Genomic DNA, 221,947 nt, shown 5'->3' with positions numbered 1-221,947 from the left:
CCGATGACACGTCCTGCCATAATTCCAGCGGGTTCTTGGCCACGCCGCATGTCTGCTGGAATCGCAGCAGGGTACTGCGGAGAATTGACTGTCGAAGCCTTTCTCAAACGAGTCGGTAAGGAGTATCCTCATCCACGTGTGAAAGAAGGGAGGCGTCAGCTGTGGTTGAGAGACGATCTGGACCGAGCTATCGCGCCGGACATGGTGCCGGGCGACCTCGCCGAGGATTTGTGACGTTGGAGCGGCCGCTTCCACGCTTTGTAGAGGTGCGTCGGCTTGCCCGCGGTTCGGTCGCATTCTATTTCCGGATTCCAACTTATTACCGCAAGCTCGGCTGCGAGATGACGAATGAACCCCTTGGGACGAGCTACGAAGTCGCATGCGGCGAAGAGGGAAAAGGCGGACGCGCTGCCACACTCAATGCCCTCTTCGATGAATGGAACAACCACCGCAGAGGCCAGCCCGGAGAGCAGGGAAAGATCGCGCGCTATGGCACGATCGATTGGCTGTTCCGCCAATATAAGACGGAGAAGGCGTATACCGAGAAGGTCTCACCTCGGTCCCGCCCCGATTACGAACGGATCATGCAATTGATCTGCGACACCGTCGATAAGAACGGACGGCGGATTGGCGAACGCCAGATCATGGAGGTTACGCCACGAGCCGCCGATAAGATCTACGACAAAATCATCAACGGGCCGAACCGCGTCAGGCTGAGGCAGGGAGAAAAGGTAGTCGGGCTCTGCCGTAAGGTATGGCGGATCATGCGTCGGCTGCACCCAGAGTTGTTTGATAAGAAGCACCCGAACCCCTGGGACGATTTCACCCTCAAGAGCCGCACCAAGACCAAGAAGCACGCGGTCACTCGAGAAGAGGTCTATAAATTTGCATGGGGCTGCATCAAAGAAGGGCGGGCTGAACCCGCGGCCGTCGCGGTGATCTGCTTTGAATGGCTACAACGACCCGAGAACGTGGTGGCCGGGTTTTTGACTTGGCCCGACTACCGCAGCAAAAACTGGCCACACGCTGTGCGAATCGAGCACCACAAGAACAAGGCGCTGGTCTGGCATCCGCTCGAAGAGACTCTCGACGGAGAGACCATCAAGTTTTACGCCGAAGCGGAGGACGTTTTGAGCCATCTGCCCAAGCTCGGCGTCCCGATGATCATGCGTCGGATCCAAAAGGGTGAGCGCAAGGGCGACGCCAAAGTGTGGTCCTACCCTGGCATGGAAAAAGTGGTGCAGCAGATGCGCAAGAAGATCGACGGCGTGTCAAAGCTGTTCACGCTTGATGCCTGTCGACACGGCGGCATGACCGAACTCGAGGAAGCCGAACTGACGGACGGCCAGGGTCGTGCGCTATCGGGCCACAAGACCGCACAGGCCTATCGCGGCTATGCCAAGGAAACGATGATGCGAGCGTTGGCTGCGACCCGTAAGCGGCATGCACATCTCCTGGCGCAGAAGGAGCTCGATCAGCAGAATGCTGATGGAGCAACATCACTTCGAGACGAAACGCAGACCTCCGCAATTTCCAAGACTAGCGTCCGATCTTAAGGATAGACTACGCTTCGTTGCACGCTGCAAAAGGCGGCGGGTTCTGCAATTGTTGATCCCGCACGCGACGTCAGCGGCTGCGGTGGGAAGCTTGCAGCGCGCAGATAGCGTTCATCCACTCAATTCGTAATTTGATAAGTTGAGCGACGTTCAGCGCGCCACGACTTTCATGCGCTCTCGACCAAAAACGAAACCAGCACAGAATTTCCAAATGCGAGGCAAACGGAATTTCCAAATGCGCGGGATATTCCGCCCTGAAGGCCGTTTTCGTAATAAAATCAGCGTGTTGGCTCTGGCTGGGGCGGGAGGGATCGAACCTCCGAATGGCGGAATCAAAATCCGCTGCCTTACCGCTTGGCTACGCCCCAACAGACGACGAACGGAACGGGTCGAACCGGCACCCGCAGATTCCCGTCGGTCGCTGCCGGTCTATAGGGAGCGGCGGGGCATTTCAACCGCCTGGAGGGGCAAAAAGGGCCAGGCGGCTGGCGGCCAACACTCTATTCTGGGCCCGAATGGCCTCCCCGTTCCGGCCAGACGATCCTGCGTCCCGGCAGTTGAGACCGCCCCCGTTTCATGGGAATACGGCGCCAACAATTGTTCTCGGGGAGTGAGCCATGACCTACCGCGCGCCGATTTCTGACATGCTGCTGTCGCTCAACCATGGCGCGGGCCTCAAGGCCGCCTTGGAGGCCGGCCATTACGGCGATTTCGACGCCGACATTGCCGCGGCCGTGCTGGAGGAAGCCGGCAAGTTCGCAGCCGACGTGCTGGCGCCGCTCAACAAGGTCGGCGACGAGCACGGCATCAAGCTCGAAGGCGGCAAGGTCACGACCGCGCCGGGCTGGCCTGACGCCTACAAGCGCTGGACCGAGGGCGGCTGGAACGCGGTGTCCGGCCCCGAAGATTTCGGCGGCCAGGGCCTGCCGCTCGCGATCAACGCCGCCTGCTCCGAGATCTGGAGCGCTGCCAACGTCGCCTTCGGCCTCTGCCCGCTGCTGACGGCGTCGGCGATCGAGGCGCTGGAGGCCCATGGCAGCGACGAGCTGAAGACAATCTATCTCGAAAAGCTCGTCTCCGGCGAATGGACCGGCACGATGCAGCTGACCGAGCCGCAGGCCGGCTCCGACGTCGGCGCGCTGCGCACCCGCGCCGAAAAGCAGGCGGACGGCACCTATCGCATCAAGGGGACGAAGATCTTCATCACCTATGGCGAGCACGACATGACCGACAACATCGTGCATTTCGTGCTGGCGCGTCTGCCCGATGCGCCCGCCGGCACCAAGGGGATTTCTCTCTTTCTTGTTCCCAAGTTCATGGTCAACGCCGACGGCTCGCTGGGGCAGCGCAACGACATCTATGCCAGCGGCGTGGAGCACAAGCTCGGCATGCATGCCTCGCCGACCTGCACCATGACCATGGGCGACCATGGCGGCGCGATCGGCTTTCTGATCGGCGAAGAGAACCAGGGCATGCGCTGCATGTTCACGATGATGAACCAGGCCCGCCTCGGCGTCGGCCTGGAGGGCGTCGGCGTCGCCGACCGCGCCTACCAGCAGGCCCTATCGTACGCGCAGGAGCGCCGCCAAGGCCGCGCGGTCGGCAAGACAGGCGACGGCTCGGATGCGATCTTCGTGCATCCCGACGTCAAGCGCATGCTGATGCGGATGCGGGCGCAGACCGCGGCCGCGCGCACCATCTGCTATGCGACCGCCGTCGCGATCGACGTCTCGATCCGCGCCAAGGATCCGAAGGTGCGCACTGAAGCAGCCGCGCGCGCGGCGCTGCTGACGCCGATGGCCAAGGCCTATTCCACCGATATCGGCAACGAGGTCGCCTATCTCGGCGTGCAGGTGCATGGCGGCATGGGCTTCATCGAGGAGACCGGCGCGGCCCAGCATTACCGCGATGCCCGCATCACCGCGATCTACGAGGGCACCAACGGCATCCAGGCGATCGATCTCGTCACGCGCAAGTTAGCTGCCAATGGCGGCGCTTCGGTGTGGGCGCTGCTCGACGAGCTCTCGGCAACCGTCAAGAAGGTGGAGGCCTCCAACGATCCCGCCTTCGGCACCACGGCCGCCAAGCTGCGCGAGGCGCTCGACGCGCTGGCGCGCACCAGCAAATGGCTGTTGGAGCGCGTTGCCTCCGCGCCGAACGACGCGCTTGCGGGCGCGACGCCGTATCTGCAGCAATTCGGCGCGACGCTCGGCGGCTGCCTGCTCGCCTCCGAGGCGCTCGCCGCCAAGGCCGAAGGCCTCGGCGATGCGCCACGCTACGTCGCGCTGGCGCGCTTCTTCGCCGAGAACATCACGGTGCAGGCGGGCGCGCTCGAGCGCACCGTGACCGAGAGCGCGGAATCGGTCGCGGCGGCGGATGCGGCGTTGCTGGGGTAAGAAGACCTGTAGCGCGGATGGAGCGGCAGCGTAATCCGGGGCGGGTGTCTCTCGTGGCGGGCGACCACCGGCTTTTTCTAAGCGTTTTGTCGCAATTGTTGCGATGCGCTACGGTGCCATGTGGGAATACGCCGAAAGATTGAGCCGGCGCATTGGCACGCCTGCGGGATGATGTAGGCTATTGCCTGGCGAGACTCGCGAAGCGGCGAGCGCAAGGGGGCTCTCATGGCGAATGGCAATATCGTCGTCACCGAAGAGCGCGGAACGCGCGTGATCACCCTGCGCCGCCCGGGCAAGAAGAACGCGATCACCCAGGACATGTACCGGGAGATGAGCCACGCCATCGACACCGCCCAGAACAATCCGGACATCCGCTGCATGATCATCACCGGCGGCTCGGGCGTCTTCACCGCCGGGGACGACATCGACGATTTTCTCCACGCCGACGCCTCGCGCCCCGAGATGCTGTCGAACGGCGTCAAATTCCTCTACTCGCTCGCCCTCAATGCCAAGCCGATCATCGCCGCCGTCGACGGCGCCTCGATCGGGATGGGCACCGTGATGCTGTTCCACTGCGATTATGTACTGGCCTCGAACGCTGCGACCTTCTCCGCGCCCTACATCCATCTCGGGCTGGTGCCGGTCGGCGCGGCCAGCCTGTTGATGCCGAACACGATGGGCTACCAGCGCGCCTTCGCGATGCTGGTGATGGGGCGGAGCTTCACCGCCGCGGAGGCCCATGCCGCAGGCTTCGTCAACACCGTGGTCTCGCCGGGACATACCGAGGTCGAGGCGCGCAAGGTGGCGCGCGAGATCTGCCGGCTGCCGGCCGAGGCGGTTGCGATCTCGCGCAAGCTGCTGCGCGCGCCGCCCGAAGAGCTGACCCGCCGCATCGACCAGGAAGGCCATCTGTTCGGCGACCGGCTCAGGTCGGAGGAGGCGATCGCTGCGTTCAATGCGTTCGCGAACAGGAAGAAGCGGTGAGGTGCTGCGCGTCGCGAGAACTTTCGTGAAATCTTCGCGCGCTACGACTAGTCTGGTTCCATGCGATACGTAGTTCCATCCATCCTTGCCGCACTCGCCCTCGCCACCCTGCCCGCTTCGGCCCAGAGCACAGCCCCCGTCGAGCTGCGCGTTCTCGCGATCAACGATTTCCACGGCAATCTGCGGCCGCCGCCGGGCGGCATCCGCATCAATGACCCCGAGGACAAGTCCAGGAAGGTGACGGTGGCGGCCGGCGGCGCCGAGTACATGGCGACGCTGGTGAAGCAGCTGCGCGAAGGGCACAAGAACACCGTCTTCGTCGCCGCGGGCGACCTGATCGGCGCGAGTCCGTTTCTGTCGGCGATGTTTCACGACGAGCCGTCGATCGAGGCGCTCTCGATGATGGGCCTTGCGATCAGCTCGGTCGGCAATCACGAATTCGACGAGGGCAAGACCGAGCTTCTGCGCATGCAGAACGGCGGCTGCCATCCCGTCGACGGCTGCCAGGGACCGCATCCCTTCGCGGGCGCCAAATTCCATTATCTCGCGGCCTCCACCGTCGAGACTGCGACCGGCAAGAGCGTGCTGCCGCCCTACGAGATCCGGGAATTCGACGGCGTTCCCGTCGCCTTCATCGGCCTGACCTTGAAGGAGACCGCCGGCATCGTCTCGCCAGCGGGCATCGCCGGGCTCGAATTCCGCGACGAGGCCGAGACGGTGAATGCGCTGGTGCCGCAGCTGAAGGCGCGCGGCGTCGAAGCGATCGTGGTGCTGATCCACCAGGGCGGCGATCCCGCCGGCGACTACAATGAATGCCCTGCGATCACGGGCCCGATCGTCGACATCGTCAGGAAGTTCGACCGTGCCGTCGACGTCGTCGTCAGCGGCCACACCCATCGCGCCTATGTCTGCGATATCGACGGGCGTCTCGTCACCAGCGGCGACAAATACGGCACGCTCGTCACCGCGATCGACCTCAAGCTCGATCCCGCAACGCGCGACATCGTCGGCGCGAAGGCCGAGAACGTCATCGTCGCCAATGCTTCGCTGGCCAGGGATCCCGAGCAGACCGCATTGATCGACGCCTACGACAAGCTCTCCGCGCCGATGGCCAACCGGCCCGCGGGCTCGGTGACGCAGACATTGTCGCGCGTGCCGAACGAGGCCGGCGAAAGCGCGCTCGGCGATATCATCGCCGACGCGCAATTGCTCGCAACCCGCGATGCGAAGGATGGCAGCGCTGTCATCGCGCTCACCAATCCCGGCGGCATCCGCACCGACATCGTTCCGAAGGAGAACGGCGCCATCACGTTCGGCGACGTCTTCGCCAGCCAGCCGTTCCGCAACCGCCTCGTCACCATGACGCTGACGGGCAGCCAGCTCAAGGACATGCTCGAGCAGCAATGGCTTGACCCGAAGCGGCCGCGGATTCTCCAGGTGTCGAACGGCTTCAGCTATACCTGGGATGCTTCAAAGCCGTTCGGCGAGCGCATCAGCCTCGAGAGGATAACGCTCAACGGCAGGCCGATCGAGGCTGGAAGCGGCTACCGTGTCACGCTGAACGATTACCTCGCCGTCGGCGGAGATGGGTTTACCGTCGCCAAGCAGGGCACGGCGCCGCAATATGGCGGCTACGATGCGGACGCGCTGTTCGCGTTCTTTAGGGCGCACGGGCCGGTCGGTCCGCTGCCGCCCACCCGCATCCTGCGGGTGAATTGATCCGGATCAAGCGGGCAGGCCTTTGCCATTCCCGGCCAAGCGCCTAGATTGGGTTTTGCATTGCGTTTTGGCGCCGGATGCGCCAACGACGGCAAAAGCCCGCATCCCATGAGGCCGACCTGATGAGCACGCTTCTCCTTTCCCACAAGGCCTGCCTCGACCATGTCACGCCGCCGGGACACCCTGAGCGGCCGGATCGCCTGCGCGCGGTGGAAGAAGCTTTGTCGCACGAGCGCTTCCAGTTCCTGGCGCGCGATGAGGCGCCGGAGGGCGATCTCGATCTCGTCACGCTCTGCCACAACGAGCACTACGTCACCGAGCTGCGCCACATCGCCCCGACCAGCGGGCAGGTCTATATCGACGGCGACACCTCGATGTCCCCCGGCACGTGGGAGGCGGTGATGCGCGGCGTCGGCGGCGCGGTGGCGGCGACCGAAGCGGTGATGGCGGGCGAGCATCGCAACGCCTTCGTCGCGGTGCGCCCGCCCGGACATCACGCCGAGATCGGCAAGCCGATGGGCTTCTGCTTCTTCGACAACGTCGCGATCGCCGCGCGCCACGCCCAGCGCAAATACGGCATCAAGCGCGCGGCCATCGTCGATTTCGACGTGCATCACGGCAACGGCACGCAGGACATCTTCTGGTCGGACCCGACCGTGATGTACTGCTCGACGCACCAGATGCCGCTGTTTCCGGGCACCGGCGCCAAGGGCGAGCGCGGCGATCACGACACCATCGTCAATGCGCCGCTCGCCTCCGAGGATGGCGGCCCGGAATTCCGCTCAGCGTTCGAGAATCTGATCCTGCCGCAGCTCGAGAAATTCAGCCCCGAGCTGCTGATCATCTCGGCCGGCTTCGACGCGCATTATCGCGATCCGTTGGCTTCGCTGAACCTGCGCGCGGAGGACTATGCCTGGGTGACGCGCAAGCTGATGGATCTCGCCGACAAGACCGCTGGTAGCCGCATTGTTTCGGTGCTCGAGGGCGGCTATGACCTGCAGGGACTGAAAGAATCTGTTACGGCGCATGTCGGCGCCCTGATGGGCGCTTGACCCACCCGCCACATTACGCCCGCAAAACTCTGCTTTCTCCAAGGTGAAGCGAAGCGGGCAATCGGAAACGGATATGGCCGAAAATACGCAAGTCGACGTCTCCAGGCTCACCTTCGAGCGCGCGATCGAGGAACTCGAAACGATCGTGAAGCGGCTCGAGGACGGCAAGGTGCCGCTCGAGGAATCCGTGACGATCTACGAGCGCGGCGAGGCGCTGAAGCGCCGCTGCGAGGAGTTGCTGCGCCAGGCCGAGGCGCGCGTCGACAAGATCACCACCGATGCCAGCGGCCAGGCCACCGGCACTGCGCCGCTCGACGTCCAATAAAGATTGCTTTCCCGCTCAGTCTCCTGACGACCCAGGGCCGCGCGAGACGCAACGGCAGGTCCGCGCAAAATGTCTTCGCGGGGAGCGTGGCCGCTGCATCCTGGGATCGCACGGCCTGGGATCGCACGGCGCAGTTCCCGGCCGGCAGCGGTTCCGGGGGTGGATCGATAACGTCCCCGCCCCGAAATCGGGTCTTGCGGCGAGAAAAGCTCCGATTCCGGGCAAAAAAGCGTGCCAGGAACCGAGCAAGGCCGGAACCCCTTACCCCCGGCCAAGGTTAACCACTCTGGCCCGCGAGTTGCATTTGCATACCCCTAATCGGCCCAGCGGGTTGGCTTTGGCCCAAGCTTTGGTGTAAAGCTGCGCGGAGTGTGGCTTTTTGCGAGCCTTGCGTGGGCACTGATTACCGACGACAAGTGCTTCAAACTGCTGTTGAAATTGGCTTGGGACGGACGAAGCCGATCTAAGTGACAGGGATCACAGAGACTGAACCGGAGCGCACTTAAGCTTACCTAAGCTTGAAGGCGGGGCCTTGCCCCGTGCAGGTGGCTCCGACGGTTATAGGACTCGCGCTGCGCCGATATTGTGCAAACCCATCGCGCACCGGAATGACCTTCCGGTGCTGACAAATTGGAAATCGCCGTGAACGCATACAGTAAGACGCCGCTTCTCGACACCATCCGGACACCGGAAGACCTGCGCAAGCTCAAGGTCGAGCAGGTACGCCAGGTTGCCGACGAGCTGCGGCAGGAGACCATCGATGCCGTCTCGGTGACCGGCGGTCACTTCGGCGCGGGCCTCGGCGTGGTCGAGCTCACCACCGCGATCCATTACGTCTTCGATACGCCGCGCGACCGGCTGATCTGGGACGTCGGCCACCAGGCCTATCCGCACAAGATCCTCACCGGCCGGCGCGACCGCATCCGCACGCTGCGCACCGGCGGCGGCCTGTCCGGCTTCACCAAGCGCAGCGAGAGCGATTACGATCCGTTCGGCGCGGCGCATTCCTCGACCTCGATCTCCGCCGGCCTCGGCATGGCCGTGGCGCGCGACCTCTCCGGCGGCAAGAACAACGTTATCGCGGTGATCGGTGACGGCGCGATGTCGGCCGGCATGGCCTATGAGGCCATGAACAACGCGGGTGCGATGAACTCGCGCCTGATCGTCATCCTCAACGACAACGACATGTCGATCGCGCCGCCGGTCGGCGCCATGAGCGCCTATCTGTCGCGCCTCTACTCCGGCAAGACCTATCGCACGCTGCGCGATGCGGCCAAGCAGATCAACAAGCGCCTGCCCAAGATCCTCGCCAACCGCGCCAACCGCGTCGAGGAATATTCGCGCGGCTTCATGATGGACGGCGGCACGCTGTTCGAGGAGCTCGGCTTCTACTATGTCGGCCCGATCGACGGCCACAACCTCGACCATCTCCTGCCCGTGCTGAAGAACGTCCGCGACATGGAGACCGGCCCGATCCTGGTCCACGTCGTGACGCAGAAGGGCAAGGGCTACGGCCCGGCGGAAGCTTCCGCCGACAAGTATCACGCCGTCGTCAAGTTCGACGTCGCGACCGGCACGCAGGCCAAGGCCAAGCCGAATGCGCCGGCCTATCAGAACGTGTTCGGCCAGAGTCTCGTCAAGGAAGCGCAGAAGGACGACAAGATCGTCGCCATCACCGCGGCGATGCCGTCGGGCACCGGCGTCGACATCTTCAACAAGGCCTTCCCCGACCGCACCTTCGACGTCGGCATCGCCGAGCAGCACGCGGTGACCTTCGCCGCGGGTCTTGCGACCGAAGGCTACAAGCCGTTCTGCGCGATCTACTCGACCTTCCTGCAACGCGGCTACGACCAGATCGTGCACGACGTCGCGATCCAGAACCTGCCCGTCCGCTTCGCCATCGACCGCGCCGGCCTCGTCGGCGCCGACGGCGCGACCCATGCCGGCTCGTTCGACAACGCCTATCTCGGCTGCCTGCCCAACATGGTGATCATGGCAGCTAGCGATGAAGCCGAGCTGGTGCACATGGTGGCGACCCAGGTTGCGATCAACGACCGCCCGAGCTCGCTGCGCTATCCGCGCGGCGAAGGCCGCGGCATCGAGATGCCCGAGGTCGGCATTCCGCTCGAGATCGGCAAGGGCCGCATGATCCGCCAGGGCAGCAAGATCGCGCTGCTCTCCTTCGGCACGCGCCTCGCCGAATGCGAGAAGGCGGCCGACGAGCTCGCCGCCCACGGCCTGTCCACGACGATCGCCGATGCGCGCTTCATGAAGCCGCTCGACACCGAGCTGGTGCTCAAGCTCGCGCGCGACCATGAGATCCTGATCACGATCGAGGAAGGCTCGGTCGGCGGCTTCGGCTCGCATGTCGCGCAGTACCTGACCGACCAGGGCGTGCTCGACAGCGGCATGGTCAAGTTCCGCTCGATGGTGCTGCCCGACGTGTTCCAGGATCACGACACCCCGGCCGCGATGTACGCCCGCGCCGGCCTCGACGCCAAGGGCATCGTCGCCAAGGTGTTCGAGGCGCTCGGCAAGGACGTGAAGGCCGAGACGGTCAAGCTGGCTTGATACGTCGTACGGGCACCGGACCCACCTCTCCCATAGGGAGAGGTCGGATCGCGCAAGCGATCCGGGTGAGGGGTTCAGGTCCCACGTGAGAGCGTAACCCCTCACCCGCGCCTTCGGCGCGACCTCTCCCTCCGGGAGAGGTTTTGCACCGCCGACGCCGCGGCAAACTCGATGCCTTCTTTCGGTAGTCCCATGAAAATCTATCTGGCAGGTCCCGACGTGTTCCTGCCGGATGCCATCGAGATCGGCCGGCGCAAGGTCGATATCTGCACGACGCACGGGCTGACCGGCCTCTATCCCCTCGACAACGCCGTCGACCTCACTGCGCCCGACGCCTCGCGGCAGATCTTTTGCGGCAACGAGGCGATGATGGACGCGGCCGATGCCATCATCGCCAACCTGACGCCGTTCCGCGGTGCCGGCGCCGATCCCGGCACCGTCTACGAGCTTGGCTACATGGCCGGACGCGGCAAGTTTTGTCTCGCCTATTCCAACGACGGCGCCGCCTATGCCGACCGCGTCTCGCGCTTCATGGAGGTCACCTCCGAGGACGGGCGGCTGGTCGATGCCCAGGGGCTGACGGTCGAGGATTTCGGGCTCGTCGACAATCTCATGATGATCCATGCGCTGGAGCTGCACGGCTGCCCGCTGGTGACACCGGCCGCGATGCCGATCGACGTCTGGCACGATCTTGTCGCGTTCGAGACTTGCGTCCGGATGGCGGCCGCGCGATTGATCGCTACATAAGCGCCAGTCCTTCTCGAGTGAACCGATGTCCCCTGCCCGCAAGCGCGCGGATGTATTGCTGGTCGAGCGCGGCCTGTTCGAGAGCCGGGCGCGGGCCCGCGCGGCCATCGAGGCCGGCCTCGTCACGGCCGACGACAAGCAGGTCTTGAAACCGTCGGAGACGATCGCCGAGGATGCGGTGATCCAGGCCGAGCCCGCGCACCCCTACGTCTCCCGCGGCGGCGTCAAGCTCGCCGGTGCGCTGGAACGGTACCCGATCGACATCGAGGACCATGTCTGCCTCGACGTCGGCGCATCCACCGGCGGCTTCACCGAGGTGCTGCTGGCGAACGGCGCGAGCCTGGTGTTCGCGGTCGATGTCGGCACCAGCCAGCTGCATCCCTCGCTGCGCGATCACCCCAAGATCGTATCGATGGAGGAGACCGACATCCGCAGCTATGACGGCAAACGCCTGCCGGCGCGCCCCGATGTCGTCGTCATCGACGTCAGCTTCATCTCGCTGAAATCAGTGCTGCCGGTGGCGCTGTCGCTGGCGGCCGCGCCGATGAGCCTGCTGGCGTTGATCAAGCCGCAATTCGAGGCTGACAGGAAGCACAACAAGAAGGGCATCATCCGCGATGCCGCCGTGCACCGGGAGATCTGCGACGACATCGCAGCCTTCGCGGCGTCGCTCGGCTGCACCGAGATCGAAATATTCCCCTCGCCGATCACCGGCGGCGACGGCAATATCGAATTCTTCCTGGGCGCGCGCCGTGGTTGAGCGCATCAAGATCGATCATGTCGGCCATCGCGGCGACGGCGTCTGCCGCGACGCCGGCGAAGCAATCTATGTGCCCTACACGCTCGGCGGCGAGACCGTCGAGGTCGATCACGTCGTGGGCCATCATCCCGACCGCCGCAAGCTGCTGGCGGTGGAGGTCGCAAGCCCGGAACGCGTCGAGCCGTTCTGTCCGCATTTCGGCGTGTGTGGCGGCTGCGCCATCCAGCATTGGGCGGCGGAGCCGTATCGCGCCTGGAAGCGCAGCATCGTGGTGGAGACGCTGGCGCAGGCCGGCATCGATTGCGATGTGGCGCCGCTGGTCGACGCCCACGGCGCCGGGCGCCGGCGCATCACGCTGCACGGCCGGTTCGGCACGCACGACGTCCTCAAGGTCGGCTTTTCGGCTGCGAGCTCGCACGACGTCATCCCGATCCATCGTTGTCCGATCCTCGATCCCGCGCTCGACGGCGCGCTCGATGCCGCCTGGGCGCTGGCGGAGCCGCTGACGTCCAAGATGCCGGTGACCAAGCCATTGGACATCCAGGTCACCGCGACCGCAGGCGGCCTCGATGTCGACGTGCGCGGCTCCGGCCCGCTGCCGACGGCGCTCGTTACGGCGCTGTCGCGCGTCGCCGAACAGCACCGCCTGGCGCGGCTGACCCGGCATGGTGAGCTGGTGCTGCAACGGCTGCCACCGACGGTGCGGATGGGCCGCGCCGAGGTGACGCTGCCGCCGGGCTCGTTCCTGCAGGCGACCGTGGCGGGCGAGGAGACGCTTGCGGCACTCGTCGCCGAGCGCATCGGCAAGGCCAGGGAGGTTCTCGACCTCTTCTGCGGCGTCGGCCCGTTCGCGCTAAGGCTCGCGGAGAAGGCGCGCGTCACCGCCTATGACAGCGACGCGGGTGCCGTCGCGGCGCTGGCGAAAGCCGCGCGGACGCCGGGCCTGAAGCCGATCAAATGCGAGCCGCGCGACCTGTTCCGCCGCCCCCTGGTGCCGCAGGAGCTGCGCGACTTCGACGCCGTGGTGTTCGACCCGCCGCGCCAGGGCGCGCAGGCGCAGGCGCTGAAGCTTGCGGCGAGCAAGGTGCCGGTCGTGATCGCCGTGTCCTGCAACGCCGCAACCTTTGCCCGCGACGCACGGCTGCTGATCGACGGCGGCTACCGGCTGGAGGCCGTGGCGCCCGTCGATCAGTTCCGCCACACGCCGCATGTCGAGCTGGTGGCGAAATTTAGTCGCTAACGCCGAATGGCTTTAGGTTGATTCGATTGCCACGGGCTCGGTGCAACCTCTCCCGCTTGCGGGAGAGGTCGCGCCGAAGGCGCTGGTGAGGGCTTTCTCCTCATTTCATCACGCTCTAGCACCGAAGGCCGCTCAGCGCCGGCGATTCGCCCGGCAGCATGTTCGATCTGATATCGCTGTCCATGCGGCCCGAATCCTGCTGGGTGTAGCCGACGCCGAACGACAGGCTGAGATTTGAGGTCGGCTTGAATTCGACACCAGCAAACCCGCCATAACCGGGCGCGGCGCTGGAGGTGAGCGGCGCCAGCGAGCTGCCGATACCGTTGCCGTATTTCAGCGTGTCGAATCCGGCAAAGAAGGTGACGGGCATGCCGCCAGCCGTCTTCATGTTGTAGCCGAACCGCGTGCTGTCATAGGAGAGCGCGCCGGAATTGCCGAACGAGCCCGCCTGGTTGAAGCCGCTCAATCCGAAATCGGCGCGTTCGCGGCCGATGAAGAAGCCGTTCGCAGAGCTCGCACGCCAATCGGCCTCTCCGGCGTTGAAGCTCGCAAAGTTGCCATAGGTGTCTGAGCTCAAGCCGGCAGCACCGCCAAGGCCGAAAGGTCCGCCGGGAATCCAGTATCGCAGCGGCGCGACTTGCGCATGAACCGTCCCTCCGCCGAGGCAGAGCAATGCGAGAGCTGCAAGAGCGCATGAACGTGCAAGGTCGAACATTCTGGCTACCGTCTAAAACGCCGCAAACTATACTCCCCGACCATCATCAATGCCAGCGGAGTGACCGCGCCGACCCTCGCGGCCGCAAGTCTTTCGGGGAACCGCGTCTGATGCCGCACGATCCGTTGCTCACCCGCCTCACACCCGTTCTTGCCGCGGTACCTGGCATCCAGGCCGTGGTGCTCGGCGGCTCGCGCGCGCGCGGCACTGCGCATTCCTCCTCCGACTATGACATCGGGCTGTACCGCTCCAACGCCGCTCGGTTCGACACGGATCGACTGCTGACAGTGGTGAAGAACATCGCCGACGATCCCGACGCCGCGATCGTGACGAGAATTAACGAATGGGGATCGTGGATCGTCGGCGGAGCGTGGCTTTCGATCGAGGGACGAAAGGTCGATCTGCTGTACCGTAACGTCGATGATGTCGAGCGCGTCATGTCGGCCTGCCGGTACGGTACGGTCCTCATGACCTACCAACCCGGCCATCCGCATGGCTTCTGCTCGGCGATCTGGATGGGCGAGATCGCATATTGTCAGCCGCTGCACGATCCGAATGGCGTGATCGCCCGGCTCAAGTCGATCGCACTTCCCTATCCGGAGCCTCTGCGCAGCACCCTGATCCGACGCTTCCAATGGGAGGTCCTGTTCAGCATCGAAAATGCCGAGCTCGCCGCCGCACGCAACGAGCGGACCCATATCGCCGGGTGTCTCTACAGATCACTCGCCTGCGTCGCGCAGGTGCTGTTCGCACTGAACGAGCGCTATCTGATCAACGAGAAGGGGGCGCTGCAGGAGGCAGCCGGCTTGCCGCTGACGATCCCGCACCTCGTGGAGCAGTCCGACCGGATCTGGCAACTCGTCGCTGATGGCGGTTTCGCGCAGGCCTGCGCAATGCTGCGGCAGGTGGACCAGCAATTGAAGATGCTGACGCGACCCGGCGGCAGCGCGCCGTGAACGCTATGCCGTCCTGTCGACGGACGACGACGAATCCGCCGGCGGATATTTCGTCACCGGCACCACGAAGGATTTGGTGCCGACCTGGTAGGTGATCTTGCCGTTCTGCCCGTCATCGCTCGCGATCTGCGCCTGGCCGAACATGATGACGTTCTTGTAGACGTAGCCGGTGCCCTGGCGGGTGACGCCGTCGGTGGTGACGCTGACCTGGGCTTCCTTGCCATTGACGGCCAGCACCTTGAAGCTCGCGCTCTTGCCGTTCTCGCTGGAATAGCCACCCCAGCTTCCCATGAGGCGGCTGTCGGAGGCCGGGGGAGCCTGCTTCTCCAGATTGGCGGTCTGCTTGCCGGCGCCGCCGAAGGAGAACAGCATCACCATGTTCTTGCCGTCCTTGGTCCCGACCGTGACTCCGCCAAAGGTGATGAGCGTGCCCTGAACCTCGGCAAAGCCGCGCTCGGTGTGACCGTTGTGGGTATACTCGACCTGCGCCCGGGCACCGCGGATGTTGACGACCTTGAAGCCGACCGGCTGGTTGTTGCCCACCCAATTGCCCTTCCAGTCGCCGATCAGAGCGCTCTGGCGATACAGCCGCTCGTTGGCGGGGGAAATCTGGCTGGTGCTCGATGTGACGGTGGCCATTGGATTGCTCGGACGGGCCTGACAAACCCGTTTTCGCTCGCTGGGGCATGTCAGGATGCCGGCGGGAACGAACAGAAACCATGCGATTAGGGCCACGCACCCGTTAACGAGCCGTTAAGCGCGAGCATCGGCCGGGCGGGCAAAAGGTCTCAGCCGGGGCATGATCCCGCCGGGATACCCCGTCACCCTTACCGTCCCCAGCGATCGGACCAGATCTTCTCGCCGATCAGGCAATTGACGCGCGGCTCCTTGTCGGCGACGCGCATCACCGGGCGCTCCGGCGTGCGGCCGGCAACTTCCATCAGCAGCTTGGTGCGGATCGCTTCCTTGAACTTGTCGCGGTCCTTGATCGTGATGACGAAGGAGCCCGGCCCGCCGATGACGCAGTCCTCGTAGTAGAAATCGAGATTGTCGATATCCATGGTCGAATAGGACGGCTCCTTGACCATGATCGGCAGGCCGTTGATGACGATGCCCTTCTCCAGGGCGGCATCGCGCGCCACCGTGACCGGGCCGCCATTGTTGTTCGGACCGTCGCCGGAAATGTCGATGACACGGCGCAGGCCGCGATAGGGATCCTCGTCGAACAATGGCATCGCGAAGTTGATCGCGCCGGAGATCGAGGTGCGCGAAGCGCGCCGGATCGGCGTCTTCATGATCTCGGCGGCAACCGCATCCGCCGTCTCCGGACCATCGACCAGCCGCCAGGGAATGATGATCTTCTGGTCGCTGGAGGCGGCCCACTCGAAATAGGTCACCGCGATGCGGCCGTTCGGGCCGAGCTTCAGCGCCTGCAGGAACTCCTTCGACTGGATCGCCTGTGCGTAGCCCTCGCGCTGGATCGCGAGCTCGTCCATGTCCATGGAGTAGGATACGTCGACCGCGAGGACCAGCTCGACATCGACGGTCTGCGCGTCCTTGTCGGCCGCAAGCCGCTGCGGTTGACTTCTGGACGATTCGAATTTGGGTCCTGGTGCCGCGATGCCCGCGACGTCCCCCCCGGCAAACATGCCGGCCACCAGCACAGCCCCGATCGAGAACAGCAAACGCATCGCAGTCTCCCGTCGTATGACGCGATGGTGACATGCAATCGGCTTGCCGCAAAGCGCGAAGATCGCTTGTGCTTCACATTCAAGTGCATCGCTGCTGCGTGTTGCGGCCATAGGGCTGACAAGCGGGGAACAGGTGCGATCACTCGCACAGTCATTCCGGGGCGACTCGAAGAGCCAGTGGAGGCGCGACCCCGCCCACTTGTCCGGCACGATTTCCATGCTAGGGTTGGTCGCACAGATGGGGATGGAGTCCCCCGACAACCGCCCGGCGGTCGATGACCTCGTGGGCTGATGACTCCTGCTTGAGGAGAGGCAATCTTGAGCCTCGGCCTTTGGCGGGAGCATGGACATACCCGCCGATGGCGGGTTTTTTGTTGCCTGATGACGAAGGCCGGCGGGCCGGAGGACGATGAAGACGTGACGATGACGACACCGAAGGCCGTGCGCGCGACGCTGCCCAGAGGGATCTGGGTGCTCGGCTTCGTCTCGATGCTGATGGACATCTCCTCGGAGATGATCCACGCGCTGCTGCCGGTCTATCTCGTCACCGTGCTCGGCGCCTCCACGCTCACCGTCGGCTTCATCGAGGGCATTGCCGAGGCGACCGCCTCGATCACCAAGATCTTCTCCGGTGCGTTGTCGGACTGGCTCGGCCGCCGCAAGCTGCTCGCTGCCCTGGGCTACGGACTGGCCGCGCTGACAAAACCGCTGTTCCCGCTCGCGCCCAGCGTCGGATGGCTGGTCGCCGCGCGCTTCATCGATCGCGTCGGCAAGGGCATCCGCGGCGCGCCGCGCGATGCGCTGATCGCCGACATCGCCCCCGTCGGCCTGCGCGGCGCGAGCTTTGGCCTGCGGCAATCGCTCGACACGATCGGTGCTTTCGTCGGACCGCTCGTGGCGATCGGCCTGATGTGGTGGGCGGCTGACAATTTTGCGCTCGTGTTCTGGGTGGCGGTGCTGCCGGCGTTCCTGTCCTTTGGGTTGATCGCGTTCGCCGTGCAGGAGCCGGAGCCCGATCCGAGCCGCAAACCTACAGAAAATCCGCTCAATCTCGCCGCGATGCGCCAGCTCGGAGCGGTCTATTGGCGCGTCGTCGCCGTCGGCGTCGTGTTCACGCTCGCGCGTTTCAGCGAGGCGTTCCTGATCCTGCGCGCGCAGAACATCGGGCTCAATGCGATGTGGGTGCCGGCCGTGCTGGTGCTGATGAATATCGCCTACGCGCTCTCCGCCTATCCGGCCGGCGTGCTGTCGGACCGGATCAACCGCACCGGCCTGCTCGCACTCGGCCTCGTCTTCCTCGCCGGCGCCGACCTCGCGCTGGCGCTGCTGCCGAACCTGGCTGGCCTCGCGCTCGGCGTCGTGCTGTGGGGACTGCATATGGGATTGACGCAAGGGCTGCTCTCCGCCCTCGTCGCCGACGCCGCGCCGCCCGCGCTGCGCGGCACCGCCTTCGGCTATTTCAACCTGTTCACCGGGCTTGCCTTGCTGGCCGCGAGCGTGATCGCGGGTGCGCTGTGGGACGCCTATGGCCCGGCGGGAACGTTTCTTGCCGGGCTCGGCTTCGCGCTGGTTTCGCTGGTGGGGCTGCTCGCCGTCGGCAAGGGTCTTGCGGTAGGGAGCAAGTGATGACGGGGGACTGTTCGTCTTGCTGAGCGGGGCAATTGCGATCGTGATCGGCAGCGCGCTGGGCGGTTGCGCGCGCTATTTCGTCTCCGGTGCGATCGCGCGGCGGCTGGGTGAAACGTTTCCGTGGGGCACCATGACCATCAACGTCACCGGCGCCTTCCTCATCGGCATTTTCGGCGCGCTGGCGACGCATCCGGGCTCGGTCTTCGCCTCACCCACACCATGGCTGTTCGCGGTGACCGGGTTTCTCGGCTGCTACACCACGGTGTCCTCGTTCAGCCTGCAAACGCTGACGCTCGCGCGTGGCGGCGAGCCGCTCTCGGCGCTCGGCAATGTCGCCTGCTCGGTCGGGCTGTGCCTCGCCGCCGTCAGCTGCGGCTTCCTGCTTGCGGATCGCCTGGGAGGCTAGAGGCTGATGAGCTCACCTTTTGCCGAACGCTGGCGCAGCCTTGTGCTCTACGCCTGGGTTGCCGCCGGCAGCATCGTCGGCGGGCTGACGCGCTACCTGGTCGGGCTTGTGCTCGACACCGGGCCGGGCTTTCCTGTCGCGACGCTGTTCATCAACGCGACGGGCTCCCTGATCATCGGCTTCTACGCGACGCTGACCGGCCCGGACGGCCGCGTGCTGGCGCGGCCCGAGCACCGACAATTCGTCATGACCGGATTTTGCGGCGGCTACACCACCTTCTCGGCCTTCAGCCTGGAGACCTTCCGCCTGCTCCACGGCGGCATGAAGTACACCGCGCTCGCCTATGTCGCAGCGTCCGTGATCTGCTGGCTGGTGTCGGTGTGGGCAGGGCATATGATGGCGAGCCGCTACAATCGCCTGGCAAGGAGCTGACCATGCAAATCCCCGATCAGGCAGTTTCGCTCCGGATCTTCATCGGCGAGAGCGACCATTATGACGGCAAGCCGCTCTATGAGGCGATCGTGATGACCGCGCGCGAGCGACATCTGGCCGGCGCCACCGTGCTGCGCGGTCCGATGGGCTTCGGCAAGTCCAGCCGGCTGCACACCTCGAAGATCTTGCGGCTGTCGGAAGACCTGCCGCTGCTGATCGAGATCGTCGACAGCGAGGACAACATCAACGCATTCCTGCCCATCCTGGACGGCATGATGTCGAGCGGTCTGATCACCTTGGAGAAGGTGCAGGTCCTGCAATATGGTGCGAAGGCCGCGAGCTAATCGCTTCCGGCCGGAACCCGAGCCCGCCGTGTCCAGGAGGCGGAATGAACGATACCGTCACCAAGCCGAAAACCAGGACGAAGACCAAGGTCGAGCGGCCGAAGCTGCACAAGGTCATCCTGATCAACGACGACTACACGCCGCGTGAATTCGTCACCATGGTGCTGAAGGCCGAATTCCGCATGACCGAGGATCAGGCCTACAAGGTGATGATCACCGCGCACAAGCTGGGCGCCTGCGTGGTCGCCGTCTTCACCAAGGACGTCGCCGAAACCAAGGCAACGCGCGCCACCGACGCCGGCCGCGCCAAGGGCTATCCGCTATTGTTCACCACAGAGCCGGAGGAGTAGGCGCCGAGTGCCTGCTTCGGGTCAATTTTAGCGATCCGTGCTACCGCAGGTTTAGTCTCCTGTGTCACCACAATGCGATGACAGTCGCACTGCGCAAACAGCTCGAACTCAAGCCGGCCCGCCAGGAGACCTCGTTCGGTCCTTTCAAGCTCCTGCATGCCCTGCCCTGGTTGATCCTGGCGGCTGCGATGCGCGTGATCGCGTTCGGCGGCGGCGCCGTGGCGCTGCCCGCAATCATCATTTCCAACATTTCGGTGCTGCTGGCCTTCTTTGCGACGGCGCAACAATCGATCGAGGCAGCGGGCGGTCAATCCTCGCTGGGTACGCTGACACTGGGCGAGCAGTTCAAGCTCTCCTTTTCGATCCTGTGGCGGATCATGCTCTTGATGATCGCGGCGGCGCTGAGTGCCAAAGCGGCCGGCATTGAGGCTTCGTACCATCTCTTGGCGGGCCTGGACGGCATGGCGTTCGACCAGTTCACCCATGCCGGGCGATTCTGGAGCGCATGGATCGCGGCCATCGTCCTGCTCATGATCATCCGTGCCGAGCGCGATGACGGCAAGGTCGCCCTGTTTGCCGCGATCGGCGAATTCGCACGGCGTGGGCTGTGGCTCGGCGCCGCCGTCATCATACTCGGCCTCATCAACGTCGCCCTCGCCTATGGACAGGAAGCGGTGCGGACCGCGATCTGGAACTTCTGGCAAACCTCGTCGGCAACGCAGTTCACCAAGAACCTGATCTATTTCGTCTTCATCTTCAGCTTCGCCATGCTGCGGCTGTGGATCACCTTGAGGGTGCTGACCTTCGGCCTGAAACAGTCTCATGTTCGTGGCGGCTGAGGCCGTCGTCGGCGCCGCTAGGCCATCACCACCGGCGTCTCCTCCGCCAGCCCGTACACGCGCTGCGCCTTGGAAAATCCCGCGATCGGAAACTCGCCGAGCTGGTGCCAATCATGGCGGCAGACATTGGCAAAACCTTCCGAGGCCACGACGGTCCGCCCCAGGCGTCCCGTGATCTTCTCAAGCCTCGCGGCGAGATTGACCGCCGGGCCGATGCAGGTGAAGTCGAGGCGGTTGCCGCCGCCGATATTGCCGTAAAGAATGTTGCCGACATGCAGCGCGACGCCGAAGCGGAAGCGTTCGACGACGTCGCCGACCGGAACGGCGAGCGCCTCGACGCTTGCGCGGGATTCGCGCGCGGCCTCCAATACGCGCGCGCAGACATGGGCGGCATCGCCGACATATTCGTCGATCGGAAACACGGCGAGCAGGCCATCGCCCATGAATTTCAACACCTCGCCGCCATGGCCGCGGATCGCGGCGACCTGGCAGTCGAAATACTGGTTGAGGATCTCGACCACCGTCTCGGCCGGCAGCCGGTCCGACAGCGCGGTGAAGCCGCGCAGGTCCGACAGCCAGATCGCCGCCTGCATGGTGTCGTTGTGACCGCGTCGGATCTGGCCGCCGAGGATGCGCGCGCCGGCGCGATTGCCGACATAGGTGTCGAGCAGCATCTCGGCGGTGCGGCGCAGGCTGATGATCTCGCTGACGCGCGCGAGCGGGGCTATGACGGCTCGGATGGCCGCGATGTCGTCGTCGCTGAAGCCATCGGGATGCTGCGTGATCCAGCTCGTTGCGTGGACGGAGCCGTCGAGAAAGCGCAACGGCACCGCGATATAGTCGGTCGCGCCTTCGGCATGCATCTCTTCGAGGAACGGAAATCGCCTGCTGTCGGGATCGCTTGCGCGGCCCCTGACCTCGATGCCCTGCTCGAACACGACGCGAAGCGGGCTGCGGGCGAATTGCGGTGTGTCCAGGACCTCGAAATCGACGCTGCCGATTTCGACATCCTGACCGTGCCGCCAGATGAAGTTGCGGCCGAAGACTTCGGGATGCAGCGTGCGGATGAAGATGCCGAAACGCGACAGCGGCAAGCCGGCGGCGACCAGACGTTCGCAGAAATCGGCGATCATCTCGGCCGGCTCCTGAGCCGACCAGACGCCGTCGATCAGCCAGTTGCAGACGCGCTGAAGCTCGGAGCTGTTCATGGCTGCATTTGCGGACGAAGTTGCGGGGTCGTCAAGCTGCACGGTGGGCTAGTACCGCGACATTGTCACCGAGGTGTCTTCACCTCTCCCAAGCGGGAAAGAGGTGGAAGGGCGTCAACGTCCTACCTGCCCGCGATCGCGCAGGAAGTGATCGGCCAGCACGCAGGCCATCATGGCCTCGCCGACGGGGACGGCACGGATGCCGACGCAGGGGTCATGGCGGCCCTTGGTGAAGATCTCGGTCTCGGTGCCTTGCCTATCGACGGTGAGACGCGGCTGCAGGATCGACGAGGTCGGCTTCACCGCGAAACGCACCACCACGGGCTGTCCGGTGGAGATGCCGCCCAGCACGCCGCCGGCGTGGTTGGACAGGAAGCGCGTGCCGTCATTGCCGGAGCGCATCTCGTCGGCGTTCTCCTCACCGGTCAGTTCTGCCGCGCCAAAACCGGCGCCAATCTCGACGCCCTTCACCGCGTTGATGGTCATCATCGCACCCGCCAGATCGGAATCGAGCTTGGCGTAGATCGGAGCACCAAGACCTGCCGGCACGCCTTCGGCGACGACCTCGATCACCGCGCCGATCGAGGAGCCGCTCTTGCGGATGCCGTCGAGATAGGTCTCGAAGAACGCGGCCTTGTCCTTGTCGGGACAGAAGAACGGATTTCTGGCGATCTCGTCCCAATCCCACTTGTCGCGATCGATCTTGTGCGGACCGATCTGCACCAAGGCGCCCCGCACCTTCACGTCGGGCAGCACTTTCCGCGCGATGGCGCCGGCGGCAACCCGCATCGCGGTCTCGCGCGCCGAGGAGCGCCCGCCGCCGCGATAATCGCGCAGGCCGTACTTCGCCTCATAGGTGAAGTCGGCGTGACCGGGACGAAACTTGTCCTTGATCTCGGAATAGTCCTTCGAGCGCTGGTCGGTGTTCTCGATCAGAAGGCCGATCGGCGTGCCCGTCGTCACCTGCACGCCGGTCTCCGGATGCGCCATCACGCCGGAGAGGATCTTCACCTGGTCCGGCTCCTGGCGCTGGGTGGTGAAGCGCGACTGGCCGGGACGCCGGCGGTCGAGATCCCGCTGGATGTCGGCCTCGGTGAGCGGGATCATCGGCGGGCAGCCGTCGACCACGCAGCCGATCGCCACCCCATGGCTCTCGCCGAAGGTGGTGACGCGGAACATGTGGCCGAAGGTGTTGAAGGACATCGCTACTCGCAGGTTCGATCCCGGCGTGTGGTAACGCGCTCTCGATGAGGGGTCAAATGGCCGCCAGCGTCGTCATGGCCGGGCCCGTCCCGCCTGCGCGGCCGAAGCCGCTTCGGCGAGGCGAAGGCCCGGCCATCCACGTTCTTAGGTCGGGAGGTAAAGTGCGTGGATGCCCGGGACAAGCCCGGGCACGACGGTGGGGATGGGGCTGCCCTAACTGAACTTCTCCAGCCGCCCGTCGCGGAACACGTAGACGGCGCCCTGCTCTATATAGAGCTCGGCGGCGCTGGCGGGTGTCTCGAGCCCCAGGGACACCATCAGAGCCCGGCAGGTCCCGCCATGGGCCACCGCGACGGTGTCGGTCCGGAGCTGGTCGTACCAGGCGCGCACGCGGACCTGCACGTCGGCGTAGGTCTCCCCGCCCGCAGGCCCCACGGTCCATTTGTCGGCGAGGCGCCTTGCATAGATGTCCGGATCCTTCGCCTCGCTCTCAGCCAGCGTCAGCCCCTCCCAGGTGCCGTAGCCGATCTCGCGCAGACGATCGTCGAGCGCGTAATCGGCAGGCGGCAATTCGAGCTTGCCGCGCGCGAGCTCCATGGTCTGGCGCGCACGGCCGAGCGGGCTCGACACGTAGGGCAGCGCGGCCTTGTCGCGTGCGTCGCGCTTGAACAGTTCGGCCAGAACGGCGCCGGCGTGCACGGCCTGGCTGCGGCCGCGCGCGTTCAGCGGAACGTCCCTGGTGCCCTGAAGCCTGCCGAGCGCATTCCACTCGGTCTCGCCGTGGCGAAGATAGTAGATCGTAGGCCCGGGCATTTGAGCTAGTGGCTAGTCCTTCCCGCCAAGCGAGATATCAGGTGCATCCGGCCGCTTCATGCCGAGCACGTGATAGCCGGAATCGACGTGGTGCACCTCGCCGGTAACGCCGCGCGAGAGGTCGGAGAGGAAATACAGCGCGCTGCCGCCGACGTCTTCGGTGGAGACGTTGCGACGCATCGGCGCATTGGTCTCGTTCCACTTCAGGATATAGCGGAAGTCGCCGATGCCGGACGCCGCCAGCGTCTTGATGGGGCCTGCCGAGATCGCGTTGACGCGGATGTTCTTCTCGCCGAGATCGGCGGCGAGATAGCGCACGCTGGCTTCCAGCGCCGCCTTGGCCACGCCCATCACGTTGTAATGCGGCATCCACTTCTCGGCGCCGTAATAGGAGAGCGTGATCAGCGAACCGCCATCCGTCATCAGCTTCTCGGCGCGCTGCGCCACCGCCGTGAACGAATAGCAGGAGATCAGCATCGATTTCGAAAAATTCTCCTGCGTGGTGTCGACGTAGCGGCCGTCGAGCTGCTCGCCATAGGCGATCGCATGCACCAGGAAGTCGATCTTGCCCCACTTCTCCTTCAGCACCGCGAAGGCGGCATCGATGGTCGCGGCATCCGTGACGTCGCAATGGCCGAGCACGAGGCCGCCGATCTCGGCGGCGAGCGGCTCGACGCGCTTCTTCAGCGCATCGCCCTGATAGGTGAAGGCGAGCTCGGCACCCGCGGCGTGGCATGCCTTGGCGATGCCCCAGGCGATCGAGCGGTTGTTGGCGACGCCGAGGATGACCCCGCGCTTTCCTTGCATCAGACCCGAATTCTGCGCCATTTTTGCACGTCCCGTCGAACTCTCGTTGAGGTCTGGAGGTACACCAGCCCTCCCCCGCGGTACAGCCCAAATCCGCGGCGTTAACGCTGTTTCGAGGACCGGAATAGCCGTTCCGCTCGGGTGTTATGATCGCTATAGGCGCGCGCCGAACGCCAGGGACGTCAAGACTGCAATGAATGCGTTTCGCCAGAGTGTGGAAGCCATGATCCCGGCGTTGCGCCGCTATGCCCGCGCGCTCACGCGCGATGCGGATGCGGCCGACGATCTGGTCCAGGATACGTTGGTACGCGCGCTGCGTTCGGAGCGGCTGTTTCTCGGAGGCGACGTCAGGAGCTGGCTCTATACGATCCTGACCAACCTCAACAAGAATCGGCGGCGTTCCCTGGCAAGGCGGCCGCAATTCATGCCGCTGACGGATAACAACCCGGATGCCAGCGGGACCGAGGCCGAGGGACGCGACATCGAGAAGGCGCTGGCTACTCTCGTCGAGGAGCAGCGTTCGGTGCTGCTCCTGGTGATGCTGGAAGGCATGAGCTACCGCGAGGTTGCCGACATCCAGGGCGTGCCGATCGGCACCGTGATGTCGCGCCTGGCACGCGCTAGGGCCCACGTCAAAGCCTCGCTCGAGGGTGAGCGGACGGCGCTCAGGCGGGTGAAATGATGAGCTGCGCGAAACTGACTTGCAGAAGATATTTTGGGCCGCAGAGACCGATATGAACGACCGCAACATCCCAGTGACCGAGGACGAACTGCACGCCTATGTCGACGGCGAGCTGCCGGCTGAGCGACGCGCCGACGTCGAGGCCTTTCTTGCAGCCCACCCCGACGACGCCGAGCGGGTGCAGTCCTGGCGGACCATGGCCGAGATGCTGCACGCCCGTTACGATTCGGTCGTCCATGAGCCGGTGCCCGCGCGGCTCGAGCTCGAGCGGCTGGAGCGCCGCCCGCGGCAATGGCTCTATGGCGCCGCCGCCGCCGTGCTGGTTGCCTTCGTCGCCGGCGGCACCGTCGGCTGGGTGGCGCATGGCGCCGCCAACGCACCCTCGACCTTCCAGAGCTTTACGGCGGACGCGCTCGGTGCGCACCGGCTCTATGTCGTGGAGGTCCGCCATCCCGTGGAGGTCGGCGGCAACGAGCGCGATCACTTGCAGGCCTGGCTGACCCGGCGCTGCGGCTGGACCGTGTTCGCGCCGAACCTGGAGGCGAGCGGGCTGAAGCTGGTCGGCGGCCGGCTGCTGCCGGGCCCGAACGGTCCGGCGTCGTTCCTGATGTACGAGGGCGCCTCGGGCGAGCGGTACACGATCTACTCTGCCAAGACCGAGAATGGTGCAACGCAAATGCGCTACGCCAAGACGGACAAGGACGGCGCGTTGTTCTGGTCCGAGCGCGGCGTCGGCTACGTCGTCAGCGGCAGCAGTGATCGCGAGCGGCTCACCAGGGTGGCGCAGGCCGTCTACGACCAAGCAGAGAAAAACGGCACCTAGACAACTGCACAGGCGCGGTGCCCAGATTCCGTCATCGAAAATTTGGAATCAGGACATCGACGCGTCTCATTATCGCACCGGGTGTTCACGCGATTATGAGTGGCGTTCGATCCGCCGATCGACGCGGGCGGCCTCGATTGGGGTTTTTGGTACCGCGCTGGTCCCCCTCTCGAGGCCGCACCTTTTCATCGGCTGCCCCGCCGGACAGCCGACACGTCGAAACCATGAAGCGTGACCCACGCCTCAGGCATATGATGAGCATCATCTCCGGATGACGCCGTGGTCCTTTAGGAGAACCCCTTCAGTTCGATCGCGCCCTAAAGCGCGATGACTCGCGCTTTTGCTCTTTGTTTGCGCATGATCTTTGCGGAAAACCGCGACGCACTTTGCGCTAACGCGGCCCTCCGGTTCCGGATCATGCTTAGCCAATCCCGCTACGTGGATTGTAGGGGTGTTGGTCCCGCCACTTCTCCATCAATGCTTCAAGCTCGGCGTCGTTCCCGTCCGGTAGCATAATCCTGATGGTGACGAAGAGGTCCCCGGTCCCGCCAGATTTCGGCAGGCCCTTGCCCTTGAGGCGGAAGGTCCGGCCGCTGGAGGTGTTTTTGGGGACCGAGAGCTCCACGGCATTGCCGAGGGTGGGCACGCGGACCTTGCCGCCGAGCACCGCCTCGTAAAGCGTGACAGGCAGGTCGATCCGGAGGTCGGCGCCCTCGACCTTGAAGAACGGGTGCGGCGCGATGTTGATGGTGATCAGGAGATCGCCGGGCGGATGGCCCTGCGCGCTTTCGCCCTGCCCCCGGAGCCGGATCTGTTGGCCCTCGGTGACTCCGGCCGGAATCTTGACGTTGAGCTCCTTCCCCGTCGGGAGCCGGACCCGCTTCTCGCCGCCCTTGACCGCCTCTTCCAGCGAGACGCTCATGGCGACGTTGACGTCGAGATCGAGCCCGACGCCGCCGGTGTCGAACTCGAACTGGGCACCGCCGCCGGCTCCGGGCCGCGCGCCGCGCATTCCGCCGCCGAACATGCTGTTGAGGATGTCCTCGAACGCGCCGCCGCCCGGGCCGCCCGCACCGCCGCTTCGGAACGTATAGCTTTCGAACCCGCCAGGGCCGGCGCGGCCGCGAGGTCCGCCGCCGCCCGGAAAACCCTGGAAGCGCGGCTTGCCATCGGCGTCGATCTCGCCGCGGTCAAACTGCTTGCGCTTGTCCTCGTCGCCGAGGATCTCGTTGGCCGAGTTGATCTCGGCGAAGCGTTCGGCCGCCTTCGGATCACCCTTGTTGCTGTCCGGATGGTGCTTCTTGGCCAGCTTGCGATAGGCGCTCTTGATCGCGGCAGCGCTGGCGCTCCGCGGCACCCCCAAGACCTCATAGGGGTCGCGCATTCGTCACGTCTCCTTCAAGAAAATCGAATTGTTCAAAGGGCTCCCCGCCCCACCTGCCGGTCATGTGGGAAGAGAGTGGCATTTTTGCAACTAGGAACGCGAGCCGAAGCTCTATGTTTGGAGCATGGCCTTATCGGAAAACCGGTTCCCGCTTTTTCCGGATCGTGCTCAGCTCCGCCACGGCTTTAGCGTATGAATCTCCCAACGGCCACGGCTGCTTTGGCAGCCGGCGCCCTGGAGCCAGCTTTCGGTGTTGCCGTTGACGTAGCTCGCCAGGAAGTCGCGGCATTTGCGCCCGTCCTCGGCGGCGTAGGACTGGGCGATGGGCGTCACCGAGCCGCGCGCCCCGGTCTCCGGATTCTCCCAATGCTGGCTGGAATCCTTGTCGCCCTTGCTGAGCACGTCGGAGGCGGCGTTGCGGGTGAAGGCGAGATCGGTCTCGGTCGGGGGAGCGTCCTTTGCCGGCCGCGCGATCGAGCCGGTGAGGTCGCTGTCGTCGCCCTTGGCATAGGCGGTGCTGTCGTTGCGGGAAAAGCTGCAGCCGCCGGCGCCGAGCCCGATCAGAATCATCGTCATGACGAAGCCGGACGGCCGGATCGCCGATAGGCCAACGCGTCCCCATGCCCTATATAGGGCGGTAGCGGACAACAACGCGTTTTGGGCCGCGGGACGCAACTCGGACTCCGGACATGACCGACACGACCTCGATGAAACACCAGACACCCTTAACATCCGGTGATTTCACCGCTGCCGACGAGCCATTTGCGTTGTTCGAGGCCTGGCTGAACGAGGCGATCAAGAGCGAGCCGAACGATCCGAACGCCATGGCGCTCGCAACCGTCGATTCCGACGGCTTGCCTGACGTGCGCATGGTGCTGATGAAGGGCTTCGATACCGAGGGTTTCGTGTTCTACAGCCACATCGCGAGCCAAAAGGGCCGCGAGCTCGCCGCAAATCCTAAGGCAGCGTTACTTTTTCACTGGAAGTCGCTGCGCCGTCAGGTCCGCATCCGCGGCAACGTGACGCCGGTGACCGACGCGGAGGCCGACGCCTATTTCGCGACGCGACCGAAGCAGGCCCAGATCGGCGCCTGGGCGAGCAAGCAATCGCAAGAGCTGGAGAGCCGCTTCGCGTTCGAGCAGGCCATCGCCAAGGTCGCGGCCAAATACGTCATCGGCGAAGTGCCGCGGCCGCCCGGCTGGAGCGGCTGGCGCATCACGCCGCTCCGGATCGAGTTCTGGCACGACCGCCCGTTCCGCCTGCACGACCGCATCGAATTTCGCCGTGACGCCGCCGGCCAACCGTGGTCCAAGACGCGGATGTATCCGTAAGCTTCGGGCCGACCTGAAAGATGTCCATGCCGCATTCGTCCAATGCGCCGCGCCGTACGCTGCTCCTGACCGGAGCCAGCCGCGGCATCGGCCACGCCACCGTGATCCGTTTCTCCTCGGCGGGCTGGCGCGTCATCACCTGCTCGCGGCATCCTTTCCCGGAGGACTGCCCCTGGGATGCCGGCCCTGAGGACCACATCCAGGTCGACCTCGGCAACCCCGAGGACACCGCGCGCGCGATCTCCGAGATCCGCAGCCGGCTCGAAGGCGGCACGCTGCATGCGCTGGTCAACAACGCCGCGATCTCGCCGAAGGGCCCCGGCGGCTCCCGCCTGGGCTCGGTCGACACCGACCTCGACACCTGGACGCACGTCTTCCATGTCAACTTCTTCGCGCCGATCATGATGGCGCGCGGGCTGATCGAGGAATTGAAGGCGGCCAAGGGCTCGGTCGTGAACGTCACCTCGATCGCGGGCTCGCGCGTGCACCCCTTCGCCGGCGCCGCCTATGCCACCTCGAAAGCGGCGCTCGCCGCGCTGACGCGCGAGATGGCTTCCGACTTCGGCCGCATCGGCGTGCGCGTCAACGCGATCGCCCCAGGCGAGATCGACACCTCGATCCTGTCGCCCGGCACCGAGAAGATCGTCGAGCAGCAGATCCCGATGCACCGCCTCGGCACGCCCGACGAAGTGGCCAAGATCATCTACGTGCTGTGCACGGACACCTCTTCTTACGTCAACGGCGCCGAGATCCACATCAACGGCGGCCAGCACGTGTAGGCAATCCGCCATCCTTTGTCGTTGCGAGCGCAGCGAAGCAATCCAGACTGCCTCCGCGGAGACAGTCTGGATTGCTTCGTCGCTTCGCTCCTCGCAATGACGAAATTTAGCACTCAGGGAAGCAAGGCGATCCAGACAACGCCGCCGCAAGACCTGGATCGCCCTTACCTTCCGTTCCTCAATCGAGTCGAATCCGACGTGACCTCTCGCGCGGACGCGGAGCGGCCGTGCTGAATGCAGTCGAGCAGTCGTCGTCGTTCTCACCATCGAGCAGCGGAGCACCACAGTGCCGGCACAGGCGTGCCGACATCGACGGCGCCTTGCCGCTCGTCACCGCCTGACGATAGTGCGCCAGCTCGATGACGTTGCGGGGCGTCGTTATGTGTTTTTCAACCATGGCTGTTCCTCGCGGCTACGCCATGCTTATCGCAGACAAGTTTCGCGCAAACGTTCAGCCCACCGCTCAAATTTTACCGGAGGAATTGCGGCATGACACACACATCACCGCGTCGCCGCAATGCCGATCTATTCTGCGACACGATCCACCGTGTCTATGCGAGCAGCGTAAGGTCTCGGTAGGTATCTTTGCTGGAGCGTGATTCCTACAGCCACTTCTTGAACTTGAAGATCCAGTACGGAACGATGGCAGCGATCAGCATCATCACCAGCGCCATCGGGTAGCCGTGCACCCATTCGAGTTCCGGCATCACCTTGAAGTTCATGCCGTAGACCGATGCGATCAGCGTCGGCGGCATCAGGACAACAGCCATGACCGAAAACAGCTTGATGATGTTGTTCTGCTCGAGATTGACGACGCCGAGCATGGCGTCGAGCACGAAAGTGATCTTGCTGGAGAGATAGGAGGCGTGGTCGGTCAGCGAGGCCACGTCGCGCTGCATGGTCTTGAGCTGCTCGCGCATGTCCTTCGACCATTTCACGCCCTCGACCACCGCCGACAGGAACGTCACGACGCGGCCGATCGACACCAGGCTCTCGCGAACCTTCGAGGTCAAATCGCCCTTGCGGCCGATCGAGATCAGGATCTGGGAATATTGCTTGGCATGGCCGTGGCGCTCGCTCTCCGGCTCGAAGATGTCGTGGGAGACCTGGTCGATCTCGGCACCGCAGCGCTCCAGAATATCGGCGCAGCGGTCGATCACGGCGTCCAGGAGCTCCATCAGCACCATCTCGCCGGTGATCGACGGGGTACAGGAGCGGGCGAGCTTGGCTTCGACCAGCGCAAAGGGCTTGGGCAGGTCGTAGCGCACCGTCACCAGGCGATGGTCGCCGAGGATGAAGGTCACCGCCGTGGTCCGGGGCATGTCGGTATCGGAGTGGCACATCAGCGTCGCGGTCATGTAGCGCGCGCCGTTCTCCATATAGAGCCGGCTGGAGATCTCGATCTCCTGCATGTCTTCCCGGGTCGGGATGGCGATGCCCGCCAGCCGCTCCACGGCCTTGTCCTCGGCGGCCGTGGGGTTGACGAGGTCGATCCAGACCGCGTTGTCCGGCAACGCCGTGAGATCTTCGATAACCGCCTTCTTGAGGGAGGCCTCGGAGGGAACGAACGCCCAAAACATCAAAAGCTCCAGAGATCCTGCGACAGAACGACAGCCCTTAGCGCGATTCTGGCAGGTTCACGATGACAACAACATTAACGGAGCGTTTGCATTTGCGGCACCGCCGGGGCTCAACTGTGGCGCGGAAGGAACAGTTTGGCGCGTCTGGCCAAAAAACCTTCGCAGTAACCCCAAATTTGCGGCAGAAAAGCCACAGCTGGGGTCTTGCAGCGCGGGAAAACGGCTTCAGCGCTGGAATTGTGGCAGATTTCAACGATAATGGGATTAACGGAGTCGAGGAACTTGGGCGCTAAGCTCAGGCCCCTTCCGCACGGTATTGTTTTGATTGGAACCAAACCATGTCGTCGCTGAAAGTTATGTTTGGGATTTTGGCCGCTGGCCTGATGCTGTCGGGCTGCATGCAGGCCACTCATTATGAGGCGGCCGACACCAAAGCCTTCAAGCCGAAGGACAAGGAACTCCTCGCCAAGGTCCGGTACGAAAACACCCCGGTCGCCGAGCCGTTCCGCCGCGCCATCGTCCAGTACCACCGCAAGGAAACGCCCGGCTCGATCGTGGTCGATTCCGACAACCATTACCTCTATTACGTGCTGGATGGCGGCAAGGCGATCCGCTACGGCATCACCGTCGGTGAAGAGGCGATGGCCTGGTCGGGCATCGCCAAGGTGGGCAGCAAGACCGAGTGGCCGGCCTGGCACCCCACCCCCAGCGAAATTTCGCGCCTGGGTGTGCCGACCTATGTCGCGCCGGGTCCGGACAATCCGATGGGCTCCCGTGCGCTGTACCTGTATTCCGGAGGCAAGGACACGCTGTTCCGCATCCACGGCACCAACCAGCCGGAATATATCGGCGCCTCGATCTCGTCCGGCTGTATCCGCCTGACCAACGAGGACGCGATCGATCTCTATGATCGCGTCAAGGTCGGCACCCTCGTCGTGGTGCTCGAGCCGAAGCACGGCGATTCGCCCTATAATTCGCGCCTCGCGCTCCAGGGCGGCGGTTCCAGTTCATCCTACTGAGCAGGCCTTGCCTGAGGCTTTTCAAAAGCGCCGGTTTCACCGGCGCTTTTTTGTTGCCGATTGGTGCGACCGGCCTTTGTTGCCACCCGCCGCCGGCTTGTCTGCCGGCGCAGGAGGTGTCTCCGCCCCTCCGTCGTGGGCACCCTCCTTTGCCTCGGGTTTGGCCGCGACCTCGCGCGGCGGTGCTTCCTCCGGACGTTCCGCCGGCAGCAGCGGAGCGACCTGAGGCAGCGGATCCCAGACGTTCCACTGGCAGATCCGGTAGTCGTTGCGCCGCTGGGCGAGATCGAGATGGATGTGGTCCTCGTGGTACCAGTCCGAGCCCGGACCGAGCACGGTGGAAAAGCGCGCGCAGACCGAATGCAGCACGCGCTCGCGCACCTCGCGCGCCGTGGCGCGGTCGGTGAGGCCGATCGACTGCCCATTGGCGAGCTTGATGGCGCGGATGTCGATGGCATTGGCTTTGCCGTGCTCGGAAAGCATCGCCCCAGCGACGCGGTTGCGGCCGCGGCACTCGAAGGAATCGAAATTATCGAGGTCGCTGATGGGCGAGCCGAGGCTGGCGGCCAGGGGCACGATGTCCTTCCGCAGCCAATCCGCGAGCGCGGACGCCATGGTGCAGCGGAGGATCGCCGCCGGCTTCACCGTCACCTTGCGCTTGTCCGGCAGCACGATGGCCTCCAGCCGTACCAGATCCTCGCCGCCGCAGGCGCCGGGGCCGCGGATATCCGGAATGGAGGGCGCGATCGCGATCTCCTCGGTCAGCGCCAGCCGGCAGGCCGAGGCCTGCTTCTCGGGCGGCGGCGCGGCCTCGGCGGGCTTGTCCGCGCCTGGCTTGTCGGGGGACGGCTTGCCGTCTGCCTGCGGCGCCCCCTCATCCGACGCTTTGGGGGCGTCCTCGGGACGCGGCTTCGGCAGCGGAATCCTGGCGGGGCGAACGGTTGCGCGGGGCTTTGGTGCTCCAAGGTTGAAGATATCGAGCGGCGCAGGATATTTCCGCGCCTCTGCCCTTTCGGCGAGCAGCAATAGCCCCGCCGCAGCGGTAACCATTGCCGCGCCAGCGGACATATAGCCGCGACAAGACCATTTGCGGCGAAAGTCCGGCAGGCTAAAACTCATGTCAATTCTTTGGCCCAACGCTGAGAGCGACAATGCGCCCAGCGACTTCTCGGAGGAACGTCGGAATGCTTGGTTTGATGCAAGATTGGCCCCTGCTCTGCCACCGAATCATCGAACACGCCGCCAGGATTCATGGCAAGCAGGAGGTGGTCACACGCTCGGTCGAGGGTCCGATCCATCGCACCACCTACGCCGAGATCCACCAGCGCGCGCTCAAGGTCTCGCAGATGCTGGAGCGCGACGACATCAAGCTCGGCGACCGTGTCGCAACGATCGCCTGGAACACATGGCGCCATCTCGAGGTCTGGTACGGCATCATGGGGATCGGCGCCATCTGCCATACCGTCAATCCCCGCCTTTTCCCCGAACAGATCGCCTGGATCATCAATCATGCGCAGGATCGCATCGTGATGACCGATCTCACCTTCGTTCCGATCCTGGAGAAGATCGCGGACAAGCTGCCAAGCGTGGAGCGCTACATCGTGCTCACCGACAAGGCGCACATGCCGGAGACCACGCTGAAGAACGCGGTGGCCTACGAGGACTGGATTGCGCAGGCCGACGGCAAATTCAAATGGAAGGACTTTGACGAGAACACGGCGGCGGCGATGTGCTACACCTCCGGCACGACCGGCGATCCCAAGGGTGTGCTGTATTCGCATCGCTCCAACGTGTTGCACGCGCTGATGGCCAACAACGTCGACGCGCTCGGCACCAGTGCGTCCGAGACAATGCTGCCGGTCGTTCCGCTGTTCCATGCCAACAGCTGGGGCATCGCCTTCTCCGCCCCCTCGCAAGGCACCAAGCTGGTGATGCCGGGCGCCAAGCTCGACGGCGCCTCGGTCTATGAGCTGCTCTCGACCGAGAAGGTGACGCACACCGCCGGCGTGCCGACGGTGTGGCTGATGCTGCTCCAGCACATGACCGCCAACAATCTCAAGCTGCCGGATCTGAAGATGGTGATCTGCGGCGGCTCGGCGATGCCGCGTTCGATGATCAAGGCCTTCCTCGACATGGGCTCGAACGTCCGCCATGCCTGGGGCATGACCGAGATGAGCCCGATCGGCAGCGTCGCGGCCCTGAAGCCGCCGTTCCAGAATGCCACCGGCGATGCCAGGCTCGACGTGCTGCAGATGCAGGGCTATGCGCCCTTCGCCGTGCAGATGAAGATCACCGACGATGCCGGCAAGGAGCTGCCCTGGGACGGCAAGACGTTCGGCCGCCTCAAGGTCTCCGGGCCCGCCGTCGCCAAGGCCTATTACCGCGTCGACAGCAACATCCTCGACGAGGACGGCTTCTTCGACACCGGCGACGTCTCGACCATCGACGAGGACGGCTATATGCGGATCACCGACCGCTCCAAGGACGTGATCAAGTCCGGCGGCGAGTGGATCTCCTCGATCGACCTCGAAAACCTCGCGGTCGGCCACCCCGCCGTGGCGGAAGCCGCCGTGATCGGCGTGTTCCACCCGAAGTGGGACGAGCGGCCGCTCCTGATCGTGCAGCTCAAGCAGGGCCAGCAGGCCACGCGCGAGGACATCCTCAAGTTCATGGACGGCAAAATCGCCAAATGGTGGATGCCCGACGACGTCGCTTTCGTCGACGGCATTCCACACACCGCCACCGGCAAGATCCTGAAGACGGCGCTGCGCGACCAGTTCAAGGATTACCGCTTCCCGAACGCTGCGGCGTAATCGTTGGTGCCACCCTCCCCTGGAGGGGGAGGGTCGGCTCGCAGCGCGTCAGCGATGTGAGCCGGGGTGGGGTGACAGTCTCTCCCCAATAGCGGTGCCCGTGCGGAGAGATCACCCCACCCCGCTCGCGCTGCGCGCGATCGACCCTCCCCCTCCAGGGGAGGGTGATCGACCCTTGAATTTGCCCCCGCGCCGTGGTCTCAACGGTCCTATCGTCGCGCCAGATCGGCCGGCATCGCGCCCAACATCCGGCAGAGCTTCACCCGATGGCCCGCAGGTTTTCCGCTCCCTACCAGTCGGAGCCCGTGTCCAGCCTCGCGAGCTGGGCGCGCAATCTGGCCGTGTTCGCGGTGGTGGCGGTGGTGGTGTCGATCATCGTCGTCCGCTTCGATTTCCTGGAGCCGAAGCCGGCGCTTGCGACGTTCATCGGCGGCATCGCGATCGCCGGCCTCTCGATCCTGTTCGGGCTCGCCGGCTTTGCCGCGATCTGGCAGAACGGCTCGCGCGGCATGGCCCGCATCCTGCTCGCCTTCCTGATCGACGGGGCGATCCTGGCCTACCCCGCCTATCTGGCCTTTCAATATCGCAAGCTGCCGTCGATCTACGACATCACCACCGACCCGATCGATCCGCCGCGCTTCGACGCGCTGGCGCGCCTGCGCACCGGCGAGGGCACCAACACCGCGGTCTATGCCGGTCTCTATTCGGCGGAGCAGCAGCGCCATTTCTATCCCGACATCGAGCCCGTCGAGCTCGAGATCCCGGTCGACCGCGCCTATGCAATCGCGCTCCAGCTCGTCCACAAGCGCAAATGGATCGTGATCGACGAGCGCGCACCGCAGCCGCCACGCCGCATCGGCCGCATCGAGGCGGTCGCGCGCACGCCGATCATGGGTTTCCGCGAGGACGTTTCGATCAGGGTCGTGCCGGATGGCGATGATTCCCGCGTCGACATCCGCTCTGCGTCGCGCAATTTCGACAGCGACCTCGGCAGCAACGCCGCGCGCGTCAAGAAATTCATCGACGACCTCAACACCGCCGCCGATGCCGACGCGCTCAAGCCGGTGAAGAAAACCCCGGTCGCACCGCCCAAGGCGCCGGCGAAGACGGTGAAGAAGTGAAATTGGCGAATGGGGAGTAGCGAATAGCGAATGGAGCCGCCCAACCGCTACTCCCCATTTGCTATTCGCCCTCAGGCCATCCGATAGGTCCCGCCGATCACGGGATCGCCATCCGTCGCCACCACGCCGCGCGCGACCAGGTCTTCCAGGTGCGCCAGAACGGAATAGCCCGCCGCCGTCGTCAGGCGCGGATCGATACCGATATAGATCGCGCGGACCATGGTCGGGATGTCGGTCTCGCCCTTGGCGAGGCGATGCAGAATCGAGGCCTCGCGCGCCTTGCGGTGACGGATCAGGAAGCGCACGAAGCGCTGGCCGTCGGGAATCTCGGGGCCGTGGCCCGAGAAATAGAGATCCTCCTCGCGGGCCGCGAGCCGGTCGAGCGAGTCCATGTAGTCGATCATCGAGCCGTCCGGCGGCGCCACGATCGAGGTCGACCAGCCCATGACGTGGTCACCCACGAAATTGAATTTTCGCTCGGGCCAGGCGAATGCCAGATGATTGGCCGTGTGGCCGGGCGTCGCGACGGCCTCGAGCCGCCAGCCGTCACCTTCCACGACGTCGCCGTGTGCGAGGCTGACGTCCGGGGCAAAATCGCGGTCGGCACCGGATTCCGGATTGTGCTTCTCGCTCTCGAAGCGCGGCCGCGAGGCGCGATGCGGGCCCTCGGCATAGACCGGCGCAGCTGTCGCCTGCTTGATGCGCGCGGTGTTCGGCGAATGATCGCGATGGGTGTGGGTGACGAAGATGTGCGTCACCGTCTCGCCGCGCACCGCATCGAGCAGCGCCGCCGCATGCGCCGCATCGTCAGGACCGGGATCGATGATCGCGACATTGCCCTTGCCGACGATGTAGCTGACCGTCCCCGTGAAGGTGAACGGGCTCGGATTGTTGCAGAGCACGCGCCGCACGCCGGGGCGGACCTCCTCGACGAAGCCGGGCTTCAGCGGAAAGTTGCGGTTGAACGGGACGTCGTCATTGTCGGACATGGGACTTCCTGTCGCCACACTCTCTGCCGTCATACCCCGCGAAGGCGGGGTATCCAGTACGCCGCGGCGCCAGTGACAAAAGCGAAGTCTCTGGGATACTGGATCGCCCGCCCCAGTGCGCAACTGCGCACAAGGCGGGCGATGACAGTGGAGCAACTAGCCGCGGCGGAAAACACAATGACTAGAAAAACGCCTGAATGCCCGTGATCGCGCGGCCCAGGATCAGGGCGTGGACGTCGTGGGTGCCCTCGTAGGTGTTGACCGTCTCGAGGTTATGGACGTGGCGCATCACGTGATATTCGATCGAGATGCCGTTGCCGCCGTGCATGTCGCGGGCGGTGCGGGCGATGTCGAGGGCCTTGCCGCAATTATTGCGCTTCATGATCGAGATCATCTCGGGCGCGAACTTGCCCTCGTCCATCAGACGGCCGACGCGAAGCGAGCCCTGAAGCCCGAGCGCGATCTCGGTCTCCATGTCCGCGAGCTTCTTCTGCACCAGCTGGGTCGCGGCGAGCGGCTTGCCGAACTGCTTGCGGTCGAGCGTGTATTGACGGGCGCGATGCATGCAGTCCTCGGCGGCGCCCAGCGCACCCCAGGAGATGCCGTAGCGGGCGCGGTTGAGGCAGCCGAACGGGCCCTTGAGCCCGGAGACGTTGGGCAGCAAGGCGTCCTCGGGGACCACGACGCCGTCCATCACCACCTCGCCGGTGATGGAGGCGCGAAGCGAGAGCTTGCCGCCGATCTTCGGCGCGGACAGGCCCTTCATGCCCTTCTCCAGCACGAAGCCGCGGATCTGGTTGTCGTGCGCGGCCGACTTGGCCCAGACCACGAAGACGTCGGCGATCGGCGCGTTCGAGATCCACATCTTGCTGCCGGTGAGGCGATAGCCGTCCGACACCTTCTCGGCGCGGGTCTTCATGCCGGCCGGATCGGAGCCGGCATCGGGCTCGGTCAGGCCGAAGCAGCCGACCCACTCGCCGCTGGCGAGCTTGGGCAGGTACTTCTTGCGCTGGTTCTCGTCGCCATAGGCGTAGATCGGGTACATCACCAGCGAGGACTGCACCGAGTTCATCGAGCGATAGCCGGAATCGACCCGCTCGATCTCGCGCGCGACGAGGCCATAGGCGACGTAGCTCGCATTGGCGCAGCCATATTCCTCGGGCAGCGTGATGCCGATCAGGCCGAGCTCGCCCATCTCGTTGAAGATCTCGCGATCGGTCTTCTCCTCGAGATAGGCCTTGGAGACGCGCGGCAACAGCTTGTCCTGGGCATAGGCGCGGGCGGTGTCGCGCACCATGCGCTCGTCTTCGGTGAGCTGCTCGTCGAGCAGGAACGGATCGTCCCACTGGAAAGAAGCCGCAGCCGGCTTGTCCTTGGCCTGAGGGCGCACGCTCATGAAACGTCCTTTCGCGTCTGGTTCCGTCTAAATGTTGCCCGACAAATTAAAGCGCCGCGGCAACAAGTGCAATTGCATCCTGGTTTCGGTCATTCCGGGTCGCGCAACGGCGCAAACCGGAAACGATGCGGTCAGATTTCGAGCTGCTCGTTGGCGACGATCTCGATGCCGAAGCCCGACAGACCCTTGTAGTCGTGCACCGACGAGGTGAGATGCCGGATCGAGGTGACGCCGAGGTCGCGCAAGATCTGCGCGCCGACGCCGACCTCGCGCCACTGGCGGTTGCGGTCGGCCTCCGTCGACGTCTCGTCCGGCAGCGGCGAAACGGGCACGCCGGCCGCGCCGTCGCGCAAATAGACCAGCACGCCACGGCCGGCCGTCTTGAAATGCTCGAGCACGGCGGCCATGCGCTTGTGGCCGGTGAAGGTGTCCTTGACGATGTTCGGCTTGTGGAAGCGCGTCAGCACGTTCTTGCCGTCGCCGACGCCGTTGTAGACGAAGGCGACGTGGGCGATGGAATCGAACGGCGAGCGGTAGGCGTAGCCCTGCAGGGGGCCGATCGGGCTGTCGGTGACGAAGGTCGAGACCCGCTCAATCAGCTTCTCGCGCGCCTGGCGGTAGGCGATCATGTCCGCGATGGTGACGTGCTTGAGCTTGTGCCTGACCGCAAACTGCGCGACCTGCTCCCCCTTCATCACGCTGCCGTCGTCGTTCATGAGCTCGCTGATGACGCCGACCGGCGGCAGGCCGGAAAGCTTGCAGAGGTCGACGGCGGCCTCGGTGTGGCCGGAGCGCAGCAGCACGCCGCCGTCCTTGGCGATCAGCGGGAAGATGTGGCCGGGCCGGGCGAAATCGTTGGCGCCGACATTAGGATTGGCGAGCGCACGGCAGCACGAGGCGCGCTCATCGGCGGAGATGCCGGTGCCGCCGTCGGCCTTGTAGTCGATCGAGACCGTGAACGCGGTGGTGTGCGCGGAATCGTTGTGGGCGACCATCGGATCGAGCCGCAGCCGGCGCGCATCCTCGGTCGTCACCGGCGCGCAGACGATGCCGGAGGTATGGCGGATGATGAAGGCCATCTTCTCGGCGGTGCAGAGCGAGGCGGCGACGATCAGATCGCCCTCGCCCTCGCGGTCCTCGTCGTCGGTGACGACCACGAGCTCACCCCGGGCAAAGGCCTGCAAGACTTCCTGAACGCTATCGGGCATTTCCCAATCTCTATCGGTTATGGCCGGGAGGCTTAGCCGGACTTGGGTCGGGGCGCTAGTCTCCCCAGCGCAACCACATATGCCTGAGGGCGGGCCTGCCGATGGGTTTCAGGCTTGCACCGGGCATACCAGCGATATAGGCGCGGATTGCCCGCAAGGAAGGCGGCAAGGAAGACGACCCGACGCCGTCAGGGCAGCACCTCGCGGCGCTCGCCGAGGCGCTGATCGAGCTCGGCGCGCTTGTCCGCGAGCAGGCCGGCCTGGGCGGCTTCGATCACGGTAAACAGCTCATGTGCATCGCTGAGCCGGGTCACGGTGACGTAGCTGGCGCCGGCCTCGTAGAGCGCGTCGACGTCGGCCAATAGGTCGGCCGTGGCGACGATCAGGGCGGTCGGATTGAGCGCGCGGACGTGGCGGACCAGCTTCTCGTTGGTGGCGCCCTTCAATAGCGAATCCGGCACGCTGAGGATGATCATCTCGGACTTGCCGACGCCGGCATGGAGCAGCGTGTCAGCGCTACTGATGTCGCCGTAGATCACATGCAGGCCGCGCGAAAGCAGGGTCTTGTACACATTGGGGTTGAAGTCGATCACGGTGATCTGGTCGAGCAGCACCGGTGCCTGCCGCTCGATCTCGGCGAGAAGCGCGCTCGCCGCACGGAAAAAGCCGAGGATCACGATGCGGCGGGCTTCGCCATGGCCGCCCTCGTGGCCCTCCTCGGCATGGCCGTTGCCATGGTCGAGATCGCGCAGGCCGATCCGCTTCAACGGGCCGATCGCCCAGCGGGTGATCTCGTCGCTGCGGGTCATCACGAAGGTCGAGAGCACCGCCAGGACCACGAAAGCGAAGGAGGCCGCATTCGCCGTCTCGGCCGCGATATGGCGGTCGGTGACGCCGGTCTGGATCACCACCAGCGAGAATTCGGAGATCTGCGCGAGGTTGAGCGCCGGCAACAGGCTGGCGCGCAGGCCCTGCTTCATCAGGTAGAGCGGCGTGAACGTCGTGACGAGGCGGCTTGCCACCGTGAACGCCGCGATCATCAAGGCAAGACCGATCACCGAGAGGCCCGGCACGGGAATGGTCATGCCGAGCGCGACGAAGAACAGCGTGATGAAGAAGTCCCGCAGCGTGGTGACCTTGGCGGTGACGTCGAGCGCGTAAGGGAAGGTCGAGAGCGAGACGCCGGCGATCAGCGCGCCCATCTCGCGCGACAGCGACAGCCGCTCGGCGGTCTCGGCGACGAGAAAGCACCAGGCCAGCGCGCCGAGCAGGATCAGCTCGGGCCGCCTGGCGATCTGGTGGAACAGGCGCGGCAGCACGTAACGGCTGACCAGTAGCGCGGCGGCGACCAGCACCGCGACGCGGCCGATCGAGAGCAGGATGACGCTGACCTGCAGATTGGCGAGACTCGGCTGCACCGCCAGGAACAGGATGGCGAAGATGTCCTGGAGCACCAGCACGCCGAGGGTGATGCGGCCCGGCAGCGTGTCGAGCTCGCGCTTCTCGTAGAGCACCTTGACGATGATCACGGTGCTGGAGAGCGCGCAGGCGACGCAGAGATAGACCGCATCGAAATGCCCGCCGCCGAGCGACAGGCCGATGCCGACGAAGAATAGAACCCCGAGCAGGCAGCCGCCGAGCAGCTGGCTGCCCGCTGCGAACAGAATCACCCGCCCTGCCCGCACGATCTTCTTCAGGTCGATCTCGAGCCCGATCATGAACAGCATGAAGATCAGGCCAAGCTCGGAGATGACGCTGATCGATTCCTGCGAATGGACCCAGCCGGCGCCGAATGGACCTATGCAGAAGCCGGCGATAAGGTAGGCCAGGATCAGCGGTTGCCGGGCGAAATGGGCGAGCAGGCCCAGCATCCAGGCAAACAGGATAGAGAGAGTGATGTCGCGAATGAGCTCGTGCATGCCAAATTGGTCCGTTTTGCCGCACCCTAGAGACGGGTTGCGGTGCGGCAAGCGAGCAATTCGTCACATGCGGAATGGGCTCATCGCAGCCATGCTGCTCAGTCCCCTCGCCTTTGCCGTGCCCGCCGCCGCGCAATCCAAGGTCAATATCGAACAAAACTTTGTCGAATCGTTCACCCCACTGCCGAAGGAAGACCTCGCCGTTTCCGGCGGTTTCTACGTGCCCGCCTATTCCAGCGTCGCGATGAGCCAGGGCAAGCTGCGTGTCGACTTCTCGGTGACGCTGAGCGTTCACAACGCCTCCGAGACCCAGCCGCTGGTCATCAAACGCATCGCCTATTTCGACACCGCAGGCAAGCAGGTCGAGAGCTATCTGAAGACGCCGGTGGCGTTGAGGCCGCTCGCCACCGTCTCGATCTTCATTCCGACCGACGACGTGCGCGGCGGGACCGGTGCCAATTTCCTGGTCGACTGGGCCGCCACGGGCGAGATCGCCGAGCCGGTGGTCGAAGCCTTGATGGTTGGCGGCATCGCCAACGCGCATTACGCTTTCATCAGCCAAGGCCGTCCGACCAGGACGGCCACAAAGAAGTGAGGCCGTCCGACCAGGACGGCCGGCAAGAAGTAAGGCGGCCGGCGCAAAGCCGACGCTCAACAAGAACAAAACGAGGAACGCTCCCATGACGTCCAGCTTCGATTTCGCGCCCCTGTTTCCAGCAGGGCTGCCGGCCCCTTCTGCGCGCTGGACGGGCCTTGCCAAATACAGCTTCGTCGGCGGCAACAACGATTCCGAACAGGTGCCGCTCGACGAGCTGATCGAAGCGGCCAACACGGTGCTGCGGCACGAGGGCCGCTCGCTCGCCACCTACGGGCTGGCGCATGGGCCGCAGGGCTACCTCCCCTTGCGCGAATTCCTGGTGGCGAAACTCAGGCGCGATGCCGGAATCAGCTGCACGGTCGAAGATCTCCTGATCGTCTCCGGCTCGCTCCAGGCCCTCGACCTCGTCAACGCCACCCTGCTGACGCGCGGCGACACCGTGATTTTCGAGCAGGAGAGCTATCAAGGCTCGCTGACACGACTGGCGCGGCTCGGCGTCAACGTCGTCGGCATTCCCCTCGACAAGGACGGCATGCGCATGGACCTGCTGGCCTCCACGCTGGCCGACCTGAAGCGCCGCGGCATCCGGCCGAAATACATCTACACCATTCCGACGGTGCAGAACCCGACCGGCAGCATCATGCCCGAGAGCCGCCGCACCGAGCTGGTGCGGCTCGCGACCGTATATGGCGTGCCCATCTTCGAGGACGATTGCTATGCCGACCTCGTCTGGTCGGGGCAGCGGCCGCCGGCCATCTACGCGATGAGCCCGAACGGCGGCGTGATCCATATCGGCTCGTTCTCGAAATCGATCGCGCCGGCGCTGCGCGTCGGCTTCGTCGTGGCGCCCTGGGAGGTGATGTCGCGGATGCTGGCGCTGAAGACGGATGCGGGCTCCGGTGCGCTGGAGCAGATGGTGCTCGCCAGCTATTGCAAGCCGCATTTTTCCACCCACGTGCCGGCCCTGACCAAGGCACTGCGCAGCAAGCTCGACACGCTGATGGAAGCCCTGAACGAGCAGTTCGGGACCGCCGCCGAATTCGAGGCGCCCAAGGGCGGCATCTTCCTGTGGGTCAAGCTCCCCGACCAGGTCGATACGCTGAAGCTGTATCAGGCCGCGCTCGCCGCCGGCGTCTCGATCAATCCGGGGCCGGAATGGTCGACCAACAAGGGCCATTCCGCATCGCGGCTGCGGCTGTGCTTTGCCAGCCCCTCGCACCAGCAGATCCGCGACGGCGTCGCCGTGCTGGCCGAAGTGTGCCGCAAGGAGTTCGGCGTGCCGGCGCGTAGCGCCAATGTGGAGAAGCGGGCCTGAGGCCTGGTCGAGCGTCTCCTCATGCCGCCTGTGGCTGACTGCCGTGGATCGCGGAAGCGAGCCGCAGCAACAGGACGATGGAGACGTTGCCCTTGCCGGCCTCGATCTGGGCGATGTAGCGCTCGGAAATCCCGGAGCGGCGGGCCAGCTCCCGGCGCGACAGGTCGCAGCGGGTGCGCGAGGACCTCAGGCGGTCGCCCAGCTCGGCCAGAAACGCGGTCTCCGAATAGGGCGGCACGGCGCAGCTCCCCGGCAGCACTTCGCCCGCAAAATCCATGACTTGATTCAGCATTGCTCTATCCACGTTCGCCTTCGGGAAATGCCATCTTACCTTCGAAACGCCCTGCCTCATTGACGCGGATCAAATTCGCGCGCGATCGACGACTGCCGTGGACGACCGCGCGCGGAATGCTAGACTTTGGAATTCGTCGAGGCGGGGTTTCTCAGGACATGATGCGTTGTTCGGGTCGCTGGATCGCGGCTGCGGTGCTGTGGGTCGCGTTCACCTCCACGGCCGGTGCCGAGACGCTGGCCGTGACCGTGGAGCAATGGGGCCTGCTCGGCTCCTGGGCGGTCGATTGCTCTGCCCGGCCAGACCGCGACAAGGGTGCACTCCTGAGTTACGAGATCCGGAAAGACGGCCGGGTGATGTACCGGCGCAATTTCGGCGAGGCCATGGACGAGAACGAGATCGTGTCCGCCACGGTCAATGCCGAGGGCCTGCTCAATGTGATGGTCTACTTCCCCTTGCTGCGTCAGGCGCGCGAGTTCGGGTTGCTGTTGCAGAAGGACGGCCGCCTGCGCGCGATCTATAATCGCAGCGAGCGCGGCGAGTACACGATCAGGGACGGCAAGTACGTCGCAACAGGTGCACAGACGCCCGCGCAGCAGCGCTGCGACTAGCACGCCTTCGTCTGAACATCCGTTCAGAATTCTCTCGCCGTTTCTCCGGAACGTTCGAGCAAATCTGCGGTTTAGATGTGCATTCGTTTGGAGGAGGACAGCATGAAGAAGCTTGGTTATGTGGTTGCGGCTCTCGGCGCGATCGTGATTGCGGTGCCGACGCTGGCCAGCGCAGAGACGGTGGTGATCAAGCGCGGTCATCATCATCACGGCCCGTACGGCGCTCGCGCCGAATACCGCATGCACCATGACCGTGGCTGGCATCATGGCTGGCGCCATCGCGGCGACAAGGTCGTCGTGATCAAGCGCAGCCATCGCCACCATCACTGGGACTAATGCGCAACGCGACAAGGAATGGCCCCTCACGGGGCCATTTTCTTGCGTTCTTTTTTCCTTCTCCCCTTGTGGGAGAAGGTGGCGCGAAGCGCCGGATGAGGGGTTGCGTCAGCGAGTCCGAAAGTGAAAGACTCATGCGCGGAGAGAGACCCCTCACCCGTCTCGCCGCTTCGCGGCGAGCCACCCTCTCCCACAAGGGGAGAGGGTGAAGATCGATTAATCCCACGCCGGCGCGAAGCCTGGATTGACGCAGCGTCTGTCCTTCGCCAGCGCGGCGATCTTCTTGCGGTCGGCATCGTCGAGCGCGATCTTCAGCGCGTCGAGATTGGCCTGCTGGCTCTCGCGACGCGAGGCCTTCGGGATCGCGGCGACGCCGTCCTGGTCGAGCAGCCATTTCAACGCGACCTGCGCGGCGGTCGCGTTGTGCCTGGCGCCGATGTCGGCCAGCACCGGGTCGGTCGCGAAACGTCCCTGCGCGAGCGGACAATAGGCAACCAGCGGGATCGACCTCGCCTGGAGATAGGCGAGCACCTTCGATTGATCGAGCATGGCGTGATATTCGACCTGGTTGCAGGCGATCGGCGCCTTGATCTCCTCGACCGCGACCTTGAGCAGCGCGGTGGTGAAATTGGCAACGCCGATGGCGCGCGTGCGCCCCTCCTCCTTGAGCTTCATCAGGGTCTCGAACACCGCGCCCCAGTTCGCGGCCTTCGACGGCCAGTGCACGAGATAGAGATCGACATGGTCGAGCCCGAGCTTCCTGAGGCTGGCGTCGAAAGCGCGGCGGATCGCATCGGGGCTGAGGTTCTCGTGCCAGACTTTCGTGGTGACGTGCAGCTCACCGCGCGGCACGCCGGACGCGGCGATGGCCGCGCCGATCGCCTCCTCGTTGGCGTACATCTCGGCGGTGTCGATGTGGCGATAGCCGATGGACAGCGCGCTCTCGACCGCGGCACGGCAGGCATCGCCCTGCATGCGGAAGGTGCCGAGGCCGAGCTTGGGCATGCTGATGCCCTGTGTTTTCAGATGGTCCATGAAACAGGCTCCCGAGATATTCAGCCCACCGGATGCGCGCGGCGATGCCGCGTGAGCAGACCTTTGGTGACGGAAAAGAAGTGGTGGGAGCCCTTACCCTAGCGCGGGAGGAGCATGGCGGCCAATCAAGATCGGGTTAGCAGCCTACGAATGCTGCGCCACCAGCGACGGATGCATCTGCGGCCGCGGGACGATGTCGACCGACCAGAGGTCGCGATTGTCGACGTCCTTCAGGGTCACGGTCATCACACCGCTGCGGCCGTCGATGTCGACCCGCCCGAAGAACTGCAAGCCGAAACAGGGCGCCAGATTGTCGCCCTGCGCGGCGCTGCAGCCATGCTGGTACATCGCGACCGGCCCGAAGGTGTCGTCGAGCTCGCCTGGGCTCCAGCTGCCAGCATGCAGCGGGCCGGAGACGAACTCCCAGAACGGCTCGAAATCCTGGAACTGCGCCTTGTTCGGATCGTAATAGTGCGCGGCGGTGTAGTGCATGTCGGCCGTGAGCCAGACGATGTTGCGGATGCCGGCGCGCTTGATGGAGGCGAGCAGATCGGCGATCTCGTGCTCGCGCCGGTCGGGCGGCCCATCGCCGAGCGCGACCGCATCCAGGCTGATCAGGCCGATCGGCAAATCGGCCGCGATCACCTTCCAAGTCGCGCGTGAGGCGGCAAGCTCGCGCTTCAGCCAGGCGAGCTGCTCGGCGCCCAGGATCCAGCCGCGGCGATCATCACCCTTGTTCCAGCTCTCGTCGCGGTAGCTGCGCATGTCGATCATGAAGACGTCCAGCAGCGGGCCATAGGCGATCTTGCGATAGACGCGGCCGTGCTGCGCGCTGATGTTGCGGATCGGCATGAAGTCGAAGAAGGCCCGGCGGGCCCGCGCGACCAGGCGCGGGGTGCCGTCGTCCTCGTAACCGGTCTCGTCATGGGTCCCGATCGGCGACCAGTCGTTGGTCACCTCGTGATCGTCCCATTGCGCGAACATCGGCACCTCTGCATGAAAGGCGCGGAAATGTTCGTCGAGATGGTTGTATTTGTAGTTGCCGCGGAACTGCGCCAGGGTGTGCGCAACTTCGGATTTCTCTTCGGTGACGAGGTTGCGCCAGGTCTCTCCGTTCGGCAGCTTCTGTTCGGAAGGAATCGTGCAGTCCGCGTAGATGTGATCGCCGCAGTGGACGAAGAAATCCGGACGGTTGTCGAGCATGGTGCGATAGCTGCGATAGCCGCCGCGGGAGACGTCGATGCCCCAGCCCTGCCCCGCGGTGTCGCCGGACCACAGGAACGAGATCGACTGGCGCGCTGCCGGCGCGGTGCGGAAATGGCCGATGCTGCTTTCGCCGGCAAGACCGGTGGCAATGTCGTCGAAGCGGACACGGTAGAAGATGTCCTGTCCGGGCGGCAGATCCGCCAGCAGAAGCTTCGACGTGAGATCGGCATCGGGCAGCGCATCGCCGGAAGCCGAGGCGATGATGGTCTTGAAGCTCTCGACGGTCGAGCATTCCACCTGCATCCGCGCAGGCCGGTCGGCGCGCGCCCAGATCACCGCGGAGCCGCCGGAGACATCGCCGGACTGGATGCCGGCTGCGATCTGCGGCCGGTCGGCGGCGCGGCTCAAATGAGGCTTCGCGAGCGAGGCGATGGCGAGACTGGAGGCGGAGCGGACCAGGAACTGCCGCCGGGTCCATGCGCGCGAGGCGCGGAGCGTTGCCATTCAGGAGACCTTCGTCGAATCGCGACGGAAGGCGCCTGCGCTCCTTGACTCCCAGCTTACGGTTTCTTGACTCCGCGCCTACGGTTTTGCGACGCGGGGATGACGTCCGTTGCAACCGCGGAGCGCGGTCTGCTCCCTCGCCCCGTTCTTACGGGGAGAGGGAAAGACACAGCGACGGCTCTCGCGCCTACCGCTTCCAGTTGCAGATGCCGCCGGAGCGGCATGGCCAGGTCTGGATACGGGTGTCCATCGCCTGCGCATCCAGCGGATTGCCCCGGCGGTGGGCAAGCTTGGCGCGGGCCGCGCCGCGCGGCGGTGTGCTCGCCGCATGCGCGGCCTTCGGCTCGGCCACACGAACGCGTTCGGCGGCAACCTTCTTCGGCACCTCGACGGGCTCAGCGCGCGCCTGTGCCTCGTTGCCGCCACGCGCTTCGAGCGCGACCGGGGCGAAGTGCGTCTCCGGCCCGAGACGTTTCGGCGACACCAGGGCCTTTGAGAGATCGAGGCCGAGATATTCGTCGGGCTTGTAGTCGTCGGCGCGCGCGACACCGGCCCCTGCGACCACGAGGGCAAAGGCAATTGCGAAGTGAACACTTTTCAGGACCACGGATGCCTCCTGAAATCGATTTATGAAAGGGGCAATTTACCCCTATCTAGGAGGCGCCGCGCGCAATTCCAGCGGTCAAATGCCGCCGTGGTTAAGAAGTTTGACGGGTGTCAGGCGACCTTTCGCGTCGCCCCCGTCCCGTCCAGGAACCCCAGCAGGCGGCTGCGGATGATGGTTTCCGCTTCGTCCATGATGCGATCGATCAGCTCCTTGCAAGACGGGATGTCGTGGATCAGGCCTGCGACCATGCCGCAGCTCCAGGCGCCGGCGTCCATCTGGCCGTCCAGCATGATCTTGGGATAGACGCCCGCGACCTGATCGTGGATGTCGTCGATGGTGAGCTTGGCGCCCTTCTCGCGCTCGATCTCGAGCAGGCGGTCGACATTGGCGTTCTTCAGGACGCGCTCGGTATTGCGCAACGCCCGCATGATCAGGCGGGTGTCGAGCTCGGTGGCCGCGACCAGCGCGTCCTTGACGTTCTGGTGCACCGGCGCTTCCTTGGTGGCGATGAAGCGCGTGCCCATGTTCATGCCCGCCGCGCCCAGCGAGAGCGCCGCGACCAGGCTGCGACCGTCGGCCATGCCGCCGGAGGCGACGAACGGGATCTTCAACTCCTCCGCCGCACGCGGCAGCAGAATCATGTTGGGGATGTCGTCCTCGCCGGGATGGCCGCCACACTCGAAGCCGTCGACGCTGACGGCATCGCAGCCGATGCGCTCGGCCTTCAGCGAGTGGCGCACCGAGGTGCATTTGTGGATGACCTTGATGCCAGCGGCCTTCAGCGCCGGCATGTAGGCTTCCGGGCTGCGGCCTGCGGTCTCCACCGCCTTGATGCCGCCCTCGACGATGGCCGCGATGTATTCCGGATAAGGCGGCGCCGAGAAGGCTGGCAGGAAAGTGAGATTGACGCCGAACGGCTTGTCCGTCATGTCGCGGCAGCGCGCGATCTCCTTGGCGAGCAGCTCCGGCGTCTTCTGCGTGAGACCGGTGATGATGCCGAGCCCGCCGGCATTGGAGACGGCCGCCGCCAGCTCGGCGAAGCCGACGAAATGCATGCCGCCCTGGATGATCGGGTGCTCGATGCCGAACAGTTCGGTGATCGCGGTCTTCACTGAAGGTCCTCCCGGAATTTGCTCGATGTTGAGATCAGTCTAGCCGGACTTTCCCGCCGCGGTCACCATTTCTCTCCGAAGGGGCGGATCTCCATCTCGAAGGTCCAGGCGCTCTTCGGCTGCTGATAAAGCTGCCAATAGGCGTTCGCGACCGACGACGGCGGCATCAGGAGGTCGGGATCGTCAAGCGCATTCGGGCCGAGCGCCTCGAGCCGGCGCTGGCGCACCCATTCGGTGTCGACGCCGGAATCGATGATGAGATGGGCGACGTGGATGTTCTTCGGCCCGAGCTCGCGCGCCATCGCCTGCGCCACCGCGCGCAGGCCGAACTTGGCGCTGGCAAAGGCGGCAAAGCCGCTGCCGCCGCGCACGCTTGCGGTCGCACCCGTGAAGAAGATGTTGCCGCCGCCGCGCGGCAGCATCAGCCGCGCCGCCTCGCGCCCCGCGAGGAAGCCGGAATAGCAGGCCATCTCCCAGACCTTGCGAAACACGCGCTCGGTGGTGTCGAGGATCGGGAAATTGACGTTGGCACCGACGTTGAAGATGCAGACTTCGAGCGGTGCATGCTTGTCGGCGTCGTTCAGGAAGGCAATGACCTCATCCTCCTTCCGCGCGTCGAGCGAGCGGGCGTGGATCTCGCCACCGTCGGCTTCGATCTCTTGCACCAACGGCGCGAGCTTATCTCCATTGCGGCGGCCGGCGAAAATCGAGAACCCTTCGGCGGCAAACTTCTTGGCGATCTCGGCACCGATGAAATCGCCGGCCCCGATGACGGCCGCAGTGGCGTTTCGCTTGGACAAGATCGCCTCCTCCGGTGAGCCGCACTGTGGGCGTGCGGCGCTTTATGTGCCGGAGGCTATAGTTCAAAAATAGAACTGTCAAACTGACCAGACGAATGCTAACTTTGGGCACAAATCTCTCTGACCGATCAACTTAGTTCCTTTTTCAGACTGACTTCCTGCAGGAACCGCATCATGAAATGGGACACGCTTGAGGAAGAGCCCTGCTCGCTCGCCCGCACCGTCGCCGCGATCGGCGACCGCTGGACGCTGCTGATCCTGCGCGAGTGCTTCTTGCGGGTACGGCGGTTCGAGGGCTTTCAATCCTCGCTCCAGATCACACGCCATCTGCTCTCGGAACGGCTGAAGAAGCTGGTCCGCTTCGGCATTCTGCGCCGCGTCCCCTATTCCGAGGCGCCGAAGCGCTACGAATACATCCTCACCCAAAAGGGGCTCGACCTCTACCCGATCATCATGGCGATGGTGCATTGGGGCGACACCCATATGGGCGATGAGCGCGGCCGCCCGCTGCTGCATGAGCACAAGAGCTGCGGCAAGCTGTTCGACCCCATCATGGTGTGCTCGGAATGCGGCGAAGTGCTGCATGCCAAACAGGTGCATGTGCATGCGGGCCCCGGGCGGAGGGAAGCGCTGGGATGAGTGAGGCGCACCTCACAAAGCTCAAGCGAAGGGAACGCCGTAATAGGAGTTGATGCCGCGCACGGCGGCGTCATCGCCCCAGTTCCAGTCGGTCTTCTCACTATATTTCGGCGCGCCTTCCAGATCCTTGGCGGTAATCGCGGTCACGTAACCGCCGAGCTCGGTGTCGTACTTCAGCGACTGCCAGGGCAACGGATAGTGATCATTGCCGAGGCCGAGAAAGCCGCCGAAACCAAGCACTGCATAAGAGACCTTGCCGCTGATCTTGTCGATCATGACCCGTTCGATCGATCCGATCTTGTTACGATCGGCGCCGTAGACGGCGGTTCCCTCGACCTTGTCGCTTCCGATCAGCCGGCCCATCTCGTTGCGGTCCAGTTCACCCTGATTCAGCATCGTCATTCTCCACTCAGCCATTTGGGAATCAACCGAAAGGGGTGAGCGATCGTTCCGGCGCGTGTTCCGCAAATGCTTGGGAACATCACCACAAAGAACCGGTTCTCTGAGACGACCGAGGCCGCAACAACAACAAAGAGAGCCGCCCGCATGTCCCAGACCGTCTCCGACTTCATCATTCAGCGCCTGCACCAATGGGGCGTGCGCCACATCTTTGGCTATCCCGGCGACGGCATCAACGGCGTGTTCGGTGCGATGAACCGGGCCGACGGCAAGATCGGCTTCGTGCAGGCGCGGCACGAGGAGATGGCGGCGTTCATGGCGACCGCCTACGCGAAATTCTCGGGCGAGCTCGGTGTCTGCATTGCGACCTCCGGCCCCGGCGCCTCGCATCTCGTCACCGGGCTGTACGACGCGCTGCTCGATCACCAGCCGGTGCTGGCGATCGTCGGCCAGCAGGCTCGCAATGCGCTTGGCGGTCATTATCAGCAGGAGCTCGATCTTCTCTCGATGTTCAAGGACGTCGCAGGCGCCTATGTCGTGCAGGCCTCCTCGCCTGCACAAGTGCGACACCTGATTGATCGATCGGTGCGGATCGCACTGGCGCGGCGGACTCCGACCGTCATCATCTTGCCCAACGACTTGCAGGAGGAGCCTTACGAGGACCCGCCGCGCGCGCACGGCACGCTGCACTCCGGCGTCGGTTACAGCGCGCCTAAAGTCATCCCTCGTGATGCCGATCTCGACCGTGCCGCGGAGATCCTCAATGCCGGCAAGAAGGTCGCGATGCTCGTCGGCGCCGGCGCACTTGGCGCCACCGACGACGTCATTGCGGTCGCCGACCGGCTGTCGGCCGGCTGCGCCAAGGCATTGCTCGGCAAGGCAGCGCTGCCCGACGACCTGCCATGGGTCACCGGCTCGATCGGCCTGCTCGGCACCGAGCCCAGCTACAACATGATGATGGAATGCGACACGCTGCTGATGGTGGGCTCGGCCTTTCCCTACGCCGAATTCCTGCCGAAGGAAGGCAGCGCGCGCGGCGTGCAGATCGACATCGACGCCAGCATGATGTCGATCCGTTTTCCCATGGAGGTCGGCCTCGTCGGCGATGCCGCCGAGACGCTGCGCGCCTTGTTGCCACGGCTGAAAACCAGGAGCGACGGCGCCTGGCGCCAGAGCATCCAGGAGGACGTCGCGAAATGGTGGAAGACCTTGGATGACCGCGCGCATCAGCCCGCCGCGCCAGTCAATCCGCAGCTCGTCGCCTGGGAATTGTCTCCGCGCCTGCCCGACCGCGCCATCATCACCAGCGATTCCGGCTCATGCGCCAATTGGTTCGCGCGGGACCTCAAGATGCGGCGCGGCATGACGGCCTCGCTGTCCGGCGGCCTCGCCTCGATGGGCGCTGCGGTGCCTTACGCGCTCGCGGCCAAATACGCCCATCCCGACCGCCCCGTGATTGCACTCGTCGGCGACGGTGCCATGCAGATGAACAACATGGCCGAGCTGATCACCGCGGCGAAGTATTGGCGCGACTGGAAGGACCCGCGTTTCATCGTGTGCGTCTTCAACAACGAGGATCTCAATCAGGTCACCTGGGAGCAGCGCATCATCAACGGTGATCCCAAGTTCGAGGCTTCGCAGCGCATTCCCGATGTCTCCTATTCGCGCTTCGCCGAGCTGATCGGCCTGCGCGGCATCTTCGTCGACAGCCCACAGCTGCTCGGCTCGGCCTGGGAGCAGGCGCTTGCGAGCGAGATGCCCGTCGTGCTGGAGGTGAAAACCGATCCCGAGGTGCCGCCGCTGCCGCCGCACATCACCTTGCAGCAGGCGAAGAACTTTTCGCTCGCCCTGATGAAGGGCGACCCGAACGAAAGCGGGATGATCAAGGGAGCCGCGCGGCAGGTGCTGGAATCGATTCTGCCCGGAAAGCAATGAGGGTGAGCCATGAGTGACTTCCGCGATATCAGGCACGGCGTCAACGACCCCGTCGATGGCGTCGACGTGAAGTACCACATCAACGACAATCGGACGCCGCACGAGCGGGCGCAGCGCCATGCTGACGTCCGGGCCGACGCAACCGCTGCGCCGGCCGAACCGTTCCTGCCCGAGCGGCTTCGACGCAAGCCGACAGATCCGATCAATCCGCGCACCGGACGCAATCCCGCGGATTAGCCGTTAGGAACCTCGGCCCCGGCGGCGTGTTGGTCGGCGCACATCGCCGGCAAGCGGCCGCGCGACCTATCGGAAGGATTTGACCATGAAACGCACAATCATCGCGCTTGCCTGCATGGTTCTCGCAGGCCCGGCTCTCGCCCAGTCGCTCGGCGAAAAGACTGGCGTGAATTCGGTGCTCGGCGTTGCGCCTGCGACCGCCGACTTCGTGACCCAGGTCGCGATCAGCGACATGTTCGAGATCGAATCAAGCAAGCTTGCTCAGCAGAAGGGCAACGCGGAGGAGAAGACCTTCGCGCAGCAGATGATCACCGATCACACCAAGACGAGCAGCGAGCTCAAGGGACTGGTCGGCAATGGCAAGGTGCAGGCCACGCTGCCGACGGCGCTCGACAGCTCGCATCAGAGCAAGATCGACAAGCTCAAGAATGCGAGCGGCAAGGATTTCAGCTCGGACTACAATTCCTATCAGGTCAGCGCGCATGAAGATGCCGTGTCGCTGTTCGAACGTTACGCCAAGGGTGGCGACAATGCCGAGCTCAAGGATTGGGCCGGCAAGACACTCCCGGCGTTGAAGCACCACCTCGACATGGCCAAGAACCTCGGCAGGGCGCCGAGCGTCGGCCAAACCAAGTAACGCATTGCTGCAGGACGCCGGCCGTCCCGGCGTGCTTCCCGGCAGCGCGATGAGAAACGTCATCGCGCTGCCGCTGCGCGATGCCTGTCGGTTGCGCCCAGGAACCTTCCTTGTTTCCAGGCTTTACAAAACCGTCATGGAGGATATCTCGCCGACGGACCGATGGCCTTAGTAACAGTCAAACCCACCCGGATCGATACGGCGATCGCCAACGAGATCGCGCACAATACCAACTCGGGGCTCGAGCATGCCGCCCAGGCCATGACCTGGGGTGCCGACGAGCATATCCTGGTCGCACTCGCGGCGGCGGGATGGCTCTACACCCGCCTCCGGCATCCGCAGCAGCGCCCCTTGGCCGATCACGTCCTGATCGTGTCGCTGGTGACGGCCGTGTTGCCGCATGTCTTGAAATCCGTGTTCGATCAAACGAGGCCCGACCGGCTGACGGTGAGCGGCCACTGGCGCGGTGTTCCCTTTTCGGGGCGGGCCCGCGACGCATTTCCCTCAGGTCACGCCGTGCATATGGGCGCCCTTGCCTCGGCCGCCGGTCTGTTGCCGCCGGCTCGCCGCAGCCTGGCGCGCTCCTTTGCCGTAGCGCTGTCCCTGACGCGGGTCGCGCTGCTCGCGCACTGGGCCAGCGACGTCGTGGCAGGCTTCACGCTCGGCATCATCGTCGAGCGATTGCTCAGGCCGTTCACGCTGGCGGCGTCACGGCAGCGGCACGAGGGCTCGGAGGGACAACCATGACCGAGTATCTCGTGCGCTTCGTCGCCGGCGGTCTGATCGTATCCGTCTTCGCGATCTTCGGTGACATGCTGCGGCCGAAGAGCTTTGCCGGGCTGCTTGGCGCAGCGCCGTCGGTGGCGCTGGCTACTCTCGGCATCGCAGTGGTCCAGCACGGCCCGCAATATGCTGCGGCCGAGAGCTGGACGATGATCTATGGCGCCATCGCGCTCGCCTGCTACAGCGTCGTCGTCTGCCACCTCCTGATGAGGCTCCGTCTCGGGGCGCTTCCAGCAACGATCCTCGCCTTTGCCGCATGGCTCGTGGTCGCCTTCGGCCTGCTCGCCGGCCTGGGAGGTGCGGCCTGATGCTGGTGAAGCTATCGACATCGGCGCTGAAACAGACGCGGTGGTACGAGTACGCCATTCGCTTCCTGCTCGGCGGCGGTGCCACGGTGCTCGCGGGCGTTATCGGCTCGAAGTTCGGCACAGCCGTCGGCGGGCTCTTTCTTGCTCTTCCGGCCGTCTTCTGCGCCAGCGCGACACTGATCGAAAGCCACGAGCGTCACGCCAAGGAGAAGGCCGGCTTGAGCGGGCGCCGTCGCGGGCAGAAGGCGGCGGCGCTCGATGCCACAGGCGCCGCACTCGGCAGCATCGGCCTCGCCGCGTTCGCCGCCATCTTCTATGCCATCATCGAGGCAAGCGCCGTATTCGCTTTCATCTTCGCGCTGACGGTCTGGGCCATCGTTTCCGTGTCGGCGTGGTGGCTCAGGCGCAAGCTTCGCATTGTCTCCCACACATCGCGCCGATCAGGCCATTCGCCGTCGGCAACGGGCTCTCGCTACGCGAAGCCCTAGTTCGCTTTCGCCCCCGTCGAGGGCTGCGATTGCGGCGGCTGGAGGCCCGGGCTGTTGGCCCAGCGCTCGACCTCATCGATGATCTTCTGCTGGCTTGGCCGCACCGGCCCGGGCGCCGCGGGCTCTTCGGACAGCTTGCGAGGCAACCTGACTTCGTCCGCCATGGTCTCTCTCCCTTCCGGGAACAATGCCTTACGGCGTGGCGCGTTTCTAAATCATTGATTTTATTTTGTTTTCCTACTCATTTGGAGGCTTTATCGGCTTTCGCGGAACTCTCATCAAGTTGGTTCGTTGAGTAAACTACTCAACCTACTCAATTTGCGTGATCGCCATGAACGACCTTCGCGCCGAGCGCCTTCAGGTCATGCTCTCGCCGGAAGAGTTGGCCGCCGTCGACGATTTCCGGTTCAAACACCGCATGCCGACGCGGGCGGCAGCCGTCCGCGAACTCCTCAAGTTCGGACTGGCCGCTGTGGGCGTCGATGCCGCTGCCGGCGTGAAGTCAAGCAGCTTCGGCGTGTTCGGCCGCGGGCCTGACGGACATACTCAGGGGGATCCGGAGAGCGGCGGCGGCTGACGCACATAAGCCTCTTCCACAAGCAAACGACCCCGGCACGGTGGGTGCCAGGGCCGTCCTTGGAGATGCTTCCGGCGCACCGGGGGCATGACTGCCGGAAGCAATCCGTCGACTCTTCCCGCGCGAATTCGTTCCTGGTGAGAGCTAGCCTGTGGCGTCGCTCGAGCCGTCCGGCATGGCGCCGGAACCTGGCGTCTTGCTGTTGTCGTTCAGCTTGGGATCGCGCGTCGCTTCACGCGAAGGCGAGCCTTTCGGATCCGTCTTGTGCACGGATTGCGCACGTTCCTTGTCGCGTGGCTGCACCTCCCCACGCTTGTCCTTGACGATGCCTTGGTCGGAATGGGCCATGATGCGTTCTCGCTTCTCCTGATGTGTCGGAGCGCTTACGCATTACGGCCGCGAATGTTCCGCTGCTGCAATCAGCTGCGCGCGGCGTGAACGGCAGATGCGTTCTCGAGATGCACCTGTCGCACCGTCGTCACCGTCGCGAAGGCGACGGAGACGCCAAAGGCGAGAATGAGGGAAAGAAGAGCCAGACGTGGAGCCATCGCCAAACCTCCTTCTGCAACTGGAAATCGCCGCGATCGACGTTCCCCGGATGATCCCAAATCAGTTGCGTGCCTTCCGTGAGCGGTCTCACATGCAGGTTCGTGAGGCCGAGCTCACCCGTTCCGCTTTGGGGCTGCATGAGCCGGGACGGGCGAAATTTCGCCATCGAGCCAATCCTGCTCGTTGGCCAGCGCCGTCCAGGCGTCGGCCATGCGCGAATAGCGCTTATGGGCGGGCTGTCCGTCGGCACGCTCGGCAAGCTGAAGACAATTGTCGGCATTGTCTCTGAAGATGTCAGACTGTTTCATATAAAAGACGTGGGGACGGAACTCCTGCGTCGCAACCCGCTTACCGGATCGTAATGGTTCAGGGAACTTTCGCACGGCGTTGGTCATTGAAGATCGATGCGAGTTGTCGCCGCAATCATCCTGGCATTCATCAGCACCTCGGCGCTTGCCGACAGCGTTGCCGAACGAAAGCCCGGCGAACGGCCACCCTCCGCGATCGAGGTGATCAGCGCCGTCTACAATTTCAGCCGGTTTCAACAAGGGCTGCTCGAGAACACCGACCTCCAGGGCAACGCGGAGGTCAAGAATCTCGCCGCCTTGCGCGCCGAGGAAGCGGTCAAGCGCGACAAGAAGCTGAAAGAGGTCCAGGAGGCCATCGGCGCGGAACTGCAAATCGGAAAGGCAGCGCTCGCCTCTCCAAGCGCGAGCCTCGTCGAGCCCGAAATGTCGGACGGCCCGGCTTACGTCAGAAGCTTCTATGCGGCGCAGATTCCCGAATATGAATCCATCATCGGCCTGCTCGAGCGCTACCTGGTGGCGCCCGACAACGCGGCGCTCGCAGCGTTCGCGCGCGAACAGCTGCCGCTGCTGCGCGCGCAGGTCAGGGACGCCGAGCGCACCATGGCGGACAAATAGCCTCTACTTGTCGCTCGGACGTTGCTGGCTTTGCGGCCGCACGGTGCGGTCACTCTCCGGCATCTTGTCGCGGCCTGCATCGCCGTTGTCGTCCTTGCCGCCGGACGACGACGTGCCGCTTCCGCTTGGATTCGAGCGGGTGGCCGCTCCGGTGGTCGGCGTGTCCGCCCGCGGGTTGGCGGAGCTTGCGGCGGGGTCGCCCGTCACGGACCCGCGCCCGCTCGGCGCACCGCCCTGCGCCAGGGCCGATCCCGCGGCAAGCACGATAATGGCGATGGCGGCAAGTCCTGCTTTCATATCCGTTCTCCCTGTCTGCGCTGGCTAACCGTCGGGCTCGGCGCTCCGTTCCGAAGGATGGACGCCGACGGACGCAGGGGGCGACCGGACCCGGGAGGCATTTTCTTTCCGAGCGGTGTGGAACCAAATCGGGGCATCATCGTTAGCTCGGTCGGGCTGAGCAAAGCGGGTTCCATTTCCCGGCGCCATACGTTGGCGCTTGATTTCGAATTTGGCTGACGCTCTATTCGACCAACGCGTCTTGCCTCGGATTCGGCCGACGCCTGCGGGGGAATCAGTATGAGCGACCTCGATCCCGGAACTGCATCACGCTCCGGTCGTCGCGTCCCAAAGCCAAAAATCAACGGTACGTCCGAGCCGGATTCCCGGGCGGAACTGCTACTCGCCTTGCAGGCGATGCGCAGCGGTGACTTTTCGGTCCGCATGAGCGGCGACTATCTCGGCATTGACGGCAAAATTGCCGACACTCTTAACGAAATCATCGCAGCCAACCAGCGCATGGCACAGCAGCTCGAGCTGGTCGGCCAGGTGGTGGGGCGCGAAGGCAAGACCCGCCAGCGCGTGAAGTTCGGCCTCGCCTCCGGCTCCTGGGCCGACATGGAAGGTTCGGTCAATACGCTGATCGACGACCTGTTGTGGCCGACGCGCGAGGTGACGCGCGCCGTCGCCGCCGTGGCACAAGGCGACCTGCTGCAGACCGTCAAGCTCGACGTCGACGGCCGTCCGCTCGGCGGCGAGTTCTTGCAGTCGGCGACCATCGTCAACACCATGATCAAGCAGCTCGGCGTGTTCACCTCCGAGGTGACGCGCGTCGCGCGCGAGGTCGGCACCGAGGGCAAGCTCGGCGGCCAGGCCCAGGTGCCCGAGGTGACCGGCGTCTGGAAGGACCTCACCGAGAGCGTCAACTCGATGGCGAACAACCTGACCAACCAGGTTCGCAACATCGCCGAGGTGACGATCGCGGTGGCCAACGGCGACCTCTCCAAAAAGATCACGGTCGACGTCCGCGGCGAGATCCTCCAGCTCAAGGAAGCCATCAACACGATGGTTGACCAGCTGCGCTCGTTCGCCTCCGAAGTGACGCGCGTTGCGCGCGAGGTCGGCACCGACGGCAAGCTCGGCGGCCAGGCCATCGTGCCGGGCGTCGCCGGCACCTGGAAGGACTTGACGGACTCGGTCAACGCGATGTGCGGCAACCTGACCGCACAAGTGCGCAACATCGCCAACGTCACCACCGCCGTGGCGCGCGGCGACCTCTCGCGCAAGATCACGGTGGACGTGCGCGGCGAAATCCTGGAGCTGAAGGACACCATCAACACCATGGTGGACCAGCTCAACTCGTTCGCCTCGGAAGTCACGCGCGTCGCGCGCGAGGTGGGCACGGAAGGAAAGCTCGGCGGTCAGGCCCAGGTGCCCGGCGTGGCCGGCACCTGGAAAGACCTCACCGACAACGTCAACTTCATGGCCTCGAACCTGACCGCGCAGGTCCGAAACATCGCCGACGTCGCGACCGCCATCGCGAGCGGGGATCTCTCGAAGAAGATCACGGTGAACGTCTCGGGCGAAATCCTTCAGCTGAAGGAAACGCTCAACACCATGGTCGACCAGCTCAACGCCTTCGCCGGCGAAGTGACGCGCGTGGCGCGCGAGGTCGGCACCGAGGGCCGGCTCGGCGGCCAGGCCAACGTGCTCGGCGTCGCCGGCACCTGGAAGGACCTGACCGAGAGCGTCAACTCGATGGCCTCGAACCTGACCGCGCAGGTCCGCAACATCGCGGAGGTGACCACCGCAGTCGCCGGCGGCGACCTCTCGAAGAAGATCACCGTGGACGTGCGCGGCGAAATTCTGGAGCTGAAAGACACCATCAACACCATGGTGGACCAGCTCAACGCCTTCGCCGGAGAGGTCACGCGCGTGGCGCGCGAGGTCGGCACCGAAGGCAAGCTCGGCGGCCAGGCGGTGGTGCGCGGCGTCGGCGGCACGTGGAAGGACCTCACCGACAGCGTCAACTCGATGGCCTCGAACCTCACCGGCCAGGTCCGCAACATCGCCGAGGTCGCAACCGCGGTGGCCAAGGGCGACTTGTCCAAGAAGATCACGGTGAACGTGTCGGGCGAAATCCTTCAGCTGAAGGAAACGCTCAACACCATGGTCGACCAGCTCAACGCCTTCGCCGGCGAAGTCACGCGCGTCGCCCGCGAGGTCGGCACCGACGGCAAGCTCGGCGGCCAGGCCGACGTGCCCGGCGTCGCCGGCACGTGGAAAGACCTGACCGACTCCGTGAACTCGATGGCGGGCAACCTCACCGCCCAGGTCCGCAACATCGCCGAGGTCGCGACCGCGATCGCCGGCGGCGACCTGTCGCGCAAGATCACCGTGGACGTGCGCGGCGAGATCCTTCAGCTCAAGGACACGCTGAACACGATGGTCGATCAGCTCAACCGCTTCGCGGGCGAGGTGACGCGCGTGGCGCGCGAGGTCGGCACCGAAGGCCGGCTCGGCGGTCAGGCCAACGTGCCCGGCGTCGCCGGCACCTGGAAAGATCTCACCGACAGCGTCAACTCGATGGCGGGCAACCTCACGGCCCAGGTCCGCAACATCGCCGAGGTGACGACCGCGGTCGCGCGCGGCGACTTGTCGCGCAAGATCACCGTCGACGTGAAGGGCGAAATCCTCGAGCTGAAAAACACCATCAACACCATGGTGGACCAGCTCAACGGCTTTGCCGGCGAAGTGACGCGCGTCGCGCGCGAGGTCGGCACCGAGGGCAAGCTCGGCGGCCAGGCCGAAGTGCCCGGCGTCGCCGGCACCTGGAAGGACCTCACCGACAACGTCAACTTCATGGCCTCCAACCTGACGGCGCAGGTCCGCAACATCGCCGAGGTCGCGACCGCCATTGCCGGCGGCGACCTGTCGAAGAAGATCACGGTGGACGTGCGCGGCGAGATCCTGCTGCTCAAGGACACCCTGAACACCATGGTCGAGCAGCTCCGCTCCTTTGCCGCCGAGGTCACGCGCGTGGCGCGCGAGGTCGGCACCGAAGGCCGGCTCGGCGGCCAGGCCGTCGTGCCCGGCGTCGGCGGCACCTGGAAGGACCTCACCGACAACGTCAACCTCTTGGCTGCGAACCTCACCACCCAGGTCCGCAACATCGCCGAAGTCACCACAGCGGTCGCGCGCGGCGACCTCTCGCGCAAGATCACAGTGGACGTGAAGGGCGAAATCCTCGAGCTGAAGAACACCATCAACACCATGGTGGACCAGCTCAACGCCTTCGCCGGCGAAGTGACGCGTGTCGCGCGCGAGGTCGGCACCGAGGGCAAGCTCGGCGGCCAGGCCCAGGTGCCCGGCGTCGCCGGCACGTGGAAGGATCTCACCGACACCGTCAACTTCATGGCGGCGAACCTGACCGAGCAGGTCCGCGGCATCGTCAAGGTGGTGACCGCGGTCGCCAATGGCGATCTGAAGCAGAACCTCACCGTGAAATCGAAGGGCGAAGTCGCGGCGCTCGCCGACACCATCAACAACATGACCGAGACGCTCGCGACCTTCGCCGATCAGGTGACCTCGGTGGCGCGCGAGGTCGGCGTCGAAGGCCGGCTCGGCGGCCAGGCCAACGTGCCCGGCGCCGCCGGCACCTGGAAGGATCTCACTGGCAACGTCAACCTGCTCGCGGCCAACCTGACCTCGCAGGTGCGCGCGATCGCGGAAGTCGCAACCGCGGTGACCAAGGGCGACCTGACGCGGTCGATTCAGGTCGACGCCCGCGGCGAAGTGGCGGAGCTGAAAGACAACATCAACACGATGATCACCAACCTCCGTCTCACGACGGACGTGAACACGGAACAGGACTGGCTGAAGACCAACCTCGCCAAGTTCACCAACATGCTCCAGGGCCAGCGCGACCTCACCACCGTCGGCCGGCTGCTGCTCACCGAATTGTCGCCGCTGGTGAACGCCCACACCGGCGTGATCTACCAGGTCGAGAACGAGAACGATCCCCAGCTCCTGCTGCTCGCCTCCTACGCCAGCGACGGCGTCTACCCCTATCAGCCGGTGCTGCAGTTCGGCGAAGGCCTGATCGGCCAGTGCGCCTTCGACAAGCGGCCGCGCGTCGTCTCCGACATTCCGTCCGACGTGGTCCCGATCAACTCGGCGCTGTTCCGCGTCGCACCGAAGAACCTCGTCGTGCTGCCGGTCCTGTTCGAAGGCCAGGTCAAGGCCGTGATCGAGCTCGCCTCGCTCGTCTCCTTCACGACCTCGCAGATGACGTTCCTGGAGCAGCTCACCGACTCCATCGGCATCGTGCTCAACTCGATCGAGGCCACGATGCAGACGGAAGGTCTGCTCAAGCAGTCGCAGCAGCTCGCCGGCGAGCTGCAGACCCAGCAGCGCGAATTGCAGCAGACCAACGACCAGCTCGAGCAGAAGGCGCAGCAGCTCGCCGAGCGCAACGTCGAAGTCGAGCGCAAGAACCAGGAGATCGAGCAGGCCCGCCGCGCGCTCGAGGAGAAGGCGACCGAGCTCGCGCTGACGTCGAAGTACAAGTCCGAATTCCTCGCCAATATGAGCCACGAGCTGCGCACGCCGCTGAACTCGATCCTGATCCTCGGGCAGCAGCTCAGCGACAACCCCGATGGCAACCTCTCGGCCAAGCAGGTCGAATTCGCCCGCACCATCCACGGCGCCGGCACCGACCTCTTGAACCTCATCAGCGACATTCTCGATCTCTCCAAGATCGAGTCCGGCACCGTGACGGTCGACGCCGAGGAAATCCTGACCGCGAACCTGCTCGAGACCGTCGGCCGGCCGTTCCGGCACGAGGCGGACAACCGCAACCTGTCGTTCAAGATCGACGTCGATCCGAACCTGCCGCGCAGCATCGTGACCGACTCCAAGCGGCTGCAACAGGTTCTGAAGAACCTGCTCTCCAACGCCTTCAAGTTCACCGCCGACGGCGAAGTGCGCCTGCAGGTCACCGGCGCCATCGGCGGCTGGGGGACGGATCATCCGGTGCTGAACTCCGCGCCGGCCGTGATCGCCTTCGAAGTGTCCGACACCGGCATCGGCATTCCCCTGGAGAAGCAGAAGCTGATCTTCGAGGCGTTCCAGCAGGCCGACGCCGGCACCAGCCGCAAATATGGCGGCACCGGCCTCGGCCTTGCGATCAGCCGCGAGCTGGCCAGCCTGCTCGGCGGCGAGATCCACCTGCGCAGCGCGCCGGGCAAGGGCTCGACCTTCACGCTCTATCTGCCCTTGAAATATTCCGGCCCGACCCTCGCGCCGCGGGCGCCAGCGCCGCAGCAATACAGCCAGCCGCCGGCGCTGCAGCCGGCCGCGCCTGACCAGCAGCGCGTCATCGAGCAGCTGCCCGACGACCGCCTCAACCTCGAGCCCGGCGACACCATCCTCCTGATCGTCGAGGACGACCCCCATTATGCCCGCGTGCTGGTCGATCTGGCCCGCGACAAGGGCTTCAAGGTCCTGGTCGCCGCGCGCGGGGCCGAGGCCCTCGAGCTCGCCAAGCAGTACCAGCCGACGGCCGTCTCCCTCGACGTCTTCCTGCCCGACATGCTCGGCTGGACCGTGCTGAGCCAGCTCAAGCACAATCCGCTCACCCGCCACATCCCGGTCCAGATCATCACGCTCGACGAGGACCGCCAGCATGCGCTGGCGCGCGGCGCGTTCTCCTTCGTCAACAAGCCGACGACGACCGAGGGCGTCTCGGCCGCGCTGACGCAGATCAAGGAATATGCGCGGCCGCGGCGCAAGCGGCTCTTGATCGTCGAGGACAACGAGGCCGAGCAGCTCTCGATCCGCGAGCTGCTGCACCACGACGACATCGAGATCCTGGCCACGGATACCGGGGCCGGCGCGCTCTCGACGCTGCGCGAGCAGCCCTGCGATTGCGTGGTGCTAGACCTCAGGCTTCCCGACATGAGCGGCTTCGAGGTGCTCGATCAGATCCGCAACGACGAGGCGCTGTCGAACATCCCCGTCGTGGTGTTCACCGGCCGCGAGCTTTCCGCCGAGGAGGATGCCGAGCTCCACACCATGGCACGCAGCATCGTGGTCAAGGGCGTGGAATCGCCCGAGCGCCTGCTCGACGAGACCGCGTTGTTCCTGCATCGCGTGATCACGGAGCTGCCGGTCGAGAAGCAGCGCATGCTGGAGAAGCTGAACAGTTCCGACGAGGACCTGATCGGCAAGACCGCCCTGCTCGTCGACGACGACGCCCGCAACATCTTCGCCCTGTCCAGCGTGCTGGAACGACGCGGCATGAAAGTGCTGACGGCGACGACGGGCAGCGAGGCGGTGACACTGGTCGAATCCAATCCGGAGATCGCGATCGTGCTGATGGACATCATGATGCCGCAGATGGATGGCTACCAGACCATCGGCGTGATCCGCGAGAACCCGGCCTTCTCCCGTCTGCCGATCATCGCGTTGACCGCCAAGGCGATGAAGGGCGACCGCGAGAAGTGCCTCGAAGCCGGCGCGTCCGATTACCTCGCCAAGCCGGTCAACACCGACCAATTGCTGCTTGCGATCCGCATGTGGCTGCATCGCTGAGTTGGACCCGCGTATGGACCAGGAAAAGGTCAACATCCTGCTCGTCGACGATCAGCCGGCCAAGCTGCTCGCCTATGAGGTGATCCTGAAGGATCTCGGCGAGAACCTCGTGATCGCCTCCTCGGGCCGCGAGGCGCTGGAGGTGCTGCTCAAGACCGAGATCGCGGTGATCCTGGTCGACGTCTGCATGCCCGAGCTCGACGGCTTCGAGCTCGCCGCGATGATCCGCGAGCATCCGCGCTTTCAGAAGACCGCGATGATCTTCATCTCAGCCATCCAGGTCAGCGACATCGACCGGCTGCGCGGCTACGAGATGGGCGCGGTCGATTACGTGCCGGTGCCGGTCGTGCCGGAGGTGCTTCGCGCCAAGATCAAGGTGTTTGCCGAGCTCTACCGCAAGACGCGCGAGCTCGAACGGCTGAACCACGAGCTCGAGGACCGCGTCCGCGCCCGCACCGCGGAACTGGAGGCTTCCACCGCGAAGCTGCGCGAGAGCGAGCAACGGCGCAGCATGGCGATCGCGGCCGGCAAGATGGGGTCCTGGGACTGGGACTGGATCAGCGGCGATTGGATGTGGGACGAGGGGCAATACCGCATCTTCGGCGTCAGCCCCGAGGATTTCGAGGTCACTCCGGGCAGCGTTCAGGCCCTGTTGCACCCCGACGACGTCGATCAGTTGCGCAAGGCGATCGCCGAATTCAACAAGGGCACGCGCGCCTACGAGACGGAGTTTCGCATCGTGCGGCCCGACGGCGAGGTGCGCTGGTGCGTCGGCACGGCGGCTGCGACGACCGACGAGAGCGGGCGCGTGGTGCGGGTCAGCGGCGTAACCGTCGACATCACCGAGCGCAAGCGGGCCGAGGAGCGGCAGAACCTGCTGGCGCGGGAAGTCGATCACCGCGCCAAGAACGCGCTGGCGCTGGCGCAGTCGATCGTGCGCCTCACCCGGGCCGACGAGGTCAAGGCCTATGTCAATGCCGTCGAGGGGCGCATCAATGCACTGGCGCGCGTGCACACCATCCTGTCGCTGTCGAGCTGGCAGGGCGCCGAGCTCTCCAGGCTGATCGACGAGGAGCTTGCGCCCTATTCGCTCGGCGGCCAGATCAAATTGGCAGGGCCCGAAGTTCAGCTGGTGCCGGCGACGGCCCAGACGCTGGCGCTCGCATTGCACGAGCTCTTCACCAACTCGGCCAAGTACGGCGCGCTCTCGACCCGATCGGGGCGGCTCGCGATCGACTGGCAGGTCGACGCAGAGCGGCTCACGCTGAGCTGGGAGGAATCCGGCGGTCCCCTGGTCAAGACCCCGAAATCCCGCGGCTTCGGCACGCGAAGCCTGCTTGCGAGCATCGAGTCCCAGCTTGGCGGACAGGCGCAGTTCGATTGGCGCGCCGAGGGCCTGTTGTGTCGTCTGGAGGTGCCGTTGACACGCAAGAGCGCGACGACCGCACCCGGCAAATTCGACACTGCGGGCGCTGCCGAATTGCAGCGCGCATCCGGCTAGCCGGACGCTGCGCTCGTCATGCGCTGAGCCGTGCGCGGTTCGCGCGCGATACGCCCTTCGAGCCAGGCTTCCGTTCGCGCGAGATCGCGCAGCGCCCTCGCGTAGCGGCGAGCCGCGCTCCGCTCCGCGCCACGCGGGAGCTTGCGCGCCTTGCGCAGGATGTCCGCGGCTGCGTTGCGATAGGCCAGCGAGCGGTAAAGAAAGACGACCTTACCCATGTCGATGTTCCCCGTCGATGTTCCCGTTTTGCCGGCGCTCATCTTGGCAAGCCCGGCATGAACGCCGGATGAAGCGGGCGATGACAATTCCTTCAGCGGAACGGAACCAGGGAATCACGAGCGCGTTGGCGTGGCAGTTCGGGATGCCGTCGCATGCGCACCAACAACAAGAAGTCGTCCGAGCTGATCTCTGCCAGCGGCCTTATCAGGCTGATGACGCATGCAATGATGGGCGCAGCGCTCGGCCTCACCTTCAGCCTCGCGCTCGTCCTGTCCAATCCAGCCGTGGCCAACCTGCTGAATAACGGCGGGGGCCAGGCCGCGACGGTCTTCGCCCTCACCTTGGTGACGACCTTCGCGATCGGCGCGACGCTCACCGGCGCCGTGTTCATCCTGGCCGAGGACAAGCAAACTTGAAGCGTGCGTGACGTACGGAAGATGCTTTGCCGGGAACTCCTGCCGCGAGGCGCGGTTTGCTGCCTGCGTCAATTTAACACAGGGAGTTCCCCCGCATGAACACGACCAAGCTCGCTCTCGCCGTCATGGTAGCAACCGGCCTTGCCGCGACGCCGTTCGCCGCCCAGGCCAAGTCGCACAAGGCCAAGCATGGATCCTCGACGTCATCGTCGCAGACCACCGGCGCCAACACCAAGTCTTCCAAGGGCGCTGACCCCACGGGCCAAGGCGGCGCCGGCCCGGGCTCCGATCAGAGCGGCACCATGACGAACAAGGGCAGCATGACCAACACCAAATAGGCGCTCCCAAATCATGGAGGGCCCCGCCATTGCGGGACCCTCTGTCTTCCATCTTATCTTGGGGTCGGCACTTGGCGGTATCCGGCGCCAACGATCTCAGCGGCGCTCGGCTGCGCGCGCGGGATTGCCGCCTGTCTTCACGGGACGAAGGCGCACCCGGTCGCGGACGTCAGGCAGAACGTCGCTGCCGCCGGCCGCCTTCCATTCGGCAATCAGGAGGTTGATTTTCCGGCGCAGGTCCATCTGCGCCAGGGCCCTTTCCGTGCAGTCGCGATCGCGCTCGACGAGGTCGCGCACCGACGCCTCGACGTCGGCCATCTCAAGCCTCAAGGCTCTGATTTTACGTCGAATTTCATTAATTCTGTTGTCCGTGGCTTGTTAGAACAAAATAAGAACATATAGTCAAGTCACGATTTCAGGACGGAGACGCCAGATGCAGGTTCAAGGTAAATACGACGCCAGATTTGTACTTGGCGAGCAGATGACGCGGGCGCAGGGCCTGAAGCTGAAGCGGCTGAGCGATGAGGCCTATCAGCCCGGCCAATATGCGCGGGATCTGTCCTTTAGCGAGGCCGCACGACGCATCCAGGCGCTGGAAGCGGAGATCGAGCTGGCAAATTCCTTCTAGAGCATGGTCCGGAAAAGTGTGCGGCGATTTTCCGAAGAGATCATGCTCGAACAATAGCCTAAAGCGCGATGACGGTTCATCCTAATCGCATCGCGCTTTAGCTGCGCCGCCCGCGCTCCCGGAACCATGGCTGTGCCGAATGGTTCTCCTCGCCGAGGGAGAACATGCATGGCACGCAAGGCAAAGAAACGCCGCTACTCAAGCAGCTCGGGCAGCGATGTCGCCAGCGAGATGCGGCGCTACAAGAAGGGCACCGCGAAGAGCGGCCGAGGCGGGCGCGGCGGCCGCGTCAAGAGCCGCAAGCAGGCGATCGCGATCGGATTGTCGAAGGCACGCAAGAAGGGAAAGAAGGTCCCGAAGAAGGCTTCGACGCGCAAGAGCGCCAACAAGACGTCCAAGAAATCGTCGAGGACGTCGTCCAGGAAATCATCGAGCAAGAAATCATCGAAGCGCAAATCATCCAAACGGTCGCGCTGACCGGTCTCAGATCATGCTCCCCGGCATGAAGCAGCGGATCGAAATCCCGAACGCAGTCTTGACCGGCCACACCATGGTGCGGCCGGCCCGGTTCGGCTCGGTGATGACGGCTTCATCCGGCACGTCGATCCACTGCCCGTCGAGGCGCACACGGTAACGCCCGTTGTGCGACTCCCAGTCGGGATCGGCGACGGCGAAACCGTCCGCATCCGAGCAGCACGGACCGAGATGGCTGCGCAAACTGTCGAACCATGGCTTCAGAGGGGAATCCGCGTAGCGGCCGTCGTCGCGCCCGAGGGCGTTTCCGCCTGAGAGCACCAATGGCGCCACCAGCAGCGCACTCCTCAGCGAGACCTTCAATCGATCCATGTCGGCACCGATCTCATGTGAACCGCCGGCGAGTTCCAAAAATCGCCGCGAGGTTCGAAGTTCCACGCTTGCAACCCCTCTCAGCGGCGACGTTGCCGCAGAGCACCGAGGCACCTGGCGAGTGTGATCAGCGAACACGGCTTTTTCGGACGCACCCGGTCACCCTACCTGCCGTTAACGAGAATGTTATCGGACCTGGCGAGCTCGTGTGCGAAAGGCGGCCCGAGGCCGCCTTTCTGGATTTGTAGCGGTCGAGGTTCGCGTTAGGCGAGTGGCACCGCGACGAAGCGGGTGGCCTCCGCGCTTCTGATCTGCAGCAGCACGCTGCGCTTGCCCGACGATTTGGCCTGCGCCAGCTCGGAGCGCACCTCGCCGACACTGCTGACAGCCTTGCCGCCGACATTGACGATGACGTCGCCGGTCCGGATGCCGCGTTGCGCGGCCGGGCCTTGCGGATCAACCTCGGTGACGACCACGCCGTTCTGGCCTGCGCCCTGAACGTCACCTGCCGGCGCCAGGCTGAGGCCGAGGCGCGGCATGCCGGCACCCGACTGCCCCATGCCCTCGTTGCCCTTGGCCTGCCGCTCGTTCGGCAACTCGCCGAGCGCCAGGGTCACGGTCTTGCTGCCACCCTTGCGGAAGACATCGAGCTTCACGGACGTGCCCGGCGCCAAGCCGGCGATGGTGCGGGCGAGATCGCGAGAATCCTTGATCGCGGTGCCATTGACCGCGGTGATGACGTCCCCCGCCTCGATGCCGGCCTTCGCCGCCGGGCTGCCATCTTGCGGATTGTCGACGATCGCGCCGCGTGCCTCCTTCAGGCCGAGGCTGTCGGCCATATCCGAGGTCACCGGCTGCACCTGCACGCCGAGCCAGCCGCGGGTCACCGCGCCCTTGTCCTTCAGCTGCGCGACGACGAGCTTGGCGGTCGAAGCCGGGATATCGAAGCCGATGCCGACCGAGCCGCCCGAGGGCGAGAAGATCGCGGTGTTCACGCCGATCACGTTGCCGTTCATGTCGAAGGCCGGGCCGCCGGAATTGCCCTTGTTGATCGGCGCATCGATCTGGATGAAGTCGTCGTAGGGACCATTGCCGATATCCCGGCCGCTGGCCGAGACGATGCCCGCGGTCACGGTGCCGCCAAGACCGAAGGGATTGCCGACCGCGACCACCCAGTCGCCGATGCGCGGCTTCTGGTCGGAGAAATTGACGAACGGAAAGTCCTTCTTGCCGTCGACCTTGATCAGCGCGAGATCGGTCTTCGGATCGGTGCCGACGACCCTCGCGGTGTAGGTCGTGCCGTCGTCCATCGTCACCTGCACGGACTGGGCGCGATCGACGACGTGATTGTTGGTCACGGCATAGCCGTCCGCGGAAATGAAGAAGCCGGAGCCTTCGCCCGTGATCATCTGGTGGCGCTGGCGCGGCATGCCGTTCGCACCGCCCGGGAAGCGGAAGCCGAACTGCCGCGAGAACTGGTCGAACGGCGTGTCCTCGTCCGAATCCATCCGGTTCTGCTGCAGCATCGCGCTCTTGTCGTTGTCCTGGTCGATTTTGACCCGCACCGAGATCACTGCGGGTTTGACCTTGCTGACGAGATCGCCGAAGCCGGGCGGCGTCGCGACGGCTTCGGCCGCCTGAGCCGGCGCAATCAAGGAGGTGATGCCGTACGGCGAAGCGCCCGGCGCAATAGCCAGGGCGGCCACGCCCAGCGCGGCCACGGTGCCGAGCAGCGCGAGCCGGCGCGGCCGCAAGATCTTGCGAGACGTGGTGATGTCGGAATTGACGCGATCGTTCATGTCGAAATATCCATGTTGAGCGGGTGTCGCCTTGCCCTCAACATGGTCGCTGCCACCTTACGGCGTCCCGTCCGTCCGATTAAATCTCGGCAAAGAATGGATGAGCGGGCGCAGCAGGCAACCCGGAGGTTTGATGCAGCTCAACGCGCCTCCTTCGCGCAGTGAAAAACTGCGACCATCCGATGATGCTCAGCGGAGGCGCGCCATGTACAAAGACATTCTCGTCCACATTCCCACCGAACGTCCCATGCGTCCTGCGATCGAGGGCTCGATCTCGCTCGCGGCGAAGTTCAACGCGCATCTCGACGCGGTCGCGGTCGGCTATGTCGCCACCAGTGCAGCCTACGTCATGGAAGGTGGCGCGGCCGTGGCGGCCGTGTTCGAGCTGGAGCGCGAGCGCGCCGTGGAGCGGGCCGAGGCTGCGCTCGCGGTATTCAAGAGCGAGGCGGCGAACGCCGGCATCTCCTATACCTGCCACGCACTCGGCGCGATCCCGGTGGATGCAGCCGGCTCGCTCGGCGAGATGGCGCGTTTGCACGACCTCAGCATCGTGCTCCAGCCCGATCCGGCGCAAGGCGCGTTCGACAACGACGTGCCCAGCGAGATCCTATTCCAGGCGGGCGGCCCGGTGCTGTTCCTGCCCTACACGTTTCGAGGAGCCTTCAAGGCGAACCGGATCGGCATCTGCTGGGACGGCAGTCGCCTTGCCGCCCGCGCCATGCGCGACGCAGCCCCGTTCCTGGCCCGCGCTGAAGAGATCGTGATCATCAGCGTCAACGAGACCGACGCCGTCGCCGGTGAAGCTTCAGCACGCGGCCTGGCCAGACATCTCGGCCGGCGCGGACTGTCGACCCGCATCGTCGGCCGGACGGCAACCCGCGCCGACATTCAGCCGATCATCCTGTCGCTGGCGGCCGACGAGAGCCTGGATCTCCTGGTGATGGGCGGCTACGGCCATTCGCGATTGCAGGAGCGCGTTCTCGGGGGCGTCACCCGCGCCATGCTGGAAGCCATGACGGTCCCGACGCTGATGTCCCATTGAGGCGAGCCCGGCTTGGCGCCGTCACGCCGCGACGGGAGCTTTCCATGTCTCCGGCGCGGCGGCGTCTTTGTCGCGGTGCACATTGCACGCGTCGAAATGCGCCTGGAGCTCGATTTCAGCGAGATATTCGAAATGTTCGGCCTGGCCGAGGAGTTCCCAGGTCTGGAGCGGCCGGTATGCCGCCTGCTGACGGCAGAGGGACGCCAGCGCCCGGTAGCGACGTACGTTCTCCATGAGACCCTCCCTCGCGTTCACAGGCTTATTCTCCTGATTTGCGTCAGGCCGATGGCGCTTATGCAAAACATTTGCTGCGCGCTCAACGCGCCTAAGCCAAGTTAATTTTCGAGAAGCGCCGGTAAGGATTTTTGTTCCAAACGTCCGCTTGGAACTGTGTGCCCGACCCTAGGCGTAGAGGCGGCGCTCCACGGCGACGCCGACCAGGTCGAGATAGCGTTCGATCAGGTCGGGACGGCCGACGAGATAGCCCTGCATCTCCTCGCAGGCCTCGCGCGCCAGAAAAGCACGCTGGGCTTCCGTCTCCACCCCCTCGGCAACGACCGGGATCTTCAGCGCGTGCGCCAGGCTCAGGACGGCGCGGACAATTTCGGCCGATTGCGGCGTCGCCTCCAGGTTTGAGATGAAACTGCGGTCGATCTTAATCTTGTCGAACGGGAACGACTGCAGATAGGACAGCGAGGAATAGCCGGTGCCGAAATCATCCATGGCGATGCGGATGCCGAGCGCCTTCAGCCGCCGCAGCAGATCGAGCGCGCGGTTGAAATCGCCGATCAGCACGCCCTCGGTGATCTCGACCTCGAGCCGCGTCGGCGTCAGCCCCGTCTCCAACAGGATCTGGTGGATCGAGCGCTCGAGATCGCCCGCCTGGAACTGGACCGGCGACAGATTGACTGCGACCTGCAACGGCCTGGGCCAGGATGCCGCCTCGCGGCACGCCTCGCGCAGAACCCATTCGCCGATCTCGACGATCAGCCCATTCTCCTCGGCGAGCGGAATGAACTGGTCCGGCGGCACGAACCCCCGCGTCGGGTGATTCCAGCGCAGCAGCGCCTCGAAGCCGATGACCTCGCCATCCACCCGCGCCTGCGGCTGGAAATAGACGAGGAGCTGGTTCAGCTCCAGCGCCTGCCGCAGATCGTGCTGCAACAGCCTGCGGTCGCGCAGCTCCTGGTCCATCTCGGATTCGAAGCAGCGGACCCGGCCCCTGCCCTCGCGCTTGGCGCGGTAGAGAGCCGAGTCGGCGTTGGCAAGCAGCGTCGCCGCGTTCACGCCATCGTCCGGATAGAACGCGATACCGACGCTGAGGCCCACATGGGAGAGATAATCGTCGACCTCGAGCTCCTTGCCGATCGTCTCGACCAGGCGTTCGGCCAGCGCCAGAACATCCTCACGGTTGGCATCGTCGGGCATCAGGATCATGAACTCGTCGCCGCCGATGCGGGCGACGAAGGCGCCTTCGGCTTCCGCGGCAAGCCGGTCGGCCGTCGCCCGCATCAGCATGTCGCCGACGGGGTGACCGAACACGTCGTTGACCTCCTTGAAGCGGTCGAGATCGAGGCTCAGCACGGCGAAACTGGTCGACGCCTCCTGCGCCCGCTCCAGCCGTTCGTCGAGCGCCGCGGCGAAGGCGCTGCGGTTCGGCAGGTCGGTCAGCGCATCATGATATGCCAGGTGGCTGATGCGTTCCCGGGTGGTGACGCGCTCGGTGACGTCCTCGATCACGCCGACCAGATATTGCGGATCGCCAGCGTCATCCGTGATCAGCATTTTGCGTGAATTGACGACGCGGTCGTGACCCTTGACCCCTATTTCGAGCAGGTGCTCCTCGAGGAACATCGGCATGCCGCTGGCAACGACTCGACGATCCTGCTCGTTGACGATACGTGCGACGTCAGCCGGAAAGATCTCGTCGGGTGTCCGGCCCAGCATCTGCTCGCGGGGCATGCCATAATAGGTCTCGCCGGCGCGGTTGAGCAGGATGTAGCGCGAATCCTTCGCGCATTTCGCGAACACGGCGATCGGGATGTTTTCGACGATAGTGTCGAGGAACTCCTGCGTCCGCAGCAGATCCTGCTCGACCTCATCGTGCGTGTGCGCGCGTGCCTCGATCATTCGCTGGCGGTCGCGTTCGCTAGCCACATAGGCCGCGCTGACGAGTTCGCCCAGCTTGACCACGTCGACTCCTCCGCTGGCGTCTGTGGCGCAGCGAAGCTGCTCGGCGAACAGGCGATGCATGCTCATGGCATCGCCTCGCGCCGCGTACAGGCCTCATGCCTGCCAATTTGCTGGATCCGCATCCCCGCGCTCTCTCGCGTTCCTGGACCGCAGACTGCGACGCACAGCATTGCCCGGGCGTTAATCGAAGCTTCGCGTCAAACCCGTTGGTTACCCCGGCCTGAAAGACTTGCCCGCTAACTTCGTCGAAAGTGCCACGGCTTGGGACAACCGGCACGCCGGATCTTCCGATGCGTGAACCTCCCGTAGTCTACCGGATACGGCCTCCATCGCTTACGCGCTTCGGCTGTACGGAACTATCTTGCAGTTTCGGAACCCGTCCCGCCTCCGCAGCGATCCGAATGGCGGCGATGTTGGCGGCGTAATCGGCGCTGCCCTTGCCGCGGAACACCGCGGAACCCGCCACCAGCGTATCGACACCGGCGGTGGCAACCGCTGCAGCATTGTCGCACGTGATGCCGCCATCGACCTCGAGCCGGGTCGGCCGGTCGCCGATCATGCTGCGAATGCGCCGGATCTTGTCGAGCTGGGATTCGAGGAAGGCCTGGCCGCCGAAGCCCGGATTGACCGTCATCACCAGCACGAGGTCGAGACGATCGAGCACATATTCGATCGTGCTCTCCGGTGTCGAAGGACACAGGCTGACGCCGGCTTTCTTGCCGAGCGCCCGGATCGCCTGGAGCGAACGGTCGAGATGCGGACCCGCTTCGGCGTGAACAGTGATGACGTCAGCGCCCGCCTTTGCGAACGCTTCGAGATAGGGATCGACCGGTGCGATCATGAGGTGCACGTCGAAGACCTTCTTCGTCAGCGGCCGGATCGCCTTGATGACGTCAGCACCAAAGCTGATGTTGGGGACGAAATGACCGTCCATGACATCGCAATGGATCCAGTCGGCGCCGGCCGCGTCGATCGCCGCGATCTCCTCACCGAGACGCGCGAAGTCTGCGGCCAGGATCGAGGGAGCAATAAGGATCTCGCTGGTCATGCCTTCACGCTCCTTTCCGCGACCGGACCGCCGCTGAAGACGCGGCTTGCAAGGACATCCGCCGGGTCGATGGTTTCGAGGTCGGCGACATCGAGCATGCGATCGAGATCGGACACCAGCCGATCGGCTTGCCGCAGGCGGATGCGGTCGACGGCGTTGCGGATCGAGCGCGCATTGGAGAAGAACGGCTGCGTCCGGCGCAGCGCGATGTATGTCTCGAACGCCTCGCGCGCCGCGGCCGAGAAGCGATAGCCGCGCTCCTTCAGCATCAGCTCGGCAATGACGAGCAGCTCGGCCTCTGCATAGTCAGGGAATTCGATGTGGTGGGCGATGCGCGAGCGGAAGCCGGGATTGGAGGCGAAGAAGCTCGTCATCCGCTCGCCATAGCCGGCGAGGATCACGACGAGGTCCTCGCGCTGGTTCTCCATGACCTGGAGCAGGATCTCGATCGATTCCTGGCCATAGTCGCGCTCGTTGTCGGGACGATGCAGGTAATAGGCCTCGTCGATGAACAGCACGCCGCCCATCGCCTTCTTCAGGATCTCCTTGGTCTTCGGCGCGGTGTGGCCGATATACTGGCCGACGAGATCGTCGCGCGTCACCGAGATCACTTGCCCGCGCCGCACGAAGCCGAGCCCGTGCAGGATCTTGGCCATGCGCAGCGCCACTGTGGTCTTGCCGGTGCCGGGATTGCCGGTGAACGACATGTGCAGCGTCGGCGGCGCCGAGGCCAGCCCCGCACGCTGCCGGATGCGCTCGATCAGCAGCAGCGAGGCGATCTGGCGCACGCGGTTCTTGACCGGCTTGAGCCCGATCAGCTCCTGATCGAGCTGCTGCAGCGTCTCGGTGATTCCGGCCGCTTCAGCCTCCTTGCGGAGATCAAAATGAGTCTCGCTGTGTTCGGTCGTGGTTGCGTGGGGGACATCGAGCATGGCTACCCTCGAAGAAAAGAGCTTCGCCGCGGGAGGCGGCGAAGCAGTGGTCCGCCAGGATACGAAGCAGGGAGAGCTTCGCGCGGAAGCGGATGACCTAAGCTGGTGCAGGCGCGGCCGGCTTTCGAGCCGTGGTGTAGCGGATCGCGCGGCCGCCGACCTCCTGCCGCACCAGCTCGAACTCCGTCTCTTGCTTCGGCCGGTTGACGAGGAAGGAGATCCGCACCGATTCCCAGCCGTGGCCGGAATCGAAGCCGCTGATGCGGATGTAGCGGTCGCCATAGACCCTGCGGCACTCGGCGAGCTCCATCATCACGCCGGCGGCGTCCTGGAGATCGAACATCGGCAGGCCCCACATCTCCCAATAGGTGTTGCGGGGATGCGGATCGTCGGTGAACTCGATGTTCACCGCCCAGCCATTGGCGAGACAGTACTGCACCTGGCTGGTAATCTGCTCGTCGGTCAGATCCGGCAGGTACGAGAAGCAGCCCTGGGTGATCTTCATCTCAAATCTCCTCAGACGGTTTCCAGCGCCGTCGGCACGAAGTCCGGCGTGTCGGTGGATTGATAGTTGAAAGTGACGTCCTTCCAGACCTCGAGCGCGGCCTTCAGCGGCGTGCAGGTCTGGGCTGCCTTGGCCAGGATCTCCGGGCCTTCGTGGACATAGTCGCGGCCCTCATTGCGGGCGAGGATCATCGCTTCCAGCGCCACGCGATTGGCGGTCGCGCCGGCCGCAATGCCCATGGGATGGCCGATCGTGCCGCCGCCGAACTGCAGCACGACGTCCTCGCCCAACAGGTCGAGCAGCTGGTGCATCTGCCCGGCATGGATGCCGCCGGAAGCGACCGGCATCATCTTGTTGAGGCTCGCCCAGTGCTGGTCGAAGAACAGGCCGTGCTCGAGCTTGGTCGGATTGAAATCCTCGCGGCAGACATCGTAATAGCCGCGCGTGGTGTTGGGATCGCCTTCGAGCTTGCCGACCACGGTGCCGGCATGGATGTGGTCGACACCGGCGAGCCGCATCCATTTGGCGATGACGCGGAACGACACGCCATGGCTCTTCTGCCGCGTATAGGTCGAATGACCGGCGCGATGCAGATGCAGGATCATGTCGTTGCGGCGCGCCCACTTGGCCATCGACTGGATCGCGGTGTAGCCGATCACGAGGTCGATCATGACGATGACCGAGCCGAGCTCCTTGGCGAATTCCGCGCGCTCGTACATGTCCTCCATCGTCCCCGCGGTGACGTTGAGATACGTCCCCTTCACCTCGCCGGAAGCTGCCTGCGCGCGGTTCACCGCCTCCATGCAGTAAAGGAAGCGGTCGCGCCAGTGCATGAAGGGTTGTGAGTTGATGTTCTCGTCGTCCTTGGTGAAGTCGAGCCCGCCCTTCAGCGCCTCATAGACCACGCGGCCGTAGTTGCGGCCAGAGAGCCCGAGCTTCGGTTTCACCGTTGCGCCCAGCAGCGGCCGGCCGAACTTGTCGAGCCGCTCGCGCTCGACCACGATGCCGGTCGCCGGTCCCTGGAACGTCTTCACATAGGCGACCGGAAAGCGCATGTCCTCGAGGCGCAGCGCCTTCAGCGGCTTGAAGCCGAACACGTTGCCGATGATGGAGGCCGACAGGTTCGCGATCGAGCCCGGCTCGAACAGGTCGAGATCGTAGGCGATATAGGCGAAATACGAGCCCGGCGTGCCCGGCACCGGATCGACTCGGTAGCATTTCGCGCGATATTTCTCGGCCGCGGTCAGGCGATCGGTCCACACCACTGTCCAGGTCGCGGTCGAGGATTCGCCTGCCACAGCAGCTGAGGCCTCGATCGGGTCGACGCCCTCTTGCGGCGTGACGCGGAACAGCGCGATGACGTCGGTGTCCTTTGGCGTGTAGTCGGGCTCCCAATAGCCCATGCGCTTGTACTCCATCACGCCGGAGCGATAGCGCTCTTTGCCGCGGACCGTGCCTGCATGTGCGTTCATGTCTCTCTCCTGCTCTTTTCACTCTTCTCTGCTGATTGGTTAAGCGGCAACAGGCTCGCGGGTGATGCGCGGGTCCAATTCGCCCGCCCGATAGCGCCGCGCCATCTCGCTCATCGGGACCACCTTGATCCTGCTGGCATGGCCCGCGGTGCCGAACTGCTCGAACCGCTCGCGGCAAAGCTCGCGCATCGCGTCCATCGCCGGCTTCAGGAACTTGCGCGGATCGAACTCGGAGCGCGTTTCCGCGGCCACTTTCCGGAACACCGCGGTCATCGCGAGACGGCAGTCGGTGTCGATATTGACCTTGCGCACGCCGCTTCGGATGCCGCGAACGATCTCCTCCACCGGCACGCCCCAGGTCTGCGGCATCTCGCCACCGAACTGGTTGAACATGTCCTGCAGCGGCTGCGGCACCGAGGAGGAGCCGTGCATGACCAGATGCGTGTTCGGCAGCCGGCGGTGAATCTCCTCGACCACCCGCATCGCCAGGATGTCACCATCGGGCTTGCGGCTGAACTTGTAGGCGCCGTGCGAGGTGCCCATCGCAATCGCCAGCGCATCGACCTTCGTCGCGCGGACGAAGTCGACGGCCTGGTCCGGATCGGTCAAGAGCTGGTCGTGGCTGACCTTGCCCTCGACGCCGTGGCCATCCTCCTGCTCGCCGCCGCCGTGCTCGAGCGAGCCGAGCACGCCGAGCTCGCCTTCGACGGAAGCGCCAACCCAATGGGCGAGATCGACGACGCGGCGCGTGATCGCGACGTTGTAGTCATAGTCAGCCGCCGTCTTGGCGTCGGCCTTGAGTGAGCCGTCCATCATGACCGAGGTGAAGCCATGCGCGATGGCCGAGGCGCAGGTCGCTTCGTCATTGCCGTGGTCCTGGTGCATGCAGAGCGGGATGTCCGGATAGGTCCGCTCCAGCGCGTCGATCATGTGCGAGAGCATGAGATCGCCGGCATAGCTGCGCGCGCCGCGCGAGGCCTGGATGATGACGGGCGCATCGACCGCGGCCGCCGCCTGCATGATCGCAATGCCCTGCTCCATGTTGTTGATGTTGAACGCCGGCACGGCGTAGCCGTGGCTGGCAGCGTGATCGAGCAATTGGCGAAGGGTGATACGGGCCACGGGTCGTCCTCCTTATTGGCTTTTGCGGGCGATCGCCCGGCGGGCCGCTTCCGCAATGCTTTGCGGCGTGATGCCGAATTCGCGGTACAGGACCGGCGCCGGCGCCGAGGCGCCGAAGCCGCGCATGCCGACGAATTCGCCGTCAGCGCCGATCCAGCGATGCCAGTCGCCGGCGACAGCGGCCTCGACACCGACACGCGGTGCGGTGCCGAGCACGGCGGCGCGGTAGTCCTCCGGCTGTTCCTCGAACAGCGCGAAGCACGGTGCCGAGACGACGGCGGCGCGAACGTGCTCGGTCGCCAGCAGACGCGCAGCTTCCAGCGCGATGGAAACTTCCGAGCCGGTTGCGATCAACGTCACGTCGCGGCCGCCATCCGGCGAGACGACGAGATAGGCACCGTTCGCGACGCGGTTTCTGCCGCGGGCGTCGCTGCGGAAGGTCGGCAGCGCCTGCCGCGACAGGCACATCACGGACGGACGGTTTTCGGAGCTGAGTGCGCAGTCCCAGGCTTCCAGCGTCTCCACCGCGTCGGCAGGACGGAACACCAGGAGGTTCGGAATCACGCGCAGTGCCGCGAGATGCTCGACCGGCTGATGCGTCGGGCCATCCTCGCCGAGACCGATGGAGTCGTGCGTCATCACATGGATGACGCGCAGCCGCATCAGGGCGGCAAGTCGGATCGCCGGCCGGCTGTAGTCGGAGAACGCGAGGAACGTGCCGCCATAGGGGATGAAGCCGCCATGCAGCGCGAGGCCGTTCATCGCGGCGGCCATGCCGTGCTCGCGGATGCCATAGTGGATGTAGTCGCCGGTGAATGCACCGCTCCTGACCGCAGCTTGCGCCTTGGCGTGCGTCAGGTTCGAATGGGTGAGGTCTGCCGAGCCGCCGATCAGGCCGGCTATCGTTCCAGCAATCCCGTCGAGCACCTGCTGCGAGGCCTGCCGCGTTGCGAGCTTCGGCCGCTCGCTGGCGAAGCGCTCGCGCAATTTCGCCGCGGCCAGCGCATACGAAGCCGGCAGAGCCACGGCCTTGCCTTCTACGAACAGATCGCGTTGCTCAGGCGTGGCGTTTTCGTAACGATCAAGCCAGGCGAGACGGTCGACCTGCCCGCGCTGCCCGATCATCCGCCACGCCTTGAGCACCGGGATTGGCACCACGAAGGGCTGATAGTCCCAACCCAGAGTCCGGCGCGCCGCTGCCGTCTGCTCGGTGCCGAGCGGCGCGCCGTGCGCCTTCTCGGTGCCCTGCCGATCAGGCGCGCCATAGCCGATGATGGTGCGGCAGGCGATCAGCGACGGTTTTGCGGTCCCCCGCTCCTCCGCAATCGCCTGCGCCACCGCTTCGGGATCATGCCCGTCGACGCGGCGCACCGACCAGCCGGAGGCGGCGAAGCGCGCGAGCTGGTCGTCCGACGTCGCCAGCGAGGTCGGCCCGTCGATGGAGATGCCGTTGTCGTCGAACAGCACGATCAGCCGACCGAGCCCGAGATGGCCGGCAAGCGAGATCGCCTCCTGGCTGATGCCCTCCATCAGGCAGCCGTCGCCCGCGATGACATAGGTGAAGTGATCGACGAGGCCATCGCCATGCCGCGCATTCGCCATGCGCTCGGCAAGTGCCATGCCGACCGCGGTCGCAATGCCCTGGCCCAGCGGTCCGGTCGTGGTCTCGACACCAGGCGTGTGGCCATACTCGGGATGGCCCGGCGTCTTCGAGCCCCATTGGCGGAAGGCCTTGATGTCGTCGAGGCTGACATCGCCACCGGTCAGGTGCAGCAGCGCATAGAGCAGCATCGAGCCGTGCCCCGCCGACAGCACGAAGCGGTCGCGGTCCGGCCAGTTTGGGTGGGCCGAGTCGAACTTCAGGAAGCGCGAGAACAGCACGGTTGCGACATCGGCCATGCCCATGGGCAGGCCGGGATGGCCGGACTGCGCTGCCTCGATGGCGTCGACCGCTAGGAAGCGGACGGCATTGGCAAGATCGTTGTGCGTGACCGCATTGAGGTCGGCTTCGGCGTGGACGGAGATGTTCATCGGAGTCTCTCCCTGTTCACTTCAGGCTGCGCTTGCGCTCGATCAGCTGCATGATCAGCGGCGTCAGGATCAGCTGCATCGCGAGGTCGAGCTTGGCGCCGGGGCACACGATTGAATTGGCGCGGGACATCCAGCTCTGCGGCAGCATCGAGAGCAGATAGGGGAAGTCGATACCGCGCGGGTTCTTGAAGCGGATCACCACCATCGATTCGTCCGGCGTCGGGATCCAGCGCGCGATGAACGGATTCGAGGTATCCACCGTCGGCACCCGCTGGAAGTTGATGTCGGTCTCGGTGAATTGCGGGCAGATGTAGTGGATGTAGTCAGGCATCCGCCGCAAAATCGTGTCGGTGACGGCCTCGGTCGAATAGCCACGCGCGCTGCGGTCGCGGTGCAGCTTCTGGATCCATTCGAGATTGATGACGGGCACGACGCCGATCTTGAGGTCGGCATAGCGCGCGACGTTGACCTTGTCGGTGACCACCGCGCCGTGCAGGCCTTCGTAGAACAACAGGTCGGAGTTCTCCGGCAGCTGCTTCCAGTCGGTGAAGGTGCCGGGTGCCGCGCCATGCAGCGCCGATTCTTCGGCGTCGTGGACGTAGTGCCGCGTCACCGCGGTTCCGGTCTCGCCATAGTCGCGGAAGGCGCGCTCGAGCTCCTCGAACAAATTGGTCTCGGGGCTGAAATGGCTGAAGTGCTTGTTGCCGCGCTCGGCCTCCTTCGCCATCTGCGCACGCATCTCGGCGCGGTCGTAGCGATGGAAGGCGTCGCCCTCGATGTAGGCGGCATTGACCTTCTCGCGGAAGAAGATCTGCTCGAAGGTCTTCTTGACCGAGGTGGTGCCGGCGCCGGAGGAGCCGGTGATCGAGATGATCGGATGTTTCCTGGACATGGCGTGACCTCGCTTAGAGCCGGAAGAATCCGCGCCGCGCGAACAGCGGCGCCGAGACGCTGGCGACCAGCAGCGGATCGCAATGCAGCTCCTCGACGCGCCGCACCTCGTTGCTCGAGCCCATGATCAGCGGCACGCGCTGGTGCAGGCTCTGCGCCGACAGATCGAGGATGCGCTCGCGCCCGGTCGAGGCCGAGCCGCCGGCCTGCTCGATGATCATGGCCATCGGATGCGCCTCGTAGGTCAGGCGCAGGCGGCCGTCGCCGTAGCCGGGACGCGCATCGGAGGGATAGAGGAACACGCCGCCGCGGGTGAGAATGCGATAGGCCTCCGCGACCAGCGAGCCGATCCAGCGCATGTTGAAATCGTGGTTGGCGGGCCCGTCGACGCCGGCGAGGCATTCGTCGATGAAGGCGCGCACCGGCGGATCCCAGTGCCGGCGGTTCGAGGCGTTGATCGCGAACTCCTCGCAGGCTTCGACGATCTGCACGGCGCTACGCGCGAGGCGGAAGCAGCCCGCCTTGCGATCGAGCGTGAAGATGTCGACGCCGTCGCCGAGCGTCAGCACCAGCGAGGTCTGCGGGCCGTAGGTGACGAAGCCCGCCGCCAGCTGCGCCGAGCCGCGCTGATGGAAGGCCAGTGAGAGATCATCGGGGGCCGGCAGGATCGAGAAGATCGTGCCGACGGTCATGTTGATGTCGATGTTGGAGGAGCCATCGAGCGGATCGATCGCGATGCAGATGCGCCCCTGACGATCGACGATCTGGGCCTCGCGCATCTCCTCCGACGCCAGCGCGGCGATCGGCAGCCGGCCGAGGCAACGGCGCAGGATCGCGTCCGCCTGGACGTCGAGGTCGCGTTGGAGATCGCCGTCGCTGTTGCGCCCGGTGGTGAGGCCCGAGGCGTCGGCGAGATCGCCGCTGGCGATGAGACCGGCAATCTCGATCGCCGCCGCCGCGATGGCGTCGACGGCGCCGGCCACCGCGAGCGCGTGAGGTGCGGTCTCGGAATACCGTTGAAGGTGGTCGTCCAGCCTGAGTTGCCCGGTCATCTGCGTCCATCCCCTGGGCCGGTGCCGCATCCGTTCCCTCCACTCTGGAGGTCGGTGCGGTCAGTCCCGGCATCAGGAGATTGACAGCGGCGGCTTAATAAGGAAAATTTCTATTCATAATGAGCCTCAAAGAATTTTCTTATAATGGTCCCGGCCATGCGGCGGCCCAGCTCCGGCATTTGACGATCCGGCAGCTGCGCTCGCTCGCGGCGTTGTCGGCCAAGGGCAGCGTGACGGCGGCGTCCGGCCATCTCGGGCTGACCCAGCCGGCCGTGACCCAGCAGCTGCGGCAGCTTCAGGACCTCGCCGGCCTGCCGCTGGTGCAGCGGACCGGCGACGGCATGCTGCTGACCGAGGCGGGCAAGGAAGTGCTGGCGCTGGCCGAACGAGTCGAGGCCGCGATCACGGATTGCCAGGGCGCGCTCGACCTGCTCGCGGGGCGGACCGGCGGCACGGTGCATCTCGGTGCGGTCTCGACGGCCAAGTATTTCGTGCCGCATGCGATCGCGGCGTTCTCCAAGCGCTACCCCAAGATCGAGATCAAGCTCACCATCGGCAATCGCGAGGAGATCCGCGAGGCCATGCACGGCTACGACCTCGACTTCGCGGTGATGGGTCGGCCGCCGGCCGACGTCACCGTCGACGTCCGCCAGCTCGGGCGCAACCCGCACGTCATCGTCGCGCGCAAGGGGCATTGGCTGGAGAAGGATTCCGGCCTCAGCCTGACCGACCTCGTGCACGAGACCTTCCTCACCCGCGAGCCGGGCTCGGGCACGCGGACGCTGATGGAGGGCATGTTCCAGAAGTCCGATCTCGAGCCGATCATCGGCATGGAGATGAGCAGCAACGAGACCATCAAGCAGGCGGTGATCGCCGGGCTCGGCATCGCCTTCATCTCGGCCCACACCGTGGCGCATGAGCTCGCCGAGGGCCGGCTGGTCGTGCTCGACGTCGCAGGCCTGCCGATCGTCCGGCAATGGTACGTGATCCGCCGCAGCGACAAGGTGCTGCTGCCGCCGGCGCAGGCGATGTTCGATTTTCTCGGCTCGGAAGGCTCGAATTATCTGCCCGACGTACCCGAACTCGGCGGGCGGTAGCCGGCCGGCGCTCAGCTCAACAGCTTCATGGCAAGGGTCGCCGCCAGCACCACGATGATCTGGAGCAGGCGCTCCGTCGTGAAGATGCGGTTGAACGTGGTCATCTTTTGCCCCGGCCGTCGTGAAGTAGATTTCGATCGACCCGTTGCTAGCACAGAAGGGCGCGGAGACAACTCCGTAATCGCCCCGTGAGGGATCTTGCCTGCGGCGCGCCGGTTCACGGCCGCGCAGGTCGTTAACGATCAGGCCGCGAGCGGGACGGCATGGTCCGAGCGCGAGGCGAAATAGGCTTCCAGCTCCGACAGCGCCCGCGCTTCCCACTCCCTCGCCTGCTCCAGCAGCGACCAGCTCTGGCCTGGGCGGAATGCTGCGGTCTGGCGATAGAGCGATGCGATGCCGCGGTAGCGGCGCACGTTCTCCAAGATGGCGTGACCGTTCATGTCCGAAAACTCCCTCGTCATTCCCGCGGGAGAAACTGCGGCCAAATCTTTTTCGAAAAGTTAGCGGCGCGCGGCAAGTCCGCGGATGGTTGCCGGACTGTTGCGCAGCCGCAACGCGCGCGGCGCGATCTATTACGGATTCGTTGCCGCGCTCTCGCCCGAGGGCTTCAGCCCACCGCTTCTGACGATCGTCATCGTGGCGCGGCAGAGATCGGCAAGGCCGATCAGGAGGACTGCGAGAAGACAGAACAGGTTGATGGAATCGGCATTCGCGCTGGTCAGTGCGTTGAACTCGAAAAAGGGCGGGATGAACGCCCACCACACCAGCGGCACCGTGAGCAGCGCGGCCAACGCCGCCGCCGGTGCGCCCGTCATGAGCGCAAGCACGAACAGGCCGGGCAGGAATGCTGCGAAATAGAACTTTGCGCCGAGCGCGACGCAGATACCCTGAAGCACGGCCGACATCGCGACGACGGCCAATCCGAGCAGAAACGCCTGCCACGACCATGGCCGTACCCGCGGTACGCCAAACAGCCCCGCACGCTTCATCAGCCTCCCCCTGCCGCCCGTTAACCAGGTGCGTTTGCGACGAAAGTACTACAACCGCACACCATCCGCGAGATGGAAATTGCCTCATCGCGCGGTTGGTGAACGGCTCGCATAGCGCCATCCCGGCGACCGGCCGCTACTCGGTCACCGCGTAGAGCAACCCCGCGACGGGCAAAGCAAGGCCAATGGCCGATGCGAGCATCCAGCCGCCCTGTGCGAACGCCCAGGCTCCGACTGCGGAGCCGGCCGCGCCGGCGGCGAAGAACGTCGCCATGTAGAGACCATTGAGGCGACTGCGGTGCTCATGGCCGAGCGCGAAGATGGCGCGGAAACCCAGCACCACGTTGCCCTGGACACCGATATCGATCGCAATCGCGGCGACCACCAGACAGGCGAGGTTCAGCATCGAGCCGGGCGCGCCGATGGCGGTCACGAGGAAGCCGGCGGCCGTGAGCAGCATCGCGACCAGCGTCGCGATACGGCTATGGCCGCGGTCTGCGAGGCGCCCGGCGATCGGCGCGGCGAACACACCGGCGACGCCGGCCAGCGCGAACAGCGCGATGCCGCGCTGGGAGAAGCCGAACTCGCCGGCGAGCTGGAGCGGCGCCACCGTCCAGAACAGGGTGAAGGCGCCGAACAGGCTCGCCTGGTAGAGCGCGCGACGCCGCAGCAGCGGCGTGGCCCGCACCAGATGCGGCATCGACAGCAGCAATTGGCCGTAATGCATCCGCGTGACCGGCTTGCGCTTCGGCAGCGTCATCCAGAGCGCGGCCGCGAGCACGATCATCAGCGCGGCGGAGGCGAAGAACACCGCGTGCCAGGACAGCAAGGCCGTGACGAAGCTCGACACCGGACGCGCCAGCATGATGCCGAGCATCAGGCCGGTCGAGACGTTGCCGACGACGCGGCCGCGGATGGCTTCTGGCGCCAGATGCGCCGCATAGGGGATGATGATCTGCACCGCGACCGAGCCGAGGCCGATGAACAGCGCCGCGAGCAGGAACGGCAGCGCATGGCTTGCGAACGCGGCGGCGACGAGCGCCGCGGCGCCGAGCATGATCACCGAACAGATCAACGCGCGGTTTTCGACGAGATCGCCGAGCGGCACGATCAGCAGCAGCCCGGTGCCGTAGCCGATCTGCGTCATGGTCACGATCAGCCCGCTAGCTGCATGCGACAGGCCGAGCGCGGCGCTGATCGGGGCGATCAGCGGCTGCGCATAATAGATGTTGGCGGCGACCATGCCACAGGCCGCGGCGAGCACGAAGGTCAGGCGCTGCGACACCGCATCCGGCCCGGGCGCGGTCTCGATCGTGGCATTCATGGTCATTCGCATCGACTCCAGATATTAATAGGGAATGATCATTCCCTATTATGACGATAAATTCAGGCGAGCAGCTTCATGGCGACGCCGACGAGGCGCTCGCCTTCGAGCGGCACGCGGGCCTTGCCGACGACGCGCAGGCCTTGCGTGATGCAGATCATCAGCCGTGCGGTGTCATCGGCCGCGACGTGGCGGGGAATCGAGCCGTCGGCCTGGCCCTCGCGAATGAGGCCGGCGATGAAGCTTTCGTTGCGCTCGAGCTGCGCATTGACGCGGGCGCCGACGACCGGATCGACCGCGGAGAGCTCGACGGCACTGCCGACGACCAGGCAGCCGCGCCGCCCCTCGCTACCCTGGGAATGCTCGACATAGGACAGCAGCAGGTGACGGATGCGCTCGCAGCCGTTCGCGCCGCGCGCCGCCGCGCTGCGGGTCTGCTCCTGGCGCAGCGCCGCGTAGCGCTCGAAGGCGGCGAGGAACACCGCATGCTTGTCGCGAAACGCCTTGTAGATGCTTCCCGTGGCGAGCCGCATCGCCGCGGTGAGCTCGCCGATCGAGGTGGCATGATAGCCGCGCTCGCGAAACACGCGCACGGCGCGGTCGAGCGCGGTGTCCATGTCGAATTCCCGGGGGCGGCCGGGCGGACGTGCGGCAGGCCGGGAGCGGCGGGCGGTCTTTTGCATTGCGGGATAATAGGGAATGAACGTTTCCGAATAAAGACACGTGGTTGTGAAGGGGGACATGATGGTGACGTCACGGCGCGGTGCGGATAGATGGGCCCGGCTCTGCAGCGCACCGCACCGGACGATGCTTCGCATCGCCGGGGACGCTGCGCTGCGTCCGGGGCAGGAGAGCGAAGTATGGTGCGCACACTCTCCTCCTCGTCATTGCGAGCGCAGCGAAGCAATCCAGACTACCGCCGCGGAGAGACTCTGGATTGCTTCGCTGCGCTCGCAATGACGGAGTGTGGCAGCAATTCTCTGAACGGCTTTCGTAGGATGGGTAGAGCGAAGCGAAACCCATCACGCATCCTCCTCGCCGAAGCATGATGGGTTTCGCAAGGGCTCTACCCATCCTACGCGTCCATGAACCGGCGAGCGGCCCCGGATTACGCTGTCGCTCCATCCGGGCGACGGCAGCATCACCCCTTCACCGGCGTGCCATCCGCCATCGTCGTCACGCCCTTCCGTTCGACGATCATGCCGTAGGCCCGCGGCTGGCGGTGGACGTCGAAATTGAAGGTGGTGCGCTTGTAGGAGTTGCAGAGATCGAGATCGCAGCGCGCCAGCGCGATCTCGTCGCCCTTGGTGGTGCAGGCCGCGATGATCTCGCCCGAGGGCGCAATGACGCAGCTGCCGCCGATGTGATCGACGCCTTCCTCGTTGCCGGCCTTGGCGACGCCGACCACGAAGGTGCCGTTCTGATAGGCGCCGGCCTGCATCACCAGGTGATTGTGGAACAGCGAGAGATCGTCATGCTCCGGCGCGGGCGGATTGTGCACCGGCGTGTTGTAGCCGATCAGCACCATCTCGACGCCCTGCAGCCCCATGACGCGATAGGTCTCGCTCCACCGGCGATCGTTGCAGATCGCCATGCCCATCACGCCGCCGAAGGCATCGACCACGCCGAAGCCGCTGCCGGGCTCGAAATAGCGCTTCTCCAGGTGCTGGAATTCGCGCCAGGGCTCGTGCTCGGCATGGCCGGGCAGATGCACCTTGCGATATTTCAGGACGATCGCGCCGCTCTGGTCGACGAGGATGGACGTGTTGTAGCGCCTGACGATCCCGGCCTCGACGGTCAGCTCGGCGTAGCCGAGGCAGAAGCCGATGCCGAGCTCGCGCGCGAGATCGAACAGCGCCTGCGTCTCGGAGCCCGGCATCTCGCGCTCGAAGAAGCTGTCGATCTCGGCCTGGTCCTCGAAGTACCAGCGCGGGAAAAACGTGGTCAGCGCCAGCTCGGGATAGACGATCAGATCGCAGCCGCAAGCCCGTGCCTCGCGCATCAACGCCATCAGCCGCGCCACCACCGCGGTCCTGGTCTCGCTCTTCGCGATCGGTCCGAGCTGGCCGGCTGCGATGGTCATAATTCTCGCCACGCGTCATTCCTCATCTTTTTCGAGTGCGCCGGGCCCGAGCCTATCGGGCGGCGCACCGCGCGCACAGGCCGCCTCGGCCCTCCGTGCCGAGGGCACAATCAAATTCCGTGCCTGCGGGTATCATCTTGCGGCACTGGGTGAGCACCTGGACGGGAATTTCGTTGCCGATCTGCAACGGTTCCCCACCGTCTGAAGCTGGACAAAACAAACTCCCATTCCGGCCACGAACCGCTCTCACAAGGCCGTGAGACTATCAGGGGAAGACGATGCGTGCACAACGCGTTTGGAAAGTGAATGGGGCCGCCAGCATCGGGCAGCTCCAATCCAGGCTGGACGATCTGAACAAGCGCCTCAGCCAGCTCGAGAACCAGAATCCGGAGAATTGGAAGCTGGAAGAGCTGAGATCGAGCGCGCTCAGCCTGTCGCGCGAGATCGACGACATCCGCTGCGCCGAGGCGACGGCGGCCTTGAGCGAGCTGCTGCGGAAATAACCAGGCCTACCGATTCGCGCCGCGCCAGGGGGAACCAAGCGCGGCGGCGGCCATTTCCATGCAAAGCATGGAGCGAGATCATGAGCAGGCACCCGACGCGCGCCTATCTCGCGCGCGGCGTGGCCGGTGCGGTATCCATGCCGGTCCTGTGCGCGGCGGCGTCTTCACCATCGCGCGCCCCTTCGCGTTATGAAGAATTCGGCTTGTGAGGGATTTCGCATGACGTCCGATCCCGAGGAGCAGGTCAGGCTGCAAGGCTACGGCGAGATGACGCTGCGCACGGCCGTCGAGACCTTGATGCTGCTCGCGCCGCGCGAGCGATCCGAGGCCGCAATCTTTCGCGTCCGCGACGGCGTGCGCCTCGCGCAGAGCGAAATCGCCGAGCTCGCATCCAGCTGGGCCATCGAGCCCGCGCCAAACGTGCGATCGCCGAAACTGGTGCCGGAGCAGCACTGGCAAGACGTGGTCCGCGGCATGGTGCGCGACGCCCCGCTGCCGTCGCTGCTGGTGGCCTTCCTGGTGGGTGTGCTGATCGCGCGCAGATGATGATGCGCTCGCGACGACGCGCTCACATGAATGGAATCACCGCGTTCCGTGAAACCCGAGGAAACCCTTTGCTCGCGACATCGCGACCGTTCCGCGCGGAACGTCTCGCGGCAGGAGGGATTGGTCCCCCGTTGAAGCCCGAACATGGAGACAACCATGACACGTACGAAACTCGTGAGCGTCGCCGCAACTCTTGCCGCGATTTTGCCGCTCGCAACTGCAAGCCCCAGCCTCGCTGCGGGACGCGGTCCCGGCTGGTGCACGACACCTAGTGGAGAAGCTGTCGGCGCCGCCGGCCCGGCGATGAGCGGCGGCCAGTTGATGGCCGGCGTCGGCCAATGCCAGCGCATCGGCGGTTGGCACCCCACCAACACCTACGGCTATCAGGGCCCGGGCTACGGATATGACGAGCCCCGCTGGGGCACATCAGCCTACGCACCCTACGAAGACTAGGGGCCCTTCCATCGCAAGATCACAGCGGCGTGGCCGATCACGGCCGCGCCGCTGTCCCGCCCCGGTTCGGCTCCGGGTCATGACCCCGCTCTCTCGCGCTGATAGCGGACATTGCTCGACGCGTCCCCATGGCGAGAGCCAAATCGGTCGGCCGAACCGCCATCAAGGCGGCTTCGAGCGCTGCACGTCAAATACTTCGCCAAGGCGGCCTCGGTTGAAAGCGGGTTTTCAGGCTTTCAACAAAATGCGAGACACGGGCTGAGACCCCGCGACGCGTTGGCACCAAGGCCAGAATATCGGCGCCTTCGAATTCATATTCACGAAACAGCCGACGCAGTTCGCCCTTCTTAACCGATGGCGCCACGTCCCATTCGGACCTGAGTGCGATGCCCAACCCTGCAATAGCCCACTCGCGAACAACCTCACCATTGTTGCTGGTGAGTGCCGGAGTTATTCGAAGCGCTTCTGATCGCCGGGATGATGCGTGGCTGTTCCTGTAGCGCCAAAGCGTCACGTCCTCTTCGTTTTCGCGAACGGAGAGACATGCATGCTGCGCCAGGTCGCGGGGATGTGACGGCGTTCCGCGTCGTCGAAGATAGCCGGGACTGGCGCACACCCAGCGCGCGTTGCGGGCAAGAAGATGAGCGATCCACGAGGAATCCCGGACTGTCCCGATATGGATGACGACGTCAGCTTCGACATTGCTGTTCCAGGGGGTTTCGGAAAGATCCAGCGTCGCACGCACCTGTGGGTAGTCGCGAATGAATGCCGCCATGACGGGCGCGACATGAATCCTGCCAAAGCCAAAGGGCGCGACAACCCGTAGGGGGCCGGCAAATGCGCCACCGCTGAGACTGTTCCCCAGATCATCGATACGCGCCAACAGGGACTGGGCTTCATGAACGAGCCGTTCGCCTTCCGGCGTGAAGCGCAGGCCTCGGGAGTTGCGGACGACAAGATTGATTCCGAGAACGGCCTCCAGCTTTTTCAATCGCATGGAAAGCGCCGGCGGCGTGACATCGAGCGCCCTCGCCGCCCCGCTAAGCGAGCCGGTTCGGCTCAGGGCTACCACAAATCGAAAATCCTCAAGCGCAATCATTCAATTTTCCTGAAAGGATAAGCTAATCATACTTAAACACAACTGATCCCCGAAGTGATAGAAGTTTGACAATGACCATGCCCCGCGCCGTTCTTTTCGATCTTCTCACGGCGCTCCTCGATTCCTGGAGCGTCTGGAATGCCTCCGCCGGATCCGAAGCGTCGGGCCGAGCCTGGAGGGCCGAGTATCTCCGCATGACCTATGGTTGCGGTAGTTATGTTCCGTATGAGGATCTGGTCCGCCAGGCTGCGCGCGCAACTGGTCTCGCTCCGTCGGCGGCAGACGCCCTCGAAGCAAATTGGATGTCCCTCCCGGTCTGGAGCGGCGCGCAGGCTGCGCTAGACCAGTTGGCCGGACGCGCGCGCCTGGCAGTCGTCACCAATTGCTCGACGCGCCTTGGACGAATGGCTGCCGCCCGCCTCCGCACACAATGGGATGTCGTGATCACCGCGGAGGAGGCCGGCTTCTATAAGCCCGACTCCCGCCCCTATCGTCTTGCGTTGGACATGCTGGGCGTGTCGGCTGCGGACGCAGCGTTTGTCGCAGGCTCCGGCTGCGACCTCATCGGCACCTCAGCCGTCGGGCTGCGCACCTACTGGCACAATCGCGTGGGCTTGGCTCGTCCGGAGGGCGCACCGGCAGCCGAGAGAGAATCTCCGAACCTCGATGACCTCGTTCCCTGGCTGGAGGACTTTTCATGATATCTCGCACGTTGGCCGCCATGTTCGCAGTCGGATTGAACATCTCTGCGGCAACGGCCCAGGAGTTTCCCGAGAGGCAATTGACGCTGATCGTTCCGTTTCCCGCCGGTGGCCCGAGCGATGCACTTGGCCGGGCGGTGGCTCAAGCCATGGCCGCCCACTTGAAGCAGTCGATCATCGTAGAAAATATTGGCGGCGCCAGCGGCACCATCGGCCTAACCAAATTGCTAAAGGCGCCTGCGGATGGATACTCGCTCGGATTTGGCACCATCGGCACACATGTCGCGAATGTCGCGTTCTACAAACGCCTTCCATACGACCCAATCGCCGACTTCGAGCCTGTGGGCCTCGCTGGGATGGCTTCCACACTTCTTGTCGCGAAGATGGACCTGCCGGCATCCAATCTACATGAGTTCGTCACCTATGCCGGTGCCAACGGCGAGAAACTCACCTATGGCAGCGCTGGCGTCGGATCGATTTCGCACTATGCCTGCGTTCTGCTGCTGTCAAACCTGAAACTGAGCATCACCCATGTTCCATATCGCGGCATTGCCCCAGCGATGAACGACCTCATGGGTGGTCACGTGGACTTCATGTGTGACCAGACCACCACAGCGCTCCCTCAAGTGCTCGGCGGAACGATCAAGGCCATCGCAGCGCTGAGTGATCAGCCCCTGCCGCAGGCGCCTCAAATATCCACTACGGCAGAGGCCGGCTATCCGGGCGTGAAACTCCGCTCCTGGAACGCGATCTTCGTGCGAAGGGGAACGCCCGTTCCGGTGCGTCAGAAATTAAACGACGCCTTGCGCGCAGCACTCGTCGACCCGGATGTCATGCGGCAAATGACAGCGGTGGGTGTCGAACTGCCACGGGGATCGGACCTCGAGCCCGGTGCCGTCAGCGCGCTGATCGCCCAAGGGCTGGAGCACGACGTGCCAGTGCTGCGCGCCAAGGGCGAATATCTGGACTAAGCATGACATCTTTTTCCGACATCGAAACGCCCGCTGCCATCGTCGACGTCGTGCGCATGCAGCGTAATATCGCCCGCATGCAGGACCGGATGAACGCCTTGGACGTCAGTTTCCGTCCCCACGTCAAGACGACCAAATGCTTCGCTGTTGCGGACAGGCAGCGCGCCGCGGGCTCGAACGGCATCACCGTCTCGACCCTGCGCGAAGCCGAGGAGTTTTTTGCTGCGGGCTACGACGACATCCTCTACGCGGTCTGCATCGCGCCGCACCGGCTCAGCCGGGCCCAGCGACTGCGTGATCGAGGCTGCCGCCTCAAAATTCTGGTCGACTCGGTCGAGGCTGCGCAAGCCGTCGTCGAGGCGCAGTCCCATCGCGATCCTTTCCACGTCCTGATCGAGGTCGACACTGACGGACACCGCTCGGGTGTAGGCCCCGAGGATGAGCGTCTTATCGAGATCGGCCGCATTCTTCACACCGGCGGCGCCACACTTCGCGGCGTGCTGACTCATGCCGGAAACTCCTATGAACTCGACGAGCCCGGGGCTCTGGAGCGGTTGGCGGAGCAGGAGCGTGCCTTGAGCGTTCGCGCGGCCGAACGGCTTCGCGCTGCCGGCCTTCCATGCCCGGTCGTGAGCGTCGGATCGACCCCGACAGCGCTGTCCGCCCGCGCCTTGGACGGCGTTACGGAAGTGCGCTGCGGCGTGTACGTGTTCTTCGATCTATTTATGACGAATGTCGGCGTCTGCGCGTTCGACGATATCGCCCTGTCCGTGCTGACGAGCGTGGTCGGCCATCAGTCGGAGAAAGGCTGGATTATCGTCGACGCCGGATGGATGGCGATGAGCCGAGACCGCGGCACTGCTCGTCAGCGCCGTGATTACGGATACGGGATCGCATGCGATTTAGAGGGGCGCCCGCTCAAGGAAGACTTGGTGATGATCGCAGCAAATCAGGAACACGGAATCCTCGCCGTAAGAAACGGTCCTGTCATCTCTCTTGAAAATTGCTTTCCGATTGGCACACGACTTCGAATACTCCCGAATCACGCCTGTGCTACCGGAGCACAATTCTCCGAATATCATGCCTCGGAAAACGGCATTGAAAGATGGCGGAGGTTTAATGGCTGGTGACATTGCCTGCCTAGAACCTCACGGAGTGGCGGCCCCAGGTGGGTACGACGGTCATGCGGTGAGAGCCGGTGCTTTTGTCTTTGTTTCCGGACAATTGCCGATCTCCGCCAATGGTGCGAGGCTTGCTGACAAGGACCTTCATCCGGATGAAGAGGCTGCGTAGGCGTTTGGAGGAAGGCGCTGAGATGAACTCTATCCCCCGCGCGCCATTGGCGCCCGGAGGTCAGCCAAAAAGGCCCGTAAGTCCGGAGGGAGCATTTGTGATGCTCGATCATGTCCTACGTGACATCCCGCCAGGGTTCGTTTAGGTCGTCCCGCATCAGCCTGATCTGCTCCTCGACGCCCCTGGCATAAGCCTGGGATCGACAGGGATGGCTGCCGTGCCTCAAATCATTGCGCATTTCATTGCGTGGGAAAAACGTAGAAAGTATAAGTACTTGAAATGATGGTCGGAGTGGCAGGATTCGAACCTGCGACCCCTGCGTCCCGAACGCAGTGCTCTACCGGGCTGAGCCACACTCCGACAAGAAGGCGGCTTATAGCGTCGGGTTTGACGCACTGCAAGCGGCCGAGCTGAGGAATTTTGCCCTCGTGAAAACGGGTGTTGAAACGCTGATTTTGCCGGCCGGCGCGGCCGGCGCGGAAGCCGCTGCCCGGCGACTTGCGGCCGGCGGGCTGGTCGCGTTCCCGACCGAGACGGTCTACGGGCTCGGGGCGGATGCAGCCAATGCCACCGCGATCGCCCATCTCTACGCCGCCAAGGGGCGGCCGGCGTTCAATCCGCTGATTGCGCATGTCGCGGACCTCAAGGCCGCGCGGCGGATCGGGCGATTCGATGCGCGCGCGCTGGCACTGGCGGAAGCGTTCTGGCCGGGGCCGCTGACGCTGGTGGTGCCGAAGACCGAGGACTGCCCGGTGGCGGATCTTGCCACCGCCGGACTCGACACGGTCGCGATCCGCATCCCCGCCCATCCCGTCGCGCAGGCGATCCTGCGCGCCTTCGGCGGCGCGGTGGTGGCGCCGTCGGCCAACATCTCCGGCCACGTCTCGCCGACGCTGGCTGCCCATGTCGAGAGCGACCTTTCCGGGCGGATCGACCTGATCGTCGATGGCGGGCCTGTTACGGTCGGCGTGGAATCGACGATCGTCGGCTGCCTCGACGCGCCGATGCTGCTCCGTCCCGGCGGGCTGTCACGCGAGCGGATCGAGGCGGTGCTGGGCGCGCCGCTGGCGCGGCCGCCGGCGGAGGCCGAGAGCGACGACGGCCAGCCGCTGGCGCCGGGCATGCTGGCCTCGCATTACGCGCCGCGCGCCCATGTGCGGCTCGATGCGCGTGAGATCGCGCCGGGCGAGGCGCTGCTGGCGTTCGGCCCCGCGCGCCTGCCCGGCCTTGACGCCGCGTCGGCCGTCATGAATTTGTCGCCCACCGGTGATCTCGATGAAGCCGCCGCCAATCTGTTCGGCTATCTTCGCAGCCTCGATGCGAGAGCGCCGCGGGCGATTGCGGTGATGCCGATACCCGAAGATGGTCTGGGTGAGGCGATCAACGACCGGCTGCGCCGCGCCGCGGTGGCGCGGTGAAGCAAGAGACGAGGACATGAACATCAACAAGCCTGCCACCCCGCCGCTTGCCCCCGAATTGATCGCGCAATTCCGCAACATCGTCGGCGACCGCCACGCGATCACCGATCCGACTGATATCGAGCCTTACGTCACCGAGGAGCGCAATTTGTTCCACGGCCGCTCGCCGCTGGTGCTGCGCCCGGGCTCGACGGCGGAGGTCTCTGCCATCTGCAAGCTCGCGTCCGCGCACAACATCGCGCTGGTGCCGCAGGGCGGCAACACCGGGCTCGTCGGCGGCCAGACGCCGCATAATGGCGAGGTGGTGGTGTCGCTGCGCCGGCTTGACAAGATCCGCGAGGTCGACACCGCCTCTAACACCATGACGGTCGAAGCCGGCGTGGTGCTGCAGATCGCGCAAGCCAAGGCGTCCGAGGTCGACCGGCTGTTTCCGCTGTCGCTCGGTGCCGAAGGCAGCTGCACCATCGGCGGCAATCTCTCCACCAATGCCGGCGGTACCGCGGCGCTCGCCTATGGCGTCGCGCGCGAGATGGCGCTGGGGCTGGAAGTGGTGCTCGCCGACGGGCGCGTGCTGAACGCGCTGTCGAAGCTGAAGAAGGACAACACCGGCTACAATCTGCACAACCTCTTCATCGGCGCTGAAGGCACGCTCGGCATCATCACCGCGGCGACGCTGAAACTGTTTCCGAAGCCGCGGGCGATCGAGACCGCCTTCGTCGGGCTGAAATCGCCGGCGGCGGCGCTGAAGCTGCTCACCATCGCGCAAGGCGAGGCCGCCAATGCGCTGACGAGCTTCGAGCTGCTGTCGCAGCTGGCGGTGGATTTCTCCGTGCGCCACGGCATCGACGTGCGCGATCCGCTCGCCGAGAAGCATCCCTGGTACGTGCTGATGGAATTGTCATCGCCAAGCGAGGATGCCCGCACGCCGCTGGAGACGATCCTCGCCCGCGCCATGGAGGAGGAGATCGTCGACGATGCCGTGATCGCGGCGAGCCTCGCCCAGCGCGCGGCGTTCTGGAAGCTGCGTGACGAGATGTCGGCGGCGCAGAAGCCGGAAGGCGGCTCGATCAAGCACGACATCTCCGTCCCGGTTGCGGCCGTGCCCGAATTCATCGCGGAAGCCGATGCGGCCGTGGTGAAGCTGATCCCCGGCGCCCGGCCGGTGCCGTTCGGCCATCTCGGCGACGGCAATCTGCATTACAATGTCAGTCAGCCGATCGGCGCCAACACCGCCGATTTCCTCGCGCGCTGGCATGATGTGAACGCGGTGGTGTTCGAGATCGTGCTGCGCATGGGCGGCTCGATCTCGGCCGAGCACGGCATCGGCGTGCTCAAGCGCGACGAGCTGCCCGAGGTGAAGGACAAGACCGCGTTCGAGCTGATGCGACAGGTCAAGGCGATGCTCGATCCGCTCGGCATCATGAATCCGGGGAAGGTGCTGTGAGCGCCCTTGCGATCGAGCCCATCTCCGACGCCGATGTCGAGCCAGTCGTCGCGCTATGGCAGCGCTGCGGCCTGACGCGGCCCTGGAACGATCCGCATGCCGACATCGCGCTGGCGCGGCGGCGGGCCAATTCCACCGTGCTGGTCGGCCGCGAGAACGGCGCGATCGTTGCCACCGCGATGGTCGGCCATGATGGCCATCGCGGCTGGGTCTATTACGTCGCCGTCGATCCCACCTGTCAGAAGCGCGGCTATGGCCGCATCATCATGGCCGCGGCCGAGGACTGGCTGCGAAGCGCCGGGATTTCGAAGCTGCAGCTCCTGGTCCGCCGCGAGAACGCGCAGGCCAATGCGTTCTATGGCTCGCTGGGCTTCGAGCTATCGACCTCCGTGATGTTCCAGAAGTGGCTCGACGGCCGCGCGACCACGCCAAGCAATTGAGATCGAGATGCGGCCGCGAACGCAACTGCGCCCCCTCGCCCCGTTCTTACGGGGAGAGGGTTGGGGTGAGGGGCTTCTCTCCGCACGCGAGATCGTCGATGGACCTGTACCCCCTCACCCGCATCCCATCTCCGATGGGATGCGACCTCTCCCCGCAAGCGGGGAGAGGTGAAGAAGAGAGAGACCTCATGACCATTTCCGACCGCGTCCGCATCAAGGACGTCCGCGTGCTCTCGGACGGCTGGACCACGCTGAAGACCACGACGTTCGAGTACCGGCGCGCCAGTGGCGAGTGGCAGACGCAGCATCGCGAGACCTATGAGCGCGACAACGCCGCCGCGGTGCTGCCCTACAATCTCGCGCGGCGGACCGTGATCCTGGTGCGCCAGTTCCGCCTGCCGGCCTTCATCCGCGGCTACGACGATCTGTTGATCGAGGCGGCCGCCGGCGTGCTCGACAACGCCGAGCCCGAGGAGCGCATCCGCGCCGAGGCGGAGGAAGAGACCGGCTATCGCCTGCACCACGTCCACAAGGTGTTCGAGGCCTTCATGAGCCCCGGCGCCATCACCGAGAAGCTGCATTTCTTCGTCGCCGAATATGAGCCCGAGATGCGGGTGAGCGACGGCGGCGGCCTCGAGCACGAGGGCGAGGACATCGAGGTGCTGGAGCTTTCCATCGACGAGGCCCTGGCGATGATCGCCGACGGCCGCATCATCGACGCCAAGGCGATCATGCTGCTGCAATATGCAGCGCTGCACGTGTTCAGGTAGGTGGCGCTCTTACCCTCCCCTGGAGGGGGAGGGTCGGCTCACATGCAGCGCAGCGAAATGTGAGACGGGGTGGGGTGACGGTCTCTCCACATCCAACAGTGCCCGAGTGGAGAGATCACCCCACCCCGCTCGCGCTGCGCGCGATCGACCCTCCCCCTCCAGGGGAGGGTAAGAGGCACTGTCGGCGCCGCGCCATCCTCGTCTGCAATTCTGACCTGCGCCGCCGCTCCCCCGGTTGAGCTCACTCCCGACTATCTCTACTCTGGCCCCAACCAAGAACCAGGAGACGCGCCATGTCTGCTCCGCGCGACGACGAATTCGGCTTTGCGCCCGACTACGACTCCCCCGTTCCCTACATGCAGCGCACCCGCGATTATTACGCGGCGATCGGCTACACCACGCCGTACCGCTGGGCGCATTACACCGAGGCGCCGTTCCAGCCGCTGAAGAAGCCGCTTTCGCAATCGCGCGTCACCCTCATCACCACCGCTGCGCCCTACGATCCGGCCAAGGGCGACCAGGGGCCGGGCGCGGCGTATAATGGCAGCGCGAAGTTCTATCAGGTCTATGACGGCGACACGTCGCAAGAGCACGACCTGCGCATCTCGCACATCGGCTACGACCGCAAGCACACCTCGGCCACCGACAGCGGCACCTGGTTTCCGCTGCCACAGCTGTTGAAAGCGTCCGCCGCGGGGCGGATCGGCGAGATCGCCCCGCGCTTCTTCGGCGCGCCGACCAACCGCAGCCATCGTGTCACGCTCGACACCGACGCGCCGGAGATCCTGGCGCGCTGCCTCGCGGACAAGGTGGATGTCGCGGTGCTGGTGCCGAACTGCCCGGTCTGCCACCAGAGCACCGCGCTCGTGGCGCGGCATCTGGAGCGCAACGGTATTCCGACCGTGATCATGGGCTGTGCCAAGGACATCGTCGAGCACGCCGCCGTGCCGCGCTTCCTGTTCTCTGATTTCCCGCTCGGCAATTCTGCCGGCAAGCCGCACGACATCGCCTCGCAGGCGCAGACGCTCGAGCTCGCGCTCCGGCTGCTGGAGACCGCGAGCGGTCCGCAGACCACGATGCAGTCGCCGCTGCGCTGGAGCGAGGATGCCTCCTGGAAGCTCGACTACAACAACGTCGCGCAGCTGAGCCCTGAAGAGCTGGCGCGCCGCCGCGCCGAATTCGACAAGCAGAAGGAGATCGCGCGCGGCAACCGCGCCGCCTGACGTCCTCCGATAACAACAATCAAGGGAGAGCGACGTGACGCGACCGTTCGAGGGCGTGAAGATCCTGGATTTCACGCAAGTGCTGGCCGGCCCCTATGCGAGCTATCAGCTCGCGCTGCTCGGCGCCGACGTCATCAAGGTCGAGCGGCGCGAGGGCGAGGACATGCGCCGCACGCCGCTGTCCCGCGAATGGGCCGAGCGCGGCCTGGCGCCGGCATTCCAGGCCATCAACGGCAACAAGCGCAGCCTGACGCTCGATCTGCAGAAGTCGGAGGCGATCGCGATCGTGAAGAAGCTCGCAAGCCGCGTCGATGTCGTCATGGAGAATTTCCGCCCCGGCGTGATGGACAAGCTCGGCGTCGGCTATGAAGCGCTGTCGGCCATCAATCCGAAGCTGATCTATTGCGCGGTGTCAGGCTTCGGCCAGACCGGCCCGGATCGCCTGCGCCCCGGCTATGACGGCAAGATGCAGGCGCTGTCGGGCATCATGGCGATCACCGGCCACCCCGAGACCGGACCGACCCGCGCCGGCTTTGCGGTGTGCGACGTGCTGTCGGGCGCCACGGCCGCGTTCGGCGTGTCGAGCGCGCTCTACCAGCGCGACCGCACCGGCAAGGGGCAGCTGATCGACGTCTCCATGCTGGAGGCGACGCTGGCGTTTCTCTCGGGCCAGATCGCGGACTGGTCGGTCGCCGGTCATCGGCAAACGCTCTCGGGCAATCAGGCGGTGAGCCGCCGGACCACGGCGAATTTGTTCAAGTGCGGCGACGGCCATATCCTGCTCGCCGTCAACAACGAGAAGCAATACCTCGCGTTGATGGCTGCGCTCGGCCGCGAGGACACGCTGTCAGATCCGCGCTTTGCCGACTGGTTCTCCCGCAACGAGAACGAGCCGGCGCTCCGCGCCATCATCGAGGAAGCGCTGGCGAAACGGCCGGCACGCGAATGGGAGACGATCCTGGAAGACGCCGGCGCGCCATGCGCCAGCATCTGGAAGGTCGAGGAGGTCATCGACCATCCGCAAGTGAAGGCGCGCGGTGCGATCCAGGAGCTGGACACGCAATACGGCCGCCTGCGCTTTGCCGGCAGCGGCTTCAAGCTCGCGCATGGCGGCGGCAGGCTGGATCGCATGGCGCCGGAGCTGGGCGCGGATACGGACGCGGTACTCGGCGAGCTGGGATTCGACGCGGCGGAGATCGCGGGCTTACGGGCGAGGGAGATTGTCTGAAGCTCCGTGCCGTAGCGTGGGCAAAGCGAAGCGTGCCCACCACCGCGTACTGAAGAGAGAGATCGTGGGCACGGCGCGTTGCGCCTTTGCCCACCCTACGGCACTGCCGCCTAGAACAACGATCCCTGCCCGTCATCCGCCGGGCTAGCCGCAGTCTTCCGCACCGCTTTCTTCGGCTTCGTCGCCTCGGCCTCCGCCTCGATCTCCTCCGCACTGATCGGCAGCACGAGCTGCTCGTCATCATTGGCGACGCGGTTGACGCGGGTAGAGACCGGGTGCCAGGCGAATTCGCCGACGTGCGGGGGCCTCATCAGCGGCAGGATCGCATCGACCTCGTCGCCTTTGATGTCAAGCCAGCGCTCGAAGTCGCGCGGGCTGATGGTGACGGGCACGCGGTCATGCAGAGCGGCGAGATCCTCGCCCGCCGCCGCGGTGACGATCGCGACCGTGTCGAGCTCCTCGCCGTTCGGCCCGACCCAGGTCTCGAACAAGGCGGCAAAGCCGAGCGGCGCACCGTCGGCGCGGTGGATGAAAAAGGGCTGCTTGCGGCCGGCTTCCGTCTTCCACTCGTAATAACCATCAGCCGGGATCAGGCCGCGCCGGCGGCGAATCGCGTTCTTGAAGGCGGGTTTCTCCAGCACAGTCTCGGAGCGGGCGTTGATCAGGAGCGTGAACCCGCGGGGGTCCTTGACCCAGCTCGGCAGCAGACCCCAGCGCATCAGGCGGAAATGGCGCGCGCCGTTCTCGACCAGCACCACCGGAATCGGTTGCGTCGGGGCGACATTGTACCGGGGCGGAAAATTCGGCTGCTCGACATAGCCGAACAGTTGCCGCAAAGCCGCGGGGGCCGAAGTTATGACGAAGCGTCCACACATCCTTGGGGGCCTATATAGGGTCCGTTCAGGTCCTTTTAACCCCGAACGTTAACACTGCGGCAGATGAGCTCAACGGCCACCCAACCCGCGCGGACGCATGTACAGACGGGCCCCGAGGCGGCCGCCTGGGCCGAACGGCTGCGCGTGGCCAACATCAACCCGCGGACCGGGCTTGCCACCGACTATCTCAACCATTTCAATGAAGCCGTGATGCTGCTCGAGATGGTGCCGGATATGCCGGAATGCGCGGATGACTTCCTGACCTGGACGCCGCTGTCCTACGCCGAGCATTTCACGGCGTCGAATTTCAAGGCGCGGGATTTGGCGATCGAAGCCTATGAGAAAGCCGATCCCAACGTGCGTGCCCAGTTCGACCACATGACGGATACCATGACCTCGATCCTGACCGCGGTCGGCTCGGCCATGCGCGAGGTCGAGAAGGACTCGACCCGCGTGCGCCTCGCCGAGCAGGCCACCCTCTGGGTCAAGCCGCTGATCGCGGCCTGCGGCGGCATCATCAATGGCGGGGCGGAAGCCGACGTCGACACCATCATGGCGAACTCGGCCCGATAGGTGGCGCGATTGACTGCAATTGTCCATCCTGCCCATCCCCAGCTCGCGGTCAGCGCGGCGATCTTCCGCGACGGCAAGGTGCTGCTGGTCCGCCGCGCCCGCTCGCCCGCCAAGGGCTTCTATTCGCTGCCGGGCGGCCGTGTCGAGTTCGGCGAATCGCTGCATCAGGCCTTGAGCCGTGAGGTCGACGAGGAAACCGGGCTTCGTATCGAGATCGTTGGCCTTGCCGGCTGGCGCGAGGTGCTGCCGGCCACCGCCGGCGCCGGCCATTACCTGATCATGTCCTTTGCCGCCCGCTGGACGGCCCGGGAGCCCGTCCTGAACGACGAGCTCGACGATTACCGCTGGATCGCCCCGGACGCCATGGCGAGCCTCGGTGACCTCAAGCTGACCGGGGGGCTGGAGGAGGTCATCCTGTCGGCTCACCGGCTGCTTGGGGCCTGACGGCCCGCCTTGCGCCAGCCGTCCCGAGGGGGCATACAGCCGCCGATGTCGATGCGATTTCTGGCCATTTTTGTCGTGATTCTCGCCTGCGCCTCCGGGCCTGCGAGAGCCCAGGACGTGGCGGCGCCGTTTGACGGCGGACTGCAGCGGCTGGCCGAGATCCTGGGCGGCCTGCACTATCTGCGCGGCATCTGCGGGGCGAACGAGGGCAACAAATGGCGCAACGAGATGCAGGCGCTGATCGATGCCGAGACCCCCTCCGGGGAGCGCCGCACCCGCATGATCGCCGCCTTCAACCGCGGCTATAACGGTTTTCAGCAGACCTATCGCAGCTGCACGCCGGCCGCGACGGTGGCGATCCGCCGCTATATCGAGGAAGGCTCGAAGATCTCGCGGGATCTCACGGCGCGCTACGCGAACTGATTTCTCGTCATTCCGGGGCTCGACGAAGTCGAGAGCCCGGAATCCATCGAGCCGCAGAGTTGGTGGCCTGACGGATTCTGGGCTCGCGCTGCGCGCGCCCCGGAATGACGAGTGCTGGAACCCTGTCATCGATTTTGTTCACAGCCGTTAACCGTTCTTAAAGATGTGGCCTAGCGGTCGTTAACGCCCGTGCTACACCTTCTCGCACAGCGCATCGCCGTGGATCGCGCCCCAGCCCTGACCGAGTTTCATGAGCCAGCCGATTTCCTACGCCCCCGCCCGCGCGCCGCTGCCCGATCACGAGCAGAAACAGGCTGCGCTGAGCTATCTCAACGAGGCCTGGGCCGAGGCGCGCCATGACGGCGTCGACGGCGACTGCCTGGCGCAGGCGAGCCTGTTCGCGGCGCTCGCCGAGCTCGTCGGCACCTATGGCGAGGACGCGGTGGCGAAGTTCGTCGAGGGCTTTCCCGGCCGCATCCGCAACGGCGAATTCTCGGTCGGCATCTCCAGGCAGTAGGCCGCTCCGAAAAATGACCCCGCCACGCGGGCGGGGCCAGTTGCGGATGAATGACTTTGCGAACGGATTTGGCGAAAGGCTTCGCGAAGTCTGCCGCTGTTATCGCACGGAAGCCGCTTTCAGCGGACAAGCATTAGTCTCGCGGCCGTCGGGAGATGTTCCCGCAGCGCGCGGGAATTCGCTCCCTCGTCACGGCTCGATCTTGAGCGTCGCTTTCATGTTGGGATGATAGCGGCAGTAATACTCGACCGTTCCGGCCTTGTTCAGAACTGATGTCGCCGATTTCTTCGGCGGCAGCATCACATCGAAATCGCCGTTCCTGGCGGTGGCGGTGTGGGCGAAGACGTCCTTGTTGACCCAGGTGATGGTATCGCCGATCTTCGCCGATACCTCAGCCGGAGCAATCACGAGATTGTCCATCGTGATCGTGATCTCGATCGACGCGGCGCGTGCCGGGACGATCGTCGACAGGAGGACGACCGCAAGCGCGATCGAAGCGAGGCGTCCCGGCATCATGCGAGGCTCCTATTTCAGCTCGGCCGCAACGTGCTCGGCGTGCTGCTGATGGCCCTGGAAGATCTTCAGCCCGGTCTGCAGCAGGCTCTTCAGCTCGGCATTGCTCGCAGACGGAATGAGTTGCGTCTCCAGGGCGCCATTGACTGCCTTGTGGTAGGCGACCTCGTTGGCGACGTAAGCCTTGTCGAACGCCGCGCCATCCAGCTTGTCGAGCTCGGCCAGCTTGTCGGCCGCCTGCTTCGATAGCGCCTTGCTGGTGTCGTTGTCCTCCGGCGTGACGTTCAGCTTCTTGACGAGCGCGAGGGCCTGCTTGTTGACCGCCTCGTGGTCGCGCAGCATGTCTTCGGCGAACGCCTTGACATCCTTGTTCTTGGCCTTCTTCTGCGCCTGCTTGGCAGCGTTGATGTCGATCACGCCCGCGATGTAGGCGATATGCGCGATCTGGGGATCGGTGGGCTTGTCGGCTGCGCTGGCGCCGTGCAGCAAAACGGGACTCGACAACATCATCGCTGCGGCGGCCGCCGCGCTCCATCGGATCAGCATGGCTTGGCACTCCTATGGGCCGGAAACGTTCCGGACTGTTGCTTGCACAGGTTGGATGCCAATTCCGCGCGAACGTTCCCGAAAAATTAGGCCCCGATGCCAAGCCGCCTGAGCACGGCCTCCGTCAGGCGCTCGCAACGCTCACCGGCGAACGGAAACGCATCCATCACGACCGGACCGATCTTCTTCTCGACGTTCTCGCGCAGCATCGCGCGCGCACGGTGCAACCGAGTCTTCACCGTCTCGGGCTTGATGCCGAGCAGCTCGGTGGTCCCCTCCACGCTCATCCCCTCCATCACCCGCGCGATGAAGACCATGCGGAAGGTCTCGGGCAGTTCATCGACCGCGCGTTCGACGACACGCTGGATCTCGCGTTGGGCCATGGACTTTTCCGGATCAGTTGCGGCGGACGAAAGCGGAAACTGGATGATTTGCGCTTCGAGCGTTGCCTCCGGCACCGATCCCAGCTCGACCTGCGGCTTCCGACCGCGTGCGCGTCCGAGGGCTTCGTTGATGGCAATGCGCGACAGCCACGTCGACAGCGCCGACTCGCCAAGGAATCCGTCGAGATGCGTGAAGGCGCGGACATAGGTCTCCTGCACAACGTCCTCCGCTTCGCTGTCGCTGCGCAGGATGCCGCGGGCGAGCCTGAAGAGCCGGCGGTTATTGGCTTGCATGATCTCGCGCAACGCGGCCTCGTCGCGGCGCCGCGCGCGGGCCACCAGCGCGGCCTCCGAAGTCCGGGCGCCGGCGGTCAGGCCGGCTGCGGTCCCTGGCATGGCGGGTGTCCTGTCTCCAATTGGTTCCGGACATTGGATGCAGCCGCAGAGGAAAGGTTCCCGATTTTCTTCCCCGGGATCTTACCTTCCTGGAAGGTAAGGACCGCCTCCTAGTCTGTCTCGATCGGCAGCGAGGGATCCCGCGCCCATTCGCCCATCGATCCATCGTACAGCGTCAGCTTCTCGTAGCCGAGCTGCGTCAGCAGCAAGAGGTTGATCGTCGCCGAGATGCCTCCCCCGCAATAGCAGATCACGGTCTTGTCGCGCGTGACGCCCTGGGCAACGAACTTTTCTTCCGCGTCCGCAAGATTCGTCAGCGTCTTGTCGGCATTAACGAGTGTTGGGGCGGGAACATTGACGCTGCCCGGCACGCGGCCGGGCCGACCATAGCGGCTCGGCTCGAGGCCCTGGTGAAATTGCGGCAAGAGCGCGTTGACGATGACCGTCGAGGCATCGCCGATGCGCGCCTTCACTGTGTCCTTATCGACGAAGAAGCCCGCGCGCGATGCGGCCACGAAGGTCGTGGCCGGATAACCCTTCGGTGCACCGGTCTCAATCGGCCGCCCCTCTTCCTTCCACTTGTCGAGGCCGCCGTCGAGCACGCGGGCATCGACGCCGAGCGAGCGCAGCATCCACCAGAACCGCGTCGACCACATCATGGTGCCGATGCTGTAGAGCACGATCGTCTTGCTCGCATCGAGGCCGTGGCGACCGAAGGCGGCCTCGAGCTGGGCTACGTCAGGCATCATGAAGAGCGGGCGCGCGGAGGTGTCGGAGAATTCGCCTTGCAGGTCGAGGAAATCGGCTCCGGGAATGTGGCCGGCTGCAAACGTCTTGTCGCCGGGCACCGCGCGATAGGGCACGTCGCTACCGGGCGGCACCGGCTCGTTGTAGGTGGTGCAGTCGTAAAGGCGGAGATTGGGATCGCCGAGCATGGCGGCGAGCTGCTCCGTGGTGATGAGGGGCGTGGGTTGGGGCATTGACTGCACTCCAAATTGCGCTCGCACTGCCGGGCACTCTGTCATTGCCCGCGAAGGCGGGCAATCCAGTATTCCAGAGGCGGCGGCAATTGAGCCGAGAAGCCGCGGCGTACTGGATGCCCCGCCTTCGCGGGGCATGACAGGGGAACGAGGAGCGGGACCCTGCCCGCCTACTGCTTCAGCGTCTCCAAAAACCGCACCGGCTCACCTTGCGCGGCCGTCACCAGCTCGCCCTGCCACATCACGCGGCGGCCGCGGATGAAGGTGCCGACGGGCCAGCCGGTGACGCGAACGCCGTCATAGGGCGTCCAGCCGGCCTTGGACGCCACCCATTTGTTGGTGATGGTCTCGCTGCGCTTCAAATCGACGATGGTGAAGTCGGCATCGTAGCCGGCGGCGATGCGGCCCTTGCAGGCCATGTTGTAGAGACGTGCCGGGCCGGCGCTGGTGAGGTCGACGAAGCGCGCGAGCGAGAGCCGCCCCGCGTTGACGTGATCGAGCATCAGCGGCACCAGCGTCTGCACGCCGGTCATGCCGGAGGGCGAGGCCGGATAGGTCTTCTGCTTCTCCTCCAGCGTATGCGGGGCGTGGTCGGAGCCGAGCACGTCGATGATGCCCTGCTCGATGCCGCGCCAGATGCCGGCGCGATGATCGGCGCCGCGCACCGGCGGGTTCATCTGCGCCAGCGTGCCGAGCCGCTCGTAGCATTCCGGGGCGACCAGCGTCAGATGGTGCGGTGTCGCCTCGCAGGAGGCGACGTCCTTGTGGTCGCGCAGGAACTCGATCTCCTCCTTGGTCGAGATATGCAGCACGTGGATACGCTTGCCGGTCTCGTGCGCGAGCTTGATCAGGCGCTGCGTCGCCATCAGCGCCGCGGTCTCGTCGCGCCAGACCGGATGCGAGCGCGCATCGCCCTCGATGCGCAGCGATTTGCGCTCGTTGAGGCGGTATTCGTCCTCGGCGTGGAAGGCGGCACGGCGGCGGATCACCTGGAAGATGCGGCGCAGGCTCTCGTCGTCCTCCACCAGCAGCGCGCCGGTCGAGGAGCCGATGAACACCTTGACGCCGGCGCAGCCGGGTGCGCGCTCCATCACAGGCAGGTCCTGCACGTTCTCGCGGGTGCCGCCGATGAAGAAGGCAAAATCGCAATGCATGCGGTGATGGGCGCGCTTCACCTTGTCGGTGAAGGTGGCCTCCGTCACGGTCAGCGGCGAGGTGTTCGGCATCTCGAATACGGCGGTGACGCCGCCCATCACGGCGCTGCGCGAACCGGTCTCGAGGTCTTCCTTCTGCTCCAGCCCGGGCTCGCGGAAATGCACCTGCGTGTCCATCACGCCGGGCAGGATGTGCAGGCCCTTGCAGTCGATCACCTCGGCGGCCGAGCCTTGCGACAGCGGGCCCAGCTCGGCGACGCGGCCACCCGCGATGCCGATATCGCGAACACCCTCACCGTCCTGGTTGACCACGGTGCCGCCCTTGAGGATCACATCGAAACGCTGGGTCATGGGGCCTCTCTCATCCTCAGGGCGCAGGGCTCGAGGTCTTGTCGTTTATGCGTTGCGGGCTTACGTTCCGGAGCAACATGTCGCAAGAGATTTTCGCATGAAATCAGCGTTTCTTCCCGATCGGGGCGTGATCAAGGTCGCGGGTGAGGATGCGCGCAACTTCCTCAATGGCCTCGTCACCACCGACCTGGACCGGCTGAAACCTGGCCTGGGGCGATTCGGCGCGCTGCTGACGCCGCAGGGCAAGATCATCGTGGATTTCCTGATCACGGAAGCGCCCGCGGGTCACGGCGGCGGGTTCCTGATCGACTGCCCCAAGGCGCTGGCGGACACCCTCGCCACCAAGCTGAAATTCTACAAGCTGCGCGCCAAGGTCACGGTGGACAACCTCGACCTCGGCGTGCTCGCGGCATGGGACGGCGAGCCGGCGGCCCAGCCCGACCTTGCCTTCGCCGATCCGCGGGCCGATGGGCTCGGCACCCGCATCCTGATCCCGGAAGACCTCAAGCAGAAACTGTCGGACCTCATCGGCGCCGAGCTGGTCGATGCGGCCGGCTACGAGGCGCACCGCATCGCGCTCGGCGTGCCGCGCGGCGGGCTCGATTTCATGTATGGCGATGCGTTCCCGCACGAGACCAACATGGATCGCCTCGCCGGCGTCGATTTCGACAAGGGCTGCTATGTCGGCCAGGAGGTCGTCTCGCGCATGCAGCATCGCGGCACCGCGCGCACGCGCAGCGTGAAAGTGCTGCTCGAGGACGCCTCGCCCGAGCCGGGCACGACCATTCTCGCCGGCGACAAGCCGGTCGGCACGATGGGCTCGAGCGCCGGCGGCAAGGGCATCGCGCTGGTGCGCATCGACCGTGTCGCCGATGCGCTGGATGCAGGCCAGCCGCTCATCGCCGGGGGGCTGGCTTTGACGCTCGCTGAACCCGACGTCGTCCGCATTCCAGCCAAGCAGCCCATCGCATGAGCCGCGCTGCACGTCTGCATCCCGACGGCGTGAAGCGGTGTCCGTGGCCGGGGGAAGATCCGCTTTACGTCGCCTATCACGACACTGAATGGGGCGTGCCGGAATTTGACGACCGCGCGCTGTACGAGAAGCTGATGCTGGACGGCTTCCAGGCCGGCCTGTCCTGGATCACGATCCTGCGCAAGCGCGACAATTTCCGCAAAGCCTTCGACGATTTCCAGCCGGAGAAGATCGCGCGCTACAATGCCAAGAAGGTTCACGCGCTGATGAACGATGCCGGCATCGTGCGCAACAAGGCCAAGATCGACGGCGCGATCCTGAGCGCGAAGTCGTATCTCGACATCATGGAGAAGGGCCCGGGCTTCTCGAAGCTGCTGTGGGACTTCATGGACGGACGGCCCAAGGTCAACCACTTCAAGACCACGGGAAGCGTGCCGGCCTCGACGCCGCTGTCGGTGCAGATCTCCAAGGAGCTGTCCTCGCGCGGCTTCAAATTCGTCGGCCCGACGATCGTCTACGCCTTCATGCAGGCAACCGGCATGGTCAACGACCACCTGGTCGATTGCCACTGTCATGCGACCTGCGGCAAGACACAGCGCAAGCCGCGCCTCAAGGCCAAATGACGGCGAAGAAGGCGACGCGCAACGAGGAGGTCCGCGCCTGGCAGCGCATGCTGTCGGGCCGGCGGCTCGACCTGCTCGATCCCTCCCCGCTCGACATCGAGATCGGCGACATCGCGCACGGGCTGGCGCGGGTGGCGCGCTGGAACGGGCAGACCCTCGGCGCGCACATCTTTTCGGTCGCACAGCATACGCTGCTGGTAGAGACCGTGCTGCGGCTCGAGATGCCCCGCGTCGACCAGCGAATGCGGCTCGCGGCCCTGCTCCATGATGCGCCGGAATACGTGATCGGCGACATGATCTCGCCGTTCAAGGCCGTGCTCGACGGTCATTACAAGGCGGTCGAGAAGCGGCTGCTCGGTGCCATCCACATCCGCTTCGGCTTGCCGCCGGTCTTGCCTGACGACATCACGCAGGCCATCAAGGCCGCCGATCGCGGTGCGGCTTATCTCGAGGCAACCGAGCTCGCGGGCTTCAGCGCGAGTGAAGCGCGGCGCCTGTTCGGGAAGGATCCGGGTCTCTCCGACAGCGTCCGGCGCGACTATCTGACGCCCTGGACCGCGGCGCGGGCCGAGAAGCAGTTTCTGGAGCGGTTTGGCGCCGTGTTTGCGTAGGTCCTGTAGGGTGGGCAAAGGCGCTCTTGCGCCGTGCCCACCAAACTAAGCGCGATGCGCGCAGTTGCGAAATGGTGGGCACGGCGCGATGCGCCTTTGCCCACCCTACGAGCGCTCGCTATAATCGGGCGCAAAAAGGTTCGCCATGATCCACGTCTGTTCCCTCGCCGCGCTTCCCGAAACCGTCCGCATCACCGGCGCCAGCCATGTGCTGACCGTGATGGCCAATGTCGAACAGGTGGCGCGGCCGGTGTCGGTGCTGCCGGCCAACCATCTCAAGGTGTCGATGGACGACATCACCGAGGAGATGGACGGCTTCGTCGCGCCGTCGGAGACGCATATCGAGCAGGTGCTGAACTTCGTGCGCGGCTGGGACCGCAGCGCCCCGCTGGTGGTGCATTGCTATGCCGGCATCAGCCGCTCCACCGCCAGCGCCTTCGCCGCGGTCTGTGCACTCAATCCGCATCGCGACGAGATCGAGATCGCAAAGAAGATCCGCGCGGCTTCACCGATCGCCTCGCCGAACCGGCGCATCGTCGGTCTCGCCGACCGCGCGCTGGGACGCGAGGGCCGCATGCTGCGCGCACTCGACGAGATGGGCCCCGGCGCGATGATGGTCGAAGGCCGCCCCTTCGTGATCGAGCTCGAATGAGGCGGGAGTCGAATAGCAACCACGACGGGACCGCGCCCCCTCTCCCGCTTTCGGGAGAGGGTTGGGGAGAGGGTGTCTCCGCAACGGGACAATCCCCTAGAGGACAAAGCCCTCACCCGGCGCTATGCCATAGCCGAGGCTTTGCCTCGGCGTCTCTAGTTACGGCCGCCGAGGGCGGCCTACGCCTCTCCCGCAAGCGGGAGAGGTTGCAGCTTGCCCGCGGAGCGACCGGCTCAACCAACGAAGACATTCTTCTCGCAACACCTGCGATCTCAGCCGCATGAGCGAGACGCTGCTGACACCGATCGAGATCGGCCTGACCGCCGCGATCGTCGCGATCGAGGACCATGAGCCGCTGATCCTGACCGCGCGCGGTGCTGACGGGCTGGCCGGCCTGCCGTTCGGCCCGTTCGACGCGGTGAGCCATCGCACGTTCGAGATCGGCCTGCGCGCCTGGGTCGAGCGACAGGCGGGGCTGCGGCTCGGCTATGTCGAGCAGCTCTACACGTTCGGCGACCGCGGCCGTCATGCCGAGGCCGGCGACACCGGCGCCCATATGGTGTCGATCGGCTATCTCGCGCTGACGCGCCCCGTCGATGGCGAGCTCGCGGCAAACGCGGCGAGCTTCGCGCCCTGGTATCGTTACTTCCCCTGGGAAGACTGGCGCGAGCAGCCGCCGGCGATCATCGCCCGCGACATCATCCCCGCCCTGACCAAATGGGCCGAGGAGGAAACGCCGGAGACGACGCGCGCGCTGCCGCGGAAGGATCGGGTGCGATTCTATTTCGGTCTCGACGGCGCGCCCTGGGACGAGGAGCGCGTGCTCGACCGCTACGAGCTGCTCTACGAGGCCGGGCTGATCGAGGAGGCGCGCCGCGACGGCCGTCCTGCGGCATTAGCGCGCAAGACGCTTCCCCCGCTCGGGACCTCGATGCGGTTCGACCACCGCCGGATTCTCGCCACGGCAATCGCGCGGCTGCGCGCAAAGCTGAAGTATCGTCCTGTCGTGTTTGAACTTTTGCCGGCTGAGTTCACACTTACTGAACTGCAGCATACGGTGGAGGCGATCTCCGGCCGGCACCTGCACAAGCAGAACTTCCGCCGCCTGGTCGAAATGGAAGCCCTGGTCGAACCGACCGGGGTGATGTCGACACAGACGGGCGGACGGCCGGCGGCGCTCTACCGCTTCCGCCGCGAGGTGCTCCAGGAGCGGCCCGCGCCGGGCTTGCGCGTGCGCTCCCGGCGCTAGATCCTGATATTTTGGTACCGGCCCCTGCCCGCCGGTTGCCTGGAGGCTTCATGTTCGACGGCCCGTTTGACGCCTTTGCGCTGATCATTGCGATCATCGCCTTCCTCATTGCGATCAAGGCATCCAGCCAGGCGACCGAGTTGCGCCGCCGGCTCAACTCGCTCGAAGAGATGCTTTATGCGCAGCGGCCGGTGCAGCCGCCGCCGCTGATGCCGGCGCAGGCGCAGGCCGAAGCAACCGCGACGACTGCAGCCGCCGAGCCGCCGCCGCTGGCGCCGGAAGCTGAAACGACGCCGCCGCCGCTCGTCACAGAAGAGATTTCGCCGCCACCGCTCGAGCCGAGCACTGGCGCCGATGCGCCCCCTCCGGTCCCGGAGGCAGCACCCGGATTCGAAGAACGACTCGGCACCCGCTGGGTGGTGTGGATCGGCGGGCTTGCGCTCGCGCTCGGCGGCTTCTTCATGGTGCGTTATTCGATCGAGGCCGGCCTGCTCGGCCCGGGTGTGCGCGTGTTCCTCGGCGGCCTGTTCGCCGCTGCACTGCTGGGCGCCGGCGAATGGACGCGGCGCAAGGAGAGCATCTCGAGCATCGCGGCGCTGCCGATCGCCAACATCCCCGCGATCCTCACCGCGGCCGGAACCGCGGTGGCTTTCGCGACCATCTACGCGGCTTACGCGCTCTACGGCTTCCTCGTGCCTGCGACGGCCTTCGTGCTGCTCGGCATCGTTGCGATGAGCACGCTGGCCGCAGCGCTCCTGCACGGCCCCGCGCTCGCGGGGCTCGGCGTCGTCGGCGCCTTCGTGACGCCGATCCTCGTCTCCTCGGGCAAGCCGGATTATTGGGCGCTCTACATCTATCTTGCGGTCGTGACGGCCGCGAGTTTCGGTCTCGCCCGCATCAGGCTGTGGCGCTGGCTTGCGGTCACGACCATTGCCTTCGCGGTGCTCTGGATCTTCCCGGGTCTCGATACCGAACAGGTGCAGGTCGCGCCGCACGCCTTCCACGCCATCGTCGGCTTCGTGCTCGCCGCACTGCTCGTCGTCTGCGGCTTCATGTTCGGACCCACCTTCGAGGACGGCGAGATCGAGCCGGTCTCTTCGGGCGCGCTCGGCGCCTACCTGTTCGGGGCGATGCTGGTCGTACTGTCGAGCGCGCATGCGGATCTCGCGCTGATCGCATTCACGCTCCTGGTCGGCGGCACGCTGTTCGTCGCCTGGCGTGCACCGGCGGCGACCGGCGCGCTGGGCGCAGCCGCGGCGGCCGTGTTCATCGTGTTCGCCGAATGGGCGGTGCGCGCCAATCCTGACATGCTGGTGCTGCCGGGCGGCCCGATGCCCGGCGTCGGCCCTGTGGCGACCGACAGTTCAGTGACGCTGCACCTGGTGACGGCCGCGATCTTCGCCGCCGGCTTCGGCGTCGCGGGCTTTTTCGCGCAGGGCCGCTCGAATTCGGCGATCATTCCCGTGGTGTGGTCGGCGGCGGGCGTCGCGACGCCGATCGCCATCCTGGTCGCGCTCTATGCGCGCATCGCCCATCTCGACCGCTCGATCCCGTTCGCGATCCTCGCCGTGCTGCTCGCCGCGGCCTTTGGCGCGGCGACCGAGGCGCTGATGCGCCGCGAAGAACGCCCGGGCGTTGCCACCTCGGTCGCGCTGTTCGCGACCGGCACGCTCGGCGCGCTGGCACTGGCGCTGACCTTCGCCCTGGAGAAGGGCTGGCTCACCATCGCGCTCGCGCTGATGTCGCTCGGCACCGCCTGGATCTCGTTGCAGCGGCCGATTCCGGTGCTGCGCCGGTTGGCTGCCATCTTCGCCGCGATCGTCACCGCGCGCATCGCCTATGATCCGCGTATCGTCGGCGATGCCGTCGGCACGACGCCGATCTTCAACTGGCTGTTGTGGGGCTATGGCCTGCCGGCCGCCTCGTTCTGGGGCGCGAGCATCTTCCTGCGCCGTCGCGCCGACGACGCGCCGCTGCGCGTGGTCGAGACCGCCGCGATCCTGTTCACCGCGCTGCTCGCCTTCACGGAGATCCGGCATTTTGCGACCGGTGGCGACATGATCTCGCCGCCCTCGCTGCTCGAATTCGCGCTGCAGGTCTGCATCACGCTCGCCATGGCAATCGGGCTGGAGCGCCTGCGGCTGCGCAGCCACAGCATCGTGCACGATGTCGGCGCGGTCGTGCTGACGGCAATCGCCGGCCTCATCAGCGTGTTCGGCCTCCTGATCCTGGAGAACCCGCTACTGTTCTCCAGCGTCAATGTCGGCGGCCTCGTGTTCAATCTGCTGCTGCTCGGCTATGCGCTGCCGGCCGTGCTGATGCTGCTGCTCTCCTACGCGGTGGCGGGACACCGCCGTGTCGCATATGCAAACACGATTGCGGGTGGCGCCCTGGTGTTCGCGCTCACCTACGTGACGCTCGAGATCCGCCGCTTCTATCACGGCCCGGTCCTGCTCTACGGCGGCACCACGAGTGCCGAGCAATACACCTATTCGATCGGCTGGCTCGCCTTCGGCGTGGTGCTGCTCGGGGTCGGCATCCTGGTCAACTCCGAGCGTGCGCGCCTGGCGTCCGCCGCCGTGATCGCCCTGACGATCCTGAAGGCCTTCGTGATCGACATGTCGACGCTGACCGGCGTCTATCGCGCGCTCTCGTTCATGTGCCTCGGCGTCGTGCTGGTCGCGATCGGCTGGCTCTACCAGCGCATCCTGTTCCGGCGGCAGATCGCACCGCCGCCGGCTGCGCCGCAGACCGGCAGCTGAAGCGTCAGGCCGCGCGGACCGATTCGAGGAACTGCGCGACCTCGACCTTCAGACGGGTGCTGTCGGTCGCCAGCGACTTCGCCGCCGACAGCACTTCGCTCGAGGCCGAGCCGGTCTCGATCGCACCGCGCTGCACGTTGGTGATGTTGGACGACACTTCCTGCGTGCCGAGCGAGGCCTGCTGAACGTTGCGCGAGATCTCCTGCGTGGCCGCGCCCTGCTCCTCGACGGCGGCGGCGATCGCGGCGGACACCTCAGACAGCCGCTCGATGGTGCCGCCGATCTCCTGGATGGCGCTGACGGATTCTTGCGTCGCCGCCTGGATGCCCGAAACCTGTGCCCCGATTTCGCCGGTCGCTTTCGCCGTCTGCTCGGCCAATGCCTTGACCTCGGAGGCGACGACGGCAAAGCCGCGGCCGGCTTCGCCTGCGCGCGCCGCCTCGATGGTCGCGTTCAGCGCGAGCAGGTTGGTTTGGCCCGCGATGGTGTTGATGAGCTCGACGACGTCGCCGATGCGGGCGGCGGCCTGCGACAGCGCGTTGACGCGCTCGTTGGTCCGCGCCGCCTGCTCGACCGCCTCCGCCGCCATCCGCGCCGAATCCTGCACGCGGCGGCTGATCTCGGTGATGGAGGACGACAGCTCCTCGGAGGCTGAGGCCACCGCCTGGACGTTGGTGGAAGCTTCCTCGGACGCTGCCGCAACGACGGTTGCGAACTCCTGGCCGCGCTGCGCGGTGCCGCTCAGCGTCGCCGCGGAGGCCTCGAGCTCGGTCGAGGCCGACGACACGGTCTCGACGACCTCGCCGATCATGACCTCGAAATTGCGGGTGATGGCGTCGACGCGGCGGCCGCGCTCGATCTTGGCCTCGGCGTCGCGCGCCGCCGCCTCGTCGGCGGCCTTCTTGGCGATCAACGCCTCCTTGAAGATCTGGAGCGCATCCGCCATCGAGCCGATCTCGGTCTTCTCGCCGCGATGCGGCACTTCGGCGGAAAGGTCGCCCTCGCCGAGCGACTGCATCGGGCGAATGATCGAGGCGATGCCGCGCGAGACGTCGCGCACGAGATAGTAGGCGGCGCCGATCGCGATCACGACGGCAGCGACGATGATGCCGACCAGCACGCGGAACACGGTGGCGTAGCTGTCGGCCGCCTGCTTGGTCTCCAGCTCGGCGCCCCTGTTGTTGAGCTCGATGCCCTTCTGCAGCAGGGGATCGGCGGCCTGCGCCATCTTCGCGACCTTGGTCTGCAGCAGCTCGTTGGCATCGGTCGGGAAGCGGCCGACGCTCTTGCGCGACAGCGCCATCACGTCCTGCACGCCATTCAGATACTCCGCCCAGGCCTTGGTCCATTGCTCGTACAGCGAGCGCTCCTCGGCGACCGTGATCAGCGGCTCGTAAACCTTGCGCGTCTTCTCGATGCGCTCACGCAAGCCTGCCAGCCGCTTCTCCGCGGCCTCCTTGCCTTCGGCAGTGTCCTGCATCAGGTGCAGACGCAGTGCGACGCGAAGCTCGTTGATGTCGGCACGCATCGAGCCGAGCGCACGCACGCTCGGCAGCCAGCTCTCCGCAATCTCGACGGTGTGGGCGTTGATGTTCTGCATCGTGCCGATCGCCATCACGCCGACGCCGGCAAGCGAGAGCACCAGGACCGACAGTACGGTCAGCAGCTTGAAGACGATCGACAACTTCGACATCACAACAATCCCGATGATTACCCGGCAACGCGCACATCACCTGCGCCGCAGCGTCACGACGGACGACCGGGCGGAGGTCAGTTCAACAATGCTGGCTGGTTCTTTTTCCCGAAGGATTGCGCCCATACTCGCAAACAGGCGTTAACAGGAGCCTACGTAAGAATACGGCTCGCGCGCAGCGATCGTGTTGTCTCTGCAACTCTTTCTTGCAGCTGCATCGGCTTCTCGCGTTGCGATGCGGGCGCAACTCGGTGCAGCGCAGCATTCGCGCCGGCTGCCGTCACGCCGCCCGCACCGATTCCAAAAAGCGCGCGACCTCGCTCTGCAACCACCGCGCCTCCACGCGTGGCGGTTGCAGATCAATCCTGCCTAAATGCCGACGCCGCCTTCAGGCCGCGCGCACGGTGCCGAGGAATTTGCCGACCTCGAGCTTGAGCCGGCTGCTGTCGCTGGACAGCGATTGCGCCGCTGCCAACACCTGCGTGGATGCCGACCCGGTCTCGCTCGCGCCGCGCTGCACGTCGGTGATGTTGGAGGACACCTGGTGGGTGCCCGTGGCCGCCTGCTGCACGTTGCGGGAAATCTCCTGCGTTGCCGCGCCCTGCTCTTCCACCGCGGCTGCGATGGTCGAGGAGATCTCCGACAGCCTCTCGATCGTGTGGCTGATGTCCTTGATCGCGCCGACCGAATGCTCGGTCGCGGTCTGGATGCTGGCGATCTGCTGGCCGATCTCGCCGGTCGCCTTCGCGGTCTGCTCGGCAAGCGCCTTGACCTCGGAGGCGACGACGGCAAAGCCGCGGCCCGCCTCGCCGGCCCGCGCCGCTTCGATGGTTGCATTGAGCGCCAGAAGATTGGTCTGGCCGGCGATGGTGTTGATCAGCTCGACCACGTCGCCGATCCGCGCCGCCGCCGCGGAAAGCTCGCCGACACGATCGGTCGTGGTGCGGGCCTGGTTCACCGCATCGCCGGCGACGCGGGCGGATTCCTGCACCTGCCGGCTGATCTCGGTGATCGACGATGACAGCTCCTCGGTCGCCGACGCCACCGACTGCACGTTGGTGGATGCTTCCTCGGAAGCGGCAGCAACCATGGTGGTGACCTCCTGCCCGCGCGCCGCGGTCGCGGTCAGCGTCGAGGCGGAAGCTTCCAGCTCGGTCGCGGCCGAGGACACGGTGTCGACGATTTCACCGATCGCGGCTTCGAAGCTGTCGGCCAGCTTGTGCATCTCGGCCTTGCGCTGCGCGGCCGCAAGCTGGTCCTGCCTGATCTTGGCTTCAGCTTCCTCGCGCGCCTTCTGCTCAGACACGATCTTGAACTTTTCGACGGCCGCCGCGACGCCGCCGACCTCATCCTTGCGGCCGAGACCAGGCAGAACCACGGAGAAATCGCCACCGGCGAGCTTGTCCATGGCAACCGTGAGCGCGCGAATCGGCCGCGCGATGGTCAGGAACGACATCAACCAGGAGCAGACGAGGACGAGCATGGCGAGCGCGCCGACCACCATCCCGACCTGCTCGCTCGATCTCATTTCTGCGGTGGCGGCGGCGTTGTTCATTTCGGATTTGTGCTTCGCATAGTCGGCGATCTGCTCGATCAGCACGTCGAGTTGAGCTGCGATGGGCAGGGTAACCTCTCGCGCGATGCGAATGGCTTCTTCATTGAGCTTCGCGGCGCGCGAAGCGCCATCAGCGCCGCTCGCGGCGAGGGCTTCAGCGCGCACCGCGGCGATCTGCTGTGCAGCCTTGGTGTAGTCTGCGGCGAGCGATCTCAGCTTCTCCATGCGCGCCCGATTTTCGGCCGAGTGAGAAAGCTTCAGCATCTCATTGACCAGCGAGCCCATCGCTTTCTGCTGATCCTCCAATCTCTGGGTGGCCTTCTGAAGGTCGGCCGCGCTATTGGCGAGACGAAGATCTCGCACCGCGAGTTGCATGCCGCGAACGGCAACCTCGGCCCGGACGGCGTCGCGCACGATCTCCTGCTGTTCAAGTGCGCTGTGGCTGGTCTCGCGAATGCTCGCATTGCCACGCATCTGGCTCACGATCATGGCGCCCACCAGGAGCACACCGAGCGCCGACGCAATCGCCAGCTTGGTCCCGATCCTCAGATTCTGAACAAGGCTCAGCATGGGCATGTTTCCCCCGAAGGAACGCGCAGCCGAGGCGTTGTCGGCTTCCCCCTGCCATTGACTGCGCTGCTGCCCAAAAAGTGAGCTTTTCACATTCCGATTTGGTTAACGCGATCCCTCGCAGAAATACTGACTTTGCACGCTAAATGATTGAGCGCGAAGGGATATGATCTCGTCATAGTTGTAAATTGCAGCTTCAAGTCGGATCTACGAGGCCTTGCATCCGATGGTCTCGCCGACGAGGCTGATGCGAAAGACCGGCTGCTTGTTCTCGTCGAGCAGCTCCATGCACCACTCGGCGTTCGGCTTCAGGCTGCGCGCGATGCCGCTGAGCAGATTGGCGCACACCTCTGTCATCTCGGTCCAGGCGGCTGCGCGATCCTCGAACTCGTACGGCAGGTCGGCGGCGCCGGAATAGCGACCGGTGCTGATGCGGAAGAAATAGAGCGACATCGTTGAACCCTTGCGTGGGACCGCCCCCCGGCCGCGCGCAAACTGGGGCGCGAACAGCTACCAAGGCGTGAAGGCCGCGGTCCGTATGACTACGGCGCGCCGGCTTGGTGTTCGATGATGTCTTCGACGATCAATGGCGCGGGTTGTCCCGCGCAGGCGAGCTCACTGCGTCGAGCGGCGCAGTTCCAGCGGGCCCTCGTTCTTCGCCGGCTCGGACTTCACCGGCTCGAGCCGGCTGCCTTCGACACGCGGCGTCTCGACGCGCGCGGCGACCTCGGTGGTCGAGGCGGCAACCGAACCGGTGTGCTCCGGCCTGTGCAGCGAGCGCGGCCGCGCTGCGGCGCGCGCCATCAGCATCTGATTGCCGCCCTGGTGATGGAAGTCGCAATAGGCGAAGCCCATGCCCGACACCGAGCCGCGGAAGCTGCGGTCGTCGGTCTTTTCCAGGTTGAAGCAGGGCTCGAACGGGATGCCCTTGATCGAGGCGCACACGTTCTGGCCGCGGATCTGGAGGGTGTTGCCGGGCAGGCGAAGGTGTTTCACCGGGCCTGAGCCCGAGAACTGCACGGCGCCGGCGGCGCCGAGATCGTCGAGGATGCGGCCTGCACCGCGGGTGCCGTCGAAACAGGTGAAGGCGAACACCTTGCCGGCCACGAAGCGGCGCGCCTCGTCGGCGTTCATGCTTCCAGCGATGGCCGGCGCAAACGTCGCTGCCGCCGTGACAGCCCCCAACACAATACGCGCAAGCATGCTCAACTCCGAACCAACCCCCGCAGCGGGCGATGCCTTTATCTCTTTACCCGCTGCTTACCATACCAACCATGGCGACATTGAAGCAGCTTGGTTGGTAAAGTCTGAACGCCGTTAGACAATTTTTACCACGACGCGGCCGCGAACCTGGCCGGCCAGGATTTTCGCGCCCCACCCCGGGACCTCGTCGAGCGAAATTTCCTCAGTGATTTCAGATAGTTTCGTCCGATCCAGGTCGGAGGCCAAACGCTGCCAGGCGGCTTTCCGGGGCTCGAGCGGGCACATCACGGAATCGATGCCGAGAAGGCACACTCCGCGCAAAATAAACGGCGCCACCGAGGACGGCAGGTCCATGCCGGCGGCCAGGCCGCAGGCCGCGATCGCGCCACCATATTTCGTCATCGAGAGCAGGTTGGCGAGGGTGGTCGAGCCGACGCTGTCGACGCCGCCGGCCCAGCGCTCCTTGGCGAGGGGCTTTGCCGGCGCCGACAATTCGTTGCGGTCGATGATCTCGGCAGCTCCCAGCTGCTTCAGGTAGTCGGCCTCGGAGACGCGGCCGGTCGAAGCGATGACGTGGTAGCCGAGCTTGGACAGGACGGCGATCGCAACCGAGCCGACGCCGCCGGCAGCGCCCGTCACCACGACCGGGCCGCTCTTCGGCGAGATGCCGTGCTTCTCCAGCGCCAGCACCGAGAGCATCGCCGTGAAGCCGGCGGTGCCGATCGCCATGGCGTCGCGCGCCGACAGGCCCTGCGGAAGCGCGACCAGCCAGTCGCCCTTCACCCGCGCCTTCTCGGCATAGGCGCCGAGATGGGTCTCGCCCATGCCCCAGCCGGTGCAGACGACCTTGTCGCCCGCCTTCCACTGCGGATGCGAGGAGGCTTCGACCGTGCCGGCGAAATCGATGCCAGCGATCATCGGGAAGCGGCGCACCACCGGCGCCTTGCCGGTGAGCGCAAGACCGTCCTTGTAGTTCAGCGTCGACCATTCCACCCGGACGGTGACGTCGCCCTCCATCAGCTCGGCTTCGTCGAACTGCGCGAGCTGCGTGGTTGTGCCCTTGTCCGCCTTGTCGATCCTGACAGCCTTGAATGTGGCCACGACTGAACTCCCTGACTTTGTTTGTCGGGGATGTTTAGCCGATCAGGCCGGCTGCGCAACCGCCCGTGCCACAGGTTTCTCCACGATCGGAAGATTGATCAGCGCCGAGAGCACGCCGAACAGGATCGAGAGCCACCAGATAGGCGTGTAGGAACCGAACTTTTCGAACACGATGCCGCCCAGCCAGACGCCGAGGAAGCCACCGACCTGATGGCTGACGAAAGCGAAGCCATAGAGCGTGGCGAGCCAGCGCGTTCCAAACATCAGCGCCACCAGCGCCGAGGTCGGCGGCACCGTCGACAGCCAGGTCAGGCCGGAGATCGCGCCAAACGCGATCGCCGAGAACGGCGTGATCGGGAACATGATGAAGGCGAGCGTCGCCAGTGCACGCGTGAAATAGATGGTCGAGAGGATGTAGCGCTTGGGCAGTGAGTTCTGGAGATAACCGACGCTGAGCGAGCCGATGATGTTGAACAGGCCGATCGCCGCGATCACCCAGCCGCCGGTCTGCGCGGAGATGCCGCGATCGACGAGGAAGGCCGGCAGATGCACGGTGATGAAGGCGAGCTGGAAGCCGCAGGTGAAGAAGCCGAGCACCAGGAGCACGTAGGAGCGATGACCGAAGGCTTCGGCAAGCGCCTTGGTGATGGTCTGGTCATCCGCGGGCGTTGCGCTGTTCGCACTTGTCACCGGCGGCGTCGAGAGCGCCAGCGACAGCGGGATGATCAGCAGCATCAGGAAACCGAACACGGAGAGCGCCTGCTGCCAGCCGAAATTGTCGATCAAGGCGACGCCAATGGGCGCGAACAGGAACTGACCGAACGAGCCCGCCGCGGTGCCGGCGCCGAGCGCAAGCCCGCGCTTCTCTGCCGGGAGGAGCTTGCTGAAGGCCGACAGCACCAGGTTGAACGAGCAGCCCGCGAGACCAAAGCCGACCATCACGCCCGCACCGACATTCAGCGACAGCGGCGTCGAGGAATAGCGCATCAAGAGCAGGCCACCGGCATAGAGCAGCGCGCCGACGCACATCACCCGGAACAGGCCGAAGCGATCCGCAACCGCACCGGCGAACGGCTGGCCCAGTCCCCACAACAGATTCTGCACGGCGATGGCGAGGCCGAACACGTCACGGCCCCAGCTGAATTCGTGACTCATCGGCTGCACGAAGAAGCCGAGCGCCGAGCGCGGGCCGAAGCCGAGCATGCCGATGGCACAACCGCAGAGGATGATGACGGCCGGGGTACGCCAGTTGGAGGAACGCAAGGCCGGTGCGAGTTCGCCGATCTGTGTCGACATGGTTTTCCTCGTCTGTCGTTGGCGGATCCGCAAATCAGCAGCCGCGGGACAGCCCGTTTAATGCATCTGCATGAAAATCCCAAGCCAAAAACGGTTGCATTCCACGAAGAGCTGACGCGGGAGCATTGCGTTTCAATCTGGCCTCGTCTGGCAGGTGCGCAGTGACGGGAATGTGTGCGACAGGCTCTGGCGGCACGCGCGGGTGCGTGCTATGTTTGATTTACTCAGATTGAGCATATTTGGTAGCAGCGACGTTCGCCCGGCCTTCTCGGCCGGATTTCTCGGGCTCCATATATTCTCAAATTGAGCATAATAGCCACTCGATTGGCCACACCTGGGAGGCTTCAATGCCGATCACTGGAATTTACGGTCCCGACGACTTCGCCAACCGGCCGCAAGGCCAGGCCATCGCCGCCTCCCGCGCCGCGCCGGTGCCCCCCGGACCGACATGGCCGACGCCGTCACTGGAATGGACGGCGGCGGTCGAACGCGCGACCGCGCCGCTCTATGACCGTGTCAAGCACGTCATCCCGTCTATCGAATGGCCGCTGATGGCGCCGACGATTCACGCGATCAACGAGCTGAAGCGCGCGCGGGGCGCGGTCATCCTCGCCCACAACTACCAGGCCCCGGAGATCTTCCATTGCGTCGCCGATATCGGCGGCGACTCGCTCCAGCTCGCGGTCGAAGCCACCAAGGTGCAGGCGGACATCATCGTCCAATGCGGCGTGCACTTCATGGCGGAGACCTCCAAGCTGCTCAATCCGGACAAGTCCGTCTTGATCCCGGACTCGCGCGCGGGCTGCTCGCTTGCCGCCAGCATCACCGGTGCGGACGTGCGGCTGCTGCGGGAGAAATTCCCCGGCGTGCCCATCGTCGCCTATGTCAACACCTCGGCGGAGGTGAAGGCCGAGGTCGACATCTGCTGCACGTCCTCGAACGCGGTGCAGGTGGTCGAGAGCCTGAACGCCCCGACCGTGATCTTCCTGCCCGACCGATACCTTGCCACTTACGTGGCGTCGAAGACCGACGTGAAGATCATCGCCTGGAAAGGCGCCTGCGAGGTGCATGAGCGCTTCACGGGCGAAGAGCTGCGCAGCTTTCGCGAGGCCGATTCCACCGTGCAGATCATCGCGCATCCGGAGTGTCCGCCGGACGTGCTGGCGGAAGCCGACTTCACCGGCTCGACCGCGCACATGATCAACTGGGTGCGCGCAAAGCGGCCGCGACGGCTGGTCATGATCACGGAATGCTCGATGGCCGACAATGTCCGGGCCGAGCTGCCCGATGTGGAGATGCTCCGCCCCTGCAATCTCTGCCCGCACATGAAGCGCATCACGCTCGCCAACATCCTGGAGAGCCTGCTGACGCTTGGCGAGGAGGTGACGATCGAACCCGCGCTCGCGGAACGCGCGCGGCGCTCGGTCGAGCGCATGATCAATCTGAGCAATTGAGGGCGAGCAACATGCACGACATCCACGATCTCACCCGCTCAACCGACGACGTCATCATCGTCGGCGGCGGCCTTGCCGGACTGTTCTGCGCGCTGAAGCTCGCGCCGCGGCCGGTGACCTTGATCTCGGCAGCACCGCTCGGGCACGGCGCATCCACCGCATGGGCGCAAGGCGGCATCGCTGCGGCCGTGGCTGAAGGCGACACGCCGGAGGCACACGCCGCCGACACCGTCGCGGTCGGCGGCGGCCTCGTCGACGAAGCCGTCGCGCTCGGGATCGCGCGCGAGGCGGCGTCGCGCATTCACGATCTTCTCGCCTATGGCGTTCCGTTCGATCGCGATCTCGACGGCAGGCTTGCCGTCGGACGTGAGGCTGCGCATTCCGCGCGCCGCATCGTGCATGTGCGCGGTGATGGCGCTGGCGCCGCGATCATCGCCGCCTTGAGCGAGGCCGTGCGCCGCACGCCCTCGATCCGCCTGATGGAAGGCTGCGTCGCCGAAGCATTGCTGACCGAGGACGGCGCGGTCACCGGGCTGCAATTGCGCGAGGCCGGCAATCCCGCGGCACGGCCGCTCGTGCTCGCCTCACGCGCAGTCGTGCTGGCGACCGGCGGGCTCGGCCATCTCTACGCCGTCACCACCAACCCGCCGGAAGCGAGCGGCTCGGGCCTTGCGATCGCAGCCCGCGCCGGCGCCGTGATCGCCGATCCTGAATTCGTGCAGTTCCACCCCACCGCCATCATGGTCGGCCGCGCCCCGGCACCGCTCGCCACCGAAGCGCTGCGCGGCGAAGGAGCAACGCTGATCAATGGCAACGGCGAGCGCTTCATGAGCGCCCGCCACCCGCTCGCGGAGCTCGCGCCCCGCGACATCGTGGCCCGCGGCGTGTTCGCCGAGATCTCGGCCGGGCGCGGCGCCTTCCTCGATGCGCGCCAGGCGCTGGGCGCGCGCTTCGCGACGAGGTTTCCGGCCGTGCATGCGAGCTGCATCGCCGCCGGCATCGATCCCGCGACGCAAGCGATCCCGATCGCGCCGGCCGCGCACTACCACATGGGCGGCATCGCGGTGGACGCGCACGGCCGCAGCTCGATCGACGGCCTCTGGGCCGCCGGCGAAGTCTCCTCCACCGGCGCGCATGGCGCCAACCGGCTCGCCTCGAATTCGCTGCTCGAAGCCGTCGTCTATGCCGCCCGCATTGCCGACGACATCGGCGGCCGCACCGTGCCCCGGCCGGCCCGCTTGCCGGACGCTTTGGTGATGCCGCGCGCCGGCACGGTGGATGCTGCGGAGGTGAAGCGGCTGCGCGCGGCGATGAGCGCACATGTCGGCGTGATCCGCGACGGTGACGGGCTTGCGCAAGCGGTGCGCTATTTCGCCAGGCTCGAGCGCAAAGCCGGACACGGTGCCCTCGGCAACATGGCGATCTCGGCCCTGCTCGTTGCGGCAACGGCCTGGACGCGGCGCGAGAGCCGCGGTGCGCATTTCCGTTCCGATCACCCGGCCGAAAACCCGGCGCCGGCGCAGAGAACGATGACCACGCTCGCCGCAGCGCGCGAGGTCGCGGAGAGCCTCGATGAACGCCCGCGGCCACGTATTGCGCAATCCATGATCGCCTGAAGGAGGCCCCATGATCACCCCGACCTCATTGCTCTATCCCGACGCCTTCCTCTCTCCGCTCGCGATCGAGGCGGCCGTTGAGCGCGCGCTCGACGAGGACCTCGGCCGGGCCGGCGACATCACCTCGCTCGCGACGATCCCGGAAGCGACGCGCGCGCAGGCCATCCTTGTCGCGCGCCAGTCCGGCGTGATCGCCGGATTGCCGCTGGCGCTCGCGACCTTGCAGAAGCTGTCGCCCGACGTCGAGGTGCGCGCACATGTCCGCGACGCCGCGCGGGTTGCGCGCGGCCAGCACGTGCTGACGATCTCGGGCCCTGCGCGCGCAATCCTCACGGCAGAGCGGACTGCGCTGAACTTCGTCGGCCGGCTGTCAGGCATCGCCACGCTCACGGCGGACTATGTCGCGCGCACCGAAGGCACCAGGATGCGCATCTGCTGCACGCGCAAAACCACGCCGGGACTGCGGGCGCTGGAGAAATACGCGGTGCGTTGCGGCGGCGGCTTCAACCACCGCTTCGGGCTCGACGATGCGATCCTGATCAAGGACAACCACATCGCGGTGGCCGGCGGCATCCGCCCGGTGCTGGAGCGCGCCCGCGCCCATGCGGGCCACCTCGTCAAGATCGAGATCGAGGTCGATACGCTGGCGCAGCTGCGCGAGGTGCTCGACAGCGGAACGGCCGACGCGGTACTGCTCGACAACATGGACATTGCGACGCTGCGCGCGGCGGTGAGGCTCAACGAGGGCCGCCTCGAGCTGGAGGCGTCCGGCGGCGTCACGCTGGACTCGATCGCCGCCATCGCGGCAACCGGCGTCGACTATGCATCGGCCGGCGCCCTGACGCATTCAGCTCCGAATTTCGATTGCGCGCTGGACATCGAGGCGTGACGTCTTCGCCTCTCCCCGCTTGCGGGGAGAGGCCGGAATGCGCGCGTAGCGCGGATTCCGGGTGAGGGGAGTCTCCGCGAGTCCAACTCTCACCGTCCTCGCGGAGAGTCCCCCTCACCCCAACCCTCTCCCTGCAAGCGGGGCGAGGGAGCGCATTTGCGCAAGCAAGGAGAGGTAAGGAAACTACCGCCGCTCGCCCATCTCGGCGGAGCTCTTGGCTTCCTGCGCGAGTTCAGCCGAGAGCGCGGCGGTCTGCGCCGGCGAGCCCCAGCTCGGCACCTCGCTGCCGTCACCCCAGTTGCGCGGCCGATAGAAGGTGTGCACGCCGGTCTTGTACAACTTTTTCATCTCGGCGACCCAGGACGGGCGCACCCAATAGGCATGGTAGTGCGTCGATTTGCCGACCTCGGGCAGCCAGATCTGGCCGTCGAGCATCGCCTTGGAAATCTTCTTCGCCCGCTCCCACATTTCGGGCTCGCGGATCACGTCGGGATTGTTGTCGCAGGCGAAGGTGAACTGGCAGGCGAGATGGCGATACTTGTTCTGGTAGACCACGCCGCACACCGTGTCGGGATATTTGCCGGAGAACACGCGGTTCATCACCACCTGCGCCACCGCGATCTGGCCGCGCACGGCCTCGCCGCGGGATTCGAAGTAGACGGCTTCCGCGAGGCACTTTTCAGATTTCGCGCGCGCCTTCTCGTCGAGCGCGAGCCGTTCCGCCGGCGACTTGGCGCGCTGGTTGTCGGCGTTGACCTCGCCCTTCGGCGCGACGCTCTCGCCGCTCTCGATGTCCTTGGCGATCTCCGCCGTCGGCGGGGTCAGCGAGGCCGTCATCTTCATGTCGGGGTCGGGCATCACGATCAGCGGCTCGGCGCCGGGCTGCCAGCTCTCGATGGTCTCGAGATTGCCGCCGAGCGAGGAGCTGCCGAAAAACAGGTTTGATGTCTTGACGCTGAAGGGATCGCGCGCGGGCGCAGCCGGCGCCGCGGCCCGCTTCAGCGCTTCCAGCGGCTGCACCGCCAGCGCGCGCGCGGCTTCGCTCGCCTGCGGCGGATTGGAATATTGCGGCAGCGGCGGCGCGCGCAGCGCCTCCTGCAGCTCCGGATCGAGCGCGGCCGCGGATTCCGGCGACATCGCCGGCGGCAATGCGGCGGTCTTGGCGCCGAACACCGAGCTGTTCGAGGTCGCGGGATCTTCCTTGGCCGGGGCTGCAGCCGGCGCGACCGTCTCGGGAGACTGTGTCGGCGTGACGATTGCGAGGCGATCACCCTTCAAGGCGCGATCAACCTTGGGAAAGTCGGAAGCCTGGTAGCGCGCCGGCGCCTGAAGCGCCGGATTGCGGCTGATCGCGCCGGTGACGTCGCGGCCGTCGAGGCTGGCGAGCCGAACCATCGCGCTCTGCGGAACCGACGTGCCGATGGGACGGGAAAAACTGTAGGTGGCGAGCTGGATCGAGGACGCAGCAGAGAACACCTGCTTCTGCCACCGCTCAGCGACGCCGGGTTGGCGCGCCAGCAGCGAGGCAATGTCCTGATAACCGGTCTCTCTCGGCATCAATGCGAAGATGCAGAGACCGATGCCGAAGGACGCGAACCGCGCGCCCTTCGGATGGTTACGCAACACAGACATCGATACACTCACGCTACGCTTACGCTCGTCCGATCGAACTCAGTACATCCGTGCAATTCGATCTTTATCGTGAGTATCTAATTTAGGTTGCCGGGGCGTTAATCGGCGTTGCGCATGCGGCACACTCAAGCGATTGCAGGTGTTTTCACGGGGCGACGTCGCGCATTGGTAAATGCGGCCTGACGTGAAGCGGTAAAGATCGGGTCAACGCGAAAGGTGAAGGAACTCTTGCCGCCGCGTATCATTACGGGACGTTTGTTACAGGAGCCTCGGCGATGGCGACGGAACGTGAGGAGCCGACGTGCCCCTCACTCCGCGATCAGCTTCAGCCACTCGTCTTCGGTCAGCACCTTGACGCCGTGCTTGTTCGCATCCGCGAGCTTCGAGCCGGCGCCGGGGCCCGCGACGACGAGATCGGTCTTTTTCGACACCGAGCCCGACACCTTGGCCCCTAACCGCTCGGCCGTGGCCTTGGCTTCATCCCGCGTCATCCTCTCCAGCGATCCCGTGAACACAACGGTCTTGCCGGCGACGGCCGAATTGCTCTTCGGCTTCTCGGCGTCGACGATCTCGACCTCCCTGGTCAGGCGTTCGACGATGCCGCGATTGTGGCTCTCGCCGAAATAATCGGCGATGCTCTTGATCACGGTGTCGCCGATCTGGTCGAGCGCATCCATCTCGGCCATCGCCTCCTCGTCACCCTCAGCAACTTTCAGGCAGGCATCGTGGAACGCATCCCACGAGCCGTAGCCGCGCGCCAGCGCCAGCGCCGTGGTCTCGCCGACATGGCGCATGCCGAGCGCGTAGATGAAGCGCTCCAGCGCAATTTTCCGCCGGCTCTCGATGGCGCCGAACAGGTTGCGCACCGAGGTCGCGCCGTAGCCCTCGACCTCCTCGAGCTTCAGCTTCGCGTTGCGCTTCTCCAGCGTGAAGATATCGGCGGGCTCCTTCACCCAGCCCTCGTCGAAGAAGTACTGGAGCTGCTTCTCGCCAAGGCCGTCGATGTCGAAGGCCCGCCGCGACACGAACAGCTTCAGATGCTCGATCTTCTGGTAGGGACAGGCGAACTCGCCGGTGCAGCGGGCGCGCGAGCCCTCCTCGCCCGTCGCCGTCTCCTCGCGCACGACGTCGGTGTGCAGCGGACACGGGCACTTCTTCGGGAAGTGGAATTCCCTGGCGGTCTTCGGCCGCTTGTCCAGGACGACGTCGACCACCTGCGGGATGACGTCGCCGGCGCGCTGGATCACCACGGTGTCGCCGATCCTGATGTCGCGCCCCTCGCGAAGCACCTCGCCCTTGTTGCCGATGCCCTTGATGTAGTCCTCGTTGTGGAGCGTGACGTTCTGCACGATCACGCCGCCGACGCCGACCGGCTCGAGCTTGCCGACCGGCGTGAACGAGCCGGTGCGGCCGACCTGGATCTCGATGTCGCGCAGCACCGTCATGGCGCGCTCGGCCGGGAATTTGTGCGCGATGCCCCAGCGCGGCGTGCGCGAGACGAAGCCGAGCCGCTCCTGCCAGTCGATGCGGTCGACCTTGTAGACGACGCCGTCGATGTCGTAGTCGAGTTTTGCGCGCTGCTCCTCGATCGCGTGATGAAAGGCGAGCAGCTCCTCGACCGAGTGACAGAGCTTGGTCAGCGGATTGGTCTTGAAGCCGCAGCGCTCGAACCAGCTGATCATGCCACTCTGCGTGTCTTCCGGCATCGCGCTCATCTGCCCCCAGGCATAGGCGAAGAACCCGAGCGGGCGCGAGGCGGTGATGGTCGGGTCCTTCTGGCGGAGCGAGCCGGCAGCCGAATTGCGCGGATTGGCGAAGATGGTATCGCCTGCCGCCTTCTGCCGTTCGTTGAGCGCCAGGAACGCCTTCTTGGTCATGTAGACCTCGCCGCGCACCTCGCAGATGTCGGGGATGTTGCGGCCCTTCAGCTTCTGCGGCACGTCTTCGAGGGTGCGGATGTTGGCGGTGACGTCCTCGCCGACCGCGCCGTCGCCGCGCGTCGCGGCGGTGACGAGCTCGCCGCCCTCGTAGCGCAGCGACATCGAGAGGCCGTCGATCTTCGGCTCGGCGGAGAAGTCGATCTTGTCGTCGTCGAGCTTCAGGTAGCGCACGATGCGACCAACGAAGTCGCGCACGTCCTCCTCCGCAAAGGCGTTGTCGAGCGACAGCATGGGCACGGCATGCGGGACTTTCCTGAAGCGCCCCGACGGTGCGGCGCCGACCTTCTGCGAGGGCGATTCCGCGGTGACGAACTCGGGAAAGCGCGTCTCGATCGCGTTGAGGCGCTGGCGCAGCGCGTCGTATTCGGCATCGGTGACGGTCGGCGCATCCTCTTGATAGTAGCGCTCGTTGTGCCCCTCGATCTCGAGCGCGAGCCGCATATGCTCGACCTTGGCCTGCGCCTTGGTGAGGTCGGCGACGTCGCGTAGCGGTGCTGCTTTGGATTTTGCTGCTCTGGCCATGATGCTTGGATACGACGTAGCGGGCGGGAGGGTAAAGGCTTGTGGAAATCTCGTGCCCCGGACGAGCGCGGCGCCTCTTCGGCGGTGCGCTGCAGAGCCGGGGCCCATGCGACGAGAGCTCTGGGTCCCGGCTCGCGCTTCGCGCGTCCGGGACACAAACCTAAGCCGTCGCCGCCTTGAGCAGCCGTTCCGCGGCCGCCCTCGCCTCGGCCGTGATCTCGGCACCGGCGAGCATCCGGGCGATCTCCTCGCGGCGGTGGTCGGCGGCGAGTGCATTGACGCGGGTGGCGACGCGCTTGCCCTTGTCGAGGGCGTCCTTGGAGATGAGCAGGTGCTGGTCGGCGCGGGCGGCGACCTGCGGGGCGTGGGTCACGGCCATGACCTGGACCTTGCCGGCAAGCCGCGCCAGGCGCCCGCCGATGGCGTCGGCCACCGCACCACCGACGCCGGTGTCGATCTCGTCGAACACGAGCGTCGGCGCCGAGCCGCGGTCGGACAGCACGACCTTGAGCGCGAGCAGGAAGCGCGACAGCTCGCCGCCGGAGGCGACCTTCATCAAGGGACCCGGCTTGGTGCCCGGATTGGTCTGCACCCAGAACTCGACGCGGTCGAAACCTTGCGGCCCGGGCGCAGCCTCGTCGGTCTCGACCTGGGTCATGAACCTGGCGCGTTCGAGCTTGAGCGGGGCGAGCTCGGCATTGACTGCCTTGTTGAGCTTCTCCGCCGATTTCTGCCGCGCCAGCGACAGCTTCTTGGCGGCCGCAGCATAGCGGCTGTCTGCCTCGATCGCGGCCTGCTCCAGCTTCTTCAAGCGCGAGGCGCCGGCATCGATCAGGACGACGTCGGCGGCATATTTGGCGGCCAGCGCGGCGAGCCCGTCGACCGGCGTCGAATATTTGCGCGAGGCGGCGCGCAATGCGAACAGCCGCTCCTCGATACGCTCGAGCTCGGCCGGATCGAAATCGGTTGCGGCCAGCGCCGCCTGGAGATGCTGGTCGGCTTCCTCCAGCGCGTTGATCGCGGCGTCGATCGCCTTCACCGCGGGCTCGACCAGCGCCGGCGAGTTGACGCCGCGGCGCTCCAGCCGGCGCACCGCTGCCGAGAGGGCTGCGACCGGCGAATGATTGCCGCCGACCGCTTCCTGCGCCTCGCGCAGGTCGGAGGCGATCTTCTCGCCCTGCATCATGGTGGTGCGGCGGGAGGCCAGCGCGGTCTCCTCGCCGTCCTTGGGCGCGAGCTGCTTCAGCTCGTCGGAGGCGTGGCGCAGATAATCGGCCTCGCGCGCCGCGCTCTCCATGGCGGCGCGATGCTCCTCCAGCGCGGTGTTGGCGGTGCGGCGCGCGTCCCAGAGCGCTTCGACCGCCGCGACGTCCTTTTCGAGGCCGGCAAAAGCGTCGAGCAGGCGGCGGTGGGTGGCGGCATCGACCAGCGCGCGCTCGTCGTGCTGGCCGTGGATCTCGACTAGGGCGGTGCCGACCGCCTTCAGCGTCTGCACGCTGATCGATTGGTCGTTGATGAAGGCGCGGGTGCGGCCGTCGGCGAGCTGCACGCGGCGGAGAATCATCTCGCCGGTGTCGTCCAGGCCGTTCTCGGCCAGGATCTTCGTCGCAGGGTGATTCTTCGGGACATCGAACACCGCCGTGACCTGCCCCTGCTCCGCGCCGTGACGCACGAGGCCGGCATCGCCGCGGCCGCCGAGCGCCAGCGCAAAAGCATCGAGCAGGATGGATTTGCCTGCACCGGTCTCGCCGGTCAAAACCGCGAGGCCGGAGGCGAATTCGATATCGAGCCGTTCGATCAGGACGATGTCACGGATCGACAGACGCGCCAGCATGGAACCAAATTTCCTAGCCGAGACCCATCTTCTTGAAGGTCCGGCTGATCCAGGACCCCTGATTCTCGCTCGGTTCGAGACCGCCGGATTTTACAAGATTATAGGCGTCCTTGTACCAGCGGCTGTCAGGAAAATTGTGCCCAAGCACGGCCGCCGCGGTCTGCGCTTCGCCGACGATGCCGATCGCCATATAGGCCTCGGTCAGGCGGAACAGCGCCTCCTCGACATGGCGGGTGGTCTGGTACTGCGTGACGACGGTCTTGTAACGATTGATGGCGGCCGTGTAGTCGCGCTTCTGGGCGTAGTAGCGGCCGACGTTCATTTCCTTGCCCGCGAGCTGGTCGCGTGCGCCCTCGATCTTGGCCTTGGCCGAGGTCGCATATTCCGAGTTCGGATATTTGCGCACCACCTCTTCCAGCGCCGCGATCGCCTTTTCGGTGCGGGTCTGGTCGCGGCTGATGTCCGGGATCTGGTCGTAATGGGAGGCGGCGATCAGATATTGCGCATAGGCCGCGTCCGGGCTGCCGGGATGCAGCGTGACGTAGCGGGTGGCGGCGCCGATGCAGCCGTCATAATCGCCGCCCTGATAGGACGCATAGGCCGACATCAGCAGCGATTTGCGGGCCCATTCGGAATAAGGATGCTGGCGGTCGACCTCTTCGAACTTCTTGTTCGCCGCCTTCATGTCCTTCTTCTCGTTCATGAGGTACAGGCCCTCATTGTAGATCTTGTCGGCGGGCTCCTCGACGAAGGTGTCGTCCTTGGCGGTGAACTTGTCCCAGAGCGCGCCCGTGCCACATCCGGCGAGCGGCAGCGCGAGCATGATGAAGGTGACGGCCTGAAGCAGCCCGCGGGCTCGCGACGAGACCGAGAAATATCCGCGCGTCATACGCTGTGCCGACATGAGTTTAAGCCCTGACGCCCTGTGATGCGGTGTCCGCCAGCCCACGAACCCCTCATGGGCGCGAAATGTAACCGTGGTGCCTGCCGTGCGACCACGCCGATGTATCCGAAAAACGACCGTTAACGAACCGGATAGGGAGGCATTTCGCCCGGATTAAGGCGAACCTGCCGCAATGCTAGCCGATCATGGTTACCAGGAGTTTCCCGGGGCCGCCAACCACGTTCCGAAGGCGGCAGGCCGCGTCAGGACACATCCGGTCCGAAGGCCGCAGCGATCCGGCCGCCGACGATGCCGCGACCGACCTCACCCACGGGACGCGTGGTGCGGCGGGCAGCCTCGCCCTCGACCACCCGCCAGGCGGTCCGGTCGGCGAGCAGCGCGGTCAGGACGGCGTGATTGACCTTGTGGCCACCACGCACCGAGCGGTAGGCGCCAAGCAGCGGCAGCCCGGCCAGCGAGAGATCGCCGATCACGTCCAGCACCTTGTGGCGGGCGCATTCATCGGCGTAGCGCAGGCCTTCGGTGTTGAGCAGCCGCTCGTCGTCGAACACGACGGTGTTGTCAAAGGAGGCGCCGAGGGCATAGCCCGCGCTCCAGAGCCGCGCGACATCGCTCATCAGGCCGAAGGTCCGGGCCCGGCCGACTTCGCGGCGGAAACCTTCAGGGTTGACGTCGAAGGCGTAAGCCTGCTGGCCGATGACGGGATTGGTGAAATCGATCTCGACCTCGACGCGGAACCCATTGGCGTGGGGCCTGATCTCGCCGAAGGAATCGCCGATCTTGACCGAGATCGGCTTCAAAACCTGAATGAAGCGGCGCTGCGCCGGCTGGGTGACGACGCCGGCCTGGTCGATCGCCGCGATGAAGGCCGCCGCACTACCGTCCATGATCGGGACTTCGGGACCGTCGATCTCGATGGTGGCGTTGTCCACACCCATTCCCCGCAGCGCAGCAAGCACATGCTCGGCGGTGGACACCAGCGGACCGGTGCGGTCGCCGAGGACGGTGGCAAAGTCGGTCGCGATCACCTGGTCGGCGGTCGCCTGGACTTCGCGGTCACTTCCCTCAAGTCCGGTCCGGACAAAAATAAAACCTGCGTCGACAGGCGCAGGCCCAAGCGTGACAGTAACGGGAAGACCGGAATGAACGCCCACGCCTGCCACGGAGGCTTGCGCACGAAGCGTTGTTTGCCGGCTAAATTTCATCAGGAACCCGCCCCACTACGACCCACTGCGACTTATACGAGACCCGCTTGGCCGGCCAGAGCCGACACTACCGAATCCCCGTATCCCCAAGTCACGGCAAACCATAGTTGCTGCCTCAAACAGCGCCAACTCACGCTTTTTTACCGATTGTTACCCCAAACCTGCCGTATTCGCGCCAAGGCTTAACCAAATTGCGCCGGTGTTCGGGGTCCCTGTCGGCAGTTTTACTGAACCACCGAATGCGTAATTAATGATTTAAAATCAGTTGCTTGGCTGCGCAATCCGGACATGCCCGGGGCAAAAGGAAAGGTCCCGGCAAGCTTCTCGCCGGGACCTTTTTTCGTCTGCCTTATTGTAACAATCCTCAGGTCGCCTGCCGCCGCAGGAAGGCCGGGATATCAAGATGGTCGTCACCCTGTGGCGCCGGCGCAACAGGTGCGGGGCGCCCATGGACGTCCAGGCCCTGCGGCGCAGGACGGCGGGCATACTCGGATACCGGCTCGCTGGATGCGATCTGCTGCGCCACGGTCTTCTGCGGCCGGCGCTCGGGCAGCGGCGGCATGGCGGGACCGGCGGTGCGGGCCGCGACCGGCGGCTCGCTTTCCTCGTCGCGACGGCCAAGGCCGACATTGGCGAGGCGCTGCAACAGCGACAGGCGGGTTTTCTGCGGGGTTTCTTCCTCAGCCTCGCCGCGGGCCTGCCGAATCTCGGCCTGGGCCGGCATCGGCAGCTCCTCGATTCGCGGCATGCGTGGCGCGCGGGCCGGACGCTCGGCCTGCGGCGGGATGAAGGTATCCGGCGTCATCGGCTCCTGCACCGCGACCGGGGCCATGTCGGGCTCCGGGAACAGGGTCGGCTTCTGCGCGATCGGGCGCACGGTGACGTCGCCATAGGTCTGCGGCGCGGGCGCCTGCGGCACCTCGGCAACGGCAGCGGCGATGGCGGCGAGCGCAGCGCGCTCGACGTTCTGACGGGGCGCGGCGACAGCGGGAGCCGGCGCGGCGACCGGGGTCTGGGCTTCGAGCTTCTGGGCACGCTCGGCCAGACGCTGGTTGTCGGCCCGGAGCCGGGCGGTCAGGTCGGCGAGACGGCTCTCGGCAGCGGCGGCCGGGGCGGCAGCCTGCTGCACCTGCGGCGCCGGGTTCGCGACGGGCGCGGAGGTGGCCTGGCTGTTGCGGGCGATCGCGGCCTGCTCGATGCCGGTGGCGACGACCGAGACGCGGATCAGGCCGTCGAGCGCTTCGTCGAAGGTGGCGCCGACGATGATGTTGGCATCCTGGTCGACTTCCTCGCGGATGCGGGTCGCGGCCTCGTCGACCTCGAACAGGGTGAGATCCTTGCCGCCGGTGATGGAGATGAGGAGGCCCTTGGCGCCCTTCATCGAGCTGTCGTCGATCAGCGGATTGGCGATCGCGGCTTCCGCGGCGGTCAGCGCGCGCTTGTCGCCGGAGGCTTCGCCGGTGCCCATCATCGCCTTGCCCATTTCCCTCATCACCGCTCTCACGTCGGCGAAGTCGAGGTTGATCAGGCCTTCCTTGACCATCAGGTCGGTGATGCAGGCAACGCCCGAATAGAGCACCTGGTCGGCCATCGCGAAGGCGTCGGCGAAGGTGGTCTTCTCGTTGGCGACCCGGAACAGGTTCTGGTTCGGGATGATCAGGAGCGTATCCACGACCTTGTGCAGCTCGTTGATGCCGGCTTCAGCGGTGCGCATGCGGCGGCCGCCTTCGAAGTGGAACGGCTTGGTCACGACGCCGACGGTGAGGATGCCCATGTCGCGCGCGGTCTTGGCGATCACGGGAGCAGCGCCCGTGCCGGTGCCGCCGCCCATGCCGGCGGTGACGAACACCATGTTGGCGCCCGAGAGATGGTCGCGCAGCTCGTCGATCACCTCTTCCGCCGCCGCGGCGCCGACGTTCGGCTGCGAGCCGGCGCCGAGGCCTTGCGTGACGGCCGTGCCCATCTGCACGATGCGCTGCGCCTTCGACATCGTCAGCGCCTGCGCGTCGGTGTTGGCGACCACGAAGTCGACGCCCTGCAGGCCCGCCGTGATCATGTTGTTGACGGCGTTGCCGCCGGCGCCGCCGACGCCGAATACGGTGATCCGGGGCTTCAGTTCGTGAATATCAGGAACATTGATGCTGATGGTCATGGTTGCCTCTCGATCACGCGCGCGTGGGTTCGCCCCGGCCGGTGGCCGCGGGAGTTGGTGAAAATCGAAGATTGCAGAATGCGGTCATCAGAAGCCCTCGCGTAGCCATCGTCCGACCTTTCCGAAATATCCGCCGGTCCCTGTCTTGACCTGCTGCCGCGTATGCCGCGGTTCGACATGTTCGAGGTGAACATATTGCGGGTAGACGAGAAGTCCGGTCGGCACCGCGAACGCGGCGTTCTTCGCCTCGTTGGGCAGCCGGCCAAAACCGAGCGGACGGCCGACCCGCACGGGGCGGCCGAGAATCCGGGTACCGAGATCGACGAGACCGGTCAGCTGCGAGGCGCCGCCCGAGAGCACGACGCGGCCGTTGGGCTCTGCGGCGAAGGGCGAATCCTTCAGCTTGTCCCGAACCATTTCGAAGACTTCCTCGGCACGGTGCTTGACGATGTTCGCGATGGTGGCGCGGGAGACGATCTGCGGCAGATCCTGCTCGTCACCGGCTGTCGGCACAGACATCAGCTCACGCGAGTCCGATCCGCCGGTGATGACGGTGCCGTATAAGGTCTTGATTCGCTCGGCATCGGCAATGGTCGCCGAGAGTCCGCGCGCAAGATCCATCGTGATGTGTTGCCCGCCGACCGCAAAACCCGCCGCATGCACGAAGCGGCCGCCCGAATAAACGGCAATCGTGGTGGTGCCGGCGCCCATCTCGACGACGGCGGCGCCGAGATCGGCCTCGTCGTCGGTCAGCACCGACAGGCCGGCCACATAGGAGCTCGCTGCCATCGCTTCGACATTGATGTGGCAGCGCTCCACCGCCAGCATCAGGTTGCGCGCCACAGTGGCGTCACAGGTGACGACGTTCATGTCGACGCCGAACTGGTGCGCAACCATGCCGCGGGGATCGCGGATGCCCTTGACGCCGTCGAGCGTGTAGCCGACCGGCAGCGCGTGCAGCACGGTGCGGCCTTCGCCGGTGGCGTGGCGCATGCCGGTGGAGGTGACGCGGCTGACATCGGCCGGCGTCACGGCGCCGCCACGAATGTCGGCGGCGGCTTCGACCAGCTGGCCGGCGAGCCGGCCGCCGGAGACCGACAGCAGCACCGACTCGACCCGCACCTTGGCCATCTTTTCGGCAAGCCCGACGGCTTGGCGCACCGCCTGCTCGCATTCGCCGAGATCGATCACCGCGCCGGCCTTCATGCCGCGCGACTGGATCTGGCTGTAGCCGATCAATTCCACCGCATGGGTGCGGCCGCGCAGCGCATCGCTCGGCGGCGACGGCTTCAGCCGCGCGATCATGCAGGCGATCTTGCTGGTTCCGATGTCGAGGCAGGCGACGATGCCGCCGCGCTTGTGCGGCATCGGGCGCGTCTTCGGCGTCTGGCTGCGATCGAGACCGGTCATGCGGAATCCCCGGCCTTCTTTTTCTTCTTGTCCTTGAACAGCTCCTCGCGCGCCTTTGCGGCGTCCTCGGAGAGCTGCACCACCAGCCGGTCCGGCAGGCGCATGTCGACGGCGACGATGTCGCGGGAGAACAACCGGTCTTCCTTGTCGAGCTTGGACAGCGTCGCAAGCGCGTTGCCGACGTCCTGCTCGGGCAGGCGGATGTCGAGACCGTCCTTGAGCCGCAGGTTCCAGCGCCGCTCGCCCACGTAGATCGCGGCCTTGGTCACCGAATTCACCTGCGGGTAGCGCGATAGCAGCGCCAGGAAATCACGCGCCTGGGTGTCGGCGCCCTTGCCGACCACGAGCGGCAGCGACAGGAAGCGGCGCGAAACATAGGGCTCGAGCACGGCGCCGTCGTCGGCGATGACGGAGAGCCGGCCGGCCTCCTGCCACAGCGCGAACGCCTTGCGCTCGGTGAGCTCGATCATGAGCTGGCCCGGATAGAGCTTCAGCACGGTCGCATCCGCAATCCAGGGATTGGCCTTGAGCTTGTCGCGCACCGCGTCCGCATCGAGGAACAGCAGCGAGGAACGGCCGCTGACGCCGCCGATCGCGAGGATCTCGTCCTGCGTCAGCTGCTTGCGGCCGTTGATCACGACGGAGGTGATGCGGAAACCGGCGGAATTGGCCAGCGCATTGCGGGCATCGCTGACCGCGGTGACGAAATCCTGGAGATGGCCGCCCTTGACGATGCCGAAGCCGCAGCTGCCGATCAGGAGCAGCACGGTCATGCTGAGGCCGACGCGGCGCGGCAGATAGCGCTCGACCAGCGCGACCACGCGCGGCGGCGGCTCGCGCTCGACGACGGCCCTGACCTTGGCCTTGGCTTTGGCCTTGTCCTTGGCGGCAGCGCGCGCCTCTTCGTGCTTGTCCTGCATCCACTCGCGCAGAAGCACGCCCGCTCCGATAGCGGCCGCCTTCAGGTCAGCTTGGGGCCTCAGCGATCTGAAAAGCGACCGGGTGAGGCTTCCTGCTCCATCCATTGCACGAGCTCGTCAACAGTTTGCCCGCGACATCGCGCGGATCCTGGCGAACATGACGTCTCGGTGCCGGGCCGGGTGCTGGTCTTCAGCAGAAGAAAACCTCTCCCCTTCAAAGCGTTCGCTGGAGGGTGACATCACCCGCGACAGCTCTCGCGCCGGCAGCCAAAGCGCCATATGCGCCGCCAGCGTTAACCTTCGGACGTCCTGGTAAACAAAAGGTAAAATTCGTTAACGACTTGCGCATTTTGCCTCGCGATGTGAGGCATTTGCGCCGCGATGTCCGGCATTTTACCGGTTTTGGTCGCCAAACTGGTCGGTTTCGCCGATTCGGCCGTTAACCAGTCCTGACTATTTCCGTACGCGCTGGCAGGCGAGCTCGACCAGGCCGCGCAGGAAGTCGACGAACTCGATGCCTTCGGCTTTCAGCGCCTTGGGGTAGAGCGAGGACTTGGTCAGCCCGGGCAGCGTGTTGGTCTCGAGATAGACGAGGCCCTTGTCCGAGACGATGAAGTCCGAGCGGGAATAGCCGGTGCAGGACATTGCGCGATGGGCCAGCATCGCCTGCTCCTTGAGCGCGGCGGTGATCTCGGGTGCGAAGCGGCCGGGGCAGATCTCCTGGGTCGACTTCAGAAGATATTTCGCCGCGTAGTCGAAATTGCCCTCACCCGGAATGATCTCGATCGGCGGCAGCGAGATGATCGAGCCGTCGGTGCGCTCCAGCACGCCGCAGGTCGCCTCCACGCCGGCGATGTAGGGCTCGATGACATACTCTTCATGCTTGGCCGCGTTGCGGACGGCGACGAGGTCCTGCTTGGCGTTGACGAAGATCAGGCCGTAGCTCGACCCGTCGCGCGCGGGCTTTGCAATCAACCGGCCGTATTCGGCGAAGGCCCCGTCGATATCATCGAGCGCAAGATTTTCCGGTGGCGTGACGCCGCCGAGCGCAGCGAAATGCTTGGCTGCGATCTTGTCGAAGGCGAGATGCGAGGACGCCGAGCCCGAGCCGGTGAACGGCACGCCGCGCGCCTCGCACATCACCTGCAATTCGCCGTTCTCGGCACGCCCGCCATGCAGGCCGAGCACCAGCACGCGATCTTCCGCCTTGGCCCGGTCGAGCGCCTGCGCGAGCGGAACGCCTGACGTGCCCGGCTTGAACTCGTCCTCGAACGGGCGGGCATGCTCGAGCAGCTGCTTCGACTGCACGACGTGCACCTTGTCCTCGACGTCCCACCACCAGAGGTCGGCCTCGGGCAGCGCCTGATGCAGCGCCTGGGCGGTGGCGACCGAGACCAGACGTTCGCGGTTGGAGCCGCCGAAGAGGATGGTGATGCGCATGTTCCTGTCACCCATGTGTATCGTCACTCCGGGATGCGCCGAAAGGCGCAGGCGCGACTTCGTCGCGCCCCGGAATGACGGAAATCATGAAAGCCCGATCCGCTTGATTTCCCAGTGTAGCTCAATTCCGGAATTCGCCTTAACGCGTTCGCGTACGGTCTCGCCGAGCGTCTCGATGTCATGCGCGGTGGCGTCACCCGTGTTGATCAGGAAGTTGCAATGCATCTCCGAGACCTGCGCGCCACCGACGCGCAAGCCGCGGCAGCCGGCGGCATCCACCAGCTTCCAGGCGGAATGGCCGGGCGGATTCTTGAAGGTCGAGCCGCCGGTCTTCTCGCGGATCGGCTGCGCGGTCTCGCGATGGCTCTGCACCTCCGCCATGCGCGCGCGGATCGCCTCCGCGTCCCTGATCTCGCCGCGAAAGCGCGCGGAGGTGAAGATGATGGAGGGATCGACGCCGCTGTTGCGGTAGACGAACTTCATGTCGGCGTTGGAGAACACGTGCTTGGTGCCGTCGCGCCCGACGCCCCTCGCCTCGATCAGCACGTCCTTGGTCTCGCCGCCATTGGCGCCGGCATTCATGCGCAGCGCGCCGCCGATCGTACCCGGAATGCCGAAAAAGAATTCGAGCCCGCCGATATTGGCGGACGCCGCAACCTCCGCCACGCGCTTGTCGAGCGCGGCAGTACCTGCGGTGACGATGTCGCCACTCGCACTCGCCTCGCCGAAGGCGCGCGGCGCGAGACGAATGACGACGCCGGCAATGCCGCCGTCGCGCACGATGAGGTTGGAGCCGACGCCGATGACATAGACGGGAATGTCAGGGGCCAGATGCGCGAGGAAGTAAGCGAGATCGTCCTCGTCCGCCGGCGTGAACAACACCTGCGCGGGACCGCCGACGCGAAACCAGGTGAGCTCGGCCAATGACTGGTTCGCCAGCAGCCGGCCGCGCAGCTCGGGCATCGCGGCTTTGAGTGAAGGGGTGATGTCGGGAAATCCCACCGCGTTACCCCAGCGCCTTCAATTCGCCGGGCAATGCATACGCCCATTGCGTGATGTTGCCTGCCCCGAGGCACACGACGAGATCGCCTGGTTTCGCCAATCCCTTGACGATGCCGGCGAGCTCCGTCGCGGCCGGCAGCGGGATCACCTCGCGGTGACCATGCGCGCGCAGGCCCGCGACGAAATGGTCGCGGTCGATGCCGTCGATCGGCGCTTCGCCCGCGGCATAGACGTCGGCGACGACGACCGCATCGGCGTCGTTGAAGCAGGTGCAGAATTCCTCGAACAGCGATTGCAGACGGGTGTAGCGATGCGGCTGCACCACGGCGATCACCTTACCGGTGTAGGAATCGCGCGCTGCCTTCAGCACGGCCGCGATCTCCACGGGGTGATGGCCGTAATCGTCGATCACGGTGACGCCGTTCCACTCGCCAGTCTTGGTGAAGCGCCGCTTGACGCCGCCGAAGCCAGCCAGCGCCTTGCGGATCGCCTCGTCCGACACGCCGAGCTCATGCGCGACCGCAATTGCAGCCGTCGCATTCGAGGCGTTGTGCCGGCCCGGCATCGGCAGCGCGAGGTCGGCGATCTCATGCGTGGTGCCGGTCTTGCGGTCGCGGATCACGACCTTGAACTTCGAGCCGCCGCCGCCCGCGGTGAGATCGACCAGGCGTGCATCGGCCTGCGGGTTCTCACCGTAAGTGATGATGCGGCGATCCTCGATCCTGCCGACGAGGCTCTGCACCACGGGATGATCGATGCACATCACGGCAAAGCCGTAGAACGGCAGGTTCTCGACGAAGTGACGGAACGCGTCCTGCACGGCCTCGAAGGTCTTGAAGTGATCGAGATGCTCGGGGTCGACATTGGTGACGATCGCGACATCGGTCGGCAGCTTCAGGAACGTGCCGTCGCTCTCGTCGGCCTCCACCACCATCCAGTCGCCGGCACCTAACCGTGCGTTGGAGCCGTAGGCGTTGATGATGCCGCCGTTGATCACGGTCGGGTCGAGGCCGCCGGCGTCGAGCAGCGTTGCGACCATCGTCGTCGTCGTGGTCTTGCCGTGCGTGCCGGCGATGGCGACGCAGCTCTTCAGCCGCATCAGCTCGGCCAACATCTCGGCGCGGCGCACCACGGGAATGCGTTTCTCGCGTGCCGCCATCAGTTCCGGATTGTCGCGCTTGATCGCGGAGGACACGACCACGACCTCGGCGCCGTCGATATTCTCGGCCTTGTGGCCGACCGAGACCTTCGCGCCCTTCTTGCGCAGACGGTCGAGATTGTAATTGTCGGCGGCATCCGAGCCCTGCACGGCATAGCCGAGATTGACCAGCACCTCGGCGATGCCGCTCATGCCGATCCCGCCGATCCCGACGAAGTGGATGGGTCCGATCTCGCGCGGCAGTCTCATGTGGTTTCCTTGGGGTCATCGTCCGCGAAGGCGGACGATCCAGTACTCCGCGACGCCAGAGATTCAAATCAACTGCGTCGGATACTGGATGCCCCGCTTTCGCGGGGCATGACAAGTGGCTTTTTTGGCCATCCGGGCCGGAACAGACGTCAGATTCCCGCGACCTTGACCACGAGGTCGGCCAGCCGCTCAGCCGCGTCGAGCCGGCCAGCGCCGCGGGCGGCTTCGGCCATCGCGGCAAGGCGCACGGGCTCGGCGGCGAAGCCAGAAATTTCGGACGCCAGCCGATCGGAGGTGAACTCGGTCTGCGGGATCCGGATTGCGCCCTCGACCTTGACCAGGACGCCGGCATTGGCGAACTGGTCCTGGTCGATCGAGCCGGGCAGCGGCACCAGGATCGAGGGCCGGCCGATCGCGGCGAGCTCGGCCACGGTGCCCGCACCGGAGCGCGATACCACGAGATGATTGGAGGCGAGGCGCGCCGGCAGATCCGTGAAGAACGGCGCGAGCTCGGCCTTGATCTTGAGCTTGTCGTAGACGGCGCGCACGCGGCTCATGTCCTCTTCGCGCACCTGCTGGGTGAGAATGAGACGGCTCCACAGCGCAGGCTCGAGTCGCTCGATCGTATCAGGCACGATGTCGGCCATGATGCGCGCGCCCTGGCTGCCGCCGACGACGAGCAGACGCAGCGGCCCGTTCGGCTCGGGCGCGGCATATTTCACCGCAGCGGCCGCGAGGATCGCCGGACGCATCGGCGTGCCGACGGTCGTCGTCTTGCCTGCCAGCGCCGGATCGCGATCGAGCACGCCGGGCAAGGATGTCGCGATGGCGCGCACGCGGCTCGACAGGAACCGGTTGGCGCGGCCGAGCACGGCGTTGGCGTCGTGGATGATGCCGGGTACGCCCGCGAACTTCGCCGCGACCAGCGGCGGCAAGGTCGGATAGCCGCCGAAGCCGACGACGGCGACGGGCTTCAACCGCTTGATCAGGGCGTAGGCCGACAGCGTGCCGGCGGCGAGCGTGAGGCCGGCATAGGCGAGCTGAAGCGGATTGCGGCCGCGCGCGGTCTCGCTTCTGACGACGTCGATCATGTCCTTGCTGAACAGCCCGCTGTAGCGCAGCGCGCGCTCGTCGGTGACGAGGCGGACGCGATAACCGCGCCGGATCAATTCGACGCCGAGCGCCTCGGCCGGGAACAGATGGCCGCCGGTGCCGCCCGCGGCGAGAAGAATCAGGGGGGACGTGTCCATGGTAGGCCTTTTTACAAGGTCTGTCCCGTCATTGCGAGCGAAGCGAAGCAATCCAGAATCCCTCCGCGGGACAGTCTGGATTGCTTCGCTGCGCTCGCAATGACGACTTACGCGTAACTGCGCATCGCCTCGGCGTGGCCGCTCGCCTCGACCTCGGTGCGCGGGCGCAGCCGCGTCAGCGCCAGCATCATGCCGACGCCATAGGCGAGCGAGATGATCGAGGAGCCGCCATAGGAGATGAACGGCAGCGTCATGCCCTTGGCGGGAATGAGCTGCAGGTTCACCGACATGTTGATCGCCGCCTGCACGCCGAACAGGATCGCAAGACCCGAGGCCGCAAAGCGCGAGAACATGTCCTCATTGGCATAGGCACGCGATAGCGTGCGGATGACGACGAAGGCGAACAGCGCCAGCATCGCAAGGCACAGGATGATGCCGAACTCTTCGGCCGCGACCGCGAAGACGAAGTCGGTGTGGCTGTCCGGCAGGCTGCGTTTGGCGATGCCCTCGCCGGGTCCGAGCCCGAACCAGCCGCCGTTGTAGAAGGCCTCCATGGCGGTATCGACCTGGAAGGTGTCGCCGGAGGCCGGGTTCATGAAGCGCTTGATGCGGCCCGCGACGTGCGGAACGAAAAGATAGGCGCTGAACAGGCCGGCCGCGCCGAGACCTGCGAGCCCGAACACCCAGATCATGCGCATGCCCGCGATGAAGAACAGCGAGCCCCATACCATCAGGATCAGCATGGTCTGGCCGAAATCCGGCTCCATCACCAATAGCGCGACCAGCATCAGCAGCAGCACCAGCGCCATCGAGGTCGCCGGCATCTCCGGCCGTCTGGTCGATTCCGCGAACAGCCAGGCCGCGATCACGACGAAAGACGGTTTTGCGATCTCGGAGGCCTGGATGTTGACGCCGAGCAGCGTGATCCAGCGGCGCGAACCCTTCACCTCGGGGCCGATGGCGAGCGTGAGCACGATCAGGATGATGCTCGCCGCGAAGATGATCAGGGCCGAGCGGCGGATCGCGCGCGGCGACAGGAAGGACACCCCGAGCAGCACGATGCAGGAGGGCACGAGGAACAGCACGTGGCGGCTGAAGAAGTGGAAGGCATCGAGCCCGATGCGGGTCGCAACCGGCGGGCTCGCCGCCAGCGACAGGATCACCCCGGTCAGCATCAGCCCCAGGATGGCGCCCATCAGCGGCTTGTCGACGGTCCACCACCACTCGGAAAAGGGGGTGCGTTCTTCACGGGAGAGCATGGGCGGCCGCTTTCGGACAGAGGTCCGTCCATTGGTCGCCGAGGTTGGTTACCGGGGGGTTAAGGAAGTGCGGATGTTTGACGATGATCTCTGGCCACAAGACGCACTGTCATGCCCCGGCTTGACCGGGGCATCCAGTACGCCGCGGCTCCTCGGTTCAATCACAACCGTCTCTGGAATACTGGGTCGCCCGGTCAAGCCGGGCGACGACAGCGGAGTTGGCCGGACGAGTGCGCGTCCTACACCACCGGCTTCACACCCGGCAGCGCCTGCACCAGCTCGCGGAACTTGGTGCCGCGGATCTCGAAATTGCGGTACTGGTCGAACGAGGCGCAGGCGGGCGACAGCAGCACGACGGCATCAGTGAGGCCCGACGCTTCCGCATCCCGCGCGGCGTGCTCGACCGCGACGTCCAGGGTCTGGCTGATCTCGTGCGCGACCGAGCCGAGCGTTCCGGAAAATTCCTGCGCGGCTTCGCCGATCAGATAGGCTTTTCGAATCCGCGGGAAGAAACCGGTCAGGCTAGTAATGCCGCCCGCCTTTGGCTTGCCGCCGGCGATCCAGAAGATGTCGGCAAACGACGACAGCGCATGCGCCGTGGCATCCGCATTGGTGCCCTTGGAATCGTTGACGAACAGCACGTTGCCGCGGCGGCCGACCTGCTCCATGCGATGCGCGAGGCCCGGAAAACTGCGCAGGCCGTTCTGTAGCACGTCCTGGCTGATGCCCATGGCGAGCGCGGCGGCGGCCGCGCAGGCCGCGTTCTGCGCGTTGTGCTGGCCGCGCAGCGAGCCGATGCCGCCGAGCGCGGCGACTTCGCTGCGGGCGCCGCCCGAGGCGCGAACGATGGTGCCGTGCTCGACGTAAATGCCTGACGCGAGCGGGTTCTTGACGGAGATGCGCACCACGTTCTTGCCCGCGCGATCGAGCCGGTCGGCGATATCGCGGCAATAGCCGTCATCGACGCCGACGATCGAGGTGCCGCCGCCCTGCACGCCGGCAACGAGGCGTTCCTTCACCGCGGCGTAATGCTCGATCGTGCCGTGCCGGTCGATATGGTCCTCGCTGACATTGAGCAGGATGCCGACGGAGGGATCGAGCGAGGGCGTGAGGTCGATCTGGTAGGACGACATCTCGATGACGTGGACGCGGCCCATGCGCGGCGGCTCCAGCGACAGGATCGCGGTGCCGATATTGCCGCCCATCTGGGTGTCGTAACCGGCGACCTTGGTCAGATGCGCAATCAGCGCCGTCGTGGTCGACTTGCCGTTGGTGCCGGTGATGGCGACGAACGGCGCATCGGGTGCGTGGCGGCGCCGCTCGCGGCAGAACAGCTCGATGTCGCCGATCACCTCGACGCCGGCCTCGCGCGCCTTCAAGACGCTCCAGTGCGGCACAGGATGGGTGAGCGGCACGCCGGGCGCGAGCACGAGGCTTGCGAACTTGGCCCAGGAGACGTTGCGCAAGTCCGCGGTGATGAAGCCGGCCTGCGCGGCCTTGGCGACGTTCTCGGCGTTGTCGTCGGCGGCGACCACCTCGGCACCGCCGGCTTTCAACGCATGGCAGGAGGCGAGCCCCGAGCCGCCGAGGCCGAACACCGCGACCGTCTTGCCGGCGAAGGACGTGACGGGGATCATCGATCGGTCACCGCAGCTTCAGCGTCGAAAGGCCGGCGAGCGCCAGCATCACCGAGATGATCCAGAAGCGGATCACGATCTGCGGCTCGGTCCAGCCCTTCTGCTCGAAGTGATGGTGGATCGGCGCCATCCTGAACACGCGCTTGCCCGTGAGCTTGAAGGACACCACCTGCACGATGACCGAAACCGCCTCGAGCACGAACAATCCGCCGATCACGGCGAGCACGATCTCGTGCTTCACCGCGACCGCGATCGCGCCGAGCATGCCGCCGAGCGCAAGCGAGCCGGTGTCGCCCATGAAGATCGAGGCAGGCGGGGCGTTGAACCAGAGGAAGCCGAGACCGGCGCCGAGCAACGCGCCGCAGAGCACCGCGAGCTCGCCGGTGCCGGCGACATATTTGATCTGGAGGTAGTCGGCGAACACCAAGTTGCCGGTGAGATAGGCGATCATCGCAAAGCTCGCGGTCGCAATCATCACGGGCACGATGGCGAGGCCGTCGAGACCGTCGGTGAGGTTCACCGCATTGCCGGAGCCGACGATGACGAAGGCGCCGAAGACGACGAAGAACCAGCCGAAATGCAGCACGGTATCCTTCAGGAAGGGAATCGTCAGCGCGGTCGAGGCGGGGTCGCGGTTCAGCCGCACCAGCGCGTAGCAGGCGACCAGCGCTATGACGGCTTCGATCAAGAGGCGCAGCTTGCTGCCGAACCCCGTCGTGGTCTGCTTGGTCACCTTGAGGTAATCGTCATAGAAGCCGACGAAGCCGAAGCCGAGCGTCACCGCCAGCACGATCCAGACATAGGGGTTGAGCGGATTGGCCCACAGCACGGTGCCGACCGTGAGCCCGGACAGGATCATCAGTCCGCCCATGGTGGGCGTGCCCTTCTTGGCGAGATGCGATTGCGGACCGTCGGTGCGGATCGGCTGGCCCTTGCCCTGACGGATGCGCAAATGATCGATGATCCAGGGCCCGAACAGGAACACGAACAGCGCGCCGGTCACGATGGCGCCGCCGGTGCGGAAGGTGATGTAGCGGAAGACGTTCAGGACGGTGCGAAAGGCACCGAAGCCCGGAAATGTGTTGGAAAGCTCGATCAGCCAGTAAAACATTCAGACGGTCCTATGGCGCCTTTGCATATCCAGGTGCCTCATGCGCATTCGCTGGTCTTCGTCATGGGCCGCGCGTTTCGGGAAACGGACGGCTTCCGCCGCAAAGGGTGGGATTCGGGAACGGCGCCTTCCAAGCAGTTTACGCCTTTGCCTGCAAGGCGGCCACCAGCCCCGGCACAAACTTGTTGACCCAGAACATCTTCTTGCTGCCCTTGACAACCACGACGTCGCCTGCCTTCAGCAGCTTTGCGACCTCGGCCGGTTTCAGCGTGGCGGGATCGTCATGCCAGCCGAGGCCCTTGCCCGCTGGCAATGCGTCGAACAGGTGGCGCATCAGCGGCCCGACGCAAAAGACGCCGTCGATGCCGTCGAGATGCCTGGCGAGGCCGGTGTGATAGCTCGGTGAGTCCTCGCCGAGCTCGAGCATGTCGCCGAGAATCGCGATGCGGCGGCCACCGCTCATGTTGCGCGCCTGCAGGCTTTGCAGCGCCGCCGCCACGCTGGCCGGATTGCCGTTGAAGCTGTCGTCGATCACCGTGATATCGCCGATTGCCTGCTCGACGCCGCGGCCAGTCATGATGCCGACGCGATCGAGCTTGACCGCGAGCGTCGCGACATCGAGATGCGCGGCATGAACCGAGGCGAGCGCAGCCAGCGCATTGTGCACCCGGTGCGGCGCGCCAGGGGTGAGGCTGAAGGCGATCTCCTTCTTGCCGATCGCGGCCACGACCTGCCAGCTCTCGCCGTGCGGCGCATGCGCGACCTCGTGCACCTCGGCATGCTCGCCGCCGAAGCGCACGACCTTGCCCTTCCACTCGGAAGCCTTGAGTCCGGCGGGCAGCACCAGCACGCCGTCCTCGGGCAGGCCGAGCGCGATCGACACCTTCTCGCGCCTGATGGCCTCGAGCGAGCCGAGCTTTTCCAGATGCACCGGCTGGACGTTGACGATGAGCGCGACGGTCGGCTGCGTGAGCTCGCTGAGCCGGGCGATCTCGCCTTGCTGGTTCATGCCCATCTCGACGACCCAGAGGCTGGCGTCCCGCCTGGCATTGCACAGCGTCAGCGGCACGCCCCAGAAATTGTTGAAGCTCGACGGGCTGGCATAGGCGTTCGGATAGGCGGCGAGAAATTCCTTGGTGCTGGTCTTGCCGGCGCTGCCGGTGAGCCCGATCACCGGGCCATTGAAGCGCGCGCGTGCGGCGCGGGCGAGGCCCCAGAGGCCGTCGATCAGCGTGTCCTTGACGACGATCTGGGGAATGCGGATGCCCGCGATCTCGTGCGGCACGATCATCGCGACCGCGCCTGAAGCTTCCGCCTTGTCGGCGAATTCCCAGCCGTCGCGCGCGCTGGCGAAAGCCGAGACGAAGCCGCCGCTCGGCGTGCCGCTGAGCGCGACGAACAGGCTGCCCGGCTTCACCAGGCGGCTGTCCTGGGTGACGAAATCGATTCCCGTCTCCGGGAACGATCCGGCCACGCCAAGCGCACGCGCGACCTCGGCAACCGTCCATATTGGCCCGCTCATGCAACCCTCGACGCTAGTGCGGCGGCGACCGCCTCGTGATCACTGAAGGGCAGCGTCTGGCCGCCGACGATCTGCCCGGTCTCGTGGCCCTTGCCGGCGATGAGCAGCGCATCGCCCTCCTGCAAGTCATCGATCGCGGCGCGGATCGCCTCGGCCCGGTCGCCGATCTCGCGGGCGCCCTTCGCGGTGGCGAGGATGGCGGCGCGGATGGCTTCCGGCTTCTCGCTGCGCGGATTGTCATCGGTGACGATGACGGCATCGGCATTCTCCGCCGCGATCTCGCCCATGATCGGACGCTTGCCGGCATCGCGGTCGCCGCCGGCGCCGAACACGACGACCAGCCTGCGCTTGGCATAAGGCCGCAGCGCCTGCAGCGCCTTCGCCAGCGCGTCGGGCTTGTGCGCGTAGTCGACGAAGATCGGCGCGCCGTTGCGCGCGCCGACGCGCTCGAGCCGGCCCTTGGCGCCTTCGAGATGTTCGAGGCTCGCAAACACGTTTTCAGCATCGCTGCCGGTGCCGATGGCAAGCCCGGCCGACACCAGCGCATTCTCGATCTGGAATTCGCCGACCAGCGGCAGCCGGATCGCGTAAGCCCTGCCGCGATGCTCGACCGTGAGCTTTTGCGAGAAACCGTCGACCACGGCCTCCGTGAGGCGGATGCCTTCGCCTGCGCCATCGCCGTTGCGGCCGACCGCCATGACGCGCAGGCCGCGCGATGTCGCCGCCTCGATCGCTTCCGCCGAGCAATCATGATCGGCCGAGATCACCGCGGCGCCATCGGGCGGCACCAGCTCGCGGAACAAGCGGAGCTTGGCCGCGAGGTAATGCGCAACGGTCGGATGGTAATCCATGTGGTCGCGCGAGAGATTGGTGAAGCCGCCGGCCGAGATGCGCACGCCATCGAGTCGATATTGATCGAGCCCGTGCGAGGACGCCTCGAACGCGAGATGCGTGACGCCCTCGCGCGCGATCTCGTCCAGCTGCCGGTGCAGCGCGATCGGATCCGGCGTGGTCAGCGAGCCATAGACGGTGCGCTTTTGCGACACGAGACCGATGGTGCCGATACTGGCGGAGGCATGCCCGAGCCGCTCCCAGATCTGGCGCGTGAACGCGGCGACCGAGGTCTTGCCGCTGGTTCCGGTCACCGCGGCGATCGTCGCAGGCTGCGCCGGGAAAAATCTTGCCGCGGCCAGTGCCAGCGCGCGGCGCGGATTGGCGACCACGATGAACGGCACCTTGCAAGCGGCCGGTGCGTGGTCACCGACGACGGCCACCGCGCCGGCGGCGACCGCAGCATCGACGAAGCGGGCGCCGTCGGTCTTGCTGCCTGCCAGCGCGAAGAAGAGATCGCCCGGCTTCACCGCGCGGCTGTCGAGCGCAACGCCGCTCACCTCGAGCGCCGCGGCAGCGGGCTCGATCGCGGCATCATTGCCCGGAACATCCTGACCCAAGAGGTCGCGCAGCTTCATGGTCTTCCAGTCGATATGCCCAGCCGGAAAGCCGATTCCAAAGGACAATCCCGACTCAGCACCGGCGATGGCCCACCCGGTTGATTACTGGGTTGTCCTGGATGCTGCAAGAATAAGGCGCTCGGACGGCGGCAGGTCGAACCGCGGTTCGACGCCGAGAAGCGGCGCGATCCGCTCGATCACCTTGCCGCCGGTCGGCACCGCGTTCCAGCCTGAGGTGATGAAGCCCTTCGTTTCAGGTATCGCCTGAGGCTCGTCCAGCATGATCAGGACGTGATATTTGGGATCGTCGCAGGGCAGGATGGCCGTGAAGGAGTTGAGGACGCGCTTCTTGGCGTAGCGGCCATTGATGACCTTCTCGGACGTGCCGGTCTTGCCGCCGACGTAATAGCCTTTGACGTCGGCGGTCTTGGCGGTGCCGATCTCAGCATTGAGCCGCATCAGGAACCGCATCTTGTCGCTGGTCTCCGGCTTGATGACGCGCTTGGCCATCGCCATCGCTTCGGATTCGCTGCGCTTCATGAATGTCGGCGGAATCAGATAGCCGCCGTTCACGAGCGCGTTGATGCCCATCACCGCCTGCAGCGGCGCCACCGACAGGCCCTGGCCGAACGCAGCGGTGACCGTGTTCAGCTCGCTCCAGCGCCGCGGCAGGAGCGGCGCCGCGCTCTCCGGCAATTCGGTGCGCAGCCGCGTCATCTGGCCCATCTTGGCGAGGAAGGCCTTGTGCGCCTCCACGCCCTGGCCGAGCGCGATCCGCGCCGCGCCGATGTTGGAGGAGTAGGTGAACACTTCCTTGGTGTTGATGAAACGCCCGAGCGGATGACTGTCGTGGATCGTGAACTTGCCGTAGTGCAGGTTTCCGCGCGCGTCCCACATCGAGTTCAGATTGATCTTGCCGGAATCGAGCGCCATCGCCAGCGTGAACGCCTTGAAGGTCGAGCCCATCTCGTAGACGCCGGTGGTCAGGCGGTTGATCCGATCGGGGTCGTGCGCTTCCTTCGGATTGTTGGGGTCGAAGTCCGGCAGCGAGACCATCGCCACGATCTCGCCGGTCTTGACGTTGGAGACGATGCCGGAGGCGGCCTTGGCGTGGAACTTGTCCTTGGCTTTCACGAGCTCGTCGCGCAGCGCATGCTCGACGCGCAGATCGACCGCGAGCTCGATCGGCTTCTGCAACCGGTCGGTGGCGAAGCCGGCGCGGTGGAGATCGGCGAGGCCCTGATTGTCGAGCCACTTCTCGAGGCCGGCGATACCCTGGTTGTCGATGTTGACGAGACCGATGAGGTGGGCGACCTCGTTGCCGGTCGGATAGACCCGCTTGTTCTCGCGCAGGAAGCCGATGCCGGGAATGCCGAGCTTGTGGACGGCCTGCTGCTGCGCCGCCGTGACCTCGCGCTTGAGCCAGACGAAGCCCTTGCGCGTCTTCAGGCGCTCGCGCACCTCGGCCTCGTCGAGGTCGGGAATGGTCGCGGTCAAGAGCTCGATCGCCTCGTCCTTGTCGATGATGCGGCGCGGCTCGCCGAACAGGCTCGCCGCCTTGACGTCGGTCGCAAGGATGGCGCCGTTGCGATCGACGATGTCGGGCCGCGCGGTCGCAACCACCTCCTGCGCCGCGGCGCGGCGCGCGCTGTGGGCGTCGGCGCCGATCGCGAACATCACGAGCCGCCCGCCGATCAGAGCATAGACCGAAGCGAAGGCGAGCATCGCAAGCCCCACGCGCGCGCGCGCCTTCTCGGCCCGATCGACGTTGCGCCCGTAGAGCAGGCTTCGGATCAGCCGCCGCCGCCAAGGTTCAACTGACCGCTCGGCCGTTTTTTCGGTTGGTCTTGCAGGCGTTGCCGGGCTCATTGCTTGTCCTCGCGCTGAGGCACGGAGCCCGTCACCGTGTCGGGATCGCTCGCGGCTTCGATGGTCTTGAGCATGGCCCCGATCGGATCGGGCTCGCCCGGCCTGAACATCCGCGGCGGACGTTCCGGCAGGTTCTTCAGCGAATCATATTGGGTGCCGTTGACCGGCTTGAGGTGCAGATGGCGGTCGGACAGCCCTTGCAGGCGGTGAGGCGCATCGAGCTTGGCCCACTCGGCCCGCAGCCCTGCGATCGCATCGCGCTGCTCGTGGATCTCCGCACGTAGCCGCAGCACCTTCTCGGTGCGTGCCGTGGAGTCCATCTTGATGCGGTAGACATGGGCGGCTGCGAAGATCAGCGCACCGATGACAAGGAGGTGGATGATGCGCATGCGCTAGCCGCCCCTCATCACGTCGGCGAGCTTCGGCCAGGACGATGCCTCATCGGTCTCATGCGCCGACGCCGCGGTGCGCTCGGCGGCGCGCAGCTTTGCCGAGCGCGCGCGCGGATTGTGCGCAACTTCGTCCTCGCCGGCGACGACCGGCCGCCGCGTGAGCAGCTGGAAGCTCGGCGCGACTTGCGCGACTTCCGGCAGATGCCGCGAGCCGCCGCCGGTCTTGGAACGCTCGGAGAGGAAATTCTTGACGATGCGGTCTTCCAGCGAATGGAACGAGACGACGACGAGGCGGCCGCCGGGCCTCAGCACGCGCTCGGCGGCAGCGAGCGCCGTCTGGAGTTCCTCGAGCTCTTCGTTGACGAAGATGCGCAGCGCCTGGAACGTCCGCGTCGCCGGGTGAATGTCGCCGGGCTTCGATCGCACCACCCTGCCGACGAGATCGGCGAGCGCGCGCGTGGTCGTGAACGGAGTTTCCTGCCGGTCGGCGACGATGGCGCGGGCGATGCGGCGCGAATGCCGCTCCTCGCCGAAGAGATAGATGATGTCGGCGAGATCGCCTTCGGAGGCGCGGGCGACGACGTCGGCCGCGGTCGGGCCTGCCTGCCCCATCCGCATGTCGAGCGGACCGTCGAGGCGGAAGGAGAAGCCGCGGCCGGCCTGGTCGAGCTGCATCGAGGACACGCCGACATCCATCACCACGCCGTCGACGCCTTGCGCGGCGCAGACCTCGGCGAGGTTGGAGAAGCGGTCCTCGACCAGCGTCAGCCGGCCCGCGGAGCGTTCGACCAGTTCGGCACCCCCGGCAATCGCGGTGCGGTCGCGATCGATGGCAATGAGTCGGGTTCCCGGCACTTCCAGGATCGCGCGGCTATAGCCGCCGGCACCAAAAGTGGCGTCGACATAGACGCCGCCCTCGCGCGGGGCGAGATGGGCGATGGCCTCACGGCCAAGAACGGGAATGTGCGGAGCCGTGCTCATGCGCAACGCCTGCCGACCGCCCGGCCCGATACCCAAGCGAGATCGGGGCCGAACAAGCCCATAACGCCTCGAATCATTACGCGTCGCGGCGGTTCCACGACAAAGCCCCTGTCCAGCATGGTTACCGAGCCCGGCCGTCCCGGGCCACAAACCCGGTGTTCCCAGTGGAATTTGTCGGGCAGCCATGGGATTTCGAGCCAAAATACGCTTTGGCCGCCTCCGGACGCGGGTCGGCTCTTCATCCCTCAGTAACGGCCCTTAGCGTTAAGAAAGCGTTGCTCGGTTCGTGACAAGTGGAAAAGGTAACGAGGGCAGTGATGCTTCATCCACACACATCGCCAAAATGAATCCGTTAACCGCGCCGCGCGATTGCGCGCGATGGGCGGTAAAGGAATAGTAAAGAGAAGGGCTTGCCCCACTCTCCGTCCGTCCGAGCTGCTCATGCCCTCCGGTTCGTCCACGCCGTCTGGATCTGATTCGAAGCGTCACCGCGTTCTCCCGGTTCCCAAGACCGTGGCGGGCCTGCGGACGTTCGAGCCCGATTCCTCGATCGTCTCGGACATCATCCCCTCGCCGAACCATGGCGAGCGCAACAAGGGACGGCAGCCGGACATGATCCTGCTGCACTACACCGGCATGCCCGATGTCGAGGGCGCGCTGGCGCGCCTCTGCACCGCCGGCACCGAAGTGTCGGCGCATTATGTCGTGCTGGAGGACGGCCGCATCGTGCAATGCGTGCCCGAGGCCAAGCGGGCCTGGCACGCCGGCGTCTCCTCCTGGGCCGGCGAGGACGACATCAACTCCTGCTCGATCGGCATCGAGATCATCAATCGCGGCCATGACTGGGGCTATCCGGAGTTTCCGCTGCGCCAGATCGCCGCCGTGATCGCGCTGTGCCGCGGCATCATGCTCCGCCGCAAGGTGCCGGCGCACCGGGTGCTCGGCCATTCCGACGTCGCGCCCGCCCGCAAGAAGGATCCCGGCGAGAAATTTCCGTGGCACTCGCTGGCCAATTCCGGCGTCGGCCATTGGGTGACGCCCGCACCGATCGTCCGCGGCGACAGCCTGATGCTCGGCACCATCAGCGATGCGGTGCTGAGCATGCAGCAGGCGCTCGCAAGGTACGGCTATGGCGTGCCCCTGAACGGCAAGTACGACGCTGCCACGATGGAAGTCGTCACCGCCTTCCAACGCCATTTCCGCCCGGCGCGGCTGGACGGCGTCGCCGATCACTCGACGCTGTCGACCTTGCAGGCGCTGCTGGCGAGCCTGCCGGCGGAAGCAACGCCGGTCGCATCGAAGTGACGGCGTAGCCGCACACGCCGTCATTGCGAGGAGCTCTTGCGACGAAGCAATCCAGACTGTCTCCGCGGTGATAGCCTGGATTGCTTCGCTGCGCTCGCAATGACGGCATGTGAGGCCCCTATTCCATCTCCCTCATCCGTCGCGCATAGAGCCTCCGCAACGGCTCGAGCTGCGTCGCTTCCGTCGCCGCACGATAGGCCTCGCGTGCCTCCTTCGTCCTGCCGAGCCGCCGCAACAAATCCGCGCGCACGGCGGGCAGCAGCTCATAGCCGCGAAGCCCGCCGCGCGCGGCGATCGCATCGACGAGATCGAGCGCACGCGCCGGCCCATCGACCATCGACACCGCCGCGGCGTGGTTGAGCTCGATCACGGGCGACGGATTGATGCGCAGCAGCACCTCGTATAGCCCCGCAATCTGCGGCCAGTCGGTCGCTTCGAAGCTCGGCGCACGCGCATGCAGCGCTGCGATCGCCGCTTGCACCGCATAGGGCTGCGGGCGGCCCGGCACGCGCAACGCATCCTCCACCAGACGAAGGCCTTGCTCGATCTGCGCGCGGTCCCACAGCGCGCGGTCCTGCTCTTCGAGCAGGACGATGTCGCCGGCCGGCGTCTGTCGCCCGGCGCGGCGCGCGTCGTGCAGCAGCATCAGGGCCAGCAGGCCCCTGATGCCGGCGCGATCGGGCATCAGCCGATTCAGCAGCCGGCCAAGCCGGATGGCCTCGGTCGCCAGGTCAGGCCGCATCAGGTCCGCGCCCTCGGTCGCGACATAGCCTTCGGTGAAGACGAGATAGATCACGGCGAGCACGCCATCGAGCCGCGACGCCAGCGCCTCGCGCTCCGGCACCTCATAGGGGATGCCGGCAAGCCTGATCTTCTGCTTGGCGCGGACGAGCCGCTGCGCCATCGCCTCCTCGCCGACGAGGAAGGCGCGTGCCACCTGCGCCGTCGACAGCCCGCAGACGGTGCGCAGCGTCAGCGCGACCTGCACCTCGGGCGCGAAGGCGGGATGGCAGCAGGTGAAGATCAGCCGCAGCATGTCGTCGTCGAGCATCGCCGGCGGCTCGTCGGGGCCCAGCGCATTCAGCTCGAGCTCGTGCACCAGCGCCTGCTGCTTGCCGCGGAACACGGCCTGGCGGCGGATGCGGTCGATCACCTTGTGCTTGGCGACATTGACGAGCCAGGCGCGCGGATTGTCGGGGACCTCACACGCCCAGCGTTCCAGCGCGACCGCAAACGCATCCTGGAGCGCGTCCTCGGCGAGATCGAAATCGCCGACGAGACGGATCAGCGTGGCCAGCGTCCGCCCCGCCTCGTCGCGGAAGATTTTGTCGATCTCGCCAGGGGTCATGTCACGCGATCACTCCCCTCTCGTCATTCCGGGGCGCGGCAAAGCCGCGAGCCCGGAATCCATGACCACGATTCGGGGATATGGATTCCGGGCCTGCGCCTTGCGGCGCATCCCGGAATGACGAAGGTGAGAGCCGTCACTTCTCGTACACCCAGATCGGCCGCACCTCGATCGAGCCGATGCGTGCGCTGGGAATCCGCGCCGCGATCTCGATGGCGGCGTTGAGATCCTTGGCTTCGATCAGGTAATAGCCGCCGAGCTGCTCGCGCGTTTCCGCGAACGGACCATCGGTCGTCAGCGTCTTGCCCTCGCGCACACGCACGGTCGTTGCGGTCGTGGTCGGCTGCAGGCGGTCGCCGGCCTTGAAATTGCCGCTCTGGATGATGGCTTGCGTGAAGGTCTGGTATTCGGCCAGCATCTTCTGGCTGGTCGCCGCGTCGTTCTTCGCGTACTCGACCTCGTTCTGGTAGATCATCAGCAGGTATTGCATCGCTTCACTCCTGTTGTTCGGCTGTGTTGCCGGCATCCAGTCGAACGGGTTGCGCGCCAAACGACATCTTCACGATAAATTATTTCTGACCGAGCGTGCCTCGCGATATCGGCTTGACGAAACCGTCACAAATGCCCATGCCTAAGCCGTCAGTCGGCCGGACGGCCGCTCCGGCAGGTGCCGAAAGGCCGCCGGGGAGGAAAGTCCGGGCTCCCTTGACATGCGGTGCCGGATAACGTCCGGCGGGGGTGACCCCAGGGAAAGTGCCACAGAGAACGAACCGCTCCCTCCTCGGAGGAAGTAAGGGTGAAAAGGTGCGGTAAGAGCGCACCGCGGTTCCGGCAACGGAGCCGGCAGGGCAAACCCCACCGGGAGCAAAACCGAATAGGGACGGCTTAAGCGGGCTGTTCGCGAAAGCGATAACACCGCGGGGCGATGTCAGGCCCGCCGTCCGGGTAGGTTGCTCGAGGCCGTGTGCAAACATGGTCCCAGAGGAATGGCCGTCACGTATCGTTCGCGCAAGTGGACGGTGCCCTACAGAACCCGGCTTACAGGCCGGCTGATGCTCTAAAGCGTTTTCGAGCGAAGTAGGTTTCCGGTTCGCGTGAAGAAAACGCGTCTTGCTAAGGAAGCAACGAGGGGTTCGATGCTAACGCATCGGACCCCTCACCAATTTGGGCTGCTGTCATTCCGGGGCGTGCGCAGCACGAACCCGGAATCCATTCATCCACCGACTCCGCTGCCTGATGGATTCCGGGCTCTCGCTTCGCGAGCCGGAATGACGGCTGTGAGCTACGCGACGATCTCGTTCAACACCTTCATCAACGCCTCCGGCGCCGTCACATTCGGCGCGTGACTGGCGTCGAGCTCGACATAGCGCCAGCCCTCCTCGCTCTTCGTGCGCTGGGCGAACCGCCCGAACACATCGCCGGGCGGAAGGCGCGTGCAATAGATGTAGCTGCGCGGCATCGCCGGCTCGCCGTGCTCGAGCCTCAAGCGCGTCTCGAAGCACTTGATCGGCATCGGGACGCGCCGCGCATTGAGCCAGTCGAGATCGGCCTGCGCGGTATCCGGCGGCGGCGGGTTCGGCGGGATGCGATAGCCGTCGCCCGAGCTGACTGCCTTGCGCATCGGCTCGCGTCCGCCCTCGTTGAGGTCGAACAGCGACTGGCCGTCACGCGGCACGAAGGCATCGAGATAGATCAGCTGCGTCACGCGCTCGCGCGCGCGGTCGGCGACGCCGGTCGCGACCATGCCGCCGTAGCTGTGGCCGAGCAGCACGATGTCGTTGAGATCCTCGAAAGCGATGACGTTGAGGATATCCTGGATATGCGTGTCGAGATCGACCGAAGGATTCGCCAGATGCGCGCGCTCGCCGAGCCCGGTGTAGGTCGGCGCCACCAGGCGGTGGCCGGCCTGCGCCATCAGCGGGTGCATCTTCTTCCAGGCCCATCCGCCGGACCATGCGCCATGACAGAGCAGGAAGGTCTTCGCGCGTGCGGCCATCGGCGTTTCCATCGTTCTTGTTTGATACGACGGAGTGTAGCGGCCGGCCGCGCGATGTAAACGCTGCTTACGCGGCGCGCGTGTCCTTCACCAGCACCGGCGCAAGCTCGCCGGCTTCGCGCCGCAGCTTGCCCGCCTCGAAACCGTGCATGCCGAGCTGCCATTGCAGGCCGACGATGGCACCCTTGGTGGGTTGCAGCAGCGCGAGCGAGGCGAACAGCGTCACCGGCAGCCATACCGCGAGCTGCAGCCATTCCGGCGGCGCGTAGGCGGTCTCGACCGCGAGGATCGCCGGCACCACGAGATGACCGACCACGACCATCACGAGATAGGCGGGAAAGTCGTCGGCGCGCTGGTGGAACAGCTCCTCGCCGCAATGGTCGCAAGCCTCCGCCACCTTCAGGAAGCGGCCGAACATGTGCCCTTCCCCGCAATGCGGACATTTGCCGCTGAAACCGCGCCACATCGCCTTGGCCAGAGAGACCGTTGCCAGAGAGACAGACATGCCCACACCTCTTCCTTTTCGACGATCCATACAATAATATCTTGCATGCCTACATTCAAAGGTTATGGGCCCAAATTGCATGGAATGGATCCCTACAATCTCGGAGCTTTCGGGCCCGCGCTATCAGCGGATCGTCGAGGCCATGGAGGCCGATATTGCCGCCGGCAGGCTGGTGCGCGGTCAACAGCTGCCGACGCAGCGTGCGCTGGCAAAAGCACTCGGCATCGACCTCACCACGGTGACGCGCGCCTACACCGAGGCGCGGCGCCGCGGCATCATGGAAGCTCGCGTCGGACAGGGCTCGTTCGTGTCGGAGACCAGCGCGCGGCGCGCGGTCGACCTGCCGCACCCGGTCGCGATCGACCTGTCGATGAATGTGCCGCCGCACCCGCTGGAGGCGCAGCTCGACGAGCGCATCATCGCCGGGCTGGAAGCCCTCCGCGCGCAATCGGGCCTGACGGCGTATCTCAACTACCAGCCGCCCGGCGGCAGCGCGCATGAGCGCGAGGTCGCGGCGCGCTGGATGCGCGCCCGCGTCGCGCATGCGCAGGCCGATAGGCTGGTGATCTTTCCCGGCGCACAGACGATCCTCTTCAACCTGCTCGCCCATGTTGCGCGGCCCGGCGACACCGTGCTGACCGAAGCCCTCACCTTCCCCGGCATCAAGGCCGCCGCGGCCCGGCTCGGCGTCAAGCTCGTCGGTGTCCCCATGGATGAGGACGGCATCCTGCCGGATGCGCTGGCAAAGGCGTGCCGCGTGCACAAGCCGAAAGCCGTCTATCTCATTCCGACGCTGCACAATCCGACCACGGCGACGCTTTCCGCCGAGCGGCGCGGCGCGATCGCGAAGATCATCCGCGATGCCGGCACCATCCTGATCGAGGATGACGCCTACGGGCTGCTCGACCGCGCGGCCTCGCCGATCGCGAACCTCATTCCGGAGCGAACATATCTTGCGACCACGCTGTCAAAATGCATCGCGCCGGCGCTGCGCGTTGCCTATCTGGTGACCCCCGACAGTGGCGCGCAGCGGGACATGCGCACCTCCCTGCAGGCGACCGTGCAGATGCCGGCGCCCCTGATGGTCGCGCTGGTGACGCATTGGATCGAAGGCGGCATTGCCGATCGCATCATCAGCGCTATCCGCAACGAAGCCGTCGGCCGCCAGCAGCTCGCGCAACGCGCGCTGAAAGGTTTTCAGTTCCTGGCCAGGCCCGCGGCGCATCATCTCTGGCTGCGACTGCCGGAAGAGCGACCCGATCTCGCCGCACATCTTCTGCGGAACGGGCTTGCGGTCGTCGCCGGCGATGCCTTCACCGTCGACGGGGCACCGCCGCAGGCGGCACGCGTCTCGCTGGGCGCGGCCCGAAACAGATCGGAATTGACGGAGGCGCTGCGCATCCTGGTCGGCGCGCTGCAGAAGCCTGCCGACACCAGGCAGATCGTCTAGATCATCGACGATGACGGCGATGGAGCGCCGCAGATCACGCTTGCATGCGGCACGGATTGACCTGCATGCCGGCAGGCATGTTATGCGAGCCGTGGCGATCAGCTCGGGATCGCCCCTGGCGACAAGGACAGTCTGTTGGAAACGCTCACCTACGTCCTGCTGCTGCTCGGCGCGCTCGCCGGCGGCTTCGTCTCGGGACTGGCCGGTTTCGGCACGGCGCTGATGGCGCTCGGCATCTGGCTCTATGTGCTGCCGCCCTCGCTCGCGGTCCCCTTGGTGCTGATCTGCTCGGTGATCGCGCAGACCTCGACGCTGCCCTCGATGTGGAAGAGCTTCAACCTCTCGCTGGTCTGGCCGTTCCTGATCGGCGGCCTGCTCGGCGTCCCGCTCGGCACCATGATGGTGGCCTCGGCCGATCCAAAAGTGTTCAAGCTGAGCGTCGGTGTGCTGATCCTGATTTTCTCTACGGCGCTCTATCTGAACAAGAGGTCGCTCGCGATCAAATCCGGCGGCCGGATTGCCGACGGCGCGGTCGGCTTTGCCGGCGGCATTCTTGGTGGCCTCGCTGGGCTCTCGGGACCGCTGCCGATCCTGTGGGCCAATATCCGCGGCTGGAACAAGCACGAGCGGCGCGGCATCTTCCAGCTCTTTAACTTCACGGTGCTCGCCACCGCACTGCTGCTGCAGACCGCATCGGGTCTCGTCGAGCTCAAAGTGGTCTGGCTCGCGGCCGTCGCCTTTCCGGGCACCTTGATCGGCGCATGGGCGGGCGCGCGCGTCTATCACGCGCTGAACGACAAGCATTTCGGCGATGTCGTGCTCGGCCTCTTGTTTCTGTCGGGCCTCACTCTCGTCTGGAACAGCCTTGGCGCGCATTAGCCCCACGGCGCCGCAAGCTGGCGGGAGGCGTGGGAGGGATGTCACTTTCGCTACGCGGGAGCACGGGCCGGAGGCGCGACCGGCTCGGCTTCCACTGCCTTCGCGGCCTCGTCCTGCGACGCGAAGCGCTTGCCGAACTCGCGGCGCATGAGCCACAGGCTCATTGCGGCCTGCAGCGTCGTCGCCGCGATCGAGAGATACCAGACATGCTCGATGCGGAAACCCGGCCGCGTCGACAGCCAGAGCACCGGCAGCGAATAGGTGAACACGCGCGTCACCGAGCTCACCAGCACAGGCCTGGTGTTGCCGAGGCCCTGGAACATGCTGGAGCAGGTGAAGATGAGGCCCTGCGCCACCATGTTGAGCGAGATGATCCGCAGGAACAGGAAGGCGATCGCCATCGTCTCCCGGTCGTTGGAAAACCCGGCCAGCAGCAGCTCCGGCTTCAGCTGCGCGAGGATCATGAAGCCGACCGCCACGACGGTGGTGATCAGCGCCGTCTTGACAAAGGTTTCCCGCACCCGCGCGCCGTTGCCGGCACCGACGTTCTGGCCGGCGATGGGCGCGGCCGCCAGCGCAATCGCGAGCGCCGGCATCTGAATCAGGCCGAGCACGCGCTGCCCGATGCCGAAGCCCGCCTGCGCCGCCGCGCCGAAGTCGCGCAGCACGTAATAGACCACCGCCATGAAGATGAACATCATCGCGAACTCGCCGCCGGCCGGCAGGCCGACATTCAGGATGCGCATCAGGTGCCGCGGCTGCGGACGCCACTGCGCCGCGTTGAAGGCGACGTAGCGCTCGACCTTGCGGAAATAGGCCAGCAGCATCAGCACGCCGACGGCGACTGCGATCGAGCTCGCCAGCCCCGCGCCGGCGACACCGAGCGCGCAGCCCGTGCCCCAGCCCGAGATCAGCACCGGCGCCAATGCGATATTGATCGCGACCGCGAGCGCGCGCACGACCATCGCGGGACGCACGATTCCGGTCGCACGCAGCGCCGAAGCCAGCACCTGCATGGCGAATTCCAGCGCGAGCGCCGGCATGAACCACAACAGGTAGGTGGTCCCCGCCTCGACCGTGGCCTGGTCGGCCGCGACCGAACGCATGTAAGGGCGCGACAGCGCTGCGCCGATCACGAGGGTCAAGAGGCCGGCCAGCACCGACAGCACGACCGCCTGGTTCAAGATCAGGTTCGCATCCGCCCGGTCCTTGCGTCCCACGGCATGCGCGATCAGCGCCACCGTGCCGACGCCGAGCACCTGCATCAAGGCATTGACGAGAAAGCCGGCATTGCCGGCCGCGGCGACGCCGGCAACCGCCGCATCGCCGAGGCTAGATACGAAATACAGATCGACCAGCTGGCAGATCATGATCGAGATCATGCCGACCATGATCGGCGGCGCCATGGCCAGGATGTGTCTCACGATAGAGCCGTGTGTCAGGTCTTTCATGTCGTTCCATCCCCACGCGACGTGGCCGGCATTCGTCCACCGGCCACGCGCGTCATTCCGCTGCTGCGATCTCTCCGAGCTCCACCACCTGGCGCTCGAACAGGCTGCGATAGATGCCGCCGGGCTTGGCCGCGAGCAGACCGTGCGTGCCCTGCTCGACGATCTCGCCGCGGTCGAACACCAGGATGCGATCGAGGCTCTTCACCGTCGACAGCCGGTGCGCGATCACGATGGAGGTGCGTCCCTTCATCAGCCGCTCCATCGCCTCCTGGATCAGCGCCTCCGATTCCGAATCGAGACTCGAGGTCGCCTCGTCCAGGATCAGCACCGGAGCATCCGCCAGGAAGGCGCGCGCCAGCGCCACGCGCTGCCGCTCGCCGCCCGACAATTTCACGCCCCGCTCACCGACCAGGGTGCCGTAACCCTTCGGCAGGCGCAGGATGAAGTCGTGCGCATTGGCAAGCCGCGCCGCCTGCTCGATCGCCTCCAAGCTGGCGCCGGGCCGGCCATAGGCGATGTTCTCGGCGAGCGTACGGTGAAACAGGATCGGCTCCTGCTGCACGATCGCGATCTGGCTGCGCAGCGATTGCTGCGTGGCCAGCGCGATGTCCTGCCCGTCGATCAGCACGCGGCCGCCGGTGACGTCATAGAGCCGCTGCACCAGCTTGACGAAGGTGGTCTTGCCGGAGCCGGAGCGGCCGACGAGGCCGACCCGCTCGCCGGCGCGGATCGTCAGCGACAGCCCGTCATAGAGCGGCGCACGATGGCCGCCATAGTGGAACGTGACGTCGTCGAACACGATCTCGCCGCCTTCGATCGCGATCGGCTGCGCATTGGCCGCATCGGCGATGCCGATCGGCTCGTCGTGGATCGCCACCAGCTCCTCCATGTCGTTGACCGAGCGCTGGAGGTTGTTGATGTGCATGCCGACGTCGCGCAAATAGGCGTGGATCACATAGTAGCTCGTCAGCACGTAGGTGACGTCGCCGGGCGAGGCGTAGCCGGAGACCCACAGCAAAACGGAGCCGCCGATCACCGAGGCGCGCAAGCCCAGCAGCAGCGTCAGCTGCGCCATGGCGGTGTAGTTGTAGCGAAACCAGGTCCGCCGCACGCGCACGCCCCAGCGGTTGATGACGCGGGCGAGCCGCGCGTCCTCGCGCAGTTCCGCGCCGAAGGATTTCACCACGGCGTTGCAGGTCAGCGCATCCGCCAGCGTGCCGCCCACCTTGGTGTCCCAGGCATTGGAGACGCGCGCGGCCGGCGCGACGTAGCGGGTCGAGAACAGCACCGTCATGGTGACATAGACCAGCGCGCCGAGCGCGATCACCGCGCCGAGCGAGACCCAGTGCAGGCCGAGCAGGATCATCGAGCCGATCAGAACGACGAACGAGGGCAATAGCGCGAGCAGCAGCGTGTCGTTGAGCAGGTCGAGCGCCCACATGCCGCGGGTGATCTTCCGAACCGTGGAGCCGGCGAAGGAGTTCGCGTGCCAGTCGGTCGAGAAGCGCTGCACGCGCGTGAACGCCTCCTGCGCGACCTCGGACATGATCTGCAGCGTGAACGGCACGATCGCCTGCAATCCCGCGAGCCGCAGCACCATCGAGGCCGCGCCCAGCGCCACGATGGCGCCGAACGCGACCAGCGCCGCGTGCCGCGCATCGGGGTCGGACGGACCGCGGGTCAGCGCATCGATCAGGTGTCCGGAGAAGACCGGCATGAACAAATCGGCGGCGGTTGCGCCGAGCAGGCCGCCGGCCACGACGAGGCCGCGCCCCGGCTGCTTCAGCCAATGTTTGAACACGAAGGGAAGCACGACGCGAATCGCCGCAGGCTTCTTGGACAGAGCGGTCATGGCATCATCCGGCCGCTTCGCGCGGGCCGGCTCCATCGATGGACGCAAGTCGGCCCGAAGGCCGCAACGGCGTCACGTAAGACTGATTTTGACTTGGGAAACGAAGCGATCGGGACGCTCGGCCAAAACCTTGGCCCAATCGAAGCTGGCGGAAGAGGCCTCTAACAGGCCGCGTACATACCGAACCAGAACGTCATCGAGGTGATCATCGAGCGCGGGCGTACGATCTGCGATTGCGACGAAATCATGCAAATCTCTCCCCGGTTCGAATGAATGAGGCGCGCTTTATAGATGTGTCGCCAGCCGATTGCAACGGGGCTCGCGCGAGATCACGCACGAGTGTTGCAAATTAGTGCCCGTCGCCGCCGGCGCCGAACGGCGACGGCGGTCTCTTCAGCAGCACCACCAGGAAACTGAGGGCGAGATAGAACAGCGACAGGATGAAGAAGGCATCGCCAAAGCTCATCACCACGGCCTGGCGATGAACCAGCTGGGAAAGCTGCTTCATGGCCATCAGCGTGGAATCGCCAAGTCCCTGAAATTTCTGCATGAACATGCTCAGGGTTTCGGTCGCGGTCGTGTTGCCCCAGGTCACGCGCTCCTGCAGACGGGTGATATGCAGGTCGGTGCGGTCGTTGAGCACGGTGTTGATGACGGCGAGGCCGAGCGCGCCGCCGAGATTGCGCATCAGGTTGAACAGGCCGCTCGCGTTCTTCACCTTGTCAGGTGGCAGCGTGCCGAGCGCGACGTTGTTGGTCGGGACCATCGCGAACATCATGCCGATGCCGCGCAGGATCTGCGGCACCAGCAGCTCGTAGAAATCGTATTCGCGGGTGATCCAGGTCATCTGGTAGGAGCCGATCGCGAACACGACGAGGCCGAACGCGATCATGTAGCGCATGTCGAGCTTGGCCATGAGCCGGCCGACCAGCGGTGCGACCAGGAACATGGTGATGCCGGAGACGAACATGGTGTCGCCGATCATCAGCGCGCTGTAGCCGCGCACTTCGGCGAGATAGCGCGGATAGATGTAGGTCAGGCCGTAGAGACCGATGCCGATGCAGAATTGCAGCGTGCATCCGACGGCGAAATTGCGGTCGGAGAAGGTGCGCAGATTGACGATCGGCTCGGCCGCCGTGAACACGCGCCAGAAGAAGGCGATGGCCGAGATCGCGCAGATCCAGGCGCAGATCGCGACCGACGTGTCCTGCATCCATTGATATTGCGGGCCCTCTTCCAGCACATATTCCAGCGTGCCGAGGAAGCTGGCCATGAACAACAAGCCCCACCAGTCGAAGCGATCGAGCAGCTCGAAATGCGGCTCGTCGAAATCGACCAGCGCCAGCACGCCCACTGTGATGCCGATGCCGGGCACGACGTTGATGAAGAACAGCCAGTTCCACGACATCGCGTCGGTGATGTAGCCGCCGACCGTCGGTCCGATGGTCGGAGCCAAGGTTGCGACGAGGCCGATGATGGGACCGACGATGTGGAATTTCGTGCGCGGGAAGACGGTGTAGGCCGAAGCGAACACGGTCGGGATCATGCCGGCGCCGAGAAAGCCCTGCAGCGCGCGCCAGAGGATCATCTCCTCGATCGTCGTGGCGAAGCCGCAGAGCAGGCTCGCGAAGGTGAAGCCGGCCGCCGAGATCGCGAACAACAGCCGCGTGCCGAAGGCGCGCGACAGGAATCCCGACAGCGGGATCGCGATCACCTCGGCGATCAGATAGGCGGTCTGAACCCAGGAGACCTCGCTGGAGCTCGCCGACAGCCCGGCCTGGATTTCGCTCAATGAGGCCGAGACGATCTGGATGTCCAGGATCGACATGAACATCCCGAACACCATGATGATGAACGCAAACAGCCGCTTCGGCGCAATGCGCTCCGAAGCGGGATCCGCCATCATGGCAGGTGAAGCGGTGGTGGCGTTGGCCATTTTCTCACTCAGCTCGCGCGAGAGGGCACGCTCCACCTCTTCCCATCGGGGAGAGGTCTATTTGCGCAGCAAATCGGGTGAGGGGCCGCAGCTTCCACGAGAGAGCGTAACCCCTCACCCGGATCGCATCTTCCGATGCGATCCGACCTCTCCCTCCGGGAGAGGTGAAAGGCGAAGCGGCGCTCGTCTCGAACATCATAGCATCCCTACTGCGGATGGACCGCGGTGGGATCGTCGAGGTCGACCGCGCTGTCGGCGTCGGCGGCGCCCTTGTTGGTGTCGACGGTGGCGTAGACCGACATGCCGGCGCGGAGCAGGTTCTGCTTCGCCACAGATTTGGGCACGCGGATGCGGACCGGCACGCGCTGCACGATCTTGGTGAAGTTGCCGGTGGCGTTGTCGGGCGGCAGCAGCGTGAACACCGACCCCGCGCCCGCCGCGATGCTGTCGACGACGCCGGAGAACTTGCGCATGCCGTAGGCATCGACCTTGATCGTCACCGGCTGGCCCGGGCGGATGCGCTTGAGCTGTGTCTCCTTGAAGTTCGCGTCGATATAGACGTCGTCCAGCGGCACGATGTTGCCAAGGCGCTGTCCGACCGCGACGAAGTCGCCGGTGTTGACAAGGCGGTTCGAGAACGTGCCGTTCACCGGCGCGCGCACCGCCGTGAAGCCGAGGTCGCGCTCGGCTTTGGCGAGCGTGGTCTTGAGCTCGGCGAGCTGGGCCTGCGCTTCGGCCTGCTGCGCCTTGGCGACGTCGACATTGCTGACGGCAACCTCGTAGGCGGCTCGCGCGGCCTTGACCGCGGCGGCGCCCTGGTCGCGTCCGGCTTCCGAGCTTTCGAAGGTGGCGCGCGAGGCAAAGCCCTTGCTGCTCAGCGCCTGCTGGCGCTCATAATCGAGGTCGGCGCGCTTGAGGCCCGCTTCGGCGGAGACGAGCTGCGCCTTGGCCTGGGCGACCTGGCTGTCGAGAGCTGCGACCTGGCGGCCGATGCGATCGATGGTGGCTTGCTGGGTCGCGATCTTGGTCGCGGCCGCTTCGACCGCGATCCTGTAGTCGCCGTCGTCGATGCGGAGGACGATGTCGCCGGCTTGGACCTGTGTGTTGTCGCCGGCAAGGATCGAGGAGATGTGGCCGGCAACGCGCGCGCCGAGCATGGTGTTGTTGGCGCGCACATAGGCGTCGTCGGTCGAGATGTAGAAGCGACCGACCAAAGTGTAATAGCCGGCATACCCCGCAACAGCCAGCGCGAGGACGAGGCCGACGCCCATCAGGACGAATTTGCGCTTGCCGGACTTTGGCGCACCGGACGCAGCGGCGGCGGGCGCGTCCGGCGCAGGTGCGGCCGGCTTGTCGATCACGGGCTGCTCCGGCGCCTCGCGGGTCGGACGCTTGGTTTCCTCGGCCACGTGAGCGCGCAGCTGCTCGGCAGGGGGTGCGGGTGTCTCGGAGGCAGCATCAGCGCCCGTCTGGTCCTCCGCCGTTTCCTGGCGAAGGACGCGAGCCGTCTGATCTCTCGATATGGCCATCACGGCCTCCCCAAAAAAGCGCAACCCGAGGGCGGCCGCTGTTGCAGGCGGTTTCCTCGCGTGGATCTCAAATAGCATTGACCGAACGGTTCGGTCAATATACACATTATTCCCGACAGACCTTACAGCCGCGAATCCTTTATGGGCGTTTCATGGCTTAATCCCGACCCAAAAACCTTCCGAGACCCTAAACCAATGGTTGTAGCTGCCAGCGAACAATTGCGTATCGTCCAGGACGAGGACAATTCCAAGCGCCGCCAGATCCTGGACGGCGCCCGCAAGGTGTTCATGGATCTGGGCTTCGACGGGGCCAGCATGGGCGAGATCGCGCGCGCCGCGCAGGTCTCCAAGGGCACACTCTACGTCTACTTCGCCGACAAATGCGCGCTGTTCGAAGCCATCGTCGAACAGGAGGCGCTCCAGCACGGCCAGGTCGTGTTCAGTTTCGATCCCGACCGCGAGGCCGAGAGCACGCTGAAGGAGTTCGGCCTCGCCTATCTTCACCTGGTCTGCCGCCCCGGCGGCGGATCGGCGATCCGCACCGTGATGGCGATCGCCGAGCGCATGCCGGATGTCGGCCGGCGTTACTATGCGCGCGTGCTGGACAAGAGCATCAACCGCCTCTCCGCTTATCTCAAGGCACGTGTCGCATCGGGCGATCTTTCGATAGATGATTGCGATCTTGCCGCCTCGCAGTTCATGGAACTGTGCAAGGCCTCGCTGTTCCTGCCCTTCGTGTTTCAGGCGGAGCCCGCGCCGTCGGAACAGCGCATGAGCGCGGTGGTCGAGAGCGCAACGCGGATGTTCCTGGCGGCGTACAAGGCGAGGTAGCCGCGCGTTGCGCCTGCGGGCCGGGCGACACTATATTGCGGCCATGTCTCGTGATCTTCGCCCGCCAGTCGACATCCTCCACTACGAGATCGTCCAGGAACAGGCCTCGGCGCTTGGGCGGATGGGCCGCGCCCTCGAACAGAGCCTTTCGCGTTTGCGCGAGTTCGACGTCGCTCACGCCGCGACCGAAGTGCCGGACGCGATGCAACCGGCCAGGCGCAAGCTGGTGCTGGAAGCCGGCCAGGCGCTTTGGATGTTCGTGGTGCAGCGCGAGGCATCCGGCCTGCGCGACAGCCGCCACATCATGCGCACCTACAATGTTCCGGGTGAAGTGCAGCGCTGCATGGGACTGACACCATCGAAGCCTAAATCGCGATGACGACATCATCGCGCTTTAGTCAGTGACCTGCTTCCTCAGCGCCGAGAGATCATTCACGACCATCTTGGTCGGGCCGGTCGTGATGATGCCCTCGTCCTGGAGACGGTTGAGAATGAGGCTGATCGACTGCCGCGTCGCGCCGATCATACGCGCGAGATTGGCCTGCGTGAGGCGGCCGAGCGAGATCGGACCGTTCTCGTCCTGCGCCGCGTTCTCGCACAGCTTCACCAACAGCAGCACCAATCGTTCCGCAGCCTTCTGCCCAGCCAGCGTCTGCGCCAGCATCGAATAGGTCTCGCCCTTGAAGCCGAGACATTCGATCAGCGCGACTGCGAACGAGGGCGACTGTGCGATCAGGCGGCGGATGGCATCCTGGTCGAGATGCAAAGCTTCGACCCGGCCGAGCGCGCGCGCCGACCAGCTATGGCGGTGATTGCCGAGAATGTAGGGGGCGCCGACGAAGTCGCCGGCTTCCCATGTCGCCAGCATCAGCTCGCGACCTTGCGTGCCGGCATGGGTGCTTTCGACGATTCCGCTCAAAATGACGTGGATGCCGTTCGCCGGCTCGCCTTCGCGCAGCAGATGTTCGCGGTTCTGGTAAGTCGCCAACCTGCCGGTCCGCATCACCAGGTCCAGATCAGACTTGTCCAGCGCCTTCAGCACATAGCGACCCGTTCCGGCGCCTTGCACTTCCGCACAGGGCTCACCCGGATCGGCGACTTCATGCGCATGGCCCCGCCCCACGACCAGTCTCCCTTCGAGTGACGGCTCGAAGGCTAGGAGGTATCGCATCCGATTGCAACGCGGTGCGACCGCTCAACGCACGGCCGCCGCAGCCGTGAACGCACAAGCGAGGTCAGCGAGCAGGCGCTCCCGCCCCGCCGGCGCCAGGAACGTGACTCCATAGGGCACGCCGGCCCCGGTCATCGCATTCGGCACCGCAATCGCGGCGAGCCCGAGCGGATTGGCGTAGTTGGTGTAGTAGCCGTTGTTGAAATTGGCCGTCAGCGGATCGCGCGCAACTTCATCAATGCTGAGGACGGTGCCGACCGTCGGCACCACCAGCGCATCGTGAGCTTCCCAGAAGCCGCGAAGCTGACGCTGGACGTCCTTGACTTCGTAGAACGCGCGGTAGGCATCGGCGGCCGAGAACTTCCGGCTGCCGAGAACGAGATCGCGCACGATCTTGACCCCTGCATCGGGATGGGCGTCGAGAAAGGCGCCGACAGAAACATCACGCTCCGCTAGAAACGGCCCGAAGAACATCAGATCGTTGATCGAGGTGAATGGCGAGAAATCCACCGGCACGACCGGCAGGTCGAGTCGGCGCAGCCGGTGCAGCGCGTCGCCGAACAGCCTCTCCGTCTCTGGATTGCCGAAGAACTTGAGCTGATCGAGGCGCGGCGTTGCGATCTTCAGCGGCCGCGCCGGGGACGCCTGCTCTGTCCAGCCGGCGAACTCCAGCTGCGAAAAGCCGTCCGCGGGATCGCGCCGCGCCAGCACGCGATAGACATCATAGCCGTCGGCGGGATCGCGGGTGTAGAGCGAGATGGTGTCGAAGCTCCGGCACGCATACACCATCCCGCGCTGGCTGAACGCGCCCGGCGCCGGCTTGAAGCCGGTCACGCCGCAATAGGACGCAGGCACCCTGCCCGACCCGCCGGTGTCGGTGCCGAACGCGAACGACGACGTGCCGGTGGCGACCGACACCGCCGCGCCCGAGCTGGAGCCGCCGGGAATGTAGTCTGCGTTGTATGGATTCCGGGCGATGCCGTAGGGCGAGCGGACGCCGACGAGCCCGGTCGCGAACTGGTCCATGTTGGTCTTGCCGACATAAATCGCACCGGCTGCAATCGCGTCAGCCACCACGGGGCTCGTATCCTCCGCCACATAGGCGAATTCCGGACAGGCCGACGTCGTCTGCTCGCCTGCGACATCGATGCAGTCCTTGACCGAGAATACGAGCCCATAGAGCGGTAGCTCATCGATCTCGCCGACGCGGGCATCGATCGCGCGCGCCGCGGCCATGACGCTCTCGGGCCTTCCCGTCGATATCCAGACACCGCTCTGGTCGGCATCAGTCAGGCGCGACAGCACGTGCGCGGCGACGTCTGACGGCTTCAGCGTGCCGTTGCGATAGGCAGCGCGAAGATGGCTAGGCGAGATATCCATGGCGTCACATGCTTATGGGAACAGGGCGCGCCGGCGAGACAAGCCCGCCGGCAGCAGGCGTCAACGGCCGATCACCTTCTCGATATAGGCCGGCTGGATGAAGGCTTCGAAGCCGGCGCGCGGCAGCAGCTTCGGGAGACGCTCCTGCTTGACTAGGAAGTCGGCCGTGGAGACCAGCGTGTCGACGAACTTGCCCTTCTTTGTCGTTGTGCCGAGATATTCCTCGGTGAGCTGCTGGTTGCAAGGGACCATGCCCGTGCCCTTCATCATCCGCATCGCATCGGGCAGCGGCAGCGAAAGCTCCTCGGCGATGATCTCGGCCGTCTTCTCCGGGTTCTTCAGCCAGAAATCGATCCCCTCGCATTCGGCCTTGATGAACTTCTCGACGTAGGACGGATATTTTTCCGCAAAAGCATTCATCACGACGCCGATGTCCCAGGTCGGATAGCCGCGCTTGGTCATCTCACCCGAGGTGATCAGGATCTTGCCGCCGTTCTTGACGGCCTTGTCGAGGTTCGGCTCCCAGAACCAGGCGGCATCGATATCGCCGCGAAGCCAGGCGGAGGCGATGTCCGAGGGTGCGAGATCGATAATCTTCAGCGAGGCAGGATCGACGCCGTCGTCCTTCAATGCCTGCAACAGCAGGTAATGTGTGGTGGATCCGAACGGCGCGGCGACCGTCTTGCCTTTAAGATCTTTAAGCGAATTGATGTTCTTGTCGGTGCGCACCACCATCGACTCGACATAGTCGAGCAGATTGATCACCAGGATGCCCTTGATCGGCAGGGCCCGGGTCGCGCCGATCGCGGTCGGAGGATTGCCGAGGCCGCCGAAATCGACGTCGTTTCCGGCGATCGCGCGCAGCATGTCGCCGCCGCCACCGATCTTGACGTATTTGATGTCGACACCAGGCATCTCCTTGGCCAGCAGGCCGAGATGCTTGGTGACGAGCTGCGCGTTCACCAAATTCAGATAGCCGACGGTCACCTTGGCCGGCTTGTCCTCGGCACGAGCGGGGGCCGAGAGCGTCAGCGCAGCGAATGCAAGCGTCGCAACCAGTCTCTTCATCATCTCATCTCTCCTCGATCAAGATCAGGTTCGGGCCCACGGCATCAGTAATTTCGCAATTCCGCGCATCATCAGGTCGAGCACGACGCCGGTCAGGCCAAGCACGATCAGGCCCATGATCACGACGTCGGACAGCAGGAATTTCGCGGCATCCCAGATCATCCAGCCGATGCCGGCGGAGGCCGCGACGATCTCGGCGGCGACGAGGACGGTGTAGGTGAAGCCGAGCGAGATGCGCATCCCGGCGAGGATCAGTGGTCCCGCTGCGGGCAGGTAGACGTGAAAGAGCAGGTGGCGCCGGGTTGCGCCAAGGGATTGCGCGGCACGCACGTAGACGGGATCGACGCTGGTGACGGCCTGGATCGTCGAAATCACGATGCCGGGCAGGCCTGCAAGGAACAACAACGACAGTTTGGAGCTCTCGCCGATGCCGAGCCACATCACCAGCAACGTATAGAGCCCGAGTGGCGGTAGCGGACGATAGAACTCGATCAGCGGATTGAGCAGCGCACGGGCATTTTTCGAGACGCCCATGAGCACGCCGAGCGGAATGCCGACGAGACAGGCCAACGCGAAGGCCACGAGGATGCGGTAGAGGCTGGCGCCGAGATGCTGAAGCAGCGTGGCGCCCTGGTAGCCCTTCGTCATGGTCTTGACGAATGCCGCCCACACCGCCTGCGGCTTCGGCAGGAACAGTTCGTTGGCCCAGCCCATCTCCGTAACGATGACCCACGCGGCCAGCAGCAGGGCGACGGTGAGGGTCGAGAGCAGCACCGACCGCGACACTGTTGGCAGCCGCAAGCTGCCCCGCCGTGTACGGTCGGCCGAGATCGGAATGGCCATGGGACTTGCCTCGACGCTCATGTGCGCACTCCCAAGATCTGCATGATGGTCAGTGCATAGATCCGCGTTGCCATCACCGACTTGGTAATCGAGATGTTCTCGTTGTCGACGGCCCAGCCGTCCTCGCCCGGACCGAAGGTGACCGCATTGATGCCTGCTTCGCGGAAGCGGATGGTGTCGTTGAAGGCATTCTTGCGATTGACGCCGGGCTCACGGCCCATCAGCCGCCGATACACCGCACGAAGCGAACGGCAGGGCTCCTCCTCGACCGGCACCGGCTCGGTCGCGTTGACGAACAGCGAGCCGGGCACCTGGCGCACTCCGACCTTGACGTCGTTGATTCCGGCAAATGTTTCCAGCCCGAGCCGCTCGATGTCGGAGATCACGCTGGCGAGCGTCATGCCCGGCACGATGCCGACCACCGCGAGCGTGATGGTGCAGGCATCCGGCGAGAACTGCATCTCGCCGGGCAGGCCGCCACGGATGCGCACCACCGAGCAGCAGGGCGGCGTATGCCCCATGAACTTGCTCGGCACGTGGGTGAACGCCATCTCCTTCAGCTTGGGCAGCAGCTTGCCCGCCTCCATGATGGCGTTGACGCTGATATCGGGCCGCCAAATGTGCGACTTGATTCCCTCGACCGTGACCTCGATCAGGCAGTGGCCGGAATTGGCCACCGAGAGGTTGATGCCCCAGTCTTTGCTGACATCTCCCCAGGCAGTCGGCTCGGCCGTGATCTCGTAGTCGGCAGTGAGACCGACCTTCTCGAGCATGTAGATCGAGCCTTCGGTGCCGTTACGCTCCTCGTCGACGGTGTAGCAGCACATCAAGGTGCCATCGAACGTCACGCCCTCCTCGATCAAGGCCTGCACCGCGAGCAGCGATGCGGCAAGGTTGCCGCGTGTGTCCGACGTGCCGCGCGCGTAGAGCAGATCGCCATGGCGCGTCGCCTTGAACGGATCGAAATCCGTCATGCGCCATTTCTCGGGCTCGACCACCGGATAGGTGTCGAGATGATCGTTCAGGATCAGCGACGGTGCGCCCTCCCGCCCTTTCAGCACGCCGAGCACGTTCGGCCGGTGCGGCTGCGCACTGTGCTTGGTGACCACCATGCCGAGGGCCTCGAGCTTGCCGGCGACCAGCATCGAGATCGCCTCCTCCTCGGCCGGCGGCAGATCGGGATCGAGCGGATTGCCGGAGCGCGGCTGACCGGTTCGGATCAGCTCGGAGGCAAGGTCGAGCCATCGCTGCTCCGTGATGCGCGACAGCACGCGCTGCTCGAGATCGGAGTAGGGCGGGGCGACGGGCATCTGCATGATGGGTTCCGCTGGCTCACAGCGCCGGCTGCGCTGCTTCGTTTCAGCACCATCATTGCAGCGACCGTGCCAATCGCGGGAAAAGCCCGTCCTGGCCCGATTAGCGATTTTGATTCAATGAGTTGGCGGCGAATCGGGACGGCGCAAATTTTTGCGCCTCAACTGGGCTTTGCCGAAGACGCAGCGTCCACTGAACAGCCGGGCCTCAGCCGGCCGCTGACCCCAGGTCTTCCATCCTGCGCCATCCATGCAGGATGCGACGCCCTTCCGGCGCGAACGCAAAATAGTTGCCGCCGCCTGCCGGCTGATCGTGGACGCGATCGATGGAATGGCCGGAATAGTGACAGAACAGCAGCGTGCCGACTGCGCCGTGGCCGACGAACAGGACGTCGCCGGGTCGGTTTCGCGTCAGCACTGCCTCAGCCTCGCGCACGATCCGCGCCTGTGCATCCGCAGCGCGCTCCCAGCCGCGCACGCTGAGATGAGGCGCGGCGAAGAACTGGTCGGCGACAGCTTCGAACTCGGCCGGCTTCAGGAAACCGGTCGCCGAACGGTCGTTTTCGTGCATGGCCTCGCGGATCTCGATCATGAGTCCGAGCCGAGCGGCAATGATCTCGGCGGTCTCGATCGCCTTCCGCTCGCCGCTGGAGACGATCTGCTTGGTGCTTGCGAGCCAGCCTGCATTCGCCAAGGCCTCGGTGCGCGCGCGGCCGAGCGGGCTCAGGCCCCATTGCGGCACCGGCACATCGGGATCGATTTGCACCTGCGGGTGGGTGAGATAGCGGACGATGTCGGCGGTCATAATGAATCTCAGTCTCTCCTCGTCATTGCGAGGAGCTCGCGACAAAATTGCGAAGCAATTTTGCGCTGATGCGACGAAGCAATCCAGACTGCCGCCGCGGTGACAGTCTGGATTGCTTCGCTCCGCTCGCAATGACGGTGAAGGTCGATTTTCGCAAGGTAATGCCTAATCGTCGGCGTACTCGTCCTCTTCCCGCTTGTGCATCGTGCTCTTGCGCGCACCGAGTGAACCGGTCACCGACGGCTCGCGCGCACTCGCATAGGGTCTGCGCGACTGGGCGCGCGAGGCGACCTCTTCGCCCGACACGGCGGCGGGCTGGCAGATCAGGCGGCGGCTGGCGCGGCGCATCAGATCGACGTGGATGTGATCGTAGTGGTAGACGTTCGAGCCCGGCGCCAGCACGGTGCTGAAATGCGCGCACGCACCCGACTGCACATCGCGCAGGAATCCCTGCTCTTCCGGCATGCCGCGCCAGCCGTCCTTGATGGTGACGCGGCGTCCGTCAGCGAGCACGAAGGCCGAAATGTCGAGCGCATTGCCGTAGGCGTGCTCTGAGATGTGGGCGTGCGGATTGCCGTTCATGCCGCGGCAGGAATAGGCGGAGATCTGCTTGATCTCGGCGACGCGCACGCCGAACCAGCGCATCGCCGAAGGCTGCACCGTGTCGGCGAGCCAGCGGTCGAGCTCGGACACGATCGGACAGGCGAGCGTCGCTGTCGGCTTGATCGCAACGGGACCGACGCTCGCGACGGGATTGCCCTGCGCAGGACCAAGACGCGGCAGCGGCTGCTGTGCCGGCGCCTGCGAGTAAGGCGCCGGACGAGCCGGATAGCTCGGTGCGTTCATGTAGCGCGCCGCACCCGCGGCGTCGGTACCCTCGGGCGGCAGATCGATCTCGTCCTCCTGCGCGGCCACGCCGGGTGCGTTCAGCGACATCGGCCCCGACGATGCACCATAGCCGGCCGGCTGGCGCACCGCGCTCTCGGGATAGTTCGAGCGCTGCGGATAGGACGATGCGGGATAGCCTTGGCTCTGCGGATAGTTCGACTGCGGCTGCACCGGCCAACGCGGCTGGTTGCCGATGCTGCCGGGCGGGCGCAGCGACTCGTCGGCAAAGCCATAGGTGCTGGAGCCTTCGCCGATGGCGGCGACCTTGAGCGGAAACTCGGCGCCGCAGCTGCCAGGCCCGGAGATCGGGTCGATGCGGACGATGTCCGCACTTTCCTTGACTGCGCCCGATTTCAGGCATGCGGCTTCCGCCTCGGCCCGCCACGGTTCACGTTCGGCCTGGAAGAAGCCGCGACCGCAACCCGCTAGCGAAACAAGGACGATGGAGCCGACGAGATACAAACGAACTCCGCGCGTCATGCACGCACGTTCGGTGAATTTACTTAAAGACTCTTCAACACGTCGATTTCAGCATTTCTTAACCATGCCGGCCGCACTGGCGCGGCCGCTACCGCCGATGAGCGACAGCAAGACTGACTTTTTCGGTGAGAGACTCTCTGTTAACCATGACGGCCGCGGCAAAGCGCGACCAGCGGAGCGACCTCATGACGTTCGCCGGCAGACTGAGCGTGATCACCGCCTACCTCGCCATGGCCTTCGTCGGCGCCATCGTGCTCGGGATGATTTAGAAGCGCTGATCAACACACGACAGTTCGCTCAACCGCCCTGGAGGGCAGGAAAAACACTACGACCGCGTGCGCGAGGGCTGCGACGAGGCGGTGATCTCCTCCCGCGGCACCTCGACCCGCGTCCAGTCGTTGCCGGAGCACCAGAAGCGGCCGAGCGCGCAGGCTTCGACGTGCAGCTTGCCGGAGCCCTTCAACCTCATCGTCGCGTAATAGGTGTTGCCGCTGGAACGGCTGTAGATGCTCCCGGTCCAGACATCGTGCTTCTTCGGCTTCATGTTGACGAGCACGCTCTCGCCCCGGCCCGAGGCTTCACTGAGCGCGTAGCCGCACAATGCGGATCCACAACGCTCGATGCGGACTGTGCCCTTGGCGCCGGCGCTCTCCCATTCGCCGAGCGGCGCACGGCTGTCGTCGCCGCTGACCTGCGCCACAATTGTGGTCTGATCGATCTCGGCGCTGGGGACGATGACCGGCGGCTCGATGCGCGGCGGTTCTAGCGCGGCGGTCTTCGGCCGATCGATCCGCTCCAGATCAACCCGCGGCGGACCGGGGCTCAGCGTCTCCATTCTCGAAATCTCAAAGCTTGGCGCCGGCGGTGGCGCCACGGGCTGCGACGTCGACGCGGCAAGGATGGGAGGCGCCGGTGGCGGCACGACCACAGCCGCTTGTGGCGGCTTGACCGCTGCCGCCGGACAAGCTGGCTGCGGTGCCTGGACTACCGGCGCGGGCGCCGGCTGCAAGGCCGGTGCTGTGGAGACCTCGTCCGATGGCCGAAGGCCGCGATTGGAGGACACGGTGACACAGGACGAGGATCGGCAATTGCGCGGCGCCTCGACATGAAACCGGTGGCCGCCGATCGAGAACGTGTAGGAGCCGGCCTGCGCGGTCGGCGCCATCGCCAGCAGCGCGATCGATGTACCAAGCCAGCTCGCAAGTCGCGGCATCTGCCTCTCCCTCAGTGTCGCGACGACGTTACGCAGCGCAGGCACGGCCGAATGTGCGCTGCATCACCCAGGCGGCGTCAGGTCGTTGTGACGCCCATCACAGAACGCCAAGCCGCCCCAGCGTAGGGTCGAACCACGCTTCATCCACCAGCGACTTCGGTCCATCTCGGGACCACGCCATTTTCGGAGGTTGTCATGAGCAAGCTCTCCATCGCCGCCACCGCCCTCTTCCTCGCGTCGACCGCCGCCGCGCATGCCGGCAATTCGATTTCGTTCCAGATCGAGGGCCAGCAGATCCGCATCGAGACGCCGCGCAACTGCGCTTCGCTCAATTGCGTGACCATCGTCGCGCCGGGTCTGTCGGACAAGCCGATCAAGCTGAACAACATCAACCTCAAGGGCCTCGGTGGCTCCAAGGACGATGACGTCGACGCCACGCCGGCTCCCGCGCCCACGACGGCGCAACCCGCGCCGGCTCCGGTGCAGCAGCAGCCCATGCCGCAGGCGCCGGTGCAGGCGACCGCGCCGGCCGCGCCCGCCGCCCCAGCCGCGACTGTTGCTGCCGCTCCTTCTATCGGCTTCGACAACTCGCAGCCGGCTCCGGTTGCGGCGCCCGCGCCTGTTGCCGCACCCGCTCCCGTCGCCGCGGCTCCTGCGCCGGCTCCGGTGGCCGCCTCGCCCGTGGCTACGGCGAACTCGCCGATCGGCGTCTGGGCGACCGAAGAGAACAAGGGCAATGTCCGCGTCGAGCAGTGTGGCGCCAATCTCTGCGGCTATGCCGAGAAGACCAATGAACGCATCCTGATCAACATGAAGCCCGAGGGATCGAAGTGGAGCGGCCGCATTCGCGATCCGAACTCCGGCCGCAATTACGACTCGACGATCTCGATGAAGGGTCCGAATGCGATGCGCGTGCAGGGTTGCGCCTTCGGCGGCATGTTCTGCGGAGGCCAGACCTGGAAGCGCGTGAGCTGACGCGCGGAGCGGGTCAGCTCCCACACACGCACACTCTTCGTCATGCCCGGGCTTGTCCCGGGCATCCACGTTCTCAGTGCCGCAAAGCGTGGATGGCCGGGCCTCCGCCGCGCCGTAGCGGCTTCGGCCGCGCAGGCGGGACAAGCCCGGCCATGACGCTGCGGAGAAGACTGGATCCCATTCGCGAGCATCGCGCTCCTTTGAACGTTCGCCTCTCCTGTGCCACACACATTCATCCGTCATTCAGCTCTGTCCGGCTGATATCAACCCATCTGGCCTCACGCTCTCATCGGGACTTCCTCGTGACATCAATGCTGGCTTGGCGCCGCTTCGTGTTCGCGCTCGTGCTACCGGCATTGCCGCTGGCGGGCAGCAGCGCGGCTCGTGCATCCGAGACGATCGAATTCGCACAGGCGCAGCCGCAAGCCCAGCCAACGCCCGCACCCTCGCCGACGCCATCGGCCGCCCCGACACCGTCCGCAGACGCACAGCCCGCTGCCGTCGAGCCGATCGGCAACGTCGCAACCGTGACGGGGATCGCGACCGTAATCCGCGACAAGAATTCCTATCCGCTGCGCGTGCGCGACGACATCTATCTCAACGACGTCGTGCAGACCTCGTCGAACTCCGCGCTCGGCATCACCTTCAACGACGCCACCACGTTCAATCTCTCGGCGAGCGCGAAGATCACCATCGACAATTACGTCTATGAAGACGGCGGCAAGCAGAATTCGGCGATCTTCGACGTCGGCAAGGGCACGGTTGCCTTCGTGGCGGCCGCGGTGGCGAAGACGGGCGACATGAAGATCACGACGCCAACGGCAACGCTCGGCATCCGCGGCACCACCGGGGTCGTCGACGTGCCCGAAGGCGCGGCGGCGAACAGGGCGAGCAACGTCAACATCAAGCTCTATCCCGACGCCGACGGCCGCGTCGGCCACATCGATGTCGACGACCGCTCGAGCGGCGCGCGGCTCGGCGCGCTGACGCAAGCCGCGAGCGGCTTTGCGATCCGCCCGGGCGCGGCCACCGCCGGCGTCATGCGTTTTGCGGCCGTGCCGATCACGATCCCCGCGCCGCAGATCGCGCGCGACCGCGGCTTTGTCAGCCAGGTGCATCTGGCGCAGACCGCGGGCCGGCAGATCGTCATCGAGCAGCGCGACTTCCGTCGCGCCAATCCGACGGCGCTCAGCCGCATTCCGCGGCCGGCACAACCGCCGCAGCAGCAACAATTGCGGCCGACGACGGCCCCAGGCCAATTGCCGCAACGGCCGGACGGCCAGCCGCGTCAGGACAACCGTCCGGGTCAGCAGCAGCCGGGCACGCCGGGCCGGCAGGGAACACAGCAAGGCGCGCAGCCGCCGCAGCGGCAGGGACAAGGACAACACGGCGGCGCGGTGCAGCCGGGCACGCCGCGTGCCGGGCAGGGGCAAGGGCAACGGCAACAGGGCGCTGGTCGCCCGACGGGCGCGCCGCGCGCCGGACAGGGCACGGCGCCCAGCAACACGCCGCAAATTCAGCCGCAGCGTGGTGGACAGATTCAGCCCGGAGGAATCGTGCCGCCACAACCGGGCGGGACACCGCAGCCGCAAGCGCCGCGCACCGGATCGCAGCTGGGCCAGCCCCCCGCGGTCCAGCAGCCCGGTGGCGTCCAGCGCCAGGGCGGATTCCAGCAGCGCCCACCCGCCGCACAACGCCCCGCAGCGCCGCGCAAGCCGGCGCCCGCTCCAAAGGAGAAAGAGCGGCGTTGACAGCGCCGCCCCTCACCCTGAGGAGCGTCGTCGAGCACGATCAGCCTCCTCCGTCATTGCGAGCGCAGCGAAGCAATCCAGAGCCCCTCCGCGGAGAAAGTCTGGATTGCTTCGCTGCGCTCGCAATGACGACGTTGAAAGGGCTGCTGCTGCTCACACAGCCGCATTAACTTGCGGATACGTCCTCACCCGCAAGCAGGGCGCGATGACAACTCACGCCTCGCCGCGCAGCCAGGCTTTCACCTTCTGCAACAGGCCTTGCCGCAGCTCGTCGACGGAAGCTGCTTCGGCGGGTGTCAGTGTCTGCAAAGCTGCATCCACGTCGTCGTTCGACGGCGTCGGCTCTTGCGGCGGCGATGGCGGCCAGCGTCAGCCAGTCGACCGCCTTGATGTCGTTCGTCAGCTTGCGAACGGGGCCCCCGTCGGCCTCCATCCGCCAGAAATGCACGACCTTGGAGCGGCCGCCGGACTGGTAGACGAGCGTGCCCAAGAATTCGTGGATGGCGACGTCGTGGCCGGTCTCTTCCAGCACCTCGCGATGCGCGGCTTCCTTCGGCGTCTCGCCGTCATCGAGCTTGCCCTTGGGCAGGACCCATTCGTTGCGCTTGCGCTGGCGCACGACTGCAACCAGCGGCACCGGCCCGCGCCGCAGCACAATACCACCCGCCGCCATGACCGGCGCCCGCGCCATCACCACATCCGTATCGAATCGCCCCCGCCCGACGATATAGGCGGCGGGGACGGCGGATTGAAGGCTACTTTCTTCTGAGCAGCGCTTGACCGGCGCGGATGCGCGTGCCCTCGGCAATGCCGTCGCAGAAGGTGAAATCGCCGGGCGCGAGGATGATGATGGTCGAGCCATGCTCGAACCAGCCGAGCTCCTCGCCTTTGGTCACGTCGACGTCGCAGGGAAAATTGACCGGGCCCTTCGTCTGCGCGTTCAGCACCATGTCGAGGAAGTGCAGGCGGATGCTCGCGACCAGGATGGCCGCAACGGGCACCAGCGTCACGGCTTCGCCGGTCGACAGATGCGTGCGGATCACCGCGCGCTCGTTCTTGCAGAACAGACGCTCGACGCGCTTGAGTGCGATCGGGTTGACGTTCCAGACGTCGCCATGGATCAGCGTGACCCGCTCGATATGCGCGTCATAGGGCGCATGGAAGCGGTGATACATGCTCGAGGTCAGCCGCAGCGTGACGAAGGAGCCGTTGCGGTGCTGCTCGACCAGCGCGGAATCGCCGACGAGATCGAGCAGCGAATAGGGCGCGCCCTTGACCTGGAACAGCTCGGTGTCCGCGATTTTCCCATGAGCGCCGACGATGCCGTCCGAGGGGCTCGCCACCACCGCAGCATCAGGATCGAACGGCCGCAGCCCCGGCTTCAACTCCCGGGTGAAGCAGTCGTGCAGGCTCCTGAAATGCGTCTTGCGCGCTTCCGACAGATCGAGGTCGGAGAACAGCTTCCACAGCGCGATCGAGAAGTCCCGCACCAGGGGATTCTCGATCTTGGAGAACCAGCCCATGAAGCGCGTCAGGGCCGCGCGCGGGATGCGATTGGTCAGCAGGAAGTTGAGGTCTTCCTGCTGGGTGAAAGAGGCGATGAGGGCTTTGACTGTCATGAATCTGTCAGCTCACAGGTTTAGCGCTTGTTGTCATGGAAACGACACTCCCGATTCTCTCGATGTCCGTGGCCGCCGCAGCGTCCGCTGCCGCCGTCCTCCCGAAGATCAAGGCGCGGGTCGAGCTCTCCCGCGCCAAGCACCGCTCGCTCGCCGGGCACTCCAAGATGTCGCGCAGGGTGGCACGGCTGCTGCCGTTCTACGAGTTCGCGGGTGATCAGTACTTCGCATGCGACGGCGCGCCGGCGAACATCGCAGCGCAGCGCAAGGACGCCTTCTTCCGTCTCGCCAGGCTTTACGCCGAGCGCTACCCCAAGGGCCGCGCGATGACGAAGGAAGCGGCGGAGACGATCTCCGACCTGAACTTCACCGAAAGCTACCGCGTGCCGTTCCAGTTCTCGCGTCTCGTCCGCGAGCATCTGGGCACCTCGACCTTCATGGAATCCTCGCGCGGCGTCACCGTCACCGATGTCGACGGTAACACTGCTTACGACCTCACGGGCTCCTACGGCGTCAACATCTTCGGCAACGATTTCTACAAGGAGTGCATCGAGGGCGCCGAGAAGCGCGCGCATGCGCTCGGCCCCGTGCTCGGCCCCTACCATCCCGTCATCCTCGAGAATGTGCAGCGGCTCTGCCAGATCTCGGGCCTCGACGAGGTCTCGTTCCACATGTCCGGCACCGAAGCCGTGATGCAGGCGGTGCGGCTGGCGCGCTACCACACCAAGCGCACGCATCTGGTTCGCTTCGCCGGCGCCTATCACGGCTGGTGGGGCGACGTGCAGCCGGGCGTCGGCAATCCCATTCCTGCGCACGAGACCTACACCCTCGCCGAAATGTCGGAGAAGACGCTGCACGTCCTGCGCACGCGCAAGGACATCGCCTGCGTGCTGGTCAACCCGCTGCAGGGGCTGCATCCCAACGCCAACGCACCCGGCGATTCCTCGCTGGTCGATTCCTCCCGCGGCGGCAATTTCGATCGCGCGGCGTACACCGAGTGGCTGAAGAAGCTGCGCGAGGTCTGCGACCAGCGCGGCATCGTCCTGATCTTCGACGAGGTCTTCGTCGGCTTCCGCCTCGCCGCCGGCGGTGCCCAGGAATATTTCGGCGTCAAGGCCGACATGGTGACCTACGGCAAGAGCCTCGCCGGCGGCCTGCCGGTCGGCGTGGTCTGCGGCAAGCGCGATCTTATGCGCCGCTTCCGCGACGACCGCCCCGCCGACATCTGCTTCGCCCGCGGCACCTTCAACTCGCACCCCTACGTCATGACGGCGATGGACGAGTTCCTGAGCCGCCTCGCCAGCCCGAATTTCCGCGCGGTCTATGATGGGCTGGAGGAGACCTGGAACGGGCGCGTCAGGAAGCTCAACGAGATGATGCAGGATGCCGACCTGCCGGTGCGCTTCGCCAACTTCTCCTCGATCTGGACGGTGAAATACACCACCCCGTCCCGCTACAATTGGATGCTGCAATATTATCTGCGCGCCGAAGGCCTGGCGTTGAGCTGGGTCGGTACCGGCCGGCTGATCTTCAGCCTCAACTACACCGACGCCGACTTCGCCGAAGTCGCCGACCGCTTCGTTCGCGCCGCACAGAAGATGAAGGCCGACGGCTTCTGGTGGCACGACGGCGCGCTCACCAACAAGCAGATCAAGCGCCAGATCCTGAAAGAGATGCTGGCCAAGCGCTTCGGGCGCTGAGGCCCTTCCCCTTACAACCGTCATTCCGGGGCGAGGTCCATCCTCCCCCTCTCCCCGCTTGCGGGGAGAGGGTTGGGGTGAGGGGGACTCTCCGCGCGCGCGGTGACAGTTGGCGGACGACCGTCTGGCAGCGCCCCCGCAGAGACTCCCCCTCACCCGGATCGCATCTACGACGCGTTCCGGCCTCTCCCCGCAGGCGGGGCGAGGCGAAGAAGCCGCAGCGACTGCCCCCCACACGTGGATGCCCGGGACAAGCCCGGGCATGACGCAACCATTGGACATCGAAGTGCTTGGTGGGACCAGCGCGCTCAGGCGTGCTGCTCTTCGAGCACGGGCTCGTCGATGAAGCCCAGTGTGTGCTCGGGGTTGAGGTGCAGGCCGGGGTCCATCAGCTCGCCGCGCATCAAGGCGAGCGGGGCGCCGCGATAGAGCATCAGATCGTGGAACGGGTCGGTCAGGATCTTGGTCATCCAGACGAGGCCGGTCTCGACGTCACGGATGAAGAACAGATGCACGGTGCGGAACAACAGGCCGCCGCCGCCGACCACGAGCCAGATCTTCGCCACCTGCCGCATGAAATCGGTCGCGCTGGCCCACGGCGTGAACAGGCCGAACAGGGTGGGATCGATGACCAGGACCAGCGGCGACAGCGCCCAGATCGCCATCAGCACCACCTTGCGCTGTAGATTGTAACCGACCTTGATCTCTTCCTTGTACTCGTGCGTCGCCTGGTTGATGTGGTCGTAAGTGTGCGGCTCGAAGAAGAAGTGGCCGGCCTGGCGCGAGGTCATCGAGACCAGCCAGCCGACCAGGGCGGAGACGACGGGATCGATGAACAGCCAGACATAGGCGAAGAGGAAGCTCAGCGCGCTGACGAAGTGCAGGCTCTGATTGATGCGGCTGTGGTGATAGTAGCGATGGTCGTCCCAGCGCTGGATCCGCAGCTGCTCGAGATAGTTCTTGATCATGCTCTCCCCCAAAATGCTTTCGGGTTCAGGATTTACAGAGATTCGATGTAGGCCGTGTGACATCATCATTTTGTCATGTGACGATGTGCAGCGGCGCGATGACGCACGCGACGCGTGAACTCACGCTGCCTTGGCGACGTCGACCTTGCGGAAGCGCACCAGCGAGAAATGGCCGAGCGGCGGAATCAAGCGGCGCTCGGCAAGCTCGATGCCGTGCGCGCCGGCGAGCCATTTGGCGTAGCGCGACCAGGCGAACTCGGCGGTGCGGAAGCCGAGCGGACGCACCAGCGGCTGCAGCTTCTGCTCGATGAAGCGGCGCATGCCGGTGTCGGCGCTGACGCGGGTGAGGATGATCAATTCGCCGCCCGGACGCAGCACGCGGGCGAATTCGTCGAGCGCCTTCTCCGGGTTCGGCACGGCGGTGACGACGTATTGCGCCATCACGACGTCGAACGAGTTGTCGGGGAATTCGAGCTTCTCGGCGTCCATCACCGCGAGGCCCTCGACGTTCTTCAGATTGCCTTCGCTGACGCGGCGGCGCGCCTTGTCCAGCATCGCTTCCGAGATGTCGGTGCCGAAGATGCGCAGGTTCGGCGCGTAGAGCGGCAGCGAGATGCCGGTGCCGACGCCGACCTCGAGCACGCGGCCGCCGATCTTGTTGGTGGCCGTAATCGCGGCCTGCCGGCCCTTGGCGAACACGCCGCCGAACACGAGATCATAGACCGGCGCCCAGCGGTCATAGGCCTGCTCGACCGTGCCGCGCGTGAGGTCGAGCTGCTGGGTGCCGTCAAGGTTCATGATCTTAGCCATCGATGAGGTTCTCGCTGTGGTTCGAATGGACGATCAACCGCGTACCGGCCGCCGCGCCATGCGAGGCGAGGCGCGCAGGACGCGGCTGGGCTGCAGTGAGGTGAGGTTGCCGACGAACTGGCGCGCGCTGTTCTCCCAGGAGCGCTCCAGCGCGAAATTGCGGCAGGTCTGACGCGACATGGTGAGCGCGCGCAGGCACGCGGTGCGCAGATCGTGGTCGATGGCGCCGATCGGGTGATCGGCAATGACGTCCTTCGGTCCCGTGACCGGAAACGCCGCAACCGGCGTGCCGCAGGCGAGCGCCTCGAGCTGCACCACGCCGAACGTATCGGTCAGGCTCGGAAACACGAACACGTCGGCGGAGGCGAGGTGCGCGGTGAGATCCGCACCCTTCTTCTCGCCGAGGAATACCGTGTCCGGATATTTCTTCTCCAGCGCCGCCTTCTGCGGGCCGTCGCCGACGACGACCTTGGTGCCGGGCAGGTCGAGCGAGAGGAACGCTTCGAGATTCTTCTCCACCGCCACGCGCCCCATCGTCATGAAGATCGGGCGCGGCAGGTCGAGCTCAGCCGGAGCGTCGGGATGAAACAGCTCGGTGTCGACGCCGCGCGTCCAGAAGCCGAGCCGCTTGAAGCCGCGCTCGGACAGCTCCTGCCGCAGCGAGGGCGTCGCCACCATCGTCATCGCGGCGGCATCGTGGAAATGGCGCAGCACCGCATAGCCGACCCCCGCCGGGATGCCGGTCCGCACCGAGACGTATTCCGGAAAGCGCGTCGTGTAGGAGGTGGTGAAGGCGAGCCGGTTGCGGCGGCAATAGGCGCGCGCGGCCCAGCCGATCGGGCCTTCGGTGGCGATATGCAGCGCCTCCGGCGCGCACCTCTCGATCCGCCGCGCGATCTCCTTTCCGCTCGGCAGCGCAAAGCGCAGGCCCGGATAGGTCGGCAGCGGCCAGGACGGAAAGCCGTCGGGGGTGAGGAAGTCGATCTCGACATCGAGGGCCTTGGCCGCATTCGCCAGCGAGGTCAGGGTGCGCACCACCCCGTTGACCTGCGGATGCCAGGCGTCGGTCGCGATTAATACCCGCATGGGAAAATCCCGAGAGTTTGATGATTCTCAGGCATCGACCATCAACGAAGGATATTTCAGGCGTGTGACGTCACAGAAGTGTCGGCGTGCTGTTTTGTTCGTTAACGGGCCCGCGGGGCCACGAAACTGTCATGAAACAATTCTTGCCGCCGTGAAACCGTTTTCGGTTTTCCGCGCAAATGTCCCGAAACGTTTTGCCGTTAGGACCTTAGGCAACGGAGCACCGCAATGGTGCCGCGGTGAGCAAAACACCGAGCAAACAGGGGCGATCACATGTTCAATCTGGACACGTTCAAGACGTTTTCGCGCGCGGTTGCGCTCAGTGCAGTCGCGGTCTCCGCCATCGCGTTCGCGAGCGCAGCCAAGGCGGCGCCGGTGCAGATCTTCCCGTTCTTCCAGCCGCTGCCGCCGATGACCGCGCCGCAGCCGCTGCAGCCCTATCAACCGTATCAGCCCTATCAGGCGCCCTACCAGACCGAGCCGTCCGAGGATCAGGACGCGGTCGAGATGCCGGCCCGCTTCCGCCGCCAGACCGTCTCTTACGCAACGCGCGAAGCGCCGGGCACGATCATCATCGATACGCCCAACACCTATCTCTATTACGTGCTCGGCAATGGCCAGGCGCTGCGCTACGGCATCGGCGTCGGCCGCGACGGCTTCACCTGGTCCGGAATCCAGTCGGTGAGCCGCAAGGCCGAGTGGCCGGCCTGGACTCCGCCGCCGGAGATGATCGCCCGCCAGCCCTATCTGCCGCGCCACATGGCCGGCGGCCCCGGCAACCCGTTGGGGGCCCGCGCGATGTATCTCGGCGGGACCATCTACCGCATCCACGGCACCAACGCCCCCGAAACCATCGGCAAGCGCGTGTCCTCTGGCTGCATCCGCATGACCAACGGGGACGTCACCGACCTCTATTCCCGCGTCAACGTCGGCACCAAGGTGATCGTGCTGCCGATGACCGAGCGTCGTGCAGATCTCGGCGCCGCGAACCGCTAAAACGACAGGACATCATGACGCGAACGGCCCCGGAACCCACCGGGGCCGTTTTCGTTTGCCCTCGACATCCCGCGTGCTGCGGCGCGATCCCGATGGAGGCGCAAATGCGACCACGAAGGCACCCCTCGCAACGCCCATGGCTGCACGCCCTCGCCGGCGCCGGAGCACTGGCGCTGCTCGTGTCCACGCCCTGCTCGCTCGCGCAGCAACCCGCGCCTGACGACACGGGCCAGCAGGCCTTCAACAATTCCTGCCGCACCTGCCACTCCATGAAGGAGGGCGACAATCGCCTCGGTCCCAATCTGAACAAGATCGTCGGACGCAAGGCCGGCTCGCTGCAGGACTACAATTACTCCTCCTCGATGAAGGACGCCGGCTTCGCCTGGGACCAGGACAAGCTCACCCGCTTCATGGTCAAGCCGGACGAGGTCGTGTCCGGCCACAAGATGCAGCCCTATGGCGGTATCTCGGCGGAAGAGGCCACCCGCGTGATCGCCTATCTGCAATCGGCGGCAGGGCAGCGCTAGAGGCAGCACTTGCGCAGGCTTGCGGTTGCTCGCTAGCCTGGCTTCAGCAGCCATGGCACGCGCATGACACAAACACCCTTTCCCTATCGCGATAACACCGCCGAGCTCCAGGGCATCCTGGTCACGGACGACGCAACATCAGGCCGGCGCCCCGGCGTCGTGCTGTTTCCCGACGCCCGCGGAATCGGGACGCATGCGATCACCTGCGCGGAACGACTGGCCGGGCTCGGCTTCGCCGTGCTGGTGGCCGATCTCTATGGCGGCGGCAGGACGGCGCCCGACGTCCCCGAAGCGATCAAGCTGATGAACGAGCTGCGAGCCGACGAAGAGCGCTGGCGCGGGCGGGCCCAGGCGGCGCACCTCGCCCTGTCAGGGCACGAGGCGGTCGACGTCATGACGCTTGCCGCCATCGGCTATTGCTTCGGCGGCACCACCGCGCTCGAGCTGGCGCAAACCGGCGCGACGCTCGCCGCAGTCGTCTCCTTCCATGGCGGACTCACGAGCCTGAAGCCGGATCGTGCTGCCCATATCAAGGCCAAGGTTCTGGTCTGCCACGGCGCCGCCGATGCGCTGGTGACGATGGCCCAGCTTGGGAGCTTCGAGGAGCATATGCGCAGGACCGGCGTGGACTGGCAGGTCAACGTCTATGGCGGCGCGGCGCATGGCTTCACCAATCCGGAGCTCATCGGCGCCGCCTTGCCGAACCACGCCTACCATGCCGCCGCGGATCGGCGGTCATGGGCCGCGATGCTCGGCCTGTTCGAGGAAGTGTTTGGGCTGAAGCTGCGCTAGTCTAGGCGGCTGCGCCCCGCCACTCCGCGATCAACCTCAGCCACGCCGCTGCATGAAACGCGCTCATCAGGAGATACATCGGCACCATCCCGCCGAGCAGAGAGCCCTGCCCGGCGCTGCACAGCGTGTCCGCCGGGCCGCCGCCGAGCATGGCCGTCAGCAGTGCCATCATCGCGAAGGTCGGCGTGGCCGCCAGGCCCAGCCATCTGGCGAGGTGGCGCGCGGCCGCCACAGCGTCGGGGCTGACGCTGGGGGCCGCGCTGACCGGACCGGTCATTGCCTTTCTCCTGCGGCCTCCTCGCGGAAGGCTTTCTCGCCGGCGTCCGAAATCTCCACCCACCGCTTGTCGGGCGCCGCACCGTCTGTGTAGCTGTCGTGCCAGTTCCACCATTTGTAGGTCGGCGTCTGCGGATAGCCCGGAGGCGAATCCTCCCACACCTCCTGGCGGCCGAGCGGGGTGATGTCGAGATAGTTCCAGGTGCCGCCCATCTGCTCGTCACCGCGGCTCTTGACGAAATAGGTGCGGAAGATGCGCATCCCGTCGCGGTAGAACACGTTGGTACCGTGCCATTCGTCCACGCCGAAATCGGCATCGAAGCTATCGGTGACCGTGACCCAGGGCATGGTCCAGCCCATCCGCTGCTTCAGCCTGATGATGTCGGCCTGCGGCGCGCGCGAGGCGAACACCAGCGTGGTATCGCGGGCGTTCAAGTGCGAGACATGGGCGACCTGGTCGGCCACCATGGAGCAGCCGCGGCAGGCATGATCGGGCCAGCCGAACACGCCGGGCTCGAAGAAGGCGCGGTAGACGATCAGCTGTCGCCGGCCCTGGAACAGATCAGCCAGGCTGACCTTGCCGCCGGGCCCCTCGAACGCATAGGTTTTGCTAACTTCCATCCATGGCATGCGCCGGCGCTCGGCGGCCAGGGCGTCGCGGGCACGGGTATGCGCCTTTTCCTTCACGAGCAGTTGCTGGCGGGCGGCCTCCCAGTCGTGCGCCGACACCACCGGCGGGGTCTGCATGGCGGTCTGTCCGTTGGTTCCGGCCTTTTCTGCTGATGTCATCATGACTCTCCAAAGCTTTTGCTTGACGTCCTGCCAACGATTTCTGGCACCAAGCGGTTGCGCGGTGGGAGTAACAAGTGTGGCGGGATTGACATGGAGTCGCTGATCACGGCCGCCGCGCGCGCATTGGAGGCCGGCGATCCGCTTGGCGCGCTGAACCGCGTCGCGCTGCGCAACGACGCACCGTCGCTGGCGCTGCGCGGCATCGCGATGGCGCAGCTCGGCGATCTCGCCAAGGCCAAGACGCTGCTGCGGAGCGCTGCGCGCGCCTTCGGACCGCGCGAGGCGGTGGCCCGCGCAAGATGCCTGGTGGCCGAAGCCGAGATCGCGCTGGTCTCGCGCGATCTGAACTGGCCGGTGAAGACGCTCGCGGCGGCCCGCGCGACGCTCGAAAAGCACGGCGATCTCGTCAATGCCGCCCATGCAGGCCATATCGAGGCGCGCCGCCTGCTTCTGGTCGGGCGCCTTGACGAGGCCGAGCGCACGCTGGCCGAGGTCCGTCCCACGCCGCTCCCGCCCGCGTCCCAAGTCGTCCGCGAACTCGTGGTCGCCGGCATCGCCATCAGGCGACTCAGAACGAAAGACGCGCGCGCGGCGCTCAGCCGCGCGGCTGACGCGGCGCGCCTTGCCAGCATCCCGGCGCTCCTGGCCGAGGTGGACAGCGCGAACCTGATCCTCGTCACGCCGGCAGCACGCCTGATCGCGCGCGGCAGCGAACATCCGTTGTTGCTGGGAGAGATCGAACGGCTGGCGACCTCGACGGCGCTCGTCGTGGACACCTTCCATCACGTTGTGCGCAGGCAAGGCGTCGCGGTGTCGCTCGGAACGCGTCCCGTGCTGTTCGCGCTCGCGCGTCTCCTGGCGCAGGCATGGCCCGCGGATGTCTCGCGCGAGACGCTGATCTCGGGCGCATTTCAAGCCAGGCACGCCGACGAATCGCACCGCGCGCGCTTGCGCGTCGAGATCGGACGGCTCCGCACCCAGCTCGAGCCGCTGGCCGACATCAGCGCGACGCAGCAGGGCTTCGTGCTGGCGCCGCGGAAGACGCGCGACGTCCTCGTGCTGGCGCGGCCCGATGAGGAAAAGCACGCCGCTGTCCTCGCCTTTCTCGCCGACGGCGAGCCATGGTCGAGCTCGGCACTCGCACTTGCGCTTCGCATCAGCCCGCGCACCGTGCAGCGCGCCCTCGAAGACCTGGCGCGGTCGGGCAAGGTGCAATCGTTCGGACACGGACGGGCGCGCCGCTGGATGACACCGCCCGTCCCCGGTTTCCCGACAGGCTTGTTACTCCCCACACCGCTCCTGAAGACATAGGATGCGCGTTAAGCACAGGGATCGAGCACATGAAACGTTCAGCCGCCGAGATCGTCACGGAGTATGGGCCCTTTCCAGGCGTTGAGGCCGTGCATGGCGTCACCTATGACGGCACGCATGTCTGGTTCGCCTCCGGCGACAAGTTGAACGCGGTCGATCCGGCCGACGGCAAGATCGCGCGCTCCATCGACGTCGCCGCTCATGCGGGAACGGCGTTCGACGGAAGGCACCTGTTCCAGATCGCCGAGGACCGCATCCAGAAGATCGATGCGGCCTCGGGCAAGGTGCTCGGCACCATTCCGGCGCCCGGCGGCGGCGGCGATTCCGGCCTGGCCTGGGCCGAGGGCTCGCTCTGGGTCGGACAATATCGCGAGCGCAAGATCCATCAGATCGATCCCGAGACGGGGAAGATCCTCCGCACCATCGAGAGCAAGCGCTTCGTGACCGGCGTGACCTGGGTGGATGGCGAGCTCTGGCATGGCACCTGGGAAGGCGAGGACAGTGATATCAGGCGGATCGATCCTGAAACGGGCAAGGTGCTCGAGCAGCTCGACATGCCCGCTGGCACCATGGTCTCGGGCCTGGAGTCCGACGGCGGTGACCGCTTCTATTGCGGTGGCGGAGATCGCGGCAAGGTGAGAGCGGTCCGCCGTCCGCGGCACGGCTAGCCCCGCAATACGCGGCAACGTCCCGTTCACACCCGTTAACCTGTTCGCCCCAATTCCACCCCACCGGTGCGCTCTAGCGCCCTCCTCGCCCGCCCTGTAGAATCCCCGCCCGGGCGGCTTGGGGGATTGATGCGTCTGACGTGGAATCTGAAGACTATCCTGATCGGCGTCGCGGTGCTCGCGGCGTCGTTCTTCATCAGCCTGAAGGCGATGGACCTGCTGTCGCCGCGCGCGACGAATTCGGCGCCGCCGGTCGCGCAGCTGCCGCCGCTGCCGCCGGCTTCGAAGAGCTCCATCGTGATCGCGCCGGTCGCCATCGCGCTGTCGGCGATCCGCGAGCAGGCCGAGAAAGCCGCGCCGCGCAATTTCGCCGGGAAGGCCGACAACCCGATCTCGCAGATCCTGGAGAACGCCGATATCGGCTGGTCCGCCGTCCGCGGCCCGATGGCGGCAAACGGCGACAAGGACGTGCTGACGATCTCGACGCCGCTCACCGGCAAGCTCAACGTGACGGGCTCGCTGTCGTCGAAGGCCACCGGCGCGCTTGGCGACGCGCTCGGCAGCGTCCTCGGCGGTGACGCCGCGAAGCGGATCGGCGCGGTCAACATCAAGAACCTGAACGCGAGCGCGGAGATCAAGGGCAACGTCGTCGTCACCTCGCGCCCGAAGCTCGCCGCCGCCTGGCATCTGGAGCCCAACCTCGGCGCCCAGGTCAATCTCGGCGACACCAACGTCAACGTCGCCGGCGCCAAGGTCAACGTGCCCGCGCAGGTCAAGCCGCTGATCGACAAGACCGTCGGCGAGCAGATCAACGCCGTCTCGGAGCGCATCCGCAGCGATCCCAGCCTGCGCGAGAATGCGAAAGCGCAATGGATCAAGGCCTGCCGCTCGATCCCGCTGCAAGGATCCAGCGCTTCGGCGGCGCTGCCGCCGCTCTGGCTCGAGATGAAGCCGGTGCGCGCGATCGCGGCGCAGCCGCGCGTCGATGCGCAGGCCGTGACCTTGCTGCTCGGCCTCGAAGCCGAGACACGCGTGACCTCGACGCCGACCAAGCCCGATTGTCCGTTCCCCGACAAGATCTCGATCGTGCCGCCGACCGGCACCGGCGTGAACATCGGCGTGCCGATCGACGTGCCCTTCACCGAGATCAACAAGCTGATCGCGGCCCAGATGGTCGGCCGCACCTATCCCGAGGACGGCTCCGGCCCGGTCGACGTCACCGTCAAGAGTGCCAACGTCATCCCCTCGGGCGACCGGCTGCTGATCTCGCTTCTGGTGCGCGCCAAGGAAAAGAAGAGCTGGTTCGGCCTCGGCGCCGAAGCGAATGTGCACATCTGGGGCCGGCCGGTGCTCGACCAGGCGCAGCAGACGCTGCGGCTCACCGACATCCAGCTCGCCGTGGAATCCGAGGCTGCCTTCGGCCTCCTGGGTGCCGCCGCCCGCGCGGTGGTGCCGCAGATGCAGCAGGCGCTGCTGCAGAAGGCAACCCTCGATCTGAAGCCGATCGCTGCCAACGCCCGCGAGAAGATCGCGGCCGCGATCGCCGATTACCAGAAGAGCGAGGACGGCCTCAAGGTCGAGGCCAAGATCGACAGCCTGACACTCGCCGACATCGCCTTCGATTCCAAGACGCTGCGCGTGGTCGCCGAAGCCGGCGGAGCGCTGAACGTATTCGTGACGAAGCTGTCGGGGATGTAGCGCGTCCCTGCTCGTCGCAGGGCCGTCGCATTTGACTTGTTGCAGCGGCCTGCGCGCACGCCTCGTTCTTCGAGCCGGCGCTTACACGCCTCCTCAGGATGAGGCTATTCGACGTCAGTGCCCTCTGAAACTGCAGCCACGCCCTCCATCCTCATCCTGAGGAGCCCGCCCAAGGCGGGCGTCTCGAAGGATGGCCGCAGGGAAAGCTTTCATAAGGGATCGTCCCGCCACTCACCGGACCCTCACAATTCCTCGTCGCTTGCGCCGCTGGCATTCTCGCTGCAGGATGCTAATCTCGCACGGCATTGTAGGGGACAACGCGAGGACAACATGGAAGCCGGCATGGTCACGCCTGCGCCGGCGCTGGTGCGTTTTTCAGGCATTCAGAAGACCTATGATGGCGAGCATCTCGTGGTGAAGAACCTCGACCTCGATATCAGGAAGGGCGAGTTCATCACCCTGCTCGGCCCCTCGGGCTCGGGCAAGACGACCACGCTGATGATGCTGGCAGGCTTCGAGGTGCCGACCCATGGCGAGATCTACCTGGCGGACCGGCCGATCAAGAACGTGCCGCCGCACAGGCGCGACATCGGCATGGTGTTCCAGAACTACGCGCTGTTTCCGCACCTGACGATCGCGGAAAACATCGCCTTCCCGCTATCGGTTCGCAAGTCGAGCAAGGCGGAAACGCAAGAGCGCGTCAACGCGGCGTTGCGCATGATCAAGATGGAAACCCTGGCGCACCGGCGGCCCGGGCAATTGTCCGGCGGTCAGCAGCAGCGCGTGGCGCTGGCTCGCGCGCTGGTGTTCAATCCGCAGCTCGTGCTGATGGACGAGCCGCTCGGCGCCCTCGACAAGCGTCTGCGCGAGCAGATGCAGCTGGAGATCAAGCAGCTGCACGAGACGATGGGCATCACGATCGTCTATGTCACCCACGACCAGAGCGAAGCGCTCACCATGTCGGACCGCATCGCCGTCTTCAACGACGGCATCGTGCAACAAATCGACCGCCCCGACGCGCTGTATGAGCATCCCGTGAACAGCTTCGTCGCCCATTTCATCGGCGAGAACAATGTGCTCGCCGGCACCGTCGAGACGATCGACAAGGACTATTGCAGCGTCGCGCTGGCCGGTGGCGGCACCGTGACAGCACGGGCGGTCAACGTGTCAGGCGCGGGCGCATCGACCTCCCTGTCGGTGCGGCCGGAGCGTGTCGCAATCGTCACGAATGGCAATTCCGGTGAGGGACCGAACCGGCTCCCGGCGACGGTCCAGAACACGATCTATCTCGGCGATCACGCGCTGGCCGTGCTCGATGTCGCCGGCAACGCCGAGTTCATGGTCAAGCTTCAGCCGGGAGCGCATGACAGCCTGAAACATGGCGGAACCGTATTCATCACCTTCCGCCCGGAGGACTGCCTCGCCCTCGATCCGGTCTGATCTGCCGCCGGCGAAGCTGAAACAATCAATGTCAACGCAACCCACATGAAGAAGGAACGAAGACCATGCTGAAGCGCAAGATTGCTCTGGGTTTCGCCGCGGCACTGGGCGCCAGTGCTGCGCTGGCCACGATCGCAGAGGCGCGTGACCTCACCGTCGTCTCGTGGGGCGGCGCGTATCAGGAGGCCCAGAAGAAGGTCTATTTCGAGCCGTTCAAGAAGGCGTCCGGCGTTGCGATGAACGACGAATCCTGGGACGGCGGCGTCGGCGTGCTGCGCGCCAAGGTGCAGGGAGGTGCCGCCACCTGGGATGTCGTCCAGGTCGAGAGCGACGAGCTCGCGGTCGGCTGCGAGGAAGGCCTGTTCGAGAAGCTGGACTATTCCAAGATCGGCGGCGAGGCTGCCTATATCCCGCCGTCGGTCAATCCTTGCGGCGTCGGCGCCATCCTCTACGATTTCGTGCTCGGCTACGACAAGGACAAGCTGAAGGAGGCCCCGAAGGGCTGGGCCGACTTCTTCGACACCAAGAAGATTCCGGGCAAGCGCGCTCTGCGTCAGGGTCCGAAGACCACGCTGGAGATCGCGCTGATGGCCGACGGCGTCCCACCAAAGGACGTCTACCACGTGCTGGCGACCGACGAGGGCGTTGAGCGCGCGTTCCAGAAGCTCGACACCATCAAGGGCGACCTCGTCTGGTGGAAGGCCGGCGCGCAGCCGCCACAATTGCTCGCCTCCGGCGAGGTAGCGATGACCTCGGTCTACAATGGCCGCATCGACACCGCGAACAAGAACGAAAAGAAGAACTTCGGCATGGTCTGGGACGGCGCGCTGTTCACCCTCGACAGCTGGGTCATTCTGAAGGGGAGCCCGAACAAGGACGCGGCCTACAAGTTCCTGGATTTCGTCGGCAAGGCGGAGAACCAGTCCAAGCTGTCGGAGAACATTGCTTACGGGACTTCGAACAAGGACGCCGCCGGCCGGCTCCCGCCCGCCGTTCTGAAGGACCTGCCGACGGCGCCCGACAACATCAAGAACGCGGTCGAGATCAACGTCGCCTTCTGGCTCGAGAACATCGACCGCCTGACCGAGCGCTTCAACAAGTGGGCCGCGAAATAGCGCGCGACAGTACCGGCGTGCGGCACAGGCGGAGGGAAGAATGTCGCGAAGAGCTCGCCCGCGGCGCATCCTTCGAGACGCCCGCCTGCGGCGGGCCCTCAGGATGAGGGCGGGATTTGTGGCGGCGACTTTGCAGGCACCCATGTCGATGAGCCTCATCCTGAGGAGACCGCGAAGCGGTCGTCTCGAAGGACGAGGCGCTTGCTCAGGCCTCTCGTCAACGAGGCTCACGCCATGACAACCACGTCCCTGCCCGGCGCCAATGCGCAGGCCGAGGTGCCGCTCAAACGCCGATTGAGGCGCGCTGAGCGGACACGCCAGGTCAAGGCGTTGGCGCTGGTCCTGCCGCTTCTGCTGTTTCTGCTCTTCACCTTCGCAGGCCCGATTGCCGGTATGCTATGGCGCGCGGTCGAGGACTGGGAGGTGCGTCAGGTCCTGCCGCAAACAACAGCGGCTCTCGCCAGCTGGGACGGCAAGGACCTGCCGGATGAGAAGGCCTATGCGGCGTTGGCAAGCGACATCCTGGCGGCGCGCGCCGCCGGCACCGTCCCGATTGCGGCCAAACGGCTCAACTACGCGCTCAACGGCTTCCGCACGATCCTGACCAGCACGGCGCGCAATCTGAAGGCGGTGCCGGAGCCTGGGACGGCCAAGGAGACGCTGGGCAAGATCAACCCCGCCTGGCGCGAACGCGCCACCTGGACCACGATCAAGGACGCGAGCGGCCCGATCACCGGCTTCTACCTGCTCGCTGCGCTCGACCTGACGCGAAACGCGGACGGCGCGATCGTCGCTGCTCCACCGGATCAGGCCATCTACCGCGACATTTTCCTCCGCACCTTTCTCATCAGCCTCGGTGTCACGGCGCTCTGCCTGATCCTCGGTTTCCCGGTCGCTTACCTTCTGGCGACGCTGCCGCCTGGCCGGTCGAACCTCTTGATGATCTTCGTGCTGCTGCCGTTCTGGACGTCGCTCCTGGTCCGCACCTGCGCCTGGATCGTCCTGTTGCAGAGCAAGGGCGTCGTCAACGACAGCCTGCACTGGCTTGGCATCATCGACGCGCCGCTCCGCCTGATCTACAACCGCTTCGGCGTCTGCGTCGCCATGACCCACGTCCTGCTGCCGTTCATGATCCTGCCGCTGTACAGCAGCATGAAGGCGATCTCGCCTGCTTACATGCGGGCCGCCGCTTCGCTCGGTGCGCCACCCCTCACCGCCTTCCTGCGGATCTATCTGCCGCAGACGCTGCCCGGCATCGGCGCGGGCAGCCTGCTCGTCTTCATCCTGGCGCTCGGCTACTACATCACGCCGGCCCTCGTCGGCGGCGCCGCCGACCAGATGATCAGCTACTTCATCGCGCTCTACACGACCGAGACGGCCAATTGGGGCCTTGCTTCGGCGCTGGGTGCGGTGCTGCTGCTGGCCACCGTTCTGCTCGCTCTCGTCTACGGCAAGCTGGTGCAGGGCCAGCAGGTCACGGGAGGGATGAAGAATTGAGCGACAATTCCTCCTTGCGCACGCCCAGCCAGCGCATCGCGTGGACCGCGACCATCGTTGTCTCCACGCTGGTATTCATCTTCCTGATCGCGCCGATCCTTGCGATCATGCCGCTGTCGTTCAGCTCTAGCGCGTACCTCACCTATCCGCTGCCGGGCTTTTCCTTGCGCTGGTACGACGACTTCATCACTTCGCCGCGCTGGATGAACTCGCTCAAGAACAGCATGATCATCGGCGTCGCCTCGACGCTGCTGTCCATGGTCCTTGGGACGATGGCCGCGCTGGGGCTGGCGCAGTGGAAGAGCCGGTTCAAGCCGCTCGTGCTGGCCTTCGTGCTGTCGCCGGTGGTCGTGCCCGGGGTCATCACCGCGGTCGGCCTGTACTTCTTCTTCGCACCGATCGGGCTGACGGGCAGCTATCTCGGCCTGATCCTGGCTCACACCGCGCTGGCGACACCCTTCGTGGTGATCACGGTCGGTGCGACGCTGCAGAGCTTCGACACCAATCTGGCACGCGCCGCCGCCTCGCTCGGCGCCTCGCCGCTCGAAGCCTTCCGTCGCGTGATCCTGCCGCTGATCCTGCCAGGCCTGGCGTCAGGCGCGCTGTTCGCCTTCGCGACCAGCTTCGACGAGGTGGTGATCGTGCTGTTCATGGCAGGTCCCGAGCAGCGCACCCTGCCGCGCGAGATGTTCAGCGGCATCCGCGAGAACATCAGCCCCACCATCACCGCAGCGGCGGTGATTTTGACGACAATCTCGGTCATCCTCCTCGCCACCCTGGAAGCCCTGCGCCGGCGCAACGAACGGCTCAAGGGCAGCGGGGGCTGATTGCCGGCACAATTTCCGTCATTGCGAGCGCAGCTCGTCGCAACAGCTCCTCGCAATGACGCGGGCGGACGAAGACACGACAGCGCGCCCGGTGAAAACCAGGCGCGCTTCGTTCAGGCCGTTACGCGAACCGCATTACTCCGCGTACTTGAACTGCGGCATGTTCTTCAGCTCGTCCTTGCTGGCATTGAACACGGCGTGGTCCGGATACCATTTCGACGCGGACGACGTCGCCGCGGGGGCCGCGGGCCTGTCGGTGCCGGTCGCAGCGCCGGTCGTCGTCCCGGCGGGCTTGGCGCCGGTGTTCGCGCCGGTGCCGGTATAGGCGACGGGCTCGTTGACGAACTTCAGCTTCTCATAGGGCACGGCCACCAGATGCTCGCCCATGCCGAGGAAGCCGCCGACGCCGATCACGGCGATCTTGATGTCACCGTTCTTGTCCATCAGCAGGTCGTTGATCGTGCCGATGTTCTCGTTGGCCTCGTTGTAGACCTTCAGGCCGTCCATCTTCGAGGTGCGCCACTGGCCGGAAGCCGTCGTGGTCGTTGCGGTGGCCGCAGGGGCCGCCTTGTCGGTGGTGGCGGGCGGCGTTTGCGCGAACGCGACGGTCGCGAGCAGGGCGGTACCGGCGAGGCCGGTGACGATCGATTTCATCATGTTGTCCTCTCCTTGCGAAAACCTTGTGCGGAGAAAACAGCTCTGATCACGCGCAGTTCCGTGCGCGCCGCAATTTCGTCGCGCAATGCGCGAGCGGAGCATCCACGAGGTTAGTTCCTGCGTCACTCAGGAACATTTTGCGATGCACGGTTCCCCGCCGACGACCATGCACGCTGGGGTGAGGCATGGTCGCGGCGAGGACCGCGCCGACCCGGCGTCGCCGAGGTCAGCTCTCGTAGTCGATCAGGAGAGCGGAGAGGCTCGAATTGCCGGTTGAGCTGCCATTGGCACCATAGGAGGATGCCGACGATTGCGATTGCTGGAGCGCCTTGAGGAATTGCTGAAGGATATCCTTGGTCGTCGCGTCGGCCGACGTGCTGCCGGCCGACCCGGTCGTCGACGAATCCGACGAATTGTCGTCCGGCGACGGATCGCCCGCGCCGTCGGGACCGCTCGCCGAGGTGGACTGAAACACGCTTTTCAGCTCCTCGGCCTGCTCGGAGGTCAGCGTCCCGCTCGAGACTTCCGTCGAGATGAGGTCGTCGAGCTTCGACTGCATCGCCTCCTTGGACGGACGCGTACCGCTCGACCGGTCGCTCGCCCGGCTCTGCTGGAGCGCCTCATCGATGTCGGTCAGCGCCGTCGAGAGCGCGGACTGGTCCGACGACGAGATCGCGCCGGCGGAGACTTGCGATTGCAATTGCTGCTGCAGCCGCTGCAGCAGCGACAGATGACTGCCGGTGGAGGCCGCCGTAATCGAGGTCATGATGGCTCCGTGGTTCTTGCGGGTGTGGCGAACGGCGCCACGGTAGGGTTGACGCGCTTAACGAGAACTTGCCGCGCCATGCCCGGTCGATTGCCGTCCGTTGCGGGCAGCCGGCCAGAAACAATCCGAAACAAAAAACTTCGCCATTTGACCCGAATTTTGGACAAACAAGGGCGCATGGCCATTCCCAATCCCAACATCCTGGTCGTCGAGGACGATCGCGAAACCCGGACGCTGATTGCGAAATACCTGCGCAACAACGCCTGCAACGTCACTGCCGTCGCCGACGGCCGTGAGATGTCGCGCGCCATGGCCGATCACCGCGTCGACCTCATCATCCTCGACGTCATGCTGCCCGGCGAGGACGGCCTCACGCTGTGCCGCAAGGTGCGCGCAGAAAATCAGACGCCGATCATCATGCTGACTGCGCGCGGCGAGGACGTCGACCGCATCGTCGGCCTCGAGATGGGTGCGGACGATTATCTGCCGAAGCCGTTCAACCCGCGCGAGCTGCTCGCCCGCATCAACGCGGTGCTGCGCCGCCAGGCGGCCGCGCAGGCGGCAAGCTCGATCGAAGGTGCCTCCATGCTGACCTTCGAAGGCTGGCGCATCGATCTGCGCCTGCGCGAGCTGCGCAACCCCGAGGGCGCGCGCGTCGCGGTGACCAGCGCCGAGTTCGACCTGCTGCGCACGTTCTGCGAGCGGCCCGGCCGCGTCTTGTCGCGCGACAGCCTGCTCGACCTCACGCAGGGGCGCAACACCGGCTCGTTCGAGCGCTCCATCGACGTGCTGGTCAGCCGCATCCGCCGCAAGATCGAGCCCAATCCGGCCGATCCCACCCTGATCAAGACGGTGCGCTCCGGCGGCTATCTGTTCACGCCACGAACCGAGGTCGCGGGACCTGAGGCAGCAGGCCCCGAAGCGGTCGCAGCGCCCCTGAGCCGCTGAGGGGGACCACGATGAAGCCGTTCTCGTTCTTCCATCTCAGCGGGATCGGCGGGCAGATTGCCGCGCTGGTGCTGGCCTCGACCGTGGCGCTCCATCTCGTCGTCACCACCGCCTTCCTGGTCAGCCGGCCGGACCGCCTTGATGCGTCGCCGGACCGGGCGCATCAACTGGCCGATGCCGCGCTGTTGCTCGGTGCGGCGGAGGCGAGCGAGCGTCCGCGCCTCGTCGCCGATCTCGCGCGCGCCTTCCCCAGGCTCGGCATCGAGATGCTGGCGCCCGGCACGGCCAATCTCGCGGAGAGCGACACCTTGCATGTGCGCGGGATGCACCGTCATCTCGACCGCGCCTACAGGACCGGACTGCTGGCTTCAGGCGGTATCGAGCCCCGTATCGGCGTGCAATTGCCCGACGGCACCGTGATCGCGGGCCAAGTCGATGGCGGCCCGCGGCCGTGGTTCTGGGGCGCGCCCTGGCTGATGGCGCTGGTGAGCGCGTTCTTCTGCGTCACCGTGCTCGGCCTATGGGCGGCGGGCGCGCTGACGCGGCCGCTGTCGTCCTTCGCCGAGGCGGCGGAGAATTTCAGCCTCGACGGCACCGCCGAGCCGCTGCCCGAGCGCGGCCCGGAGGAGATCCGCGCGGTGGCGCGCGCGCTCAACCGCATGCACGAGCGGATCGCCCGCCTGATGTCGGATCGCACGCGGATGCTGGCCGCGATCAGCCACGATTTGCGCACGCCGATCACGCGGCTGCGCCTGCGCGCCGAGTTCATCGAGGACGAGGCCAACCGCAAGCGCATGCTGATGGATCTCGACCAGATGCGCGCGATGCTGGAATCGGTGCTGTCGCTGCTGCGCGACGACCGCAAGATCGAGGCGGTGACGCTGGTCGACATCGCCAGCACGCTGCAGCTCGTCGCCGATCAGTTCGGCGACATGGGCCATGTCGTGCACTATGTCGGGCCGGTGTCCGCGACCGCCGCCGCCCGTCCCGACGATCTGCATCGCGGCGTCACCAATTTGGTCGAGAACGCCGTGCGCTTCGGGGCCGAGGTGACGATCCGCCTCGACGTCTCGGACACCACGCTCGTCATCGACGTCGAGGACGACGGCCCCGGCATTTCGGATGCGCGCAAGCAGGAGATGCTGGAGCCGTTCGTGCGCGGCGACGAGGCGCGCACCATGGACGAGTCCACCGGCTTCGGGCTCGGCCTGTCGATCGCGCGCGCGATCGCACTCGCCCATGGCGGCGAGCTGTCGCTGCACGACCGCAAGCCGCATGGCCTGATCGTACGGATGCAATTGCCGGTCTCGCAGGCGCCGCGCCTTGCCGCGTGATCAAGCCGCGAGCGGCGGGTGCTCGATGGCCTCGTGCGGGAAGATCGCCACCGCCTCGAAGCGATAATTGCAGGCGCGGCAGGTCCAGAGATAGGAGACGCGGCCTTCGCCTGGCTCGATCCAGTCAGGGAACGGGATCGGTGTGCCACATTGTGCACAAGGGTTCTGCTTGGGGATGTCGTCGATGTCTACAGGGGTCATGGACGTTCTCCCGAGTGCTGGTCTTGAGTGACGATTGTTGGGCGAATGCGCGAATGGACAGACCCGCTGTCGCGTAAGGCGCTCCACCAACTCGGAGCTTAACCCAGGTTTAAGTCGTAAACGCGACGAGCCGGCGAAAATCGCAGCTGGTGACATTTCGCCACATCATCGCCGTGTTCCCACGGCCTAACGCGCTGGGGTGCGGGTCCGTTCTGCCGAGGAATATTTCGATGAAAATCTTACGTGTTGTCGCGCTGCTCGCGGCCGGATTGACGTTGCCGCAGGCAGCTTTCGCCGGCGAAGCCGAATATGCCGAGATGGTTGCCGCCCATGCCCGCGCCAACGGCGTGCCGGAGGCGCTGGTGCATCGCGTCATCATGCGCGAAAGCCGCTATCAGCCGCACCTCGTCGGCCGCGGCGGCGCCATCGGGCTGATGCAGATCAAGCTCGCGACCGCCCGCGGGGTCGGCTACACCGGCGATGCCGCCGGCCTGCGCGATCCCAACACCAACCTCACCTACGCCGTGAAGTACCTCGCCGGCGCCTATCGCGCCGCCAATGGCGATCACGCGCGAGCCGTGCGTTATTTCGCGGGCGGCTATTACTACGCTGCAAAGCGCCAGCGGCAGGAGGCCGTGCAGGTCGCCAATGCGGGCGAGACCATGGGCCAGGGCACTATGGGTCAGCCTTGGCTCGAGCCGAACGGCAATCCGCAGCCGATGTTCGCCGCGCCGACGCACAGAAAGCTCGCCCAGCGTGTCCGCAACGCGCGGGCGCAGGCGCTCAAGTAAGCTCTCGTGTCCCGGACGCGCTGCAGCCTAGGCGATGCGAAGCATCGTCCGGTAACGCTGCTGCGCAGAGCCGGGACCCAGCACCCTCCGCAAAATGGGCCCCGGCTCAGCAGCGCACCACTGCGTGATGCGCTGCGTCCGGGGCACGGACGGGTTCCGCGGCAACACGCGTTGACCACCCCGCCCTGCTGGCATACATTGGCACCGTTCCGAGGGGTGCTCCGAGGAGGAGCTGAGATACCGCTAAATGGGCAATACCGCCCAGGACCGCGGTGACCCTTTGAACCTGATCCGGGTCATGCCGGCGAAGGGACAGGGATGTTGCAGACCACCAAGCGACCGGATTCACCGGTTTCCATCATCGGCGCAGGCATCGCGGGCGCCTGGCAGGCGCTGCTGTTCGCCCAGGCCGGCCACGCCGTCACCCTGCACGAGCGCGGTGACGAGGCGATGACGGATGCCACCAGCCATTGGGCCGGCGGCATGCTCGCGCCCTATTGCGAGGCCGAGGTCGCCGAACCCATCATCAGCCGCCTCGGCTTGCGCTCGCTCGATCTCTGGCGGCGCGAGCTGCCGGACACGCCGTTCAACGGCTCGCTGGTCGTCGCCCACCCGCGCGAGCGCAGCGATTTCGAGCGGTTTGCGCGCATGACCGGGGGTCACCGCCGGCTCGATGCCGCGGGCCTTGCCGCGCTCGAGCCATCGCTGGAGGGCCGTTTCCGCGACGCGCTGTTCTTCCCCGCCGAGGGCCATGTCGAGCCGCGCCGCGTGCTGCCGCAGCTGCACGCGCGCATCCGCGCCGCCGGCGGCACCATCAATTTCTGCAGCGACGTTACTGCTGACGACCTCGACGGCATCGTGATCGACTGCCGCGGCATTGCTGCCCGCGACGAGCAGAGCGAGCTTCGCGGCGTCAAGGGCGAGATGATCCTGATCGAGACGGACGAGGTGCAGCTGGCGCGCCCGGTCCGGCTGATCCATCCACGCTGGCCGCTCTACGTGATCCCGCGCGAGAACGGCCTGTTCATGCTGGGCGCGACCTCGATCGAAGCGGAAGACACCGGCGTCAGCGTGCGCTCGGCGCTGGAGCTATTGGGCGCGGCCTATACGGTGCACCCGGCCTTCGGCGAAGCCCGCATCCTCGAATTCGGCTCGGGGCTTCGTCCCGCTTATCCCGACAATTTGCCGCGCATCGGCGTTCACGATCGCAGGATCAGCGTCAACGGCCTCTACCGCCATGGCTTCCTGATCGCCCCCGCGCTCGCCGAGCTGACGCTCGCCTATGTCGAGCGCGGCCAGATCGACAACGAGGTGATGCAATGCGGGTGATCGTGCAATGCTTGTGATCATAAACGGCGAGCAGCGCGAGGTCAGCGCGGCCAGCGTCGACGCGCTGCTGGCCGAGCTCGACTACGAAGGCAGCCATTTCGCCATCGCGCTCAATTACGACGTCGTGCCGAAAAGCCGCTGGGCCGAGACGCGCCTGAAAGCCGGCGACGAGATCGAGATCATCACGCCGCGGCAGGGAGGGTGAGGTGATGATGGCTGTCTATTTGTCGCGCCCGCGCGCGCCCCACACTCCCCTGTCATCGCCCGGCTCGACCGGGCGATCCAGTACGCCGCGGCTTCGCGGTTCCAGCCGCACGGCCGCGGCGTACTGGATCCCCGCCTTCGCGGGGATGACAGCTACATCTGGGCTGACAGCATCCACTAAGGAGACACCTCCCACATGGTGACCTTCTACGGCAAAACCTTCGCCTCCCGCCTGCTGATCGGCAGCGCGCTCTATCCCTCGCCTGCGATCATGCAAGGCGCGATCCGCGCCTCCGGGTCAAACATCGTCACGGTGTCGCTGCGGCGCGAATCCGCAGGCGGCAAGACCGGCGATGCGTTCTGGAAGCTGATCCGCGAGCTTGACGTCGCCGTGCTGCCGAACACCGCGGGATGCCGCACCGTGCGCGAGGCGGTGACGACGGCCAAGCTCGCGCGCGAGCTGTTCGGCACGTCCTGGATCAAGCTCGAGGTCATCGCCGACAACGACACGCTGCAGCCCGACGTCGTCGGCCTAGTTGAGGCCGCCGGCATCCTGATCAAGGACGGCTTCGAAGTCTTCCCCTATTGCACCGAGGACCTCTCGGTTGCCAACCGCCTGGTCGACGCCGGCTGCAAGGTGGTGATGCCGTGGGCAGCTCCCATCGGCAGTGCGAAAGGCATCACCAACCGCGATGCGCTAAAACTGCTGCGCGAGCGGCTGCCCGACATCACGCTGGTGGTCGACGCGGGCTTAGGTGCGCCCTCGCACGCCGCGCAGGCGCTGGAGCTCGGCTATGACGCCGTGCTGCTCAACACCGCCATCGCCAAAGCCGCCGATCCCGTCGCGATGGCGAACGCCTTCCGCCTCGGCTGCGAGGCCGGCCGCACCGCATACGAGGCCGGGCTGATGAACGCCCGCGACTTCGCCTCGCCCTCCACCCCTGTCGTTGGGACCCCGTTCTGGCATGCCGTATCCTGATCGTTTCTATCCCGTCGTCGACAGCCTCGCCTGGGTCGAACGCCTGACAAAACTCGGCGTCGGCACCATCCAGCTGCGCGCCAAAGAGCTGAACGACGCCGATGCGCTGCAGATCGTCAGCGACGCGCTCGCCATCACCAAGGACACGCCGGCCAAGCTCGTGGTGAACGATTATTGGCGCGCAGCGATCGTTGCGGGTGCAAAATATCTGCATCTCGGCCAGGAGGACCTGGCGGATGCCGACCTCAACGCGATCCGCGAGGCCGGCCTCTCCCTCGGCATCTCCACCCATGACGATGCCGAGCTTGAAACCGCGCTCAAAGCCAAGCCGGACTACGTCGCGCTCGGCCCGATCTTCTTCACCACGCTGAAATCGATGCGCTTCGAGCCGCAGGGCATTCCGAAGATCACCGAATGGAAGCAGCGCATCGGCACCATCCCGCTGGTCGCCATCGGCGGCATCAAGTTCGAGCACGCCGCGGAGATCTTTGCGGCGGGCGCGGACTCAATCGCGGTCGTGTCTGACGTCACCCAGAACCCCGACCCCGACGCCCGCGTGCGGCAATGGCTCGACGGTTCGAAGGAGGCGGCATGATGCAGGTCCCGCTCTCATCACGCGTCATTGCGAGGAGCCCTTGCGACGAAGCAATCCAGACCGTCTCCGCGGACGCATTTCCGGATTGCTTCGCTGCGCTCGCAATGACGGAGCAAGAATTCACCGCCGTCGCTCCAACGCACGCACACCAGAATTAACCGGAGGATACCCATGAACATCCGCTCCAACCCCGACAAAACCGTCCCCGCCGTCACCACCGGCCCCCTGCCCTCCTCGCGCAAGATCTTTGCGACCCCCGACGCCGCGCCTGATATCCGCGTGCCCTTGCGCGAGATCATCCTGTCCGAAGGCGCCGGCGAGCCGAACCTGCCGGTCTACGACACCTCGGGCCCCTACACCGACCCCAGCGTGACCATCGACGTCAACGCGGGCCTAGCCCGCAACCGCAAGCAATGGGTGCTGGAGCGCGGCGGCGTCGAGGAGTATGAGGGCCGGCAGATCAAGCCGGAGGACAATGGCAGCGTCTCCACCGACAAGGCCGCGCGCGCCTTCTCGGCCTATCACAAGCCGCTGCGCGGCCTCGACGGCCACAAGGTGACCCAGCTCGAATTCGCCCGCGCCGGCATCATCACCAAGGAGATGATCTACGTCGCCGCCCGCGAGAACCTTGGCCGGAAGGCACAGCTCGAGCGCGCGGAAACGGCCCTCGCCGACGGCGAGAGCTTCGGCGCATCGGTGCCGGCCTTCATCACGCCGGAGTTCGTGCGCGACGAGATCGCGCGCGGCCGCGCCATCATCCCCTCCAACATCAACCATTCCGAGCTGGAGCCGATGATCATCGGCCGCAACTTCCTGACCAAGATCAACGCCAATATCGGCAATTCGGCGGTGACCTCATCGGTCGAGGAAGAGGTCGAGAAGATGGTGTGGGCGATCCGCTGGGGCGCCGACACCGTGATGGACCTCTCCACGGGGCGCAACATCCACACCACGCGCGAGTGGATCCTGCGCAACTCGCCAGTGCCGATCGGCACCGTTCCCATTTATCAGGCGCTGGAGAAGTGCAACGGCGATCCCGTCAAGCTGACCTGGGAGCTCTACAAGGACACGCTCATCGAGCAGTGCGAGCAGGGCGTCGACTATTTCACCATCCACGCCGGCGTGCGCCTGCAATACATCCACCTCACCGCCAGCCGCGTCACCGGCATCGTCTCCCGCGGCGGCTCGATCATGGCGAAGTGGTGCCTGGCGCATCACAAGGAGAGCTTCCTCTACACGCATTTCGACGAGATCTGCGACCTCATGCGCAAGTATGACGTCTCGTTCTCGCTCGGCGACGGCCTGCGTCCCGGCTCGATCGCGGACGCGAATGACCGCGCACAATTTGCCGAGTTGGAGACGCTCGGCGAACTGACGAAGATCGCGTGGGACAAGGGCTGCCAGGTCATGATCGAGGGCCCCGGCCACGTGCCGATGCACAAGATCAAGATCAACATGGACAAGCAGCTCAAGGAATGCGGCGAGGCGCCGTTCTACACCCTTGGACCGCTGACCACCGACATCGCGCCGGGCTACGACCACATCACGTCAGGCATCGGTGCCGCCATGATCGGCTGGTTCGGCTGTGCCATGCTCTGCTACGTCACGCCGAAGGAGCATCTCGGCCTGCCCGACCGCAACGACGTCAAGACCGGCGTCATCACGTACAAGATCGCCGCCCACGCGTCTGACTTGGCCAAGGGCCATCCCGCCGCGCAACTGCGCGACGACGCCCTCTCCCGCGCGCGGTTCGAATTCCGCTGGACCGACCAGTTCAACCTCGGCCTCGATCCGGACACGGCAAAGAGCTTCCACGACGAGACCCTGCCGAAGGAAGCCCACAAGGTCGCCCATTTCTGCTCGATGTGCGGCCCAAAGTTCTGCTCGATGAAGATCACGCAGGACGTGCGGGATTATGCGGCGACGCTGAACGATCCGAACAGCGTGGGGATGTCGATCAGCGGCACGGCCGAGGACGGCATGGCCAGGATGAGCGCGAAGTTCAAGGAGATGGGCGAGAGCTTGTATCTGGATGCGGAGAAGGTGAAGGAGAGTAATCGGGTGTTGTGAGGATCTCCACTCGTCGTGCCCGGGCTTCACCCGGGCACCATCTGGAGGACAATACACGATGAATCCTAAACGATATGGAATGGTCGGCTGGCAAGAGTTTGCAAGCAATCGAACTCAAATTCTGGCAAAATACGATCTATCGAAGGCACAAGAAGCCTCTCGTCCAACAAAGACCGCCCATGGCGTCGCAGGAGAGGCCGCGATTCGTGAATGGCTTAGCAGCTTCTTGCCCGCAAGATATGCGGTTACCTCAGGATATATTATACCCGACGTCGTTCAAACACCTGGATACAAGCTATATCACTACGACATCATCATATTCGACGCACTAAACGCGCCTATTCTCTGGACCGAGGGCAATCCTGATCAGTCTGAACTCGGTAAGCGACGCGCGATACCCGCAAAATACGTACACTCCGTCCTTGAGGTCAAATCGAGATTTGCAAGTGAAAGCGCGTCGGGTGCACTAGAAAAGTTGCGCGAGCTCAACGCCATCTCGTCACATTTTCCCGTCCAATTTTCTTCCGCAATCATCTTTATCGAACTTCCTGACTCGTTGGTCTCCACCGGAGAAGCGCTCAGACATTTGATACCGGAGCCTCCGGTTTTCGGACTTTGGGGCGGCCTGATCCTCCGCTGCGGGTTGAATAAGGATATGTCCGGAGAGTTGTCGTTCGTTAAGAATGATGGGGGCGCCGGCTCAGTACAGAATGCGCCAGACGTGCCACTAGCCAAAGATATCGACAAACTGAACATCTACATCAACGACGAAGGCAATTGCATTATCGCGGAGTCCGGGGGCGGAGCGATGTTTGTATCGGACGGCAGATCCAACTGGATGGTGAGCAAGCAATACGTTCCGACATATTGCAGCAACGATGTCTGCGTTATGCTGTCCTGGTCCGCAAACGGATTTTCGCAGTTCACTCTCGATATGCTGAATCGGCTAGAAGGGAAAGGACCACGTGAAGAGAACTATAGATTTGGCCAGATTTTTGATTTCCTAGACCGTCGTTAGCAAGCGCAGCAACGTAGCCCGGATGAGCGCAGCGACATCCGGGGTCTTTGTCGTCCCGCAAATCGCTTCGCTCATGCGGCCTACGGCTGCGAGTGACTGACGTGCTCCCCCACCGCCTCCCCGACCGTCTTCGTCGGCACCGCCGCCTCGACACGCTCGGCCGCGCTCGGACACTACTACGCGCATCCCGGCAACCGCTTCTGGCGCGCGATCCATGAGGCCGGGATCACGCCGCGGCGCTATCAGCCAGGCGAGTTCGCATCGCTGATCGCGCTCGGGATCGGCTTCACCGATCTGTCCAAGACGGGCGCCGGGATGGACCACCAGATCGCGGCGGAGGCGATCAACGTGCCTGGGTTCAGGGCGAAGATGGAAAAGTACCGGCCGCGGACGATTGCGTTCACGAGCAAGAAGGCCGCGAGCTTGTTTTACGGCAGGCCGTCAGCTGCGATTGCGCTGGGGCGGCAGAAGCGGGATGAGAGTTTGCCGGAGATATTTGTATTGCCGTCGCCGTCGGGGGCGGCGTCGGGGCATTGGACGATCGAGCCGTGGCGGGAGTTGGCTAGGTGGATTGCTGCGTAGGGTGGGTTGGCGCAGCGTAACCCACCTCTTCTGTCGCCGCCGATGCAAACGTGGTGGGTTACGCCTTCGGCTAACCCACCCTACGAGAGCGCGCCACACCCACAGACCTCATCCTGAGGAGACCGCGCAGCGGTCGTCTCGAAGGATCGCCGCGGGCGAGATGCGGGCCTGCATGGTTCGATACGGCGCTTCGCGCCTCCCGCCACGAGGATCCAGCTTCGTAGGGTGGGCAAAGGCGCGTCAGCGCCGTGCCCACGAATTCTTCGCGAGTCCCGGCGGTACGTGGGCACGGCGCGAAGAGCGCCTTTGCCCACCCTACGGCACCGTCATCGCCTCACCCCGCATACGCCCTGTCCAGATCCGCGATCACGAGCTTCCGCATCCCCATCATTGCCTGCATCACGCGGTTCGCTTTGGTGCGGTCGGGGTCGCCGAGATAGCGGCCGAGCGCCGTCGGGATGACCTGCCAGGACAGGCCGAATTTGTCCTTGAGCCAGCCGCACCTCGATTCCTCACCGCCGTCGGCGGTGAGACGGCTCTAGAAATAATCGACCTCGCCTTGCGTCTCGACGCTGATGAAGAACGACACCGCCTCGTTGAAGCGGTATTGCGGCCCGCCATTGAGCGCGTGGAAGCGCTGGCCCTCCAGCTCGAACACCGCCATGAAGTCGCTGACGGTCTCGACCCTGGCGTTGGGAAACACCGATTTGTAGAACGCGACGGCCTCGGGGACGTTGTTGTCGAACCAGAGAAACGGCGTGATCGAGGTCATGAACTTGTATCCTTTCGGCTGGGGCTGGACGCTCGGCGGGGCGCCGCTGTCCCAAGGACGAGCGAGCGGGCGGCATTCCGACAGGGGAGCCCCACTTTTTCCGCCCCGCAGGTGTCGTCCCGGCCTAGTGCGCAATTGCGCACGGGCGCCGGGACCCATAACCACAGGCCGAGTTGTCGGGATCCCAACCGCCGGTTCGTCCTCTGAACACAGCACGCAACACCCGGAGCCCCCCATGCCCACCATCACCGCCTTCGAAAACTCGCCCGACCGCGGCCGCGGGCAGGCGCGCGACATGCGGGTGCGCTGGGCGCTGGAAGAGGTCGGCCAGCCCTACGACGTCCGCCTCCTCTCCTTCGCCGCGATGAAGCAGCCGGCGCATCTTGCGCTGCATCCGTTCGGGCAGATCCCGACCTATGAGGATGGCGACCTCGCGCTGTTCGAGTCCGGGGCGATCGTGCTCCACATCGCCGAACACCATGACGGCTTGCTGCCGAAGGATGCCAACGCGCGCGCCCGCGCGATCGCATGGATGTTCGCCGCGCTGAGCACGGTGGAGCCGCCGATCGTCGAACTCACCATGGCGATGATGATTGAGCGCGACAAGAGCTGGTACGCCGAGCGCCTGCCCAGCTTGCAGGAGCACGTGCGCATCCGGCTCGGCGAATTGTCGCGCCGCCTCGGCAAAGCCGACTGGCTCGACGGCGCCTTCAGCGCCGGCGATCTCATGATGGTGACGGTGCTGCGGCGGTTGAACTCGTCAGGCGTGCTCGACGAATACCCCGACATTGCCGCCTATGTCGCGCGCGGCGAGGCGCGCCCGGCGTTCCGGCGGGCGTTCGACGCGCAATTGGCGGTGTTCAACGCCGCATCGCGTTCGTAATTCGTAGGGTGGGTTAGACGCGCGGCTGCGCGAAGCGCGGGCCGTGCGGCGTAACCCACCGCTTCTGTTTCGGCGGATACGAAGGTGGTGGGTTACGCCTTGCACCTTCGCGTTGAACGACTGCGCTCGTGAGCGGCTAACCCACCCTACGAGAGCTGTGCCAGGCCCAACCGTTGCGCCGGCCGCGACCCTCCTGCATTCTAGCCTCCACCCCAGAGGAGCCCGCCATGCTGACCCTCTACTCCTATCCGCAACTCTTCGGCGTCGCCGACAACAACGGCTACGGCCTCAAGGTTTACGCCTTCCTCAGGCTCGCGGGCGTGCCGTTCGTACATGAGCACGTCTTCGATGCCTCCGCAGCGCCGCGCGGGCAGCTGCCTTACGTCGTCGACGACGGCGAGATCATCGGCGACAGCGAGACCATCATCGCGCATGCGACCGCGAAATATCGCCTGACGATCGATGCCGGCTTGTCGCCGGAGCAGCGCCGCACCAACCATTTCGTGACGCGCATGCTCGACGATCTCTACTGGGTGATGTCCTTTTCGCGCTGGAAGGACGAGCGCTTCTATCCGGCGTTCCGCGACGCCTTCATCGCGCAGCATCCGCAGATCGACGCTGATGGCTTCGAGAAAGCCAAGGCCTACAACGCGCAGCGCTATCACTTCCAGGGCATCGGCCGCTACACGCCCGAGCAGGCCTATGCCCGGGGGCTCGCGGACTTGCAGGTGCTGGCGGAGATCGTGCCGGCGCAAGGCTTCGTGCACGGCGCGGCGCCGACGAGCGTTGATGCCGGCATCTACGGCTTCATCGCCAACATCTATTTCTTTCCGATCCCGACGCCGCTAAAGGCCTTCGTCGATGCGCACGCAAACCTCGTCGCGCATTGCGAGCGGATGCATGCGATGGTCGAAAAATCGTAGGGTGGGTTAGCTTCGGGCGGCGCGAAGCGCTGTCCGAAGCGTAACCCACCACCGTCGTCTCCGGAGACGCCGAAGAGGTGGGTTACGCCCCGCGGATTCGCTTCGCGCATCCGCAGGGCTAACCCACCCTACGGCACCTCGCTTTACCGCATCGTGATCGCAAGGCCGCTGAGATCTGCATTCGCCATCAGGCCGACCTGCGTGCCGGTCAGCTCCAGCACCGCGCCTTTTTGGTTGGTCAGCACGATGGCGCGGGCGCCGGCGCCGACCGCAAGGCCCGCGCCGGCGGCGCCGTAGACGCCGGCAACGTCCGAAGGGCGGTTGATGTTGGAGACGCGGCCGCGCAGCACGGTCTTGGATCCCCCGAACACCAGGCCGTAGTCGATGCCGCCGGTGGAGAGCCCGTAAGAGCGGCCGCGGAAGTTCAGCACGCCGGAGCCGCCGGAGCCGCCGATGATCCAGCCGGCCTTGTAGATCGTCAGCGTCACGAAGCCGCTGTCGGCGCGCGCGGTCGTCGAGAGGCCGGCCAGGGCGACGATGGCGACGCACGCGGCGCGGAAGGTGGATGCGAGCTTCATGAAGGTCTCCGGGGGCTGTCTTTTTAGGGGAGGATTCGAATCAGGCGGAGCGAATGTACCTGATCGATCGGGGCGGCAACATGATGGGTGGACGAGGGACGCGGTCTGCGGCAACGCACTCAACTGTCATCGCCCGGTTCAACCGGGCGATCCAGTACGCCGAGACCGTTGTGATTGAGCCGAGAAGCCGCGGCGTACTGGATGCCCCGGTCAAGCCGGGGCATGACAGCGCAGTTTGGGGTCACGGCGAGGACCAACTTCCATCGTGCCATACTGCCCCTGTTTTGCCCGACGGAGCAAGCGGATACTTCCGCAATCCCGAATTTCGTAAAAACCCAATGTTCTCCGCACCATCCCTACTGTGCATGGGGTTGTTTTCGCATTTTTGTTTTGAGCAGCCCACGTCTTGCCGCTACGCTCATGCGTCCGCCCCCGTCCTGAGGTGATCCCATGTCGATCCAGCATTTCGCGCCCCCGCCGCACGTCAAGGCGCCGCCGCTGTCCTTTGCGACGCGCGTTGGCGATCTCCTGTTCGTCTCCGGCATTCCCGGCTTCGATGTATCAGGCGCGCTACCCGATAGCTTCGAGGCGCAGTTCGCCAATGTCGTCGTCAACATCAAGCGCGTGCTGGGCGAGGCCGGCGCCGGCATGCACGATCTCGTCAAGGTCAACGTGCTCCTGACCCGCGCCTCGGACGTTGCCGCGATGAACGCGCTCTATGCCGGCGCCTTCGGCCCGCCGCCGTACCCGGCGCGCACCACATGCGTGGTGCACGCGCTGCCCGATCCGAAGATGCTGATCGAGATCGAGGCGGTCGCCTCATTGGCCAAGTAGGAGCGGATTAAGCTGCGTGTGGCCCATCGGGCACGCTGCCAAACCAAATGCTCGAGGCACGGCTGACATGTCCGTGAATGGCGGCTCGCCGGCTTGCAAAGGGCCTGCTTTTACCGCACGAATTTTTTCGGTCCCATGTCCCACAAGGAGATACTTCATGCGTCGCCTTCTCGCGCTTTGTGCCGTTGCCGGCATCGCCTCTTCCGTGTTCGCCGTGCCGGCCTCAGCGAAGGTCGGCTATTACGTGATCCGCTGGGACAACACCGGCATCTGCCAGGTCTGGAACGAGGACCTGCAGTACAAGCCGTTCCAGTTCGGGGTCTCGACCTACAAGGTCGTCAGCAAGCCGCTCCCGACCTTCCAGCAGGCCTCCGACCTGCAGATCAAGATGCGCACCGAGCGGAAGTGCACGCTCTGAGCTCTCCGGCAAGAGATCGCATTCGAAGGGCGGGTCGCGCGGGCGATCCGCCCTTTTTCTTTGCGCTGGCCTGAAGCGTTTCCCCGGCCGAAATTGCGCAGGTCCAGCGCACATTGTTTGAACCTCGGCGGCCGGTGGAACTACTCACATCTTGTCCGGGGCGCATGCCACAGCGTCCCGCACCACCCCTCCCCGTCATTGTCGGGAGGCGCATCACATCATTCATTTGAGGAGCTGATCATGCGTCGTATTTCCATGCTGTGCGCTGCCGCCGGTCTTGCCGTCACTGCGTTCGTCGCCGCGAGCCCGGCCGAAGCCAGCTATCATCTGATCCGTTGGCAGGACACCGGCTTCTGCCAGATCTGGGACGAGAGCATCCCGACCACGCCGTGGCCGGCCGGCTATCACCGCGCCAGCGCCAGCGTGCCGACCTTCCTCGACGCCCTCGCGGCGAAGGACGCCGCGCTCAAGAGCGGCAGCTGCACCTGGTAAAGTTTCGATCGGCGGACGAAGAGCCGGGCAAGGACGCCAACGTCCTTGCCCGGTTGTTTTTGTGTTGCGTGAACGCGAGCCGTGGCGCCCTTACGCGTCCTTGTGCGCGCCGGGATGGATCAGGATGTCGCGCGCGGCGGCGAGGTCGATGAAGGCTTCGGCGCTGCCGCCCTGGTCGGGATGCAGGCCCTTGGCGGCGCGGCGATAGGCCTGGTTGATGTCCTCGCAGGTGAGCTGCACCGCGAGCGGCAGGCCGAGCACCTTGCGGGCGCGATCCTCGCTGGAGAGCTTCTTCGGCGCGGCGTTGCGGCGGCCGAAGCGCGGTGCGGTCAGATCGTGCACGACCTCGAGCACCACACCGAGACGACGCTGGGCCGCCAGCGTCACGCTGTGATCGTCATTGTCGACGGCCTGGCGCAGCACCGGCAGCGCCTGCTCGGCGGCCTGGCGCAGCGTGACGTCGCCGCTCATCCGCGCGATCTCGGCCACCAGCCGGCCGGCCTCGGCCCAATCCGGCGATTGCGCCGACCGCAGGCGTTCCAGAGCGAGTTTCCAGGAGTCGAGCCGTTCCATCATGCGCGCAACGTTTAGCAATCAAGATCAGTATGCCAAGGCCGCCGTTTCCGACCCCTTAATTTCGAGTTAGCTTTTCGTGAAACTTCGAAACGAAAACGGGAGGAATATGCCATGGCGTTGCTCGCGAACCACATTGCCGTCGTCACCGGCGCCGGCTCCGGAATCGGCCGGGCGATCGCCGCCGGCTATGCGCGGGAGGGCGCGCAGATCGTGCTGCTCGACGTCAACGCCGAGACGGTGGCGGAGGCGGCGCAGGAGATCCGAGCATCGGGCGGCAAGGCCGAGAGCTTTGCGCTCGACGTGACCAGGCGCGAGGATTGCTTTGCGCTGGCGAAGCAGATCGCGGACAAGGTCGGGCAGGTCTCGATCCTCGTCAACAATGCCGGCATCACCCGCCGCAACGCCTTCACCGCGGAGACCGAGACGGTGGCGAAGGACTGGAACGACATCATCTCGCTCAACCTCACCGGCGTCTTCAACATGACGCAGGCGTTCCTCGCGCCGTTGCGCGCGAGCAAAGGCCGCATCGTCAATATCGGCTCGATCCAGTCCTTCGTGCATCTGCGCACGCCGAGCTCGGCGGCCTACACCACCTCGAAGCACGGCGTGCTCGGCTTCACCAAGGCGCTCGCGGTCGAGCTCGGCAAGGACGGTGTGCGCGTCAACGCGATCGGGCCCGGCTTTATCGAGACCAACATCAACGTCCATGTGCGTGCGACAAATCCGGCGCTGGTGCAGGCCTTCGTCGATCACACGCCGCTGGCGCGCACCGGCAATCCCGAGGACATCGTGGGGCCTGCGGTGTTCCTCGCCTCCGATCTGTCGGCCTTTGTCACCGGCAGCATCGTGATGGTGGACGGCGGCTACCGAACGGTGTGAGAGGCTCGTCAATCGCGGCCGCATTTGGGCATTCTCAAGATCAATTCGGCGCGGCCACCCCGATTAACCCTTCATTAACCAAACCAGACCACCGTAGATTCACGGCTTGGGGGTCGTTGGTTCTCGATCCGCTTCCGACGATGGAAGCGGGCGTTGATCGGGAGGTGTGTTGATGACCACTGTTCATGTCGCCGCGTCCGAGCCAGACGCACAATTCTTTGCCCCGAACCAGATCGTTCCGCTTCTGATCGGCGCCACCGTCGACGAGGTCGAGCGTGAGCTCGTGCTGCAGACGCTGGCGCGCTGCGACGGCAACCGCACGCGGGCCTCGCGCGTGCTCGGCCTTTCGGTGCGCACGCTGCGCAACAAGATCAAGCTCTATGCCGCCTCTGGCATCGACGTGCCTGCCCATCAGGACTAGCGCGCGACTTTAGTCCACCCGCGACGACGCGCTGCGCAGCCGCGCGCGATCGATGACACGGCTGGTTGCTCCGTTGGATTGATGTTGATCAAGCCGGGCACGATGCGCGGGCAGAATTGCTGCTGTCGTCAAACGCCGCTAAGTAGCTTGCTTCGGGTGAAGGGAGCAATGGCGTGGCAGACGACCAGGGACGACGGCCGGGGCCTCAGGGTCCTCGTGGGCGGCAAGGCGAGCCGGGACGACCGGGGCCACAAGGTCATCCGGGCCGGCGCGGCCCCGACGGCGCGCGCGGCAAGACCGGGCCGCAGGGCAAGCCGGGCCCCGTCGGAAAGGCCGGACCGCAAGGAAAGCAGGGCGAAGCCGGTCCGCGTGGGCCAGCCGGCGCGCTGGGACCTGTCGGACCGCAGGGGCCGGCGGGGCCGCAAGGCCCGCGCGGCGAGCCGGGTCCGCCCGGCCAATTGCCCTCGATCGAGCAGGTGCTGCCGTGGCTCGACCAGCTCTTCGACGCCTGGGACGAGCGCCGCCGCCAACGCGAGCGCGAAGCCGCTGAGCGCGAAGCGCTCGAAGCCGCCGTCCAGGAGACCGACGAGGCAATCGTCGACGACGAGGGCGACGACGGCGACGATCACAAGAAGAAAAAGAAGAAGAAGAAGCAGGGCCAGAAGAGTTAGCCCCAGTCTATTTGGGCTGATCCTCGCGCCGCGGCAGCATGCCCATGCGCTCGAACTGCCAGCGCATGGCGCGATACCAGAGATAGCCGACCGCCGCGCCGCACAGGGCGAGGATGACCACATTCGCGCTGGAGAACGAGCCGCTCCACCACATCATCCACGCGGTCCACAGCAGCGTGAAGACGATGGCACCTGCTTTCAAGGGAAGAAGGGGGCGGCTCATGTCGTGCTCCGGGCGATCAAAACCCCGGCCGCCACCTTCGCAAGCCGAGGCAGCGGATACCGTGAGGCAGATCACGGAGCACGCAGCCTGAGCTCACGTACCGAAGCGCAGCCGCGAGCGCTCTTTGGCCTTTTCCGCCTCAACCTCGCGGTCGCGCGCAGGCGCATGGGTATGCAGTGAAGTCAGGAGTTTTCGCGCGGCCTCGGAGACCTCGGCCACCGCTCGCTCGAACGCCGCCTCGTTGGCCTGAGACGGCCTGTTGAAACCCGACAGCTTTCGCACGAATTGCAGCGCGCTGGCGTGGATCTCATCCTCGGTCGCCGGCGGCTCGAAGTTGAACAGCGTCTTGATATTGCGGCACATGCACTTTCTCCGGATATTTCCCTCGAGGACGGTTGGCGGAGGGGAAATCCTACATCCTTCCCGCATTTGTGCTAGGTTCCGCCGCAAAGCGGCCGCCGGACACGAGCCGCACGGGGGAGAGGAACATGAGAGCTTCTTGCGTCGCGCTGTCGGCCATCCTGCTATCGATCTCGACGTCAGGATGGGCAGCCGACTATCCGCCACCAAAGCAGGGCGACTGGATCGCCCGGGATTTCAAGTTCCACACCGGCGAGACCATGCCGGAACTGAAGCTGCACTACACCACGGTCGGCGAACCCTCGGGCCAGCCCGTGCTGGTGCTGCACGGCACAGGCGGGTCGGGCGCGAGCATGTTGACGCCTTCCTTTGCCGGCGAGCTGTTCGGCCCGGGGCAGCCGCTCGACGCCGCCAAATATTACATCATCATTCCCGACAATGTCGGCCACGGCAAATCGTCGAAGCCCTCCGACGGCATGAAGACGAGCTTTCCGAAATACAATTACGAGGACATGGTCGAGGCGCAATATCGCCTGGTGACGGAAGGCCTCGGGGTCAAGCATCTGCGGCTCGTGATCGGCAATTCGATGGGCGGCATGCACACCTGGCTGTGGGGCGAGAAATATCCGAGGGCGATGGACGCGCTGATCCCGATGGCCTCGCAGCCGACCGAGATGGCATCGCGCAACTGGATGATGAGGCGGATCATGCTCGACACCATCCGCAACGATCCCGACTACAATGGCGGCAATTACACCGGCCAGCCGCGCATGATGAAATATGCCATCACCGCCTACGGCATTGCCAGCATCGGCGGGACGCTCGCCTATCAATCGCAGGCGCCGACCGCGGCGAAGGCCGACAAGATCGTCGATGACCGGCTCGCGACGCCGATCACGGCGGACGCCAACGACTTCGTCTATCAATGGGAATCCTCGCACGACTACAATGCGAGCGAGAAGCTGGAGGCGATCGAGGCCCCGCTGCTGCTGATCAATTCGGCCGACGACGAGCGCAACCCGCCCGAGACCGGCCTCACGGACGCTGCCATGAAGCGGGTCAAGAACGGCCGCCTCTATTTGATCCCGGCGAGCTCCGAGACGCGCGGCCACGGCACCACCGGCAATGCAAAGTTCTACAGCGAGCAGGTCAGGCAATTGCTACAGACCGCGCCGCAGCGGACGATGTAGGAGCGGCAGCCAGACGATATGTCGAAAGCCCGCTTTCGTAAGGCTGCACTCGCACTTCCCGGTGTTATCGAGAGCGCGCATCACGGCCATGCCGACTTCCGCGTCGGCAAGCGCGTGTTCGCGACGATAGGCTATCCCGATGACACATGGGGTATGGTGAAGCTGACGCCGGACCAGCAGGCCATGCTCATCGATGCGGAGCCGGCGATGTTTCGCCCGGTGCCCGGCGCCTGGGGCAAGAACGGCAACACGAATGTGAAGCTGGCGAAGGTCGATCAGGTGACGCTGCGAAGCGCCCTCAATATGGCCTGGCGCAATGTCGCGCCAAAATCGCTGCTCGCCTCGATCGAGACGCCATAGCGAAGATCATGCCGCAACGCATCATGCGCCGCGCCTCTCGCGCGCATATTATTTGAGCATGCAATGCGCTGACAGCTCGGGCTTAATCGCATCAACGATACGAATCGGAATGCGGCGGAGGATCGCATGCGAAGGCTCGCACTGTGCGTTTGGCTGATCGCGATGACGGCGCTGACGAGCGCTGCGTTCGCGTTCGACAACGGGCAATATGATCACGTCCCGCCCGACATCCGCGCCTGGTTCAAGAGCGTGATCGCGCCGAACGGCGTGCCCTGCTGCGACATCTCCGACGGCCATCGCACCGACTACGACGTGCGCGCGGGCAGCTATTGGGTGCCGATCGAAGGGCAATGGATGGAAGTGCCCGAACGCGCCATCATCCGCGACCAGGGCAATCCGGTCGGCCAGGCCGTGGTGTGGTACGTCCACCACCGCGGGGCCATCATCATCAGCTGCTTCGTGCCGGCGGATGCGGTGTAGCGCGTCTTGATGAATTCCATTGGCTGGAGATGGCCCGATGGGGTAGCCTAGAGCCAAGCTTGAAGCGGAGGCACGCCGTTGACCGATCTTAGCGCCGAAGACCTCGCCACCATCTATGCCAAGCCGAGCCCGCGCGTGATCGCGAAGGCACGGCCCGCGATCGACGCGCATGCGAAGAAGTTCATCGAGATGTCGCCGTTCTGCGTCCTCGCGACATCGGGCGTGGACGGCAGCGTCGACGCTTCGCCGCGCGGCGGCGGCATCGGCTTCGTCCGCGTCGCCGGCCCCAACCAGCTGCTGATGCCCGACCGCTCCGGCAACAACCGCATCGACAGTTTTCGCAACGTGGTCGAAGGCTCAGGCTTCGTGCATTTGCTGTTCTTCGTTCCGGGCATCGACGAGACGCTACGCGTCGGCGGACGCGGCACGCTGTCGGCCGACCAGGATCTGCTCGCCTCGATGGAGGAATTCGGCAAGCCGCCGCGCGCGGTGCTGAACGTCGCCGTGAGCGAAGTCTATTTTCACTGCGGCAAGGCGCTGATGCGCTCGAAGCTGTGGTCGTCGGAGAAGGTGCCGCGCTCGGTGATGCCGAGCATCGTCACGGTCGTTCACGAGCAGACCGGCCTCGGCGAGCCCGCGAGCCAGGAGGCCGTGGAAGAGCTCTACAAGACGCAGCTGTAGGCCGCACGGCATCACAGCGTCGTCCCAGCCTCGCGCCACACTCCTCCCTGGGGTTATGGGTCCTCGCTTTCGCGGGGACGACATGGGAGTGTGTCGCGACGGCGTCTGTCGCGGCGTTAGCGCTTAATGCCCGTCGCCTTCCAGCCCGCCGACATGCTTCTGGGTGTAGAGTTCGAGGCCGATGCGGCCGATCAAATCGAGCTGGGTTTCGAGGAAGTCGATGTGATGCTCCTCGTCGCTCATCAGCTTCTCGAACAGGTCGCGTGTGACATAGTCCTTGACGCTGTGGCAGTAGGTCGCCGCTTCCTGATAGAGCGCCCGCGCGCTCATCTCGGCGGCGAGATCGCACTCGATGATTTCCTTGACGTTCTGGCCGATGCGCAGGGGGTCGAGCACCTGCATGTTCGGAAAGCCGTCGAAGAACAGGATACGCTCGGTGAGCTTGTCGGCGTGCTCCATCTCCTCGATGGACTCCTTGCGCCAGACCTTGGCCATGTCCAGCAGGCCCCAATTGTCGAGGAAGCGGTAATGCAGCCAGTACTGATTGATCGCAGTCAGCTCATGACGCAGCGCCTTGTTGAGATATTCGATGACCTTTGCGTCGCCCTGCATGGTTCACTCCAGCTCTTGCAATCCAAATCGGCCCTAAACCGAGTTTAGAACGCTTCTAAATCACTTTGCGAACGAGGGCAACCGGCTGCGGGAACGCAGCCGGGGAAAAGCTCAGCCGGGGTTGCGGAAGTTTTCAGCAGGCCGCGAGCGCAAACTCGGCGGGCTCGGCGGTCTCGTCGTTGGCGGCCACGGTGTGGCTATGCGGACAGCCGGCGCAGCAGGACTGCGCGCAGGGCCCAAGCGCTTCGTCGATGATGGTCTTGATCGTCCGCGCGCAGCGGCCGCATTCGGCGCTACAGCCGAGACACCCATAGACCTGTTTGGCATGGCGCACGGCATCGTCGGACTCGGCGACGGCGGCGCGGATATCGTCATCGCTCAGCACGTTACAGGAACAAACGATCATGGAAGCGGCAGGCCCTTCGGTGATGCGCCATCATCGATATTTAACAGGCCGGCCGGATGCAAAAGGAAAAACCGGTATTTGAAGCTATTCCAAACTGGCCTGATCAAAGCCTAGAACGGCTCTAAAATAAGCTGTTGCGCTGGATCAAGATTGGGCCGGACTAGTCGCCGCCACCGCCTCCTCCACCGTCGCCACCGCCTCCGCAGTCGCCGCCG

General features: G+C 65.5%; 224 protein-coding genes, 2 tRNA genes, 1 other RNA gene, 1 pseudogene and 2 riboswitches (1 of these 230 only partly in view). Of the genes and pseudogenes, 112 read left to right on the top strand and 116 right to left on the bottom strand.

Features of this window, described 5'->3' with window-relative positions:
- Positions 1-236 precede the first annotated feature (236 nt).
- Positions 237-1,556, top strand: a complete 1,320-nt coding sequence (locus tag DCG74_RS15085; protein WP_172787371.1) for a hypothetical protein — start codon at positions 237-239, stop codon at positions 1,554-1,556.
- Between the two features lie 293 nt (positions 1,557-1,849).
- Here DCG74_RS15085 and DCG74_RS15080 read toward each other — a convergent pair.
- A tRNA-Gln gene (locus DCG74_RS15080) sits at positions 1,850-1,924 on the bottom strand.
- Positions 1,925-2,173: 249 nt separating this feature from the next.
- Here DCG74_RS15080 and DCG74_RS15075 point away from each other — a divergent pair.
- The 9 genes from DCG74_RS15075 (at position 2,174) to DCG74_RS15035 (ending at position 13,350) form a co-directional block, all read left to right on the top strand.
- Entirely contained in the window at positions 2,174-3,952 is a 1,779-nt protein-coding gene (locus DCG74_RS15075) for an acyl-CoA dehydrogenase (protein ID WP_172787370.1), read from the top strand.
- 225 nt (positions 3,953-4,177) lie between these two features.
- Complete coding sequence (locus DCG74_RS15070; protein ID WP_172787369.1) at positions 4,178-4,936, top strand: enoyl-CoA hydratase-related protein; 759 nt, start codon at positions 4,178-4,180, stop codon at positions 4,934-4,936.
- Positions 4,937-4,996: 60 nt separating this feature from the next.
- Positions 4,997-6,655, top strand: coding sequence for a bifunctional UDP-sugar hydrolase/5'-nucleotidase (locus DCG74_RS15065; protein WP_172787368.1), 1,659 nt, complete (start codon positions 4,997-4,999; stop codon positions 6,653-6,655).
- A gap of 122 nt (positions 6,656-6,777) precedes the next feature.
- Positions 6,778-7,707, top strand: coding sequence for a histone deacetylase family protein (locus tag DCG74_RS15060; RefSeq protein ID WP_172787367.1), 930 nt, complete (start codon positions 6,778-6,780; stop codon positions 7,705-7,707).
- 73 nt (positions 7,708-7,780) lie between these two features.
- Positions 7,781-8,032, top strand: coding sequence for an exodeoxyribonuclease VII small subunit (locus DCG74_RS15055; RefSeq protein WP_008132970.1), 252 nt, complete (start codon positions 7,781-7,783; stop codon positions 8,030-8,032).
- Between the two features lie 642 nt (positions 8,033-8,674).
- Positions 8,675-10,603, top strand: coding sequence for a 1-deoxy-D-xylulose-5-phosphate synthase (gene dxs / locus DCG74_RS15050; RefSeq protein ID WP_172787366.1), 1,929 nt, complete (start codon positions 8,675-8,677; stop codon positions 10,601-10,603).
- 192 nt (positions 10,604-10,795) lie between these two features.
- Positions 10,796-11,350, top strand: coding sequence for a nucleoside 2-deoxyribosyltransferase (locus DCG74_RS15045; protein WP_172787365.1), 555 nt, complete (start codon positions 10,796-10,798; stop codon positions 11,348-11,350).
- A gap of 25 nt (positions 11,351-11,375) precedes the next feature.
- A complete protein-coding gene (locus DCG74_RS15040) occupies positions 11,376-12,110 on the top strand; it encodes a TlyA family RNA methyltransferase (RefSeq protein ID WP_172787364.1) in 735 nt (244 codons plus the stop codon).
- On the top strand, positions 12,103-13,350 hold the full coding sequence (locus DCG74_RS15035) for a class I SAM-dependent RNA methyltransferase (protein ID WP_172787363.1): 1,248 nt from the start codon (positions 12,103-12,105) through the stop codon (positions 13,348-13,350). Before DCG74_RS15040 ends, DCG74_RS15035 begins: the two co-directional genes overlap by 8 nt.
- 115 nt (positions 13,351-13,465) lie before the next feature.
- Here the strand turns inward: DCG74_RS15035 and DCG74_RS15030 are convergent, their stop codons facing one another.
- Positions 13,466-14,065 carry a hypothetical protein gene (locus DCG74_RS15030; RefSeq protein WP_172787362.1) on the bottom strand — a complete coding sequence of 200 codons (600 nt, stop codon included), beginning with the start codon at positions 14,063-14,065 and terminating at the stop codon, positions 13,466-13,468.
- Here DCG74_RS15030 and DCG74_RS15025 point away from each other — a divergent pair.
- A complete protein-coding gene (locus tag DCG74_RS15025; protein WP_257187569.1) occupies positions 14,023-15,021 on the top strand; it encodes a nucleotidyltransferase domain-containing protein in 999 nt (332 codons plus the stop codon). The genes DCG74_RS15030 and DCG74_RS15025 overlap by 43 nt on opposite strands.
- Positions 15,022-15,024: 3 nt before the next feature.
- Here DCG74_RS15025 and DCG74_RS15020 read toward each other — a convergent pair whose 3' ends face one another.
- Positions 15,025-15,660, bottom strand: a complete 636-nt coding sequence (locus tag DCG74_RS15020) for a hypothetical protein (protein WP_172787361.1) — start codon at positions 15,658-15,660, stop codon at positions 15,025-15,027.
- Positions 15,661-15,848: 188 nt separating this feature from the next.
- A complete protein-coding gene (locus DCG74_RS15015; protein ID WP_172787360.1) occupies positions 15,849-16,712 on the bottom strand; it encodes a DUF1194 domain-containing protein in 864 nt (287 codons plus the stop codon).
- A 231-nt stretch (positions 16,713-16,943) separates the two neighbouring features.
- A riboswitch (Fluoride riboswitch) is annotated at positions 16,944-17,020 on the top strand.
- A 73-nt stretch (positions 17,021-17,093) separates the two neighbouring features.
- Between DCG74_RS15015 and DCG74_RS15010 the strand changes: the two genes are divergently transcribed.
- The 6 genes from DCG74_RS15010 (at position 17,094) to DCG74_RS14985 (ending at position 20,712) form a co-directional block, all read left to right on the top strand.
- Positions 17,094-18,338 carry an MFS transporter gene (locus tag DCG74_RS15010; RefSeq protein WP_373569522.1) on the top strand — a complete coding sequence of 415 codons (1,245 nt, stop codon included), beginning with the start codon at positions 17,094-17,096 and terminating at the stop codon, positions 18,336-18,338.
- A gap of 19 nt (positions 18,339-18,357) precedes the next feature.
- Entirely contained in the window at positions 18,358-18,747 is a 390-nt protein-coding gene (gene crcB, locus DCG74_RS15005) for a fluoride efflux transporter CrcB (protein WP_042336065.1), read from the top strand.
- A gap of 6 nt (positions 18,748-18,753) precedes the next feature.
- Positions 18,754-19,179, top strand: coding sequence for a fluoride efflux transporter CrcB (gene crcB / locus DCG74_RS15000; RefSeq protein ID WP_172787359.1), 426 nt, complete (start codon positions 18,754-18,756; stop codon positions 19,177-19,179).
- Positions 19,180-19,181: 2 nt separating this feature from the next.
- Positions 19,182-19,523, top strand: a complete 342-nt coding sequence (locus tag DCG74_RS14995; protein WP_172787358.1) for a DUF190 domain-containing protein — start codon at positions 19,182-19,184, stop codon at positions 19,521-19,523.
- Between the two features lie 44 nt (positions 19,524-19,567).
- Positions 19,568-19,873: an ATP-dependent Clp protease adapter ClpS gene (clpS, locus tag DCG74_RS14990; RefSeq protein WP_025034645.1), complete on the top strand. Its 306-nt coding sequence runs from the start codon at positions 19,568-19,570 to the stop codon at positions 19,871-19,873.
- 77 nt (positions 19,874-19,950) lie between these two features.
- Positions 19,951-20,712, top strand: coding sequence for a hypothetical protein (locus tag DCG74_RS14985; RefSeq protein WP_172787357.1), 762 nt, complete (start codon positions 19,951-19,953; stop codon positions 20,710-20,712).
- A 17-nt stretch (positions 20,713-20,729) separates the two neighbouring features.
- On the opposite strand, the gene DCG74_RS14980 is transcribed toward DCG74_RS14985, so the two are convergent.
- The 4 genes from DCG74_RS14980 to fabI form a co-directional block, all read right to left on the bottom strand.
- Positions 20,730-21,920, bottom strand: coding sequence for an adenylate/guanylate cyclase domain-containing protein (locus DCG74_RS14980; protein WP_172787356.1), 1,191 nt, complete (start codon positions 21,918-21,920; stop codon positions 20,730-20,732).
- A 114-nt stretch (positions 21,921-22,034) separates the two neighbouring features.
- Entirely contained in the window at positions 22,035-23,123 is a 1,089-nt protein-coding gene (aroC, locus tag DCG74_RS14975) for a chorismate synthase (protein ID WP_172787355.1), read from the bottom strand.
- 213 nt (positions 23,124-23,336) lie between these two features.
- Positions 23,337-23,936 carry a histidine phosphatase family protein gene (locus tag DCG74_RS14970; protein WP_172787354.1) on the bottom strand — a complete coding sequence of 200 codons (600 nt, stop codon included), beginning with the start codon at positions 23,934-23,936 and terminating at the stop codon, positions 23,337-23,339.
- Positions 23,937-23,948: 12 nt separating this feature from the next.
- Entirely contained in the window at positions 23,949-24,764 is an 816-nt protein-coding gene (gene fabI / locus DCG74_RS14965; protein ID WP_080135587.1) for an enoyl-ACP reductase FabI, read from the bottom strand.
- Positions 24,765-24,936: 172 nt separating this feature from the next.
- On the opposite strand from fabI, the gene DCG74_RS14960 reads away from it, so the two are divergent.
- Positions 24,937-25,425 carry an RNA polymerase sigma factor gene (locus DCG74_RS14960; RefSeq protein ID WP_025034639.1) on the top strand — a complete coding sequence of 163 codons (489 nt, stop codon included), beginning with the start codon at positions 24,937-24,939 and terminating at the stop codon, positions 25,423-25,425.
- Between the two features lie 52 nt (positions 25,426-25,477).
- Complete coding sequence (locus DCG74_RS14955) at positions 25,478-26,248, top strand: anti-sigma factor (protein WP_172787353.1); 771 nt, start codon at positions 25,478-25,480, stop codon at positions 26,246-26,248.
- Between the two features lie 421 nt (positions 26,249-26,669).
- Here the strand turns inward: DCG74_RS14955 and DCG74_RS14950 are convergent, their stop codons facing one another.
- Together DCG74_RS14950 and DCG74_RS14945 are read right to left on the bottom strand one after the other, a co-directional pair.
- Positions 26,670-27,632, bottom strand: a complete 963-nt coding sequence (locus DCG74_RS14950; protein ID WP_172787352.1) for a DnaJ C-terminal domain-containing protein — start codon at positions 27,630-27,632, stop codon at positions 26,670-26,672.
- A 168-nt stretch (positions 27,633-27,800) separates the two neighbouring features.
- Positions 27,801-28,208 carry an RT0821/Lpp0805 family surface protein gene (locus DCG74_RS14945; protein WP_172787351.1) on the bottom strand — a complete coding sequence of 136 codons (408 nt, stop codon included), beginning with the start codon at positions 28,206-28,208 and terminating at the stop codon, positions 27,801-27,803.
- Positions 28,209-28,321: 113 nt separating this feature from the next.
- On the opposite strand from DCG74_RS14945, the gene pdxH reads away from it, so the two are divergent.
- Both pdxH and DCG74_RS14935 read left to right on the top strand, forming a co-directional pair.
- Entirely contained in the window at positions 28,322-28,963 is a 642-nt protein-coding gene (gene pdxH, locus DCG74_RS14940) for a pyridoxamine 5'-phosphate oxidase (protein WP_172787350.1), read from the top strand.
- A 26-nt stretch (positions 28,964-28,989) separates the two neighbouring features.
- Entirely contained in the window at positions 28,990-29,742 is a 753-nt protein-coding gene (locus DCG74_RS14935; protein WP_172787349.1) for an SDR family NAD(P)-dependent oxidoreductase, read from the top strand.
- A gap of 178 nt (positions 29,743-29,920) precedes the next feature.
- Here DCG74_RS14935 and DCG74_RS14930 read toward each other — a convergent pair whose 3' ends face one another.
- Together DCG74_RS14930 and DCG74_RS14925 are read right to left on the bottom strand one after the other, a co-directional pair.
- Entirely contained in the window at positions 29,921-30,139 is a 219-nt protein-coding gene (locus DCG74_RS14930; protein WP_172787348.1) for a hypothetical protein, read from the bottom strand.
- A gap of 205 nt (positions 30,140-30,344) precedes the next feature.
- Positions 30,345-31,322, bottom strand: coding sequence for a magnesium transporter CorA family protein (locus DCG74_RS14925; protein WP_172787347.1), 978 nt, complete (start codon positions 31,320-31,322; stop codon positions 30,345-30,347).
- Positions 31,323-31,660: 338 nt separating this feature from the next.
- On the opposite strand from DCG74_RS14925, the gene DCG74_RS14920 reads away from it, so the two are divergent.
- Positions 31,661-32,341 (top strand): L,D-transpeptidase, encoded by a 681-nt coding sequence (locus DCG74_RS14920; protein WP_172787346.1) that lies wholly within the window; start codon positions 31,661-31,663, stop codon positions 32,339-32,341.
- 36 nt (positions 32,342-32,377) lie between these two features.
- On the opposite strand, the gene DCG74_RS14915 is transcribed toward DCG74_RS14920, so the two are convergent.
- Positions 32,378-33,460, bottom strand: coding sequence for an extensin family protein (locus tag DCG74_RS14915; RefSeq protein WP_172787345.1), 1,083 nt, complete (start codon positions 33,458-33,460; stop codon positions 32,378-32,380).
- A gap of 65 nt (positions 33,461-33,525) precedes the next feature.
- On the opposite strand from DCG74_RS14915, the gene DCG74_RS14910 reads away from it, so the two are divergent.
- Both DCG74_RS14910 and DCG74_RS14905 read left to right on the top strand, forming a co-directional pair.
- Positions 33,526-35,154: a fatty-acid--CoA ligase gene (locus DCG74_RS14910; RefSeq protein WP_172787344.1), complete on the top strand. Its 1,629-nt coding sequence runs from the start codon at positions 33,526-33,528 to the stop codon at positions 35,152-35,154.
- A gap of 266 nt (positions 35,155-35,420) precedes the next feature.
- On the top strand, positions 35,421-36,275 hold the full coding sequence (locus tag DCG74_RS14905) for a DUF1499 domain-containing protein (protein ID WP_172787343.1): 855 nt from the start codon (positions 35,421-35,423) through the stop codon (positions 36,273-36,275).
- Between the two features lie 71 nt (positions 36,276-36,346).
- On the opposite strand, the gene DCG74_RS14900 is transcribed toward DCG74_RS14905, so the two are convergent.
- The 4 genes from DCG74_RS14900 to DCG74_RS14885 all read right to left on the bottom strand — a co-directional run bounded on the left by DCG74_RS14900 (position 36,347) and on the right by DCG74_RS14885 (position 41,787).
- Entirely contained in the window at positions 36,347-37,264 is a 918-nt protein-coding gene (locus tag DCG74_RS14900; RefSeq protein WP_172787342.1) for an MBL fold metallo-hydrolase, read from the bottom strand.
- A 181-nt stretch (positions 37,265-37,445) separates the two neighbouring features.
- Positions 37,446-38,660 carry an acyl-CoA dehydrogenase gene (locus DCG74_RS14895; RefSeq protein ID WP_036004014.1) on the bottom strand — a complete coding sequence of 405 codons (1,215 nt, stop codon included), beginning with the start codon at positions 38,658-38,660 and terminating at the stop codon, positions 37,446-37,448.
- Positions 38,661-38,791: 131 nt separating this feature from the next.
- Positions 38,792-39,868 (bottom strand): 3,4-dihydroxy-2-butanone-4-phosphate synthase, encoded by a 1,077-nt coding sequence (gene ribB / locus DCG74_RS14890; protein ID WP_172787341.1) that lies wholly within the window; start codon positions 39,866-39,868, stop codon positions 38,792-38,794.
- A gap of 188 nt (positions 39,869-40,056) precedes the next feature.
- Positions 40,057-41,787: a cation:proton antiporter gene (locus DCG74_RS14885; RefSeq protein WP_172787340.1), complete on the bottom strand. Its 1,731-nt coding sequence runs from the start codon at positions 41,785-41,787 to the stop codon at positions 40,057-40,059.
- A gap of 67 nt (positions 41,788-41,854) precedes the next feature.
- Here DCG74_RS14885 and DCG74_RS14880 point away from each other — a divergent pair, with 67 nt between their 5' ends.
- Together DCG74_RS14880 and DCG74_RS14875 are read left to right on the top strand one after the other, a co-directional pair.
- Complete coding sequence (locus DCG74_RS14880) at positions 41,855-42,382, top strand: DUF3124 domain-containing protein (protein WP_172787339.1); 528 nt, start codon at positions 41,855-41,857, stop codon at positions 42,380-42,382.
- Between the two features lie 85 nt (positions 42,383-42,467).
- A complete protein-coding gene (locus DCG74_RS14875; RefSeq protein ID WP_172787338.1) occupies positions 42,468-43,700 on the top strand; it encodes a PLP-dependent aminotransferase family protein in 1,233 nt (410 codons plus the stop codon).
- A 19-nt stretch (positions 43,701-43,719) separates the two neighbouring features.
- On the opposite strand, the gene DCG74_RS14870 is transcribed toward DCG74_RS14875, so the two are convergent.
- The gene (locus DCG74_RS14870) at positions 43,720-43,992 is read right to left on the bottom strand and encodes a helix-turn-helix domain-containing protein (RefSeq protein ID WP_172787337.1); all 273 of its coding nucleotides are present in this window, start codon (positions 43,990-43,992) and stop codon (positions 43,720-43,722) included.
- A 158-nt stretch (positions 43,993-44,150) separates the two neighbouring features.
- On the opposite strand from DCG74_RS14870, the gene DCG74_RS14865 reads away from it, so the two are divergent.
- On the top strand, positions 44,151-44,603 hold the full coding sequence (locus tag DCG74_RS14865) for a hypothetical protein (protein WP_172787336.1): 453 nt from the start codon (positions 44,151-44,153) through the stop codon (positions 44,601-44,603).
- 102 nt (positions 44,604-44,705) lie between these two features.
- On the top strand, positions 44,706-44,939 hold the full coding sequence (locus DCG74_RS14860; protein WP_172787335.1) for a hypothetical protein: 234 nt from the start codon (positions 44,706-44,708) through the stop codon (positions 44,937-44,939).
- A 216-nt stretch (positions 44,940-45,155) separates the two neighbouring features.
- Here the strand turns inward: DCG74_RS14860 and DCG74_RS14855 are convergent, their stop codons facing one another.
- From DCG74_RS14855 to DCG74_RS14835, 5 genes are all read right to left on the bottom strand, one after another.
- Entirely contained in the window at positions 45,156-45,974 is an 819-nt protein-coding gene (locus DCG74_RS14855) for an aldo/keto reductase (RefSeq protein ID WP_172787334.1), read from the bottom strand.
- Between the two features lie 144 nt (positions 45,975-46,118).
- Positions 46,119-47,684, bottom strand: a complete 1,566-nt coding sequence (locus DCG74_RS14850; RefSeq protein ID WP_172787333.1) for an alkaline phosphatase — start codon at positions 47,682-47,684, stop codon at positions 46,119-46,121.
- 187 nt (positions 47,685-47,871) lie between these two features.
- Positions 47,872-48,291 (bottom strand): hypothetical protein, encoded by a 420-nt coding sequence (locus DCG74_RS14845; protein ID WP_172787332.1) that lies wholly within the window; start codon positions 48,289-48,291, stop codon positions 47,872-47,874.
- A 110-nt stretch (positions 48,292-48,401) separates the two neighbouring features.
- Positions 48,402-49,403, bottom strand: coding sequence for a nitronate monooxygenase family protein (locus DCG74_RS14840; protein ID WP_172787331.1), 1,002 nt, complete (start codon positions 49,401-49,403; stop codon positions 48,402-48,404).
- A 62-nt stretch (positions 49,404-49,465) separates the two neighbouring features.
- The gene (locus DCG74_RS14835) at positions 49,466-50,203 is read right to left on the bottom strand and encodes an SDR family oxidoreductase (protein WP_172787330.1); all 738 of its coding nucleotides are present in this window, start codon (positions 50,201-50,203) and stop codon (positions 49,466-49,468) included.
- Between the two features lie 174 nt (positions 50,204-50,377).
- Here DCG74_RS14835 and DCG74_RS14830 point away from each other — a divergent pair, with 174 nt between their 5' ends.
- Positions 50,378-50,842, top strand: a complete 465-nt coding sequence (locus tag DCG74_RS14830; RefSeq protein WP_172787329.1) for a helix-turn-helix domain-containing protein — start codon at positions 50,378-50,380, stop codon at positions 50,840-50,842.
- Between the two features lie 21 nt (positions 50,843-50,863).
- Here the strand turns inward: DCG74_RS14830 and DCG74_RS14825 are convergent, their stop codons facing one another.
- The gene (locus DCG74_RS14825; protein WP_172787328.1) at positions 50,864-51,238 is read right to left on the bottom strand and encodes a PRC-barrel domain-containing protein; all 375 of its coding nucleotides are present in this window, start codon (positions 51,236-51,238) and stop codon (positions 50,864-50,866) included.
- 150 nt (positions 51,239-51,388) lie between these two features.
- Between DCG74_RS14825 and DCG74_RS14820 the strand changes: the two genes are divergently transcribed.
- The 6 genes from DCG74_RS14820 (at position 51,389) to DCG74_RS14795 (ending at position 55,629) form a co-directional block, all read left to right on the top strand.
- Entirely contained in the window at positions 51,389-53,176 is a 1,788-nt protein-coding gene (locus DCG74_RS14820; protein ID WP_172787327.1) for a thiamine pyrophosphate-requiring protein, read from the top strand.
- A gap of 9 nt (positions 53,177-53,185) precedes the next feature.
- Positions 53,186-53,413 (top strand): hypothetical protein, encoded by a 228-nt coding sequence (locus tag DCG74_RS14815; RefSeq protein ID WP_172787326.1) that lies wholly within the window; start codon positions 53,186-53,188, stop codon positions 53,411-53,413.
- A gap of 85 nt (positions 53,414-53,498) precedes the next feature.
- Entirely contained in the window at positions 53,499-54,050 is a 552-nt protein-coding gene (locus DCG74_RS14810) for a DUF4142 domain-containing protein (protein WP_172787325.1), read from the top strand.
- 162 nt (positions 54,051-54,212) lie between these two features.
- Positions 54,213-54,797: a phosphatase PAP2 family protein gene (locus DCG74_RS14805; RefSeq protein WP_172787324.1), complete on the top strand. Its 585-nt coding sequence runs from the start codon at positions 54,213-54,215 to the stop codon at positions 54,795-54,797.
- On the top strand, positions 54,794-55,141 hold the full coding sequence (locus DCG74_RS14800) for a DUF3147 family protein (RefSeq protein WP_172787323.1): 348 nt from the start codon (positions 54,794-54,796) through the stop codon (positions 55,139-55,141). The genes DCG74_RS14805 and DCG74_RS14800 overlap by 4 nt, the downstream gene beginning before the upstream one ends.
- On the top strand, positions 55,141-55,629 hold the full coding sequence (locus DCG74_RS14795; protein WP_172787322.1) for a DUF3147 family protein: 489 nt from the start codon (positions 55,141-55,143) through the stop codon (positions 55,627-55,629). Before DCG74_RS14800 ends, DCG74_RS14795 begins: the two co-directional genes overlap by 1 nt.
- On the opposite strand, the gene DCG74_RS14790 is transcribed toward DCG74_RS14795, so the two are convergent.
- Positions 55,626-55,793 (bottom strand): hypothetical protein, encoded by a 168-nt coding sequence (locus DCG74_RS14790; RefSeq protein ID WP_172787321.1) that lies wholly within the window; start codon positions 55,791-55,793, stop codon positions 55,626-55,628. The genes DCG74_RS14795 and DCG74_RS14790 overlap by 4 nt on opposite strands.
- Positions 55,794-55,960: 167 nt before the next feature.
- On the opposite strand from DCG74_RS14790, the gene DCG74_RS14785 reads away from it, so the two are divergent.
- Complete coding sequence (locus DCG74_RS14785) at positions 55,961-56,206, top strand: hypothetical protein (protein ID WP_172787320.1); 246 nt, start codon at positions 55,961-55,963, stop codon at positions 56,204-56,206.
- Between the two features lie 144 nt (positions 56,207-56,350).
- Here DCG74_RS14785 and DCG74_RS14780 read toward each other — a convergent pair whose 3' ends face one another.
- The 3 genes from DCG74_RS14780 to DCG74_RS14770 form a co-directional block, all read right to left on the bottom strand.
- Entirely contained in the window at positions 56,351-56,554 is a 204-nt protein-coding gene (locus DCG74_RS14780; protein ID WP_172787319.1) for a hypothetical protein, read from the bottom strand.
- A 71-nt stretch (positions 56,555-56,625) separates the two neighbouring features.
- Positions 56,626-56,754, bottom strand: coding sequence for a hypothetical protein (locus tag DCG74_RS14775; protein WP_257187568.1), 129 nt, complete (start codon positions 56,752-56,754; stop codon positions 56,626-56,628).
- Positions 56,755-56,868: 114 nt separating this feature from the next.
- Positions 56,869-57,063, bottom strand: coding sequence for a hypothetical protein (locus DCG74_RS14770; RefSeq protein WP_172787378.1), 195 nt, complete (start codon positions 57,061-57,063; stop codon positions 56,869-56,871).
- A gap of 96 nt (positions 57,064-57,159) precedes the next feature.
- Between DCG74_RS14770 and DCG74_RS14765 the strand changes: the two genes are divergently transcribed.
- Positions 57,160-57,678 carry a DUF4142 domain-containing protein gene (locus DCG74_RS14765; protein ID WP_172787318.1) on the top strand — a complete coding sequence of 173 codons (519 nt, stop codon included), beginning with the start codon at positions 57,160-57,162 and terminating at the stop codon, positions 57,676-57,678.
- Between the two features lie 3 nt (positions 57,679-57,681).
- Here DCG74_RS14765 and DCG74_RS14760 read toward each other — a convergent pair whose 3' ends face one another.
- Positions 57,682-57,975 carry a hypothetical protein gene (locus DCG74_RS14760; RefSeq protein ID WP_172787317.1) on the bottom strand — a complete coding sequence of 98 codons (294 nt, stop codon included), beginning with the start codon at positions 57,973-57,975 and terminating at the stop codon, positions 57,682-57,684.
- Between the two features lie 279 nt (positions 57,976-58,254).
- Here DCG74_RS14760 and DCG74_RS14755 point away from each other — a divergent pair, with 279 nt between their 5' ends.
- The gene (locus DCG74_RS14755) at positions 58,255-64,548 is read left to right on the top strand and encodes a HAMP domain-containing protein (protein ID WP_172787316.1); all 6,294 of its coding nucleotides are present in this window, start codon (positions 58,255-58,257) and stop codon (positions 64,546-64,548) included.
- A gap of 13 nt (positions 64,549-64,561) precedes the next feature.
- Positions 64,562-66,049, top strand: a complete 1,488-nt coding sequence (locus DCG74_RS14750) for an HWE histidine kinase domain-containing protein (RefSeq protein WP_172787315.1) — start codon at positions 64,562-64,564, stop codon at positions 66,047-66,049.
- Here DCG74_RS14750 and DCG74_RS14745 read toward each other — a convergent pair.
- A complete protein-coding gene (locus DCG74_RS14745) occupies positions 66,046-66,267 on the bottom strand; it encodes a hypothetical protein (RefSeq protein WP_172787314.1) in 222 nt (73 codons plus the stop codon). The two genes, DCG74_RS14750 and DCG74_RS14745, sit on opposite strands and share 4 nt — an antisense overlap.
- Positions 66,268-66,420: 153 nt before the next feature.
- Between DCG74_RS14745 and DCG74_RS14740 the strand changes: the two genes are divergently transcribed.
- Positions 66,421-66,684, top strand: coding sequence for a hypothetical protein (locus DCG74_RS14740; RefSeq protein WP_172787313.1), 264 nt, complete (start codon positions 66,421-66,423; stop codon positions 66,682-66,684).
- A gap of 95 nt (positions 66,685-66,779) precedes the next feature.
- Entirely contained in the window at positions 66,780-67,022 is a 243-nt protein-coding gene (locus tag DCG74_RS14735; protein WP_172787312.1) for a hypothetical protein, read from the top strand.
- A gap of 96 nt (positions 67,023-67,118) precedes the next feature.
- On the opposite strand, the gene DCG74_RS14730 is transcribed toward DCG74_RS14735, so the two are convergent.
- On the bottom strand, positions 67,119-67,340 hold the full coding sequence (locus tag DCG74_RS14730; RefSeq protein WP_172787311.1) for a hypothetical protein: 222 nt from the start codon (positions 67,338-67,340) through the stop codon (positions 67,119-67,121).
- Between the two features lie 115 nt (positions 67,341-67,455).
- On the opposite strand from DCG74_RS14730, the gene DCG74_RS14725 reads away from it, so the two are divergent.
- On the top strand, positions 67,456-67,650 hold the full coding sequence (locus DCG74_RS14725) for a DUF3072 domain-containing protein (RefSeq protein WP_172787310.1): 195 nt from the start codon (positions 67,456-67,458) through the stop codon (positions 67,648-67,650).
- 168 nt (positions 67,651-67,818) lie between these two features.
- A complete protein-coding gene (locus tag DCG74_RS14720) occupies positions 67,819-68,127 on the top strand; it encodes a DUF6496 domain-containing protein (protein WP_172787309.1) in 309 nt (102 codons plus the stop codon).
- A gap of 6 nt (positions 68,128-68,133) precedes the next feature.
- On the opposite strand, the gene DCG74_RS14715 is transcribed toward DCG74_RS14720, so the two are convergent.
- Both DCG74_RS14715 and DCG74_RS14710 read right to left on the bottom strand, forming a co-directional pair.
- Positions 68,134-68,496 carry a hypothetical protein gene (locus DCG74_RS14715; RefSeq protein WP_172787308.1) on the bottom strand — a complete coding sequence of 121 codons (363 nt, stop codon included), beginning with the start codon at positions 68,494-68,496 and terminating at the stop codon, positions 68,134-68,136.
- 263 nt (positions 68,497-68,759) lie between these two features.
- Positions 68,760-70,295 (bottom strand): Do family serine endopeptidase, encoded by a 1,536-nt coding sequence (locus DCG74_RS14710; RefSeq protein WP_172787307.1) that lies wholly within the window; start codon positions 70,293-70,295, stop codon positions 68,760-68,762.
- Positions 70,296-70,500: 205 nt separating this feature from the next.
- Between DCG74_RS14710 and DCG74_RS14705 the strand changes: the two genes are divergently transcribed.
- Positions 70,501-71,337, top strand: a complete 837-nt coding sequence (locus DCG74_RS14705) for a universal stress protein (protein WP_172787306.1) — start codon at positions 70,501-70,503, stop codon at positions 71,335-71,337.
- A gap of 21 nt (positions 71,338-71,358) precedes the next feature.
- Here the strand turns inward: DCG74_RS14705 and DCG74_RS14700 are convergent, their stop codons facing one another.
- The 10 genes from DCG74_RS14700 to DCG74_RS14655 all read right to left on the bottom strand — a co-directional run bounded on the left by DCG74_RS14700 (position 71,359) and on the right by DCG74_RS14655 (position 82,583).
- Positions 71,359-71,571: a hypothetical protein gene (locus DCG74_RS14700; protein WP_172787305.1), complete on the bottom strand. Its 213-nt coding sequence runs from the start codon at positions 71,569-71,571 to the stop codon at positions 71,359-71,361.
- Positions 71,572-71,739: 168 nt separating this feature from the next.
- Entirely contained in the window at positions 71,740-73,596 is a 1,857-nt protein-coding gene (locus DCG74_RS14695) for a bifunctional diguanylate cyclase/phosphodiesterase (protein WP_172787304.1), read from the bottom strand.
- 244 nt (positions 73,597-73,840) lie between these two features.
- Positions 73,841-74,578 (bottom strand): ribulose-phosphate 3-epimerase, encoded by a 738-nt coding sequence (gene rpe, locus DCG74_RS14690; protein WP_172787303.1) that lies wholly within the window; start codon positions 74,576-74,578, stop codon positions 73,841-73,843.
- Positions 74,575-75,510 carry a CbbX protein gene (gene cbbX, locus DCG74_RS14685; RefSeq protein WP_172787302.1) on the bottom strand — a complete coding sequence of 312 codons (936 nt, stop codon included), beginning with the start codon at positions 75,508-75,510 and terminating at the stop codon, positions 74,575-74,577. Before cbbX ends, rpe begins: the two co-directional genes overlap by 4 nt.
- 97 nt (positions 75,511-75,607) lie before the next feature.
- Entirely contained in the window at positions 75,608-76,015 is a 408-nt protein-coding gene (locus tag DCG74_RS14680; RefSeq protein WP_172787301.1) for a ribulose bisphosphate carboxylase small subunit, read from the bottom strand.
- A gap of 11 nt (positions 76,016-76,026) precedes the next feature.
- Positions 76,027-77,487, bottom strand: a complete 1,461-nt coding sequence (locus DCG74_RS14675) for a form I ribulose bisphosphate carboxylase large subunit (RefSeq protein ID WP_172787300.1) — start codon at positions 77,485-77,487, stop codon at positions 76,027-76,029.
- A 39-nt stretch (positions 77,488-77,526) separates the two neighbouring features.
- Positions 77,527-78,609 carry a class II fructose-bisphosphate aldolase gene (gene fba, locus DCG74_RS14670; RefSeq protein ID WP_172787299.1) on the bottom strand — a complete coding sequence of 361 codons (1,083 nt, stop codon included), beginning with the start codon at positions 78,607-78,609 and terminating at the stop codon, positions 77,527-77,529.
- 12 nt (positions 78,610-78,621) lie between these two features.
- Entirely contained in the window at positions 78,622-80,640 is a 2,019-nt protein-coding gene (gene tkt, locus DCG74_RS14665; protein ID WP_172787298.1) for a transketolase, read from the bottom strand.
- Positions 80,641-80,656: 16 nt separating this feature from the next.
- A complete protein-coding gene (locus DCG74_RS14660; protein WP_035716173.1) occupies positions 80,657-81,532 on the bottom strand; it encodes a phosphoribulokinase in 876 nt (291 codons plus the stop codon).
- 13 nt (positions 81,533-81,545) lie between these two features.
- Positions 81,546-82,583: a class 1 fructose-bisphosphatase gene (locus DCG74_RS14655; RefSeq protein ID WP_172787297.1), complete on the bottom strand. Its 1,038-nt coding sequence runs from the start codon at positions 82,581-82,583 to the stop codon at positions 81,546-81,548.
- 119 nt (positions 82,584-82,702) lie between these two features.
- Here DCG74_RS14655 and DCG74_RS14650 point away from each other — a divergent pair, with 119 nt between their 5' ends.
- Complete coding sequence (locus tag DCG74_RS14650; RefSeq protein ID WP_172787296.1) at positions 82,703-83,680, top strand: LysR family transcriptional regulator; 978 nt, start codon at positions 82,703-82,705, stop codon at positions 83,678-83,680.
- A gap of 242 nt (positions 83,681-83,922) precedes the next feature.
- Here the strand turns inward: DCG74_RS14650 and DCG74_RS14645 are convergent, their stop codons facing one another.
- The 5 genes from DCG74_RS14645 to DCG74_RS14625 all read right to left on the bottom strand — a co-directional run bounded on the left by DCG74_RS14645 (position 83,923) and on the right by DCG74_RS14625 (position 88,076).
- Positions 83,923-84,120 (bottom strand): hypothetical protein, encoded by a 198-nt coding sequence (locus DCG74_RS14645; protein WP_172787295.1) that lies wholly within the window; start codon positions 84,118-84,120, stop codon positions 83,923-83,925.
- A gap of 132 nt (positions 84,121-84,252) precedes the next feature.
- A complete protein-coding gene (locus DCG74_RS14640; protein ID WP_172787294.1) occupies positions 84,253-84,669 on the bottom strand; it encodes a DUF4118 domain-containing protein in 417 nt (138 codons plus the stop codon).
- Between the two features lie 136 nt (positions 84,670-84,805).
- A complete protein-coding gene (locus tag DCG74_RS14635) occupies positions 84,806-85,999 on the bottom strand; it encodes an MFS transporter (RefSeq protein WP_172787293.1) in 1,194 nt (397 codons plus the stop codon).
- 56 nt (positions 86,000-86,055) lie between these two features.
- On the bottom strand, positions 86,056-86,676 hold the full coding sequence (locus DCG74_RS14630; protein WP_172787377.1) for a TetR/AcrR family transcriptional regulator: 621 nt from the start codon (positions 86,674-86,676) through the stop codon (positions 86,056-86,058).
- A gap of 458 nt (positions 86,677-87,134) precedes the next feature.
- Positions 87,135-88,076 (bottom strand): N-carbamoyl-D-amino-acid hydrolase, encoded by a 942-nt coding sequence (locus DCG74_RS14625; protein WP_210268391.1) that lies wholly within the window; start codon positions 88,074-88,076, stop codon positions 87,135-87,137.
- A gap of 278 nt (positions 88,077-88,354) precedes the next feature.
- Between DCG74_RS14625 and DCG74_RS14620 the strand changes: the two genes are divergently transcribed.
- The 3 genes from DCG74_RS14620 to DCG74_RS14610 all read left to right on the top strand — a co-directional run bounded on the left by DCG74_RS14620 (position 88,355) and on the right by DCG74_RS14610 (position 89,578).
- Positions 88,355-88,579, top strand: a complete 225-nt coding sequence (locus tag DCG74_RS14620; protein ID WP_018648745.1) for a hypothetical protein — start codon at positions 88,355-88,357, stop codon at positions 88,577-88,579.
- Positions 88,580-88,798: 219 nt separating this feature from the next.
- On the top strand, positions 88,799-89,125 hold the full coding sequence (locus tag DCG74_RS14615) for a hypothetical protein (RefSeq protein WP_172787291.1): 327 nt from the start codon (positions 88,799-88,801) through the stop codon (positions 89,123-89,125).
- A 156-nt stretch (positions 89,126-89,281) separates the two neighbouring features.
- Positions 89,282-89,578, top strand: a complete 297-nt coding sequence (locus tag DCG74_RS14610; RefSeq protein ID WP_172787290.1) for a hypothetical protein — start codon at positions 89,282-89,284, stop codon at positions 89,576-89,578.
- A gap of 187 nt (positions 89,579-89,765) precedes the next feature.
- Here the strand turns inward: DCG74_RS14610 and DCG74_RS14605 are convergent, their stop codons facing one another.
- Positions 89,766-90,677, bottom strand: a complete 912-nt coding sequence (locus DCG74_RS14605) for a LysR family transcriptional regulator (RefSeq protein WP_172787289.1) — start codon at positions 90,675-90,677, stop codon at positions 89,766-89,768.
- Positions 90,678-90,748: 71 nt separating this feature from the next.
- Between DCG74_RS14605 and DCG74_RS14600 the strand changes: the two genes are divergently transcribed.
- Genes DCG74_RS14600 through DCG74_RS14590 form a run of 3 tightly spaced genes read left to right on the top strand, consistent with a single transcriptional unit; the run spans position 90,749 to position 93,479 of the window.
- Positions 90,749-91,378 (top strand): HAD-IA family hydrolase, encoded by a 630-nt coding sequence (locus tag DCG74_RS14600; protein ID WP_172787288.1) that lies wholly within the window; start codon positions 90,749-90,751, stop codon positions 91,376-91,378.
- Positions 91,375-92,349, top strand: a complete 975-nt coding sequence (locus tag DCG74_RS14595) for a tripartite tricarboxylate transporter substrate-binding protein (RefSeq protein WP_172787287.1) — start codon at positions 91,375-91,377, stop codon at positions 92,347-92,349. The genes DCG74_RS14600 and DCG74_RS14595 overlap by 4 nt, the downstream gene beginning before the upstream one ends.
- Positions 92,350-92,351: 2 nt before the next feature.
- The gene (locus DCG74_RS14590; RefSeq protein WP_172787286.1) at positions 92,352-93,479 is read left to right on the top strand and encodes a DSD1 family PLP-dependent enzyme; all 1,128 of its coding nucleotides are present in this window, start codon (positions 92,352-92,354) and stop codon (positions 93,477-93,479) included.
- Positions 93,480-93,925: 446 nt separating this feature from the next.
- Here the strand turns inward: DCG74_RS14590 and DCG74_RS14585 are convergent.
- Positions 93,926-94,002, bottom strand: a tRNA-Pro gene (locus tag DCG74_RS14585).
- A gap of 68 nt (positions 94,003-94,070) precedes the next feature.
- On the opposite strand from DCG74_RS14585, the gene DCG74_RS14580 reads away from it, so the two are divergent.
- The 6 genes from DCG74_RS14580 to DCG74_RS14555 all read left to right on the top strand — a co-directional run bounded on the left by DCG74_RS14580 (position 94,071) and on the right by DCG74_RS14555 (position 100,165).
- Positions 94,071-95,060, top strand: a complete 990-nt coding sequence (locus DCG74_RS14580; RefSeq protein WP_172787285.1) for an L-threonylcarbamoyladenylate synthase — start codon at positions 94,071-94,073, stop codon at positions 95,058-95,060.
- Between the two features lie 16 nt (positions 95,061-95,076).
- Positions 95,077-96,504, top strand: a complete 1,428-nt coding sequence (locus tag DCG74_RS14575; RefSeq protein WP_172787284.1) for an FAD-binding oxidoreductase — start codon at positions 95,077-95,079, stop codon at positions 96,502-96,504.
- The gene (locus DCG74_RS14570; RefSeq protein ID WP_172787283.1) at positions 96,501-96,944 is read left to right on the top strand and encodes a GNAT family acetyltransferase; all 444 of its coding nucleotides are present in this window, start codon (positions 96,501-96,503) and stop codon (positions 96,942-96,944) included. Before DCG74_RS14575 ends, DCG74_RS14570 begins: the two co-directional genes overlap by 4 nt.
- A 188-nt stretch (positions 96,945-97,132) precedes the next feature.
- Positions 97,133-97,714: an NUDIX domain-containing protein gene (locus DCG74_RS14565; protein ID WP_172787282.1), complete on the top strand. Its 582-nt coding sequence runs from the start codon at positions 97,133-97,135 to the stop codon at positions 97,712-97,714.
- A gap of 293 nt (positions 97,715-98,007) precedes the next feature.
- Positions 98,008-98,937: a glycine/sarcosine/betaine reductase selenoprotein B family protein gene (locus DCG74_RS14560; RefSeq protein ID WP_172787281.1), complete on the top strand. Its 930-nt coding sequence runs from the start codon at positions 98,008-98,010 to the stop codon at positions 98,935-98,937.
- A gap of 34 nt (positions 98,938-98,971) precedes the next feature.
- Complete coding sequence (locus DCG74_RS14555; RefSeq protein ID WP_172787280.1) at positions 98,972-100,165, top strand: CaiB/BaiF CoA-transferase family protein; 1,194 nt, start codon at positions 98,972-98,974, stop codon at positions 100,163-100,165.
- Between the two features lie 110 nt (positions 100,166-100,275).
- Here DCG74_RS14555 and DCG74_RS14550 read toward each other — a convergent pair whose 3' ends face one another.
- A complete protein-coding gene (locus tag DCG74_RS14550) occupies positions 100,276-101,040 on the bottom strand; it encodes an SOS response-associated peptidase (RefSeq protein ID WP_172787279.1) in 765 nt (254 codons plus the stop codon).
- 63 nt (positions 101,041-101,103) lie between these two features.
- Here DCG74_RS14550 and DCG74_RS14545 point away from each other — a divergent pair, with 63 nt between their 5' ends.
- The 4 genes from DCG74_RS14545 (at position 101,104) to DCG74_RS14530 (ending at position 102,997) form a co-directional block, all read left to right on the top strand.
- Positions 101,104-101,613: a hypothetical protein gene (locus DCG74_RS14545; protein ID WP_172787278.1), complete on the top strand. Its 510-nt coding sequence runs from the start codon at positions 101,104-101,106 to the stop codon at positions 101,611-101,613.
- A gap of 9 nt (positions 101,614-101,622) precedes the next feature.
- Positions 101,623-102,057, top strand: coding sequence for an NUDIX hydrolase (locus tag DCG74_RS14540; RefSeq protein WP_172787277.1), 435 nt, complete (start codon positions 101,623-101,625; stop codon positions 102,055-102,057).
- A 45-nt stretch (positions 102,058-102,102) separates the two neighbouring features.
- Positions 102,103-102,480 (top strand): TIGR02301 family protein, encoded by a 378-nt coding sequence (locus DCG74_RS14535; RefSeq protein WP_172787276.1) that lies wholly within the window; start codon positions 102,103-102,105, stop codon positions 102,478-102,480.
- A 250-nt stretch (positions 102,481-102,730) separates the two neighbouring features.
- Complete coding sequence (locus tag DCG74_RS14530; RefSeq protein WP_025034564.1) at positions 102,731-102,997, top strand: hypothetical protein; 267 nt, start codon at positions 102,731-102,733, stop codon at positions 102,995-102,997.
- A gap of 189 nt (positions 102,998-103,186) precedes the next feature.
- Here DCG74_RS14530 and DCG74_RS14525 read toward each other — a convergent pair whose 3' ends face one another.
- From DCG74_RS14525 to DCG74_RS14505, 5 genes are all read right to left on the bottom strand, one after another.
- Positions 103,187-103,513, bottom strand: a complete 327-nt coding sequence (locus tag DCG74_RS14525) for a cupredoxin family copper-binding protein (protein ID WP_172787275.1) — start codon at positions 103,511-103,513, stop codon at positions 103,187-103,189.
- Between the two features lie 9 nt (positions 103,514-103,522).
- Positions 103,523-104,056 (bottom strand): DUF4142 domain-containing protein, encoded by a 534-nt coding sequence (locus tag DCG74_RS14520; RefSeq protein WP_172787274.1) that lies wholly within the window; start codon positions 104,054-104,056, stop codon positions 103,523-103,525.
- An 86-nt stretch (positions 104,057-104,142) separates the two neighbouring features.
- Positions 104,143-104,835: an RNA polymerase sigma factor gene (locus DCG74_RS14515; protein WP_172787273.1), complete on the bottom strand. Its 693-nt coding sequence runs from the start codon at positions 104,833-104,835 to the stop codon at positions 104,143-104,145.
- 110 nt (positions 104,836-104,945) lie between these two features.
- The gene (locus DCG74_RS14510; RefSeq protein ID WP_172787272.1) at positions 104,946-105,815 is read right to left on the bottom strand and encodes a sulfurtransferase; all 870 of its coding nucleotides are present in this window, start codon (positions 105,813-105,815) and stop codon (positions 104,946-104,948) included.
- 170 nt (positions 105,816-105,985) lie between these two features.
- The gene (locus DCG74_RS14505; protein WP_172787271.1) at positions 105,986-107,320 is read right to left on the bottom strand and encodes a dihydroorotase; all 1,335 of its coding nucleotides are present in this window, start codon (positions 107,318-107,320) and stop codon (positions 105,986-105,988) included.
- A 97-nt stretch (positions 107,321-107,417) separates the two neighbouring features.
- On the opposite strand from DCG74_RS14505, the gene DCG74_RS14500 reads away from it, so the two are divergent.
- The 6 genes from DCG74_RS14500 to DCG74_RS14475 all read left to right on the top strand — a co-directional run bounded on the left by DCG74_RS14500 (position 107,418) and on the right by DCG74_RS14475 (position 114,190).
- Positions 107,418-108,293 carry a folate-binding protein YgfZ gene (locus tag DCG74_RS14500; RefSeq protein ID WP_172787270.1) on the top strand — a complete coding sequence of 292 codons (876 nt, stop codon included), beginning with the start codon at positions 107,418-107,420 and terminating at the stop codon, positions 108,291-108,293.
- Entirely contained in the window at positions 108,290-108,916 is a 627-nt protein-coding gene (locus tag DCG74_RS14495; protein WP_172787269.1) for a DNA-3-methyladenine glycosylase I, read from the top strand. The genes DCG74_RS14500 and DCG74_RS14495 overlap by 4 nt, the downstream gene beginning before the upstream one ends.
- Positions 108,913-109,527, top strand: a complete 615-nt coding sequence (locus tag DCG74_RS14490) for a YfbR-like 5'-deoxynucleotidase (protein WP_172787268.1) — start codon at positions 108,913-108,915, stop codon at positions 109,525-109,527. The genes DCG74_RS14495 and DCG74_RS14490 overlap by 4 nt, the downstream gene beginning before the upstream one ends.
- Before the next feature lie 145 nt (positions 109,528-109,672).
- Positions 109,673-110,179 carry a tyrosine phosphatase family protein gene (locus DCG74_RS14485; RefSeq protein WP_172787267.1) on the top strand — a complete coding sequence of 169 codons (507 nt, stop codon included), beginning with the start codon at positions 109,673-109,675 and terminating at the stop codon, positions 110,177-110,179.
- A 280-nt stretch (positions 110,180-110,459) separates the two neighbouring features.
- Entirely contained in the window at positions 110,460-111,428 is a 969-nt protein-coding gene (locus tag DCG74_RS14480; RefSeq protein ID WP_172787266.1) for an NAD regulator, read from the top strand.
- 50 nt (positions 111,429-111,478) lie between these two features.
- Complete coding sequence (locus tag DCG74_RS14475) at positions 111,479-114,190, top strand: DUF2339 domain-containing protein (protein WP_172787265.1); 2,712 nt, start codon at positions 111,479-111,481, stop codon at positions 114,188-114,190.
- A 4-nt stretch (positions 114,191-114,194) separates the two neighbouring features.
- Here DCG74_RS14475 and DCG74_RS14470 read toward each other — a convergent pair whose 3' ends face one another.
- From DCG74_RS14470 to DCG74_RS14445, 6 genes are all read right to left on the bottom strand, one after another.
- Positions 114,195-115,883, bottom strand: coding sequence for a methyl-accepting chemotaxis protein (locus DCG74_RS14470; protein ID WP_172787264.1), 1,689 nt, complete (start codon positions 115,881-115,883; stop codon positions 114,195-114,197).
- A gap of 388 nt (positions 115,884-116,271) precedes the next feature.
- Positions 116,272-118,008 (bottom strand): methyl-accepting chemotaxis protein, encoded by a 1,737-nt coding sequence (locus DCG74_RS14465; RefSeq protein ID WP_172787263.1) that lies wholly within the window; start codon positions 118,006-118,008, stop codon positions 116,272-116,274.
- A 207-nt stretch (positions 118,009-118,215) separates the two neighbouring features.
- On the bottom strand, positions 118,216-118,461 hold the full coding sequence (locus tag DCG74_RS14460) for a hypothetical protein (RefSeq protein ID WP_172787262.1): 246 nt from the start codon (positions 118,459-118,461) through the stop codon (positions 118,216-118,218).
- A 162-nt stretch (positions 118,462-118,623) separates the two neighbouring features.
- A complete protein-coding gene (locus tag DCG74_RS14455) occupies positions 118,624-119,211 on the bottom strand; it encodes a hypothetical protein (protein WP_172787261.1) in 588 nt (195 codons plus the stop codon).
- A gap of 114 nt (positions 119,212-119,325) precedes the next feature.
- Positions 119,326-120,312 (bottom strand): MDR family oxidoreductase, encoded by a 987-nt coding sequence (locus tag DCG74_RS14450; protein ID WP_172787260.1) that lies wholly within the window; start codon positions 120,310-120,312, stop codon positions 119,326-119,328.
- A gap of 42 nt (positions 120,313-120,354) precedes the next feature.
- The gene (locus DCG74_RS14445) at positions 120,355-121,608 is read right to left on the bottom strand and encodes an MFS transporter (RefSeq protein WP_172787259.1); all 1,254 of its coding nucleotides are present in this window, start codon (positions 121,606-121,608) and stop codon (positions 120,355-120,357) included.
- 347 nt (positions 121,609-121,955) lie between these two features.
- On the opposite strand from DCG74_RS14445, the gene nadA reads away from it, so the two are divergent.
- The 3 genes from nadA to nadC are packed head-to-tail and all read left to right on the top strand — an operon-like array spanning position 121,956 to position 125,567.
- Positions 121,956-123,062, top strand: a complete 1,107-nt coding sequence (nadA, locus tag DCG74_RS14440) for a quinolinate synthase NadA (RefSeq protein WP_172787258.1) — start codon at positions 121,956-121,958, stop codon at positions 123,060-123,062.
- Between the two features lie 11 nt (positions 123,063-123,073).
- Entirely contained in the window at positions 123,074-124,678 is a 1,605-nt protein-coding gene (locus DCG74_RS14435) for an L-aspartate oxidase (protein WP_172787257.1), read from the top strand.
- A 10-nt stretch (positions 124,679-124,688) separates the two neighbouring features.
- Positions 124,689-125,567, top strand: coding sequence for a carboxylating nicotinate-nucleotide diphosphorylase (gene nadC / locus DCG74_RS14430; protein ID WP_172787256.1), 879 nt, complete (start codon positions 124,689-124,691; stop codon positions 125,565-125,567).
- A gap of 183 nt (positions 125,568-125,750) precedes the next feature.
- On the opposite strand, the gene DCG74_RS14425 is transcribed toward nadC, so the two are convergent.
- The 20 genes from DCG74_RS14425 to rsmH form a co-directional block, all read right to left on the bottom strand.
- Positions 125,751-127,199: a cell wall hydrolase gene (locus DCG74_RS14425; RefSeq protein WP_172787255.1), complete on the bottom strand. Its 1,449-nt coding sequence runs from the start codon at positions 127,197-127,199 to the stop codon at positions 125,751-125,753.
- Positions 127,200-127,507: 308 nt separating this feature from the next.
- Positions 127,508-129,661, bottom strand: coding sequence for an NAD-dependent DNA ligase LigA (gene ligA / locus DCG74_RS14420; protein ID WP_172787254.1), 2,154 nt, complete (start codon positions 129,659-129,661; stop codon positions 127,508-127,510).
- Between the two features lie 160 nt (positions 129,662-129,821).
- A complete protein-coding gene (recN, locus tag DCG74_RS14415) occupies positions 129,822-131,495 on the bottom strand; it encodes a DNA repair protein RecN (RefSeq protein WP_172787253.1) in 1,674 nt (557 codons plus the stop codon).
- 13 nt (positions 131,496-131,508) lie between these two features.
- Complete coding sequence (locus tag DCG74_RS14410; protein ID WP_172787252.1) at positions 131,509-132,399, bottom strand: outer membrane protein assembly factor BamD; 891 nt, start codon at positions 132,397-132,399, stop codon at positions 131,509-131,511.
- Positions 132,400-132,641: 242 nt separating this feature from the next.
- The gene (gene lpxC, locus DCG74_RS14405) at positions 132,642-133,604 is read right to left on the bottom strand and encodes a UDP-3-O-acyl-N-acetylglucosamine deacetylase (RefSeq protein WP_172787251.1); all 963 of its coding nucleotides are present in this window, start codon (positions 133,602-133,604) and stop codon (positions 132,642-132,644) included.
- A 364-nt stretch (positions 133,605-133,968) separates the two neighbouring features.
- Positions 133,969-135,756, bottom strand: coding sequence for a cell division protein FtsZ (gene ftsZ / locus DCG74_RS14400; protein ID WP_172787250.1), 1,788 nt, complete (start codon positions 135,754-135,756; stop codon positions 133,969-133,971).
- Between the two features lie 87 nt (positions 135,757-135,843).
- Positions 135,844-137,166, bottom strand: coding sequence for a cell division protein FtsA (ftsA, locus tag DCG74_RS14395; protein WP_172787249.1), 1,323 nt, complete (start codon positions 137,164-137,166; stop codon positions 135,844-135,846).
- Positions 137,163-138,191 (bottom strand): cell division protein FtsQ/DivIB, encoded by a 1,029-nt coding sequence (locus DCG74_RS14390; RefSeq protein WP_172787248.1) that lies wholly within the window; start codon positions 138,189-138,191, stop codon positions 137,163-137,165. The genes ftsA and DCG74_RS14390 overlap by 4 nt, the downstream gene beginning before the upstream one ends.
- 348 nt (positions 138,192-138,539) lie before the next feature.
- Positions 138,540-139,526, bottom strand: a complete 987-nt coding sequence (locus DCG74_RS14385; protein ID WP_172787376.1) for a D-alanine--D-alanine ligase — start codon at positions 139,524-139,526, stop codon at positions 138,540-138,542.
- Between the two features lie 84 nt (positions 139,527-139,610).
- Positions 139,611-140,528: a UDP-N-acetylmuramate dehydrogenase gene (murB, locus tag DCG74_RS14380; protein ID WP_172787247.1), complete on the bottom strand. Its 918-nt coding sequence runs from the start codon at positions 140,526-140,528 to the stop codon at positions 139,611-139,613.
- Between the two features lie 4 nt (positions 140,529-140,532).
- A complete protein-coding gene (gene murC, locus DCG74_RS14375) occupies positions 140,533-141,936 on the bottom strand; it encodes a UDP-N-acetylmuramate--L-alanine ligase (protein ID WP_172787246.1) in 1,404 nt (467 codons plus the stop codon).
- A 149-nt stretch (positions 141,937-142,085) separates the two neighbouring features.
- Positions 142,086-143,186: an undecaprenyldiphospho-muramoylpentapeptide beta-N-acetylglucosaminyltransferase gene (gene murG / locus DCG74_RS14370; protein ID WP_172787245.1), complete on the bottom strand. Its 1,101-nt coding sequence runs from the start codon at positions 143,184-143,186 to the stop codon at positions 142,086-142,088.
- Between the two features lie 107 nt (positions 143,187-143,293).
- Positions 143,294-144,445 (bottom strand): putative lipid II flippase FtsW, encoded by a 1,152-nt coding sequence (gene ftsW / locus DCG74_RS14365; RefSeq protein WP_172787244.1) that lies wholly within the window; start codon positions 144,443-144,445, stop codon positions 143,294-143,296.
- A 239-nt stretch (positions 144,446-144,684) separates the two neighbouring features.
- Entirely contained in the window at positions 144,685-146,082 is a 1,398-nt protein-coding gene (gene murD / locus DCG74_RS14360) for a UDP-N-acetylmuramoyl-L-alanine--D-glutamate ligase (RefSeq protein WP_172787243.1), read from the bottom strand.
- Between the two features lie 7 nt (positions 146,083-146,089).
- Complete coding sequence (mraY, locus tag DCG74_RS14355) at positions 146,090-147,193, bottom strand: phospho-N-acetylmuramoyl-pentapeptide-transferase (RefSeq protein ID WP_172787242.1); 1,104 nt, start codon at positions 147,191-147,193, stop codon at positions 146,090-146,092.
- 139 nt (positions 147,194-147,332) lie between these two features.
- Positions 147,333-148,715, bottom strand: coding sequence for a UDP-N-acetylmuramoyl-tripeptide--D-alanyl-D-alanine ligase (murF, locus tag DCG74_RS14350; RefSeq protein ID WP_172787241.1), 1,383 nt, complete (start codon positions 148,713-148,715; stop codon positions 147,333-147,335).
- Positions 148,712-150,184 carry a UDP-N-acetylmuramoyl-L-alanyl-D-glutamate--2,6-diaminopimelate ligase gene (locus DCG74_RS14345; protein ID WP_172787375.1) on the bottom strand — a complete coding sequence of 491 codons (1,473 nt, stop codon included), beginning with the start codon at positions 150,182-150,184 and terminating at the stop codon, positions 148,712-148,714. Before DCG74_RS14345 ends, murF begins: the two co-directional genes overlap by 4 nt.
- A gap of 84 nt (positions 150,185-150,268) precedes the next feature.
- Positions 150,269-152,035 (bottom strand): penicillin-binding protein 2, encoded by a 1,767-nt coding sequence (locus tag DCG74_RS14340; RefSeq protein ID WP_172787240.1) that lies wholly within the window; start codon positions 152,033-152,035, stop codon positions 150,269-150,271.
- Positions 152,032-152,424: a hypothetical protein gene (locus tag DCG74_RS14335; RefSeq protein ID WP_172787239.1), complete on the bottom strand. Its 393-nt coding sequence runs from the start codon at positions 152,422-152,424 to the stop codon at positions 152,032-152,034. Before DCG74_RS14335 ends, DCG74_RS14340 begins: the two co-directional genes overlap by 4 nt.
- A gap of 3 nt (positions 152,425-152,427) precedes the next feature.
- Positions 152,428-153,408 carry a 16S rRNA (cytosine(1402)-N(4))-methyltransferase RsmH gene (rsmH, locus tag DCG74_RS14330; protein WP_172787238.1) on the bottom strand — a complete coding sequence of 327 codons (981 nt, stop codon included), beginning with the start codon at positions 153,406-153,408 and terminating at the stop codon, positions 152,428-152,430.
- 441 nt (positions 153,409-153,849) lie between these two features.
- Here rsmH and DCG74_RS14325 point away from each other — a divergent pair, with 441 nt between their 5' ends.
- Entirely contained in the window at positions 153,850-154,713 is an 864-nt protein-coding gene (locus tag DCG74_RS14325) for an N-acetylmuramoyl-L-alanine amidase (RefSeq protein ID WP_172787237.1), read from the top strand.
- Between the two features lie 118 nt (positions 154,714-154,831).
- Here DCG74_RS14325 and DCG74_RS14320 read toward each other — a convergent pair whose 3' ends face one another.
- Complete coding sequence (locus DCG74_RS14320) at positions 154,832-156,061, bottom strand: RNA polymerase sigma factor (RefSeq protein WP_172787236.1); 1,230 nt, start codon at positions 156,059-156,061, stop codon at positions 154,832-154,834.
- 136 nt (positions 156,062-156,197) lie between these two features.
- Positions 156,198-156,551: a YciI family protein gene (locus DCG74_RS14315; RefSeq protein ID WP_172787235.1), complete on the bottom strand. Its 354-nt coding sequence runs from the start codon at positions 156,549-156,551 to the stop codon at positions 156,198-156,200.
- Between the two features lie 149 nt (positions 156,552-156,700).
- Between DCG74_RS14315 and rnpB the strand changes: the two genes are divergently transcribed.
- An RNA gene (gene rnpB, locus DCG74_RS14310) (RNase P RNA component class A) lies at positions 156,701-157,118 on the top strand.
- A gap of 225 nt (positions 157,119-157,343) precedes the next feature.
- On the opposite strand, the gene DCG74_RS14305 is transcribed toward rnpB, so the two are convergent.
- Positions 157,344-158,057 carry an alpha/beta fold hydrolase gene (locus DCG74_RS14305; protein ID WP_172787234.1) on the bottom strand — a complete coding sequence of 238 codons (714 nt, stop codon included), beginning with the start codon at positions 158,055-158,057 and terminating at the stop codon, positions 157,344-157,346.
- Between the two features lie 67 nt (positions 158,058-158,124).
- Entirely contained in the window at positions 158,125-158,562 is a 438-nt protein-coding gene (locus tag DCG74_RS14300; protein ID WP_373569521.1) for a DUF983 domain-containing protein, read from the bottom strand.
- A gap of 79 nt (positions 158,563-158,641) precedes the next feature.
- Here DCG74_RS14300 and DCG74_RS14295 point away from each other — a divergent pair, with 79 nt between their 5' ends.
- On the top strand, positions 158,642-160,012 hold the full coding sequence (locus DCG74_RS14295; protein WP_172787232.1) for a PLP-dependent aminotransferase family protein: 1,371 nt from the start codon (positions 158,642-158,644) through the stop codon (positions 160,010-160,012).
- 135 nt (positions 160,013-160,147) lie between these two features.
- Positions 160,148-160,891: a sulfite exporter TauE/SafE family protein gene (locus DCG74_RS14290; protein WP_172787231.1), complete on the top strand. Its 744-nt coding sequence runs from the start codon at positions 160,148-160,150 to the stop codon at positions 160,889-160,891.
- A 50-nt stretch (positions 160,892-160,941) separates the two neighbouring features.
- On the opposite strand, the gene DCG74_RS14285 is transcribed toward DCG74_RS14290, so the two are convergent.
- The 4 genes from DCG74_RS14285 to DCG74_RS14270 all read right to left on the bottom strand — a co-directional run bounded on the left by DCG74_RS14285 (position 160,942) and on the right by DCG74_RS14270 (position 167,659).
- The gene (locus DCG74_RS14285; protein ID WP_172787230.1) at positions 160,942-162,342 is read right to left on the bottom strand and encodes an MATE family efflux transporter; all 1,401 of its coding nucleotides are present in this window, start codon (positions 162,340-162,342) and stop codon (positions 160,942-160,944) included.
- A 52-nt stretch (positions 162,343-162,394) separates the two neighbouring features.
- A complete protein-coding gene (locus DCG74_RS14280) occupies positions 162,395-164,194 on the bottom strand; it encodes an ABC transporter ATP-binding protein (RefSeq protein ID WP_172787229.1) in 1,800 nt (599 codons plus the stop codon).
- Between the two features lie 349 nt (positions 164,195-164,543).
- Positions 164,544-166,130, bottom strand: a complete 1,587-nt coding sequence (locus tag DCG74_RS14275) for a DHA2 family efflux MFS transporter permease subunit (RefSeq protein WP_172787228.1) — start codon at positions 166,128-166,130, stop codon at positions 164,544-164,546.
- A gap of 206 nt (positions 166,131-166,336) precedes the next feature.
- Positions 166,337-167,659 (bottom strand): HlyD family secretion protein, encoded by a 1,323-nt coding sequence (locus tag DCG74_RS14270; RefSeq protein WP_172787227.1) that lies wholly within the window; start codon positions 167,657-167,659, stop codon positions 166,337-166,339.
- Positions 167,660-167,854: 195 nt separating this feature from the next.
- Between DCG74_RS14270 and DCG74_RS14265 the strand changes: the two genes are divergently transcribed.
- Positions 167,855-168,490, top strand: coding sequence for a TetR/AcrR family transcriptional regulator (locus DCG74_RS14265; RefSeq protein ID WP_172787226.1), 636 nt, complete (start codon positions 167,855-167,857; stop codon positions 168,488-168,490).
- A gap of 43 nt (positions 168,491-168,533) precedes the next feature.
- Positions 168,534-168,869: a DUF6665 family protein gene (locus DCG74_RS14260; RefSeq protein WP_172787225.1), complete on the top strand. Its 336-nt coding sequence runs from the start codon at positions 168,534-168,536 to the stop codon at positions 168,867-168,869.
- 15 nt (positions 168,870-168,884) lie between these two features.
- Here the strand turns inward: DCG74_RS14260 and DCG74_RS14255 are convergent, their stop codons facing one another.
- The 7 genes from DCG74_RS14255 to DCG74_RS14225 all read right to left on the bottom strand — a co-directional run bounded on the left by DCG74_RS14255 (position 168,885) and on the right by DCG74_RS14225 (position 176,438).
- Entirely contained in the window at positions 168,885-169,613 is a 729-nt protein-coding gene (locus tag DCG74_RS14255; RefSeq protein ID WP_172787224.1) for a Crp/Fnr family transcriptional regulator, read from the bottom strand.
- Positions 169,614-169,685: 72 nt separating this feature from the next.
- Positions 169,686-171,041, bottom strand: coding sequence for an amidase family protein (locus DCG74_RS14250; protein ID WP_172787223.1), 1,356 nt, complete (start codon positions 171,039-171,041; stop codon positions 169,686-169,688).
- Positions 171,042-171,101: 60 nt separating this feature from the next.
- Positions 171,102-172,112 carry an ABC transporter substrate-binding protein gene (locus DCG74_RS14245; protein ID WP_172787222.1) on the bottom strand — a complete coding sequence of 337 codons (1,011 nt, stop codon included), beginning with the start codon at positions 172,110-172,112 and terminating at the stop codon, positions 171,102-171,104.
- 21 nt (positions 172,113-172,133) lie between these two features.
- Positions 172,134-172,973, bottom strand: coding sequence for an ABC transporter permease (locus DCG74_RS14240; RefSeq protein WP_172787221.1), 840 nt, complete (start codon positions 172,971-172,973; stop codon positions 172,134-172,136).
- Positions 172,970-174,268 (bottom strand): M20 family metallopeptidase, encoded by a 1,299-nt coding sequence (locus DCG74_RS14235; RefSeq protein ID WP_172787220.1) that lies wholly within the window; start codon positions 174,266-174,268, stop codon positions 172,970-172,972. Before DCG74_RS14235 ends, DCG74_RS14240 begins: the two co-directional genes overlap by 4 nt.
- 205 nt (positions 174,269-174,473) lie before the next feature.
- Positions 174,474-175,070 (bottom strand): histidine phosphatase family protein, encoded by a 597-nt coding sequence (locus tag DCG74_RS14230; protein WP_172787219.1) that lies wholly within the window; start codon positions 175,068-175,070, stop codon positions 174,474-174,476.
- 165 nt (positions 175,071-175,235) lie between these two features.
- On the bottom strand, positions 175,236-176,438 hold the full coding sequence (locus DCG74_RS14225; protein ID WP_172787218.1) for an extensin family protein: 1,203 nt from the start codon (positions 176,436-176,438) through the stop codon (positions 175,236-175,238).
- Positions 176,439-176,584: 146 nt separating this feature from the next.
- Between DCG74_RS14225 and DCG74_RS14220 the strand changes: the two genes are divergently transcribed.
- The gene (locus tag DCG74_RS14220) at positions 176,585-176,707 is read left to right on the top strand and encodes a hypothetical protein (RefSeq protein ID WP_257187567.1); all 123 of its coding nucleotides are present in this window, start codon (positions 176,585-176,587) and stop codon (positions 176,705-176,707) included.
- Positions 176,708-176,763: 56 nt separating this feature from the next.
- On the opposite strand, the gene DCG74_RS14215 is transcribed toward DCG74_RS14220, so the two are convergent.
- Positions 176,764-177,651, bottom strand: coding sequence for a DUF2147 domain-containing protein (locus DCG74_RS14215; protein WP_172787217.1), 888 nt, complete (start codon positions 177,649-177,651; stop codon positions 176,764-176,766).
- A gap of 195 nt (positions 177,652-177,846) precedes the next feature.
- Between DCG74_RS14215 and DCG74_RS14210 the strand changes: the two genes are divergently transcribed.
- Positions 177,847-178,626: a DUF2147 domain-containing protein gene (locus DCG74_RS14210; RefSeq protein ID WP_172787216.1), complete on the top strand. Its 780-nt coding sequence runs from the start codon at positions 177,847-177,849 to the stop codon at positions 178,624-178,626.
- Positions 178,627-178,937: 311 nt separating this feature from the next.
- Positions 178,938-180,377 carry a FecR domain-containing protein gene (locus tag DCG74_RS14205; protein WP_172787374.1) on the top strand — a complete coding sequence of 480 codons (1,440 nt, stop codon included), beginning with the start codon at positions 178,938-178,940 and terminating at the stop codon, positions 180,375-180,377.
- A 166-nt stretch (positions 180,378-180,543) separates the two neighbouring features.
- On the opposite strand, the gene DCG74_RS14200 is transcribed toward DCG74_RS14205, so the two are convergent.
- On the bottom strand, positions 180,544-181,068 hold the full coding sequence (locus DCG74_RS14200; protein ID WP_246708897.1) for an NUDIX hydrolase: 525 nt from the start codon (positions 181,066-181,068) through the stop codon (positions 180,544-180,546).
- 64 nt (positions 181,069-181,132) lie between these two features.
- Complete coding sequence (asd, locus tag DCG74_RS14195) at positions 181,133-181,996, bottom strand: archaetidylserine decarboxylase (RefSeq protein ID WP_172787215.1); 864 nt, start codon at positions 181,994-181,996, stop codon at positions 181,133-181,135.
- A 35-nt stretch (positions 181,997-182,031) separates the two neighbouring features.
- On the opposite strand from asd, the gene DCG74_RS14190 reads away from it, so the two are divergent.
- A complete protein-coding gene (locus DCG74_RS14190; protein ID WP_172787214.1) occupies positions 182,032-183,696 on the top strand; it encodes an aminotransferase class III-fold pyridoxal phosphate-dependent enzyme in 1,665 nt (554 codons plus the stop codon).
- 308 nt (positions 183,697-184,004) lie between these two features.
- Here the strand turns inward: DCG74_RS14190 and DCG74_RS14185 are convergent, their stop codons facing one another.
- The 3 genes from DCG74_RS14185 to DCG74_RS14175 all read right to left on the bottom strand — a co-directional run bounded on the left by DCG74_RS14185 (position 184,005) and on the right by DCG74_RS14175 (position 186,560).
- Entirely contained in the window at positions 184,005-184,664 is a 660-nt protein-coding gene (locus tag DCG74_RS14185; protein WP_172787213.1) for a hypothetical protein, read from the bottom strand.
- 120 nt (positions 184,665-184,784) lie between these two features.
- Positions 184,785-185,474 (bottom strand): class I SAM-dependent methyltransferase, encoded by a 690-nt coding sequence (locus DCG74_RS14180; RefSeq protein ID WP_172787212.1) that lies wholly within the window; start codon positions 185,472-185,474, stop codon positions 184,785-184,787.
- 33 nt (positions 185,475-185,507) lie between these two features.
- Positions 185,508-186,560 (bottom strand): glycosyltransferase family 1 protein, encoded by a 1,053-nt coding sequence (locus DCG74_RS14175; RefSeq protein WP_172787211.1) that lies wholly within the window; start codon positions 186,558-186,560, stop codon positions 185,508-185,510.
- A 273-nt stretch (positions 186,561-186,833) separates the two neighbouring features.
- On the opposite strand from DCG74_RS14175, the gene DCG74_RS14170 reads away from it, so the two are divergent.
- The 3 genes from DCG74_RS14170 (at position 186,834) to DCG74_RS14160 (ending at position 188,875) form a co-directional block, all read left to right on the top strand.
- On the top strand, positions 186,834-187,556 hold the full coding sequence (locus tag DCG74_RS14170; protein ID WP_172787210.1) for a L,D-transpeptidase: 723 nt from the start codon (positions 186,834-186,836) through the stop codon (positions 187,554-187,556).
- A 92-nt stretch (positions 187,557-187,648) separates the two neighbouring features.
- Positions 187,649-188,083: a cytochrome c family protein gene (locus DCG74_RS14165; RefSeq protein WP_172787209.1), complete on the top strand. Its 435-nt coding sequence runs from the start codon at positions 187,649-187,651 to the stop codon at positions 188,081-188,083.
- A gap of 63 nt (positions 188,084-188,146) precedes the next feature.
- Positions 188,147-188,875 (top strand): dienelactone hydrolase family protein, encoded by a 729-nt coding sequence (locus tag DCG74_RS14160; RefSeq protein ID WP_172787208.1) that lies wholly within the window; start codon positions 188,147-188,149, stop codon positions 188,873-188,875.
- A gap of 1 nt (position 188,876) precedes the next feature.
- Here DCG74_RS14160 and DCG74_RS14155 read toward each other — a convergent pair whose 3' ends face one another.
- Positions 188,877-189,152: a hypothetical protein gene (locus DCG74_RS14155; RefSeq protein WP_172787207.1), complete on the bottom strand. Its 276-nt coding sequence runs from the start codon at positions 189,150-189,152 to the stop codon at positions 188,877-188,879.
- Complete coding sequence (locus DCG74_RS14150; RefSeq protein WP_172787206.1) at positions 189,149-189,943, bottom strand: DUF899 domain-containing protein; 795 nt, start codon at positions 189,941-189,943, stop codon at positions 189,149-189,151. The genes DCG74_RS14155 and DCG74_RS14150 overlap by 4 nt, the downstream gene beginning before the upstream one ends.
- Positions 189,944-190,033: 90 nt before the next feature.
- Here DCG74_RS14150 and DCG74_RS14145 point away from each other — a divergent pair, with 90 nt between their 5' ends.
- The 7 genes from DCG74_RS14145 to DCG74_RS14115 all read left to right on the top strand — a co-directional run bounded on the left by DCG74_RS14145 (position 190,034) and on the right by DCG74_RS14115 (position 198,499).
- Positions 190,034-191,254: a helix-turn-helix domain-containing protein gene (locus DCG74_RS14145; RefSeq protein ID WP_172787205.1), complete on the top strand. Its 1,221-nt coding sequence runs from the start codon at positions 190,034-190,036 to the stop codon at positions 191,252-191,254.
- A gap of 29 nt (positions 191,255-191,283) precedes the next feature.
- Positions 191,284-191,922, top strand: a complete 639-nt coding sequence (locus tag DCG74_RS14140) for a PQQ-binding-like beta-propeller repeat protein (protein ID WP_172787204.1) — start codon at positions 191,284-191,286, stop codon at positions 191,920-191,922.
- Between the two features lie 129 nt (positions 191,923-192,051).
- A complete protein-coding gene (locus DCG74_RS14135; RefSeq protein ID WP_172787203.1) occupies positions 192,052-193,620 on the top strand; it encodes a DUF4403 family protein in 1,569 nt (522 codons plus the stop codon).
- A 330-nt stretch (positions 193,621-193,950) separates the two neighbouring features.
- Positions 193,951-195,060: an ABC transporter ATP-binding protein gene (locus DCG74_RS14130; protein WP_172787202.1), complete on the top strand. Its 1,110-nt coding sequence runs from the start codon at positions 193,951-193,953 to the stop codon at positions 195,058-195,060.
- A 65-nt stretch (positions 195,061-195,125) separates the two neighbouring features.
- Positions 195,126-196,175 (top strand): ABC transporter substrate-binding protein, encoded by a 1,050-nt coding sequence (locus DCG74_RS14125; protein ID WP_172787201.1) that lies wholly within the window; start codon positions 195,126-195,128, stop codon positions 196,173-196,175.
- A 234-nt stretch (positions 196,176-196,409) separates the two neighbouring features.
- Entirely contained in the window at positions 196,410-197,672 is a 1,263-nt protein-coding gene (locus DCG74_RS14120) for an ABC transporter permease (RefSeq protein ID WP_172787200.1), read from the top strand.
- Entirely contained in the window at positions 197,669-198,499 is an 831-nt protein-coding gene (locus tag DCG74_RS14115; RefSeq protein ID WP_172787199.1) for an ABC transporter permease, read from the top strand. Before DCG74_RS14120 ends, DCG74_RS14115 begins: the two co-directional genes overlap by 4 nt.
- 135 nt (positions 198,500-198,634) lie before the next feature.
- Here the strand turns inward: DCG74_RS14115 and DCG74_RS14110 are convergent, their stop codons facing one another.
- Positions 198,635-199,156 (bottom strand): PRC-barrel domain-containing protein, encoded by a 522-nt coding sequence (locus DCG74_RS14110; protein ID WP_172787198.1) that lies wholly within the window; start codon positions 199,154-199,156, stop codon positions 198,635-198,637.
- Positions 199,157-199,382: 226 nt separating this feature from the next.
- Complete coding sequence (locus tag DCG74_RS14105; protein ID WP_172787197.1) at positions 199,383-199,922, bottom strand: hypothetical protein; 540 nt, start codon at positions 199,920-199,922, stop codon at positions 199,383-199,385.
- Positions 199,923-200,099: 177 nt separating this feature from the next.
- On the opposite strand from DCG74_RS14105, the gene DCG74_RS14100 reads away from it, so the two are divergent.
- Together DCG74_RS14100 and DCG74_RS14095 are read left to right on the top strand one after the other, a co-directional pair.
- Positions 200,100-200,870 carry a response regulator gene (locus tag DCG74_RS14100; RefSeq protein WP_172787196.1) on the top strand — a complete coding sequence of 257 codons (771 nt, stop codon included), beginning with the start codon at positions 200,100-200,102 and terminating at the stop codon, positions 200,868-200,870.
- 11 nt (positions 200,871-200,881) lie between these two features.
- Positions 200,882-202,204 (top strand): ATP-binding protein, encoded by a 1,323-nt coding sequence (locus DCG74_RS14095; protein ID WP_172787195.1) that lies wholly within the window; start codon positions 200,882-200,884, stop codon positions 202,202-202,204.
- On the opposite strand, the gene DCG74_RS14090 is transcribed toward DCG74_RS14095, so the two are convergent.
- Positions 202,205-202,405 carry a hypothetical protein gene (locus tag DCG74_RS14090; protein WP_172787194.1) on the bottom strand — a complete coding sequence of 67 codons (201 nt, stop codon included), beginning with the start codon at positions 202,403-202,405 and terminating at the stop codon, positions 202,205-202,207.
- Positions 202,406-202,635: 230 nt separating this feature from the next.
- Here DCG74_RS14090 and DCG74_RS14085 point away from each other — a divergent pair, with 230 nt between their 5' ends.
- From DCG74_RS14085 to DCG74_RS14050, 8 genes are all read left to right on the top strand, one after another.
- Entirely contained in the window at positions 202,636-203,196 is a 561-nt protein-coding gene (locus DCG74_RS14085; RefSeq protein ID WP_172787193.1) for a lytic transglycosylase domain-containing protein, read from the top strand.
- 202 nt (positions 203,197-203,398) lie between these two features.
- Positions 203,399-203,527, top strand: a riboswitch (TPP riboswitch).
- The gene (locus DCG74_RS14080; RefSeq protein ID WP_172787192.1) at positions 203,515-204,525 is read left to right on the top strand and encodes an FAD-dependent oxidoreductase; all 1,011 of its coding nucleotides are present in this window, start codon (positions 203,515-203,517) and stop codon (positions 204,523-204,525) included. It overlaps the preceding riboswitch by 13 nt.
- Positions 204,526-204,532: 7 nt before the next feature.
- Positions 204,533-204,730: a sulfur carrier protein ThiS gene (gene thiS, locus DCG74_RS14075; RefSeq protein ID WP_172787191.1), complete on the top strand. Its 198-nt coding sequence runs from the start codon at positions 204,533-204,535 to the stop codon at positions 204,728-204,730.
- A 195-nt stretch (positions 204,731-204,925) separates the two neighbouring features.
- Positions 204,926-205,708: a thiazole synthase gene (locus tag DCG74_RS14070; protein ID WP_172787190.1), complete on the top strand. Its 783-nt coding sequence runs from the start codon at positions 204,926-204,928 to the stop codon at positions 205,706-205,708.
- Entirely contained in the window at positions 205,695-206,303 is a 609-nt protein-coding gene (locus tag DCG74_RS14065; RefSeq protein WP_172787189.1) for a thiamine phosphate synthase, read from the top strand. The genes DCG74_RS14070 and DCG74_RS14065 overlap by 14 nt, the downstream gene beginning before the upstream one ends.
- Positions 206,304-206,474: 171 nt before the next feature.
- Positions 206,475-208,373, top strand: coding sequence for a phosphomethylpyrimidine synthase ThiC (gene thiC, locus DCG74_RS14060; protein ID WP_172787188.1), 1,899 nt, complete (start codon positions 206,475-206,477; stop codon positions 208,371-208,373).
- Positions 208,374-208,431: 58 nt separating this feature from the next.
- A complete protein-coding gene (locus DCG74_RS14055) occupies positions 208,432-209,391 on the top strand; it encodes a DUF6602 domain-containing protein (protein WP_172787187.1) in 960 nt (319 codons plus the stop codon).
- Between the two features lie 96 nt (positions 209,392-209,487).
- A complete protein-coding gene (locus DCG74_RS14050; RefSeq protein WP_257187585.1) occupies positions 209,488-209,973 on the top strand; it encodes a mismatch-specific DNA-glycosylase in 486 nt (161 codons plus the stop codon).
- Positions 209,974-210,307: 334 nt separating this feature from the next.
- Here DCG74_RS14050 and DCG74_RS14045 read toward each other — a convergent pair.
- Positions 210,308-210,745 (bottom strand): annotated as a pseudogene (locus DCG74_RS14045) (VOC family protein).
- A gap of 235 nt (positions 210,746-210,980) precedes the next feature.
- On the opposite strand from DCG74_RS14045, the gene DCG74_RS14040 reads away from it, so the two are divergent.
- Together DCG74_RS14040 and DCG74_RS14035 are read left to right on the top strand one after the other, a co-directional pair.
- Entirely contained in the window at positions 210,981-211,628 is a 648-nt protein-coding gene (locus DCG74_RS14040) for a glutathione S-transferase family protein (protein WP_172786760.1), read from the top strand.
- Between the two features lie 227 nt (positions 211,629-211,855).
- Complete coding sequence (locus DCG74_RS14035; protein ID WP_172786761.1) at positions 211,856-212,551, top strand: glutathione S-transferase family protein; 696 nt, start codon at positions 211,856-211,858, stop codon at positions 212,549-212,551.
- 143 nt (positions 212,552-212,694) lie between these two features.
- Here DCG74_RS14035 and DCG74_RS14030 read toward each other — a convergent pair whose 3' ends face one another.
- Entirely contained in the window at positions 212,695-213,129 is a 435-nt protein-coding gene (locus tag DCG74_RS14030; protein WP_172786762.1) for a hypothetical protein, read from the bottom strand.
- A 450-nt stretch (positions 213,130-213,579) separates the two neighbouring features.
- On the opposite strand from DCG74_RS14030, the gene DCG74_RS14025 reads away from it, so the two are divergent.
- The 3 genes from DCG74_RS14025 to DCG74_RS14015 all read left to right on the top strand — a co-directional run bounded on the left by DCG74_RS14025 (position 213,580) and on the right by DCG74_RS14015 (position 214,873).
- Positions 213,580-213,963: a RidA family protein gene (locus DCG74_RS14025; protein ID WP_172786763.1), complete on the top strand. Its 384-nt coding sequence runs from the start codon at positions 213,580-213,582 to the stop codon at positions 213,961-213,963.
- Positions 213,964-214,120: 157 nt separating this feature from the next.
- The gene (locus DCG74_RS14020; protein ID WP_172786764.1) at positions 214,121-214,381 is read left to right on the top strand and encodes a hypothetical protein; all 261 of its coding nucleotides are present in this window, start codon (positions 214,121-214,123) and stop codon (positions 214,379-214,381) included.
- 240 nt (positions 214,382-214,621) lie between these two features.
- The gene (locus DCG74_RS14015; RefSeq protein ID WP_172786765.1) at positions 214,622-214,873 is read left to right on the top strand and encodes a hypothetical protein; all 252 of its coding nucleotides are present in this window, start codon (positions 214,622-214,624) and stop codon (positions 214,871-214,873) included.
- A gap of 90 nt (positions 214,874-214,963) precedes the next feature.
- Here DCG74_RS14015 and DCG74_RS14010 read toward each other — a convergent pair whose 3' ends face one another.
- The gene (locus DCG74_RS14010; protein WP_172786766.1) at positions 214,964-215,449 is read right to left on the bottom strand and encodes a J domain-containing protein; all 486 of its coding nucleotides are present in this window, start codon (positions 215,447-215,449) and stop codon (positions 214,964-214,966) included.
- Positions 215,450-215,560: 111 nt separating this feature from the next.
- Here DCG74_RS14010 and DCG74_RS14005 point away from each other — a divergent pair, with 111 nt between their 5' ends.
- The 3 genes from DCG74_RS14005 to DCG74_RS13995 all read left to right on the top strand — a co-directional run bounded on the left by DCG74_RS14005 (position 215,561) and on the right by DCG74_RS13995 (position 217,420).
- A complete protein-coding gene (locus tag DCG74_RS14005) occupies positions 215,561-216,328 on the top strand; it encodes an SDR family NAD(P)-dependent oxidoreductase (protein WP_172786767.1) in 768 nt (255 codons plus the stop codon).
- Between the two features lie 172 nt (positions 216,329-216,500).
- Positions 216,501-216,749 carry a helix-turn-helix domain-containing protein gene (locus DCG74_RS14000; RefSeq protein ID WP_172786768.1) on the top strand — a complete coding sequence of 83 codons (249 nt, stop codon included), beginning with the start codon at positions 216,501-216,503 and terminating at the stop codon, positions 216,747-216,749.
- A gap of 173 nt (positions 216,750-216,922) precedes the next feature.
- Complete coding sequence (locus DCG74_RS13995) at positions 216,923-217,420, top strand: collagen-like protein (protein ID WP_172786769.1); 498 nt, start codon at positions 216,923-216,925, stop codon at positions 217,418-217,420.
- A gap of 7 nt (positions 217,421-217,427) precedes the next feature.
- On the opposite strand, the gene DCG74_RS13990 is transcribed toward DCG74_RS13995, so the two are convergent.
- Together DCG74_RS13990 and DCG74_RS13985 are read right to left on the bottom strand one after the other, a co-directional pair.
- Positions 217,428-217,643, bottom strand: coding sequence for a hypothetical protein (locus DCG74_RS13990; RefSeq protein ID WP_172786770.1), 216 nt, complete (start codon positions 217,641-217,643; stop codon positions 217,428-217,430).
- A 93-nt stretch (positions 217,644-217,736) separates the two neighbouring features.
- On the bottom strand, positions 217,737-218,006 hold the full coding sequence (locus tag DCG74_RS13985) for a DUF2277 domain-containing protein (RefSeq protein ID WP_172786771.1): 270 nt from the start codon (positions 218,004-218,006) through the stop codon (positions 217,737-217,739).
- A gap of 125 nt (positions 218,007-218,131) precedes the next feature.
- On the opposite strand from DCG74_RS13985, the gene DCG74_RS13980 reads away from it, so the two are divergent.
- The 4 genes from DCG74_RS13980 to DCG74_RS13965 all read left to right on the top strand — a co-directional run bounded on the left by DCG74_RS13980 (position 218,132) and on the right by DCG74_RS13965 (position 220,714).
- On the top strand, positions 218,132-219,193 hold the full coding sequence (locus DCG74_RS13980; protein WP_172786772.1) for an alpha/beta fold hydrolase: 1,062 nt from the start codon (positions 218,132-218,134) through the stop codon (positions 219,191-219,193).
- A gap of 18 nt (positions 219,194-219,211) precedes the next feature.
- Positions 219,212-219,553, top strand: a complete 342-nt coding sequence (locus DCG74_RS13975) for an MmcQ/YjbR family DNA-binding protein (RefSeq protein WP_172786773.1) — start codon at positions 219,212-219,214, stop codon at positions 219,551-219,553.
- A 126-nt stretch (positions 219,554-219,679) separates the two neighbouring features.
- Complete coding sequence (locus DCG74_RS13970) at positions 219,680-220,033, top strand: hypothetical protein (RefSeq protein WP_172786774.1); 354 nt, start codon at positions 219,680-219,682, stop codon at positions 220,031-220,033.
- 78 nt (positions 220,034-220,111) lie between these two features.
- Positions 220,112-220,714 (top strand): MSMEG_1061 family FMN-dependent PPOX-type flavoprotein, encoded by a 603-nt coding sequence (locus tag DCG74_RS13965; RefSeq protein WP_172786775.1) that lies wholly within the window; start codon positions 220,112-220,114, stop codon positions 220,712-220,714.
- A 123-nt stretch (positions 220,715-220,837) separates the two neighbouring features.
- On the opposite strand, the gene bfr is transcribed toward DCG74_RS13965, so the two are convergent.
- From bfr to DCG74_RS13950, 3 genes are all read right to left on the bottom strand, one after another.
- On the bottom strand, positions 220,838-221,326 hold the full coding sequence (gene bfr / locus DCG74_RS13960; RefSeq protein WP_172786776.1) for a bacterioferritin: 489 nt from the start codon (positions 221,324-221,326) through the stop codon (positions 220,838-220,840).
- A gap of 133 nt (positions 221,327-221,459) precedes the next feature.
- Positions 221,460-221,732, bottom strand: coding sequence for a bacterioferritin-associated ferredoxin (locus DCG74_RS13955; protein WP_172786777.1), 273 nt, complete (start codon positions 221,730-221,732; stop codon positions 221,460-221,462).
- Between the two features lie 160 nt (positions 221,733-221,892).
- On the bottom strand, positions 221,893-221,947 hold the final stretch of the coding sequence (locus DCG74_RS13950; protein ID WP_172786778.1) for a hypothetical protein. 260 nt of this gene lie beyond the right edge of the window; only the last 55 of its 315 coding nucleotides appear in the window; its start codon lies off the right edge, out of view; the stop codon is at positions 221,893-221,895.

This window comes from Bradyrhizobium sp. WBAH42, assembly GCF_024585265.1.
GTDB lineage: Bacteria > Pseudomonadota > Alphaproteobacteria > Rhizobiales > Xanthobacteraceae > Bradyrhizobium.
Note: the sequence above shows the minus strand (reverse complement) of the source record. Positions and strands in the feature narration are given on the sequence as shown.

What these genes read in the sequence shown, in the direction of transcription:
- recN (WP_172787253.1), bottom strand. Translation starts at nt 131,495, where the DNA reads ATGCTGGCGCGTCTGTCGATCCGTGACATCGTCCTGATCGAACGGCTC.
- DCG74_RS14385 (WP_172787376.1), bottom strand. Translation starts at nt 139,526, where the DNA reads ATGCGCATCACCATCCTCTTCGGCGGCTCCAACCGCGAACGTCTGGTC.
- rsmH (WP_172787238.1), bottom strand. Translation starts at nt 153,408, where the DNA reads ATGAGCACGGCTCCGCACATTCCCGTTCTTGGCCGTGAGGCCATCGCC.
- DCG74_RS14650 (WP_172787296.1), top strand. Translation starts at nt 82,703, where the DNA reads ATGAGCCTCAAAGAATTTTCTTATAATGGTCCCGGCCATGCGGCGGCC.
- DCG74_RS14545 (WP_172787278.1), top strand. Translation starts at nt 101,104, where the DNA reads ATGAGCTCAACGGCCACCCAACCCGCGCGGACGCATGTACAGACGGGC.
- DCG74_RS14180 (WP_172787212.1), bottom strand. Translation starts at nt 185,474, where the DNA reads ATGGCTAAGATCATGAACCTTGACGGCACCCAGCAGCTCGACCTCACG.
- DCG74_RS14660 (WP_035716173.1), bottom strand. Translation starts at nt 81,532, where the DNA reads ATGTCCAGGAAACATCCGATCATCTCGATCACCGGCTCCTCCGGCGCC.
- DCG74_RS14505 (WP_172787271.1), bottom strand. Translation starts at nt 107,320, where the DNA reads ATGACCCAGCGTTTCGATGTGATCCTCAAGGGCGGCACCGTGGTCAAC.
- DCG74_RS15055 (WP_008132970.1), top strand. Translation starts at nt 7,781, where the DNA reads ATGGCCGAAAATACGCAAGTCGACGTCTCCAGGCTCACCTTCGAGCGC.
- DCG74_RS14865 (WP_172787336.1), top strand. Translation starts at nt 44,151, where the DNA reads ATGATGCGTTGTTCGGGTCGCTGGATCGCGGCTGCGGTGCTGTGGGTC.
- DCG74_RS13985 (WP_172786771.1), bottom strand. Translation starts at nt 218,006, where the DNA reads ATGTGCCGCAATATCAAGACGCTGTTCAACTTCGAGCCGCCGGCGACC.
- DCG74_RS14165 (WP_172787209.1), top strand. Translation starts at nt 187,649, where the DNA reads ATGGAGGCGCAAATGCGACCACGAAGGCACCCCTCGCAACGCCCATGG.
- DCG74_RS14110 (WP_172787198.1), bottom strand. Translation starts at nt 199,156, where the DNA reads ATGATGAAATCGATCGTCACCGGCCTCGCCGGTACCGCCCTGCTCGCG.
- aroC (WP_172787355.1), bottom strand. Translation starts at nt 23,123, where the DNA reads ATGTCCTTCAACACCTTCGGCCACATGTTCCGCGTCACCACCTTCGGC.
- DCG74_RS14090 (WP_172787194.1), bottom strand. Translation starts at nt 202,405, where the DNA reads ATGACCCCTGTAGACATCGACGACATCCCCAAGCAGAACCCTTGTGCA.
- DCG74_RS14560 (WP_172787281.1), top strand. Translation starts at nt 98,008, where the DNA reads ATGTCTGCTCCGCGCGACGACGAATTCGGCTTTGCGCCCGACTACGAC.
- DCG74_RS14710 (WP_172787307.1), bottom strand. Translation starts at nt 70,295, where the DNA reads ATGAACGATCGCGTCAATTCCGACATCACCACGTCTCGCAAGATCTTG.
- DCG74_RS15075 (WP_172787370.1), top strand. Translation starts at nt 2,174, where the DNA reads ATGACCTACCGCGCGCCGATTTCTGACATGCTGCTGTCGCTCAACCAT.
- DCG74_RS14680 (WP_172787301.1), bottom strand. Translation starts at nt 76,015, where the DNA reads ATGAAGATCACCCAGGGCTGCTTCTCGTACCTGCCGGATCTGACCGAC.
- ribB (WP_172787341.1), bottom strand. Translation starts at nt 39,868, where the DNA reads ATGCCCGATAGCGTTCAGGAAGTCTTGCAGGCCTTTGCCCGGGGTGAG.
- thiC (WP_172787188.1), top strand. Translation starts at nt 206,475, where the DNA reads ATGAACATCCGCTCCAACCCCGACAAAACCGTCCCCGCCGTCACCACC.
- DCG74_RS14605 (WP_172787289.1), bottom strand. Translation starts at nt 90,677, where the DNA reads ATGATTGCGCTTGAGGATTTTCGATTTGTGGTAGCCCTGAGCCGAACC.
- DCG74_RS14630 (WP_172787377.1), bottom strand. Translation starts at nt 86,676, where the DNA reads ATGCAAAAGACCGCCCGCCGCTCCCGGCCTGCCGCACGTCCGCCCGGC.
- DCG74_RS14445 (WP_172787259.1), bottom strand. Translation starts at nt 121,608, where the DNA reads ATGTCGACACAGATCGGCGAACTCGCACCGGCCTTGCGTTCCTCCAAC.
- DCG74_RS14435 (WP_172787257.1), top strand. Translation starts at nt 123,074, where the DNA reads ATGCACGACATCCACGATCTCACCCGCTCAACCGACGACGTCATCATC.
- DCG74_RS14530 (WP_025034564.1), top strand. Translation starts at nt 102,731, where the DNA reads ATGAGCCAGCCGATTTCCTACGCCCCCGCCCGCGCGCCGCTGCCCGAT.
- DCG74_RS14775 (WP_257187568.1), bottom strand. Translation starts at nt 56,754, where the DNA reads ATGGCTCCACGTCTGGCTCTTCTTTCCCTCATTCTCGCCTTTGGCGTC.
- DCG74_RS15015 (WP_172787360.1), bottom strand. Translation starts at nt 16,712, where the DNA reads ATGCGTTTGCTGTTCTCGATCGGGGCTGTGCTGGTGGCCGGCATGTTT.
- DCG74_RS14220 (WP_257187567.1), top strand. Translation starts at nt 176,585, where the DNA reads ATGACGGCCGCGGCAAAGCGCGACCAGCGGAGCGACCTCATGACGTTC.
- DCG74_RS14260 (WP_172787225.1), top strand. Translation starts at nt 168,534, where the DNA reads ATGTCTCGTGATCTTCGCCCGCCAGTCGACATCCTCCACTACGAGATC.
- DCG74_RS14490 (WP_172787268.1), top strand. Translation starts at nt 108,913, where the DNA reads ATGACGGCGAAGAAGGCGACGCGCAACGAGGAGGTCCGCGCCTGGCAG.
- DCG74_RS14470 (WP_172787264.1), bottom strand. Translation starts at nt 115,883, where the DNA reads ATGTCGAAGTTGTCGATCGTCTTCAAGCTGCTGACCGTACTGTCGGTC.
- DCG74_RS14770 (WP_172787378.1), bottom strand. Translation starts at nt 57,063, where the DNA reads ATGAAACAGTCTGACATCTTCAGAGACAATGCCGACAATTGTCTTCAG.
- DCG74_RS14465 (WP_172787263.1), bottom strand. Translation starts at nt 118,008, where the DNA reads ATGCTGAGCCTTGTTCAGAATCTGAGGATCGGGACCAAGCTGGCGATT.
- DCG74_RS14640 (WP_172787294.1), bottom strand. Translation starts at nt 84,669, where the DNA reads ATGAAGCGTGCGGGGCTGTTTGGCGTACCGCGGGTACGGCCATGGTCG.
- DCG74_RS14985 (WP_172787357.1), top strand. Translation starts at nt 19,951, where the DNA reads ATGACAGTCGCACTGCGCAAACAGCTCGAACTCAAGCCGGCCCGCCAG.
- DCG74_RS14645 (WP_172787295.1), bottom strand. Translation starts at nt 84,120, where the DNA reads ATGAACGGTCACGCCATCTTGGAGAACGTGCGCCGCTACCGCGGCATC.
- DCG74_RS14730 (WP_172787311.1), bottom strand. Translation starts at nt 67,340, where the DNA reads ATGGCCGACGTCGAGGCGTCGGTGCGCGACCTCGTCGAGCGCGATCGC.
- DCG74_RS14825 (WP_172787328.1), bottom strand. Translation starts at nt 51,238, where the DNA reads ATGCTGAATCAGGGTGAACTGGACCGCAACGAGATGGGCCGGCTGATC.
- DCG74_RS14460 (WP_172787262.1), bottom strand. Translation starts at nt 118,461, where the DNA reads ATGTCGCTCTATTTCTTCCGCATCAGCACCGGTCGCTATTCCGGCGCC.
- DCG74_RS14130 (WP_172787202.1), top strand. Translation starts at nt 193,951, where the DNA reads ATGGAAGCCGGCATGGTCACGCCTGCGCCGGCGCTGGTGCGTTTTTCA.
- DCG74_RS14805 (WP_172787324.1), top strand. Translation starts at nt 54,213, where the DNA reads ATGGCCTTAGTAACAGTCAAACCCACCCGGATCGATACGGCGATCGCC.
- DCG74_RS14510 (WP_172787272.1), bottom strand. Translation starts at nt 105,815, where the DNA reads ATGCCCCAACCCACGCCCCTCATCACCACGGAGCAGCTCGCCGCCATG.
- DCG74_RS14280 (WP_172787229.1), bottom strand. Translation starts at nt 164,194, where the DNA reads ATGACCGCTCTGTCCAAGAAGCCTGCGGCGATTCGCGTCGTGCTTCCC.
- DCG74_RS14035 (WP_172786761.1), top strand. Translation starts at nt 211,856, where the DNA reads ATGCTGACCCTCTACTCCTATCCGCAACTCTTCGGCGTCGCCGACAAC.
- DCG74_RS14830 (WP_172787329.1), top strand. Translation starts at nt 50,378, where the DNA reads ATGAAATGGGACACGCTTGAGGAAGAGCCCTGCTCGCTCGCCCGCACC.
- clpS (WP_025034645.1), top strand. Translation starts at nt 19,568, where the DNA reads ATGAACGATACCGTCACCAAGCCGAAAACCAGGACGAAGACCAAGGTC.
- DCG74_RS14870 (WP_172787337.1), bottom strand. Translation starts at nt 43,992, where the DNA reads ATGCTGAATCAAGTCATGGATTTTGCGGGCGAAGTGCTGCCGGGGAGC.
- DCG74_RS15065 (WP_172787368.1), top strand. Translation starts at nt 4,997, where the DNA reads ATGCGATACGTAGTTCCATCCATCCTTGCCGCACTCGCCCTCGCCACC.
- murF (WP_172787241.1), bottom strand. Translation starts at nt 148,715, where the DNA reads ATGAGCGGGCCAATATGGACGGTTGCCGAGGTCGCGCGTGCGCTTGGC.
- DCG74_RS14485 (WP_172787267.1), top strand. Translation starts at nt 109,673, where the DNA reads ATGATCCACGTCTGTTCCCTCGCCGCGCTTCCCGAAACCGTCCGCATC.
- DCG74_RS14340 (WP_172787240.1), bottom strand. Translation starts at nt 152,035, where the DNA reads ATGAGCCCGGCAACGCCTGCAAGACCAACCGAAAAAACGGCCGAGCGG.
- DCG74_RS14735 (WP_172787312.1), top strand. Translation starts at nt 66,780, where the DNA reads ATGAACACGACCAAGCTCGCTCTCGCCGTCATGGTAGCAACCGGCCTT.
- DCG74_RS14515 (WP_172787273.1), bottom strand. Translation starts at nt 104,835, where the DNA reads ATGCCAGGGACCGCAGCCGGCCTGACCGCCGGCGCCCGGACTTCGGAG.
- pdxH (WP_172787350.1), top strand. Translation starts at nt 28,322, where the DNA reads ATGACCGACACGACCTCGATGAAACACCAGACACCCTTAACATCCGGT.
- DCG74_RS13955 (WP_172786777.1), bottom strand. Translation starts at nt 221,732, where the DNA reads ATGATCGTTTGTTCCTGTAACGTGCTGAGCGATGACGATATCCGCGCC.
- tkt (WP_172787298.1), bottom strand. Translation starts at nt 80,640, where the DNA reads ATGAACATCTCCGTCCACGCCGAAGCCGACCTCAATGCGGTCACGCAC.
- DCG74_RS14240 (WP_172787221.1), bottom strand. Translation starts at nt 172,973, where the DNA reads ATGAGCGTCGAGGCAAGTCCCATGGCCATTCCGATCTCGGCCGACCGT.
- DCG74_RS14750 (WP_172787315.1), top strand. Translation starts at nt 64,562, where the DNA reads ATGGACCAGGAAAAGGTCAACATCCTGCTCGTCGACGATCAGCCGGCC.
- DCG74_RS14955 (WP_172787353.1), top strand. Translation starts at nt 25,478, where the DNA reads ATGAACGACCGCAACATCCCAGTGACCGAGGACGAACTGCACGCCTAT.
- DCG74_RS15060 (WP_172787367.1), top strand. Translation starts at nt 6,778, where the DNA reads ATGAGCACGCTTCTCCTTTCCCACAAGGCCTGCCTCGACCATGTCACG.
- DCG74_RS14700 (WP_172787305.1), bottom strand. Translation starts at nt 71,571, where the DNA reads ATGGAGAACGTACGTCGCTACCGGGCGCTGGCGTCCCTCTGCCGTCAG.
- nadC (WP_172787256.1), top strand. Translation starts at nt 124,689, where the DNA reads ATGATCACCCCGACCTCATTGCTCTATCCCGACGCCTTCCTCTCTCCG.
- DCG74_RS14550 (WP_172787279.1), bottom strand. Translation starts at nt 101,040, where the DNA reads ATGTGTGGACGCTTCGTCATAACTTCGGCCCCCGCGGCTTTGCGGCAA.
- DCG74_RS14525 (WP_172787275.1), bottom strand. Translation starts at nt 103,513, where the DNA reads ATGATGCCGGGACGCCTCGCTTCGATCGCGCTTGCGGTCGTCCTCCTG.
- DCG74_RS14150 (WP_172787206.1), bottom strand. Translation starts at nt 189,943, where the DNA reads ATGATGACATCAGCAGAAAAGGCCGGAACCAACGGACAGACCGCCATG.
- DCG74_RS14970 (WP_172787354.1), bottom strand. Translation starts at nt 23,936, where the DNA reads ATGCCCGGGCCTACGATCTACTATCTTCGCCACGGCGAGACCGAGTGG.
- DCG74_RS14760 (WP_172787317.1), bottom strand. Translation starts at nt 57,975, where the DNA reads ATGAAAGCAGGACTTGCCGCCATCGCCATTATCGTGCTTGCCGCGGGA.
- DCG74_RS14325 (WP_172787237.1), top strand. Translation starts at nt 153,850, where the DNA reads ATGCCCTCCGGTTCGTCCACGCCGTCTGGATCTGATTCGAAGCGTCAC.
- DCG74_RS14080 (WP_172787192.1), top strand. Translation starts at nt 203,515, where the DNA reads ATGTTGCAGACCACCAAGCGACCGGATTCACCGGTTTCCATCATCGGC.
- DCG74_RS14785 (WP_172787320.1), top strand. Translation starts at nt 55,961, where the DNA reads ATGAACGACCTTCGCGCCGAGCGCCTTCAGGTCATGCTCTCGCCGGAA.
- DCG74_RS14790 (WP_172787321.1), bottom strand. Translation starts at nt 55,793, where the DNA reads ATGGCGGACGAAGTCAGGTTGCCTCGCAAGCTGTCCGAAGAGCCCGCG.
- DCG74_RS14740 (WP_172787313.1), top strand. Translation starts at nt 66,421, where the DNA reads ATGCGCACCAACAACAAGAAGTCGTCCGAGCTGATCTCTGCCAGCGGC.
- ftsA (WP_172787249.1), bottom strand. Translation starts at nt 137,166, where the DNA reads ATGACCGGTCTCGATCGCAGCCAGACGCCGAAGACGCGCCCGATGCCG.
- DCG74_RS15020 (WP_172787361.1), bottom strand. Translation starts at nt 15,660, where the DNA reads ATGGCCACCGTCACATCGAGCACCAGCCAGATTTCCCCCGCCAACGAG.
- DCG74_RS14000 (WP_172786768.1), top strand. Translation starts at nt 216,501, where the DNA reads ATGACCACTGTTCATGTCGCCGCGTCCGAGCCAGACGCACAATTCTTT.
- DCG74_RS14625 (WP_210268391.1), bottom strand. Translation starts at nt 88,076, where the DNA reads ATGACCATCGCAGCCGGCCAGCTCGGACCGATCGCGAAGAGCGAGACC.
- DCG74_RS14205 (WP_172787374.1), top strand. Translation starts at nt 178,938, where the DNA reads ATGCTGGCTTGGCGCCGCTTCGTGTTCGCGCTCGTGCTACCGGCATTG.
- DCG74_RS14610 (WP_172787290.1), top strand. Translation starts at nt 89,282, where the DNA reads ATGACACGTACGAAACTCGTGAGCGTCGCCGCAACTCTTGCCGCGATT.
- DCG74_RS14005 (WP_172786767.1), top strand. Translation starts at nt 215,561, where the DNA reads ATGGCGTTGCTCGCGAACCACATTGCCGTCGTCACCGGCGCCGGCTCC.
- DCG74_RS14200 (WP_246708897.1), bottom strand. Translation starts at nt 181,068, where the DNA reads ATGGCGCGGGCGCCGGTCATGGCGGCGGGTGGTATTGTGCTGCGGCGC.
- DCG74_RS14675 (WP_172787300.1), bottom strand. Translation starts at nt 77,487, where the DNA reads ATGAACGCACATGCAGGCACGGTCCGCGGCAAAGAGCGCTATCGCTCC.
- DCG74_RS14210 (WP_172787216.1), top strand. Translation starts at nt 177,847, where the DNA reads ATGAGCAAGCTCTCCATCGCCGCCACCGCCCTCTTCCTCGCGTCGACC.
- DCG74_RS14270 (WP_172787227.1), bottom strand. Translation starts at nt 167,659, where the DNA reads ATGGCCATATCGAGAGATCAGACGGCTCGCGTCCTTCGCCAGGAAACG.
- ligA (WP_172787254.1), bottom strand. Translation starts at nt 129,661, where the DNA reads ATGGCCAGAGCAGCAAAATCCAAAGCAGCACCGCTACGCGACGTCGCC.
- murD (WP_172787243.1), bottom strand. Translation starts at nt 146,082, where the DNA reads ATGATCCCCGTCACGTCCTTCGCCGGCAAGACGGTCGCGGTGTTCGGC.
- DCG74_RS14020 (WP_172786764.1), top strand. Translation starts at nt 214,121, where the DNA reads ATGCGTCGCCTTCTCGCGCTTTGTGCCGTTGCCGGCATCGCCTCTTCC.
- DCG74_RS14600 (WP_172787288.1), top strand. Translation starts at nt 90,749, where the DNA reads ATGACCATGCCCCGCGCCGTTCTTTTCGATCTTCTCACGGCGCTCCTC.
- DCG74_RS14295 (WP_172787232.1), top strand. Translation starts at nt 158,642, where the DNA reads ATGGAATGGATCCCTACAATCTCGGAGCTTTCGGGCCCGCGCTATCAG.
- asd (WP_172787215.1), bottom strand. Translation starts at nt 181,996, where the DNA reads ATGACAGTCAAAGCCCTCATCGCCTCTTTCACCCAGCAGGAAGACCTC.
- DCG74_RS14715 (WP_172787308.1), bottom strand. Translation starts at nt 68,496, where the DNA reads ATGGATCGATTGAAGGTCTCGCTGAGGAGTGCGCTGCTGGTGGCGCCA.
- DCG74_RS14145 (WP_172787205.1), top strand. Translation starts at nt 190,034, where the DNA reads ATGGAGTCGCTGATCACGGCCGCCGCGCGCGCATTGGAGGCCGGCGAT.
- DCG74_RS14345 (WP_172787375.1), bottom strand. Translation starts at nt 150,184, where the DNA reads ATGAAGCTGCGCGACCTCTTGGGTCAGGATGTTCCGGGCAATGATGCC.
- murC (WP_172787246.1), bottom strand. Translation starts at nt 141,936, where the DNA reads ATGAGACTGCCGCGCGAGATCGGACCCATCCACTTCGTCGGGATCGGC.
- DCG74_RS14215 (WP_172787217.1), bottom strand. Translation starts at nt 177,651, where the DNA reads ATGCCGCGACTTGCGAGCTGGCTTGGTACATCGATCGCGCTGCTGGCG.
- DCG74_RS14030 (WP_172786762.1), bottom strand. Translation starts at nt 213,129, where the DNA reads ATGAAGCTCGCATCCACCTTCCGCGCCGCGTGCGTCGCCATCGTCGCC.
- thiS (WP_172787191.1), top strand. Translation starts at nt 204,533, where the DNA reads ATGCTTGTGATCATAAACGGCGAGCAGCGCGAGGTCAGCGCGGCCAGC.
- DCG74_RS14910 (WP_172787344.1), top strand. Translation starts at nt 33,526, where the DNA reads ATGCTTGGTTTGATGCAAGATTGGCCCCTGCTCTGCCACCGAATCATC.
- DCG74_RS14795 (WP_172787322.1), top strand. Translation starts at nt 55,141, where the DNA reads ATGCTGGTGAAGCTATCGACATCGGCGCTGAAACAGACGCGGTGGTAC.
- DCG74_RS14105 (WP_172787197.1), bottom strand. Translation starts at nt 199,922, where the DNA reads ATGACCTCGATTACGGCGGCCTCCACCGGCAGTCATCTGTCGCTGCTG.
- DCG74_RS14655 (WP_172787297.1), bottom strand. Translation starts at nt 82,583, where the DNA reads ATGACCGGGCAACTCAGGCTGGACGACCACCTTCAACGGTATTCCGAG.
- DCG74_RS14500 (WP_172787270.1), top strand. Translation starts at nt 107,418, where the DNA reads ATGAAATCAGCGTTTCTTCCCGATCGGGGCGTGATCAAGGTCGCGGGT.
- DCG74_RS14945 (WP_172787351.1), bottom strand. Translation starts at nt 28,208, where the DNA reads ATGACGATGATTCTGATCGGGCTCGGCGCCGGCGGCTGCAGCTTTTCC.
- DCG74_RS14140 (WP_172787204.1), top strand. Translation starts at nt 191,284, where the DNA reads ATGAAACGTTCAGCCGCCGAGATCGTCACGGAGTATGGGCCCTTTCCA.
- DCG74_RS14135 (WP_172787203.1), top strand. Translation starts at nt 192,052, where the DNA reads ATGCGTCTGACGTGGAATCTGAAGACTATCCTGATCGGCGTCGCGGTG.
- DCG74_RS14225 (WP_172787218.1), bottom strand. Translation starts at nt 176,438, where the DNA reads ATGACGCGCGGAGTTCGTTTGTATCTCGTCGGCTCCATCGTCCTTGTT.
- DCG74_RS14300 (WP_373569521.1), bottom strand. Translation starts at nt 158,562, where the DNA reads ATGTCTGTCTCTCTGGCAACGGTCTCTCTGGCCAAGGCGATGTGGCGC.
- DCG74_RS14410 (WP_172787252.1), bottom strand. Translation starts at nt 132,399, where the DNA reads ATGTCGGCACAGCGTATGACGCGCGGATATTTCTCGGTCTCGTCGCGA.
- DCG74_RS14720 (WP_172787309.1), top strand. Translation starts at nt 67,819, where the DNA reads ATGGCACGCAAGGCAAAGAAACGCCGCTACTCAAGCAGCTCGGGCAGC.
- fabI (WP_080135587.1), bottom strand. Translation starts at nt 24,764, where the DNA reads ATGGCGCAGAATTCGGGTCTGATGCAAGGAAAGCGCGGGGTCATCCTC.
- DCG74_RS14950 (WP_172787352.1), bottom strand. Translation starts at nt 27,632, where the DNA reads ATGCGCGACCCCTATGAGGTCTTGGGGGTGCCGCGGAGCGCCAGCGCT.
- DCG74_RS14915 (WP_172787345.1), bottom strand. Translation starts at nt 33,460, where the DNA reads ATGAGTTTTAGCCTGCCGGACTTTCGCCGCAAATGGTCTTGTCGCGGC.
- DCG74_RS14575 (WP_172787284.1), top strand. Translation starts at nt 95,077, where the DNA reads ATGAACATCAACAAGCCTGCCACCCCGCCGCTTGCCCCCGAATTGATC.
- DCG74_RS14125 (WP_172787201.1), top strand. Translation starts at nt 195,126, where the DNA reads ATGCTGAAGCGCAAGATTGCTCTGGGTTTCGCCGCGGCACTGGGCGCC.
- DCG74_RS14755 (WP_172787316.1), top strand. Translation starts at nt 58,255, where the DNA reads ATGAGCGACCTCGATCCCGGAACTGCATCACGCTCCGGTCGTCGCGTC.
- DCG74_RS14095 (WP_172787195.1), top strand. Translation starts at nt 200,882, where the DNA reads ATGAAGCCGTTCTCGTTCTTCCATCTCAGCGGGATCGGCGGGCAGATT.
- rpe (WP_172787303.1), bottom strand. Translation starts at nt 74,578, where the DNA reads ATGACCAGCGAGATCCTTATTGCTCCCTCGATCCTGGCCGCAGACTTC.
- DCG74_RS14265 (WP_172787226.1), top strand. Translation starts at nt 167,855, where the DNA reads ATGGTTGTAGCTGCCAGCGAACAATTGCGTATCGTCCAGGACGAGGAC.
- DCG74_RS14980 (WP_172787356.1), bottom strand. Translation starts at nt 21,920, where the DNA reads ATGAACAGCTCCGAGCTTCAGCGCGTCTGCAACTGGCTGATCGACGGC.
- DCG74_RS14185 (WP_172787213.1), bottom strand. Translation starts at nt 184,664, where the DNA reads ATGATCAAGAACTATCTCGAGCAGCTGCGGATCCAGCGCTGGGACGAC.
- DCG74_RS15045 (WP_172787365.1), top strand. Translation starts at nt 10,796, where the DNA reads ATGAAAATCTATCTGGCAGGTCCCGACGTGTTCCTGCCGGATGCCATC.
- DCG74_RS14815 (WP_172787326.1), top strand. Translation starts at nt 53,186, where the DNA reads ATGAGTGACTTCCGCGATATCAGGCACGGCGTCAACGACCCCGTCGAT.
- DCG74_RS14565 (WP_172787282.1), top strand. Translation starts at nt 97,133, where the DNA reads ATGACCATTTCCGACCGCGTCCGCATCAAGGACGTCCGCGTGCTCTCG.
- DCG74_RS14860 (WP_172787335.1), top strand. Translation starts at nt 44,706, where the DNA reads ATGAAGAAGCTTGGTTATGTGGTTGCGGCTCTCGGCGCGATCGTGATT.
- DCG74_RS14930 (WP_172787348.1), bottom strand. Translation starts at nt 30,139, where the DNA reads ATGGTTGAAAAACACATAACGACGCCCCGCAACGTCATCGAGCTGGCG.
- DCG74_RS14925 (WP_172787347.1), bottom strand. Translation starts at nt 31,322, where the DNA reads ATGTTTTGGGCGTTCGTTCCCTCCGAGGCCTCCCTCAAGAAGGCGGTT.
- DCG74_RS14250 (WP_172787223.1), bottom strand. Translation starts at nt 171,041, where the DNA reads ATGGATATCTCGCCTAGCCATCTTCGCGCTGCCTATCGCAACGGCACG.
- bfr (WP_172786776.1), bottom strand. Translation starts at nt 221,326, where the DNA reads ATGCAGGGCGACGCAAAGGTCATCGAATATCTCAACAAGGCGCTGCGT.
- DCG74_RS14275 (WP_172787228.1), bottom strand. Translation starts at nt 166,130, where the DNA reads ATGGCCAACGCCACCACCGCTTCACCTGCCATGATGGCGGATCCCGCT.
- DCG74_RS14320 (WP_172787236.1), bottom strand. Translation starts at nt 156,061, where the DNA reads ATGACCCCTGGCGAGATCGACAAAATCTTCCGCGACGAGGCGGGGCGG.
- DCG74_RS14905 (WP_172787343.1), top strand. Translation starts at nt 35,421, where the DNA reads ATGGCCCGCAGGTTTTCCGCTCCCTACCAGTCGGAGCCCGTGTCCAGC.
- DCG74_RS14595 (WP_172787287.1), top strand. Translation starts at nt 91,375, where the DNA reads ATGATATCTCGCACGTTGGCCGCCATGTTCGCAGTCGGATTGAACATC.
- DCG74_RS14160 (WP_172787208.1), top strand. Translation starts at nt 188,147, where the DNA reads ATGACACAAACACCCTTTCCCTATCGCGATAACACCGCCGAGCTCCAG.
- crcB (WP_172787359.1), top strand. Translation starts at nt 18,754, where the DNA reads ATGAGCTCACCTTTTGCCGAACGCTGGCGCAGCCTTGTGCTCTACGCC.
- lpxC (WP_172787251.1), bottom strand. Translation starts at nt 133,604, where the DNA reads ATGAAATTTAGCCGGCAAACAACGCTTCGTGCGCAAGCCTCCGTGGCA.
- murG (WP_172787245.1), bottom strand. Translation starts at nt 143,186, where the DNA reads ATGGACACGTCCCCCCTGATTCTTCTCGCCGCGGGCGGCACCGGCGGC.
- DCG74_RS13970 (WP_172786774.1), top strand. Translation starts at nt 219,680, where the DNA reads ATGCGAAGGCTCGCACTGTGCGTTTGGCTGATCGCGATGACGGCGCTG.
- DCG74_RS14335 (WP_172787239.1), bottom strand. Translation starts at nt 152,424, where the DNA reads ATGCGCATCATCCACCTCCTTGTCATCGGTGCGCTGATCTTCGCAGCC.
- DCG74_RS14880 (WP_172787339.1), top strand. Translation starts at nt 41,855, where the DNA reads ATGCGGAATGGGCTCATCGCAGCCATGCTGCTCAGTCCCCTCGCCTTT.
- DCG74_RS15030 (WP_172787362.1), bottom strand. Translation starts at nt 14,065, where the DNA reads ATGTTCGACCTTGCACGTTCATGCGCTCTTGCAGCTCTCGCATTGCTC.
- DCG74_RS14315 (WP_172787235.1), bottom strand. Translation starts at nt 156,551, where the DNA reads ATGCAATACCTGCTGATGATCTACCAGAACGAGGTCGAGTACGCGAAG.
- DCG74_RS14495 (WP_172787269.1), top strand. Translation starts at nt 108,290, where the DNA reads ATGAGCCGCGCTGCACGTCTGCATCCCGACGGCGTGAAGCGGTGTCCG.
- DCG74_RS14010 (WP_172786766.1), bottom strand. Translation starts at nt 215,449, where the DNA reads ATGATGGAACGGCTCGACTCCTGGAAACTCGCTCTGGAACGCCTGCGG.
- DCG74_RS14475 (WP_172787265.1), top strand. Translation starts at nt 111,479, where the DNA reads ATGTTCGACGGCCCGTTTGACGCCTTTGCGCTGATCATTGCGATCATC.
- DCG74_RS13980 (WP_172786772.1), top strand. Translation starts at nt 218,132, where the DNA reads ATGAGAGCTTCTTGCGTCGCGCTGTCGGCCATCCTGCTATCGATCTCG.
- DCG74_RS14745 (WP_172787314.1), bottom strand. Translation starts at nt 66,267, where the DNA reads ATGGGTAAGGTCGTCTTTCTTTACCGCTCGCTGGCCTATCGCAACGCA.
- DCG74_RS14810 (WP_172787325.1), top strand. Translation starts at nt 53,499, where the DNA reads ATGAAACGCACAATCATCGCGCTTGCCTGCATGGTTCTCGCAGGCCCG.
- DCG74_RS14455 (WP_172787261.1), bottom strand. Translation starts at nt 119,211, where the DNA reads ATGCTTGCGCGTATTGTGTTGGGGGCTGTCACGGCGGCAGCGACGTTT.
- DCG74_RS14175 (WP_172787211.1), bottom strand. Translation starts at nt 186,560, where the DNA reads ATGCGGGTATTAATCGCGACCGACGCCTGGCATCCGCAGGTCAACGGG.
- DCG74_RS14040 (WP_172786760.1), top strand. Translation starts at nt 210,981, where the DNA reads ATGCCCACCATCACCGCCTTCGAAAACTCGCCCGACCGCGGCCGCGGG.
- DCG74_RS14015 (WP_172786765.1), top strand. Translation starts at nt 214,622, where the DNA reads ATGCGTCGTATTTCCATGCTGTGCGCTGCCGCCGGTCTTGCCGTCACT.
- DCG74_RS14855 (WP_172787334.1), bottom strand. Translation starts at nt 45,974, where the DNA reads ATGGACCATCTGAAAACACAGGGCATCAGCATGCCCAAGCTCGGCCTC.
- mraY (WP_172787242.1), bottom strand. Translation starts at nt 147,193, where the DNA reads ATGTTTTACTGGCTGATCGAGCTTTCCAACACATTTCCGGGCTTCGGT.
- DCG74_RS14305 (WP_172787234.1), bottom strand. Translation starts at nt 158,057, where the DNA reads ATGGCCGCACGCGCGAAGACCTTCCTGCTCTGTCATGGCGCATGGTCC.
- ftsW (WP_172787244.1), bottom strand. Translation starts at nt 144,445, where the DNA reads ATGCTCTCCCGTGAAGAACGCACCCCCTTTTCCGAGTGGTGGTGGACC.
- DCG74_RS14765 (WP_172787318.1), top strand. Translation starts at nt 57,160, where the DNA reads ATGCGAGTTGTCGCCGCAATCATCCTGGCATTCATCAGCACCTCGGCG.
- DCG74_RS14820 (WP_172787327.1), top strand. Translation starts at nt 51,389, where the DNA reads ATGTCCCAGACCGTCTCCGACTTCATCATTCAGCGCCTGCACCAATGG.
- DCG74_RS15070 (WP_172787369.1), top strand. Translation starts at nt 4,178, where the DNA reads ATGGCGAATGGCAATATCGTCGTCACCGAAGAGCGCGGAACGCGCGTG.
- DCG74_RS14725 (WP_172787310.1), top strand. Translation starts at nt 67,456, where the DNA reads ATGCAGGTTCAAGGTAAATACGACGCCAGATTTGTACTTGGCGAGCAG.
- DCG74_RS14705 (WP_172787306.1), top strand. Translation starts at nt 70,501, where the DNA reads ATGTACAAAGACATTCTCGTCCACATTCCCACCGAACGTCCCATGCGT.
- cbbX (WP_172787302.1), bottom strand. Translation starts at nt 75,510, where the DNA reads ATGCTCGATGTCCCCCACGCAACCACGACCGAACACAGCGAGACTCAT.
- DCG74_RS14480 (WP_172787266.1), top strand. Translation starts at nt 110,460, where the DNA reads ATGAGCGAGACGCTGCTGACACCGATCGAGATCGGCCTGACCGCCGCG.
- DCG74_RS14425 (WP_172787255.1), bottom strand. Translation starts at nt 127,199, where the DNA reads ATGTCTGTGTTGCGTAACCATCCGAAGGGCGCGCGGTTCGCGTCCTTC.
- DCG74_RS14055 (WP_172787187.1), top strand. Translation starts at nt 208,432, where the DNA reads ATGAATCCTAAACGATATGGAATGGTCGGCTGGCAAGAGTTTGCAAGC.
- DCG74_RS13990 (WP_172786770.1), bottom strand. Translation starts at nt 217,643, where the DNA reads ATGAGCCGCCCCCTTCTTCCCTTGAAAGCAGGTGCCATCGTCTTCACG.
- DCG74_RS14390 (WP_172787248.1), bottom strand. Translation starts at nt 138,191, where the DNA reads ATGGATGGAGCAGGAAGCCTCACCCGGTCGCTTTTCAGATCGCTGAGG.
- DCG74_RS14885 (WP_172787340.1), bottom strand. Translation starts at nt 41,787, where the DNA reads ATGCACGAGCTCATTCGCGACATCACTCTCTCTATCCTGTTTGCCTGG.
- DCG74_RS15025 (WP_257187569.1), top strand. Translation starts at nt 14,023, where the DNA reads ATGCGAGAGCTGCAAGAGCGCATGAACGTGCAAGGTCGAACATTCTGG.
- DCG74_RS13975 (WP_172786773.1), top strand. Translation starts at nt 219,212, where the DNA reads ATGTCGAAAGCCCGCTTTCGTAAGGCTGCACTCGCACTTCCCGGTGTT.
- DCG74_RS14535 (WP_172787276.1), top strand. Translation starts at nt 102,103, where the DNA reads ATGTCGATGCGATTTCTGGCCATTTTTGTCGTGATTCTCGCCTGCGCC.
- nadA (WP_172787258.1), top strand. Translation starts at nt 121,956, where the DNA reads ATGCCGATCACTGGAATTTACGGTCCCGACGACTTCGCCAACCGGCCG.
- DCG74_RS15040 (WP_172787364.1), top strand. Translation starts at nt 11,376, where the DNA reads ATGTCCCCTGCCCGCAAGCGCGCGGATGTATTGCTGGTCGAGCGCGGC.
- DCG74_RS14170 (WP_172787210.1), top strand. Translation starts at nt 186,834, where the DNA reads ATGTTCAATCTGGACACGTTCAAGACGTTTTCGCGCGCGGTTGCGCTC.
- DCG74_RS14230 (WP_172787219.1), bottom strand. Translation starts at nt 175,070, where the DNA reads ATGACCGCCGACATCGTCCGCTATCTCACCCACCCGCAGGTGCAAATC.
- DCG74_RS14025 (WP_172786763.1), top strand. Translation starts at nt 213,580, where the DNA reads ATGTCGATCCAGCATTTCGCGCCCCCGCCGCACGTCAAGGCGCCGCCG.
- DCG74_RS14590 (WP_172787286.1), top strand. Translation starts at nt 92,352, where the DNA reads ATGACATCTTTTTCCGACATCGAAACGCCCGCTGCCATCGTCGACGTC.
- DCG74_RS14995 (WP_172787358.1), top strand. Translation starts at nt 19,182, where the DNA reads ATGCAAATCCCCGATCAGGCAGTTTCGCTCCGGATCTTCATCGGCGAG.
- ftsZ (WP_172787250.1), bottom strand. Translation starts at nt 135,756, where the DNA reads ATGACCATCAGCATCAATGTTCCTGATATTCACGAACTGAAGCCCCGG.
- DCG74_RS14960 (WP_025034639.1), top strand. Translation starts at nt 24,937, where the DNA reads ATGAATGCGTTTCGCCAGAGTGTGGAAGCCATGATCCCGGCGTTGCGC.
- DCG74_RS14120 (WP_172787200.1), top strand. Translation starts at nt 196,410, where the DNA reads ATGACAACCACGTCCCTGCCCGGCGCCAATGCGCAGGCCGAGGTGCCG.
- DCG74_RS15010 (WP_373569522.1), top strand. Translation starts at nt 17,094, where the DNA reads ATGACGAAGGCCGGCGGGCCGGAGGACGATGAAGACGTGACGATGACG.
- DCG74_RS14850 (WP_172787333.1), bottom strand. Translation starts at nt 47,684, where the DNA reads ATGGCAACGCTCCGCGCCTCGCGCGCATGGACCCGGCGGCAGTTCCTG.
- DCG74_RS14235 (WP_172787220.1), bottom strand. Translation starts at nt 174,268, where the DNA reads ATGCAGATGCCCGTCGCCCCGCCCTACTCCGATCTCGAGCAGCGCGTG.
- DCG74_RS14285 (WP_172787230.1), bottom strand. Translation starts at nt 162,342, where the DNA reads ATGAAAGACCTGACACACGGCTCTATCGTGAGACACATCCTGGCCATG.
- DCG74_RS14895 (WP_036004014.1), bottom strand. Translation starts at nt 38,660, where the DNA reads ATGAGCGTGCGCCCTCAGGCCAAGGACAAGCCGGCTGCGGCTTCTTTC.
- DCG74_RS14520 (WP_172787274.1), bottom strand. Translation starts at nt 104,056, where the DNA reads ATGCTGATCCGATGGAGCGCGGCGGCCGCCGCAGCGATGATGTTGTCG.
- DCG74_RS14620 (WP_018648745.1), top strand. Translation starts at nt 88,355, where the DNA reads ATGCGTGCACAACGCGTTTGGAAAGTGAATGGGGCCGCCAGCATCGGG.
- DCG74_RS14085 (WP_172787193.1), top strand. Translation starts at nt 202,636, where the DNA reads ATGAAAATCTTACGTGTTGTCGCGCTGCTCGCGGCCGGATTGACGTTG.
- DCG74_RS14615 (WP_172787291.1), top strand. Translation starts at nt 88,799, where the DNA reads ATGACGTCCGATCCCGAGGAGCAGGTCAGGCTGCAAGGCTACGGCGAG.
- DCG74_RS14800 (WP_172787323.1), top strand. Translation starts at nt 54,794, where the DNA reads ATGACCGAGTATCTCGTGCGCTTCGTCGCCGGCGGTCTGATCGTATCC.
- DCG74_RS14900 (WP_172787342.1), bottom strand. Translation starts at nt 37,264, where the DNA reads ATGTCCGACAATGACGACGTCCCGTTCAACCGCAACTTTCCGCTGAAG.
- DCG74_RS14935 (WP_172787349.1), top strand. Translation starts at nt 28,990, where the DNA reads ATGCCGCATTCGTCCAATGCGCCGCGCCGTACGCTGCTCCTGACCGGA.
- DCG74_RS14065 (WP_172787189.1), top strand. Translation starts at nt 205,695, where the DNA reads ATGCCGTATCCTGATCGTTTCTATCCCGTCGTCGACAGCCTCGCCTGG.
- DCG74_RS14920 (WP_172787346.1), top strand. Translation starts at nt 31,661, where the DNA reads ATGTCGTCGCTGAAAGTTATGTTTGGGATTTTGGCCGCTGGCCTGATG.
- DCG74_RS14695 (WP_172787304.1), bottom strand. Translation starts at nt 73,596, where the DNA reads ATGAGCATGCATCGCCTGTTCGCCGAGCAGCTTCGCTGCGCCACAGAC.
- DCG74_RS14190 (WP_172787214.1), top strand. Translation starts at nt 182,032, where the DNA reads ATGGAAACGACACTCCCGATTCTCTCGATGTCCGTGGCCGCCGCAGCG.
- DCG74_RS14070 (WP_172787190.1), top strand. Translation starts at nt 204,926, where the DNA reads ATGGTGACCTTCTACGGCAAAACCTTCGCCTCCCGCCTGCTGATCGGC.
- DCG74_RS14100 (WP_172787196.1), top strand. Translation starts at nt 200,100, where the DNA reads ATGGCCATTCCCAATCCCAACATCCTGGTCGTCGAGGACGATCGCGAA.
- DCG74_RS14780 (WP_172787319.1), bottom strand. Translation starts at nt 56,554, where the DNA reads ATGGCCCATTCCGACCAAGGCATCGTCAAGGACAAGCGTGGGGAGGTG.
- DCG74_RS14245 (WP_172787222.1), bottom strand. Translation starts at nt 172,112, where the DNA reads ATGATGAAGAGACTGGTTGCGACGCTTGCATTCGCTGCGCTGACGCTC.
- DCG74_RS14635 (WP_172787293.1), bottom strand. Translation starts at nt 85,999, where the DNA reads ATGACCATGAATGCCACGATCGAGACCGCGCCCGGGCCGGATGCGGTG.
- DCG74_RS14155 (WP_172787207.1), bottom strand. Translation starts at nt 189,152, where the DNA reads ATGACCGGTCCGGTCAGCGCGGCCCCCAGCGTCAGCCCCGACGCTGTG.
- DCG74_RS14875 (WP_172787338.1), top strand. Translation starts at nt 42,468, where the DNA reads ATGACGTCCAGCTTCGATTTCGCGCCCCTGTTTCCAGCAGGGCTGCCG.